Genomic DNA, 228,895 nt, shown 5'->3' on the forward strand with positions numbered 1-228,895 from the left:
ATGCGCATCCGGGCACGGGCGCGTTCGTGCTGATCGACGAGGCGACCCATCACACGGTCGCCGCCGGGATGATTCGCGCCTACTCGGCGTGAGTCCGGCGCCGTCGGCCTCGCGTGTCGCGGCCGGCGGCACTCTACCAATGAAAGGCTTATGGGCAAGGTGTATCTGATTGGCGCCGGACCCGGCGCGGCCGACCTGATCACGGTGCGCGGCGCGCGCCTGCTGGGCCAGGCCGAAGTGGTGCTGCACGACGCGCTGATCGAGCCGGCGATGCTCGATTACGCGCCGAACGCGCGCCGCATCGCGGTCGGCAAGCGCTGCGGCCAGCGCTCCACGGCGCAGCAGTTCATCAACAAGCAGATCATCGACGCGGCGCGCGAGCACGCGGTGGTGGTGCGCCTGAAGGGCGGCGACCCTATGCTGTTCGGCCGGGCCGACGAGGAGATGCGCGCGCTCGAGGCGGCCGGCATCGACTACGAGGTGGTGCCGGGCATCACCGCGGCGCTGGCGAGTGCCGCCGCGCTCAAGCGCTCGCTGACGCTGCGCGGCGTGTCGCGCAGCGTGGCCTTCGCCACCCAGAGCCGGGCGCCCGGCAGCGACGAGATTCGCGAGCAGGTGCAGGCCGATTCGCTGGTCTTCTACATGGGTCGCGACAGCGCGCCCGGCATCGCCCGGCAACTGATCGACGCGGGCCGAGCGGGCGACACGCCGGTGGCGATCGTCGAGGCCTGCAGCACGCCGCGCGAGCGCAGCCTGGCGCTGACGCTGGCGCGCATGGCGGCGGGCGAGGCGCAGGCCTGGCTCGATCCCTCGCAGCCGAGCCTGCTGATGATCGGCGCGGCCTTCGCGGAACGCGCGGGAGCGGTGGAGCCGGGTAGCGAGGAGGCCGCCGGGCAGCCGGCAGGCAAGGGCGAGGTCCGCAACGCGGCCTGAGCTGCGGGTCGGCGGAGCGCCCGCCAGTACCCGCAAGCAGTCGATACGAAGCAACGCCGGCCCTTGGGCCGGCGTTTCGCATTTCAGCGGCACATTCCCCGCGCAATGAACAACGCCGGCGCGAGGCCGGCGTTTCGTATTCCAGCGAGCGGGAGCGCATCCCGGTCGAAGGTTCAGTCGCCCGCTTGCTGCAGGCAGTATGTCGCGATCGCGTCGAGCACCGAATCGTCCTCGCCGATCGCCGTGGCGCAGCGGATATCCACGCCCGGATGCGCCGCGCGGCAGGCCTCGACGATCTCGGGCAGGTCACGCCGCACATGGCCGCCCTGGCCGACGAACACCGGCACGATGGTGACGGTCGCGCAGCCCGCCGTGACATGGGCGGCCACCGCGTCCTCGAGCTCGGGCGGCATCAGCTCGAGAAAGGCCAGCGCGACGGGGCCGCTGGTATGGCTGGCGCGCACGCGCTCGGCCAGCCGCTCGAACGGCTCCATCCAGCGCGGGTCGCGCGAACCGTGTCCGAACAGGATGATCCCGTGTCTGCTCATCTTCCCTCCGTGGTGATCAGTGGCTCAGTGCCGGTCGACCCACTTGAGCCCGAACAGGCCGAGCGCGAGATAGATCAGGCCGGGTAGCGCCGCGGTCAGCGGCGCAGGCCAGGTGTTGAGCGTGCCGATATGCGAGAACAGCGTGTTGAAGAGCTGGAAGCTCATGCCGAGCATGATGCCGCCGAACACCTTCACGCCGACCACGCCAGCGCGCGTGTGCAGGTACGCGAACGGCAGCGACAGCACCAGCATCACGAACACCGCGAACGGGTAGAGCAGCTTGCGCCACAGCGCGATGTCGTAGCGCTGGGTGTCCTGCTGGTTCTCGCGCAGATGCTGGATGTAGCGGAACAGGTTGAAGATCGACATGCGTTCCGGCGACACCAGCAGCACCGAGAGGATCTGCGGCGTGAGGTCCGAGCGCAGCGAATACTGCGGCATGCTCACCTGCTCGGAGCGATAGACCGGGTTCAGCGCATCCTTGGGCGTGTTCGGCGCCGGCACGATCGGCGAGAGCTGGGTGTCGGTCACGTCGGTCAGCAGCCAGTGGCCCGGCGGCGCGTAGCGCCCCGACTTGGCGATGCGCACGTTCTGCAGCTGGAACTTCGAGTCGAACTCGTAGATCCGCACGTTGCTGATGGTCGAGTCGGGCGAGAGCGTGCCGACGTTGACGAAGCGCGTGACGGGCTCGCCGTTGTCGCGCGCCGTCAGCGTGTCCTTGACCCACACGCCCGACTGGAAGTTCGACGACACCGAGGAGCCGAGCGCCTCGAGCCGCACGCGCTCGGATAGCTGGTCGGTGTAGGGGCCGATGAACTCGCCGATCAGGTAGGTGACGATCACCAGCGGCACGCCGATCTTCAGCAGCGAGCGCAGCGCCCGGTTGGTGGCCAGGCCCGAGACGCGGAAGATGGTGAATTCCGAGTTGGCGGCCATCTGCGCGAACACGTAGATGGCGCTGATCAGGGTGGCGACCGGGATGATCTCGTAGAAGCGCGAGGGCGTCTGCAGGCCCACGCGCAGCACCGCGTAGCCGAAGTTGTAGCTGCCGTGGCCGACCGAGTTCAGCTCGCTGATCAGGTCGAAGAAGAAGAACAGCCCCGAGAACGCGAACAGCACGAACACGAAGGTCAGGTAGATCTGGCGCGCGAAGTACTTTTCGTAGAGCCGCATCGGTCAGGCTCCCCGGCGGAACGTGGCGCGCGAGATCAGCGGCCGGTTGCGCACGCGCATCCAGAACAGGAAGGCGACGATGCCGGCCACCACCAGGTGCAGCACCACCAGGCCCACGCCGAACGGGATCTTGCCGCGCTCGATCTGCGACTGCATCACGTTGAGCAGGTTCGAATACGTTAGATAGATCAGCACGGCCATCACGAGGTTCACGGTGCGGCCGCGCCGCGGGTTCTGGTAGGCCAGCGGGATCGCGAGAATCATCAGATTGATGGCGATCAGCGGCAGGCCGACGCGCCAGGCGAATTCGGCGAGGTTCTCGTCGGTCGGATCGCGCAGCAGGTCCAGCGTCGGGGTGCTGGTGGTGGTCGGCTGGGTGACCACCTGCTTGCTCTGGATCTTCACGCCGTAGCGCTCGAACTGCATGATCTTGAAGTTCGGCTGGCCGGGCACGCCGTCGTAGCGGCGGCCGTTTTCCAGCACGATGAAGCGGTCGCCGTTCTGGGCGGTCTCGGTATGGCCGGTCTGCGACACCACCACGTTGACCTTGCCCTGCTCGGTGGTGGTGACGAACACGTTCTGCACGGCGGCCTGGTCGGCCGACATCTTCTCGATGAAGAACACGCGGTTGGTGGACGGCGACTCGCGGAACTGGCCCGGCGCGAGCAGCGAGACTTCGTCGCGCTGCTGGAAGCGCGCCTTGATCAGCTTGCTCTGCTGGTTCGACCAGGGCCAGCCGACGAAGGCGAAGAAGGCGATCAGCACGATGATGGGCGTGGCGAACACGCCGATCGGCTTGATCAGGCGCGTCAGGCTCACGCCGGAGGCGAGCCAGACCACCATTTCGGAGTCCTTGTACCAGCGCGTGAGCACGAACAGGATCGACACGAAGAGGGTGCCGACCAGGATCATCGCGAGATAGCCGATCACGGTGAGGCCGATCAGCACGAGCACGTCCTTCGGGCTGACCTGACCGGACGCTGCGTAGCCGACGATGCGGATCATCATCGACGTCAGCATGATCGTGAGCAGCACCATGAAGACAGCGCCGGCGGTGTACGCAAGCTCGCGCTGGAGGGAGCGTTCGAAGATCATGTTTGAGGCGAAGAGGGCGGGGAGGGATACAGCGCGCCGCCACAGGAAAAATAGCGGATAATTGCGGCTTTCACCCACATAGCCCAGATTTTATCCGAGGACAAGCGCGATGGACTTTAGCATAAAAGGCTTTGATTGGAGCAAAGGTGCGTCCAAGGGCTTCCTGACCGGCAAGTCCGACTGCGTGGTGGTCGGCGTGTTCGAGTCGCAGACGCTGTCCGGCGCCGCGCTCGACATCGATGAAGCCGTCAAGGGTCTGGTGTCGCGCCTGGTCAAGGCCGGCGACATGGACGGCAAGCTCGGCAAGACGCTGTTCCTGCACGAGGTCGAGGGCATCGGCGCCTCCCGCGTGCTGCTGGTCGGCCTCGGCAAGCAGGACGGCTTCGGCCAGAAGGCCTACCAGGAAGCCGTGCGTGCCGCCTGGCGCGCGCTGCTGGCCACCAAGGTCGGCCAGGTCGCCTTCACGCTGGCGCAACTGCCGGTGGCCGAGCGCGGCGCCGAGTGGAGCGTGCGCGCCGCGATCCTCGCGCTGCGCGGCGAGACCTACCGCTTCACGCAGATGAAGAGCAAGGCCGAACCGGCCCCGGCCACGCTCAAGCGCGTGGTGTTCAGCGTCGATCCGGCAGACGAGAAGGCCGCCAAGCTGGCCGCCAAGCAGGCCGTGGCGATCGCCAACGGCATGGATCTCACGCGCGACCTGGGCAACCTGCCCGGCAACGTCTGCACCCCGACCTATCTCGCCAATACGGCCAGGCAGTTGGCCAAGGACTGGGGCCTGAAGGCCGAGGTGCTCGGCCTCAAGCAGATCCAGGCGCTGAAGATGGGCTCCTTCCTGTCGGTCACGCGCGGTTCGGTCGAGCCGCCGCAGTTCATCGTGCTGCACTACCAGGGCGCCGCCGCCAAGGTCGCGCCGATCGTGCTGGTCGGCAAGGGCATCACCTTCGACACCGGCGGCATCTCGCTGAAGCCGGGCGAGGGCATGGACGAGATGAAGTACGACATGTGCGGCGCCGGCTCGGTGCTGGGCACCATGCGCGCGCTCGCCGAGATGGAGCTGAAGCTCAACGTGGTGGCGATCGTGCCGACCTGCGAGAACATGCCCTCGGGCCAGGCCACCAAGCCGGGCGACATCGTCACCAGCATGAAGGGCCTGACGATCGAGGTGCTGAACACCGACGCCGAAGGCCGTCTGATCCTCTGCGACGCGCTGACCTACGCCGAGCGCTTCAAGCCGGCCGCGGTGATCGACGTGGCGACCCTGACGGGCGCCTGCGTGATCGCGCTGGGCCACCACAACAGCGGCCTGTTCTCGAAGGACGACGCGCTGGCCGGCGAGCTGCTCGACGCCTCGCGCGAAGCGGGCGATCCGGCCTGGCGCCTGCCGCTCGACGACGAGTACCAGGACCTGCTGAAGTCGAACTTCGCGGACCTGGCCAACATCGGCGGCCGTCCGGGCGGCAGCATCACGGCGGCCTGCTTCCTGGCGCGTTTCGCGGAAAGCTATCCGTGGGCGCACCTGGACATCGCCGGCACGGCCTGGAAGAGCGGTGCCGCCAAGGGCGCCACCGGCCGTCCGGTGCCGCTGCTCTCGCAGTTCCTGATCGACCGCGCCGGCGCGTGAGTGCAAGGTCGGAAAAGGCAGGCATGACGCGGCGGGGCGCCCGATGACACGAATCGATTTCCATTCGAACGTCGGCGACTCGCTCGCGTATGCGTGCCGGCTGCTGCGCAAGGCCTACCTGGCCGGCCAGGCCGTGGTGGTCTGCGCCGAGCCGGCACGGCTGCGCACGCTCGACGAGCGGCTGTGGACCTTCTCGCCGCTCGATTTCATTCCCCATTGCTCGGTCGACAGCCCGCAGGCCTCGCAGACGCCGATCGTGCTGACCACCGATCTGTCGCGCGCCCCGCATGACGGCGTGCTGCTCAATCTCGGCGCCGAGGTGCCCGCGCAGTTCGCGCGCTTCGCCCGGCTGCTCGAGGTGGTCGGCAACGCGCCCGAGGAACTGGCGGCCGGCCGCGATCGCTACCGTTTCTACCGCGACCGCGGCTACGCGCTGAACAACTACAAGCAAGGCGGCTAGTCGCGCCTGGAGCCAACATGCCCGACGCCCACAACGAGTTCGACATTCCCGTGCTGACCGACGTGCTGGTGCCCGGCAAGTCCGTGCTCGCACGTCGTCCCTGGCAGGCCGCCGATGCGGCGGCGCCGCATGCCACCGACCTGCCCGAGTTGCCGCCGCAGGTGCCGCCCGAGCTGGCGGCTTCGGGCCTGCCGACGCTCGGCGGGGGCGCGGGCTTGTCCACCGCCTACGGCGCGCCGGCCGGAGCCTGGGCCGATGCGCTGCCGGCATCGCACCTGGCGCCGGGCGAGCCGGCCGCGCTTGCACCGCGAGGGCTGGTTTCCTCGCCGGCGACGGCGCAGGGCGCCGAGGCGCCGGCGGAGCCTGTGTTCGTCGCGGCGGAGCCGGTGACGGTGCCGCCGGAATTCGCGGGCGAGCCGCAGCCCTTGCTCGAGGCGCACGAAGCGTCGGTTGCCAGCGAGCCGACGCAGGCGGAAGCCGCGTTCGTCGCGCCGGAGCCGGTATCGACGCCGGCGGAATTCGCGGGCGAGCCGCAGCCCTTGCCCGAGGCGCACGAAGCGTCGGCCCTCAGCGAGCCGACGCAGGCGGAAGCCGCGTTCGTCGCGCCGGAGCCGGTATCGACGCCGCCGGAATTCGCGGCCGAGCCTCACCCGTGGCCGGCGTCGCATGAGGCATCCACCTTCAGCGAGCCCGACCCGGCCGAAGCGGCATTCGTCTCGCCCGAGTCGAGCATTCCTCAGGAATTCTCGGCAAGCCCCGCGCCGCTCGTCGAGCCGCAGGCAGCGCCGCTCGAATCCACTCAGGCCGAAGCCGTGTTCGTGGCCGCCGAGCCGGCGGTTCCCCAGGAATTCGCCGCGGCGCCGCAGCCGCTGCCTGTCGAGGCCGTTCCCGCCGAGATGGAAGCGCGGCCCGACCCGCGCGACGACGAGCACGATGCGCCCGACAACGCACCGCTGGCCTATGCGCTCGACGGCGCCTCGCAAGAGCCTGCCGCCGCCTCGGCGACGCCGCACGGCGAGGCACTGCATCGGGCACCAGTCCCTCCCGACGATCTCGCCGCGCGCACCGAATCCGCGCTGCATCGCGTCGAGACGCTGGCGCCTGCCGCCTTCGCGCAGTTGTCGCCCGTCGCCGCCGAGACGCCGGTGCCGGCACGTTTCGCCGATGTCGAGGCGCTGCCGCCCGCCGAGCTGATCGGCGCTGCGCAAGCCGAACCCGGGCCGCCGCCCGCGGCGCCGATCGATTCCCGGCATATCGCCGAGCGGCTGCAAGGTCGTGTCGCCGACTATCTGTCCGGCGAGGGCCGTGCCCTGATCGACGCGCGTTGCCGCGAGGCGGTCCAGCAGCATGCCGCCTGGCTGGTCGGCGAGGTGTCGCAGCAGGTGGTGACGGCGCTGGCGCCCGAATTCGAGCGCTGGGTGGCCGAAGCCGTCGACGAGGCGCTCGCTCGGCGCGACGCACCGCAATCCCGGCAGCAGCGCTGAGGCGTTCAGGGAAGCCGGCCAGGGCGGCTGGATCCGGCGCCCCGGCTCGCGGGACCGCTGCGGCCCCGAATGACAAACGCGCGACGCGCACTTCAGGTGCGCTCGCGCGTTTTCTTGTTTCAGGCCGCCGCTTCGCCGCGGCTTGCGTTCATTTCAAGGTCAGGATCCACTGCGCGAGGGTGCGCGCCTCGTCGCCGGTCACCTGGGTGTTGGCCGGCATCGGCACCGGCCCCCACACGCCGACGCTGCCCTTGACGATGGTCTGCACCAGATAGTCGGCCGCATCGGGGCGATTCATGTAGCGATCGGCGATGGCGTGGAAGGACGGCCCCATCAGGGGCGCGGCGACCGCATGGCAGGCCATGCAGTTCCTGCGTTGCGCGAGCAGCGGGCCGCTGGCCGGCTGCTGCGCCTGGGCCGGCAGGTTCGCGGCCAGCAGCAGGGCAAGCGTGGCTCGCAGTAGCGTGATTCTCATACGGGGTCTCCGCCGGCGCGAGGGCCGGCCTGGCTGTCCGCGCATTATAGAAGCAAAGAGGGCGCGAGCTCGTCGCGCCCCTCGTGCCCCTCGTGCGAATCGGCCAGGCCGTTCCTTCCGTCTTCCTTGCTGCCCGCGGCGAGTGCTTCAGCCCGTCACGGCGCCGCGATTCGCCGGCAGCGCCAGCGCCGCGTACTTGGCCAGCACGCCGCGCGTGTAACGCGGCGCCGGCCGCTGCCAGGCGGCGCGGCGGCGCGCCAGCTCGGCATCGTCGACATTCAACTGCAGCAGCAGGCGATGCGCGTCGATGGTGATCGAATCGCCTTCCTGGACCAGGGCGATGGTGCCGCCGGCGAAGGCCTCCGGCGCGACATGGCCGACCACCATGCCCCAGGTGCCGCCCGAGAAGCGCCCGTCGGTGATCAGGCCCACCGATTCGCCGAGCCCCTTGCCGATGATCGCCGAGGTGGGCGCGAGCATCTCCGGCATGCCGGGGCCGCCTTGCGGGCCGAGATAGCGCAGCACCACCACGTCGCCGGCGCGGATGCGGTCCTCGAGGATCGCCTGCAGCGCGCTCTGCTCGTCGTCGAACACGCGCGCGGGCCCCGTGATCACCGGATTCTTCAGCCCGCTGATCTTGGCCACCGCGCCGTCCTCAGCGAGATTGCCCTTGAGGATCGCCAGATGGCCTTCGCGATAGAGCGCCTGGTCGATCGGGAAGATCACCTGCTGGTCGGCGCGCGGCACCGAGGGCACCTCGCGCAGCGTCTCGGCCACCGTCTGGCCGGTGATGGTGAGGCACTCGCCATGCAGCAGGCCCGCGTCGAGCAGGATCCTCATCACCTGCGGGATGCCGCCCGCGCGATGCAGGTCGGTGGCCACGTAGCGGCCCGAGGGCTTCAGGTCGCAGATCACCGGCACGCGCCGGCGGATCCGCTCGAAGTCGTCGATGCTCCAGTCGATCTCGGCGGCGTGCGCGATGGCCAGGAAGTGCAGCACGGCATTGGTCGAGCCGCCGGTGGCCATGATCACCGACACGGCGTTCTCGATCGATTCGCGGGTGATGATGTCGCGCGGTTTCAGGTCCCGCTTGACGGCCTCCACCAGCACGCGCGCCGACTCGGCCGCCGAATCGACCTTCTCCTGGTCGGGATTGGCCATCGTCGAGGAATAGGGCAGCGCCATGCCGAGCGCCTCGAAGGACGAGCTCATGGTGTTGGCCGTGTACATGCCGCCGCAGGAGCCCGTCGAGGGGCAGGCATTGCGCTCGATGCCGTCGAAGTCCTCCTGCGACATGCGCCCGGCCGTGAATTCGCCGACCGCCTCGAAGGCCGAGACGATGGTCAGGTCCTGCCCTTTCCAGTTGCCCGGGCGGATCGTGCCGCCATAGACGTAGATGCCCGGCACGTTCAGCCGCGCCAGCGCGATCATGCCGCCCGGCATGTTCTTGTCGCAACCGCCCACCACCACCACGCCGTCCATCCACTGCCCCTGCACGCAGGTCTCGATGCAGTCGGCAATGACCTCGCGCGAGACCAGCGAATACTTCATGCCCTCGGTGCCCATCGACATGCCGTCCGAGATGGTGGGCGTGCCGAAGATCTGCGGATTGGCGCCGGCCGCCTTGACGGCCTCGACCGCCGCGTCCGACAGGCGCTGCAGGCCGGCATTGCAGGGCGTGATGGTGGAGTGGCCGTTGGCGATGCCGATCATCGGCTTGTCGAAGTCCGCCTGCTGGTAGCCGAGTGCGTAGTACATCGAACGGTTCGGCGAGCGGGCCACGCCCTGCGTGATGTTTTTCGAGCGACGGTTGTAGGACATGGGGGACTCCATCCGGGTTGTGGACATCCGGCGCGCGCCAGGGCGGCCGTGGTCAGGCAAGCATGGGCTGTCCCTCGGCACCTGTCCAATATATTATTCGTGGCCAATTGAGTCGCTGAGGATATCAATCGTGGCCGAACCGACCCCCGATCTGAGGCAATGGCGCTACTTCGTGGCGGTGGCCGAGGAGCGTCATTTCGGCCGCGCGGCGACGCGCCTGTCGATCACGCAGCCGCCGCTGTCGCAGGCGATCCGCGCGCTGGAGGCCGCGCTCGGCGTGCTGCTGTTCGTGCGCACCCAGCGCTCGGTGGAGTTGTCGGCGGTCGGCGCGGCCCTGCTGCCCGAGGTGCGGCGCCTGCTGGCGGCTGCCGACGCGCTGCCGCCGCTGGCCACCAGCCTGGCGCGCGGCGAGGCCGGCGCGCTCGCGCTGGCCTTCGTCTCGACCGCCGATTACGGCCTGCTGCCGGCGCTGCTGCGCGAGTTCGGGGCGCGCTACCCGCGCGTGCGCCTGCAACTGACCGAGGCCACCAGCGACCAGCAGGTCGAGATGCTGGCCGAAGGCCGGATCGACGCCGGGCTGGTGATCGAGCCGCTGCCGCCGCGCCACGCGGCGGGCCTGTCCTACCTCGGCGTGGCGCGCGAGCCGCTGGTGGTGGCGATGCCCGAGGAGGCCGCGATGCCGGGCGAGGACGGCCCGATCGGGCTCGAGCAACTGGCCGATCTGCCGCTGGTGATCTTCCCGCGTCGTCTGGCGCCCGGCTTTTATGACATCATTACGGGCTGCTATGGTGCGCGGGGCCTGACGCCGCGCATCGGCCAGGAGGCGATCCAGATGCAGACCATCGTCAGCCTCGTGTCGGCCGGCATGGGCGTCGCACTGGTGCCGCAATCGCTGCGTAACCTGCGCCGCACCGGTGTCGTCTACCGTGCGCTGGCGGGCGAGACGCCGATCGTCGAGACCGGCCTGGTCTGGCGCACCAGGGACGTCAGCCCGGTGCTGGCGGGCTTCATCGAGATCGTGCGGCGCGGCGCGCCGGCCTGATGCACGCGGCGCGAACGCAGGCGCGATCGCATCGTCAAACAGCGGGCGCGGCGCACGAACGCCGCGTCGATTCAGCAACCATCCACACCGACTCATGATCATTCACCCCAATTTCGATCCCGTCGCGATTCATCTCGGACCGTTGGCCGTGCGCTGGTACGGGCTCATGTATCTCGTCGGCTTCATCGCGGCGATCGTCGTCGGCCGCGTGCGGCTCAAGCTGCCGCATGTCGCCGCGCAAGGCTGGACCGCCAAGGACATCGACGACATGATGTTCTACGGCGTGCTCGGCGTGGTGCTGGGCGGGCGGCTCGGCTACGTGCTGTTCTACAAGGCCGGCTACTACTTCGCGCATCCGCTCGACATCTTCCGCGTCTGGGAGGGCGGGATGTCGTTCCACGGCGGCTTCCTCGGCGTGCTGGCCGCGATGGTGCTGTTCGCCTGGCAGCGCAAGCGCACCTGGCTGCAGGTGACGGACTTCATCGCGCCGATGGTGCCCACCGGCCTGGCCGCGGGCCGCTTCGGCAACTTCATCAACGGCGAGCTGTGGGGCCGCGTGACGAGCCCCGACGCGCCCTGGGCGATGCTGTTCCCCGGCGCCTCGCGCGACGACGCGATCTGGCTCGCGCATCATCCCGACCTCGCCGCGAAGTGGAACCTGAACGAGGTGTTCATGCAATACCAGATGCTGCCGCGCCATCCCTCGCAGCTCTACGAGATCGCGCTGGAGGGCATCACGCTGTTCCTGCTGCTGTTCTTCTTCTCGCGCAAGGCGCGCCCGACCGGCGCGGTGTCGGCGCTGTTCCTGATCGGCTATGGCCTGGCGCGCTTCACGGTGGAATTCGCCCGCGAGCCCGACGATTTCCTCGGCCTGCTCGCGCTGGGCCTGTCGATGGGCCAGTGGCTGTCGCTGCCGATGATCATCGCCGGCGTGCTGATGATGCTGTGGGCCTATCGCAAGGGGCGTGTCGCGACGCCGGCATGAGTTCGCGCGGTCCTCGTCGAACGATGTGACACGACGATGTGAAAAAGGCCCGACCGGTGCAAGCCGGTCGGGCCTTCTGTCATCTCATGCCGCCACGCCGCTGGCGGGCGGCACGCGCATCGACGCGATTTACTTCATCTGCACCGAGCCGTTCACGTTGACGGTGACGGTCGACTTGCCGCCCTCGACGGCGATCGGCGCGGCGGCGGCCTTCGCCATCATCGGCGCGGCGTCCATCGCCATCATGCGCGGGTAGGGCTGCACGCTGCGGCCGCCGCCGACATTGACTTCGCGGATCGCGTAGCCGCTGTAGCCGAAGGCCTTGGCCGCCTCGGCGGCGCGGTTGCGGAATGACTGGATCGCTTCCGAGGTCAGCTTCTGCTCGGCCGCGCGCTGCGCTTCCGGCGACAGCGAGAACTCGACGTTGCCGACTTGCAGGGTGCTGGCGAGGTCACCCGCGAGCTTCGAGGCCGCGGTGAAATCGCGCGACTCCAGCACGATCTCGGTGCGGCCGCGCCAGGCTGCGATCTTGCCGTCGCGGTCGTTGCTCGGGTAGACCGAGAAGCCGCCGGTGCGCGCGGTCACGCCCGACACGCCGCGCGCGCGGGCCAGCGCGGCGTCGGCGCGGCGATTGAGCTCGGTCGTCAGGCTGCCCGGATCCTTCGCTTCCTGCTCGTAGAACAGCGTGATGTCGACCACGTCCTGCGGCACGTCGGTGCTGGCCTGTGCCGACAGCGACAGCACGCCCGAAGGCTGGGGCGCGACTTGTGCCTGCACCGCGGGGATCACGGCGGCCAGGGCGAGGGCGAGTACGGCAGCGGATTTTTTCATCGTATGAGCTCCTGTTCTGTGCGCGGCCAGCGGCCCGTGCCACATCGTGCCGCGCGTCTTGTCGAGGCGATCAATGGAACCGGGGTTCCGCCGATCGCGCGAGCGTTAGGCCGATGAAAGGCGTGCCGAGTTCCGGCACCAGGCGCGCGATTTACCTTTGCTGACAGATCTCGCGGCAAGCCGGCCGGCACCTGCCTCACTTCATCAGCTTCTCGGTGATGAACTTCCATTCGGCGCGCGTGACCGGCGTGATCGAGAGCCGGTTGCCCCTGGCGAGCACGCGCATCTCGGCGAGCTCGTCGTGCTCGCGCAGCGCGGCCAGCGGAATCAAGGGGGTCTTCTTCACGAAGCGCACGTCCACCAGGCTCCAGCGCGGCTCTTCCCGCTTCGACTTCGGATCGTGATAGGGGCTGGCCGGATCGAACTGGGTCGGATCGGGATAGGGCGTCGACGAGACTTCGGCCAGGCCCGCGATGCCGGGCTCGGGACAGCTCGAGTGATAGAACAGCACGCCGTCGCCGATGCGCATGGTGTCGCGCATGAAATTGCGAGCCTGATAATTGCGCACGCCCGTCCAGGGCAGGGTGTGTTTCGGCGCGGCGGCGAGATCGTCGATGCTCGCCTCGTCCGGTTCGGATTTCATCAGCCAGAATTGCATGAGGGCGGTCCGCTGAAAGAAGGGGCAGTGAACGCGCGCGGCGGGAGCAGCGGCCGTCGCGACGACGCTTGCCGGGTGAGACGGGAATGCGATCGCCTGGCGTGCCTCGTGATCGCCGATCCAGGGCACGCGAGCCGTTTGAAGCACAAATCGAAGCACAAATGAAAACGGCATCGGAACTGGTCCGATGCCGTCGAATAGGTCCCCGCCTTGGCCGCTAGGCCGGCATCCTGAACCTGAGGTTCAGAATTGGTCGCAGTTAGCAGCACTTCGGGTACATCAGACAGAGTGACGCGCGCGCCCGTGCTACAAATTTCCGCAACCGTGCACATGGCATTGGTTCAAGGAATATATGACCTTGGCGAACCAGGCAGGGAAGCTGAGAGAACCTAGTGAATCCGATCTTGTGAAACGAATTCGCATGAACCGCTTACTTCGGTGCAGCCGCTGGCTTGTCCGCCGAGCCGCGCTGCTTACCGCGACTCGTGCTGGGCCAGTACCGCGCCGAGCTGTTCATTCATGTGGCGCATTGTACGCCGGATTTCTTCCGCGGGAAATGCCTCGCCGTGACGAACGCTCTGTTGCAGGCGAAGCAACTCCGAGGCGAGCGACAGCGCGGCCATCACCGCGATCCGATCGGTGCCGCGCACCGAGCTGTTGGCGCGGATCTTCGACATCTCGGCGTCGACGCGCGCGACCGCCTCGAGCAGGGCCGCTTCGGTTTCCGGCGAGCAGGCGAGGCGATAGGCCTGGCCGAGAATCGAGACTTCGATCTGCTTGCTGCTCATGCGTGTTCTCCGTGGCTGGCCGCGTCGTCGCCGCCGTTGCCGGCCGCCTCGCCGCCGCCGAGCAGGTCGAGCTGGCTGTCGCCGTCGGCGGTCTGGCGCGTGCGCGGCAGCTTCTCGAGGATCGCGTTGAGCTTGATCTGCGCATCGTCGATCTTCGCCGACAGTGCATCGCGCTCGGCGACCAGGCCGTTGCGTTCGTCGCGCAACTGATCGAGCTCGACGCGCACGGCTTCGGCTTGCGCGCGCAATTGCGCGACTTGCTCCTCGAGCGCGAGCCGTTCCGTGTGATGGCGTTGGTTCAGCGCAATCAGGCGGCCAATGTTCTGGGATAGGGTTTCGAGTTCGTTGAGCATCTGCTGCGTCCTCTAAAGACCGGGCATTTTAGCGCGGAAAGCGCCTTGTACCGACTTTTGTAACGTATCCAGACGTAACCACCCCCCTTCTTGCCGCGAAGTGACACGGGAAATGCCGTTTTGCCGGCGTTGCGTGCGTCCGACGCGCGTTTCTTGACGCTGCCCGGGGGCGCTCCTACACTGGCGCCGCTTCGGTGCTCGCGCACGGCCTAGACGAGGGCGCGCGCGGTTAAACGGGAAGCAGGGAGCGATGCCGCGCGGCATGCCAACCTGCGCTGCCCCCGCAACGGTAAGCGACCGCGTCGATCGCGCTGGCGATCCTGGCGCAAGCCGCCCCTCGATGGCGGCCCTCACGCGAGCGAGGGCCGCCGTGGCCACTGCGCGCCTGGTTCGCGCGGGAAGGCGGGGGTGGGCTGGTCGCCAGCCCGGATACCGGCCGAAGCGGGGAAGCGCGCGGCCTGCGCGCTTCCGGAGGCGGCGCTGCGGGGAGGCAGGGCCGCGCGAATCCACAGGATGTTCCCGATGTCCACCGCGTTTGTCCGCGCCGCCCTGCTCGCGGCTTGCGGGCTGCCTTGCCTGTCGCTCGCCCAGGTTGCGCCCGGCACGTCCCGCGCGTCTGATATGGCCGCCGCCAGCGCCGCCAGCGCCGCCAGCGCCGCCACCGGCTCCGCCGCCGCGCCGTCCGTCGCGCGAAGCAGCGACCGCGCCGCCGTTGCGTCCACCGCCACGGCTTCATCCAGCGCCGCATCGTCCGCCGATCCCGCCGCGCCGGTCGCGCTCGACTCGGTGGTGGTGAGCGCGAGCCGCAGCGCGCAGAAGCTCGCCGACGCGCTGCCGCAAACCACCCTGTTCACGCGCGAGGACATCGAACGCAGCAGCGCGTCCGATCTTCCGGGCCTGCTTGCGTTCGCACCCGGCGCGCAGATCGTGCGCAACGGCGGGCCCGGCTCGAACACCTCGCTGTTCCTGCGCGGCGCGCAGTCGAACCAGTCGCTGCTGCTGATCGACGGCGTGCGCGTCGATTCGGCCAGCCTCGGCGCCGCGCAACTGAGCCAGCTCACGCTCGAGCAGATCGACCACGTCGAGATCGTCAACGGCAACGTCTCCTCGCTGTACGGCTCGGGCGCGATCGGCGGCGTGGTGCAGGTGTTCACGCGCGACGGCGGCAATCATCCGCCGCGCTTCTATTTCTCGGCCGGCTACGGCAGCTATCACACGCAGTCGCAGCAGGCCGGCGTCTCGGGCCGGCTCGACGCGGACGGCAGCACCACCTTCTCGCTGTCGCTGTCGCGCGACAAGACCGACGGCTTCTCGGCGATCGACCCGGTGCAGCAGCCGGGCGCCAATCCGAACGCGAACGGCAACCTGAACGAGAGTCTCTCGGCCTCGCTCAAGCATCGTTTCGCGAACGGCTGGCGCGCGGGCCTCGACTACTTCCAGTCGAACGGCGAGAACAGCTACGACAACCCCTTCGGACAGGCCACGACCGATCTCAACACGCTCTACAGCCGCGTGCAGCAGATCTCGGCGCATGCCGAGGGCAAGCTGACCGACTGGTGGACCACCCACCTGCGCGTGTCGAGCGGCAACGACCGCAGCCAGAGCTGGCTGAACGGCGCCTACACCGACCACTTCAACACCGACAACCGTCAGTACAGCTGGCAGAACGATTTCACGGTGGCGCGCGGCCAGACCATCCAGGCCGGCTACGAGCGGCTCGACCAGGCCTTCGATTCCGATGTCTACTCGGCGCCGCAGCGACACGTGAATTCCGGCTGGCTCGGCTACACGGGCCGCTTCGGCGACAGCCAGGTGCAGGCCAACCTGCGGCGCGACCAGTATTCGGATTTCGGCGGCGCGAACAGCTACTATCTCGGCTACGGATACGACCTGGGCGAGCACTGGAAGGTCACGGCGAGCTATTCGGATGCGTTTCGCGCGCCGACCTTCAACGACCTGTACTACCCCGATGCCGGCAATCCCGCGCTGGTGCCCGAGCGCAGCCATTCGATCGAGGCCGCGCTGCAATACGCCTCGGACGCGCTGGGCGTGATGCGGCTGAGCCTGTTCCAGACGCGCTACGCGAACCTGATCCAGTACGAGCCCGATGCGTCGGGCCTGGTCTATACGGCGCAGAACGTCGGGCGCGCCAAGGTGCAGGGCATCGAGGGCTCGTGGCAGGGGCATCTCGGCAAGACTGACGTGCGCGCCTCGGCGACCTTCCAGAACCCGGTCGACCAGAGCGGCGAACAGGACCTGCTGCGGCACGCGCGGCGCTTCGCGTCGTTCTCGGCCAGCCATCCGTTCGGCGGCTGGCGCGTCGGTGCCGAGTGGCTGCTGAGCGGCGCGCGCAGCGACAGCGCGCAGACGCTCGGCGGCTACGGCGTGGTGAACCTGACGGCGCGCTACGACATCACCAAGGCGTGGTACGTGAGCGCGCATCTCGACAACCTGCTCGACAAGGACTACCAGCTTGCCTACGGGTACAACACGCCGCGGCGCGGCGCCTACGTCACGATCGGCTGGCGCCAGCCATGAGGTCGCGCACGGCGCAGGCATGAGCTTCGCGAGGAACCCCGCTTGAACACGTTCGCGCGCACGGCGAGCATGACGCGCGGCCGCGCCTGGGCGATCTGGGCCGCGCTCGCGCTGGCCGCCGCCCTGGTGCTGGTGGCCGCGCTGACGCTCGGCAGCGTGCCGATCTCGCCGCGACAGGCGCTGGGCGCGCTGTTCACGCCGGCCGGCGGCGACCCGCTGGCCGGCGAGATCGTGCGCACGCTGCGCCTGCCGCGCGCGCTGGCCGGCTTCGGCTGCGGTGCCCTGCTGGCGTTGGCGGGCGCGCTGCTGCAGGTGCTGCTGCGCAATCCGCTGGCCGAGCCCTATGTGCTCGGCGTCTCGGGCGGCGCGGCCGGGTTCGCGCTGGCGGCCATGATCGCGGGCGCCGCCTGGTGGTGGGTCGATGCCGCCTCGTTCGCGGGCGCGCTGCTGTCGGTCGCGCTGGTGCTCGGCCTCGCGCATCGCTCGCTCAGGCTCGGCCCGGCGCGCGGCACCGTGCGCGATACCGTGCGCGAGGCCTCGCCGCGCCTGCTGCTCACCGGCGTGGTGGTGGCCGCCGGCTGGGGCGCGCTGATCACGCTGATGCTGTCGATCGCGCCCGACAGCCGCCTGCGCGGCATGGTGTTCTGGCTGGCCGGCGATCTCGGCAGCGCGGCGCCGCCGTGGTTCGCATTGGCCGCGCTGGCCTGCGCGCTGCTCGCGGCGCTGCCGGTCGCGCCGCAACTGAACGTGCTGCTGCGCGGCGAGCTCGGTGCCGCCGCGCTGGGCGTGCCGGTCGCGCGGCTGCGGCTGCGTCTCTACCTGATCGCCTCGCTGGCCGCCGCGGCCTCGGTCACCACGGCCGGCACCATCGGTTTCATCGGCCTGGTGGTGCCGCACGGCTTGCGGCTCGCCTTCGGCAACGACCAGCGCATGCTGCTGCCGGCCGCGGCGCTCGCCGGCGGCACGGCGGTGATGGCGGCCGACCTGGTGGCGCGCACCGTGATCGCGCCAGCCCAATTGCCGGTCGGCGCGATGACGGCGCTGATCGGCGTGCCGGTGTTCCTGTGGATGCTGTTGCGCGGGCCGGGACGATGAGCGCGATGTCTTCCTCCCCGTCTTCCACGCCGGCCGGCGACGACTGGCGCGTGCGCGAACTGCGGCTCGCGGCCGGTTCGCGGGTTTTGGTCGAGGCGCTGTCGCTGCGCTTCGCGCCCGGCGAGCTGTGGTGCATCGCCGGCCCCAACGGCGCCGGCAAGACCACGCTGATCTCGGTGCTGGCGGGGCTCGACGCGCCGGCGGCCGGGCAGGTCGAGGCCGACGGCCGGCCGCTTGCAAGCTGGCCGGCCGACGCGCTCGCGCGGCGTCGCGCGCTGATGCCGCAAGCCCAGTACGACGCCTTCGCGGCAAGCGTGTTCGATACCGTGCTTGCGCACCGCTTTCCGCACCTGGGCGGCTGGGGCTGGGGCTGGGAAGGCGAGGCCGACCGGCTCGCCGCGCGCGCCGCGCTGGCGGCGCTGGGCCTGGCCGAGTTCGCGGCGCGCGACGTGCTCACGCTGTCGGGCGGCGAGCGCCAGCGCGTGGCGCTGGCTGGCGTGCTGTGCCAGGATGCGCCGCTGCTGCTGCTCGACGAGCCGCTCGCGCACCTGGACCTGCAGCACCAGGCCACCTGCCTGGACGCGCTGCTCGCCTGGTTGCGCGTCGCGCCGCGCACGGTGATTTTTTCGTGTCACGATCTGAACCTCGCACGGCGCTACGCCACGCACGCGCTGCTGCTCGACGGACGCGGCGGCGCGCTGGCCGGCCCCGCGCGCGAGGTGCTGTCGGCCGAGGCGGCGAGCGCCGCCTTCGGTTATCCGCTGGTGCTGATCGAGCGCGACGGCCACGAGGCGCTGGTGCCGATGTGGCCCGCGCATGCCACGCCGCCGCGCTCCCGGCCACCGCCGCGCTGAATCCTCTCCACCTGTCGACCCGCTCACCCGGGGCTGTGCGCCCGACGCGCCAGCCTCCAACCGAACCGAAGAACGCCGCATGAACCCGACCTATACCGTCCCGAAGCTCAAAGCGCTCGACGACACGCTGAGCGCCTCGCTGCAGCACCTGATCGACACCAAGACCAAGCCGCCCGGTAGCCTCGGCAAGCTGGAGGCACTCGCCCTGCAACTGGGCCGGATCCAGCGCAGCACCCGGCCGCGCATCGAGCGGCCCGTGACGATCGTGTTCGCGGCCGACCACGGCATCGCGGCCGAGGGCGTGAGCCCTTATCCGCAGGCGGTTACCGCCCAGATGGTGGCGAACTTCCTGGCCGGCGGCGCGGCCATCAATGCCTTCTCGAAGCTGGCCGGCTGCGAGCTGGAGATCGTCGACGCGGGCGTGGCCACGCCGCTGCCGGCCTCGCCGCAATTGATCGCGGTGCCGGTCGCGGCGGGCACGCGCAACTTCGCGCAGGAGCCGGCGATGAGCGAGGCGCAGTTGCACGCGGCGCTGGCGGCCGGTGCCGCGCGCGTCGCGCATCATGCGGCGCTCGGCACCACGGTGGTCGGCTTCGGCGAGATGGGCATCGCCAATACCTCGGCCGCGGCCTGCCTGATGAGCCGCCTGGTCGGCCTGCCGCTGGCCGAGTGCGTGGGGCGCGGCACCGGCCTCGACGACCAGGGGCTGGCCCGCAAGCGCGCCGTGCTCGAGGCGGCGCTGGCGCGCCATCCCGAGGCACAGGCGCCGCTCGAGGTGCTGGCCACCTTCGGCGGCTTCGAGATCGCGATGATGACGGGCGCCTTCCTGGCGGCCGCGCAGGCGCGCATGGCGATCCTGGTGGACGGTTTCATCGCCAGCTCGGCGCTGCTGGTGGCCGCCGCGCTGCAGCCCGCGGTGCTCGACTACTGCGTGTTCTCGCACGTCTCCGACGAGAACGGCCATCGCCGCATGCTCCGGCATTTCGGCGCGGCGCCGCTGCTCGCGCTCGACCTGCGCCTGGGCGAGGGCACCGGCGCCGCGCTCGCGCTGCCGCTGCTGCGCGCGGCCACCGCCTTCCTCGACGAGATGGCCAGCTTCGAGGCGGCCGGCGTCGCGAACCGCGACGATGCCTGAGCCGGGAGCAGGCATGCGCTGGCGAGCCGAATGCCGTTATTTCTTCGTCGCGCTGGGTTATTTCACGCGCGTGCCGGTGCCGCGGCGCATCGGCTACGCGGCCGGCGATCTCGACCGGGCGGCGCGTTATTTCCCGCTGGTCGGCGTCTGCGTGGGCGCGCTGGCCGCCGGCGTGTATCTGCTCGCCGCGCGTATCTGGCCGCCCGGCGTGGCGGTGCTGCTGTCGATGGCCGCCAGCCTGGTGGCCACCGGCGCGTTCCACGAGGACGGGCTCGCCGATAGCTGCGACGGCTTCGGCGGCGGCTACACGCGCGAGGACGTGCTGCGCATCATGCGCGATTCGCGCATCGGCAGCTTCGGCGCGGTCGCGCTGGTGCTGGCGCTGGCCCTGAAGTGGCAGGCGCTCGCGGCGCTGCCGCCGCTGCGCGCGGCCTGGACCCTGCTGGCCGCGCATGCGGCGAGCCGCGTCGCCGCGGTCAGCCTGCTGATGACGCTCGACTACGCGCGCGAGGAAGGCAAGGCGCGGCCGGTCGCGCAGCGGATGTCGGCGGGCGCTTTCGGGTTCGCGGCGCTGTGCGGCCTGCCCTGGCTGTTCTGGCCGGACTGGCGCGCGGGCCTCGCGGCGCTGGCCGCGCTGCTGGTGGTGCGTGCGCTGCTGGCGCGTTACCTGCGGCGCCGGCTCGGCGGTTATACCGGCGATTGCCTCGGTTTCGCGCAGCAGCTTTCCGAGCTGGCGATCTACCTCACGGTGCTCGGATGGACCTCGTCCTGATCCGTCATCCGGCGCCGGCCGTCGAGGCCGGTATCTGCTACGGCGCCTCCGACCTGCCGCTTGCGGGCGAGGCAGCCGTCGAGGCGGCCGCGATCGCGGCGCGGCTGCGCGCGGCGCAGGTGGATTGGCCCAAGGCGATCCTGGCGAGCCCGCTGCAGCGCTGCGCCGCGGTCGCGCAGGCGATCGGCGTGCTCGCGGCGCGTCCGGTGCGGCTCGACGCGCGCCTGCGCGAGATCGATTTCGGTACCTGGGAGATGCGGCGCTGGGACGAGATCGGCGCGGCCGCGCTCGATCGTTGGCAGTCCGACCTGATGGGCGCGCGCGAGCATGGCGGCGAGAGCGCCGCGCAATTCGTGGCGCGCGTGGAGTCGTTCGCGCTGCCGTTCGCCGCGTCGCTGCCCGAGGACGCGAGCGCGATCCTCGTCACCCATGCCGGCGTGATCCGCGCGCTGGCCTCGCTGTGGCTCGACGTGCCGCTCGACAGCCTGCTCACGCGCGCGATCGCCTATGGCGGCCTGGTGCGCTTCTCGCGCGATGCGCGCGGCTGGCAATTGATTCAGTGGGACGAGACGCTCGGCTGAGCGCCCCGTGCCGCTATCAGCGGCGCCGCTCGCGCGCCGTTTCCAGATCCCGGCAGACCTGTTCCGCGCCGAGCGCGAGCCGCGGCGTCGGCCGTGTCAGCCAGTCGCCGTCGACCGCGAACAGGTTGCTGCGGGCGACCGCCGCCAGCGACGGCCAGCGGCGCCAGCGCTCGAGGCTCGGCAGGCTCGCGTCGCTGGCGGTGGCGCCTTGCGCGGTGGCGACGATCGCCTCGGGATCGGCGGCCAGCACGGCCTCGTCGCTGACGGTCGGCGCGACCGGCTGCAGCGCCGCGAACACGTTGCGGCCGCCGCACAGCCTGAGCACGTCGCTGACGATCTGCGCGCCGTTCAAGGTGGTCAGCGGCCGGTCCCAGATCTGCAGGAACACGGTGACCGGCGGCCGGGCCGCATAACGCGCGCGCAGCGCCGCGATGCGCTGCCGGTAGTCGGCGGCGGCCCGGTCGGCCTGCGCGCGCGTGCCGAGCAACCGGCCGAGCTTGTCGAGCGAGACGGCCACCTCGTCGAGCCGTTTCGGTTCGCTGAAGTAGAGCGGGATGCCGAGCGCCGCCAACTGCGCGGTCTGCCGGTCGGCGTTGCCGTGCCGCCAGACCACGATCAGGTCCGGCTTGAGCGCGACGATGCGTTCCAGGTCGAGTGAGCGGTTGTCGCCGACGCGCGGCAGCGCGCGCGCCGCTTCGGGGTAGTCGCTATAGGACACGGCGCCGACCATCGCGGCGGCGCCGCCCGCTGCATAAAGCAGCTCGGTGGCGTGCGGCGCGACGCTGATCACGCGCCTGGCCGGGGCGGACAGGGTGACGATTCGGCCGGCATCGTCGATGACGGTGATGGCGTTCGTCGCGCTGGTTGCCGATGCGACTGCCGGCGAGCTTGCCGAGGCGACCGAGGCAGGCGCGGCCGCAACCGGCGCGACGAGCGGCACGGCAAGCAGCGCCGCGACCAGCCCGCCAGCGAAGCTTCGACCAAGCATGGCTTGCGCGCGCATCGATCAGCGCCCGGCTGCGCCGTACGCGGCAGTAGCCGCGTAATGGTCCAGCGCATCCTCGAGCCGCAGCCATTCCTCCTCGATCCCCGGCAAGCCGATCCGCAGGCTCGGTGCCTGCGCGAAGAAACGCGTCCAGACGCCCTGCGTGGCGAGCGCGTCATGCAGCGCCCAGGCGCGCGGATCGTCGGTCCAGCAGAACAGCGGAGTGGCGCGCACCACGAAGCCGTGCAGGCGCAGCAGTTCCGCGAGCCGCTCGCTGTCGGCCGCCAGGCGCTCGCGCGTGGTCTTCTGCCAGCCCTGGTCGGCCAGCGCGGCCGACACGGCGTGCCGAGCCGGGCCGCTGACGGTCCAGGCGCCGAGCTCGGCGCGCAGCCGCGCGAGCGGCAGCGGCGCGGCCAGCACGAAGCCGGCGCGCACGCCGGCCAGTCCGAAGAACTTGCCGATCGAGCGCAGCACGAACAGGCCGTCGCGGCCGGCATCGGCGGCCAGCGTATCCTCGCCGCCGGTATCGGCGAAGGCCTCGTCGACGATCAGGGCGCCGCCGCGCGCGGCCAGTTGCGCGTGCCAGCCCAGCAGGCGCTCGCGCGTGAGGCGCTCGGCGGTCGGATTGTTGGGATTGCCGACGATCACGTAACGCATCGATGGCGGCAGCAGGGTCGCGTCGGCATCGAGCGTCGCCAGCGTATGGCCGTGGCGCAGGAAGGCCGGCGCGTATTCGCTGTAGGCCAGCGGCCCGACGCCGGCGATGCCGGGCTCGAGCAGCGCGGGCAGCGCGCGGATCGCGGCCTGGCTACCGGCCACCGCCAGCACGTGCGCGGCGTCGGGCGCGCCGTAGTAGCGCGCGGCCAGCGCGGCCAGCGGCGCCTCGTCGCCGGGCAGCCGGCGCCAGGCCTCGGCCGGCATCGGCGGCACCGGGTAACCGATCGGGTTGATGCCGGTCGAGAGATCGAGCCAGCGCGCGAGCGGGATGCCGTAGCGCTGCGCGGCGTCGTGCGGATTGCCGCCGTGCGTGATGGCGGGCGGCTGGAGAGCGGAGTCGGTCATGGGGCGGGTGGGGCGGGGCGATCGGGATCGCCCGCCGCGCGGAATCGAGGAAAGGGGGTGAACGTGACGCGGGCCGGGGCCTCAGCCATGCCGGGTGGCGACCGAGAGCGCGGCGCCGGCCAGCAGCAGCGCGAGCCAGAGGATCGAGGTGCGCGCCACCAGCGAGAGCGCCGCGCGCACGTGGGCGGGCGAGGCCGGCTCGCCGGCGCCGAGCGTGGGACGCGTCTCGAGTTCGCCGTGATAGACGGCCGGGCCGCCCAGCACCACGTTGAGGCTGCCGGCGCCGGCGGCCATCACCGGCCCGGCATTGGGGCTGTCCCACTGGCGCGCCTGGCTGCGCCAGCAGCGCCAGGCGTTGGCGGTGTCGCCCAGCAGGGCGTAGCTGGCGGCCGTGAGCCGCGCCGGCACCCAGTTCAGCGCATCGTCGATGCGCGCCGCGGCCCAGCCGAAGCGCAGCAGGCGCGGCGTGCGATAGCCCCACATCGCGTCGAGCGTGTTGGCGAGCCGGAACATCAGCGCGCCGGGGCCGCCCGCGATGGCGAACCAGAACAGCGCGCCGAAGATCGCGTCGTTGCCGTTCTCCAGCGCCGATTCGACCGCCGCGCGCGACAGCGCCGAGGCATCGGCTTCGCGCGTGTCGCGCGAGACGATGCGCGCGGTCAGCGTGCGGGCCTCGGCGAGATCGCCGCGGGCGAGAGCGGCGCCGATCGGCGCGATATGCTCGGCCAGGCTCTTGGCGCCGAGCGCGAACCACAGCAGGGCGACATGCACGGCGGCGGCCAGTGGCCAGGGCAACAGGGCGAGCAGCAGCAGGGCCGCCAGCACCGGCGGCAGCACCGCCAGGCACCAGGCCGCCACGCCGATCGGCCGGCCCAGCCGGCCGTGGTTCAGGCGCGCCTCGATGGCCTGGGCCAGGCGCCCGAAGGCGACCAGGGGGTGGCCGCGGCGCGGCTCGCCGAAGCGCCAGTCGACCAGGAAGGCCGCGACCGCGAGGATCGCCACCGCCGGCAGCGACAGCATCAGCATGCCGGTTCTCCGGGTGCTTTCACGTGCATCGGCAGGCCCGCCACCACCAGCGTGACGTGGGTGGCCAGCGCTGCGATGCGCTGGTTGAGCCGGCCCAGTTCGTCGACGTAGCGACGTGTCTCGGCGCCGAGCGGGATCACGCCCAGGCCGATTTCGTTGCTGACCACGATCACCTGGGCCCGCGAGGCGCGCAGCGCGTCTTCCAGCGTCGCCACGCGCGCGGCGAGCGTGGCCTCGTCGACGGCCGCGCCGTCGGGCGGGCAGAGCAGGCCGGCGAGCCACAGCGTCAGGCAGTCGACCAGCACGCAGGCGCCGGGATCGTCGAGCGCGGCGATCGCCTCGGCCAGCGCCTCGGGCGCCTCGACCAGGGCCCAGTCGGCCGGGCGGCGCGCGCGATGATGGGCGATGCGGCGATCGAATTCGGCGTCGCCGACCACGCGCGCGGTGGCGACATAGGTGACGGCGCGGCCGCTCGCGGCGGCCAGCCGTTCGGCATGTGCGCTCTTGCCCGAGCGGGCGCCGCCGAGCACGAAGGTGAGGTGGTGCGAAGTCATCGCGTGATTGTAACGGCGCGCGCGATAATGCGGCCTTCCCCAGACAGCCCGATGGCCCGCACCATGACCGTTTCCGATCGCCTGCCCTCGCCGCGCGGCACGCTGATGATCCAGGGCACCACCTCCGACGCCGGCAAGAGCACCGTGGTGGCCGGGCTGTGCCGGCTGGCGCGGCGCGCGGGCGCGCGCGTGGCGCCCTTCAAGCCGCAGAACATGGCGCTCAACAGCGCGGTGAGCGTCGACGGCGGCGAGATCGGCCGCGCCCAGGCACTGCAGGCGATCGCCGCCGGCATCCCCGCGCATACCGACCTGAACCCGGTGCTGCTCAAGCCGAACAGCGATCGCGGCGCGCAGGTCATCATCCACGGCCACGCGCGCGGCAATCTCGATGCGCGGGCCTATCACGCCTACAAGCCGGTGGCCTTCGAGGCCGTGCTGCAATCCTACGAACGCTTGCGCGCCGCCTACGACGCGGTGATCGTCGAGGGCGCCGGCAGCCCGGCCGAGATCAACCTGCGCGAGGGCGACATCGCCAACATGGGTTTCGCCGAGCATGTCGACTGCCCGGTGGTGCTGGTCGCCGACATCGATCGCGGCGGCGTGTTCGCGCACCTGCTCGGTACGCTGGCCTGCCTGTCGCCGAGCGAGCGCGAGCGCGTGCGCGGCTTCGTGATCAACCGCTTCCGCGGCGATCCGGCCTTGCTGAAACCCGGCCTCGACTGGCTGGAGGCGCAAACCGGCAAGCCGGTGCTCGGCGTGCTGCCCTACCTGCACGGCCTCGCGCTCGACGCCGAGGACATGCTGCCGAGCCTGGCGCGCACCGAGGCCAGCGATCGCGCGGCCGGGGTGCTGCGGGTGGTCGTGCCGGCCGTGCCGCGCATCAGCAACCACACCGACTACGACGCGCTGCGCGCGCATCCGCGCGTCGATTTCTCGTACTGGAAGCGCGGCCCGATCCCGCCCGCCGATCTGGTGATCCTGCCCGGCTCGAAGAGCGTGCAGCGCGATCTCGAATGGCTGCGCGCCAACGGCTGGGATCGCGCGATCCAGCGCCACCTGCGCTACGGCGGCAAGCTGATCGGGATCTGCGGCGGCATGCAGATGCTGGGCCGCTGGCTCGACGATCCGCATGGCGTCGAGGGGCCGCCGGCCCGCGTGGCCGGGCTCGGCCTGCTCGACTATGACACCGAGCTGCGGCCCGAGAAGACGCTGGTCAACGCGGGCGGGCGGCTCGCCTGGGGAGACGGCGCGACCGTGAGCGGCTACGAGATCCACATGGGCGAGACGCGCGGCCCGGCGCTGGCGCGGCCGGTGCTGCGGCTGGACGGACCGGAAGGCGAGCGGCCCGACGGTGCCATCTCCGAGGACGGGCAGATCCTGGCCACCTACCTGCATGGCCTGTTCGACGCGCCCGGCGCCTGCGCCGCGCTGCTCGAATGGGCCGGGCTGGACCGGGCCGAGGCGGTCGACTGGGCGGCGCTGCGCGAGGCCTCGATCGAGCGGCTCGCCGATACCTTCGCCGCGCATCTCGATCTGGAACGTGTGTTCGGCAGCTTCGCCTGATCGATTCATTCTTTTTGGGAGGTAATGTAATCCGATCCGGAGATTTATCGGCGAAAACGCTTCGAATAGAGTTCGCTCCATTCCCCTTCTCGATGGAGTCCGCCATGAACCCGAATCGCTCCGCCGAACTCGGCGCCACCTTGCTGCGCCTGGTGCTCGGCGTGCTGTACCTGATCCACGTCGGCCAGAAGCTCTTCGTCTTCACCCTGCCGGGCACCGTGCAGTTCTTCGTCTCGATCGGCCTGCCGGGCTGGCTCGCCTATGTGACGATCGCCGTGGAGTTGGTCGGCGGCCTCGCGCTGCTGGGCGGGATTCAGGTCCGGGTCGTCTCGCTGGTGCTGCTGGTGTTCATGCTCGGCGTGGTGCACACGCATTTCCCGAACGGCTTCGGCTTCGATTCGCCGCATGGCGGCTGGGAATATCCGGCCTTCTGGGCAGCCGCGCTGGCGGTGCAGGCGCTGGTCGGCGCGGGCGCCTATGCGCTCGGCGGCAACCGCGCGGCGGCCAAGGCCGGCGTGCAGCGCGCGGCCTGAGCGGGCGGGGCGGGCGATCGCCGCGGCGGTATCGCCACCGCCCGTTCCCTGCCGTCGATGCCCCTGCGCGCAACGCGGCCTTTGAGCGGGCCGCGCCTGCCGCGCCGCCACGCACCGGCGCCGGTTCCGGCTGTCACCGGCTCGGCGCCGTCGAAGGCCGGAACCCGGCGCCAGGCCCGCTCCCGGCCATCGGCCACGAGGCCCGGCCCGGTTTCTCCCGCCGACCGATCCGTCCAGCCGGGCCCCCCTAGCCGGCACGACGCGGCGATACCCGCCCATCCGGCCGTGATCGCGCCTGCCCCGTTCCGGGGCGGGGCGTTTTGCCGATATCATCGCTCCCTGTATCCGCAACTTTCCGTGGCGCCGCCGACCGGCGCCGCGCGGCTTTCCGGGGGTGTACATGACGGTGATCGTGGTGGCAAATCCGAAGGGCGGCGTCGGCAAGAGCACGCTGTCCACCAATCTGGCCGGGTATTTCGCGGCGCAGGGCGCCTGGGTGGCGCTGGCCGACCTGGACCGGCAGCAGTCCTCGCACGGCTGGCTCGCGCTGCGGCCCGCCACGCTGCCGGTCATCGAGGCCTGGGCGCTCGACCCGAACGCGCCGGCCAAGCCGCCGCGCGGCCTCGAATACGCGGTGATCGACACGCCGGCCGGGCTGCACGGCAACCGGCTCGACCTCGCGCTCGACCTGGCCGACAAGGTGATCGTGCCGCTCCAGCCCTCGATGTTCGATATCCTCGCCACCCAGCAATTCCTCGAGCGGCTGGCCGCCGAGAAGGCGGTGCGCAAGGGGGCGGTGCAGGTCGGCATCGTCGGCATGCGCGTCGATGCGCGCACGCGCTCGGCCGAGCAGTTGCAGCGCTTCGTCGAGGGGCTCGAGCTGCCGGTGCTCGGCTACCTGCGCGACACCCAGAACTACGTGCAGGTGGCCGCGCACGGCCTGACCTTGTGGGATGTCGCCCGCAGCCGCGTCGAGAAGGATCTCGAGCAGTGGCAGTCGATCGTCGACTGGGCGCAGGCCAGGCCGGGCAAGGCCGACTGAGCCTGGGGCGGGGCATCAAAAACGAAACCCGCCGTTCTCGCGAACGGCGGGTTTTCCGCTGCCGGCGGCCGCGAACGGCGCGGCGCTCAGGTCCAGTTCTGGGTCGGCACGTGGTCGCGGCTGCCCTTCATCCTGTTGTGCTCGTCGACGAACACCAGGTCCGGCTTCCAGCCGGCCTTCAGGTCGGCCTCGTCGACCACCGCGAACGCGGCGATGATCACCAGGTCGCCGAGCTGCGCGCGCCGCGCCGCCGAGCCGTTCAGCGAGATCATGCCGCTGCCGCGCTCGCCCTTGATCGCGTAGGTCGAGAAACGCTCGCCGTTGTTGATGTTCCAGATGTCGATCCGCTCGTTCTCGACGATGTTCGAGGCTTCGAGCAGGTCCTCGTCGATCGCGCAGGAGCCTTCGTAGTGAAGCTCGCAGTGCGTGACCTTGGCGCGGTGGATCTTCGATTTCAGCATGTGGCGCTGCATGGTGTGTCCCGATGCGGTGAGGCGGAAGCGCGACGGCGGGCCGTCAGATTTCCAGGTTGTCGATGAGGCGCGTGGCGCCGAGCTTGGCGGCGGCCAGCACCACCAGCGGCTCGCCGCCCTCGAGCTCTTCGGCGCTCGGCGCGACCAGGTTGGCACGTCGGCGGATCGCGATGTAGTCGGGCTGCCAGCCGCGCGCGGCCAGCGCCTCGCGGGCCGCGGCCTCGACCTTGGCCAGGTCGCGCTCGCCGCCCAGCACCGTCTCGCGCACGCGCTGCAGCGCGCGCGCCAGCTCGGGCGCCTCGGCGCGCTCGGCCTCGCTCAGGTAGCGGTTGCGCGAGGACAGCGCCAGTCCGTCGTCGTTGCGCACCGTTTCGGCGGCCACGATGTCCACCGGCAGCGCGAGCTGGTGGCACATGCGGCGCACGATCATCAGCTGCTGGTAATCCTTCTTGCCGAACACGGCCACCTTCGGCTGCACGCAGGCCATCAGCTTGGTGACCACGGTGCACACGCCGGTGAAGAAGCCGGGGCGGAACTCGCCCTCCAGGATGTCGCCCAGGTCGTGCGGCGGCTGCACGCGGTATTCCTGCGGCTCCGGGTACAGGTCGCGCTCGGTCGGCGCGAACAGCACGTAGACGTTTTCGCTCTGCAGCTTCTCGATGTCGTCCTGCAGCGTGCGCGGGTACTTGTCGAAATCCTCGTTCGGGCCGAACTGCAGCCGGTTCACGAAGATGCTCGCGACCACCGGGTCGCCATGCTGGCGCGCGAGCCGCATCAGCGACAGATGGCCTTCATGCAGGTTGCCCATCGTCGGCACGAAGGCCGTGCGGTTCTGGCCGCGCAACTGGTCGCGCAGCTCCTGGATCGTGCTGATGACTTTCATGGTCGGTAGAGCGGTTCCTCGCGCGCATCGCGCGTTGCCGCCGCGCGGGGCGCGGCCTCGTGGTCGGACGGTTCGCTGGCCCGCGAGCCGGGCAGGGCGCGAGCGTCGGCGATTGTAGAGGATTTGCGGCTGAAGCGCACCGATAAGCGCACGATCGTTCGCTTTTTATCCGGGCGCGGCCGCGCGAAGGCGGGATAGACGGGGCCGTGCCGGCCCGTCTTCGAGACGAAAAGGGGGGAAGCCGCGGGAGGAAACAGCGCGAGGCCCGGCGCGCCCGCCTCAGGCCGGCAGGTAGGCCAGGCGCACGTAGATCGGCGCGAAGGGCTCGGGCTGGGTGATCTCGATCAGCGATTCGCGCGCCAGCTCGAGCATGGCGATGAAGTTGACCACCACCACCGGCACGCCGCGCGAGGTGTCGAACAGCTCGGCGAACTCCATGAAGCGCACGTTCTGCAACTGCCGCAGGATCAGGCTCATGTGCTCGCGCACCGACAGCTCCTCGCGCGAGATCTTGTGATGCTGGACCAGCTTGGCGCGCTTGAGCACGTCGGCCCAGGCCGCGCGCAGGTCGTCGGAATCGACGTCCGGGAAGCGCGGGGTGATGCTCTGCTCGATGTAGACCTCGGCGCGCAGGAAGTCGCGGCCGAGCTGCGGCAGTTGGTCGAGCCGCTGCGCGGCCAGCTTCATCTGCTCGTATTCGAGCAGGCGGCGCACCAGCTCGGCGCGCGGATCCTCGGCTTCCTCGCCGGTGTCGGCCTTCTTGACCGGCAGCAGCATGCGCGACTTGATCTCGATGAGCATCGCCGCCATCAGCAGGTACTCGGCCGCCAGCTCCAGGTTCGACTCGCGGATCTGGTCGACGTAGCCGAGGTACTGGGCGGTGACCTCGGCCATCGGGATGTCGAGCACGTTGAAGTTCTGCTTGCGGATCAGGTACAGCAGCAGGTCCAGCGGGCCCTCGAAGGTCTCCAGGAAGACCTCGAGCGCGTCGGGCGGGATGTAGAGATCCTGCGGCAGCTTGAACAGCGGCTCGCCGTACAGGCGCGCGAAGGCGGCGACGCCGTCCACCGTGTCGGGCGTCGAATCGGCGCCGGCACGCGCGGCGAGCGCGTCCTCGGGCGGGGCGGCGGCCTCGTCGGCGGCGCTCACGGGATCAGAAGTTCTGGTAGTAGACGTAGGAGGTCTGCTTGACGCGCGATTGCTGCTGCTCCGAACGCTCGTCGAGGTCGATCGGCTGCTTGTCCCACAGCAGGGCGCGGCCCTTGCGCTGCTCGTCTTCCAGCGTCGGCTTCTGTTGCTTGAGCTGGTTCAGAAATTGCGTGACGTCGGACGTGTACGACATGGTGGGTTCCGTTCGAGACGGGCCGGTGCGCGCTTGGCGCCGCCGCCCGGGTTGGGGATGGCGGGATTTTACCGCATCGCGGGGAACAGCCGGCGTTCAGGCGCGTCGAATGCCCGCGGTGTGTATCTGCACGCGTGCTTTTGAAGATCTTTCAAGCTTTGGCCTCTGTGGCGCCATGTCGCTGTGGTCAAATGTGGTTTTTCATCCGATCAATTTCCGAGGGGGCGGTATTTGACAGGGCTGGCCATTCCACCCGATGCGCGTCGTGCCCGCCGCAAGGCGATCCCGGGCGCCGAGGCGATCGTTTCCAGCAAGGCGATGCCTGCCAGCCAGGCGAGTCCCGCCGGCCAGGCGCCGTCGCCGTCTTCCCGCTTCCCATTGCTGCCGCGCCTGGTCCGCCTGACGCTGGGCGGCTGTCTGGCGGCCAGCTTCGCGCTGCCGGCCTGGGCCAAGTACAGCGTCGACATCGACGCGCCGCGCTCGGTGCGCAAGCTGCTCGAGCAGCACCTCGACGTCTCGCGCTTCGCCAAGCGCGACGACATCTCCGACGACCAGTTCGAGTTCCTGATTACCGCCACGCCCCAGCAGGTGCGCGACCTGAGCGCCACCGAGGGTTATTTCTCGCCGGTGGTCTCGACCGACGTGCGCAACCGCGACGGCAAGCGCTCGGTGACGGTCAAGGTGGACCCGGGGCCGCAGACCGATGTGGCGGGCGTCGACCTGCAGTTCAAGGGCCCCGTCGGCACCGAGGACCCGAAGCAGGAAACCGCCGCGCGGCTGGCCTTCTCGCTGCACGAGGGCGATGCCTTCACGCAGTCGGGCTGGGACGGCGCCAAGAATGCCGCGCTCAAGCAACTGCAGTCCTATCGCTACCTGGGCGCGAAGATCGTCAGCTCGCAGGCGCGCATCGATCCGCGCACGCGCACCGCGAAGCTCGCGGTGAGCTTCGACAGCGGGCCGACCTTCACGATGGGCGCGCTCGACGTGTCGGGCGTGCGGCGTTATCCCGAGAAGATCGTCACCAACGTCAACCCGCTCGGCGTGGGCGAGATCTACGACGTGCAGCGCATCAACGAGCTGCAGCGCCAGTTGCAGAACACGCCGTATTACGCGAGCGTGGCGATCGACGTCGGCGACGACACCAGCAAGCCCGAGGACACGCCGGTCCACGTGAAGGTCAGCGAGTATCCCTACAACAGCGTGCGCGGCGGGGTCGGCTACGCGACCGATACCGGGCCGCACGTCCAGGGCTCCTATACCTATCTCGACACCTTCGGCGCGGCCTGGCCGCTGCAGGTGTCGGGGCGCATCGACCAGATCCAGCAATACGGGCAGGTCCAGCTCTCGATGCCGCCGAGCCCGCACGGCTGGACCAACAGCGCGCTGGCCTCGTACACCAACACCAACGTGTCGGACGTGCGCATCTACAGCGCGCGCCTGGGCCTGCAGCGCACCAAGACCAGCCAGAACATCGACTATTCCTACTCGATCATGTTCTACCAGGACCGGCTGGACCAGAACGGCGCCGGCCCGACCACCAGCCGCGCGCTGGTGCCGCAATGGTCCTGGACGCGGCGCAACGTCGACGATCCGCTGTTCCCGCGCTCGGGCAACCTGATCCACGCCGAGGCCGGCTTCGCCGTGAAGGGCGTGCTGACCGACCAGAGCTTCATTCGTGGTTACGCGCGCGGCCAGCAGTACATCCCGATCGGCAAGCGCGACCTGATCTTCTTCCGTGCCGAGCTGGGCGGCGTGTTCACCAGCGGCGGCTCGGCCGGCATCCCGGCCTCGCTGCTGTTCCGCGCGGGCGGCTCGAACTCGGTGCGCGGCTACGGCTACCAGAGCATCGGCAACAGCGTGGACGGCTCGGTGCTGCCGACCAAGTACCTGATGACGGGCACCGCCGAATACCAGCACTGGTTCAACCACGACTGGGGCGCGGCGACCTTCTTCGATGTCGGCACCGCCACCGATGCCTGGGGCGAGCGGGTGTTCTATCCGGGCGTCGGGCTCGGCGCGCGCTGGCGCAGCCCGGTCGGGCCGGTCAATGTCGACCTCGCCTATGGCCTGCGCAATCGCAGCGTGCGTCCCTACCTGACGCTCGGCATCGCATTCTGACGAGGGTTTTCCGGATTCCAGCATGACCAAGCACGATTCCCCGCCACCGCCGAACGACGCGCCGCCGCCGCGAGACGAGACCCGCCAGCCGCCGCGCAGGCCGCGCCGGCTCGGCCGCGCGCTGGCCTGGAGCGCCGGCGTGCTGCTGGTGGTGGTGCTGCTGCTGGCCGGCGCGCTGGCCGCGGCGGTGATGACCGAGCGCGGCACGCGGCTGGCCTGGCAGGCGGCCGTGGCCGTGCTGGGCGGGCGGCTTTCGGGCACGCTGGAAGGCGGTTCACTGGCCGAGGGCGTGAGGATCTCGAAGCTGGCCTGGGTTACTCCCGGCGGCAAGGGCACCGAGGTGCGGATCGACCATGTGGAAGGGCGCTGGGCGCTCACGCGCGCGCCGCTGCGCTTCACGCTCGACTACCTGCGCGCCGGCACCATCGACGTGACGGTCGCGCCGTCGCCGCCCGATACCCCGCCCACCACGCTGCCGGAGAATCTCGATCTTCCGTTGCAACTGACGCTGCGCGAGCTGCGCTTCGACACGCTGCGCATCCACGAGGCGGGCTCGACCACCGAGCTGACGAAGCTGCTCGCGCACGGCCAGAGCGATCGACGCCATCACGCGCTCACGCTGGAGCGGCTCGATACGCCGTTCGGCGCGCTGACCGCCGATGTGCGGCTCGACGGCGCGCGCCCGTTCGCGATCGCCGGCACGGCCGGTTATTCGGGCAAGGTGTCGAACGAGCAGGTCGACGCGCATGCCACGCTGTCGGGCTCGCTCGAGGCGCTGGTGCTCGACCTCGACGCTTCCGGGATGAAGCTGGCCGGGCGCGCCCATGTGGAGGCCGCGCCGTTCGGCGCGGTGCCGCTCACGCGCGCCACGCTGGCCTTCGATCACGTCAATCCGCGCGCGCTCGCGCCGGGCGCGCCGCAGGCCGACCTGGCGGTGCGCGCCGCGCTGGCGCCGGCCGGCGAGTTGGCCGCTCAGGACGACAGCGTCTCGGGGCGCGCGCTGGCCGCGCTCGCGGCTTCGTCCGCTTCCTCGGCGACGGCTGCCTCGGCTAGCCAAGTGGCGGCGGCTGCGGCTTTAGCCGCGTCGTCGGCGACGGCCGCATCGCGCAGTCGACTCGCGGCAGGGTCCCCGGCTTCCGCCGCGAGCGCCGGCTCGGGCGCCGCCGTCGCTGCCGCGTCTTCCGCGTCTTCCGCGTCCGTCGCCCAGCACGGCGCCGCCGCGGGCAAGCCGCCGCTGGTGGTGGCCGGCACGCTGTCGGTGGTCAATGCGGCGCCCGGCACGCTGGCCGAGGGCAAGATCCCGCTGGTCGACATCCACGCCAGGCTGCGCCTGGATGCCCACACGCAGCGCATCGACGATTTCGTGATGCGCATGCTGCGCGAGGGCAGCGTGACGGGCGGCGGCGCGCTGGCCGCCTCGCGCGGCCGCTTCGACCTGAAGCTGGCGAATCTCGACCCGACGCTGTTCTCCAGCGCGGTGCGGCCGATGCGGCTCGGCGGTCCGGTCGCCGTCACGCTCGACGGCGGCTCGCAGCGCGCCACGGTCGAGCTGAGCGATCCGAAGCTCGCGCTGGGCCTGAGCGCCGACCTCATCACCGACGCGAACGCCACCACCATCCAGCGCGCGCGCGTGTCGGCGGGCAAGGGACGCGTCGACCTGAGCGGCGTGCTCAAGCACGACAAGAATTCGAGCTACGAGCTCAAGGCGAACCTGGTCGACTTCAATCCGCTGGCCTTCTCGACGCTGAACCCGGGTAGCTCGGCCGCCCCGAAGGGCGGGGCGGGCGGCAAGGGCCGGGCCGCCGCGACGGCCAACGCGAAGCGCGGCGCGACCGCCACCGCGAAGACCGCGACGGCAAGCGCGACCAGGACCGCCGCCGCGCCGTCCCGCGCGGGCCGGCCCGTCGATGCGCGCGTCAACGGCACGCTCACGGCGAGCGGCGCGCTCGCGCCGGCCCTCACCACGAAACTGCAGTTCCGGCTCGGCGACAGCGTCTACGACGGCGTGCCGATGACGGGGCAGGGCACCGTGCAGGTGGCCGGCACGCGCCTGTTGCCGAGCACGGCCGAACTCTCGGTGGCGGGCAACCAGGTCTCGCTGAACGGCAGCTTCGGCGCGCCGGGCGACCGGCTGCGCTTCGCGATCGACGCGCCGCAGCTCGACCGGCTCGGCTTCGGCCTGCAAGGGCTGGTCGCCGCGCACGGCGAGGTGACCGGCAGCATCGCGCATCCGAACGTCGCGGCCGACTACCGGGCCACCGGCGTGGTGGTCGGCAGCAACCGGATCGGCTCGGCCGAGGGCAGCGCCGAGATCCGTGACGGCGCGAATGGCGCGCTGTCGCTGACGGTCGATGCCAGCGACCTGGCGCTGGGCTCGCTCGACCTGAAATCGGTCAAGGCGAAACTGGCCGGCACGCGCGCGCGACATACGCTGCAGGCCTCGGCGATCGGCAATGCCGAAGGGCGCGTGATCAACCTGCAACTGGCCGCGGCGGGCGGCCTGGTCGAGACCGGTGGCGGCAGCCGCTGGGACGGCACCGTCTCGCAACTGGTCAATCGCGGCACGCCGGCCGTTTCGCTCGACGCGCCGCTGACGGTTTCGGCCGGCGCCGATCGCGTGATCCTGGGTGCCAGCAAGCTGACCGTCGAGGGCGCGGTGCTCACGCTGCGCAGCTTCGCGCTCGACCACGGCACGATCCGCACCGCCGGCACGCTCAGCAACCTGTCGATCGCGCGCGCCCTGCAGGTGCGCGAGTTCCTGACCGGCGAACGCGCACCGGTGCGCACCGACCTCGTGCTCGACGGCGACTGGGACCTGACGCTGGCGGCCAACGCCAGCGGTCACGTGCAGATCCGCCGCCGCGCCGGCGACGTGACGATCGAGGCCGGGCGCGGGATCGCCTCGCTCGGCATCACGGCCCTGGAGGCGCGCGCCGAATTCGGCGCGGGCAACCGGCTCAACGCCACCGTGCATGCCAAGGCGAGCCGGATCGGCACCGCCGACGCGACGCTCGGCATCCCGTTCGCGATGCGCGACGGGGTGATCGGCGTGGCCGAGAACGGCCCGCTGTCGGGGAAGATCGACGTCGACCTGCCGGCGCTGCGCACCACCGGCGGCCTGCTCGGGCCGAGCTACCTGTTCGACGGGCGTGCCGCGCTCAAGCTGAGCGTGGCCGGCACGCCGGCCAAGCCGGACCTGTCGGGCATGCTGACCGGCGACAATCTCTCGGTGACGGTGGTCGACCAGGGCGTGCAGTTGAAGGACGGCATCGTGCGCGTGAAGCTGACCGACAACCTGGTCGACTTCCAGCAGGTCGAGTTCCACGGCGCCGACGGCACGCTGCGCGCGCTGGGCCGCGTGCGGCTCGACGGCAACGCGCCGGACCTGAGCGCCAGCGTGGTGGCCGACAAGCTCGAGCTGTTCGCCTCGCCCGATCGCAAGCTCTCGCTGTCGGGCAGCGCCAGCGTGAAGAACGACGGCCCGCGCGGCCAGCTCGCCATCGACGGCAAGTTCACGGTCGATCGCGCGCTGTTCGACCTGCCGGAATCCTCGGCGCCCTCGCTGTCCGACGACGTGGTGATCGTGCGCCCGGACGGCACCGTGCCGGGCGAGGTCAAGACCGTGGCCGGCGTGCCGAAGTCGATCGCCGAGAAGCCGGCGCCGGCGCTCGGGCCGCGCGCCAATATCGATATCGACCTGGGCAACCAGTTCCGCTTCAAGGGGCATGGCGCCGATCTCGGCCTGCGCGGCACCATCACCGTGATGAGCGCGCCGGGCACGCCGCTGCGCGCGGTCGGCAACGTGCGCGTGACCGAGGGCTCCACTTATTCGACCTTCGGCCGCAAGCTGTCGATCGAGAACGGCTTCTTCACCTTCAACGGGCCGATCGCGAACCCCGGCATCAACATCCTCGCGATGCGCCGCAACCAGGAGGTCGAGGCCGGCGTGCAGGTCACCGGCACGGTGCAGTCGCCGACCGCCAAGCTGGTGTCCGAGCCGAACGTGACCGACAACGAGAAGCTGTCCTGGCTGCTGTTCGGGCACGGCACCGACCAGGGCAACAACCTGGGCCAGCAGAACACCATGACCACCGCGCTGGCCCTGCTCGGCAGCGCCACCGGCAAGCGCGTGGCGCAGACGGTCGGCCTCGACGAGTTCACCATCGGCCGCAGCGACGTGGGCCTGACCGATCCGCAGGTGGTGCAGCTCTCGAAGGCGATCAACGAGCGCTTCGTGCTCGGCTACGAGCAGGGCCTGCAGTCGGCCAGCAATGCCTTCAAGGCGACCCTCAACCTGTCGCGCTTCTGGTCGGTGTCGGCCTACGGCGGCACCTTCCAGGGCGTCGACCTGAACTACACGCGGCGCTTCGATCGCTGGTGGTGGGCGCGGCGGCACTGAGGCCTCGCGTGGATTCGCGCCCCAGGCCAGGCGCCGTTCGCTCGCGAGCGGCGATCGTTCCGGCCGCGTGAAATGAAAAAGCCCGCTCATGAGGAGCGGGCTTTTTGCTGGTTCGCGCTTGCGGCGTGCCGATCAGCTCACGCGCATGCCGGGCTTGGCGCCGCTGTGCGGCTCGAGGATGTAGAGGCCAGGTTCGGCGTTCTCGTCCTTCGACGAGGCGGCCAGCACCATGCCTTCCGACATGCCGAACTTCATCTTGCGCGGCGCCAGGTTGGCGACCATCACCGTCAGCTTGCCGACCAGGTCTTCCGGCTTGTAGGCCGACTTGATGCCCGAGAACACGTTGCGGGTGCTTGCTTCGCCGACGTCGAGCGTCAGTTGCAGCAGCTTGTCCGAGCCCTCCACCGCCTGGCAGGCGACGATCTTCGCGATGCGCAGGTCGATCCTGGTGAAATCGTCGATCGAGATGGTGCCGTCGCCGGCCGGCGCGGCGGCTTCCTTGGCAGGCTTCTTCTTCGCGTCCTTGGCATCCTTCGAGGCCTTGGCCGCGCCCTCGGCGCTGGCGGCCGCGTCGGTGGCGCCCAGCGAGTCGCGGTTCGCGGCCAGCAGCGCCTCGATCTGCTTCGAGTCGACGCGCGTCATCAGGTGCTGGTAGGCGTTGATCGGCTGCGTCGAGGACAGCGGCGTGGCCGCGCTGGCCCAGCTGAGCGGCGCGATGCCGAGGAAGGCCTCGACGGCCTCCACCAGCTTCGGCAGCACCGGCTTGAGCGCCAGCGACAGCAGGCGGAACGCTTCCAGGCTGACGCTGCAGGTCTCGTGCAGGGCCACCGCGTTGGCCGGGTCCTTGGCCTGCTCCCAGGGCTTGGCGGTATCGACGTAGCCGTTCACCGCGTCGGCCAGCTCCATGGTCTGGCGCAGCGCGCGGCTATACTCGCGCGCCTCGTAGTGCGCGGCGATCTGCGGGATCGCCTCGCGCAGCGAGGCCAGCAGCGGGTGGTTCATCGCGCTGTCCTGCACGCGGCCCTCGAAGCGCTTGATCAGGAAGCCCGCCGCGCGGCTCGCGATGTTCACGTACTTGCCGACCAGGTCGCTGTTCACGCGCGCCTGGAAGTCCGCGAGGTTCAGGTCGAGGTCTTCCATGGTCGCGTTCAGCTTGGCCGCGTAGTAGTAGCGCAGCCATTCCGGGTTCATGCCGGTGTCGATCACGCTCTTGGCGGTGATGAAGGTGCCGCGCGACTTCGACATCTTCGCGCCGTCCACCGTCAGGAAGCCGTGCGCGAACACGTTGGTCGGCGTGCGATGGCCCGAGAACTCGAGCATCGCCGGCCAGAACAGCGTGTGGAAGTACAGGATGTCCTTGCCGATGAAGTGGTACTGCTCGGCGGCCGAGCCGGGGCGCGTCCAGGCCTCGAAATCGAGGCCGAGCTTGTCGGCGAGATTCTTGAAGCTCGCGTAGTAGCCGACCGGCGCGTCGAGCCAGACGTAGAAGTACTTGCCGGGAGCGCCGGGGATCTCGAAGCCGAAGTAGGGCGCGTCGCGCGAGATGTCCCAGTCGGCCAGCCTGGCCTCGCCTGCGTCGCCGAGCCATTCGCGCATCTTGTTGGTGGCCTCGGGCTGCGCCAGGCCGCCCACCCAGCCGCGCAGGAAGTTCTCGCAGCGCGGGTCGGACAGCTTGAAGAAGTGGTGCGTCGAGGTCTTGCGCACCGGCGTGGCGCCCGACACCACCGAGTAGGGATTGATCAGCTCGGTGGGCTGGTAGGTCGAGCCGCAGACCTCGCAGCTGTCGCCGTATTGATCCTTGGCGTGGCACTTCGGGCACTCGCCCTTGATGAAGCGGTCCGGCAGGAACATCTCCTTGACCGGGTCGTAGGCCTGCTCGATGTCGCGCTCGGCGATCAGGCCCGCTTCCTTCAGCGCGAGGTAGATGTTCTCGCTGAGGACGCGGTTCTCCTCGGAATCGGTGGTGTAGAAATTGTCGAAGGAAATCCCGAAGCTGTCGAAATCGCGCTTGTGCTCGCCCCAGACGCGCTCGATCAGCTGCTTCGGGCTCAGGCCTTCCTGTTCCGCGCGCAGCATGATCGGCGTGCCGTGCGTGTCGTCGGCGCCGATGTAGTAGACCTCGTGGCCGTGCATTCGCAGCGTCCGCACCCAGATGTCGGTCTGGATGTACTCGACCAGGTGGCCGATGTGGATTTGCCCGTTCGCATAGGGCAGTGCGGAGGTGACGAGGATCTGGCGGCGGCTCGAAGGCGCGCCGGCCTGCACGGTATTGAGGTCGGATGCGGACATAGGGTCGTCTGGAAAGCCGCGGCGGGCGCGGCGGTAGCACGGGGGAAACGCGTAGGAGTCTGCGATTCTAGCAGGCGGGCGGGAATCGATCGCCGCCTCGCGCGCGGGCTGCCGGAAAGGGCCGTTTTCGTGCCGTTTTCAGCCCGCAAACGCGGCAAGGTACGGATTATTGCACGATGGCCGTGACAGTCTTTCGAAGTGCTTTCGGCGGTGCCGGGCTCGGTGGCGGCAGTGGTTCGCCGCACTGGCCAGCCGGTTCGGGAAGGGGAAAAACGCGGAGGAAATCGACGCGCCATTGCTTGGATTGCTGCGTTGCAGCAAGCGAACGGCAGGCAAAAAAAACCGGGGCGATCTTTGCCCCGGAGCAACAACGACAAGAGGAGAATGGTGACGCGTCTGCAAAGCAACAGTCGCGTACCGTAAGGAAAGACCCGGCGCTTTCGAATAAGTTCGAAAAAATTTGCGAATCTTCACAGGCCGCCGCGAAAGCCTTGCCGGGCGGGCCTGTGGACATCGCGCACGGCGGCCCGCCCGTCCTCCCGCGAGTCGTCCTCGCTTACTGCTGCGGCTGCTGCGGCGCGCGCAGGTAGATCTCGACGCGGCGGTTCTGCGCGCGGCCGGCCTCGGTGGCGTTGTCGGCCACCGGGTTCGAGGCGCCCATGCCTTGCGCGCTCAGGCGGCCGCCCGCGACGCCGCGCTGCACCAGCGCGGTCACCACGCTTTGCGCGCGGTTCTGCGACAGCGTCTGGTTATGCGCGGCCGAACCGGTGCTGTCGGTGTAGCCGACCACCGAGGCCGTGATCTGCGGGTTCTGGTTCAGCGTCGAGGCCAGGTCGTTGAGCAGCGGGGCGAAGGCCGGCGTGATCGCGTACTGGTCGGTCGCGAAGGTCACCGAGCTCGGCACGTTCAGCTTCAGCGAGCCGTCCGGCTGTTCCGTCACCTGGGTGCCGGTCTTCTGGGCCGACGGCGCCAGGCGGTTCTTGATCGCCTGCCAGTTGTAGCCGGTCACGCCGCCGACCAGGGCGCCTACACCGGCGCCGATCGCCGCGCCCTTGCCGCCGCCCGCGAGAGCGCCGATGCCTGCGCCGAGTGCCGCGCCGGCACCGGTGCCGACGGCGGTGTTGTTGCCTTGCGGCGAGGCGCAGCCTGCCAGCAGGGCGCCCGCGAGGGCGAAGACGGACAAGCGCGTCGCGATTTTGGTATTCATGTCGAGTTCCTCTCTGAAGTGAACGAGTCGGTCACTACGCGGTGGAGCGCCTCGCGTGGACGAGGCGCCTCAGGCGGGCCGCATGCCCCGTTCGGGACCAAGGCTGTTCGGACGGAGCGGCGTCCAGCCTCTACAATATAGGCGCTGCGGGGCCGATGTGTCCCCGACCTGCACCGCCCGCGATCATTGCGCCGCGGCCGGTTTCGCGCAATGTCGTGCAATAAATTCTTTCACTTTTCCCGCCCGCCGCGCCGCAATCTGACGATTGATGACGTTTCACCGGCAGAATCCTCGGTTCCGAGGCGATTCCGTGACATGCGGGCGAGGTGGTACCCACGGAGTTTCGATGAGTATTGAACGGGCCACTGTCGACGCCGCGCTCGCGGCGCTCGTCGACCCCAACACCGGCCGCCCCTACGCCGCCAACAAGGGCATTCGCGAGGTCTCGATCGATGGCGACACGGTTTCCGTCAGCGTGGTGCTCGGTTACCCGGCGCTCAGCCAGCACGAGGACGTGCGCCAGCGCTTGGCCACCGCACTGGCCCAGGTGCCGGGCGTGCGCGCCGCGCGCGCGGCGGTCAGCCAGGACATCGTCGCCCATACCGTGCAGCGCGGCGTGAAGCTGCTGCCGAACGTGAAGAACATCGTGGCGGTGGCCTCGGGCAAGGGCGGCGTGGGCAAGAGCACCACCGCCGTCAACCTGGCGCTGGCGCTGTCGCAGGAAGGCGCCTCGGTGGGCATCCTCGACGCCGACATCTACGGCCCCTCGTTGCCGACCATGCTCGGCGTGCACGGCCGCCCCGACTCGCCCGACGACAAGTCCATGAACCCGCTGGTGGGCCACGGCCTGCAGGCCAACTCGATCGGCTTCCTGATCGACGAGGACAATCCGATGGTCTGGCGCGGGCCGATGGCGACCTCGGCGCTGGAACAGTTGCTGCGACAGACCAACTGGCAGGACCTGGACTACCTGATCGTCGACATGCCGCCGGGCACCGGCGACATCCAGCTCACGCTGGCGCAGCGCGTGCCGGTGACCGGCGCGGTGATCGTCACCACGCCGCAGGACATCGCCCTGCTCGACGCCAAGAAGGGCCTCAAGATGTTCGAGAAGGTGGGCATCCCGATCCTCGGCATCGTCGAGAACATGAGCATCCACGTCTGCTCGAACTGCGGGCACGAGGAACACGTGTTCGGCGCGGGGGGCGCCGCGCGCATGGCGGCCGACTACGGCGTGCCGGTGCTCGGCAGCCTGCCGCTGGACATCGCGATCCGCGAGCAGGCCGACAGCGGCACGCCGACCGTGGCCGCCGCGCCCGATTCCGCGGTGGCGGCGCGCTATCGCGAGATCGCGCGGCAGGTGGCGATCGCGATCGCCGAGCGCGCGAAGGACATGAGCGCGAAATTCCCCTCGATCGTGGTTCAAAATACGTAAAACCAGGCGCGCGGCGATGTTTCACGCGGGGCAGCCGGGGTATGATGACGACTTTTCCCCTGGTCCCCTTTTTCTGTACGGCCAGCGCGGCTGCCTACCCGGCAAGCGCGCCGGCGTGAGGATCGCATGAAACAACGATTCGACGGGACGGCTGGCGTCACCGCGCTCGCCGTTCTGGCCGCGACGGTCCTGCTCAATGGCTGCACCTCCTTCGCGTCGACCCACGAGAAGCGCGCCGACGCGATGCTGCAGCCGACCGTCGGCAGCCAGACGCGCGGCGCGGTGAGCTTCGTCGAGCGCCCCGACGGGGTGCAGGTCACCTACAACATCGTCGGCCTGCCGCCCAACAGCGACCACGCGCTGCAGATCCACGAGCGCGGCGACTGCAACGCCGTGGACGGCTCCAGCGCCGGCCCGGTGTTCGCGCCTGCGGCCGACCGGCTGCGCGCCGGCGCGCGCGTGGCAGGCGACCTCGGCAACCTCCATGCCGATTCCACCGGCGTGGCGGCCGGCTTCATCGTGGCACCCGACCTCGCGCTCGACGGCGTGCGCTCGGTGCTCAACCGCTCGGTCCTGATCCATCGCGACGCCAGCGATCCGGCCTTCCCCCAGCACGGCGCGGGGCCCGGCCTCGCCTGCGGCGTGGCGCGCCAATGACGCGCCGCCGCGCGGCGGCCGCGATCGCGTAAAATGTGCGCCTTTCCCTGCCGCCGGCCCGCCCGGCGGCGCGACCCCGATCTGTAGCCTTACCTGGCGCCTTTTTATGAGCATCAAGTCCGACAAGTGGATCCGGCGCATGGCCGAGCAACACAAGATGATCGAGCCCTTCGTGCCCGACCAGGTCCGCGCCTCCGAGGACGGCCGCAGGATTGTCAGCTACGGCACCTCGAGCTACGGCTACGACATCCGCTGCGCCGACGAATTCAAGATCTTCACCAACATCAATTCGACCATCGTCGATCCCAAGAACTTCGACGAAGGCTCCTTCGTCGACTTCAAGGGCGATGTCTGCATCATCCCGCCGAACTCGTTCGCGCTGGCGCGCACCGTCGAATACTTCCGGATCCCGCGCACCGTGCTGACGGTCTGCCTGGGCAAGTCCACCTACGCGCGCTGCGGCATCATCGTCAACGTCACGCCCTTCGAGCCCGAATGGGAAGGCTACGTGACGCTCGAGTTCTCGAACACCACGCCGCTGCCGGCCAAGATCTACGCGAACGAGGGCGTCGCGCAGGTGCTGTTCTTCGAGAGCGACGAGGTCTGCGACGTGTCCTACGCCGATCGCGGCGGCAAGTACCAGGGCCAGCGCGGTGTCACGCTGCCGAAAACCTGATCTGGTTGTTTACCCGCTACGCCAACCAGTGACCGGGTGACCGCTGTGCTTCGCGCGCCGCGGTCGTTCTTTTTGGAGATTCGCCCATGAAGTTTCGTTTTCCCGTCGTCATCATCGACGAAGATTTCCGCTCCGAGAACATCTCGGGCTCCGGCATCCGGGCACTTGCCGAAGCGATCGAGAAGGAAGGGGTGGAAGTCCTCGGCCTGACGAGCTACGGCGATCTGACCTCGTTCGCGCAGCAGTCGAGCCGCGCGTCGTGCTTCATCCTGTCGATCGACGATGACGAGCTGATGCTCGGGGAAACCGGCCCGGACGGCGAACTGCCCGAACTGGCCACCGCCATCCTGGAACTGCGCGCCTTCGTGACCGAAGTGCGCCGCCGCAACGCCGACATCCCGATCTTCCTGTACGGCGAGACGCGTACCTCGCGCCATATCCCGAACGACGTGCTGCGCGAGCTGCACGGCTTCATCCACATGTTCGAGGACACGCCGGAGTTCGTGGCGCGCCACATCATCCGCGAGACCAAGGTCTACCTCGATTCGCTGGCGCCGCCGTTCTTCAAGGAGCTGGTCAAGTACGCCGACGAGGGCTCCTATTCGTGGCACTGCCCGGGGCACTCGGGCGGGGTGGCCTTCCTGAAGAACCCGCTCGGCCAGATGTTCCACCAGTTCTTCGGCGAGAACATGCTGCGCGCCGACGTCTGCAACGCCGTCGACGAACTCGGCCAGCTGCTCGACCATACCGGCCCGGTGGCCGCCTCGGAGCGCAATGCCGCGCGCATCTTCAGCGCCGACCACCTGTTCTTCGTCACCAACGGCACCTCGACCTCGAACAAGATCGTCTGGCACGCCAACGTGGCGCCGGGCGACATCGTGCTGGTCGACCGCAACTGCCACAAGTCGATCCTGCACGCGATCACCATGACGCATGCGATTCCCGTGTTCCTGACGCCGACGCGCAACCACTTCGGCATCATCGGGCCGATCCCGCGCGACGAGTTCAAGCCGGAGAACATCCGCAAGAAGATCGAGGCGAACCCGTTCGCGCGCGAGGCGCTGCAGAAGAATCCGAACGCCAAGCCGCGGATCCTGACGATCACCCAGAGCACCTACGACGGCGTGATCTACAACGTCGAGCACATCAAGGACCTGCTGGGCGACCTGCTCGACACGCTGCACTTCGACGAGGCCTGGCTGCCGCACGCGGAATTCCACGAGTTCTATCGCGACATGCACGCGATCGGCGCGGGCCGTCCGCGCACCGGCTCGCTGGTGTTCGCCACGCACTCCACCCACAAGCTGCTGGCCGGCATCTCGCAGGCCTCGCAGATCGTGGTGCAGGACTCGGAGAACCGCACCTTCGACAAGCACCGCTTCAACGAGGCCTACCTGATGCATACCTCGACCAGCCCGCAGTACGCCATCATCGCCTCGTGCGACGTGGCCGCCGCGATGATGGAGCCGCCCGGCGGCACTGCGCTGGTCGAGGAGTCGATCGCCGAGGCGATCGAGTTCCGCCGCGCGATGCGCAAGGTCGACGCCGAATACGGCGACGACTGGTTCTTCTCGGTGTGGGGCCCGGACACGCTGCCCGAGGAAGGGATCGGCTCGCGCGAGGACTGGATCCTGCGCCCGAACGACCGCTGGCACGGCTTCGGCCCGCTCGCGGAAGGCTTCAACATGCTGGACCCGATCAAGGCCACCATCATCACCCCGGGCCTGGACGTGGACGGCGAGTTCGGCGAGACCGGGATCCCGGCGGCGATCGTCACCAAGTATCTGGCCGAGCACGGCATCATCGTCGAGAAGACGGGCCTCTACTCGTTCTTCATCATGTTCACGATCGGCATCACCAAGGGCCGCTGGAACTCGATGGTCACCGAGCTGCAGCAGTTCAAGGACGATTACGACAACAACCAGCCGCTCTGGCGCGTGCTGCCCGAGTTCGTGGCGCAGTTCCCGATCTACGAGCGCGTCGGCCTGCGCGACCTCTGCACGCAGATCCACGACGTCTACCGCGCCAACGACATCGCGCGCCTGACCACCGAGATGTATCTCTCGGACATGGAGCCGGCGATGAAGGCCTCGGACGCGTTCGCCAAGCTCGCGCACCGCGAGATCGACCGCGTGCCGCTCGACGAGCTGGAAGGGCGCGTCACCAGCATCCTGCTCACGCCGTATCCGCCGGGCATTCCGCTGCTGATCCCGGGCGAGCGCTTCAATGCCACCATCGTCAACTACCTGCGTTTCGCCCGTGATTTCAACGAGCGTTTCCCGGGTTTTCATACCGACGTGCATGGTCTGGTGGCCGAGGAAGTGAACGGGCGCGTCGAGTACTACGTCGACTGCGTGCGCGATTGACGATGAGCCGGCTCGGGACTTCAGCCCTGGCGCGCGGCTCGCGCGCGCGTGGTGCCTTCGCGGTGGCGCTGGCCTTCGCGGGCTGGCTCGGCGCGGCCGCGCCGGCGCGGGCCGAGGTCGCGGCAGCCGACCCGATCGACGTGGCGATGCGCCAGTGCCTGGCGCGGCGCGACCGCTCCTCGACGGTCGGCCAGATCCAGTGCATGGACGAGGCGCGCACCAAGTGGCTCGCGGCCGTCGACGAGGCCTTCCAGCAACTGACGAACGTGGCGCCGCCCGCCGCCAGGCGCGGCTGGCAGGAAAGCCAGCGGCGCTGGCTGCTGTGGCGCAAGGACGAGACCCTGCTGACGCAGGCCGTCTACGCCACCACCAGCGGCACCATGTACGCGATGGCGAGCGCCGACATGCGGATCCAGCCGGTGCGCGACCGCGCGCTGTCGCTGCGCGACGCGGCCGATCGTTATGCGAGGCCCAACGGCGGCGCCGATGCCGTGCATCGCGTGCGGGCCTGCTCGGACGACGCGGCCTGCGAGCACGCGCTGTTCGACCTGAACCGCTATTACGTGAAGCTGCAAAAGCGCATGCCGGCGCGTTCGCGGCCGATGCTGGTGCGTGCCCAGCGCGCCTGGGTGAGCTTCCGCGACGGCACCACGCCGATGATCAGCGAGGAGCAGCGCGTCGACCTGATCGGCGCGCGTGTGGCCACGCTCAAGCGGCTGTCGGAGACGGTCAACAACAAGTGAGCCTGCCCTGCCTTCGGCGGGCGCCATGAAAAAACGGACGCCTCGGCGTCCGTTTTCGTTTGGGCGGGTGTTGCGCCGGGCTCAGTCAAGCGCCGCGCGGGCCGCCGCGATCGCGGCGCGCACCTGCTCGGGCGCGGTGCCGCCCGGGTGGTTGCGGCTCGCCACCGAGCCTTCCAGCGTCAGATAGCCGAACACGTCCTCGCCGATCAGATGGGCGACGTTCGGCAGTTCCTGCTTCATTTCCTCGAGCGTCAGGTCGGCCAGGTCGATGCCGCGATCGTCGCAGACCTTGACCGCGTGCGCGACCGCTTCGTGCGCATCGCGGAACGGCAGGCCGCGCTTGACCAGGTAGTCGGCCAGGTCGGTCGCGGTCGAGAAGCCCTGCAGGGCGGCCGCGCGCATCGCCTCGGCCTTGACCGTGATGCCGGCCACCATCTCGGCGAAGATCCGCAGCGTGTCGGCCACCGTGTCGACGGTGTCGAACAGCGGTTCCTTGTCTTCCTGGTTGTCCTTGTTGTAGGCCAGCGGCTGGCCCTTCATCAGCGTGAGCAGGGCCATCAGGTGGCCGTTGACGCGGCCGGTCTTGCCGCGCGCGAGCTCGGGCACGTCCGGGTTCTTCTTCTGCGGCATGATCGACGAGCCGGTGCAGAAGCGGTCGGCGATGTCGATGAAGCCCACGCGCGGGCTCATCCACAGCACCAGCTCCTCCGAGAAGCGCGAGATATGCGTCATCACCAGCGCGGCGGCGGCGGTGAATTCGATCGCGAAGTCGCGATCGGACACGGCGTCGAGCGAGTTGGCGCAGATCCCGTCGAAGCCGAGCGTGGCGGCCACCGCGTGGCGGTCGATCGGGTAGCTGGTGCCGGCCAGCGCCGCCGCGCCCAGCGGCAGGCGGTTGACGCGCGCGCGGCAGTCGCGCATGCGGCCCGCGTCTCGCGTGAACATCTCGACGTAGGCCAGCAGATGGTGGCCGAAGGTGACCGGCTGCGCCACCTGCAGGTGGGTGAAGCCCGGCAGGATGGTGGCGGCGTGCTGCTCGGCCAGCGCCAGCAGCGCGCGGCGCAGCTCGACCAGCAGCTCGCCGATGCGGTCGATCTCGCCGCGCAGCCACAGGCGGATGTCGGTGGCGACCTGGTCGTTGCGCGAGCGGCCGGTGTGCAGGCGCTTGCCGGCATCGCCGATCAGCGCGGTCAGGCGCGCCTCGATGTTCAGGTGCACGTCCTCGAGGTCGAGCTGCCACTCGAATTCGCCGCGCTCGATCTCGCCCTGGATCTGCGCCATGCCGCGTTCGATCGCGGCCAGGTCGTCGGCGCTGATGATCTTCTGCGCGGCGAGCATCTTCGCGTGCGCGAGCGAGCCGGCGATGTCGACCAGGGCCAGGCGCTTGTCGAAGAACACCGACGAGGTATAGCGCTTGACCAGTTCCGACATCGGTTCCGAGAAGCGGGCCGACCAGGCCTCGCCCTTTTTGTGCAATTGGGACGTCATGGCGATTCGTAAGGAGGGTGGAGCGGCGCGAGCCGCAGAGCAGATGCGGATTCTAGCATTCGACGGCGCCCGGCCCGGCCGGCGGCGGGGGCGGAACGGCGCGCGGGCGGGCGGCGCCCGGCGCCCCGCGGCGTCGTGTGGTCAGCGCGGCGGGGCGGCTTCGGGCTCGATAGCGGCGGCTTGGCCCGCCTCGGCCGGCGTGCCGGGGATCAGCACCACGAATTTCAGGTCCTCGCGATGCGCGGGCTTCAGCGTGGTCTGCTGGTAGACCAGGTGGCCGTCGCGCGGGTGCGTGAAGGCGCGTTCGCCGCCCTCGCGCTCGACCACGTCCTGCGAGGCCCAGTAATGCGCGAAGGCTTCGCTGCCGGCCAGCAGCGCGTCGATCAGGCCGCGGGTGGGCGCGTCGTTCAGGTGGCGGATCGAATCGGCGCGGAATTCGGCCACCAGCCGCCGCGCGCGCGTGTCCCAATCGACGATCAGCGCGCGCGCGGCCGGCGAGAGGAAGGTGAAGCGCAGCAGGTTGCGGTCGTGGTCGCCGTCCAGCCAGCCCGCGAACAGCGCCGCGGCCGGCGCGTTCCAGGCCAGCGCGTTCCATTGGCGGTCGAGCACGTAGGCGGGCGCGGCCACCAGGTCGACCGCGGCCACCAGCGTGTCGGGCACGTCGGCGGTGGCCAGCTCCGGCTCGGCCGGGTCGCGCTGGGCCGCCAGCTCGAACAGGTAGGCGCGCTCGGCGCGCGACAGGCGCAGCGCCACGGCGATCCGCGCCAGCGCGTCGGCCGAGGCCGAGACTTGCCGGCCCTGTTCGATCCAGGTGTACCAGGTCGGGCTCACGCCGCAGAGCTGGGCCACTTCCTCGCGGCGCAGGCCCGGCGTGCGCCGGCGCGGGCCCGGCGGCAGGCCGAGCGCCTCGGGCGTGAGGCGCTCGCGGTGGGCGCGGATGAAATCGCCGAGCGCGCGCGCCGGAGTGGCGTCGAGCGGGGGCGGAGCGGGGCGGGACGGGCTCATGGGCGGGTGAGGGCGAACACTGGGGCGGAACGGGGCGGGCGCGAGCTGCGCCGCCGTGGTGGCGGGTAGCGCTGATACCGGGATACATCCCGGATCGATACTGGTACCCGCGCGTTCGCCATTGTAGCGGGTCGTCGCGCGCGGCGTGCCGGCACTGGGCAGGGCGACGGAGACGAGGGCGCGGGGCGGCGCTCGGGGCGTGGATCGTCGGCCGGGCCGCCAGCGTGAACGGCGGCCCCTGAAACGACTAGGCGCGGACATCGTTGCCGATGTCCGCGCCTAGTCAGTGAGTGCCCAGACGGCCGGCAGCGCGAGAGTGCCGCCGGCCGTCGAGCCCGCCTGCCGTCTCAGCCGGTATTGCGCAGGCCCGCCGCGATGCCGTTGATGGTCAGATGGATCCCGCGCCGCACGCGCGCATTGGTGTCGCCCGCGCGGTGCCGCTTGATCAGCTCGACCTGCAGGTGGTTGAGCGGATCGAGGTAGGGGAAGCGGTTCTTGATCGAACGCGCCAGCAGCGGGTTGGCCGCCAGCCGCGCCTGGTGGCCGGTGATCTCGGCCAGCGCGGCGGCGGTGCGCTCCCATTCGGCGACGATGCGCGCGAACACGTGCTTGCGCAGCTTCTTGTCGGCCACCAGCTCGGCGTAGCGCGAGGCCACGGCCAGGTCGGTCTTGGCCAGCACCATGTCCATGTTCGACAGCAGGTGCGAGAAGAACGGCCAGTTGCGGTTCATCTTCTGCAGCAAAGCCAGGCGCTTGGCGCGCTCGGCCGTGGGGTTGGCCGAGTTGGCCGCGCCGTCGAGGTAGGCCGCGAAGGCGCTGCCGAAGCCGTACCAGCCGGTCAGCAGCAGCCGGCACTGGCCCCACGAGAAGCCCCAGGGAATCGCGCGCAGGTCCTCGATCTTGCGGTTCTTCGGGTCCTGCAGCTTGCGCGAGGCCGGGCGGCTGCCGATGTTGAGCTCGGCGATCTCGCTGATCGGCGTCGAGGCGAAGAAGTAGTCCTTGAAGCCGGGCGTCTCGTAGACCAGCGCGCGATAGGCACCCATCGCCGCGTCCGACAGCGTCTGCATGGTCGCCTCGAAGGCCGGCAGTTGCGCGGGCGCGTTGTTGCGCGGCAGCAGCGAGGCCTCCAGCGTGGCGGCCACCACGGTTTCCAAATTGCGCCGGCCGATCTCGGGGTTGGAGAACTTGCTGGCGATCACCTCGCCCTGCTCGGTCAGGCGGATCTGGCCGTTCACGGTGCCCGGCGGCTGCGACAGGATCGCCTGGTAGGTCGGGCCGCCGCCGCGGCCGACCGTGCCGCCGCGGCCGTGGAACAGGCGCAGCTTGATGCCGTGGGCACTGAACAGCTCGACCAGGGACAGCTCGGCGCGATACAGCTCCCAGTTCGAGGTCAGGAAGCCGCCGTCCTTGTTGCTGTCCGAGTAGCCGAGCATGACTTCCTGCTCGCCGCCCTGGTGGGCGATCAGCGCCTGCATGCCGGGCAGCGCGAAGTAGTCGCGCATGATCTCGGGCGCGTTCTGCAGGTCGGCGATGGTCTCGAACAGCGGGATCACCATCAGGCCGTGCCGGGCATGGCCGTGCGCGCCGAAGCTGCCTTCCAGCAGGCCGGTTTCCTTCTGCAGCAGCAGCACCTCGACCAGGTCCGATACCGTTTCGGTGTGCGAGATGATGTAGTTGCGCACCGCGCGCGGGCCGAACTTGGCACGGACCTCGCGGGCCTTCTCGAGCACGCCGAGTTCGCTCTTCGCGAGATCGGAATAGTCGAGATAGGGGATGCGCAGCGGGCGCGGGTCGGCCAGCGCGGCCAGCAGCACGCGCAGCTTGTCGGCTTCGGCGAGCGCCGCGTAGTCGGCCTCGACGCCGGCGCGCGCAAACAGCTCGGCGATCACCGCCTCGTGGATGTCCGAGCTCTGGCGCAGGTCGATGCTGGCCAGGTGGAAGCCGAACACCTCGGCGGCGCGCACCAGCGGCGCCAGGCGCGGCGTGGTCAGCGAGGCGCCGTGATGCGCGACCAGCGATTCCTGCAGCACGCGCAAATCGCGCGCGAAGGCCTCGGAGTCGGCATAGGGCGTGGCGCGCACCGGCGGCGCGCCGCGGCCGGCGCTGCGCACCGCCACCGCGCCCTCGCCCAGGCGCACCCGGGCGCTGGCGGCGATGCGCGTGTAGATGCCGATCAGCGCGCGCCGGTAGGGCTCGTCGACGCGATGCGGTGACTGGTCGGGCGAGGCCGCGGCCAGCGCCTTCACTTCGTCGCTGGCGCCCACCAGCAGGTGCGAGACCGACAGCTCGGCGCCGAGCTTGTGGACCTGCTCCAGGTAGTGCTCGAGGATCACCGTGCCTTGCCGATGGATCGCCTCCTCCAGGGTGGCGGCCGTCACGTTCGGGTTGCCGTCGCGGTCGCCGCCGATCCAGCTGCCCATCTGGAAGAAGGCCGGCACGCGCGCGTCCAGACCGTGCTCGGCCAGTGCCTCCTCGATGTCGGCGTAGAGCGCCGGCAGCTCGTCGAGGAAGGTGGCGCGGTAATAGGACAGCGCGTTGTCGATCTCGTCGCCGACCGTCAGGCGCGCGTCGCGCAGCATGCGGGTCTGCCACAGCGAGGTCACGCGCGCGCGCAGCAGCGATTCGTTGTGCGAGCGCTCACGCGTGGTCAGTTGCTGGTCGCGCTCGGCGAGCAGGCGGGCGATGTCATGCTGGGCGTCGAGGATGCTCTTGCGCTGCACCTCGGTCGGGTGGGCGGTCAGCACCGGCACGATCAGGGCCTCGTCGAAGAAGCGGCGGATCACCTCGGCCGAGGCGTCGCCGGCGTCCTTCAGCGTCTGCAGCGCGAAGCCGACCGTGCCGGCCTGCGGCGTCGAGCCGGCCAGCGCGTGGATGCGGCGGCGGCGGTTGTGATGGCGGTCCTCGGCGATATTGGCCAGGTGCGAGAAGTAGCTGAAGGCGCGCACCACGCTGACGGTCTGCTCGGGCGTGAGCTTGCGCAGCATGCGGTCGAGCGTCTGCGCGGCCTCACGGTCGTCCTCGCGGCGGAATTTCACGGCGTGCTGGCGGATCGTCTCGACCACCTGAAACACCGCCTCGCCTTCCTGCTCGCGCACCACGTCGCCGAGCAGGCGTCCCAGGTAGCGGATGTCCTCGAACAGCGGCTGGTCCTTGTCCTCGCGCGTACGGCCGTTCGTTTTCGGCGCGGCGGCGCGCTTGGGCGAGGTGGTCGAGGTGGCCGGGGCGGCGGGTTTCGTGGTCGCGGCGCTTGCCTGCTTGGTTTCCGGCCTGGCGGCCGCCTTGCTGGCGGTCTTGCGGGCCGGTTTCGTCGTACCTGGGCCGGCCGGGCTGGCGGCCTGCCTGCCGCGCGCTTGCGCGGGCGCTTCGGCGCTCGCCGGCGCGGTGACGTTGGACGAGGCAGTATTGCGGCGCGCGGCGCGCGCCGATCCGGAGGACTTCACGATGGGTTTCCTTGGGAAAGCACGAGTGAACGGGAGACTTCGGGCACTGACTGCGATACGGGAAACAGCGGCGGCGGACCGCCGCGCACCACGCCGGCCGCCGGCGGGCGGCCTCGCTCGCGCGCCGCGCCGCCCGGGAAAAGGGGACGGGCGTGCGTGCTACCATTGTCCGATCCTGATTCCCGTCCTTCGATGCCGCTGCAATGAATTCCGAGACTCTTACGGCCGACGCTCCGGCGACGCTCACCATCGCTTCGCGGGAAAGCCGCCTGGCGTTGTGGCAGGCTGAACATGTGCGTGATGCGCTGCGCAAATTATATCCAGCTTGCGACGTGAAAATCCTCGGGATGACCACGCGTGGTGACCAGATTCTCGACCGTACCTTGTCAAAGGTCGGCGGCAAGGGTCTATTCGTGAAGGAACTGGAGAATGCGCTGGCCGACGGCCGGGCCGACCTGGCGGTGCATTCGCTCAAGGACGTGCCGATGTCGCTGCCCGAGGGCTTCGTGCTGAGCACCGTGATGAGCCGCGAGGATCCGCGCGACGCCTTCGTCTCCAATGATTACGCCTCGCTCGACGATCTGCCCACCGGCGCGATCGTCGGCACCTCCAGCCTGCGCCGCGAGGCGATGCTGCGCGCCCACTATCTGGACTTCGACGTGCGTCCGCTGCGCGGCAATCTCGATACGCGCCTGGCCAAGCTCGATCGCGGCGACTACGCGGCGATCATCCTGGCCGCGGCCGGGCTCAAGCGGCTCGGGCTCGGCGATCGGATCCGCGCGCTGATCGACGTCGAGACCAGCCCGCCGGCCGCGGGCCAGGGCGCGCTCGGCATCGAGATCGCGGCCTCGCGCACCGACGTGGCGCGCTGGCTCGCGCCGCTGCACGACAGCGCCACCGCGCTGGCCGCCGAGGCCGAGCGGATGGTGTCGCGCGCGCTGGGCGGCAGTTGCTCGGTGCCGCTGGCCGCGCATGCGATCTGGCACGGCGAGCGGCTCGAATTGACGGGGCGCGTGTCGAACACCAGCGGCACGCGCGTGCTGACGGTGCGCCAGGACGCGGCCGTGACCACCCCCGACGAGGCGCTCGCGCTCGGCAAACAGGTGTCCGATGAACTCGAACGGCAGGGCGCCTTCGAGATCATCGAGGCGCTGCTCGGAGACCAGACCCGATGACCCGGACCCGCGCGTTCACGGCAGTGCTGACGAAGCCCGAGGGGCAATCGGCGGCGCTCGCCGCGCAACTCGCGGCGGCCGGCATCGAGGCCTTCGACTTCCCGCTCATCGACATCGCGCCGGTGGCCGATCCGGCGCCGCTGGACGCGGCCTTCGCGCGGCTCGATGCCTATGCGCTGGTGGTGTTCGTCTCGCCGAACGCGATCGATCGGGCGCTGGCGCGTTTCAACGCGATCTGGCCGCACTCGCTGCCGGTCGGCGTGGTCGGCCCCGGCAGCGTGGCCGCGCTGGCGCGCCACGGCATCGCGGCGCCCGCGCATCGCGTGATCGCGCCCGGCACGCAGCCCGAGGACAACGCCGGCGACGAACCGCGCTACGACTCGGAAAGCCTTTACGCGCAGATCGAGCGCGCCTTCGTTCCTGCCGTGCCGCGTGCTTCGTCGGGAGCCGGCGCGGGCGTCGCCACCGACGACCATGGTCGCCATGGCGGCGATGAATGCAGCAGCGAGGGCGCGAAGCCTGTCGTTCCCGGCGATCGAGCCGGCGCCGCGGCCCAGCCTCTCGCGAACCCGGGCCCCGATTCCTCCCCTTCGTCCGCTTCCCCCGCAGCGCCGGCCGAGGTCGGCCCGCTGGCCGGCAAGCGCGTGCTGATCGTACGCGGCGACGGCGGCCGCGACTGGCTCTCGAACCGGCTGCGCGAGGCCGGCGCCGAGGTCGAGCTGGTGGCCGCCTACCGCCGCATCGTGCCGGAGCCCTCGATCGGCGCCTGGGAGCGCGTGCACGCGCTGCTGGCGGGCGAGCCGCATGCCTGGCTGGTGACCAGCTCGGAGGGCGTGCGCAACCTGCGCGAGCTGGCCGACGAGCACCTGACCGGCGCCGAGCGCGACGCGCTGCGGCACGCGCCGCTGGTCGCGCCCCATCCGCGCATCGCGGATACGGCGCGGGCCATGGGTTTTGATACGATTACGCAGTCCGGCGCGGGCGATGAGCGCATCGTCCACGCCTTCCGAACGTTGGCCGACTCGGCCGCTCACGCGGCGCAAGCCGCATCGGTGCCCTCTCGCATGACAGATACCAACGATTCCAGCAAGGCTTCCTCCCAGGCCGCCGCCGCGCCCCCGCGGCCCGCGACGCCGTCCAATGCCCCCTTCACGCCCTTCGAGGCGCAGCAGCCGCGCCGCTCGGGCGGTACCGCCGGCGTGCTGCTGTGGTGCGTGGTGGTGGTGCTGGCCTGCGCGGCCGGCGCGGGCGGCTTCGTGCTGAACCGCAAGATCGAGAAGCTCGACCAGCTCGCGGTGCAGCGGCAGAAGACGTTCGACGCCGCCACCGCCGAGATCCGCAACAAGTCCGACCAGGCGCTGGCCAACGCGCACCAGGTCGACGGCCAGCTCTCGCAGCTCGCCGGCAAGCTGTCCGACGCGCAGGCGCAGCAGCAGGCGCTGCAGCAGCAATACCAGGATCTCTCGCGCAATCGCGACGCCTGGCTGCTCGACCAGGTCGAGCAGACCCTGTCCGGCGCGAGCCAGCAATTGCAGTTGACGGGCAACGTCCCGCTGGCCCTGGTCGCGCTGCAGAACGCCGACCAGCAGCTCGCGACCTCGCAGGGCGCGCAGGCGATCGCGGTGCGCAAGGCCATCGCGCAGGACATCGACAAGCTCAAGGGCGCGCCCTCGGTCGATCTCACCGGCCTGGCCATCAAGCTCGACGACGCGATCGGCCGGATCGACGCGCTGCCGCTGTCGGGCGAGGCACCGATCGGGCAGGCGCGGCCGCGCGCCGCCCACCCGGGCGATATCGCCAGCGAGGCGGCCGCGACCGGCCAGCCGCGCTGGAAGGTCTGGTGGCACGAAGTGAGCACCGGCATCGGCGCGCAACTGACCAGCCTGGTGCAGGTGCGCCGCATCGACAATGCCGATGCGATGCTGACCTCGCCCGAGCAGGGCTACTTCGTGCGCGAGAACGTCAAGCTGCGGCTGCTGACGGCGCGCCTGTCGCTGCTCGCGCGCAACGAGTCGGCGATGAAGTCGGACCTGCACGCGGCGCAGGCGGCGCTCGCCCATTACTTCGACGCCTCGTCGAAGGACACCCGGACCGTCGAGGATCTGTTGAAGCAGGTCGATGCCGCGTCGCTGTCGGTGGCGGTGCCGAACCTGAGCACCAGCCTCAACGCCATCCAACAGTTCAAGAGCCGGGGTTGACGATGACGCTGCGAGGAATCCTCTGGCTGGCCGTGCTGTTCGCGATCGCCGTGGCGCTCGCGACGGTCGGCCGCTTCGACGGCGGGCAGGTGCTGATCGTCTACCCGCCGTATCGCGTCGATGTATCGCTGAACCTGTTCATCGTCTCGATCGTGGTGTTGTTCGTGGTGATCTACGCGCTGTTGCGCATCGTGCGCAACATCTGGCGCATGCCGCAGCGGGTGGCCGCCTATCGCAAGCGGATGCGCCACGAGAAGGCGCATGCCTCGCTGCGCGACGCGATCGCCAATCTCTACGCGGGCCGCTTCTCGCGCGCCGAGAAGGCCGCGCGCGACGCGCTGTCGGTCGACGACAACCAGAGCGCGGCGGGCCTGGTGGGCGCGGTCGCCGCGCATCGCATGCACGAGTACGCGCGCCGCGACGAATGGCTGGCCCGCGTCGATGCCAACGAATGGCAGGAGGCGCGCCTGTTGGCCACCGCCGACATGCGCGCCGAGGCGCGCGACGCCGAGGGCGCGCTGGCCGCGCTGGCCGAGATGCAGGCCTCGGGCGGCAAGCGCATCCATGCGCAGCAGGTCGCGCTGCGCGCGCAGCAGCAGTTGAAGAACTGGGCCGAGGTGCTGAAGCTGGCCAAGGCGCTGGAGAAGCGCGAGGCGCTGCATCCGGCCGCCGCAGTGCGGATGCGCCAGCAGGCCGCCGAGCATCTGCTGCGTGATCGTCGCCACGACGCCGATGCGCTGCTGGAAGTGTGGCAGTCGCTGTCGGCCGCCGAGCGGCAATCGCCGCGCCTGGCCGACCTGGCCGCCGAGCTGCTGGTCGCGCTGGAGCGCCAGCCCGAGGCGCGCCGCATCGTCGAGGACGCGCTGGCCCACAACTGGGATGCGCGCCTGCTGCGTCGTTATCCCGACACGGCCGGCAGCGATGCGCTGCCGCTGATCCAGAAGGCCGAAGGCTGGAAGCGCGATCATCCCGACGACGCCGAGCTGCTGGTGGCCCTGGGTCGGCTCTGCCAGAAGCAGCAGCTGTGGGGCAAGGCGCAATCCTTCCTGGAGGCGGCGCTGAAGCTGTCCGACAGCGAGGCGCTGAAGGTTCGCGCGCATCGTGCGCTGGCCAGCCTGTTCGAACATCTCGGCGACCAGGAGAAGGCCGCGCGCCATTACCGCGAAAGCGCGCTGGCGGCACAGCTCGGCTGAGGCAGGCGCTTCGCGCGCCGCAAACGAAAACGGCAGCCCTGGAGGCTGCCGTTTTCCATTGTCGGCCTCGGCCGGCCTCAGCGGTTCACCAGCGCCTTCGGCACCGACAGCGCCAGCAGGCCGCCCAGCACGCAGAACGCGGCCAGCATCACCATTCCCGCATCGTTGCTGCCGGTGGCCTGCTTGAGCCAGCCGATCATGTAGGGGCTCAGGAAACCGGCCAGGTTGCCGATCGAGTTGACCAGGGCGATGCCGGCCGCCGCCGCGGTGCCGCCCAGGAAGGCGGTGGGCAGGCTCCAGAACAGTGGCAGGGTGGTGAGGATGCCGATCGTGGCGAGCGTGAGGCCGACCATCGCCAGCGCGGTCTGGTGCGCCCAGACCACCGACAGCAGCAGGCCGATCGCGCCCAGTGCGGCGGGCAGCGCGACGTGCCAGCGGCGCTCGCGGCGGCGGTCGGCGCTGCGCGCGATCAGGATCATGCCGACCACGGCGGCCGCGTAGGGGATCGCCGAGAGCAGGCCGATCGTGAACGAGTCGGTCACGCCGGTCGACTTGATGATGGTCGGCAGCCAGAAGCCCACGCCGTAGAGGCCCATCACGAAGGAGAAGTAGATCAGCGCCATCAGCCACACGCGCGGGCTGGCCAGCACGCGGCCGATCGAATGGTCGTCCTTGAGCGCCTCCTCGGCCTGCACGTTGCGCGTGAGCAGGGCCTTTTCCTCGTCGCTCAGCCAGGCGGCCTTGGCGATGCGGTCCTCGAGCGCGGCCAGCACCAGCAGGCCGACCAGGATCGAGGGAATCCCCTCCAGCAGGAACAGCCACTGCCAGCCGGCCCAGCCGTTGCTGCCGTGGAAGGTCTTGAGGATATAGCCCGACACGGGGCCGCCGATCACGCCCGACAGCGCGATCGCGGTCATGAAGAAGGTGGTCATGCGCCCGCGCCGGTTGGCCGGGTACCAGTAGGTCAGGTAGAGGATCACGCCGGGGAAGAAGCCGGCCTCGGCCACCCCGAGCAGGAAGCGCATCACGTAGAACATCGCCGGCGTGGTGACGAACATCATCAGCGCCGAGATCAGCCCCCAGGTGATCATGATCCGCGCGATCCAGACGCGCGCGCCCACCTTGTGCAGGATGATGTTGCTCGGCACCTCGAACAGGAAGTAGCCGAAGAAGAAGATGCCGGCGCCCAGGCCGTAGACGGTGTCCGACAGGTTCAGGTCGGCGGCCATCTGCAGCTTGGCGAAACCGACGTTGACGCGGTCGAGGTAGGCGACCACGTAGCAGAGCATCAGGAGCGGCGCGAGCCGCCAGGTGACCTTCCTGTAGGTGGCCGTCTCGAACGCGGACGGCTGGCCGGGGTGGGCCGGTGCGGTGCTTGCCATGGGTCGTCTCCTTGCGTTGTCTTGATTTTTGAGGTCCTGCCGGTGCTGCCGGTACCGCTTTGCCGGAAGGGCCGGGCGCATCGCGGCGCCGCGGCCCCCGCGCCGCTCAGATGCAGCGGCCGCCGTCCACCTCGAGGCAGGTGCCGGTGATGAACTCGGCTTCGTCCGAAGCCAGGTAGAGCGCCGCGTTGGCGATGTCCTGCGGGGTCGAGAGGCGGCCCAGCGGAATCGTCGCGAGAAAGCGCTGGCGGTTCTCGGGGCTGTCCTCGACGCCCATGAACTCGGTCATCAGGCCGGTCTCGCCGAGCACCGGGTTGATGCAGTTGACGCGGATCCGGTCGGCGCCGAGCTCGGCGGCGAGCGCCTTGCTGGCGGTGATCATCGCGCCCTTGGTGCTGTTGTACCAGACCAGTCCCGGGCGCGGCCGGATGCCGGCGGTGGAGGCGATGTTGACGAACACGCCGCCGCCGGCCTGGCGAAAATACGGCACCAGGGTCTGCACGCTCCAGAACAGGCTCTTCATGTTGACCGCGTAGACGCGGTCGTACTCGGCCTCGCTGACCTCCAGCACCGGCTTGTTGCGATGCGTGGTGCCGGCGTTGTTGACCAGGATGTGGACCTGGCGGAAATCCTCCAGCGTGGCGGCCAGCAGGGCGCGCCAGTCCTCGCCGCGCGAGACGTCGCCGGGCACCGCGATCGCCTTGCCGCCCGCCACCGCGATCTCGCTGGCCACGCGCTCGGCGGCCGCGCCGTTCAGGTCGTTGACCACCACGTTCGCGCCCTCGCGCGCGTAGGTTTTGGCGATGCCCTCGCCGAATCCCGAGCCGCCGCCCGTGACGATGGCTGTCTTGCCCGCAAGCCGCATGAATCGTCTCCTGTCTCGTGTCGATGATCCGAAGGCGCGCCGGCCTCGCCGCCGGGCGCCGTTTGAAGTGTGTCGCGTGCCGACTAGCCGTGCTTCAGCGCGATGGTCTTGAGCACGGTGAAGCCGTAGAGCGCCTCGAAGCCCTTCTCGCGTCCGTGGCCCGAGCGCCCGCTGCCGCCGAAGGGCAACTCGACGCCGCCGCCCGCGCCGTAGTTGTTGACGAATACCTGGCCGGCGCGCACGCGCCGCGCGAGCCGCATCTGGCGCGCGCCGTCGCGGGTCCAGATGCCGGCCACCAGGCCGTAGGCGGTGCCGTTGGCGAGCGCCAGCGCCTCCTCCTCGTCGCGAAAGCGCATCGCGGCCAGCACCGGGCCAAACACCTCCTCCTGCGCGAGACGATGCCCGGGCGGCACGTCGTGCAGCAGGGTGGGCGCCTGGTAGAAGCCGCTTTCGGGCGCTTCCGGCACCACCTCGCCGTGCGCGGCCATGGCGATGCCGTCGTGCTGCGCGTCGGACAGGAAATCCCAGACGCGCTGCTGCTGTTTCGCGTTGATCAGCGGGCCGCAGTCGAGGTCGGCCAGGCCCGGGCCCACACGCAGCGCGTTGAAGGCGGTCGCGAGCCGGTCCAGCAGCGGCTCGTAGACGCCGTGCTCGATCAGCACACGGCTGCCGGCCGAGCAGGTCTGCCCGCCGTTCTGCACGATCGCCGAGACCAGCACCGGCAGCGCCGCGTCGAGGTCGGCATCGGCGAACACGATCTGCGGGGACTTGCCGCCCAGCTCCAGCGTGACCGGCACGTGGCGCTCGGCGGCGGCCTGCGCGACCAGCCGGCCGGTGTCGGGCGAGCCGGTGAAGGAGATATGGTCGATGCCGGGATGCGTGGACAGCGCGGCGCCGGCCTCGTGGCCGTAGCCGGTCACGATGTTGAGCGCGCCGCCCGGCAGGCCCGCCTCGGCCGCCAGGCGCGCCACCAGCAGCAGCGACAGGCAGGCGTCCTCGGCCGGCTTGACCACGCAGGCATTGCCGGTGGCCAGCGCCGCGCCGACGCTGCGGCCGAAGATCTGCATCGGGTAGTTCCAGGGCACGATATGGCCGGTGACGCCGTGGGCTTCGCGGATCGTCAGCACGGTATAGCCGTTCTGGTAGGGCAGGGTCTCGCCGTGCAGCTTGTCGGCCGCGCCGGCGTAGAACTCGAAGTAGCGCGCCAGCGCCGCGGCGTCGGCGCGCGCCTGCTTGAGCGGCTTGCCGGTATCGCGGCATTCGAGCTGGGCGAGCGCCTCCTGCTGCTCGGCCACGCGCTGCGAGAGCCGGAACAGCAGGCGGCCGCGTTCGGCCGCGCTGGTGGCGCCCCAGGCGCCCTCGAAGGCGCCGCGCGCCGCGCGCACGGCGGCGTCGATGTCGGCGGCGCTGCCGCGTGCCAGGCGCGCGAACGGCGCGCCGTCGGACGGATCGATCACGGCGATCGTCTCGCCGTTCGCGGGCGCGACCCATTCGCCCGCGATGAAGTGCCTTGCCTCTTCCATGCCTGCTCCTGGCTCCTGGGTATCGAGGTACGACCGAAGCTGCTGCGGATGCTGGGGCGGTGATGCGCGGCCGGGCGGGCGCGGCGATCACGGCAGCCGCGGGGCCTGCATTTTGTTCGCGCCGCGGGCCAGTGTGCACCTAACTTCGCCGGAGCGCCATCGGGTGATTGGCTATAATGGCGGCTCTTCGCGGGGGCGAGAGCGTTTGCGCCCCGTCCCGTTTTCCCATCGTCATGCAGAGAGCGCTCATGAGCTTCAGCAATGTTCCGGCCGGCAAGGATCTGCCGCACGATTTCAACGTCATCATCGAAATTCCGGCGCAAAGCGACCCGGTCAAGTACGAGGCCGACAAGGATCTCGGCTTGCTGGTGGTCGATCGCTTCGTCGGCACCGGCATGCGTTACCCGGTCAACTACGGCTTCATCCCGCAGACGCTGTCGGGCGACGGCGATCCGGTCGACGTGCTGGTGATCACCCCGTTCCCGCTGCTGGCCGGCTCGGTGGTGCGTTCGCGCGCGCTCGGCATGCTGCAGATGACCGACGAGTCGGGCGTCGACGCCAAGCTGATCGCCGTGCCGCACGACAAGGTGTGCCCGATGACGGCCAACCTCAAGTCGCTGGACGACGTGCCCGAGTACCTGAAGGACCAGATCAAGCACTTCTTCGAGCAATACAAGGCGCTCGAGAAGGGCAAGTGGGTGAAGGTCGACGGCTGGGCCGGCATCGAGGCCGCCCACAAGGAAATCTCGGAAGGCGTGGCCAACGCCCAGAAGTAAGCCCGCGTCGCGGCGCCGGGCCGGCGTGCCGAGAGGCCGCGCCGGGCTGCTGCCGCCGGCTTGCGCGAAACCGCGCGTGTCCCGTTTCGGGGCCGCGCGGTTTTTTCATGGGCGCGTGCCCGATTAGCGGGTTCAGGCGCGCGGGGGGCGGGTGGTACGGGAGCGGCGGGCGCGTTTGGGCGGGGTTGCGTCGAGTGCCGGTTCGGCCTGGACCTCGATGCCGACTTCGATCGCGGCCGGGCCGGCTTCGGGGGCGGTTGCAGTGAGGGGAACCTGGGCGAGCGCTGCGTCGATGGCCATGTCGATCGGCGTGACGGCGGGCTCGATTGCCTCGATCGCCTCGTCATCATCGACCACGATCACGGCCGGCAGCACCGAATCCAGCGAACGCCGGCCGCCGGCCAGTTCGCGTTTCTGCACGGGCGTCAGGCGCTTGACCCAGTATTCGGCGCGCGAGGCGCTGGAACGGTCGGCCAGCTCGAACGAGGCCAGCACCGCGCGCGGCTTGCGCGAGCGCGTGTAGCGCGCGCCGGTGCCGTTGGCGTGCTGGGCGAAGCGGGCGTCGACGTCGGTGGTGATGCCGGTGTAGACGCTGCCGTCCTCGCATTCGATCAGATACAGGTACCAGGACATGGCGCGGCAGGGAAAGCGAAGCCGTCAGTGTCTCAGAAAAACCGCTCGGCGCGCCGCATCGCGCGCCGGCGGCCTCATTGCTTGCCGCCGTCCTTGAAGGGATTGTGCTCGCGCAGCTCGTCCACGTAGGCGTGGATCTGCCCGGTCTCGCGCTTGAGGAAGTCGCCCACCGCGTCCGAGAAGGCCGGGTGCGCGAGCCAGTGCGCCGAGTGCGTGACGGTCGGCATGAAGCCGCGCGCGAGCTTGTGCTCGCCTTGCGCGCCGCCCTCGAAGGCGCCGAGCTTCTCCTCGATGCAGAACTCGAGCAGCTGGTAGTAGGCGGTCTCGAAGTGCAGGCAGGGCACGTGTTCGAGCGCGCCCCAGTAGCGCCCGTAGAGCGTGCCGCCGCCGGCCTCGCCGCGCGCGTAGACGGCCAGCGCGCTGGCGATCGGCTTGCCTTCGGCCTCGGCGATCACCAGCAGCAGGTTCTCGGGCATGGTCTCGCCGATCCGGCGGAAGAAGTCGAGGTTCAGGTACGGGCTCGAGTAGTGCTCGCGATAGGTCTGCCGGTAGCAGCGCGAGAAGAAGCGCCAGTCGGCGTCGCTGGCGTCCTCGCCGCGCACGCGGCGGAAGCTGACACCGGCCTCGGCCACCTTGCGTCGTTCGGCGCGGATGTTCTTGCGCTTCTTCTGTTCGAGCGTGGCGAGGAAATCGTCGAAATGGCGATAGCCGTCGTTGAGCCAGTGGAACTGCACGCCCTCGCGCAGCATCATGCCCATCTCGGCCAGCAGGCCGGCTTCCTCGCCGGTCGGGAACAGCACGTGCAGCGAGGACACCTCGCTCTGCTCGGCCAGCGCCACCAGGGTGGCGGCGAGCTGGCGCCGCGCGCGCTCGTTGGCGGCGATCAGGCGCGTGCCCTGCACCGGCGTGAAGGGCACCGCGCAGAGCAGCTTCGGGTAATAGGGCACGCCATTGCGCTGGTAGGCGTCGGCCCAGGCCCAGTCGAACACGTACTCGCCGTACGAATGCTGCTTGGCGTAGACGGGCGAGGCTGCCACCAGGGCGCCCGTGTCGGCCTCGCTCAGGGTGAGGAAATTCGGCGACCAGCCGGTCTCGCCGACCGCGCAGCCGGTGGCGTGCAGCGCGGCGAGGAATTCGTGGCGCAGGAAGGGCGTGGGATGCGCCTGTCGAGCCAGCAGGGCGTTCCACTCGCCGGCATCCACTTCCAGCGGAGAGCTCAGGAGCCCCATGCGATAATCCATGCGTTCGTGTTTCAACCGTCTGAGATCCGTTTCGATCGGCATGCGCGCGACAGGCGCGGCGCGCCGTTGATGCGCCCGGAGGCATTCGTCACGCGGCCCGCCCGGCCGCGCAGGTTCCGTCATGAAAACCCGTATCGCTCTTGCCCAACTGAACGTCACCGTCGGCGATTTCGCCGGTAACGTCGCCCGCCTCGTCGAGGCCGCGCGTGCCGCGCACAAGGATGGTGCGCAGCTGCTGGTCGCCCCGGAGCTGGCCTTGTCGGGCTACCCGCCCGAGGACCTGCTGCTGCGTCCGGCCTTCTTCGCGGCCGCGGCCGATGCGCTGGCCGAACTGGCGGCGCGCCTGGCGCCGCTGGAAGGCCTGGCGGTGCTGGTCGGCCATCCGCTGCGCGAGTCCAGCGCCGATGGTAATGCAAACCGCCCGATCGAGCGCGGTGCCGCCCCCGTCGGCACCTACAATGCCGCCTCGCTGATCGTCGGCGGCGAGGTGGTGGCGACCTATCGCAAGCAGGACCTGCCCAATACCGAGGTGTTCGACGAGAAGCGCTATTTCGCGACCGATCCGCAACCCTGCGTGTTCGAGCTGAACGGCACCCGGTTCGGCATCGTGATCTGCGAGGACGTCTGGCACGCCTCGGCCGCCCAGCTCGCCAAGGCGGCCGGCGCCGAGGTGCTGCTGGTGCCGAACGGCTCGCCGTATCACATGAACAAGGACGCGGTGCGCGTCGATATCCTGCGCGCGCGGATCCGCGAGACCGGCCTGCCGATGGTCTATGTGAACCTGGTCGGCGGCCAGGACGAACTGGTGTTCGACGGCGGCTCCTTCGTGCTCGACGCCGCGGGCGAGCTGGTGGCGCGCATGGCGCAGTTCGAGGAAGGGCACGCGATCGTCGAGTTCGAGGGCGCGCGGCCGCTGCCCGGCGAGATCGCGCCGGTGCTGTCGACCGAGGCCCAGGTCTATCGCGCGCTGGTGCTCGGGGTGCGCGACTACATCGGCAAGAACGGTTTCCCCGGCGCGCTGATCGGCCTGTCGGGCGGCGTCGATTCGGCGCTGGTGCTGGCGGTGGCCTGCGACGCGCTCGGGCCCGATCGGGTGCGCGCGGTGATGATGCCCTCGCGCTACACGGCCGATATCTCGACCACCGACGCGGCCGACATGGCGCGTCGCGTCGGCGTGCGCTACGACGAGATCGCGATCGCCCCGATGTTCGACGCGTTCCGCGCCTCGCTGGCCGCCGAGTTCGCCGGCCGCGAGGAAGACGCGACCGAGGAGAACATCCAGGCGCGGATCCGCGGCACGTTGCTGATGGCGCTGTCGAACAAGTTCGGCTCGATCGTGCTGACCACCGGCAACAAGAGCGAGATGGCGGTCGGCTACTGCACGCTTTACGGCGACATGGCGGGCGGCTTCGCGGTGATCAAGGATATCGCCAAGACCCTGGTCTATCGTCTCTGCCACTACCGCAACGCGGCCGCCGAGTTCGGCAGGCTGGCGGTGATTCCGGAGCGGATCCTCACGCGCGCGCCTTCGGCCGAGCTGCGCGAGAACCAGACCGACCAGGACAGCCTGCCGTCCTACGACGCGCTCGACGCGATCATGCGCATGTACATGGAGGAGGACCGGCCGCTGGCCGAGATCGTCGCGGCCGGTTACGACGAAGCCGACGTGACGCGCGTCACGCGCCTCATCAAGATCAACGAATACAAGCGGCGCCAGGCGCCGATCGGGATCCGCGTCACGCACCGCGCGTTCGGCCGCGACTGGCGCTACCCGATCACCTCGCGCTTCACGGAACGCATCGACTGATGGGGCGTCGTGCGTAGAATCCGTCCAGGACGTCCCCTTACCCGGAGCATCATCATGAAACGCATTACCGCCATCATCAAACCGTTCAAGCTCGACGAAGTGCGCGAGGCGCTCGCCGAGGTCGGCCTGACGGGCCTTACCGTGACGGAAGTGAAGGGCTTCGGCCGCCAGAAGGGTCATACCGAGCTCTATCGCGGCGCCGAATACGTGGTCGATTTCCTGCCCAAGATGAAGATCGAGGTGGTGGTGGCGGCCGACCAGGTCGACCAGGTGATCGACGCCGTGATCGGCGCGGCGCGCACCGGCAAGATCGGCGATGGCAAGATCTTCGTGTCCGACGTCGAGCGCGTGATCCGCATCCGCACCGGCGAGGAGAACGAAGCGGCGGTCTGAGCGACGTTTTCGTGATGGCTCGCGCGCTGTCGCGCGGCGAGCCGGTTTCGGCATGGCCCGGGTTCGCCGGGCCATTGTCGTTTACGGCGACGGCCGGCGCGAGGCCGGCCTGTCGTCGGGGATGCCATCAAGTTGCGCGCGCACCAAATAAAAAACGGTGCGATACCCCTTCGGGTACCGCACCGATACGCGCCTCTCGCAGCAGCGTGAAACTCGATGTCTTGTAATGCCTGATGCGTCTCGCGACGATCAGAACAGGTGCTGGATACCTGCGTAGATGCCGGTCTGCGAACCGCCAGCCTTCGGGTTGCCGGTCGAGACCGCCGTGCCCGCCGGGTTGGCGTTCAGGCCGAAGTTGGCCGTCTTGCTGTTGCGCAGCGTGGCGGCCTGCAGGTCGAGCAGGGTACGCTTGGACAGGTTGTACGAACCGCCGATCGTGTAGATCGTGGCATTGCCGCCGCCGTTGTTGGCGTTCACGTGGTAGACCGCCGCGATCAGCGCTGCCGCCGGCGTGGCTTGCCACGTCACGCCGCCCCAGACCTGCTGCGTCGTCGTGATGCCGTTGTTGGCGGCCGGGCCGCCGTCGGCGTGCGAGGTCTGGTAGGCAGCCTGCAGCTTGAACTGGCCGAGGAACACGTTCGCACCCGCGAAGTATTCGCGCGAGTAGTTGAACACGTCGTCGAGCTTGCCGTTGGCCGGATCGCGCGCTTCGTCGTAGATGCCGCGCAACTGGAACAGCGAGTTCGTGTAGGTCAACTGCAGACCGGCGCTGCGGCCCTGGTTGGTGGTGCCGTTGCCGTTGAAGTTGGTGGCGTTCGACAGCGCGTACTGGCCGTAGGCGTCGAAGCCGTAGATGTTCGGCGACTGATACGAAATGTTGTTGCTGGTCTTGTTCCAGTTACGGCCACGCACCAGCGAGGCGGTCGACCAGTTCGACTGACCGAACGGGTCGAAGTCCCACACGCCGTTGGCGATCGCGAGTTCGCGACCCAGCAGCAGGGTACCGTAGGCGTCGTTCGAGATACCGACCGTCGCGAAACGGTCCCAGATCGTGCCGCTCGAGCCCATGCCGCCGGTCATGGTGTTGAACGCACCTTCGAGGTGGAACAGCACCTTGTAGCCGCCGCCGAGGTCCTCGACGCCCTTGATGCCCCACAGGCTGGTGCCCCAGTCACCGCTTTCCGCGCGGATCGTGTGGCCGGCCTGGCCGCCGTTCAGGTATTCGAGCCCTGCGTCCAGGCGACCGTACAGCGTCACGCTGCTTTGCGCCTGCGCTGCCACCCCGGCAGTCATCAATGCTGCCGCGAGCAATGCTTTCTTCATCATCTCCTCCATACCCTGTCAAAAAGTCAACCCACCAACTGCGCAAGATGCCGGATGCGCAATGCATCCGGTCAACATGGGATAACCAGGGAGACCACCTGCGGCTGCCGGGTAGGCTGGCGCGTTTCTTGTGCGGACGTACCGTTTTGCAGGCCGTTTTGCCGATCGGGCAAGCCGGGGGTCTCCTGTGTCATGAAGTCAAACTACATTTCATGACTTTCGTTTTGCTACTTTGGTTACTAATTTAGCAAAAATACACTTTCGTGGCGACGAAAATCGTTGTTTGACTAGCTGGTGTCGCCAAATTGCCATAATGACGGGGCGCGACCGTTCCGGAAGGGTTTGGAAACATGTCGCAAAGGCTTGCTGCACAAGGCGTTCACGGTTTCCGGGAGGGGGGGTCAAGGATTGCCACTATTGACGCGATGACACGACCGGCGTACCTCTGCGAGAGGTCGAATTCGTTAGCTATCCGTAAAAGAATGACCGGATAGTGGGAGTGCTGGGCTTGTTTGTTTACTTCGCTTTTCTAAACAAGCGCGATGCCGCGGCGGTTTGCGCGAGGCGAGCGCGGAGAGGGGGGCGGAGGTCGAGAAGCGCGATGCGTCGATCGCGTAGGTAACGAAAAGAAGGGCGGGAGACTGCCGGCACCGCGCATGCGATGCCGACCAGGCGAAAGGGGGATTACTTCAGGCTGCCCGACAGGAACTGCTTGAGGCGTTCGCTGCGGGTATTGCCGAACACCTCGGCCGGCGCGCCTTCTTCCTCGACGCGGCCCTGATGCAGGAACATCACGTGGTTCGAGACGTTGCGCGCGAAGCCCATCTCGTGCGTCACCACGATCATGGTTCGGCCTTCCTCGGCCAGCTTCTGCATCACCTTCAGCACTTCGCCCACCAGCTCCGGATCGAGCGCGGAGGTGGGCTCGTCGAACAGCATCACGTCGGGCTGCATGGCCAGCGCGCGGGCGATCGCCACGCGCTGCTGCTGGCCGCCGGAAAGATGCGAGGGATACTGCTTCTCGAGGCGTGGCGCGAGGCCCACCTTCTCGAGATATCCGCGGGCGCGTTCCTCGGCCTCGCGGCGCGACAGCTTCAGCACGTTCACGGGCGCCTCGATCACGTTCTCGAGCACGTTCATGTGCGACCACAGGTTGAAGTGCTGGAACACCATCGCCAGCTTGGTGCGCACACGCTGCAACTGCCTGGTGTCGGCCGCCTTCAGCGCGCCGCCCTTGTCCTTCGCGGTACGTACCTCTTCGCCGTCGACGAAGATGCGCCCGGCGTTCGGTTGCTCGAGGAAGTTGATACAGCGCAGCATGGTGCTCTTGCCCGAGCCGGACGAGCCGATCACGCTGATCACGTCGCCGGCATGCGCCTTCAGCGACACGCCCTTGAGGACTTCGTTGCTGCCGTACTGCTTGTGGAGATCGTCGACGAAAAGCTTATGCATCTGGGAATTCATCAGGAGTCCTCGCGCCGTTTATTTGCCTTGCGGGCGCAGGTAGGCGAGCCAGCGTCGCTCGGCCTGGCGGAACAGCCACACGAGCGTAAACGAGATCGCGAGATAGAGGAGCGCGGCGATGCCGAACGCGTGGAACGACATGTAGGTCGCCGAATTGACGTCGCGCGCGATCTTGAGGATGTCGGGCACGGTGGCCGTGAACGCCACCGTGGTGGCGTGCAGCATCAGGATCACTTCGTTGCTGTAGAGCGGCAGCGCGCGGCGCAGCGCCGAAGGCAGGATCACGCGGCGATACAGCGTGAAGGTCGACATGCCGTAGGCGCGCGCGGCCTCGATCTCGCCATAGGCCGTCGACTTGATCGCGCCGGCGAAGATCTCGGTGGTGTATGCGCAGGTGTTCAGCGTGAAGGCCAGCAGCGTGCAGTGCATGCCGTCGCGGAAGAACTGGTTGAGCATGGTGGTGTCGCGCACCACCTGCAGGCTGTAGAGGCCGGTGTAGCAGAGCAGCAGCTGCACGTAGAGCGGCGTGCCGCGGAACACGTAGGTGTAGAGCCACACCGAGCCCGACAGCCAGCGCCGCTTGGACACGCGCGCGCAGGCGAGCGGCACCGACAGGCAGAAGCCCAGCCCGATCGACACCACCAGCAGCCACAGCGTGATCGCCACGCCGGTGAAGCGGTACCCGTCCGTATACAGGTAGTTGCGCCAGTATTCCTGAATCAGCTCGATCATAGTTCCGCCTTGCGCACACCCGTGGAGTAGCGCTTTTCCAGCCACATCAGCACGAAGTTCGAGATCGTCGTGATCGCGAGGTAGATGGCCCCCGCGAGCAGCGTGAAGAAGAAGAAACGCAGCGTGCCCTTGCCGGCGTCCTGCGAGGCCTTGACCACGTCGGCCAGGCCGATGATCGACACCAGCGCGGTGGACTTGACCAGCACCTGCCAGTTGTTGCCGATGCCGGGCAGCGCGAAGCGCATCATCTGCGGGAACATCACGCGCGTGAACACCTGCCAGCTGCTCATGCCGTAGGCGGCGCCGGCTTCCAGCTGGCCGCGCGGCACCGACAGGAAGGCGCCGCGGAAGGTTTCGGTGAAGTAGGCGCCGTAGATGAAGCCCAGCACCAGCACGCCGGCGGCGAACGGGTCGATGTCGATCTGGTCCCAGCTCATCAGGTCGGTGAGCTGGTTCAGCCAGATCTGGATGCTGTAGAACAGCAGCAGCATCAGCACCAGGTCGGGCACGCCGCGGATCAGCGTGGTGTAGAGCGTGCCGATGCCGTTCGTGACGCGGTTGCGGGAAAGCTTCGCGCCGGCGCCGAGCAGGCCCAGGATGAACGACAGGATCAACGACAGCACCGCGAGCTTGACGGTCTGCCAGGTGCCGGAAAGTATCAGCGGGCCGTAGCCTTGGAGAAACATATGTGGTCCTTGACGGCGCGTCGTATGCGCCGCGAAAGACGCGTGCCGCGTATCGGGCGGCACGCCCCGTGCATGTGGGTCGGGCCGCCTGGTGATTCCGCCGGGCGGCGTGCGACTTCTTCCTGCCTGGGCGGCCGCCGTGCACGCTCGGCGCGCGGCGGCCGCCCAGGCCGAAACGTGGTTACTTCGCCGAATACACGCTGAACGAGAAGTACTTGTGCGACAGCCTGTCGTACGTCCCGTCCTGGTGCATCGCGGCGAGGGCGGCGTTGATCTTCGCCTTCAGGTCCGTGTCCTCCTTGCGCAGGCCGATCGCGGTGCCGTCCCCGATGGTCTTCGGGTCCTTCACCTCGGGGCCCGCCCAGGCGAAGCCCTTGCCGCGCGGCGTGCGCAGGAAGCCGTAGTCGGCCTGCAGCTCGTCCTGCAGCGCGGCGTCGAGCCGGCCGGTGCCCAGGTCGGCATAGACCTGGTCCTGGTTCTGGTACGGCACGATCGTCACGCCCTGGGTCTCCCAGTAGGTCTTCGCGTAGGTTTCCTGCGTCGAACCCTGCTCGACGCCGACCGTCTTGCCCTTGAGCGAGGCCACCGTCGGCAGCAGCGGCGAGCCGGCCTTGGCGATCATGCGCGCGGGCGCGTCGTACAGCTTGTCCGAGAAGTCGATCTGCTCGCGGCGCTTGTCGGTGACGGTGAGCGACGAGACGATCACGTCGAACTTGCGGGCCTTCAGCGCCGGGATGATGCCGTCGAGATCCTGGGCCACCCAGGTGCAGCGCACGGCGATCCGGGTACAGATCTCGCGAGTCAGGTCGACGTCGAAGCCGACGATGTCGCCGTTCTTCGCGACCGACTCGAACGGCGGATAGCTGGCATCGACACCGATCCGGACCGTTTTCCATTCCTTCGCGAAGGCGCTGCCCGCCATCAGGGCGAGCGCTGCGCACAGGGCGAGCTTGTTCATCAGTTTCCTCTTGCGGCGGCTGCTTGCCGGCCCGTTCGTCTCGCGCGCCGGCCCTATTCTAGGTAGCCAAAATTCGGCCTCGGCGGCTTCGGCGAACGGTCGGGCGGGGCCCGGCCGGCCAAAAGCGCGGTATTTTACCCGAGCCGGCGGCGCGCAAGCTCGAATTACGGCTCGGATCGTTGCGCATCCCGTCGCTAGGCGCAATCGGGGGCGACACGGGCAGGCGGCGCGGTGCCGGTGGGCGCCGCGCGGGACAGGCAGGCTTGGGCGACGGCGATCGTACCGCGACGCGGGCGGCGGCGACTGTCAACAATGATGTCGGGGGAGGACAGCGAGGAGCGGGGCGACGCAGGGGGGACGACGAGCCCGCGCGGGACGCGGACGTGCGAAGCGCGCGCGTAAGGCGCAGTGGGGCTAGGCAGGACCGGGGCCCGGCGAGCAGGCCCCGGCGGATGGCTCGCGATGCCGGCGGCACCGCGAGCCGGCCGCGCCGGCGCTTACTGCGCGGCGGCCGAAGCGGCGGCCGGCTTGGCGGCCTGGTGATGGCCCCAATGTGCCTTCATCTTGTCGTGGCGCGCCTTCATCTTCGCGAACTGTTGCTTGAGCGCGGTGCTGACCTGGGTCTTCTGCTGGTCGTTCAGGCCGTCGTAGAAGGCCAGCCAGGCCTTCTCGGTCTGCTCGTGCAACTGGCGGTTCTGTTCGCCGATCTGGTGACGGGCGGCCGCCAGCGCATCGAGGTCGAGGATCGGCTGGTTCTGCGCGGCCTCGAACTGGGAGCGGCCCTGCTCGAAGTTCTGGCGCATCGCCTCGCGGTTCTGCTTGGCGGTGGCCTCGGCGGCCTGGTATTGCTGCTCCTGCGCCGGCGTCAGCTTGAGCTGGTCGTGCAGGCGCTTGAACACTTCCATCGGGCCGCCGTGGTGCCAGTGATGATGCATGCCCGGGCCGCCTTGCGGGCCGGCCGGATCGGCCGCGCGAGCGGCGGCGCCGAACGAAAGGGCCAGTACGGTGGCGGCAGCGATAGCCACGAGAGACGTCTTCTTATACATTGCGATGACTCCTGGTCGAATGGGTGGAGCGACCGGCGGGGCGGGCCTTCGGGCCGCCGCCGTCCGTATCGGTAAGACGCAGCGTAGCCAAGCGCCCCGCCCATCGTGTTACCTCCACCCTGCCCGCGGTTACCATGCATTACATCCGGCTTGCGCGGTAATTCCCAGTAACCCATTCGCGCCTTTGTTTCAGTCGGCTTCCTCAACCCGCACGATAAAATCCACGCCATGACTACCCAGATCCTCATCGTCGACGACGACCAAGAACTGCGCGACCTGCTGCGCGACTATCTCGTGCGCCAGGGCATGGAAGTATCGGTGCTGCACGACGCGGCCACCCTGGAGAAGCGCCTGGAGCGCGAGCGTCCCGACCTGATCGTGCTCGACCTGATGATGCCGGGCGTCGATGGCCTGACCGCGCTGCGCCAGTTGCGCGCGGCCGGCGACGACATCCCGGTGATCATGCTGACCGCGCGCGCCGACGACGTCGACCGCATCGTCGGCCTCGAGCTCGGCGCCGACGACTATCTCGGCAAGCCCTTCAACCCGCGCGAGCTGCTGGCCCGCGCCCAGGCGGTGCTGCGCCGGCGCCGCGCCACGCCCTCGGCGGCCGCGCCCGAGCAGCGCGAACCCTATGCGTTCGGCCGCTTCGTGCTCGACTTCCAGGCGCGCACGCTGTCGGTCGACGGCAAGCCGGCCACGCTGTCGAGCAGCGAATTCGCGCTGCTGAAGATCTTCGTCAACAACGCGCTGCGCACGCTGACGCGCGAACGCCTGCTCGAACTGCTGCACGGCCCCGAATACGACGGCACCGACCGCGGCATCGACGTGCAGGTGTGGCGTCTGCGGCGGATCCTCGAAAGCGATCCGTCCACGCCGCGCTTCATCCAGACGGTGCGCGGACGCGGCTACGTGTTCGTGCCCAACGGCGAGGCCCATGCGCAGACCCATTGATTCGCTGTTCGGGCGGCTCGCGCTGCTGGTGGTGGGCGTGCTGCTGCTGTCCCACTTCGCGTGGTACCTGGCGATCCGCTTCGACCGCAACGAGACGCAGATGCGCTACGCGGTGGAGGAGGCTGCCTTCCTGGTGGACGCGGTGCGCCAGCACGAGGAACGCACGCCCGACCAGCCGCTGCCCTCGCGCGTGCGGATCGTGCCACCGGACAGCGCGGACGTGCCGCGCGAGGACCCGGACCTGCCGCCGCCGCCCAAGCGTTTCCTGGAGGATCTGCGCGATCGCATGCCGCCCGGCACCGAGGTGCGCTTCGGCACGCCCGGCAGGCCGCCCGTGTTATGGGTGAAGGAGCCTCACGACGCCAACTGGATCGTGGTGCCGGCGCAGCCGCTGCATGCGCGCCGCTCGCGCGACCGCATGCTGCTGTGGCTGGCGATGATCTTCTCGGCCGCCGTGATGGCGGCCCTGTTCGCCGCCTGGCAACTGCAGCAGCCGCTGCGCTCGCTGGCGCGCGCGGTCGGCCGCTTCGGCCGCGGCATGACGGTGCCGCCGGTGCGCGAGAAGGGGCCGCGCGAGCTGCGCCAGCTCACGCGCGGCTTCAACCAGATGGTCGAGCAGGTGTCGCGCGCCGAGAACGACCGTGCCGTGATGCTGGCCGGCGTGGCCCACGATCTGCGCACGCCGCTGGCGCGCATGCGGCTGCGCGCCGAGATGATGGACGACGCGCGCCTGCGCGACGGCGTGGTGCGCGACGTGGACTCGATGTCCCACATCGTCGACCAGTTCCTGGTGTTCGCCAACGGCGGGGCCGATCGCAGCGAGGTGGTCGAGGTCGATCCGACCTGCGAGCGGATCGCGCGCACCTATCGCGCGGTCGCGCCGAACGCGCAGCCGGTCGAGATCGCGCTGGCGGCCGGGCCGGGCTTCCGCCTGCCGACCGCCACGCTCGACCGGATCCTCTCCAACCTGCTCGACAACGCCCACGCCTACGGCGCGCCGCCGGTGCGCATCGCCACCGAGCGCGGCGCCGAGGGTTACGTGCTGACCGTCAGCGACGGCGGCAAGGGCATCGCGCAGCGCGACCTGGCCGACGCGACGCGGCCCTTCGTGCGGCTCGACCCGGCGCGCGGCGGCAATGGCCACAGCGGGCTGGGCCTGGCGATCGTCGAGCGGCTGGTGCAGCGCACCGGCGGGCAGTGCCGGATCGGCAACCAGGAGCAGGGCGGGCTGCGCGTCGAGATGGTGTTTCCGTTCGACGTGGTACCGAAGCCGGAGCGCGAGCACGTGGGCGCGTGAGCGGCGCCTGGCCGGCCCCGGCGGCGTGATGCCGTTACGGCGAGCCAAATAAAAACCCCGGCGATGCCGGGGTTTTCCTGCCGCGCCACTCGGGCGGCAGGGATCGAAGCACGCTGCCGGCGGCGCGGCCTAATCCGCGCCGTGCCGCACTCACTCGCCGAACAGCGAGCCGAGCGTCTCGGCCGCGTGGCTGTCGATCGTGTTGTAGGTGACGCTGGTCGCCTCGAAGATATACAGCGTGGTGTACTTGCCGAGCCGCTCGAGGATCTCGTCCTGCAGCGATTCCGGCACCACGTTCATGTTCAGATACCATGCGGTCGACGACAGCCGCGCCTGGAATGTGCCGTATTCCTGCATCAGCGTATAGAAAGCATCCGCGTCCTGATCCCGGCACACGATAACCAGATTTCCTGCCATTCAGCCCTCCTGCCTGTGACGTTCGTTCTTGCGTAGCAGCCTTGATCATACCTGCTTAGTCGCCGCTGCTCGCCGGCGGTTCGTTTTGTATTCGCGCGGCGCGACGGCGGCGGCCGGCGCTCGCGCGTGTTGCGTTCGCGCCCCGGCGGGTTTCCCCGCATCCCGGATCGCGGCATAATTCGCCCTTGCGCCGCGTCGCGCGAGTTGCATCCCGCTTGCGACTTCTTTCAAATTCCCCGCATTCCACCCGTGCATTCCTTCGAATTGGGTGTGGTTTGTCTGCGATTGCCGGGGGATGCCTTCATGTTGCGTACCGGAAGCTTGTGCCTGTCACAGGGGTTGTAGTAGTGTCGTGCCGTCGCCGTGCCGGCCCTTTTTGGGCGGCACGGGATGGTGAGCGAGCGGGGCTGCGGTAGCCGACGCTCGGAATTGTCCAGTCATAAGCAAACACCGCAATGCGCCTTACCATGAGTCACGAACGCATGCTGGCCTCAAATTTCGCTTCGAACGGCCATGCCGGGGAGGGTGCCTGATGGATTTTGGTTTCAATCCGAACCGGATCGCGAACGCCTCGGCGTGGCGTGTGCTGCCCAATCGCTGGGACTTCATCGCCTTTCCGCTGATCCTCTGCGTGATCGCGATGGCGGCGGTGGGCTTCCACGAGACCATGGCGCCGATCGGCACGCTCAGCACCCAGAAGATCTCGCTCGATCCCGCCAACCTGCCCGAATACGCGCTGCGCACCACGCTGCGCATGCTCGCGGCGATGGTCGCCTCGCTGGTGTTCACGCTGGTCTACGGCACGCTGGCGGCCAAGAGCCGCCGCGCCGGCATGGTGCTGGTGCCGATCCTCGACATCCTGCAGTCGGTGCCGGTGCTCGGCTACATCTCGTTTACGGTGACCTTCTTCCTGGCGCTGATCCCGAGCCGCGTGGCCGGCGCCGAGCTGGCCGCGATCTTCGCGATCTTCACCAGCCAGGCCTGGAACATGACCTTCAGCTTCTACCAGTCGCTGCGCACGGTGCCGCGCGACCTGGACGAGGTCTCGCGCGGTTTCCACCTGACCACCTGGCAGCGCTTCTGGAAGCTCGAGGTGCCGTTCTCGATGCCGGGCCTGGTCTGGAACATGATGATGTCGATGTCGGGCGGCTGGTTCTTCGTGGTGGCCTCCGAAGCCATCACGGTGGGCAATCACACCATCATCCTGCCGGGCATCGGCGCCTACCTGGCGCAGGCGATCTCGGACAAGAACATCGGCGCGATCGGCTGGGTGATCCTGGCCATGACGGTGGTGATCCTGGCCTACGACCAGTTGCTGTTCCGCCCGCTGGTGGCCTGGGCCGACAAGTTCCGCATGGAGAACACCAGCTCGGGCAATGCCCCCGAATCCTGGCTGCTCGACCTGGTGCGCCGCACGCGCCTGATCCACCAGTTGCTGGTGCCGGCCGGCTGGCTGCTGGCGCGCGCCGCGCGGCTGCCGTTCCGGCTGCCCTCGTTCGACGCCGCGCGCTTCGCGCTGCCGCGCGTCGAGAAGCGGGCCTCGCGCGCGGCCGACATCGGCTGGGCGATCCTGGTGCTGATCGGCACCGCCTACGTGGTGTGGCGCGTGGTCAGCTTCGTGGCCACCGGCGTGACGCTGGCCGAGGTCGGCCATGTGTTCCTGCTGGGCCTGGCCACGCTGCTGCGCGTGCTGGTGCTGATCGCGATCGCCTCGCTGGTGTGGGTGCCGATCGGCGTGTGGATCGGCCTGCGCCCGGCGCTGGCCGAGAAGGCCCAGCCGATCGCGCAGTTCCTCGCCGCGTTCCCGGCCAACCTGCTGTTCCCGGTGTTCGTGATCGTGATCGCGCGCTTCCACCTGAACCCGGACATCTGGCTGTCGCCGCTGATCGTGCTCGGCACCCAGTGGTATATCCTGTTCAACGTGATCGCCGGGGCGACTTCCTATCCCAACGACTATCGCGAGGCCGCCACCAACTTCCGCATCCGCGGCTGGCAATGGTGGCGCCAGGCGATCCTGCCCGGCATCTTCCCCTACTACGTGACCGGCGCGATCACCGCCTCGGGCGGCGCCTGGAACGCCAGCATCGTCTCCGAGCTGGTGCAGTGGGGCGACACCAAGATCCAGGCGCACGGCCTCGGCGCCTATATCTCCGAGATGACCGCCGCCGGCGACTATCCGAAGATCATCATGGGCATCACGGTCATGTCGCTGTTCGTGACCCTGTTCAACCGCCTGTTGTGGCGCCCGCTGTACGCCTACGCCGAAGCGAAGCTGCGGCTCGACTGAGACTCATTGAGAGCGAAACGCGATGCAAAACCAGAATGCTGTCCAGACGCCGCCGGCGCCGCCGCGCCTGGGTGACGAGATCCTGAACGTCAAGGACGTCAGCCGCGGCTTCAACAAGACGCAGGGCGAACTGCTCGTGCTCGACGGGGCCAACCTGTCGCTGCGCGAGGGCGAGATCGTCGGCCTGCTGGGCCGTTCGGGCTCCGGGAAGTCGACCCTGCTGCGCATCATCGCCGGGCTGATCGAGCCGACCGGCGGCGAGGTCACCTATCTCGGCAAGCCGCTGAGCGGCCCGGCCGAAGGCGTGGCGATGGTGTTCCAGACCTTCGCGCTGTTTCCCTGGTTGACCGTGCTGCAGAACGTGGAAGCGGGCCTGGAGGCGCTCGGCGTCGGTGCTCGCGAGCGGCGCGAGCGCGCGCTCGCGGCGATCGACCTGATCGGCCTGGACGGTTTCGAGAACGCCTATCCGCGCGAGCTGTCGGGCGGCATGCGCCAGCGCGTCGGCTTCGCGCGCGCCCTGGTGGTCGATCCGACCATCCTGCTGATGGACGAGCCGTTCTCGGCGCTCGACGTGCTGACCGCCGAGACGCTGCGTACCGACCTGCTCGACCTATGGACGCAGGGCAGGATGCCGATCAAGTCGGTGCTGATCGTCACGCACAACATCGAGGAAGCGGTGTTCATGTGCGACCGGATCCTGGTGCTGTCGTCGAACCCGGGGCGCGTGATCGCCGAGATCAAGGTGCCGTTCAAGCATCCGCGCAATCGCCTGGACCCGGCCTTCCGCAAGCTGGTGGACGACATCTACGCGAAGATGACGGCGCGCCAGACCGGCGAGGCCACCAAGAAGGGTCTCGATTCGGGCAGCTGGCTGCCGCGCGTGTCGACCAACCTGATGGCCGGCCTGATCGAGACGCTGGCCGCGCCGCCGTACCACGGCCGCGCCGACATGCCGGAAATCGCGCGCTCGCTGCATCTCGAGGTGGATGATCTGTTCCCGATCGCCGAAGTGCTGCAGCACCTTGGCTTCGCCGACGTGCGCGAGGGCGACGTGTTCCTGACGCCGCCGGCGCGCGTGTTCGCCGAGTTCGGCACGCAGGAGCGCAAGATGATGTTCGCGGACCACCTGCTGCGTCACGTGCCGTTGGCGGCGCGGATCAAGAAGGTGCTCAACGAGCGGCCCGGCCATCGCGCGCCTCGCGTGCGCTTCGAGCAGGAGCTGGAGGATTTCCTGTCGGACAGCGCGGCCGAGGAGACGCTCGACGCGGTGATCGACTGGGGGCGTTATGGGGAGATCTTCTCGTATAACGACCAGACGGAGATCTTCAGTCTGGAGGATGTGGAGTCTTGAGGGTGGTGGGTGGGTGCCGGGGACGGGCATCCGTCTTGAAGCCGAGGTGTGGTGGGTAGTGAGAAAGGCGCGATCGATCATCGCGCCTTTTTTGTTTTGTTGAATCAGGTCAAAAAAATTTCGACCCGAAGAGTAGCGGCATCAAAGTAGAACAACCCGCTTGATGGCATTTTCACGAAGGGCTTCGATGGTGCGGCAGCGAGCTGTTGCCGATGTCCTCCTAGCGTGTTGCGACGCCGCTGCGCGTCTATCGCGCGATCCTTTCCAATGCCTTTCGGGCGGGGATTTTCTTGATCTCCCGATGTCATTAGAATCCTCAGACAAGTGAAACCGGGGAGCCGTCCCCGCGAGAGAGCAGGCCGTGATGAGGCCGACAACAAGATGGGTAACGAATGAACGTGACCGATTTGACTCAGGCCATTCAGGGCGGACTGATTCAGCAAGATCGGCTGGTCAAGACGGACATTCCGTCGCTGCCGGCCAACACCATGGTGCCGTGTCGTGTCCTGACCGCGTCGGAACTCGGGCGTGACTTCAGCGTGACGCTCGACATGATCTCGACGGCTGGTGACGTTGAACTCAAGGCGGTGATCGCGCAGCCGATGAGCTTGTGGATCCAGCAGGCGGACAAATCCTATTTACCGATCAACGGCTATGTGCATACCGCGCGACGCCTCGGTGCAGACGGCAGTTTTACTGCCTATCAGTTGGTTTTCGCGTCGTGGATGCATTTCCTGCGATTCCGCAGCGACATGCGCTATTGGCAAGATCGGAGCGTCGACGCAATCATCACCGACGTATTCAATCAGCATCCGCAAGCCCAAGGCAATTTCCAGTTTGCCTTGTCGAAAGTGTTGCCGTCGCGGTCGTATTGCCGCCAGAGCGAATCCGACTGGAATTTCGTCCATCGACTGATGGAAGAGGAAGGGCTATTCGGGTTTTGGCGGCAGAGCAAAGACGGTAAATCACATACGCTCGTGGTGACCGACGACGTTCATTCGCTCGATCCACTATCGTCGAATCCGGTCCAGTTCTATCGGTCGGGCGCCGGCAGCGAGGTCGATGCGTTCACCCAGTGGAGTGGCTCCCGGACCCTGCAGAGCACGACCCATACGACGCGCACGTTCGACTACAAGACACCATCGACCGTTGCCAATCCGAAAGAAACGACATTGCCGACGATGGCCGGCCAAGGGGCGCTACCCGAACAAGCCGAAATCTACGAATACACGGGTGCCTATACCTATCCGCAGCAGGATCGAGGCGAACACCTGTCGAAGATTCATCTGGAGGAGTGGGAATCGAAAGCGAAACGTTTCTTCGGCGTGGGCGGCGTTCGGGGGATCGACGCGGGGCTGCGGTTCGAACTGACCGGTCATCCTGAGCATGATCGGGATTCGGCGAATCAACGTGAGTTTGCGGCGATCAAGGTTCGCCGGTATATCGAAAACAATCTGCCGCTGTCGAATCAGGAAGCGAGCTTTCCACATAGTTTGCAACACGAACTGGCACTGGCCAAGACGGGATACGTGGGGGCATCCGTTGCTCACGATGACGGTTCGGCCGGGTTCTTTCTGGTCGAGGTGGAGGCGCAGCGCACGACGGTCCCGTATCGCAGCCCGTTCGAGCACAAGAAGCCGAAAATGCATCTCGAGACGGCGATCGTCGTAGGACCTCGGGGTGAAGAGGTGTACACGGACGAATTGAACCGGGTGAAGGTGATGTTCGTCTGGGACAGGCAGAACCAGGGCGATGCCGGTGCGTCGTGCTGGGTGCGGGTCGCGCAATCGGATACTGGCGGTGGCTACGGCGGCGTGCACATGCCGCGCATTGGCGAGGAAGTCATCATCGGTTACGTAGGTGGCGACTGCGATCGCCCGATCGTGCTGCACCGCGTGTACAACGGAAAGGTCAAGCCTCAGTGGCATAGCAACGGCATCCTGTCGGGATACCGATCGAAGGAGTATTCGGGAGCCGGTTATAACCAGATGGTGATGGACGACGCAACGGGCCAGAACCGGGTGCAGTTGATGAGCAGCAGCGCGAATAGCATGCTGCACCTCGGCTATCTGATCGATCAGAGTGGAAACTCGCGCGGTGCTTACCTCGGCAGCGGCTTCGATCTGCGTACCGACGACTACGGCGCGGTGCGCGCTAGCCGTGGCCTGTATGTCACTACCCATCCCAAGACGATCAATAGCCAACCGCTCGACGTGAAGGAGACGCAGCAACAGCTCGTCAATGCCGAGAGCATTGTCGAGTCGCTTTCGGAAGCGAGCGTGCAGCATCAGGCCGAAAGCCTGCAGGATGCGCATGATGCGATGCGGGCGCTGACCGATGCGACTCAGAACAGCGTGAGCGGCGTGCTCGGCGCGGGGGGCAATACAGCAGGCGGGGGGACCGGCAGCGCCAAGACGTTCCAGCAGCCGGTGATGGTGTTCGGCAGCCCGGCTTCGATCGGCTTGTCGTCGCAGCAATCGGTGCATGTGGCGGCGAACCAGCATGTGAACCTCGTAAGTGGACAGAGCGTCAACGTCGCGGCGGGCAAGTCATTGGTCGCGAGCGTTGCCGAAAAGCTGAGCCTGTTCGTTCAGAACGCCGGCATGAAGCTGTTCGCGGGCAAGGGCAAGGTGGAGATTCAGGCGCAGTCGGACAACATCGAGTTGGTGGCGCAGAAGACGGTAAAGGTGCTGTCGGCGACGGATACGGTCAACGTCACCGCCAAGCAGGAAGTTTTGCTGACCAGTGGCGGCGCCTACATCTGAATCTCGAACGGGAACATCGAAATTCATGCACCCGGAAAGATCGACGTGAAGGGCGGCTCGCATAACTTTTCGGGGCCAACCCGCCTGGATCCGGCATTTCCTTCGTGGGTGGCGTCTGACGGCAAGCCGAAGCGCTCGACGCCCTTTTCCGGATAGCGCCTGGGCGCTCGACAAGGCGTGCGTAGCGCGCTAAGACACCGCGAATACAATCAGGAAACACAGAGCATGGCAGCTGATACTGGTGATACCTTGACGGCGATTTCGCAATGGGCTTATCCATTCCCACAAAAGGATGCTAGCGCGGCAATCGATCCGGACGCTTACCTGGCAGCGCTGCAAGGCAGCGATGGTCCGTTTCCCCTGGGTTTGAATGGCCTCTGGCACGGTGGAATTCACTTCGATCAAGAGGGTGGTTCGTCCGCCTCCGGTGACCTCGATCACAGCGGTGGCGTGCGCTGCATTGCAGATGGAGAGGTGGTGGCGTATTGCCTCGATAGTGACTACCAGCGGCTGACTTATCCGGACCAGTCGACAGCGCTGTATTCGCGCAGCTTCACCTTGGTCAAGCACAAGCTGACCTTGCCCCCGGTGCCGGCGGGCACCTCGAACAGCGCATCGAATACGCCGGCTTCGTCGAACAAGCCGAGCATCGATCCGGCCGACTCCCTGGTGTTTTTCAGCTTGTACATGCACTTGGCGCCCTGCAAGGTGTACAAGCATTCGGAGCAGGACAAGAACAAGAAGACCTGGCCCGGATACTACAACGCCGAATCGATTTACACGGTCAAGTCCACGTATACGGTCAATGCGAAAGACGCGCTAGATCAGCAGGAAAACGTCAAATCTGGCGAGCCGATCAAAGGCATTCACGTGCATCGCGACAAACGCGGGCATCCCGAGAAGAATCTCGGCATCTTGCCGTCCGGCAGCAAGGTCAAGATTCAGCGCCCCGCGCGTGCGCCGAAGGGCTGGGGACGTATCGAAGCGATCGTGTCCGGTGAAATCGCGCCGATCACGCCGGGCGGGGCCGTGGAAGCCGATGCATCGAAAGGCTGGGTCTATCTCGCGGCGTTCGATGACGAGATCAATCCGGCAGCGCTCGACAAGGCCTACGTGCTGCCCAAGCCGATCCGCATCGGTGCGGGCGAAGTGATCGGCTATCTGGGCGAGTATCAGAATGTGCAACATGCGTCGACGTTGCCGCCCAGCCCGCAGCGCGCCTTGCTGCATGTCGAGGTGTTTGCTGGCGACGACCTGCCGACGTTCATGACTCGCAGCGTGGCACGCGCGGCTCAATTGACGCAGGAGCCGAAAACTCAACTGGTATTGGAGAAGGGCGCTGTTCTGTACGGCTACAAGGCGGAAGGTGATCTGACCTTGCCGGAGAAAACCGTCGTCACACCTACCAAGGATTCACCCGAACGCGGTGCTTGGGCGAAGGTGCAGATCAAGGGGAGTGCAGACACGACCTCGTACTGGATTCAGCGCAGCGAGTTGGATGGCAAGGGCACGCGCAAGGCGTGGCGTGAGTTTCCTCTGTCGACGGCGAATGCTCCCGCTGGCACGAATGATTACTTGCGCGTGGTCAATATCGGCGGGCTTGTGGAGTTCGTCGACGATAAGAAGCACAGCTGGTATCAAGTCGATGCAGGCGATGCTGGGCAAAAGGCCGTAAACGGCTTCGTCTGTGCCTCGGGGCAAGCGCATGTGTCGTTGCAGAATAAATGGGCTTGGGCAGGTTTCAAGTTGCTGTCTTCGAACCTGAGCACGGCTGATCTCTACAAACGCTTTTTGCATCTGAAAAACGACAACGGCACCGCCGAGGAAAAGGCTGCGTTCGAGGCCAGCTTCAATAGCGCCAAAAGCGATGCGTTGGTCACTCAACTCGATGAGGCCTTGATGTCGGCTGAGCACCGTCAAGGCAAGGTTCTCGGCGAGGATGTACTGAGCGCCCTGCGAGACAAGTGGCGCGCCAATCGCGTCGATCACTTGGTGGTGAAGTACGAGAGCGAATGGGGCGGGCAGATGAGCAAGTGGGATGCGCTCGATCCGCTGATGCACGACGGTTTGCCATATTGGAAGGTTGAGAAGGATCGGATCAAGCAGTTGCAAGTGTGGGATGCATGCAAGGGAGCGCTGAAGCCTTTGTCGGGGCCAAGCGTCTATCATCTGCATCCGGTTGGTTTGGTGAGTAATTTTTTCGACCCGGACACGTGTGCGTGTGGGTGTTGTCTGACGGTTAAGGGAACTCGATTCGCTCACACTAAAACAGATATTTGGTGGGGGCCCATTCACGATGGTTCTGTCCCATTGGGAGATTGTTTAGCACTAAAATCGATGCGAGCCAGTGGGGAGTTGAGTGATGTAGAGGAAAAGGTTTTGCGCGCTATGTCGAGTAATGAAGGATGCATAGATACAGTGCATGCTTATGACACGGCAATCATAACGGCTGGGGCGATGCAAAAGATAATTATCGGGGATGCAAGTACGGGTGAGTTGGCCACGCAGATTTCTGATTTTAGAAGTGAACATCCTTTGGAGTATGCGAAATTTTTCGAAAACTGTGGCTGGACAGTTGTCGGTAGTGGAAGAGATGCATCGCTAGGATATGCTCATCCAACGTTTACTAATGGTGTTCGGCTTGTGGGGAAGGCTCTTTTTAATGCTTTGCGGCGTGATTGCTCGGCTAATACTTTTCGTAAGCCCGTTGACTGCCCTCCTATCGCTTCCATGGCACATGCAGTGTCGTCGCCGTTATATCAAAGGTTGCAAGTAAAGGATTTCTTGATTCGATTTAATAAGGCAATAGATCAGAGTCCGAGGGGTTATGATTTTTCGATAAAGGATTATTTTCATTCGCCATTGGGGCGTGCTACTGCTTTGGATCAAAGCGTCAATGCGCCTTCGCTTGTGTCGCGTGATGTCCGGGCGGCATTGGATCGTTTTTTTAAAAAAAATCCGAATGTTTCGCGTAATCCAGAGGAATGGGGCGCTGGTAGAGCTGAGTATGAATCCAGTATTTTGCAGGACTACGGAAACTCTAGAGCCATGGCGGTGGCCAATGGGAAATCGGTCGCCCCGGATCGATATGCACACTTGGTTGCGGTGCTAGGAGATCCATCATGATCAATATTTTATTTGATATGAAAAATTTAGTTCAGAAATATCGCGGTTTGTCGATGAGTCGTTCTTTGCATGCCACTATGTTGGCTTTCGTGACGTTGTTTTTTACTAACGCTGCCACTTCGTCGGCATTTGGTTCGCCATCGTCGAACACATTTAAATTTTCCCTGCCCAACGGGGCATCGATTGTATACAGCGATCCCTTGCCTACAGGAAACCAATCTTCTGATCCTTTGTGGAAGAGAGAGGTGTTTCATTTTTCTGATGGTTCATCTTTTAACATAATTCCGAGAAATAATGATCCGGTCGGGTTTTCTCAAACCTGGGCTGCAAGCAAAGAAGATGTTTCCCCTTCCGGTCAATTTGTTTTGATTGGGAGGTTTGAGGTGGGCGTCGTTGATGGTGGTGGGGAAAGCACTAACTCAGCCACCCAGTATTGTTCTGTATTGGAAATCCCATCTGGATGTGTCTATGAAGATCAAGCCGGGGAAATATGCGGAGCAGGTTGGAAACGCGGTCATCCAGCCCAGTGGGGGGGCGAGGATGAGTCGAAGGCAATGTTGCAAGATAGTCGGCCATCGGCCAAGAAGTTAATTAAATTTATTAATTCTGGGCAACCTGCCAAAGGTTCGCTCGAGTTCGATATTTCCGGCGCCGAAAATCTAATGCGTTGCGATCCTTTATCTCTTGATAACCGCGAAGCCTATCAAAAAATTTCGGCAGCCCTCCATGCTTCGGGCTCGCAGTTCGCTGCACACTCGATCGACACTGCGCTTTCCAAGATGAATACAACATCGACACCCCCAGTCGATGGTAATAAAGGATCTAAGACAGCCGGTATCTCGGCGGCGCGTGCCACCCTGTATTCTGCGCCGAATGAAGCCAGCGCGACCCATGCTTATCTGATTAAGAATGACAGAGTGACAGTATTGCAACAGTCACCTATCGGCTGGGTTTATGTGGACTACATAAACGCTTCCGGTAAGCATTTGCTTCGATGGATTAAAGCCGACGACCTAGCTATCGCGCCATGACGTGATAGGTGGCGAAAAACTGGTTGCGACATTCTCAGAATGTGACGCGTTTTAGATTTCGTCGTATTAAGTAAGATTTGGCCGTCGTTGAGCGCTTGCGTGTACGCCGAATGTGGGCGGCCTTGACTGAACATATCGATGCTAGGTTTACACCGATATCACTGTGGCTGCGGCATCTGCTTACCGATGCGACTGGCGGCGTTAGCGAAGTCGTGATGGAGAATGGGCTGTGAGCAAAAAAATATGCTTGATATTTTTATGTTGCTTTATTTTTGAGGCTGACGCTCTGGCTGCATCTGAAGAAAACAAGATTATTGATGATTTTGAAGGTATTGGGAAACCTGGTTATCTTCGTTCGGAATTGGTGTCCGATGGCTTGATCATTCGATATTCATCTTCTTCGTTACGAAAGACACTTTCGTACCGTGTCGAAAATTTCGATGAATGTAGCATGATGGGTATCTATGTTGTTCCTCATACGAAATTGTTGGCTATTGATGGCAGCTGTTCTAGTCGAGGTGGCCAAATATACCGATACATTTACAGGTGGAATGTCGACTATAAGAATTGGTGTTTGATTCGACAAATAAACGGAGAAAAATCTGATGTTACCTCTGGAACAGTAGTGCCGACGGAAGATGTGCTGCGAGTGAGTGGGTGTGCTCCGATGGGGAAAATAGATTCACTGGCGTATGAGTCGAAGGATCGGGTAAGAAGCGAAATTCAAGATGAAATCAAGGATTTCAAAAAAGCGGCTCAAACGTCATCGTCACTTGAAGGATATGTTGTTAATATGCCTGACTTTCAGGTTGCAGAGTTTGCGGGAAGTATTGATGCAAGCAATGTTGAGGATATTAATAATTTGGCTTTTTATCTTGGGGCATATAAGCGATCTAGTGATGCGGTAGAAATTCTGCAGTCACTGGTGAGGAAGTTTCCAGATCGAACCGTGGCTCGGCTGAATTTGGCGGATGCTTATTGGGATATCGATGCTAAAGATTTGGCTGTTCCGCAGTATCAGGAATATAACAGGCAAATGAATGCGAAAGGTCTATCTGCGAAAATTCCTCCTCGATCATTGGATAGAGTGAAGTAGTTTTTGGGAGTCATTGTCGGAATGCACACCGCTCGCATCGGCGCGACGATCGCCACCGCCTTGTTACTGAGCAATGTGGCTGGCAAGCCAGTAAGTGCCGCCGCGCCCTCGACAACGCTCCGGTTCGCCTTGCCTGGCGGAGCAGCGATTCTCTATAGCAAGGCTTTGGATCCCCAAACACCCTTGTCCCAGCGTTCGTGGCAGCAGGCCGTATTCCATCTCCCGAACGGCACGAAGTTCCGCCTGCAGCCGAGATCGGGTGAATCGGACTCAGACGGTACACAAATGGAGCCGCCGAGCGACAGCAATATCTCGCCATCTGGCCAATACGTCACCATTGGACGCATCGAATCCGGAACGGTCTCATTGGGGCCAGGGCAAGCAGAATCTGTTATGAGCAGAGAATACTGTACTGCCGTCGAGATTCGAACCGGTTGCATCACTGCGGACCAAACCGGTGAGATATGCGGGGCGGGTTGGCAAACAGGCAACCCGCGCAGTGGGGAACCGATGATCAGACGAGTTTGATGCTGAAAGATGACCGTCCGTCGGCAAGCCGATTGCTGCGGTTCATCAACTCCGGTCAGCCGCCGCAGTCAGTAATCGACGACGACTCCGGCGCTGATAATGTGTTGCGTTGTGATCCACCATCCTCTACCAATCGTGTTGCCTATGAGCGGATTGTGAGTGCCTTGCGAGCGGCGGGTATGAAAAACGGTGCGGGGCTATTCAACGCCGCTTTGTCAAATAAAGGGGAGGCCCCGGTGAGCACATCGGGGCCGGCAGCAACGGTAAGCGAGCATCGTGCGGCGATCATATCGGTACAGAAAGCAACGCTTTACGATGCGCCTGATGAGGCTCGTGTGACCCGAGCCTATCTGGTCAAAAACGACACAGTGATAGTGCTTAAGCAATCCCCGACCAGCTGGGCTTATGTGGATTACATCAATTCCTCCGGAAAGCACTTGCTTCGATGGATCAAGGCCGATGACCTTGCGATCAAACCGTGATGTGAGGAGGCGGGCACGATAGGGCTCGACATGCACTGAATGACTCCGTCAGGCCTGCTGTGCAGATGGCTCGCTCGAACAGATCGAGCCATAAGCCGATATGGAAATCGCATGGGAGCCGTTGATGCCAACTAACGGATGATAAGCATGAAAAACACATTTCTTATGCTTATCTCGACGGCCCTTATTCTTTTCTCGGCGAAGGTGTTTGCGGATGGCGATATGACTTTATCGGCGAGGCAGGTTCGCCCCGGCTGTTCCGTTGTCGTACACAAGGAATATCCGTCCGGAGTCGATCCAAACATCAACTCGGCCGTGTTTGATCAGCAACTGCGCTGGAAGTGTGACGGTGCCCCGACAGTCAAGATCGGGACGATCGAGGCACAAGGTGGTGGGCCGGAAATCGTCATGGTCTTCTATCGACCCAATGAGATCCTTGTCTTGGCGCGCTGGCGTTCAGATGCAGTCAGCGCGGATTTTCACGGGGACTTCTATCAGGTCAGTGGATTTCGTCTTGAGGAGGTCGGCAAGCAGGCTACGTTCAAGGCGGTGCCGGCTGTCACCAAGGCGTTTGGCGATGGCTACGACGGCTTGCTTGATGGAAGACGTGTCACGTTTCCCTACAAGAATGCTGCATCGATCCGTACACGCTTGAGAGCACTCGGTCTGTGATTGGATCACGATGCCCCAACGATGCGCGCGTGGTCGCACGACCCGCGCGCATCGTCGTTTCCCGATCCGGCCTACTGCAAACTCCCCCAACGCGCCACGGCCGGCTCCGCCGAAGCCCAGGTCCAAGCACCACCCTGCGGCGCCTCGCAGGCACTGGCGATATACCAATCCGCCTTGTCGCCATCCTTCACCGAGAACGCGAATTCCTTGCACAGCGCCAGCGGCGTCGAGAACGCGCGCGTCACGCGCACCTCGCCCTCGCCGTTGTCGATCGGGATGCGGTTCTTCACCTTCCACGGCGCCACCTGACCCACCGCGAGCCCGCCCGCGGTGCTGGCGATCACATCCTGCTGCCCCGCCTGGAACGCCTTCATGGTGCGATTGACCGCTTCGTCGGTAGCGGCCTGCACGGCGATGCCCACGCCGATGCCGATCGCCGGATTGGCGGTGACGAGGCCGGTGGCCGCACCCGCCAGCGCGCCGCTGGCCGCTCCCGCCGAGCCGCAGCCGGGCAGCGTCGCGACGCCCGCCGCGAGCGCGCAGACGATCGCGACGGTGCGCAGCGCGATCATTGCAGCGCTCCCCAGCGGCCGGTGGCCGGCTCGGCCGAAGCCCACTTCCATTTCGGTCCGTCGCGGCAGATGGTGGCGACATAGAACGACGCGCCGCTCGGGACAGCGGCCGGCGCCGATGCCGCTACAGCCCCGGAAGCCGCCGCTGCCGACGAGGCGCCGGCTGCCGCCGCGGCCGCCTTCTTCGCATCGCTGTCGACCGAGAACACGATCTCCTTGCAGTCGAGCGGGCCCACGCTGATCAGGCGGCTGACGGTCACGCGGCCGAACTCGTCGTCCTCGATCGGCATCGTGTGATGGGTGGACCAGCGCGCCACGCCGCCCACCTCGAGCGGGCCGGCCGCGTCGGCGATCTGGCCTTGCGAATAGGTGTGCGCGACACGCTGCGTGTACTGCACGCCGGCGCGCGCGGCGGCCACCACGCCCAGGCCGATGCCGGTCGCCACCGCCGCATTGTTGGTCACCTTGGCGGCCACGGCCGCGCCGGCGATACCCGCGCCGGCGGTGGCACCTTCGCTGTAGAGGGAGTTGCAGCCGGAGAGCAGCGTCGACAGCAACGCCGCGCCGGCGAGCGTCAGGCTCGCCGCGCGACGTGCCGGCCGCCCGGGCCTTGCAGTGAGTGAATTCATGCTGGATGCGGTCCTGTCTGGTAACCGCCGCGCCCGCTCCTGACGGCGCGGCACCGGCCGCCATTGTGGTGCAGATATCCGACCCGAATTGCAAAAGATGGATAAACGTTTGCGGCGCCGGTCGGCGCACAGTGTCATACAAAAGCGTCGGCGAGGGTCGCATCGTTACAAATTGAAGGTAATTGTTACCTTCGCAGGGATCGGGCCAGCCTACACTCGTTCGTCACTGACTGTTTCCACGGCGACGCCGCACAGCTCAATGAGACACCCTGCCATGCGCCGCACGCGGCGCAACCCCCGCCCGCAACACGGCGAAGGCGCGAACCGCCCCGCCATGCCCACCGGGCCGTCTTCTCCCGCGCCCGCCGGCGCCGTGCCCGAGGCACCTGCCGACGGCGATCACAACCAGGGTGGCGCGCGCCCCGAAGGGATCGACTACCAGCGCGATCTGGGCTCCGAACAGGACGCCTGAACGCTTCATCGCTCACATCGACCTTGCCTTGGGCGACGGCGTGTTACTTGCGCGCCTGCGCCGCGCTTTGCCGTCCAGTCGGCATGCGAGATCGAGAAGCGAACATCGCGCCGTCGCGCCGGGCACAGCACCTGCTCGCGACATCAGGCATCGGCGTGTGTTCTTGCGCCGTCCCCATCAAGCACAGGAGGTCAAGCCGTATGAGCAGATTGATCGTGGTTTCGAATCGCGTGGCAGCCGGCCAGGATACGCGTCCCTCGGCAGGTGGTCTCGCCGTGGGCGTGCTCGACGCGCTGCGGCAATCGGGCGGCGTCTGGTTCGGCTGGAACGGCGAGATCGTCGGCGAGGCGGGCGAGCCTGTGATCGAGCGCGAAGGCAACGTGACCTACGCGACGGTCGGCCTGGCGCGCCGCGACTACGACCAGTACTACCGGGGTTTCTCGAACGCGACGCTGTGGCCGGTGTTCCACTACCGCATGGATCTCGCGCGCTTCGATCGCCAGGAGTACGAAGGCTATCTGCGCGTCAATCGCACCCTGGCCAAGCAACTGAGCAAGCTGGTCGAGCCCGACGACATCATCTGGGTTCACGACTACCACCTGCTGCCTTTCGCGCATGCGCTGCGCGAGTTGGGCGTGCGCAACCCGATCGGCTTCTTCCTGCACATCCCGTTCCCCGCGCCCGAGGTGCTGCGCACGGTGCCGCCGCACGACGAACTGGTGCGCTTCATGGCCGCCTACGACGTGGTCGGCTTCCAGACCGAATCGGACAAGCAGTCCTTCGTCGATTATCTCGAGCGGCGCGGGATCGGCTCCGCCTCCGAGGACGGGGTGCTGCACGTGCATGGCCGGGTGGTGAAGGTCGGCGCCTATCCGATCGGCGTCTATCCCGATGCGATCGCCGAGGCCGCGGTCCAGCATGCGCAGCGCAAGCCGGTGGCCGCGCTTCGCGATGCGATCCGCGACCGCAAGCTGGTGATGAGCGTGGATCGCCTCGATTATTCGAAGGGGCTGGTCGAGCGCTTCCAGGCCTTCGAGCGCTTGCTGTCGAACGCCTCGGGCTGGCAGGGGCGCGTGTCCTTCGTGCAGGTCGCGCCGCCGACCCGCTCGGACGTGCAGACCTACCAGCGCATCCGCCAGACGCTCGAAGGCGAGGCGGGTCGCATCAACGGCCGATTCGCGCAGCTCGACTGGACGCCGATCCAGTACCTGAACCGCAAGTACGAACGCAACCTGCTGATGGCGCTGTTCCGGCATGCCCACGTCGGTTATGTCACGCCGCTGCGCGACGGCATGAACCTGGTGGCCAAGGAATACGTCGCCTCGCAGAACCCGGAGGATCCGGGCGTGCTGGTGCTGTCCGAGTTCGCCGGCGCGGCGGCCGAGCTGCCGGGCGCGCTGATCGTCAACCCGGCCGATCTCTCGCAGATGGCCGATGCGCTGGAGCGCGCGTTGTCGATGCCGCTCGGCGAACGGCGCGAGCGTCACGGCAGCAATTTCGCCGCGCTCAAGCGCAACGACCTGGGCGTGTGGCGCGATTCCTTCCTGTCCGACCTGCGCAGCGTCGCGACCGCCGCCTCGATCACGCGGCGCGTGGGCCGGCGCGTGGCCGATGCGTGACGAATCGAGCCGATAAGACCAACGCTGCATGAAGCAACGACGGCACCGCGAGGTGCCGTCGTTTTTTACATGGAGAGGGAAGAAAGGCTCGGCCCGCGAGCCGTCGTCGCGATCAAGCCGTTTGCGCGGGCGGCGTCGCGCCGAGCCGCAGCAGGCTCACGCAGGCCGCGATCGCCGCGAACACGGTGGCCACGTAAAGCGCGAGGGTCGGCCCGTGCTGCGGCGCGACGCTGAAGATCAGCGCGACGATCGCCGCGCCCAGCGTCTGCCCCGTCAGCCGCGCGGTGCCGAGCATGCCGCTGGCGCCGCCGCTGCGATGGCGTGGCGCCGAGGACAGGATGGTGCGATTGTTGGGCGACTGGAACAGCCCGAAACCGGCACCGCACAGCGCCATGCGCCAGACGATGTCGAGCGGCGCCGGATGCGAGCCCAGCATCGCCAGCGCGAGCAGCCCGGCGGCGAACAGGCCCAGGCCGATGCCGCCCAGCATGCCGGCCGAATAGCGATCCGAGAGCACGCCGGCCAGCGGCGCGGCCACCATGATCACCAGCGGCCAGGGCGTCATGTAGAGCCCGGTTTCCACCTGCGAGAGCCCGAGCGTGTGCTGCAGCCAGAACGGCAGCGCGACGAAGGCGAGCATCTGCGAGGTGAAGGAGGCGATCGAGGTGCCGATCGACAGTGCGAAGATCGGGATGCGCAGCAGGTCGACCGGCAGCAGCGGCGCCGGCTGGCTCAGCTGGCGCCGCACGAACACGTAGCCGAGCCCCACCGCGCCGATCGCGCCGGCGGCCACCAGCGCATGGTTCTGGCTGTGGCCGAGCCCGTCGACGGTCATGATCACCAGGCCGAACACGCAGGCGTTCAGCACCGCGCTGAGATAGTCGTAAGGCGCGTCGTGGCCGCGGTTCGGCGGCAGCGCGCGCAGGCCGACCACCACCGCGGCGATGCCGATCGGCACGTTGATCGCGAACAGCCAGGGCCAGTGCGCCACCGCGAGCACGGCCGAGGCCACGGTCGGCCCGACCGCCGAGGCCAGCGCCACCACCATTGCGTTGAGCGCGACGCCGCGGCCGAGCAGGCGCGTGGGATAGGTCATGCGCACCAGGGCGGTATTGACGCTCATGATGCCGGCCGCGCCGAAGCCCTGGATCACGCGCAAGGCGGCCAGCGAAGCCAGCGAGTCGGCCAGCGCGCAGCCCAGCGAGGCCACCGTGAACAGCATCAGGCCGCCCAGGTAGACGCGCCGGTAGCCGATCCGGTCGCCGAGCGCGGCCAGCGGCAGCAGGGAGATGGTGATGGCGAGCTGGTAGGCGTTGACGACCCAGATCGAGGCGGCGTCGCTGGCTTGAAGATCGCGCGCGATGGTCGGCAGGGCGACGTTGGCGATCGCGCTGTCGAGCACCGCCAGCGTGATGCCGAGCGCGACGCAGACGATCGCCCAGTAGCGTTGAGGAAGGGGCAGGCCGTTATCTTCGGCGTTCATGGCGTGTCTTGGCACGAGGCGGCTGTGCCTTCGTGGCACGGCCGCCGATCGATCGGTTGCGGGCGCAACCGGTTCGCAGTTCTCGGACGCGGTGGCGCGGGATGGGTGCCGTCTCTCGGCGGCACGCGGCTGGCGGCGGCATCGGCCCGATGCCGCCGTCGGGAACAGCGGGCTTATTTGAGTGCGTAGAGGCCGGTATAGCTGGCCGAGGCGATCTCGTTCAGGTGGATCATGAAGCGCGCGATCGCGTTGGTGGTGTCGGGCGTGATCGGCAGGCTGTCCACCTTCAGCGCGTGCACGCGGAAGATGTAGCGATGGGGCTTGTCGCCTCGCGGCGGCGCAGCACCGCCGAAACCCTCGTCGCCGTAGTCGTTGCGTACCTGCACGGTGCCGGCCGGCAATTGTGCGCCGCCGGGGGCGCCCGCGCCGGTGGGCAGGCTGGTGGTGCCGACCGGCAGGTTTACGGCCACCCAGTGCCAGAAGCCGCTGCCGGTGGGCGCGTCGGGATCGTAGACGGTGACGGCCAGGCTTTTCGCCTCGGCCGGCACGCCTTCCCAGCTCAGCGCCGGCGATAGGTTGTCGCCGTCGACGCCGAAACCTTCGTGCCGGTACTCCTGGGCTTTCGGCATCAAGCCGTTTTCGGGAAATGCGTCGGTGCGCAGCCGGAATTCGGCCATGGGCGTCTCCAGGATGTCGAGTTGGACCAGGCGCGTCGCCGTGCTGGCGGCAGGCACCGCCATGCCGACGCGAACCGGGCGAGTGTATCACCGGCATTGCGAATGCGACGTGTCGCCGGGGCGCTCCATGCCGACTGGTTCAGCCCTCGAAATCGAGCCCGCCCAGCAGGATCAGCGGCTCGCTCTGCGTGCGCGAGCCGAAGTCGATGCCGCGCGCGTCCTCCCAGTTCGGCAGCTTGCGCGAGAGTGCGTCGAGATAGTGCGCAAAGCGCGTGCCGTCGTCGGCGCCGACCAACTGCTCAATCTCGTCGGTATCCCAGGTCATGGTGAGGTTGAGCGGGAATCTGTAACCGTGCAGGCCGTGCAGATGCTCGTGGGAGGTGTTGACGATATCGACGTGGGTCGGGTGGCCGTGCCCGCCATAGGGACGTACCGTGGCGACGACGTGCGGGCCGAGCAGGGCCGTGATGCGTTCGGCGATGCGCGGCGCGAATTCGGCGTCGAACCGATGTGCGATGTCGGGGTTCATGGCGGCGCCTCGGGGATCGAAAGGGATCGAATATCCCGAAAATGCTAGCACGCGACCCCAAGCCGCGCCTCACCTGGCATGGCACAGGCTTACGCGGCGGTCTCGCCCGGTTTACAGGCGTAATCCGGCGTTACCACTTGCTGCACCTGTTACGGCCGAGCCGTCCCAGAATGGTCTCCATCACGTACCACCTTGAGTGGAGAGCAACATGATCAACAAGAAAATCGTCGCGGTGCTGGTGTCTGCCGGTGCGCTCGTCGTCGCGGGCCCGGCTTCCGCCCATGGGCGTTGGCACGGTGGGCATGGCGGCGGCGGTGGCGCCGTGGTCGGCGCGCTGATCGGCGGCGCGGTGCTGGGCGCGATCGTCTCGTCGGCGCTGGCGCCGGCTCCCGCGTATGCCGCGCCGGCCTACGCGGCCCCGGCCTACCAGGAACCGGCTTATCAGCCGGCCCAGTATCAATACCAGCAGGCTTATGCCGGCCCGCCCCCGGGTACCTGCTTCGATCGCTACCGCAATGTCTATGTGGCTTGCGGTCCGCAGCCGGCGCCGGGCTACTATCAGCAGCCGGGTTGGTAAGCCGCTGAACGGCACGAGACGGCGCGCGTCCTGCAGGGCGCCGCCGGTCTTCATTCAGTAGCGGGGAATACGCAGCGCCCGCTCCGGGTTTCCGGGGCGGGCGCTGCTTCGTTGGCGGGGCGGTGATCGCCCGTCGAGCAGGCGCCGTCGGATACGAGATCGGCCGGCAAGGCCGGCCGATTCACTGATACATCTGGTTGCAAGTTGCGCGCGCCGACCTCAGTGGCCGTGACCGCCGCCACCGCCGTGGCCACCGCCGCCTCCGCCGCTCCAACCGTTGCCGCCCCGCCCGCCGCCGCCATGCCAGCCACCGCCGCCGCCGTGCCAACCGCCGCCGTTGCCATGCCAGCCGCCGCCATTGCCGCGCCAGCCGTTGCCGCCGTGCCAGCCGCCGCGATCGTGCCAGCCATGGCCCCAGCGGTCGCCGCGATACCAGCCGCCACCGCCGCCGCCCCAGACGTTGACCGTGCCGTAGACAGGCGCATAGCCGGGGCCATAGGCGTAGCCGTCGGTGTAGTAGGGATCCGAATATCCGTAGTAGCCGTCGGGGGCGGCGACGCAGCCTGCCAGGGCAGCCGCGATCCCGAGCGTTCCAAGCAGTCTCAGCATGTGGGTTCTCCAGGGTGCTGTTGATTAGGAAGGAACGACTCGGCCAAGTTCGGGACCAATTGTGTCAGGAGATTACAATCGCGTAAGTCCTGCCGCGCCGGTGTGTCACGCACCGGCATCGCGCGGCGGCGCGCATCCTGTTTCTGGTTCCTTCCACCGTTCGATCAGGAGATCCGCATGCCTTGTCCGACCCGCTTGTCTGTCGTCGCTGCCGCAGCACTCCTTGCCCTCGGCACGGCGCGTCTCGCCGTGGCGCAGAGCGAGGCACCCGCGCCCGCATCCGTTGCCGCGCCGGCCGCCGCCAACGTCGACCTGAAGGCTTATCCGGCGCCCGCGGCCGGCATGCAGCGCGCGGTGATCACGCTGCCGCCCGCCGAGCTCGAGGATGACGTGCGCGTGCAGGTGATCGTCGGCAAGACCATGCCGGTCGACTGCAATATCCGCAGCTTTCCGGCCCGCCTGCAGCACGAGACCGTGTCCGGCTGGGGCTACCCCTACTATCGCGTGACCGATATCGGGCAGGTGGTCTCGACCATGAAGGCCTGCCCGCCCACCGCCGCGCCGCAGACCGAGTTCGTGATCGCGCAGGGCGACGGCTTCCTGCTGCGCTACAACAGCCGGCTGCCGGTGGTCGTGTATGCGCCGGTCGGCTACGAGGTGCGCTATCGGCTCTGGCAAGGCTCCAACGAGGTCGGGCGCGCGGTGGTGCGCTGAGCCTCGCCATCATCCCCCATCGCTGCCTTCAGTGCAGCGAGCAGTTCAGCCAGTTGCGGATGCGGATCGCGTCCGCGATATGGTCGCGCGGGCCGGGCGCGTCGAGCAGCACCACGTCGACGGGCCGCGCGCCGATCTGGTAGCGCATCACCACGCAGTGGCCGGCCTCGTTGATGAAGCCGGTTTTCTGCAGCGTGATGTGTCGATCCCCGCCGCGCACCAGCGCATTCGAATTCACGTAGCTGAGCTGGCCGTGCCCCGGCCTCACGATCTGCGCGCGATCGGTGGAGAAGGCGCGGATCGTCGAATAGCGGTTCGCCGCCGCGATCAGGCGCGAGAGATCGCGCGCGGTCGAGACATTGCGCGGCGACAGCCCCGTGGCGTTGACGAAATGCGTGTTGCCCATGCCGAGCGCGCGCGCCTTGCGATTCATTGCCGCGACGAAGGCCGGGCGGCCGCCCGGGTAGTCGCGCGAGAGCGCGGCCGCCGCGCGGTTCTCCGACGACATCAGCGCGATATGCAGCATGTCGCGGCGCGACAGCGTCGAGCCCACCTTCAGGCGCGAGCCGGTGAACTTGATGGTGTCGCGGTCGGCGCCGGTGACGCTGATCCTGCGTGCGAGCGGTGCGTGGCGATCGAGCGAGACCACCGCCGTCATCAGCTTGGAGACCGAGGCGATCGGACGAATCTGACTCGCATTGCGTTCGAGCAGGACGGTGCCGGTGCGCTCGTCGACCACGTAGATCGCGCGTGAGCGCAGCAGGCGCTTGGTGGCTGGCGTGTAGCCGCAACTGGCCAGCAATTGCGGCCGGGCGCCTGCACTGGCGGCGGCAGCGGCCTGGGCGGCAGCGGCGCGAGCGCTGGCCGTCGCGCGCGGGGCATGGCCCGGCGTCGGCAGCGGCTTGCGCTTCGGGTGGGTGCCGCGTGCGGCGCGCTTGCGATGCAGCCGCTCATGCTGCGCGGCCACGGCCGGCTTGGGCGTGACGCGGCGGCGCGGCTTCTTGCGGATCGTCGTGTGCGGACGCGGCTTGTGCGCCTTGGCGCGTTTGGCATGCGGTGCCGGCTTGACGTGCCGCTTGTTCGGCTTGGCGATGCAGCGGCGGGCATGGGCGCCGTGGGCTGTCGTCGCGCAGGCGCGAGTGCCGGGCGCGGCCGATGCGGCCTTGGGCAGCAGCGACGCGGCGAACGTCATCAGGAGCAGGACGAGCAGGCGTCGCAGGGCGGGAAGACGAGGGGCAAGGCGGAAGATAGGCTGGCGAATCATGCGGAATACGGCGGTTGGGCGAGGGCGGACCGGGCTGGCCGCGTCGCGCGTATGACCGGCGCCGCGCGCGAAGATTCACACGCGATTCCTGCGCGGGGCAGGATCGCGGCGCTCAATCCCAGAAACTGCGAATCGTCACCGCGACGATCACGGGCACCGAGAACACCAGCGGGATCGCGAAATAGGGCGCTTCGCGATCGACGATGTAGCTGTGGATCACCCAGCCCGCGCCGATCAGGAAGGTCGTCACGCCGGCGACGATGGCGATCAGGTTCTGTGTCCGGGTGGACGGGCGGCGTTTGGGTTTGTCGGATTCGGTGGGCATCGTCGGCGACGGCGGGAACGAAGGCGGCTGGCGCATCCAGGCGCGGCGGCCGGTCGCGCGACGCGCGACTCGACCATCATCGAACAAAGCGAGGCATCGCGCAAGGCGCGAGCCCCGCGCGGCGCGGGCTCAGGCGGCCGGATCGGCCTCGCCCGCCTCGACGCCGGCCGCGCCTTCGAGCAGGCGGCGCGTGGAGCGATACGACTGCAGCATCTGCTCCGGCCAGGGCGACTGCAGCATCACGGCCTCGTGGTTCTCGAAGGCCGAGGAGATCATCTGCGCCAGTTGCGGCGAGCGCAGGTGGCGCAGCAGCACCGTCAGCGCGATCGCGGTGGCCTGGCCGGCGCCGGCGGTCTGCAGTTCGGCGGCGGTCAGCGCGGCGATTTGTTCGTTGACGTTCATATGGGACTCCATCCAGTGCGGTGTGACAGGGGGCGCGATGGGCGCGGCAAAGGCGGGATTTTCGCACGATCGCGGGGCAGGGGCGGGATGTGGCTGGGGGGAGGCCCGGGCGGGCGCGATTTCTGGCTTATGCACAGGCGTTGCCTGCCGTGCTGCTGTGCATAAGTGGGCCGCGCAGGGATCAGAGCCGGTTTCGCAAATGCATCGCCGGCTTCGCCAAGCCGGCGGCGGCCGGCGACGATTCGGGTGTAATGCGATGGCTCATCTTCGACACAGGCCGCCATCATGGTGAGGACTTCCAGCAACATCACGCCGGTCGCGCCGGCCGAGGTTTCGCGCAACGACAGCCATCAGCCGTCCAGCCCCAACCGGCAGGACTCGGGCGGCGCGGTGCGCCGGCTTTCCACGGCGCACTTCGCCGGCATTCCGCAGAGTTTCTCTACACAGCGACAGCAAGCGGGGGCCGCGGGTTCGCGCCCGCGCAATCGCACCCCCTTGCCGGGCGGCGATAGCGCGACGCATGCATCGGCCGGGCAGGATCCGCGCATCGCGCATTTCTTCGCGCAAGCCGCGCCGCCCTTGCCGATACCGAGTGACGTGGCGATGCAGCAGGACATCCTGTCCACGCTCGGCCCGCTCAGCGATTCCGAGTCGATCGCCGTGATGCATGCGCTTCAGCAGCATTCGGGGCTGCCGGAGGGCACGCATCCGGCGGTCGCGAAGGTGCACGCGGAAATGTTGAAGAAGATGACCCAGCAGATGCATCGGATCCTTGATGAGATGGTCAAGAATCTCGAGAAGGCGAAAGAGAAGGATATCGACAAGGAGTAGGGGGCAACTCCGCGCTCGCGCTTTACAAATCGCTTGAAGAACGGCGCCTCGGATCGAGGCGCCGTTCTTCATGGCGGCCGATATCGGTCCTGTCTCTCTCAGCTTGCATTCCCGCGTGCCTGGACAGTTGCCGCCGCCACTGTCGCATCAGGTGCCTCAGCCGGAGTGGGTAGGCAAGGCCCCACGTTTTCAGATAGTGAGGATGTAGGGATGGTTGCGTCCGTGAGCTTTGTGCATTCACGCAAGCTGAGATCGACCAGGCCGAATCCAACCGTTCGCATGTCGTGTTTGTTTTCGCTCACGTCACAGGGCCGAAGGGCTCCTCGCACCTCGATGGCAATCATCAGCAAGCGGCGCTGAACGGCATCCGCATCGAGATCGACGATCCATTCCAGGCCACCGTCCTGATTGACGACGGCTCGGCATTCCCGACCGTTGACGGTGATCCTCACGTCCGGCGCTTGCGCGGGAGGCGGGGCATAGACGTAGCCGCGCAGGGTCAGGACGAAACCTGCGTCAGCCCTGGCGGCTGCCGAGCAGTCCAGCGGCACCAGCAGCCAGGCGCGCGGCTCCGCTGTCCATGCTCCCCATGATTCGGGCCAGTGCCAGCCGTGCGTGAAGAATGTGGTCGCCGCGGCGGGGGTGCCCGAGGCGAGGTTCATCGGCTGTTCCGGCGTCAACACCGGGAATTCGGGCAAGCCGCCCGCAGCCTGGTCCAGCCCCCAACGGTAGGCGAAGATCTGGGTGAGCGTGTCCTCGGCAAACGTCGGGGACGGCGCTGCGGACAAGCGCGAGCCGAGCTGGCTTCGCGCGGCCGAGAACGCTTCCAGCGCGCGGGCACTGGCCACTTCGAGCCGCACCGGAATCCAGGCAGAGCACTCGGGCGGCAGCCGGCTGGCGGTATTGCGGTCGTCGGCAAGCAGGTGCCGAACGTCGCTGCAGCCCAGATAGGGCGCTTCCTTGAGCACGCCGGACGATATCGCGCCGACGAAGGCCAGGTTGTCGGCGCAGAGCAGGCTGTAGGTATTGTGCTTGATCAGCAGGGCATTGGGGATGCTGTCGAGCAGGACATCGAATTGCCGCGTATCGGCCTGGGCAGGATGAGGACGGATGGCCAGCAGGTCGACCTGTTGTGCCCACTGGCGGATCGGTTCGATGAAATCGGCAGGCTGGGCCAGGCGCCCGCCGCCGATCAGGGCCAGGTCGACGCTGGTCTGCCCGACGAACAGGCCCACGCTCAGGTCGGCGTTCACGATGGACGAATGTCCGCGTCGGGCGAAGTGGCCGCGCAGGCCGGCCGCGTTGGACCAGAACGTCTCCTCGTCGATGCGCAGGTGCTCGAGTTCTTCCCGGATGCCCGGGTCGTTGGTGCGCACCGCCAGATGCAGGTCACGCGTGAAGCGGATCGAGTCGATTTCCACGTCGATGAAGGCCGCGCCCTGGTTGTCCACGTATTGCATGATGGCCGGCGTGAGGCCCCAGCCGATTACCAGGCTGGCGGGCGTCAAGGCCAGCATGGCCAGGTGCTCGGCTGCGGGTTGCAGGTCGGCGACGCAGGCGGCCGCCCAGCCGGCACGGTCTGAGGACAGGCCCAGGCTTTCCATGATCTTCGGCACGCAGATGCTGCCGCGCTGCGACTGCACGCTGAGCTCGCGCACGCGCCAGCCCAGCCTCGATGCACCCGTGCCGAAGAAGGCTCGCAGGAATTTGCGGTTCTCCGGCGAGGGAGGCAAACCGTTTTCGGCTACCCGGAAAAAATCGTCGATGAAGACCAGTTCCTCGATGGGGGGCCGTTGCTTCCGTGACTGCATGGTTCCTATGGTTCTTCTTGAGGGTTGCTTGTATTGATCGCGAAAGTTCGATTTTCCGTGCCAGGAAGGGGCTTGCCAATCAGGGCGGGCGAGCATGGGCAAGGGCGCGGGTGAGAGCATCGACGCGTCGCTGCCATTTCTGGATATCGGCGCGCGAGAGCAGGGCTGTAGAGGGGGCGGGAAACTATTGAGCAATTCGACGCGTGATCAGGACGATCTTGGAAGAGGCGGCTCAGCATGTCGCGGATTCGATTTCTGCCGTGTTTCATTCGCCGCGTCGCATTGTGTCGGCAAGTATGGTTAGGGGCAACAGTCGTCTTTTAGGTCTGCGATAGCGCTTCGAGAACAGTCCCCGGAAGGACGAAGCGATTTCTGTCCTTCGGGGGCGACGTCGTGTTGTCGCTTGGAATTCCTGCGGCCATTTGTTGATGAACGTGACGGCATCGAGGCCAGTCAGGCCGAGGTCTTGCTCGGGGTGTGAGTGAAGGGAGAGAGACAGCTCGCCGCCGAAGGGTGAGCGCTCAAGTTCCTTGGGGTGAGCGCCTGCTGGCGCGTCCACATGTCGTCTGCCGTGGCGTCGAGTACCTGGATTCCAAGCCTGGCGAAACGGTAGGCGCTCCTGCAGGACTGAAATATCTGGTTTGATCGGATGATTCCGGATGTGTATTGCCTTGGATGGGCCCCCGACCATACATGCACATCTTCGCCGCATTTGAGCATCCGCCCAGTCGTGCTAGCGTCCTGATCACAGGGCTATGCAATCTGCTGTGCCCGACATCCCGAAAGGAACCTCATCATGAAGCTATAGCTTCGCGCCTATACGCGCCCGTCCGAGAGAAATTCGAATGAGATATCAGCCGCTCAGCAGCAAGACGCTACGTCTACTCAAAGACTCCCCTCCCTATATCCGCACGTCTGGTTGTGAACCTCGGTCAGGTTCCCGAGTTGGTCCACTGGGTCTAAAGGCTAATCGAATTGAGTCGCGACTAGGTAGCGTGATTCAGCATCGCCTCGTGCTCAGCTGTCTATACCTCCTGGCCATAACGAATCAGGCTTTGCGCCGCTTGTGCAACCTCGTTCCCAGGGGGCTGGTATGAGCGAGCAAACTAACCTGATCACTCGCGCCGCCGACGAGTTGGATGCTGGCATTCGCGCTTTTCGCCACGTCGGCGCTATCTTCGACGCGATCCGCCGGTGTGCAAGTTCAGGTGCCGCTAACCAAAGCGAACTGATGTATTTATGCGAAGCTGGTCATGAAATAGCGGCGCAACACAGTAAGCGATCAATTGAGGCATCCTGGGCACTGCGACATGAGGAGCAACCTCGTTTTGAATGTGCAGCGCGTGTCGAGCGCGTCGATTTATCGACGGTGGCTACGTAGTGGGAAGGGAGCTGCTTTTCATGGACGCAGTGTTTGGGATGCCTTGGATATTTCCATTTTGCTGATGGGGGGCACGTAAGCGGCGTCCCATGTCGCGTAGACGGAACGTCACCTATCTACAGCCGTGACGGAATCTCGATATCATTCCACTACAGGAATCGGACTCAGATTCCGGAGAAACAGCGAGCCGCCGAAGCTATGGCCGCCGCCTCGGCGAGAACCCGGCAAGGGTTCACCTAGCGAGCTAATGACACTATGAACAAATCGCAAGTTATCGAAATCGCGGACTCTGGGCCTTCATCAGGTGCGGTTAAGCTTGCAATCGCGACCTTCATTGGGCTGTGGCTTCCATGGATCGGCTTTGCATACTGGTACGTCGAGGTCGGCGGATTTCATAGCGGAATCTTCGCAGCAGGCATGATGAGCTTCCTTGTATTTACCGCTGCTACTTGGGTCGTGACACCCTTATTTACATTGATTTATGTCGTTTATGCGAAACGTTCAGAGCTTCGCAAAACATACGACCAAGTAATGTTCGCCATTGAATGTTTGATACTTCTGGGAATGTGGGCGGCTATGATAGCCCCATTCGCCGACCGGTAGATCGGAGCATACGCGGCCGTGGCTAATGCGACATTGGAGAAGCCCACCTCCTTCGTTGCGGGACGGAAACCCGTTTCGTGTCCTTCTTCTCATCACCCGGATCGATGCCGCGGCGATGGGGGTATCGACGCCGAGCACTTTGGGGTATATCCCCACTGATACCCCCAAGGTGCTTGGCTTGTATTGGGCAACTGTGGGCAATGATGGCAGCAAAAAAACCCGCACAGCAAGGCTCTGCGGTTTTTTTTAGGCAATCTTGGGAGGCTTTGGGAGGCTAACTGGTCCCCCCGACAGGAATCGAACCTGTATCTAGCGCTTAGGAGGCGCTTGTTCTATCCATTGAACTACGGGGAGCGGATAGTCGCGAGGCAACTCATCGAGCGTACCTGCGTGAGCAATGCAGAGGACCCGGGCGCCACAGCTAGGCAGGGGCAACCCATTCAGCGGGTGAGAGTATAGCAAAGACCACCGCCCTGAAAAATCTCAAGCAACCAGACCCTCAAATCGAGCGAATCGCCTTCGCCCCGAGCATCCTCAAAACTCCACCACCACGAAATCATCCTTGCCCACATCGCACAGCGGGCAACGCCAATCCGCCGGAATATCCGCGAACCGCGTCCCTGCCGGCAGCCCTTCATCGGGCAGGCCTTCTTCCTCGTTGTAGGTCCAGCCGCAGATAAGGCAGACCCAGCTCTTGAATTCGACGACTTCGCTCATGGTGTTCATTCTGAAATGGGATGACGGGCATCCGGACCGGCACCGCATTCTCACGCTCGCGCGCGCATGCGCCCCGTGTGCGCCCCGACAAACCGCGCAATATACCCGAAACACCCGGCCATTCCGCGAAAGCGGCGCCTTGGCTCAGCCACGCGGTTTTCACGAGCCGGGGTGTATGCTTGGTCGCGCTTCACCCACAACATCGAACAGGAGAGAAGCATGAACACGAGCAAGCGATGGATGGCCGGCATGCTTTGCGCCAGCGCGTTCGCGGCGGTGGCGCTGGCGGGCACGGCGCGGGCGGAGGAACCGCACGTCTATTTCGTCGCGCCGGCCGAAGGCGCGACGGTCTCGAACCCGGTCCACGTCAAGATGGGCGTGGAAGGCATGCAGCTGCGCCCGGCCGGCGACATGACGCCGAACACCGGCCATCATCACCTGGAGATCGACGGCGGCCCGATCCCGAAGGGCGAGGTGATCCCGGCCAGCGAGCATTCGCTGCATTTCGGCAAGGCCCAGACGGAAACCGATATCCAGCTGCCGCCCGGCAAGCACACGCTGACGCTGCAGTTCGGCGACGGCATGCACCGCTCCTATGGCCCCGCCATGAGCCAGACGATCACCGTCAACGTGGATCACTGAGGCACCGCATCAATACCGGCGCAGGCGCGATCCCGCTCCTGCGCCGGCCAGCCCCCGGCAAGCCTCGGCCGAGCGCGCGGCATCCCGCGAAACGCGCGCTCGCCACCCCCGGCCATCCGGCCGAAGCGGCGCCGCCCGCGATGCCCGTTACAATGGGCGTTTCCGAATCCCTTTCTTCGCCGCTTCCCCCATGTCGCTCTATTCCATTACCGGCGCGCAGCTTGCGTTCGGTCACGTCGCGTTGCTCGATCACGCGGATTTCTCGCTCGAAGCCGGCGAGCGCGTCGGTCTCATCGGCCGCAACGGGGCGGGCAAGTCCTCGCTGCTGAAGATCGTCGCCGAACTGGCCCGCCCCGACGACGGCCTGGTCACGCGCCAGCAGGACCTGGTGACGGTCTACGTGGAGCAGGAGCCCGAGTTCGGGCCGGGGCAGACGGTGTTCGAGGCGGTCGCCTCGGGCCTCACGCACACGCAGGCGCTGCTCGACGAATTCGACGTGATCGCGCATCGCCTGGCCGACACGCCCGAAGGCGCGGAACACGACGCGCTGATGGCGCGCATGAACACGCTGCAATCCTCGCTGGACCTGCACGACGCCTGGAACTGGCGCACCCGCGTGGCCACCACGCTGGCGCAGATCGGCCTGGACGGCGCGCAACGGGTGGAGGCGCTGTCGGGCGGCATGAAGAAGCGCGTCGCGCTGGCCCGCGCGCTGGTGCTGCAGCCCGACGTGCTGCTGCTCGACGAACCGACCAACCACCTCGACTTCGAAGGCATCCGCTGGCTCGAGGAACTGCTGGTCTCGCAGCGCTCGAGCGTGTTGTTCATCACCCACGATCGCGCCTTCCTCGATCGCGTCGCCACGCGCATCGTCGAACTCGACCGCGGCCGCCTGCTGTCCTATCCCGGCAACTTCTCGCAGTACCAGGTCCGCAAGGAACAGCAGCTCGAGGTCGAGCGCGTCGAGAACGACAAGTTCGACAAGCTGCTCGCCCAGGAGGAAGTCTGGATCCGCAAGGGCGTCGAGGCACGCCGCACGCGCAGCGTGGGCCGCATCGCGCGGCTGGTCGAGATGCGCAAGGAGCGCACCGAGCGCCGCAACGCGCAGGGCAATGTCCGCCTCGACGTGGCGCAGGGCGAGAAGTCCGGCAAGATCGTCGCCGAGCTGACCGACGTGACGATCCGCTACGACGGCCGCACCTACATCGACGGCTTCACCGGCACCGTGATGCGCGGCGACAAGATCGGCCTGATCGGCCCGAACGGCGTGGGCAAGACCACCATGCTCAAGCTGATCCTCGGCGAGCTGACGCCCGACGAGGGCAAGGTGCGCACCGGCACCAACCTTCAGGTGGCCTATTTCGACCAGATGCGCGCCCAGCTCGACCTCGACAAGAGCCTGGCCGACACCATCAGCCCCGGCAGCGAATGGGTCGAGATCGGCGGCACCCGCAAGCACGTGATGAGCTACCTGGGCGACTTCCTGTTCGCGCCCGAGCGGGCCCGCTCGCCGGTGCGCTCGCTGTCGGGCGGCGAACGCAACCGCCTGCTGCTGGCGCGCCTGTTCGCGCGCCCGGCCAACGTGCTGGTGCTCGACGAGCCGACCAACGATCTCGACATCCCCACGCTCGAACTGCTGGAAGAACTGCTGACCGACTACGACGGCACCGTGCTGCTGGTCAGCCACGATCGCGCCTTCCTCGACAACGTGGTCACCTCGGTGATCGCGGCCGAGGGCAATGGACTCTGGCGCGAGTACGTCGGCGGTTTCACCGACTGGCAGACCCAGCACGCGCGCTCGGAAGAACTGGCGAAGGACGCCGCCAAACGCAGCGGCGAAGCCGCGCGCGAGGCCGCCCCGGCGCCCAGGGACGACGCCGGCAAGAACGCCGCGGCCGGCCGCAACACGCAGCGCAGCGTCAAGCTCTCGTTCAAGGAGCAGCGCGAGCTCGATGCGCTGCCCGAGCAGATCGCCGCGCTCGAGGCGGAGCAGAAGGCGATCAACGCGCAGCTCGAGGACGGCAGCATCTTCGCGCGCGACGCCAAGGAGGGCACGCGGCTGACCGAGCGCTACGCGGCGCTCGACGACGAACTGCTCGTGGCGCTGGAGCGCTGGGAGGAGCTCGAGGCCAAGCGCAAGCCGTCATGAGCGCGCGCGCAGGGAACCAGTAAAATACGCCGCGTTCCGGCCCTGGTGCCGTTCGCGGCGCCGGTGCGCCGCCCGCTTTCGGAGCAGTCGCGTAATCGCATTGTTTCGATTGGCTTTTTTATCGAATTCAACGTTTTGTCCACGATGTTGTCCACATCAACTGGGGATAACAGCGGCGGACGATTGACGAACTAGCGCCTATGTCCACGAAAAAGCCCGCAGCGGCCTACAGCGAAGCATCGATCAAGGTGCTGAAGGGCCTCGAGCCCGTCAAGCAGCGGCCCGGTATGTACACGCGTACCGAGAACCCGCTGCACATCATCCAGGAAGTGATCGACAACGCCTCCGACGAGGCGCTCGGCGGTTACGGCAAGCAGATCATCGTCACCCTGCATGCGGACCAGTCGGTCTCGGTCGAGGACGACGGCCGCGGCATCCCGTTCGGCATGCATCCCGACGAGGGCGTGCCGGTGGTCGAGATCGTCTTCACGCGCCTGCACGCGGGCGGCAAGTTCGACAAGGCCGCCGGCGGCGCCTACACCTTCTCGGGCGGCCTGCACGGCGTGGGCGTGTCGGTCACCAATGCGCTGGCCACGCGCCTGGACGTCACGGTCTGGCGCGAGGGCAAGTTCGCCGAGCTCGGTTTCGCGCACGGCGACGTGGTCAAGCCGCTGGTCACGCAAAGCGCAGGCCGCGGCGAGAAGAAGTCCGGCACGCGCGTGCGCGTCTGGCCGGACGGCAAGTATTTCGATTCGCCGAACCTGCCGCTGGGCGAGCTGCAGCGCCTGCTGCGCTCGAAGGCGGTGCTGCTGCCGGGCGTGGAGGTGGTGCTGGTCACCGAGAAGACCGGCGAGCGCCAGAGCTGGAAGTACGAGGACGGCCTGCGCGGCTACCTGCTCGACGAGATGAACGGCAGCGAGCTGCTGATCCCGTTGTTCGAGGGCGAGCGCTTCGCCGACGCGAAAACCTCGGGCGACGACAGCTTCGCCGACGGCGAGGGCGCCTCCTGGGTGGTGGCCTGGAGCGAGGAAGGCTCGCTCACGCGCGAATCCTACGTGAACCTGATCCCCACGCCGGCCGGCGGCACCCACGAATCCGGCCTGCGCGACGGCCTGTTCCAGGCGGTCAAGAGCTTCGTCGAGCTGCATAACCTGCAGCCCAAGGGCGTCAAGCTGCTGGCCGAGGACGTGTTCGCGCGGGTGTCCTTCGTGCTGTCGGCCAAGGTGCTGGACCCGCAGTTCCAGGGGCAGATCAAGGAGCGCCTGAACAGCCGCGACGCGGTCAAGCTGGTCTCCTCGTTCACGCGCCCGGCGCTGGAGCTGTGGCTGAACCAGCACGTCGAGCACGGCAAGAAGCTGGCCGACCTGGTGATCAAGCAGGCCCAGGCGCGCACGCGCGCCGGCCAGAAGGTCGAGAAGCGCAAGAGCTCGGGCGTGGCGGTGCTGCCCGGCAAGCTGACCGATTGCGAGACGCAGGACATCGCGCGCAACGAGCTGTTCCTGGTCGAGGGCGATTCCGCCGGCGGCTCGGCCAAGATGGGCCGCGACAAGGAATACCAGGCGATCCTGCCGCTGCGCGGCAAGGTGCTCAACACCTGGGAAACCGAGCGCGACCGCCTGTTCGCCAACAACGAGGTGCACGACATCTCGGTGGCGATCGGCGTCGATCCGCATGCGCCGGATGACCACGTCGACCTGTCGAACCTGCGCTACGGCAAGATCTGCATCCTGTCGGACGCGGACGTCGACGGCGCGCACATCCAGGTGCTGCTGCTGACGCTGTTCTTCAAGCACTTCCCGCAGCTGATCGAGCGCGGCCACGTGTTCGTGGCGCGTCCGCCGCTGTTCCGCGTCGACGCGCCCGCGCGGGGCAAGAAGCCGGCGCAGAAGCTCTACGCGCTCGACGACGGCGAACTCGAGGCGATCCTCGACAAGCTGCGCAAGGACGGCGTGCGCGAGACGCAATGGTCGATCAGCCGCTTCAAGGGCCTCGGCGAGATGAGCGCCGAGCAGCTGTGGGACACCACCATGAACCCGGACACGCGGCGCCTCGCGCCGATCGCCCTGGGCGGCCTCGACTACGACGCGACGGTCTCGCGCATGACGATGCTGATGGGCAAGGGCGAGGCCTCCGCGCGGCGCAGCTGGCTCGAGGAAAAGGGCAACGATGTCGAGGCGGATATCTGAGCGGCGTGATGCGCGCCGCCCACCGCCCCTGAACGGATACGGAAGCTACAGCAGATGGATGACAAGACCCCCGACTTTTTCGATGAGCCGCCGAGCCCGCCGGACGACGGCAACGTACTGACGCTCGGCGACTACGCCGAGCGCGCCTATCTCGACTACGCGGTGAGCGTGGTCAAGGGCCGCGCGCTGCCCGACGTCTGCGACGGCCAGAAGCCGGTGCAGCGCCGGATCCTCTACGCGATGAACGAGATGGGGCTGGGCAACAACGCCAAGCCCGTGAAATCGGCGCGCGTGGTGGGCGACGTGCTCGGCAAGTACCACCCGCACGGCGACCAGTCCGCCTATGACGCGCTGGTGCGCCTGGCGCAGGACTTCTCGATGCGCTACCCGCTGATCGACGGCCAGGGCAACTTCGGCTCGCGCGACGGCGACGGCGCGGCCGCGATGCGGTACACGGAAGCGCGGCTCACGCCGATCGCGCAACTGCTGCTCGACGAGATCGACCAGGGCACGGTCGACTTCATGCCGAACTACGATGGTTCCTTCGAGGAGCCGAAGCTGCTGCCGGCGCGCCTGCCCTTCGCGCTGCTCAACGGCGCCTCGGGCATCGCGGTGGGCCTGGCCACCGAGATCCCCTCGCACAACCTGCGCGAGGTGGCGGCCGCGGCGGTGGCGCTGATCCGCAACCCGAAGCTCAACCATGCCGAGCTGATGCAACTGGTGCCGGGCCCGGACTTCCCCGGCGGCGGCCAGATCATCTCCAGCGACGCGGAAATCTCCGCGGCCTACGAAGTCGGCCGCGGCAGCCTGAAGGTGCGCGCGCGCTGGAAGATCGAGGAACTCGCGCGCGGCCAGTGGCAACTGGTGGTCAACGAGCTGCCGCCGAATACCTCCTGCCAGAAGGTGCTCGAGGAGATCGAGGAACTCACCAATCCGAAGATCAAGGCCGGCAAGAAGACCCTCACGCAGGAACAGGCCAATACCAAGAAGACCCTGCTCGACCTGCTCGACGCGGTGCGCGACGAATCGGGCAAGGATGCGCCGGTGCGCCTGGTGTTCGAGCCGAAGTCGCGTGCCCTCGACCAGAACGAGTTCGTGCAGTCGCTGCTCGCGCACACCAGCCTGGAATCGAACGCGCCGCTCAACCTGGTGATGATCGGCAACGACGGCCGGCCCGCGCAGAAGGGGCTCGGCGCGATCCTCGGCGAGTGGGTCGGGTTCCGCCAGTTGACCGTGACGCGGCGCTGCCGCCACCGCCTGGGCAAGGTCGACGACCGGATCCACATCCTCGAAGGCCGGATGATCGTGTTCCTGAACATCGACGAGGTGATCCGGATCATCCGCGAGTCGGACGAGCCGAAGGCCGCGCTGATGTCGGCGTTCGGGCTGAGCGAGCGCCAGGCCGAGGACATCCTCGAAATCCGCCTGCGCCAGCTCGCGCGGCTCGAGAAGATCAAGATCGAGAAGGAACTGGAGGAGCTGCGCGCCGAGAAGGCCAAGCTGGAGGACCTGCTGGCCAACGAAAGCGCGATGAAGCGCCTCTTGATCAAGGAGATCGAGGGCGACGCCAGGCAGTTCGGCGACGACCGCCGCACCCTGATCCAGCAGGAGAAGCGCGCCACCTTCGAGGCCCGCGTGATCGACGAGCCGGTGACGGTGGTGGTGTCGCAGAAGGGCTGGGTGCGAGCGCTCAAGGGCCACGGGCTCGACCCGGCCAGTTTCAGCTTCAAGGCTGGCGACGGCCTTTACGCGGCCTTCCAGTGCCGCACCCCGGACACATTGATCGCCTGGGGCAGCAAGGGCCGCGTGCATTCGGTGCCGGTGCAGGTGCTGCCGGGCGGACGTGGCGACGGCGTGCCGGTCACCTCGCTGATCGAGCTCGAATCGGGTACCCACCTGATGCACTATTTCGCGGCCGGCGCCGAGCAGCCGCTGCTGCTGGCCTCGAGCAACGGCTTCGGCTTCATCGCCAAGGTCGGCGACATGATCAGCCGCCAGAAGACCGGCAAGGCCTTCATGACGATCGACGAGGGCGCGGTGCCGCTCGCGCCGATGCCGGTGATGCCGCTGGCCACCCAGGTGGCCTGCCTGTCGGCCCAGGGGCGCTTGCTGGTGTTCGGCCTCGACGAGATGAAGACGCTGTCGGCCGGCGGCCGCGGCGTGATCCTGATGGCGCTCGAGGACAAGGAAGCGCTGGTCCAGGCGCTGGCCATCGACGGTCGCGGCGTGGTGCTGCAAGGCACGGGCCGGGGCGGCAAGGCACAGGAGGTCGTGCTGGCCGGTGCCGCGCTCGCGCCGGTGGTCGGCAAGCGGGCTCGCAAGGGCCGCGCGCCCGATCTCAAGCTCAAGCTCGCGGGCCTGCGCCCGATCCTCGACTGAGTCCGGCGGGGCGCGCCAAGGCGCCCCGGCCAAGCTGCCAGCCCCGGCTTCGCTCACCGCGCGCCGGGGCTTTTTCATGGCATCGCGGCGCGCGGCCGGAGCGCGGCCTCGACGCGCTCCGGCGACAGCCGGCGCGATTTCGTGTCAAATGTCGCCCGCGCATCGAACCGACGGGCCGCGCGTCGGTCGAACCGGGTCATGCCGGCGCCCGCCGCGCGCTCGAGCCTGCCTCGATCCCGGTCCGGCGGCGCGTTTCGTCCGATAACAACACCCAGGATCGCTCATGTCCCACGCCATCGCCGTCGCGCTGTTCCTCCATCTCCTCGCCATCGCGGTCTGGGTGGGCGGGATGGTGTTCGCGCATTTCTGCCTGCGCCCCGCGCTGTCCGATCTCTCGCCGCAACTGCGGCTGCCGCTGATCGAGGCGGTGTTCGGCCGCTTCTTCAACTGGGTGGCGGGCGCGGTGATCGTCACCCTGTTGTCGGGCGGCTTCCTGCTGACCGCCTTCGGCGGCGGCCACGCGAGCTGGCCGCTGCACGCGATGGCCGGCATCGGCGTGCTGATGATGCTGATCTTCGGCCATATCCGCTTCGCGATCTTCCCGCGCATCCGCCGCGCCGTGCAGGCGCAGAACTGGCCCGACGGCGCGCGCGCGGTCGGTGCGATGCGCCTGCTGGTGCTGATCAACCTAGTGCTCGGCGTGGTGACGATCGGCACGGCGGTGCTGTCGCGCGGTTTCTGAACCAGCTATGAGCGGCGCCGTGACAGCGGCGCCGTCGTGATATCGGCGGGGGAGGGCGAGGCGGGACCGGACGCCCGGGGCGTCTCGCTCAATGCCCCGCGAACAGCAGCCACCACCCGCCGCAGGCGAGCGCCACCATCCCATACACCGCATATACCGGCACCCGGCTGCGCAGGAAGGCTGCGCAGGCCAGCACGCCGATCAGCCAGTAGCCGGGCGCGGCCGGCATGCCCAGCAGGATGCGCAGCACGGCGATCGCCAGGAAGGCGGTGGTGGCCGCGCGCAGCATGCGCATGCCGTGCTCGAAGCGTGGATTGCGGCGCAGCCGGTGCACGTGCCGCTGCGCGAACACCACCAGGCAGGCCGAGGGGATGAACAGCGCGGCGGTGGCCAGCAGCGCGCCGCGCCAGCCGTCGCTCAGGTAGCCGAGGAAGGGCACCACGTTCAGGAGCGGCCCGGGCGAGACCGGCGAGAGCGCGAAGGCCAGCGTGAAATCGTGTTCGCTGATGCCCACGGCCGGCGTGACGAACAGCGCCTTGAGCACCGGCAGGGCCGAGAAGCCGCCGCCGAACAGGGTCATGCCGGCACCGGCCAGTCGCGCCCACAGCAGACTGGCCTCGTAGGCGGGCGGCATCGGCAGCGCGAACAGGGCCACCAGCAGGGCCAGCACCACCAGCATCGCGCGCTCGGCCGGCAGCAGCACGAAACGCGGCGCGCTGCCTCGCTCGCGGCTGCCGAACCAGCCCGCGGCGAAGGCACCCAGCAGGATCGCGACGAAGGCGGCCGGGCTGTGCGCCAGCGTCAGCAACACGGTCGAGACCGCCGCCACCACCCGCTCGGCCCGCCCCTTGGCGAGCGTGCGCACCTGGCGCAACCAGGTCACGCCGATCAGCGCCGCCAGCACCATGCCGAACGCGTGCAGCAGCATCGGCGAGGCCAGCGAGCGCACCGCCGGCGAGCGATAGAAGATCGCGAAACCGGTCATCAGCACGAAGAAGGGCAGCACGCTGGCCAGTCCCGCGATCCACGCGCCGGCGCGGCCGCGCAGCACCTGGCCGACCTGGATCGCGACATTGCAGCCGACCGGGCCGGGCACCATCCAGGCCAGCGCGATCAGGTCGGCATAGGTGGTCGAGTCGATGCGCCTGACGCGCTCGACATAATGGCGCTCGAGCTGCGCCATCATCGCCAGGCCGCCCCAGGACACCGCGGACACGCCCGCGACGATCCGGAACAGCGACCATAAGGATTCCTGCTCGCCGCGCAGGGCGGCGCTATCGGTGCTTGTGTTCATCGTTATCTTGGTCTCTCAGCGACGGGCGTTGGCCAACGCGTCGTCGATTCCGCCTGCTTTTGTTGCTGCCCGAATCGGGTCGGGCGCGGCGCCGCTCGGTGGCGACGTCTCGATTGCGCTGCCGTGCGAGGCGCAGTCCGCACGGCGCGCCGGCTCGTGATCAGCCGCGGCCGGGGTTGCCCGGTTCGTTCTCGAAGTTGGCGATCGCGCGCGCTGCCGTCTCGCGCGTGCCGCACACGCCGAAGCGCGCCAGCAGGGCCGGGATACCGTCGACCGGCACCGGCCGCGAGAACAGGAAACCCTGCGCCTGGATCTGCCCGAGCGCCGACAGCCAGGCCACCTGCTCCTCGGTCTCGGTGCCCTCGACCACCACCGTCAGGCCCAGCGCGCGCGCCAGGTGGACGATCGAGGAGACCATCACGCAGACGCTGCGGTCGGCCGGGATCGCCTGCACGAAGGAGCGGTCCACCTTCAGCGTGTCGACCGCGAAGCGGTGCAGGTAGGACAGCGAGGAATAGCCGGTGCCGAAATCGTCGAGCGCGATGCGGATGCCGAGCTTCTTGAGCGCCATGATCTTGTCCGAGACCAGCTCGGGGTATTCCATCATCGCGGTTTCGGTGATCTCGATCTCCAGGCGGTTGGCCTGGATGCCGCTCTCGTCGATCGCCTGCGAGATGGTCTCGATCAGGTCGCCGCGCCAGAACTGCACCGGCGAGATGTTGACGGCCAGCGTCAGCGTGTCGTGGCCCTCCTCGCGCCAGCGCGCGAGCTGCCGGCAGGCGGTGCGGATCACGTAGTCGCCGATCGGCACGATCAGGCCGGTCGATTCGGCGATGGTGATGAATTCGTTGGCGGCGATCAGGCCGTGCTCGGGATGCTCCCAGCGCACCAGCGCCTCGAAGCCGGTGATGCAGCGCTGCGCCAGGTCGATCTTGGGCTGGAAGGCGAGGAACAGCTGCCCTTCCGAGAGCGCGATGCGCAACTGCTGTTCCCAGCGCATCAGGTGGTCGGCGCGATGCGAGAGATGCGGCGCGTAGAACTGGTAGCAGTTCTTGCCGGCGTCCTTGGCGCTGTACATCGCCAGGTCGGCCTTCTTGAGCAGGTCGATCTCGCTTTCGTTGGCCACCGAGTGCAGGGCGATGCCGATGCTCGCATGCAGCACGAAGGTGCTGCCGCGCACGTCGAAGGGCTTGCCGAACATGCGTATCACCGATTCGGCCAGGCGCACCGCGCGGCGCTCGGCATCGTCGCCCTTGACCACCACCACGAACTCGTCGCCGCCGATGCGCGCCAGCGTGCCCTCGGCCTCGACCGCGTCGGACAGGCGCGCGGCCGTCATCTGCAGCACAATGTCGCCGGCGTTGTGGCCCAGCGTATCGTTGACGGTCTTGAAATTATCGAGGTCGATGAACAGGATCGCGAGACGCTTCAGGCTGGACGGCTGGGCCACGTCGTTGCGCAGCCCGCGCAGCGTGGTGTAGCGGTTCGCCAGCCCGGTCAGCAGGTCGTATTCGGCCAGCTGGGTCATCTCGCGCTCGCGGCCCAGCAGCTTGCCGATCAGCCCGGTGGCCACGCCGAAGAAGGCCAGCATGGCGAGCGTGATGAAGCTCGTCATCAGCAGGTAGACGTTGCGCGTGTGGTTGTAGTCGGCCAGTTCCTCGGCTTGCGACAGCCCCACCAGCACGCCCAGCGGATAACCGTCGAGATGCCGGTACGAGACGATCCGCAGGGTGCCGTCGATCGGGTCCGCGTAGGTGCCTGAGACGCGCTCGGCGATCGGGTACACGCCGGTGGCCGAGAAGGTGCCGGCCGCGTTGCCGGCCGAGCCGGTGCGCCGCGCCAGCACCGCGCCGGTGTCGGACACCACCGCGATCACGCCTTCCTTGCCGATCGCGGCATTGTTGTAGAAGTCGCTGGTGAAGTAACTCGGGTCCTCCGAGACCACCACCACGCCGGCGAACTTGCCGTCCGGGCCGTTCAGGCGCCGCGTCATCTGCAGCGTCCACTGGCCCGAGACGCGGCCGAGCACCGGGCGGCTGATGTAGAGCTCGTCGTCGTTGTGGCTGGCGTGGACCTGGAAGTGCTCGCGGTCGGACAGGTCGAGCGGCTTGGGATGGGTTTCGGCGGTATTGGCGAGCAACTGCCCCTGCGCGTTGACCAGCGAGACCTGGATCAGCGTGTCGCTCGGCACCACGCCCTTCTCGACGGTGCTGGCGAGATTGAAGTTGCCGGGCGACTTCTCGAACTCGAACTTGACGAAGCGGGTGATCTGGTCGACCTGGTGGATCGCCTTGATGGTGTGCTGCTCGAGCGCGGTGGAGAGGATCGCGGCGGAGGCCGCGGCTTCGCGGTAGGCGCTTTCCTTCTCGACCGACAGCCGCATCACGATCACCGCCCACAGCAGCGCCAGCGCCAGCACGCCGAGCAGCGGGATCGCGAACAGCGCGCGACGGCGCGTCTTGCGCGCATGGGGCAGGCGCGCTTGCGCGGCGAGGTTGCGAAGCGAATTCATTGGAGGGCAGGGGGGATGATCGACATGGATGCGTGTTCGGATCACGAGGGCAACGAGGGCGACGACGGCCCGCGGCGCGATGGCCCGGGCTCCGGCAGCGGCGCGCCGCGGACAGCGCGCCTGCCGGCGACGGGAGCGTGCGGCCCTGGCCGCTTGCGCCGTGGCGCGGGACATGTGCCCGGGCCATGCGTGGTGGTGTCGCTCCCGCCCTTCGCGGCTTGTGTTTGGTATCCGACTCCTTCGACGGCTCGCCGCCGCCACGCAGGCGTGACGGACGGCCGATCTCCCGGTTGAACCCGCGGCCGGCCCCGGCGCGGGCAGTATCGATGACCGTGGTCTGGCGCCGCGGCCGGCGCCCAACCGCTAGGACCACGAATCACTCGGCATGCAGCAAAAACGGCCGATAGGTCCCGATATTACTGGTTGGAAAAGGAATTAGATAGCGAGGGCAAAAACCGAGACGCGGCGTGCAACGCTCGACGGCGGCCTGACGGCGGCTCGAACGCCGAAAACGCGGCGAAAACGCCCGGAAAGCCGATGGAAAGCCGGCGCGGGCGGCGCGGGAAGGCCGCCCGGCGTGGTTCACGGCAGCAGGAAGCTGCCGTCGATCACAGTGATGGCGTCGCCGCCAATCCAGATTTTCCCGGTGGCGTCGTATTCGACCGACACCCGGCCGTCGCGGCCCAGCGCGGTGCCCTGGCGGGCCGTGTAGGTAGGGCCGGAATGCAGGCCCTGGTGCGCCAGCAGCCCGGCGATCGCGGCATTGGCGCTGCCGGTGACGGGATCCTCGACGATACCCGAGGCTTCGGCGGTGATCAGGCAGCGCACCTCGAAGTCGGCCGGGCCGCCCGCCGGATGCGGCGCATAGGCCGCCACGCCGAGCGCGCCGACCGAATCGGCGAGTGCGCGCAGCGCGTCCGGATCCGGCGCCAGCGCCAGGCAGTCAGCCGCGGTGGCCAGGCGCACCACCAGCCAGGGCGTGCCGTTGTCGGTGGCGCAGGGCGTGGCCTCGAACACGATCGCCTCGGAGCGCAGCGCGGCGGCCAGCGCCGCGTGCGAGGCGGCGCCCAGGGGCGTCACGCGCGCCGGCGGCGCCGCGAAGGCGCGGGGGCCGCCTTCGGCCGGCTCGCGCAGCTCGACCAGCCCGGCGCCGCATTGCTGGACCAGGCGGCCCGGCGTGCGCGGCGCCAGGCCCGCCTCGCGCACCGCGTGGGCGGTGCCGAGCGTGGGGTGGCCGGCGAAGGGCAGTTCCCGGTGGGTGGTGAAGATCCGCACGCGGTAATCGGCGCGCGGATCGGTCGGCGTGCAGACGAAGCTCGTTTCCGAGAGGTTCGTCCAGCGCGCGATCGCCTGCATCTGCGCCTCGGACAACGGATCCGCATCGAACACCACGGCCAGCGGATTGCCGTGGAACGGCACCGCCGTGAAGACGTCGACCTGCTTGAAGCGAACCCGCCGCGCCGTCATTCGACTTCGGCGATCAGTTCGATCTCGACGCAGGCGCCCAGCGGGATCTGCGCCACGCCGAAGGCCGAGCGTGCATGCTTGCCGGCGTCGCCGAACACCTCGGCGATCAGCTCCGAGGCGCCGTTGGTGACCAGGTGCTGCTCGGTGAATTCGAGCGTCGAGTTGACCAGGCTCATCAGCTTGACGATGCGCTTGACGCGGTTCAGGTCGCCGGTGTGGGCGTGCAGCGTCGCCAGCAGGTCGATCGCCACGCCGCGCGCGGCGGCGCGGCCGTCCTCGGTGGACAGGTCCAGGCCGAGCTTGCCGGCCCACACCTTGCCGTCCTTCTTGGCGATATGGCCCGACAGGTAGACCGTATTGCCGCTTTGCGCGCTCATCACGTAGGCGGCGGCCGGCGCGCCCGCGCTCGGGAGTTCGATGCCGAGTGCCTTCAGCTTGTCGTAGACGTTTGCCATCTGTCGTATGTCCTTGGTTTGGGTTGGAGGGGTGATCAGGGGCCGGAAACCGGCGCGGGCCTCACAGGCGTTCGCGCAACAGCTTGCCGAGCCGCGCGACGCCCTGCTCGATCTGCTCGGGCGGCACCGTCACGAACGACAGGCGCAGGGTATTGGCCTGCGCGTCGTTGGCGAAGAACGGCGCGCCCGGCACGAAGGCCACGTTCTGGGCGATCGCGGCCTCGAGCAGGGCCATGCTGTCGATGCTCGCGGGCAGTTGCACCCAGACGAACATGCCGCCTTCGGGGCGATTCCAGCTCACGCCGGCCGGCATGTGCCGCGCCAGCGCGTCGAGCATCGCGTCGCATTGTGAGGCATACAGCGCGCGGATGCCGGGAACGTGCTCGTCGAGGAAGCCGTCGCGGATCACCTCGTGGGCGATCCGCTGGGTCAGCGAGGGGGTGTGCAGGTCGGTGGCCTGCTTGGCCTGCACCAGCTTGAAATGCAGCGATTCGGGCGCGATCAGGTAGCCGATCCGCAGCCCCGGCGCGAGCACCTTGGAGAAGCTGCCGAGATGGACGATATGGTCGGGCGCCATCGACAGCATGGTCGGCAGCGGCTCGCCGCGGTAGTTGAGCGCGCCGTAGGGATCGTCCTCGATCACCGGGAACGGGCTCGACTGCGCGAAGGCGGCCAGCGCGCGGCGGCGTTCCACCGGCAGGCGGCGCCCGGTCGGGTTCTGGAAGTTCGGCTGGGCGTAGAGCAGGCGCGCGCCGGCGGTCAGCTCGGGGGTGAGCGCCTCGGGCACCAGGCCGGACTCGTCGCTGGGCACCTGCACGTAGTTCGGTTCGTGCAGCGAGAAGGACTGCAGCGCGCCGAGGTAGGTGGGCGTTTCCACCAGCACGCGGCTGGCCGGGTCGATCAGCACCTTGCCGAGCAGGTCCAGCGCCTGTTGCGAGCCGGTGGTGATCAGCACCTGGCCGGTGCGCACGCGATGACGCTCGGCGATCCATTCGCGCAGCGGCAGGAAACCCTCGGTGGCGCTGTACTGCAGCGCGGCGGCCGGCGCGTCGCGCAGCACGCGGTCGGCGGCCGCGCGCATGCGCTCGGCCGGGAAGGTGGAGGGCGCCGGCAGGCCACCCGCGAACGAAATGACATCGGGCTGCTCGGTGACCTTCAGGATCTCGCGGATCGCGGAGCTGGTCAGCTTGCGGGCGCGTTCGGAGAGGGGCCAGTTCGGTTGGGGCAGCTCACTCATGATGTCCTCATCGGGTGGGGAAGGTGTGGATTATCGCTTGCGCGCTCAGCCGGCGCGAGCGGCTTGGGGCAGGGTCCGCACGCCGGAGCGGCGGCCCAGGATCACGGTGCCGATCACGGCGGCGGCGAACAGCCAGGTGGACGGCGTCACGGACTCGCCGAACAGCAGCGCGGAAAGCCCGATGGTGAAGAAGATCTGCAGCAACTGGACCTGGCCGACGCGGGCGATGCCGCCCATCGCGAGGCCCGCGTACCAGGCGAAGAAGCCGATCAGCTGCGAGAACAGCGTCACGTAGGCGAAGGCCAGCCAGACCGCCGTCGGCACCGGCTCGGCGTGCGTGAGGTGGTGCTGCCAGGCCAGCCAGCCGACCGGCGCGGCGAGAAACGGCGCGCACACCACCAGCGCCCAGCAGATCACCTGCCAGCCGCCCATCTGCCTGGCCAGGCGCGCGCCCTCGGCATAACCGAGCGCGCCCACGCCGACCGCGACCAGCATCAGCAGGTCGCCCATCTGCGGGCGGCCACCGCCGTCGCGCAGCGCGAAGGCGATCACCAGGGCGCTGCCGGCCAGCGCGCTGAGCCAGAAGCCGCGCGAGGGCCGCTCGCGCGACAGCCAGGCCGCGTAGAGCGCCACCAGCAGCGGCTGCAGGCCGTTGACCACGGCCCCGTGCGCGGCCGGCACGGTCTGCATCGACCAGGCCGAGAACACCGGGTAGGCGACGATCACGCCGGCCGAGACCACCGCCAGGCTTTTCAGTTGCGCACGCGTCGGCCAGGCCTCGCGACGCCACCACAGCAGCAGGGCGGCCGGCACGGCGGCGGCCAGCGCGCGGCCGAGGCCGTTGAGCAGCGGGTGGAATTCGGTGACGACGACGCGCGTCATGGGCAGCGTCAGGCTGAAGATCGTCACGCCGAGCAGGCCTAGCAGCATGCCGCGGGTTTCGCGCGAATCGGACATCTTGATCGAGGCTCCGGAAGGATGAGGGGAATGGGCGAATGGCGCGGGCGGCGCGCCTTCAGCGCAGCGTGCGCGCGCCCTTGGGCGTGTCGAAGCTGGCCACCAGCGCGCGCTCCGGGGCGGCCGACACGGCCACCAACTGGCCGGCGCCAAGCCAGTCGAGGTGCGCGACGATCGCCTCGGCCTCGGGATGGGTGGCGTTCAGCGAGCCGAGCACGATGTCGTGATGCGGCAGCGTGTCGGACGGATGGCGCGGCGTGTCCCACTGGATCAGCGAGGGCGCGATGCCGTCGGCCGCCTGGCCCGAGGCGTCGGGGAAGGCGCCGTCGGCGGGTACCGTCAGGCTCCAGCGCCAGTCGCCGCGGCTCATCCGCGCGACCGGGGCGATCCGCTGCGGATACTGGCGGCGCCAGATATCCAGGTGGCGCGGCGGCTCCACGCGCGCCACCCAGTGCACCAGCGCCGGGCCCTGGGCGAGGCGCTGCTGCATGGCCGGCTCGTCGAGCGCGAACAGGCGCGGGCGCGGCGCGCCGGACGGCACCGGCGCGTCGGGATCGATCGCGATCACCTCCAGGTAGGCGCCGCCCCACAGGCCGAACAGCCGGTTGTGGGTGCGCATCAGCGGATGCGCGCCGCCGCCGGCGGGCTCGGTGCCGAGCGTGTCGGCGACGTAGGCCGTGCCCTCGTCGAGGGTGCGGGCGGCGATCACCAGGTGGTCGAGTTTCAGCGGTCGTGCGTTCATGGCGGTTCGAATGGTCGGATTCCTTGCTGCGTGCGCGCGGACGGCTTGCCGGGGCGGGACGCACGGATGACGTGCGGCGATGCCCGCGGACCGCAGGCGCGGGGCGTGCGGCCGGGCTCGATCGAGCCGGTGCGGGCGGGTTCGGGCAAGGCCGGCGGTGCCGGGAGGGTGGATCCGGCGGCCGCGGCGGCGGGGCGCACGGGCTTCGATGGTAGCGGGCGCCCGGGCGCGCAGCCATGCGGAGCGAACGATGCCGGGTATTTGCCGGATCCGGGTCGAATCCACTCCGAATCCGGGCGATGGCTCGTCCACCCTGCGCTGGCGACCTGAAAACTGTAATCGCGTCGACCGGAACAGTAACGGTACAATCGGCGCAATACTTTTCTGTACAGTTCCCGCCCGCCGGAGGCCGCCGATGTCCACCGTTCCGCTCGACCAGATCCCCGCGCCGCACGACACCGCCACGCTGACCCTGGTCGACCAGTTGGTGCAATGGGCGCGCCGACGCATCGACGAGCGGGTGTTCCGGCCCGGCATGCGGATGCCCTCGATCCGCAAGCTGGCGATCGACAAGAACGTGTCGCGCTTCACTGTGGTGGAGGCCTATGAGCGGCTGGTGGCCCAGGGTTACCTCGATTCGCGGCGCGGCTCCGGCTTCTACGTGCGCGAGCGCGGCCCGGTGGCGCTGCCCGGCGAGACGCCCCGGCCGCGGCAGGACGCGCCGCCGGCCGCGGTCGACAACACCATCGACGTGGTCTGGCTGCTGCGCAACATGCTGCGCACGGTCAGCCCGGAAAAGGGGCCGGGGCTCGGCTACCTGCCGGCGCGCTGGCTCGACGGCGAGCTGATCACCAGCGCGCTGCGTTCGCTGGGCCGCCAGGCCGGCGCGCAGATGCTCGGCCTGGGCCGTGCCCAGGGTTTCCTGCCGCTGCGCCAGCAACTGCAGACGCGCCTGGCCGAGCAGGAGATCGGCGCGACGCCCGAGCAACTGGTGATGGTCTCGGGCATCACGCATGCGATCGACCTGATCGCGCGGCTGTTCGTGCGGCCCGGCGACACCGTGGTGGTGGGCGACCCGGCCTGGTTCCAGATGTTCGGCCGCTTCGCCTCGCAGGGCGCGCGCCTGGTCGGGATGCCCTACACGCCCGCCGGCCCCGATCTCGACGCGCTCGAGACCCTGGTCCAGCAGTGGCGGCCGAAGATGCTGGTGATCAATTCGGTGCTGCAGAATCCCACCGGCACCTCGCTGTCGGCCGCGCAGGCGTTCCGGATCCTGCGCCTGGCCGAGGCCTACGACTTCCTGGTGGTGGAGGACGACGTCTACGGCGATCTATGTCCGGCCCGCTACCCTGCCACGCGCCTGGCCAGCCTCGACCAGCTCAAGCGGGTGATCCTGGTCGGCAGCTTCTCCAAGACCCTGGCGGCGAACCTGCGGGTGGGCTACATCGCCTGCTCGCACGAGATCGCCAATGCGCTGACCGACCAGAAGATGCTGGCCGGCATGACCACCCCCGAGCTCAACGAGCGAGTGCTCTACAAGGTGCTGACCGAAGGCCATTACCGGCGCCACGTGGAGCGGCTGCGCGGCCGGCTCGACGGGGTGCGCGACAAGACGGCCCGGATGCTGGAGCGGGTCGGCATGCGCCTGTTCACGATGCCCTCGGCGGGCATGTTCCTGTGGGCCGACACCGGCGCCGATTCCGACGCGCTGGCCGCCGCCGCGCACGAGGAGGGCTTCCTGCTGACGCCGGGCAGCCTGTTCTCGCCGCAGCAGTCGCCGTCCACCTGGACCCGCTTCAACGTCGCCAATTGCGGCGATCCGGCGCTCGCGCCGTTCCTGGCGCGCTATCTCGATTCGGTGCCGCGGCGCCCGGCCGAGGCAGGGCCGGGTTCGCTGGACGCGGCCTAGCCGGATCAACTGGCTCGAGGCCGGGCCCCTGGCGGGCGAGCCGCTTCCGGTTCGATCGATCCAGTGCGGCGCGCGATCAATTACATCAATCGCCCCGGGGTCTTGAAATCGCTCCAGCCGGCCCCATTTCGGTGCCCGAAGACACGATCCGGCGCGGATCCGGCCCCGCCTTCGCGGCGAGTGCCGCCGGGCTCGGCGGATCTCCTCCCTCATTCATCCCCTTTGGCTACAGGAAAACGCAATGGCACATGAAACGATGAGCTTCCAGGCGGAGGTCAAGCAGCTCCTCCATCTGATGATCCATTCGCTGTACAGCAACAAGGAAATCTTCCTTCGCGAACTGGTGTCGAACGCGTCCGACGCGGCCGACAAGCTCCGTTTCGAGGCGCTCGAAAACGGCGCCCTCTACGAGAACGATCCGAACCTGCGGATCCGCATCGGCTACGACAAGGCCGCGCGCACCGTGACGATCGACGACAACGGCATCGGCATGAGCCGCGACGAGGCGATCGCCAACCTGGGCACCATCGCGCGCTCGGGCACCAAGGAATTCTTCTCCAAGCTGTCGGGCGACCAGCAGCGCGACGCGGCGCTGATCGGCCAGTTCGGCGTGGGCTTCTACTCGGGCTTCATCGTCGCCGACCGCATCACGGTCGAGACGCGCCGCGCCGGCGCGCCGGCCTCGGAAGGCGTGCGCTGGGAAAGCGCGGGCGAGGGCGACTTCACGGTCGACGCGATCGAGCGCGCCCAGCGCGGCACCACCATCACCCTGCACCTGCGCGAGGGCGAGGACGAGCTGCTGTCCTCCTACAAGCTCAAGTCCATCATCCGCAAGTATTCGGACCACGTCGGCCTGCCGATCCTGATGAAGGCGGAAGAGTGGGACCAGGAAAAGGGCGAGATGGTCGAGAAGGACGAGGACGAGACCGTCAACCAGGCCAGCGCGCTCTGGACCCGTTCCAAGCAGGACATCACTGAAGAGCAGTACAAGCAGTTCTACCAGCACGTCGCGCACGACCACCAGGACCCGCTGGCCTGGACCCACAACCGCGTCGAGGGCCGCAGCGAGTACACGCAACTGCTCTACGTGCCGGCGCACGCGCCCTTCGACATGTGGAACCGCGACTACCGCGGCGGCCTGAAGCTGTACGTGAAGCGCGTGTTCATCATGGACGACGCCGAGCAACTGCTGCCGCAGTACCTGCGCTTCGTGAAGGGCGTCGTCGACTCGGCCGACCTGCCGCTCAACGTCTCGCGCGAGATCCTGCAGGAAAGCCGTGACGTGCGCACCATCCGCGACGGCGTGACCAAGCGCACGCTGTCGATGCTGGAGGAACTCGCGAACGCCGAGGACGATGCCGGCAAGGACAAGTACAAGACCTTCTGGACCGAGTTCGGCCAGGTCCTGAAGGAAGGCATCGGCGAGGACAACGCCAACCGCGAGCGCGTCGCCAAGCTGCTGCGCTTCGCCTCGACGCAGGGCGAGACGGCCGAGCAGAACGTCTCGCTGGCCGACTACGTCTCGCGCATGAAGCCCGAGCAGAGCAAGATCTACTACGTCACGGCCGACACCTGGCAGGCCGCCACCCACAGCCCGCACCTCGAGGTGTTCCGCAAGAAGGGCGTCGAGGTGCTGCTGCTGACCGATCGCGTCGACGAGTGGATGCTGTCCTACCTGAACGAGTTCGACGGCAAGCCGCTGGCCAGCGTGGCACGCGGCGACCTCGATCTCGGCGCGCTCGACGACGAGGAGAAGAAGGCGCAGGAGGAAACCGGCGAGGCGATGAAGCCGGTGGTCGAGAAGATCAAGGAAACGCTCGGCGACAAGGTCAAGGAAGTGCGCGTGACCTTCCGCCTGACCGATTCGCCCTCCTGCCTGGTGGCCGACGACAACGACATGAGCGGCTACCTGCAGCGCATGCTGAAGGCGGCCGGCCAGCAGGCGCCGGCGATGCAGCCGATCCTCGAGATCAACCCCGAGCATCCGCTGATCAAGCAGCTGCAGCCCGAAGGCGCCGACTTCGCCGACTGGTGCCACCTGCTGCTCGACCAGGCGCTGCTGGCCGAGGGCGGCGCGCTGGAAGATCCGGCCGCCTTCGTCAAGCGCACCAACGCGCTGCTGCTGTCGCGCGCCGCGTGATACGGCCGCGCTTCGACGCGGCCGACGCGCAGTGGCGCGTGGTGCCGCGTCCCGGCCTGGGCGCCGCGCCCCGCGACTGGCTCACGCGCGGCGGTTCGCTGACGGCGCACCTGGCCACGCTCGGCGCGGTCAGCGTGCGCGTCACGCGCGAGGCCGTGGCGGTGCCCTGGGCCGACGAGCCGGCTGCGCTGGCGGTCGTGCCGCGCCAGGCCTGCTGGGTGCGCGAGGTGGTGCTCAGCGTCGACGGCGAACCCTGCGTCGCCGCGCACAGCCTCACGCCGCTCGGCGCGAGCCGCGGCGTGTGGCAGGCGATCCGCCGGCTGCGCACGCGGCCGCTCGCCGAGCTGCTCTACAGCGATGCGCGGGTGTCCCGCTCGTCCCTGGTGAGCCGGCGCGTGATCGCCGGCCATCCGCTGCACCTGCTGGCGGCGCGGGCCCTGCCCGCGGGCGAGCCGGTGCCGCATGCGTTCGCCGCGCGCCGCTCGGTGTTCGAGCGGCACGGCGCGCCGCTGATGGTCAGCGAGTGCATGCTGCCGGCGCTGTGGCGGCGCGTGGGCGGGGCCGGCGCGCTCGAGCTCGCGCGCGAATCGGATTCGGCCGCATGAGCGAGGCGACCCCGGCGCCCGACCTGGCGCTCAAGCGCAGCTTTCCGCCGGTGGTGGATGAGCACACGCGCGTGCTGATCCTCGGCAGCCTGCCCGGCGAGGTCTCGCTGGCGCAGAGCCGCTATTACGCGCATCCGCAGAACCGCTTCTGGCGCCTGCTCGGCGAGGTGCTCGACACCGAGCTGGTCGCCCTCGACTACGCGCAGCGTCTGCAGACCCTGCAGCGGCACGGCATCGGCCTTTGGGACGTGGTGGCCGAGGCCACCCGCATCGGCAGCCTCGACAGCCGGATCCGCGACCACGCCAGCAACGATCTCGTCACCCTGGTGCAAAGCCTGCCGCGGCTCGCGGCGATCGCCTTCAACGGCGGCACGGCGGCCAGGCTCGGCACGCGCGCGCTGGGCGAACACGGCGCCGCCTACACGCTGCTCGGGCTGCCGTCGAGCAGCCCCGCCTACGCGGCGCTGCCTTATACGGACAAGCTGCTGCAATGGCGCGCGCTGGCCGCCTTCCTGGCCTGACACGAAGCCGCGCATCGACGCACGGCGGATTCGGTGGCTGCGTCTGGCCGCTCGCGCCGCGCCGATGCTATGCTCTCGATCCTCCCGTTTTCACCGAGTCGCGCGGCCTGCGCGATCCATCCAGATGACCCGACTGATCAAGCGCGCGTCCGCCGAGGCGCGCGCGTTTCGCCGCGACAACGCGCGCGACGACGAAACCCTCGCCCAGCGCCCCGAGGTGCGGACCAAATCGCGCGCGAACCGCGACGACCTGAGCGACGCGCCGCTGATCGAGGCGCCGCGCAAGCCGCGCTTCGCGCCGGTCACGTTCTCCGAGGAGCGCGGCGTGCGCTACCTGCACTTCGGTACCGAGTGGGTGCAGGGCGCGATGCGGCTGTCCAGGCCGCTGGCGATCGAACTCGAATACGCGCAGCAGATGATGGCCTGGCTGCTGTTCCTCGACACGCCCGAGCGGGTCGTCCAACTGGGCCTGGGCACCGGCGCGCTGACCAAGTTCGCGCATGCCTACCTGGCGCCGGCGCGCGTCGAGGCGGTCGAGCTGAATCCGGCGGTGATCATCGCCGCGCATTCGATGTTCGCGCTGCCGCCCGACGACGAGCGCCTGACGGTGCACGAGGCCGACGCCTGGGACTTCGTCAACGACGCGGCCAACCGCGGCACCACCGGCGCCCTGCAGATCGACCTGTACGACGCCACCGCGCGCGGCCCGGTGCTCGACAGCGTGGCTTTCTATCGCGCGGTGCGCGGCTGCCTGGCCGAAGCCGGCGTGGCCACCATCAACCTGTTCGGCGACCACCCGAGCTTCGTGCGCAACATGAAGCACCTCAACGCGGCCTTCGATTCGCGCGTGATCGCGCTGCCGGAAGTGCACGAGGGCAATCGCGTCGCGCTGGCCTTCTCGGGCCCGGCCCTGTCGGTGTCCTACGCGCTGCTCGAGGCGCGCGCGGCGCATCTCGAGCACACGCTGAAGCTGCCCGCGCGCCAGTGGGTGAAAGCCTTGAAAGCATCGAAGGCCGAGCTCGGCGACGCCTCGCCGGACTTCACGATCTGACGGTTTCCCGGCCGGGCTCCCGCCCGCGCCCCGCGCCGCCGGCCTCCCCGCCGGCGGCGTCGCATCCGCCTCCCGCCTCCCGCCGCGCTCCGGGTTCGCCCGCGTATCTGACGACATGTCGGACTCTTATACTCTGTAAGCCTGGGCTCGCGGCAGCGGATCCGCCCGCGTTTCCTCGCACCGTCGTACCCGTTCAAGACATCTAAATAACCGGGCATAAGAGACACAAGAGGAGACGCCATGGCTCACGAAGCCAACGCCAACCAGGCCGCCAAACGCTGGCTCTGGCTGCTGGTGCTGCCAGTCATCGCGATGGTCTGGGTGCCGTCGTACAGCAAGGTCGAGCCGCAATGGTTCGGATTCCCGTTCTTCTACTGGTATCAGCTCGCCTGGGTGTTCGGCAGCGCGGCGATCACCGGCTTCGTCTACAGCAAGACCAAGCATTGCTGGCGCGCCAATCCCGCCAAGGGGGACGCGCAATGAACCTGACCGCCACCTTCGTGTTCGTGCTGTTCTTCGTCGGCGTGACGATCCTCGGCTTCCTCGCCGCGCACTGGCGCCGCGGCGATCTCGCCCATCTCGACGAATGGGGCCTGGGCGGGCGGCGCTTCGGCACCATCGTCACCTGGTTCCTGCTCGGCGGCGACCTGTATACCGCCTACACCTTCGTGGCGGTGCCGGCCCTGGTGTTCGGCGCCGGCGCGATGGGCTTCTTCGCGCTGCCCTACACGATCCTGATCTACCCGTTCGCCTTCGTGGTGTTCCCCAAGCTCTGGAGCATCGCCAAGCGGCACGGCTACGTGACGGCAGCCGACTTCGTCGGCGCGCGCTACGGCAGCCGCATGCTGGCGCTGGCCGTGGCGGTGACCGGCATCGTCGCCACCATGCCCTATATCGCGCTGCAACTGGTGGGCATCGAGGTGGTGATCGGCGGGCTCGGCTTCGACACGCGCGGGCTGATGGGCGACCTGCCGCTGATCATCGCCTTCGCGATCCTGGCCGCCTACACCTACACCTCGGGGCTGCGCGCGCCGGCCATGATCGCGATCGTCAAGGACATCCTGATCTACGTGACGATCGCCGCGGCCATCATCGTGATCCCCTCGCAACTGGGCGGCTTCGGCCATATCTTCGGCAGCGTGCCGCCGCCCAAGCTGCTGCTCAAGGCGCCCGACGTGGACAGCCTGAACGGCTACAGCGCCTACGCGACGCTGGCGGTGGGCTCGGCGCTGGCGCTGTTCCTCTATCCGCACTCGGTCACCGCGATCCTGTCCTCGAAGTCGGGCAACACCATCCGCCGCAACATGGCGATGCTGCCGGCCTATTCCTTCGTGCTGGGCCTGCTCGCGCTGCTCGGCTACATGGCGCTGGCCTCGGGCGTGAAGGACATGCCGGAGTTCGCGCCGTACTTCAAGGCCTACGGCGCCAACTTCGCGGTGCCGGCGCTGTTCCTGCACTTCTTCCCCTCGTGGTTCGTCGGCGTGGCCTTCGCGGCGATCGGCATCGGCGCGCTGGTGCCGGCCGCGATCATGTCGATCGCGGCGGCCAACCTCTACACGCGCAACATCCATCGCGAGTTCATCAACCGCAACATGACGCATCACCAGGAGACCAATGTCGCCAAGCTGGTCTCGCTGATCGTGAAGGTGGGCGCGGTGGCCTTCATCCTCGGGCTGCCGCTGACCTACGCGATCCAGCTCCAGTTGCTGGGCGGGATCTGGATCATCCAGACCCTGCCGGCGATCGTGCTCGGGCTCTACACGCGCGTGCTCGATCATCGCGGCCTGCTGGTTGGCTGGGCCGCCGGCATTATCTGCGGTACCTGGATGGCGATCTCGCTGAAGCTGGCGGGCTCGATCTTCACGATACATCTGTTCGGCATGGCGATTCCCGGCTACGCGGCGATCTGGTCGCTGGCGGTGAACCTGGTGGTGGCGGTGGTGGTCAGCGTGGCGGTGCGCGTGGTCGGCATGGCGCGCGCCGAGGATCGCACGCGGCCCGAGGACTATCTCGACGTGGCCGAAGGTTGAGGGCGGGGTGAAGCGGCGGCGGGCCTGCCCGCCGCGCATGAAGGATCGAGGCCGGCTCCCGCCTGACGCGGCGGGGCCGGCCTCGTGCTTTTCGGGAGCGCGGCTCGATCGATCAGGGCTGCTGATCAGGGGCGCGCGGCCGGATCCTCGACGTTGACCATCCAGTGCACGCCGAAGCGGTCGCGCAGCATGCCGAAACCGAGCGCCCAGAAGGTCGGGCCGAAGGGCATCGCCACCGAGCCGCCGCTGGCGAGCGCCTCGAAGATGCGTCGGCCCTCGTCGAGCGTGGCCGGGTTCAGCGACAGGGAATAACCGTCGTGGGTCTGCTGCGGCGCGCCGGGCCGGCAGTCACCGTCCGAGCACATCAGTTGCGATTCGCCGATCCGCAGGCTGGCATGCATCACCTTGTCGGCCAGCGCCGGATCGAGCGGCTGCTCGGGGTTGGGGGGCGCATCCTTGTGGCGCATCAGCATCTGGACCTCGGCGCCGATCGCGTCGCGATAGAACGCGATCGCCTCGTCGCAGCGTCCGCCGAAGAACAGATAGGCTTGGACTTGCATCGTCGTCTCCTGGTGGGCTCGTCCGACCTGGTTCGGCCTGCTGACGAGCACGATGAAGGCGGGGCGCGGGGCCCCGTGACGAGCAGTGTAGTGCGTGCCGGGCGGCGCGCACATGACAACGGCCGCGCGAGGCGGCCGTCGGAGGTGTTGCCGGCAGGCGCGGGCGCGGCCCGCGCCGGGGCGCTTAGCGCAGCGCCTCGATCAGGCCTTCGAGCTTGATCGCGTCGGCCGCGAAGGCGCGGATGCCCTCGGCGAGCTTCTCGGTGGCCATCGCGTCGTCGTTGAGCTGGAAGCGGAACGCGGATTCGTCGATCGCCACGCGCTCGGCCGGCGCGTCCTGCGCGCTGTCCGGCGACAGCTTGCGCTCGAGGCGGTCGTTGCTCTCGTGCAGCTTCTGCAGCAGCTCGGGGCTGATCGTCAGCAGGTCGCAGCCGGCCAGCTCGGTGATCTGCGTGACGGTGCGGAAGCTCGCGCCCATCACCTCGGTCTTGTAGCCGAACTTCTTGTAGTAGGCGTAGATGCGGCGCACCGACTGCACGCCCGGATCGTTCGCGCCGCCGTTCTTGACCTCGTCCCAGTTGGCGCCGGCCTGCTTCTTGTACCAGTCATAGATGCGGCCGACGAAGGGCGAGATCAGTTGCGCGCCGGCCTCGGCGCAGGCGGCCGCCTGCACCAGCGAGAACAGCAGGGTCATGTTGCACTTGATGCCTTCTTTCTGCAGGACCTCGGCGGCGCGGATTCCTTCCCAGGTCGAGGCGAGCTTGATCAGCACGCGCTCGCGGCCGATGCCGGCGGCTTCGTAGAGGCGGATCAGTTCGCGGCCCTTGTCGATCGAGGCCTGGGCGTCGAACGACAGGCGCGCGTCGACCTCGGTCGAGACGCGGCCCGGGATGATCTTGAGGATTTCGGTGCCGAAGGCGATCAGCAGGCGATCGATGATGACGTCGGTCGATTCGCCGGCGTGGTCGCGCACGGTCTTCTCGAGCAGCGGCTTGTAGGCGTCCTTCTGGACCGCCTTCAGGATCAGCGAGGGATTGGTGGTCGCATCCTGGGGCTGATACTGCGCGAGCTGCTGGAAATCACCGGTATCGGCGACGACGGTGGTGTACTGCTTCAGCTGGTCGAGTGCGGTAGTCATGAGCGAATCGATGGTGGGCGCAAGGCGCCGGGTTCGACGGAAGGCCGCGCGACTGCGGCGCGGCGGCGAAGCGGGCCGGCCGACCCGCCCGCGAGCGGGGCGGGGAACGGCGACCGGAAAGCTCTATTCTAGGCCCGATTGGCCGGCGCGTCCGCGACGAGGCGGGTGGAATCGGGGCGGCAACGGGCGCGGGGCGCGCCGCGGCGCCGTTCAGCCGGCCGCGCGCGCTTCGGGCGGCCCGGGTGGCATCAGGCGCCGGGCTCGCGTCGCGCGTTCAGGATCAGTTGCGTGATCACGCCGGCCACCAGGCCCCAGAAGGCCGAGCCGATCGACAGCAGGGTCAGCCCCGAGGCGGTCACCATGAAGGTGACCAGGGCCGCCTCGCGCTGGCGCAGGTCCTGCATCGCGTTGGCCAGGCCGCTCATGATCGAGCCGAACAGCGCCAGCGCCGCCACCGAGACCACCAGCGCCTTGGGCAGTGCGTCGAACAGCGCCGCGATGGTGGCGCCGAACACGCCCGCCACCAGGTAGAACAGGCCGCACCAGACCGCGGCCGGATAACGCCGCGCGCGATCCTCGTGCGCCTCGGGACCGGTGCAGATGGCGGCCGTGATGGCGGCCAGGTTGATGCCGTGCGAGCCGAACGGGGCCAGCGCCAGCGAGGTGATGCCGGTGGTGGCGATCAGCGGCGAGGAGGGCGTCGCGTAGCCGTCGGCGCGCAGCACGGCGATGCCGGGCACGTTCTGCGAGGCCATCGCCACCACGAACAGCGGGATCCCGATGCTGACGATCGCCGACAGCGAGAAGGCCGGCACGGTGAGCACCGGGTGTGCCAGGGCGATCTGGAAGCGGCTGAAGTCGAGCAGGCCCAGTGCGCCGGACACGGCGGTGCCGGCCGCCAGGGTGGTGACGATCGCATAGCGCGGCGCGAGCCGCTTGACCACCAGGTAGGTGAGGAACATGACGATCACCAGCGCGGTCTGGAACTGCGCGGCGCGGAAGATCTCGATGCCGATCTCGAACAGGATGCCGGCCAGCAGCGCCGAGGCGATGCCGGCCGGGATCCGCCGCATCAGGGCGTCGAACAGGCCGCTCAGGCCGACCGCGGTGAGCAGCAGCGCGCACGCCACGAAGGCGCCGATCGCGTACGGGTAGGGCACGCAGGGCAGCGAGGCCACCAGCAGCGCGGCGCCCGGCGTCGACCAGGCCACCACCACCGGCGCGCGATAGCGCAGCGACAGGCCCACCGTGGTCACGCCCATGCCGATCGACAGCGCCCAGATCCAGGACGAGATCTGCGCGTCGCTCAGGTGGGCGGCGCGGCCGGCCTGGAACATCAGCACCAGCGAGCTGGTGTAGCCGGTCATCATCGCGACGAAGCCGGCGACCAGCGCCGACAGCGAGGTATCCGCGAAGAAGCGCGGGGCGGAGGCGGCCGGCGGCGTGCCGGGCGCTGGGGACGGATTCATGTTGCGAAGGCTCCGAGCGGGGAGGGAAGACGGTTCACGCGCCGCGCGCAACGCGACGGGCGATCCGGCGGCGCGGGGAGGATACAGCGGGTTGGGGCGGAATGGGGCGGCGGCGAAGCCGGCGGGTGCGCTACTTGCTTAGCTGCCGCATCGCGGCTTCCAGGCCGGCCAGCGTGAGCGGGTACATGCGCGCGCCCAGCAGGTCGCGAATGATCGCGATCGACTGCCGGTATTCCCATAGTCGCTCGGGCTCGGGATTGAGCCAGGCGTGGTTGGGGAACTGGTCGGCGAGCCGGCGCAGCCACACGGCGCCGGCCTCGGGATTGTTGTATTCGACCGAGCCGCCGGGCTGGGCGACTTCATAGGGGCTCATGGTGGCGTCGCCCACGAAGATCAGCTTGTAGTCGGCGCTGAACTTGTGGATCACGTCCCAGGTGGGTGTGCGCTCGGCGTGGCGACGCCGGTTGTTCTTCCACAGATAGTCGTAGACGCAGTTGTGGAAGTAGTAGAACTCCAGGTGCTTGAACTCGGCCTTGGCCGCCGAGAACAGCTCCTCGGTGCGCGCGATGTGGTCGTCCATCGAGCCGCCCGCGTCGAGCAGCATCAGCACCTTCACCTTGTTGTGTCGCTCGGGCACCATGCGCAGGTCGAGCCAGCCGGCATTGGCGGCCGTGCTGCGGATGGTGCCGGGCAGGTCGAGCTGGTCGGCCGCGCCCTCGCGCGCGAAGCGGCGCAGCCGGCGCAGCGCGACCTTGATGTTGCGGGTGCCGAGCTCGACCGAATCGTCGTAGTCGCGATAGGCGCGCGCCTCCCAGACCTTCAGCGCGGTGCGGTTGCCGTTGGACGGCCCGCCGATGCGGATCCCTTCCGGGTTGTAGCCGCCATGGCCGAACGGCGAGGTGCCGCCGGTGCCGATCCACTTGTTGCCGCCTTCGTGGCGCGCCTTCTGTTCGTCGAACAGCTCGCGCAGTCGCTCCATCAGCTTGTCCAGGCCGCCGAGCGCCTCGATCTGCGCCTTTTCCTCGGCCGTCAGTTCGCGCTGCAGCTTCTTCTCGAGCCAGTCGGCCGGGATCTCGAAGGCCTCGGCCGGCAGCGCCGCGACGCCGTGGAAGTAGCGGCCGAAGGCCTGGTCGAAGCGGTCGAAATACTGCTCGTCCTTCACCAGGGTCATGCGCGCGAGGTAGTAGAAGGCGTCGATCGACGGCGGGATCACTTCCTGGCGCAGCGCGTCGAGCAGCATCAGGTATTCCTTGACCGAGACCGGCAGCTTGGCCGCGCGCAGCGAGTAGAAGAAGTCGATCAGCATCGGCGCGCTCCGGGTTCGGCCGCGCGCGCCGGCGCCCGGCCGGGAGAACCGGCCAGGCGGAGGAAGACGGGGCGGGGCGCGCGGGACATGAAGGGCGAGGGGCCGAGTTGGCAGGTTCAGCGATTGTGCCGGTTCATCTGCACCAGCCGCTCGAACAGGCTCAGATCCTGCTCGTTCTTGAGCAGCGCGCCGGCCAGCGGCGGCACCACCAGCTTGTGGTCGGTCGAGCGCAGCGCCTCGGGCGGGATGTCCTCGGCCAGCAGCAGCTTGAGCCAGTCGAGCAGTTCGGAGGTCGAAGGTTTCTTCTTGAGCCCCGACACGCCGCGCAGCTCGAAGAAACTCTCGAGCGCGGTGCGCACCAGCGCCTGCTTGATGCCGGGGTAGTGGACCTCGATGATGCGCTGCATCGTCGAGGGATCGGGGAACTGGATGTAGTGGAAGAAGCAGCGGCGCAGGAAGGCGTCCGGCAGCTCCTTCTCGTTGTTCGAGGTGATGATCACCAGCGGCCGGTGCCTCGCCTTCACCAACTGGCGCGTTTCATACACATGGAACTCCATGCGGTCGAGCTCGCGCAGCAGGTCGTTGGGGAATTCGATGTCGGCCTTGTCGATCTCGTCGATCAGCAGCACGCAGGGCTCGTCGGCCTCGAAGGCCTGCCACAGCACGCCGCGCACGATGTAGTTGGCGATCTCCTTGACGCGCTCGTCGCCGAGCTGGGAATCGCGCAGCCGCGAGACTGCGTCGTATTCGTAGAGACCCTGCTGCGCCTTGGTGGTCGATTTGATGTGCCACTGCAGCAGCGGCATGCCGAGCGCGGCGGCCACTTCCTCGGCCAGCATGGTCTTGCCGGTGCCGGGCTCGCCCTTCACCAGCAGCGGACGCTGCAGCGTCAGCGCGGCGTTGACGGCGAGCTTCAGATCGTCGGTGGCGACGTATTGCGAGGAACCTTCGAAGCGCATGGCGGCTTGTTTCCAGGCGAAAAATCCCAGTATAAGTCAAAGCCGCTGTTGCGTCGGCGCATCGCTTGGTACTGTAGCGGGCGCTGCGGCGGCCTCCGGCGGGCCTTCGAGGGGTGTCCCGTGGCCGTCGCGGGGCAGGGCCGGCGCGGGTGGACTGCGTCGTCGGCAGCGCGGTACAATCGGGCCGACTTTCGGCCTGCGTGTCTCATCTATAAGCAAAATGACGCGGTCCGTTGCCTTACCGGGCGACAGGTTTTCCCCTCAAGCTAGGTACAAGCTATGAACAATTTCGTCGGCAAACAGGTCGTGGCCGCGGCGCTCATGGCGCTTCTGGCCACCGCATCGCAGGCGGCTGGGGCGGCGGGCAACCCGAAGGACGGGGCCAGCAAGGCTGCGATGTGCATCGGCTGTCATGGCATCGAAGACTACCGCACGGCGTATCCGGAGGTGTACCGGGTACCGCTGCTCGGCGGACAGAATCAGCAATATCTGGAAAACGCACTCAAGGCGTATCGCAAGAAGGACCGGCATTTCGCGTCGATGAACGCGATCGCCGCCTCGCTGAGCGACCAGGACATCGCGGACCTCGCCGCGTACTACGCCTCCCAGAAGCCCGATTCGAAGATCAATCCCTACAAGTAAAGCCCGCGCTGGCGTTTGCTCAGCAGGACAGGAGCCCTCATGAACAAGCATCAACCGGCATTGCGCATTGCGGCGGCGTTCGCGCTGGCCGCCTGTTTCGCGACGGGCGCCGCGCACGCGGCCGACGCGGCGCGGGGCAAGCAGCTGGTCGAATCGCACAACTGCGCCGCGTGCCACGGCACCAAGTTCGACAATCCGATCAACGCCGAGTACCCGCGCCTGGCGGGCCAGCGCTCCGACTACCTGGTCTGGGCCATGCGCCAGTACCAGATGGGGCTCGACAACCCGCTGCTGGGGCGCGACAACGCCATCATGCGCGCCCAGGTGCAGAGCCTGTCGGTCAGCGACATGCAGGACATCGCCGCCTACCTGGAGTCGCTGCCGGGCAGCCTGGTGTTCAAGAAGTGACGGCCTGAGCGGGCGCCTCGCGTCCGCGTCGTCGAGAGCCGCGGGCAGGGCGCGCGCGGCATGCCCCGCTTTGGCGGGGTTTTTTTTGCGTGGTGCCTGGCGCCGGCGCCGTGCGAGGGGCCGCGCCGGTGCCCGTCGGCCTCAGTCGCGCGAGGCGCGGCGCAGGATTCGTTGCAGGTAGGCGTCGGTGTCGGGCGGCGTATTGGTGCGCTGCGCTTCCCAGATCGTCTCGCCCAGGCAGTCCATGATCGCGTGCTGCGCGTCGTGCGCCGAGGGCAGCCGCGCGGCCAGCTTCTCGTGCGCGGCGCGAATGCCCGGCGGCTGGTCGATCGACAACTGCTCGCTGATCGCCAGGTGCATCGACAGGTGCAGGAACGGGTTGGTGCGGCCCGCCTCCGGCGAATACTCGCGCGAGGCGGCGCCTTCGCCCTCGTCGAGCTCGGCGTGGTATTCGGGATGCTCGACGATCCAGTCGGCGGCGATCGCTTCCAGCGGCGTGAGGATCTCGCCCTTGCGCTGCTTGCGGCGGGCGTCGATGAAGAAGCGACGGACTTCGTCGCGGCTCGGGTTGAACATGATTCGGGGGAGGTTGGGGCGCGGCGGCGTGCTGCGGAAGCGGCCATTCTACGCCGGCCGGCGGGAGGCTGCCTCCGGGCGGGGCAGGCCGCGGGCGGGGCCGGGCAGGTGCCTGCCGCGTGGATCGGCATTGTTCCCGACTATCGGGGCGCGAGCGCGCTCGCTAGAATCGATCGCTTGCCGTTGCGCTGCCGCGGCTTCCCCTCATTTCGTTCGCCCAGGCCCATCCATGGTCACCGCCCTTGCCCAGGCCCCGTCGTCCGCCGCCGTTCGCGGCGCCCTGTTCGTCGCGCTGTCCGCCGTCGCGTTCGGCGCGATGGCGATCTTCGGCCGCTATGCCTATGCCGCCGGCGTCGACGTGCTGGGGCTGCTGATCGTGCGCTTCGGCATCGGCGGCGCGCTGCTGGCGCTGATCGCGTGGCGGCGCGGCGTGGCCTGGCCCGGCGCACGCGCGCGAGTGCGCATCGCCGCGATGGGCGCGCTCGGCTACGTCGGCCAGTCGTTCTGCTATTTCACCGCGCTGCAGCATGCGCAGGCCAGCCTGGTGGCGCTGCTGCTCTACCTGTACCCGGCCTTCGTGACCCTGCTCGCGGCCTGGTGGCTCGGCGAGCGGCTGACCCGCGTCAAGGCGATGGCCCTTGTACTGTGCGTGGCCGGCTCGGCGCTGATGGTGGGCGGCGGGCATGGCGAGCCGCTCGGCATCGCGCTGTCGCTGGCGGCGGCCGTGATCTATTCGCTCTACATCGTGGCCGGCACGCGCGCCACGCGCGGCGTGGACCCGCTCGCGACCACCGCGATCATCTGCATCGCCGCCACGCTGATGTTCACGCTGATCGCCCTGGCGCGCTGGGCTGCCTTCGGCGTCGCGCCGCAATGGCCGCAGGCGGGTTCGGGCTGGCTCGCGCTGGTGGCCATCGCCCTGGTGTCGACGGTCGGCGCGATGCTGGCCTTCTTCGCCGGGCTGTCGCTGCTGGGCGCGGCGCGCACCGCCATGCTCTCGACGCTGGAGCCGGTGGTCACGGTGGCGCTGGCCGCGCTGCTGTTCGGCGAGGCCTTGTCGCCGATGCAGTGGGCGGGAGGCGTGGCGATCCTGGTGGCCGTGCTGTGGCTGGTGAAGGCGGGCGGCAAGGCCGACGACGCGGCGACCGCCACCGCGAATGCCTGATCTGCGCGGCGGGCGGATTCTTGAACGATGCCGCGCAACGCATCGCAGTGCGAATCAATCGGCGCGGGGCGCGGCGAGGTCGGACCGGCGTGATGCAGACTGGACGACGCGGTGCCCGGCCGGCGGGCACCGCGCCGGTCTCATTCGAGCGGCGCCGGCGTCTTGGGCTTGAAATCGCAGAGCGGTTCGATCGCGCAATGCCAGCATTCGGGCCGGCGCGCCTTGCAGACGTAGCGGCCGTGCAGGATCAGCCAGTGATGCGCATCCTGCAGGAATTCCGCCGGCGTGAATTTCTCCAGCGCGATCTCCACCGCGCGCACGTCCTTGCCCGGCGCGAGCCCGGTGCGATTGGCGACGCGGAAGATATGCGTGTCGACGGCGATGGTCGGATGGCCGAAGGCGGTGTTGAGCACCACGTTCGCGGTCTTGCGGCCGACCCCGGGCAGCGCCTCGAGCGCCTCGCGATCGGCAGGCACCTCCCCTGCATGCTGCTCCAGCAGGATCCGGCAGGTCGCGATCACGTTCTTCGCCTTGGTCTTGTAGAGCCCGATGGTCTTGATGTAGTCGGTCACGCCGGCTTCGCCGAGCGCGAGCACCTGGCTGGGCGTGTTCGCCACCGGGAACATGCGCCGCATCGCCTTGTTGACCGACACGTCGGTGGCCTGCGCCGACAGCATCACCGCGATCAGCAGCTCGAACGGCGTGCTGTATTCGAGCTCGGTGGTCGGGTGCGGATTGAGGCTGCGCAGCGTTTCGTAGATCGCGCGTCGTTTGGTGGCGTTCATGCGTTGCGTGGCGGTTGGGTCGGCGAATCGTCGCCGGGTTGGCCCTTCGATTCGTCGGCGGGTCGATCGCCGGCGCCCGACGGCTCGCCGTCGGCCTGCGCAGCCTGTTCGGCCATGCGACGTTCCTGCTCGATGCGCCGGCGGCGCGCCTCGGCCGCGTCGATCTGCGCCTGCACGGCGGGGCTCACGTTCTCGGTGTTCTTCGGCGCCTCGCCGCTGGCGGCCAGTTCTTCCTTCTTCTTGCGCGCGCGCTCCAGCGCCGCCGCGATGATCGCGCGTTTCTTCGCTTCGGGATCGTCGGCGGGCGCGGCGGGGCTCGATGCGGCAGGGGCAGACGCGGCGGCCGCGGCGGTTTGCGCGGCCTGCGCCGCGCTGGCCGCACGACGGGCGGCGGCGCGTGCCTCGGCGGCCTCGCGCTCGCGGCGCTGGCGCGCCACGTGCTGGTCGTGCCGCGCGCGCGCCGCGTCGGCCTGCTGCTGGGTCCAGGCATCCCAGCCGGTGTGCTCGCCGGTGACCGGGATCATCGCGATGCAGTCGACGGGGCAGGGCGCCACGCACAGGTCGCAACCAGTGCAGAGTTCAGCCACCACCGTGTGCATCTGTTTCGGAGCCCCGACGATCGCGTCGACCGGGCAGGCCTGGATGCACAGCGTGCAGCCGATGCAGAGCTGCTCGTCGATCACGGCCAGCGGCCGCGGGCGCTCCTCGCCATGCTCGACGGCCAGCGGGATCACCGGCTTGCCGAGCAGATTGGCGAGCCGCTCGATGCCTTCGTGGCCGCCGGGCGGGCATTGGTTGTAGTTGGCGCTGCCGTCGGCGATCGCCTCGGCATACGGACGGCAGCCATCGAAGCCGCACTTCGTGCATTGTGTCTGGGGCAGCAGATCTTCGATGCGATCCGCGAGTTTTCTGGTGTCGGTCACGGTGACGGCGGGGCTGGGCGCGCGCCAGGGCGGGGTGGATCGGCGCGGCCCGAATGGTTCGACAAAGCGTAATTATCGCCGATTTCCCGCCTTGCGCTCGGCTGCGCCTGTGCGCATAATCAAGGCGCATTTCTTGCTCGACCGCAGCAGGTGCCGCCGCCTACCCGGCCGGTCGGCGCCCCCGGTGCCGGAGGCGTGTGAGGCGCACCGGCAGTGCCGACAGGATCACGCGGGCCCAACCCATGAATCAGCCAAAAATCAAAAGAGATCCCGAAGGAACGCGGCGACGCATCCTGCAAGCCGCTGCCGAGGAATTCGCCAGCGGTGGCCTGTTCGGCGCGCGTGTCGACCAGATCGCCCGCCGCGCCGAAACCAACGAGCGGATGCTCTACTACTATTTCGGCAGCAAGGAACAACTGTTCACGGCCGTGCTCGAGCAGGCCTTCTCCGCCCTGACCGAAGCCGAGCGCGTGCTCGATTTCGACGGCGTGCCGCCGGTCGAGGCCGTCACGCGGCTGGCCCATTTCATTTGGGATTACTACAGGGATCATCCCGAGCTGCTGCGGCTCATCAACAACGAAAACCTGCATGAAGCGCGCTACATTCTGAAGTCGCCGCGCACGCGCGAGATGATCTCGCCGCTGGTGCAGACGCTCGGCAGCGTGCTGGCGCGCGGGCAGAGCGCGGGGCTGTTCCGCTCGGACGTCGATCCGCTGCGCTTCTACGTGACCTTGTCGGGCCTGGGCTACTACATCGTCTCGAACCGCTACACGCTGGCCGCGATGCTCGATCGCGACTTCAGCACGCCCGACGAGCGCGCCGAGATGGTGCGCATGAATACCGACATCCTGCTCGCCTACCTGCTGCGCCGCTGATGCCTCCCGGCGGCGCGCCGCGCTTGCCGCGATTATCGTTTCCGAAAACAAGAACGCGCCGTTCGGCGGCATGAGCCGAACGGCGCGTTCTCGCGTCTGGCGACGCGGCTTGCCTCAGATCGTCTTGCGTGCGCGCGGCGCACGCGCCGGCGAAACCTTGGGCGTGGTGGCGGGCTTCGCCGTCTGCTTCGCGGATTTTTTCGCGGCGGCCGATTGGCTGACCGGCTGGGCGGCGGCGCGGCGCGTGGCGGTCGAGCCGCGCTTGGCCGCGGCGGCGCGTCCCGCGCTCGAGGCCGTATCGTGCGCACTGGCGCCTACCAGCGCCGCAGCCGGTGCCGGCGTTTCCTGGACACCGTTGCCGGCGCTGTTGCCGCCGGCCGGATCGTCGCTGCCCGGCGCCACGGGTGCCGTGCCGTCGGCGGTTTTCGCCGCCGGCTGATGCTCGCGGATGAATTCGCGCAGCTGCGGGTAGATGATGGTGCGCCAGCGGCGGCCCGAGAAGATCCCGTAATGGCCGCATTTCTCGGCGGTCAGGCTGCGGCGATGCTCGCCGGGAATGCCGGTGCAGAGTTCCTGCGCGACGTGGGTCTGGCCGCTGCCGGAGATGTCGTCGAGTTCGCCCTCGATCGTCATCAGCGCGGTGGCCTTGATGTCGGCGGGTTTCACGCGCTCGCCGCGCACGTCCCAGGTGCCCTCGGCCAGGCCGAACTCCTGGAACACGATGCGGATGGTGTCCAGGTAGTACTCGGCGGCCATGTCGAGCACGGCGTTGTACTCGTCGTAGAAGCGGCGGTGCGCCTCGGCATCGTCCTCGTCGCCGCGCAGCAGGCTCTGGTAGAAATCCCAGTGCGATTGCGCGTGGCGCTCCGGGTTCATCGCCACGAAGCCGGTGTGCTGCAGGAAGCCCGGATAGACCTGGCGGCCCTCGCCCGGATAGTTGGCCGGCACCGTGTGGATCACGTTGTTCTCGAACCAGGCCATCGAGTGATTGGTGGCCAGCGAGTTCACCGAGGTCGGGCTCTTGCGCGCGTCGATCGGCCCGCCCATCATCGTCATGGTCAGCGGGGTGTCCTCGCCGCGGCTCGCCATCAGCGAGATCGCCGCCAGCACCGGCACGGTGGGCTGGCACACCGAGATCACATGCAGGTTGCGCGCGCCGATGTGGCGGATGAATTCCTGGATGTAGTCGACGTAGTCATCGAGATGGAACGCGCCCACCTCGACCGGCACCATGCGCGCGTCGATCCAGTCGGTGATGTAGACCTTGTGGTCCTGCAGCATCGTGCGCACGGTGTCGCGCAGCAGCGTGGAATGGTGGCCCGACAGCGGCGCGCAGACCAGCACCACCGGTTCTTCCTTGAGCTGCCCCACCGCGGCGGAATCGTCCGCATAGCGCTTGAAGCGCATCAGGCGGCAGAACGGCTTCTCGATGATGGTCTGCTCGACGATCGGGATCTGGTGGCCATCCTTCTCGATCTGGTGCAGGTCGAATTCGGGTTTCTCGTAATCCTTGCCGAGCCGGTACATCAATTCATAGGCAGCGGCCCAGCGCGTGGCGCCGGGTATCAGCGAGAGCGGGCTGGACGGATTCGCGAAGGATTTCGAGGCCGCCTGGGCCCAGGCGGTCAGCGGACTCAGCAGCGCCCGCTGGAACTCGTGCATTTGGTAAAGCATGAAGAAGGCTCCCGAGGGGAGGACGTCGCGGGGGCATTCGAGGCCGCGGCGCGCGGTGGGGTCCGGGGCCGGACCGCGCGAGCGGTCGGCCAGTCGCGTTGATCATATCGGGTTCCATGTCATGTCGCAATGCAGCATTTTCCCCATGTCGGCGCGATCTTGCGAAGTTTGACGAATCGCGGTCTTGACTTCTCCTTGTCGCAAAATCCGCGGCCCAAACCCCTGCCGCGGCCTCAGCGGCCGTCGGTTTCGACCGCCACCGGCTGCCCGGCGGCCTGGGCCATTTCCTCCTCGTGGTGCATCAGGTTCATGGCCGTGTGGACCAGCGCGACGTGCGAGAAGGCCTGCGGGAAATTCCCGACCTGGCGGCCCTCGACGGGATCGTATTCCTCGGCCAGCAGGCCCAGGTCGTTGGCCAGCGACAGCAGGCGGCGGAACAGCCGGTGCGCGTCGTCGATGCGCCCGAGCAGGGCGTAGTTGTCGACCAGCCAGAAGCTGCAGGCGAGGAAGGTACCCTCGCCGGGCGGCAGGCCGTCGTCGAAATCGGTGGTGCGATAGCGCATCACCAGGCCGCCGTGCAGCAGCTCGCGCTCGATCGCCTCGACGGTGCCCACCACGCGCGGGTCGGAAGGCGGCAGGAAGCCCACCAGCGGCAGCATCAGCACGCTGGCGTCGAGCTCGTCGCTGCCGTAGCTCTGCGTGAAGGCCTGCTTGGCCTCGTTCCAGGCGTTGGTGCAGACGTCCTCGTGGATCGCCTCGCGCAGCGCGCGCCAGTGGTCGAGCGGCGCGGGCAGGCGGAACTGCTCGGCCGACTTGATGGCGCGGTCGAACGCGACCCAGGCCATGATCTTCGAGAAGGTGAAGTGCTTGCGGCCGCCGCGCGTCTCCCAGATGCCCTCGTCGGGCTCGCGCCAGATCTTCTCGAGATGGGTGAGCAGCGCGCACTGTACCGACCAGACCGTATCGTCGGCCTGCAGCCCGCCCACGCGCGCCAGGTGCAGCGCGGCCATCACCTCGCCGAACACGTCGAGCTGCAACTGGTTGGCGGCGTTGTTGCCGATCCGCACCGGCTTCGAATCCTGGTAGCCGGGCAGCCAGTCGAGCTCCATCTCGGGCAGGCGCCGCTCGCCGGCGATGCCGTACATGATCTGGATCTGCTCGGGGGAGCCGGCCATCACGCGGCCCAGCCAGGCGCGCCAGGCGCGCGCCTCGTCGTAGTAGCCGGCGCGCATCAGCGCGAGCAGGGTGATGGTGGCGTCGCGCAGCCAGCAGTAGCGGTAGTCCCAGTTGCGGGTGCCGCCGATGTGCTCGGGCAGCGAGGTGGTGGGCGCGGCCACGATGCCGCCGGTCGGCTCGTAGGCGAGCGCCTTCAGCGTGATCAGCGAGCGCCGCACCGCGTCGGCGTAGCGGCCCTGGATCGGGCAGCGTGAGGACCATTCGAGCCAGTGGTTCTCGGTGCGCGCCAGCATCGACAGCGGCTCGCGCGCCGGCGGCAGGCGCAGGTGCGAGGGCGCGTAGCCGAGCGAGAAGGGCACGCGTTCCTCGGCATGCACGGTGAATTCGGCGACGGTGCGCAGGTTCTCGCCCGCGAGCGGCACCGGCGTGCGCAGCACCACCGTGTCGGGGCCGGCGATCGCCTTCATGCCGGCCTCGCGTGACAGGCGCGTGACCCAGGGGATCGAGAAGCCGTAGTCGAAGCGCAGCACCAGCTCCATCTGCATCGGCACGTGGCCGCGCTTGCCGATCACGATGCGCACCAGCTCGGACCAGCCGTTGCCGGGCGGCATGAAGTCGACCACGGTGACGGCGCCGGTCTCGCATTCGTAGTCGGTCTCGAGGATCAGTGTCTCGCCGCGATAACGCCGCGAGCTGGCGGTGATGCGCGCCTCGGCGCTTGGGCGGATCAGCCAGCGGCCGTGATCGGGCGTGCCGACCAGGGCGGCGAAGCAGGCGCCCGAATCGAAGCGGGGCCAGCAGAGCCAGTCGACCGAGCCGTCGCGTGAGATGAGGGCAGCCGTGTGTCCGTCGCCGACAAGTGCGTAGTCTTCGATGAGGGCTGGCATGGTGGGCAAATTCTCCGTGATGCTGACGTTTGGCTTTCCGGGCCGGCGCCATCGGTCGACGGCGGCGCACGTGGCCCCTTATACTGCGCACGGACGAGGCGGGCAGGGCCGCTCGCATCGTCGGACAATCACAACACTTGAGGCGTTTCGGTGCAAGGAAGTTCCGACGGCCTGGCCGATCAGCACCGGCGCCGCGCCAAATTCGAGAGGTTCATGCGTATGTCATCGCTCAGGCTGGGTCACTGGATCAAGGGTTTCGCCGTGGTGCTGTCGCTGTCCGCGACGCACGCGTTTGCGCAGGATACCGCCAATGCGCCGAACGATGCCGTCTACAACCTGCTGGTCGGCACCTATACCGATTCCGGCAGCGACGGCATCTACGTCTACCGGTTCGATACGCGCACCGGCGACGTGTCGACGCCGATCAGCTCGATCAAGACGGTCAACCCCTCCTACCTGCTGCCGAGCCGCGACGGCCGCTTCGTCTATGCCGTCAACGAGCTGCCGGGCGACAACGGCCCGGCCAGCCAGCGCGGCGGCGTGAGTGCCTTCGGCTTCGACGCGAAGACGGGCGCGCTGAATTTCCTCGATCGCGTGTCCTCGGAAGGGAACGATCCCTGCTACCTGAGCCTGTCGCCGGACGGCAAGTACCTGGTGACCGCCAACTACTCGGTGGCGGCCGACCCGGGCGGCAGCTTCACGCTGTTCCCGATCGAGGCCGACGGCAAGGTGGGCGCCTCGGTGCTGAACGTGCATCACGAGGGCAGCGGCCCGGTGAAGGGCCGCCAGGACGGCGCGCACGTGCATTCGACGGTGTTCTCGCCCGACGGCAAGTACCTGTTCGTGCAGGACCTGGGCGCCGACAAGATCTTCGAATACCGCTACACGCCGGACGGCACGCGCGGCCTGATCGGGCCGACCGAGTCGCGCTACACCATCGTGCCGCCGGGCACCGGGCCGCGCCACATGGTGTTCTCGCGCAACGGCCGCTTCGCCTATGTGACCAACGAGCTGAAGGGCAGCGTCGACGTCTACGGCTATCACGACGGCAAGCTGAGCCACCTGCAGAACGTCAAGCTGTCCGCGCCGGATTTCCATGGCCAGGAAGGCGGCGGCGCGCTGCACCTGTCGCCGGACGGCCGCTTCCTCTACGCGACCAATCGCGGCGATGCCAACGAGATCGTCGCGTTCCGGATCGACGCGGCCAACGGCAAGCTCGCCTTCGCCAGCCGCCAGTCGACGCTGGGCAAGACGCCGCGCGAATTCCTGATCGATCCGACCGGCAAGTGGTTGATCGTCGGCAACCAGGAAAGCGGCAGCTTCTACGTGTTCCGGCGCGACGTGGCGAGCGGCAAGCTCGATCCGGATGCGCGCAAGGTGGCGCTGAGCAAGCCGGTCGATTTCAAGCTGGTGCCGGTGCAGCAGTAAGCGCGAGCGTCCCTGGACGAACGAAACGGGCGGGTCACCCTGGTGGGTGGCCCGCCCGTTTTTTTCATGGCTTGAGGGATCGCAAGGAAGGTTGCGGGCGCGAAGGTTGCGCAGGCAACGGTCGAGGGCGGTCGGTTGCCGACGATGCGCCGGAGCAATTCCGGTGCCTTGCCGGGCGCCTCGCGGCAAGGTCGGAATGGCCCGCTCGTCATCGCGGAACGGCGAGCGGAAGGCCGTCCACCGGACCGCTCGGCCCTCGCTCGGCCCTTATTCCGGCTGCGGCGGCGCCAGCACCTCGCGGCTGCCGTTGATGCCCATCGGCGAGACCAGCCCCGCCGTTTCCATCTGCTCGACCAGCCGCGCGGCGCGGTTGTAGCCGATGCGCAACTGGCGCTGCACCGAGGAGATCGAGGCGCGCCGCGTGCGCACCACGAAGGCGACCGCCTCGTCGTAGAGCGGATCGGCCTCGGCGTCCGGCGCGTCGCCGAACAGGTCCTGCGCGCCGCCGCCATCCGAGGACGGGCCGTCGAGAATGCCTTCCTCGTATTGCGGCTCGCCGAACTGCTTCAGGTACTCGACGATCCGGTGCACTTCCTCGTCGGCCACGAAGGCGCCGTGCACGCGCTGGGGGTAACCGGTGCCGGGCGGCAGGAACAGCATGTCGCCCTGGCCGAGCAGCGACTCGGCGCCCATCTGGTCGAGAATCGTGCGCGAGTCGATCTTCGAGGACACCTGGAAGGCGACCCGGGTCGGGATATTCGCCTTGATCAGGCCGGTGATCACGTCCACCGAGGGGCGCTGGGTGGCGAGGATCAGGTGGATGCCGGCCGCGCGCGCCTTCTGCGCGAGCCGCGCGATCAGCTCCTCGATCTTCTTGCCGGCCACCATCATCAGGTCCGCCAGCTCGTCGATCACCACCACGATCAGCGGCAGCGGCGAGAGCGGCTCGGGATCCTCGGGCGTGAGCGAGAACGGGTTGCCGATCTTCTTTTCCTTGGCCGCGGCGTCGCGCAGCTTCTGGTTGAAGCTGGCGAGGTTGCGCACGCCCACCGCCGACATCAGCCGGTAGCGCTTCTCCATCTCGCCGACGCACCAGTTCAGCGCGTTGGCGGCCAGCTTCATGTCGGTGACGACCGGCGCGAGCAGGTGCGGGATGCCCTCGTAGACCGACAGCTCCAGCATCTTCGGGTCGATCATGATCAGGCGCACTTCCTCGGGCGTGGCCTTGTAGAGCAGCGAGGCGATCATCGCGTTGACCGCCACCGACTTGCCCGAGCCGGTGGTGCCGGCCACCAGCATGTGCGGCGCCTTGGCGAGGTCGGTGACCACCGGGTTGCCGACGATGTCCTTGCCCATCGCGATGGTCAGTTGCGAGGCCGAATGCTGGTACTGGCGCGAGGCGAGGATCTCGGACAGGCGGATCATCTGCCGCTTGGCATTGGGCAGCTCGAGGCCCATGCAGGTCTTGCCGGGGATGGTCTCGACCACGCGGATCGAGGTCAGGCCCAGGCCGCGCGAGAGATCCTTCATCAGGCCGACGATCTGGCTGCCTCGCACGCCGAGCGCGGGCTCGATCTCGAAGCGCGTGATCACCGGGCCGGCCGAGGCGCCGACCACCGTCACCGGCACCTTGAATTCCTGCAGGCGCTGCTCGATCACCTGGCCGGTCTGGGCCAGGTCGGCCTCGGAGATCGGCTGCATGTCGTCGGAGGCGGGCTCGAGCAGGTCCAGGCCGGGCAACTCCACGTTCGAGGCGGCCGGGGCGCGGAACTCGAAGGCGTTCGGGTTCGGGGCGCGCGCTGCGGGTTGCGCGGGGGCGGGCGGGGCCTGGGCTGCCGGCGTTGCCTGGGCGGCGGCCGGCGTGGCGAAGGCGGAAGGCATGGCGAAGGCGGAAGGCATGGCGAGCGGGGCTGCCGCCCCCGACGCGGGTCTGGTGGTGGTTGCGTCGGCCTCGCTTGGTGCCGGTGTGACGATGGTGAATTCAGACGTCGACGCCACCCAGGTATCGGTCGCGGTGCTGAAGCCCGACGGGCTCGCGATGATCGGCGCGGCCGGCGTCGCGCTGCCGGCGGGCGTGAAGATCGGAGCGCCGGCCGTGTAGGTGAAGCGGCCTTCGTCCGGGGCGGTTTCCTGCTCGATCACGGGTTCGTCCGCCGGTGGCTGCGGCGCGGGGGACGGCGGCGTCGTGGCGAACGGTGCGCTTGTCGTCATCGATGCCGTGGTGCCGGTCGGCGTGCTCGTGGCCGGGCTGATGGCCGACGAAGTCGCCGGAGCGATGGCTGCGGGCAGCGATTCCCATGGCGGGACCGCCGCGGCGTGTTGCGGTGCCGCCGACGACGTGGAGGGCGAAGGCGCATCCGGGGCGGAGGTTTCGCTCCGGCTGACCTGCGCCTGAGGCGTGTCGACAGCTTGCGGACTTGCCGATGCCGCGAACGCGGGCGACGCTGGCGCGGCGAAGGCCGGGCGCGCGGGGACCGGGTTCGTCGCGGGCAGGGTCGGGGCCGGCGCTGGCGTCGTAACGTGGGCTTCCGTGGCGGCGGGCGCCGGTGCCGTGGTCGCGGTGGGTGCCGCTGTAGTGGGCTCGCTGGTGATGGCCGAGGCCTGCGTCGCCGTCGGTTGCGCTTCGGGCTTCGTCGCTGCGAACGGCCTTGCCGGCTCGGCCGGGATCGCCGGCGGCGAGGCCGGCGACACGACGGTGGCGGCGATGCCTTGCTTGACCGATGCGGACGACGCTAGCGACGTGGTAGCCGTGGCCGTCGAAGCCGGCGAGTTGGGCGTCAGCGAAGCCGAGGTCGATGCCGCCGGCGCCGCGTTGCTGCTCGTCTCGGCCGGTGCCGTGCCGAAGGCGATCGGCGTTGCACGCGTGATGGACGCGTGGTCGGCGGGTTCGGTCGCCGGTTCGCTTGCAGCGGGCGCGGGCGGTGTCGTGGCGAGCGGCTCGGCTGTCGTTTGGGCGATGACATCGGACGCGGAGGCGGCCCACGACGGTAGCGTCGGCGACAGCGCGTCGGCCGGCATGAAGGTGCTGATGTCGATCACCGTATCGCTGTCATCGGTCTGGTCGGCCGGGTCGGCGACGGGAGCCGCGGTGGCATCGGCCGACGTCGCCATCTCGAACGCGAGCGGTGTTTCAGCCAGCGGCGCCAGCGCGGCCGGAGCCGGTGCCGCTTCAGCGGCGGGCTCGAGCTCGGGCTGGGGCGCACGCGTGGTGAACATGCCGGCAGCCTGCGCGCTGCCCGCCGCGATTTCCGCGGCGGCGTCGCCGCGCGGCGCGACCGTGGTACCCGCCAGCGCGGCCCATTGCGCGGTGCTCGCGTCGATCGAGCGCAGCGTGTCCTGCAGGCTCGGCGAGGGTTCGACCGGCTGCACGGGTTTGTCGGTCCAGGCATAGAGCGGCGCGCGCGCCGGTTGCGCGACGCGCCGGCGCTGGGCGGCGTTGGCGTTCTGCGTCGACGCGGCCGGGCGCGCCGGCGTCCTGGCGGGCAGGTTCTGGGCCGCGGCGGGGCGGGCCGGCTGGGCGATCGGCGGTACCACCGGTCGGATCGGGGCGGCGGCCGGCGCGGCGCGGCGCGTGGACGGGTAGCGCTCCTGCAGCACCTTGACCGCCTGGGCGGCCTGCACCGCCGACGAGGCGAGATTGGGCGAAGCCGGCGGCATCGTCACCGAGGACGGCACGAAGGGCGGCGGCACGGGCGGCGCGGCCATGGCCGCGGAACCGGCGGCCGAGGCGGCCTTGGCGGAGCTCGCGGCTGCCGCGCCCGCGGCGAGTCCGGCCGCGATGCCCGCCGTGCTGCCGCCGACGATGCCGGAATTCGGCCGGCCGGCCTGGTTCAGCCAGCCTGCCGGCGCGGACGGCTCGACCATCGGCGCCCGCGTGGTGGGCGGCGGGGTCCAGCCGCGCGGCTCCTCGCGGCGCGGTTCGCGCCGCGCATCGCGCGCCGTGTCGCGCTTCGGATCGGGCCGCCACAGCGTCGGCCGCGCGAAGCGCCCGTTGCGCTTGGGCGCCATCGAGTTGACGGTGTTCGCCGTCGAGGGCTGCACGTCGCCGGCGCGCCGCACGCGGCGGTCCTCGTCGCGGTGCAGGGCGCTGCGCGGCAGGTCGGCCACCGAGCGCGGCTCGTCCTCGTCGCGCCGCGAACCGCGGCCCAGGCGGAACCCGAAGGAGGCGTCGAGCCAGTCGTTGGTGGTATGCCAGTCGAGCCCGAACAGCCAGGGCAGGCCGGCCACCAGCAACACCACCATCACCAGCGGCGTGCCGATATGGCCGAACACGTGCTCGAAGCCGGTGGCGAGCAACTGGCCGAAGCGGTCGGTGCCGGCGTCGCCGGGCAGGGCGGTGGCGAGCGTGCAGCTCGCGACGAACACGCTCGCGAAGCCGAGCCACAGACGGATCGAGCCGCCCTTGGCGCCACCCGGCAGCATGCCCTTGACGAGCCGCCAGACGAGGGGAATGAACCAGACGGCCGAAATACCGAACCAGCCGAAAACTACCGTATGCATACCTGGAAACGTGGGATCACGAGGACGGGCGCCGCGCGCGGCCCGTCGGGTTTGAGCGTCCGGTGCATCCGGCCCGCGCGCGCGGGCCGCGAGCCGGAAGGATCTTGTGCCTTGCCTGTTGTATTACCTGTTGCCGAGGCGCGTGATGCGGCCGCGCATCTCGACAGGATCACGGAGTGTCGCGACGGGAGAATGTCAGCGTCGCGCCATCCTGCGTGACCAGATAGAGCTGTTGCGGCGCCTGCATCTGCAGGCCGGCCTTGGTGACGTGCGCGAGCGCGTCGAGATACGGCGCCTCCAGCTTGCCGCCGGCGCTGTTCGGGCAGGCCATGCGCGTGCCGGCCAGCGGCCCGAAGCTGAGCAGCCCGTTCTTCACGGCATAGGTGCCGCCGAAGCGGTTGCAGCCCGAGAAGCCCGAGGCGCGGCGCACGCCGTCGGCGGTCGACAGCGTCAGCGTCGGCACGGCCGGCTGGCGGTTCGTGCCCTGATCCTGCGGCGGCAGTTCGCGCTGCGTGCCGTCGGCATTGCGCCAGCTCGCCAACTGCCAGCTGGTGTCGTCGATCAGCTGGATCGCGGCGGGGTTGAACGGATCGGAGGGCGGGGCGGAGGAATCGGGGTGGGTCGGGATCGCGCAGGCGGCCAGCGCGGCCAGCGAGATCGCGGCCAGCGGCGCGCGCAGCGAACGGACGAAGCTGGGGCGCGTGCGCGCGGCCGCGGAAGGTTTATGCATGGCCTCGTTCCTCGAATTCATGGTGATGCTGGCAAAGGTGTAAGAGTAACGCAGTCGGAGCGCGCGAGGCGAGCCGACCATCGGCGGCGCGAAACGTTCTGTAGCCGGTTGCGTCGTCGCCTGCAGGCCGGTTCGCGCCGAAGCTGCGTGTTAACATCGCGCCTTGGTCGTATCCACGTCTTCACCCCAATCTTTTCAGCGGGAAATCTCATGCAGATCGGTCAGCGGCTCGGTACGCCGCTCTCGCCCTCCGCCACGCGCGTCATGCTGCTGGGCGCCGGCGAACTCGGCAAGGAAGTCATCATCGCGTTGCAGCGCCTCGGCGTCGAAGTGATCGCTGTCGATCGCTACGCGAACGCGCCCGGCCACCAGGTCGCGCATCGCGCGCACGTGATCGACATGACCGACGCGGCCGCGCTGCGCGCGCTGGTCGAGGCCGAGCAGCCGCACCTGATCGTGCCCGAGATCGAGGCGATCGCCACCGACGCGCTGGCCGCGATCGAGTCCGAGCGCCTCGCCGAGGTGATCCCGACCGCGCGCGCCACCCAGCTCACCATGAACCGCGAGGGCATCCGCCGCCTGGCGGCCGAGGAGCTCGGCCTGCCGACCTCGCCCTACGCGTTCGCGCAGTCCATCGAGGAATTCCGCGTCGCGGTGGCCTCGATCGGTTTTCCCTGCGTGGTCAAGCCGGTGATGTCGTCCTCGGGCAAGGGACAGTCGGTGCTGCGCGGCGAGGCCGATGTCGAGCCGGCCTGGCAGCATGCGATGGCGGGCGGGCGCGTGAACCACGGCCGCGTGATCGTCGAGGGTTTCATCGATTTCGACTACGAGATCACCCAGCTCACGGTGCGCGCGATCGACCCGGCCAGCAAGGAAACCCGGACCTATTTCTGCGACCCGGTCGGCCACCTGCAGGTCGCCGGCGACTACGTGGAATCCTGGCAGCCGCAGCCGATGAGCCCGATTGCCCGGGAACGTTCGCGCGAGATCGCACACCAAGTGACGACGGCCCTGGGCGGGCGCGGCCTGTTCGGCGTCGAGCTGTTCGTGCGCGGCGACGAAGTCTGGTTCTCCGAGGTCAGCCCGCGTCCGCACGACACGGGGCTGGTGACGCTGGCCTCGCAGCGGCAGTCGGAGTTCGAGCTGCATGCGCGTGCCATCCTCGGCCTGCCGGTCGATCCGGCCCTCACGTCACCGGCCGCCTCGGCGGTGATCTACGGCGGCCTGGACGAGGCCGGAATCGCCTTCGAGGGCGTGGCCGAGGCGCTGGCCGTGCCGGGCGTCGACCTGCGCCTGTTCGGCAAGCCCGAGAGCTTCACCAAGCGTCGCATGGGCGTGGCGGTGGCGATCGGCGCCGATGTCGACGAGGCGCGCGAGCGCGCCAAGCGGGCCGCGGCGGCGGTCCGGCCCGTGTCCGCGCGCTGAGGCGGCACGGCCGGGCTGGGGCGGGAAAGGTGCCGGTCCAGCCGGGTGGAAGCGGGGCGTGCGTGTTTTTCCGTGCCGGGAAGGCGTGCATCGACCCGGCCCGATTTCGCGCAAACCGTATCGAAGGCCGCGGCGGCCAAACGCTGCGGCCGAGGAGTCTCGAGATGAAATGGGTACTTATCGCGACGCTGTGCCTGGCGGTGTCGGGCTGCGGCCTGGCCGCGGCGCCGTGCCGGGTCGCGTCGGCCGGCCTCAAGATCGTGCCGGTGGTCGGCCATGTGGCGGCCGCGCCGACCGATGCCTGTGCCGGCGTGATCGATCCCTGATTGAGTTGGCCAAGCATGGCAGCGCCCGTGCAGGGGCAAGGAGCACGCGCATGAAGCGCATCATTTTCGCCGTGGGCCTGCTGGCCGGACTCGCGGGCATATCGGCGGCCCAGGCCGCGCAGCTGACCGTCGAGGAAATCGATACCGACGCGCGCAGCTTCACCCGCTACCAGTGCGCGAACCAGGCGCGGCCGGTGCGGGTCGCCTACTGGCTGGCCCGCAACGGCCAGAGTTTCGCGCTGGTGCCGGTGAACGGCCAGCCGATGCTGTTCGTCGACACGCTGTCGGCCTCGGGCGCGCGCTACCAGGCTGGCCGCTACACCTGGTGGACCAAGGGGCCGGCCGCCACGCTGAGCGACGAGATCGCCGGCAGCTCGGCGGCGCCGCTGCTGGCGGACTGCCAGGAGATCCAGGGCCGCCGCAAGCGTCCCTGAGGCGCCGAGGGGCGCCGTCACGGGCCAGTGCTACAATACTGCCCTTTCCGTCGGCGTTCGGCCGCACGGGGCGGCGCGCCGGGTTCGACCCGGCGCCGTGGCGGCGTCGCGCGGCGCGTCGCAGCAGTTCCGTCATTCATTCCACCGTGTTGTTCGTGCGGCCACCGGCAATCGGCCCGGCCACACCCGAATTCCCGCCGCGCCATTTGAGCGAAACGCCAACCATGTCCGATTCAGCAGCCACGTCCGTCGACGCAACTTTCGATCAGTTCGGCCTCGCGCCCGACATTCTGAAGGCCATTGCGGAGCAGGGCTATACGACGCCGACGCCGATCCAGGCCAAGGCGATTCCGGTCGTGCTGTCCGGGCGCGACGTGATGGGCGCCGCGCAGACGGGCACCGGCAAGACCGCCAGCTTCTCGCTGCCGATCATCCAGCGCCTGTTGCCGCAGGCCAACAGCAGCGCCTCGCCGGCACGCCACCCGGTGCGCGCGCTGATCCTCACGCCGACGCGCGAGCTGGCCGACCAGGTGGCCGCCAACGTGCATGCCTACGCGAAGCACACGGCGCTGCGCAGCGCGGTGGTGTTCGGCGGCGTCGACATGAACCCGCAGATGGCCGAGCTGCGACGCGGCGTCGAGATCCTGATCGCCACGCCGGGCCGCCTGCTCGACCACGTGCAGCAGAAGACGGCCAACCTCGGCCAGGTGCAGATGCTGGTGCTCGACGAGGCCGACCGGATGCTCGACATGGGCTTCCTGCCCGACCTGCAGCGGATCCTGAACCTGCTGCCCAAGCAGCGCCAGACCCTGCTGTTCTCGGCCACCTTCTCGCCCGAGATCAAGAAGCTGGCCTCGACCTACCTGAGCAACCCGCAGACCATCGAGGTGGCGCGCAGCAATGCGACGGCCACCAATGTCACGCAGGTGGTCTACGAGATCGCCGAGGGCGACAAGCAGGCCGCGGTGGTCAAGCTGATCCGCGATCGCTCGCTCAAGCAGGTGATCGTGTTCTGCAACAGCAAGATCGGCGCGAGCCGCCTGGCGCGCCAGCTCGAGCGCGACGGTGTGGTCGCCACGGCGATCCACGGCGATCGCTCCCAGAACGAGCGGATGCAGGCGCTGGATGCCTTCAAGCGCGGCGAGGTCGAGGCGCTGGTCGCCACCGACGTGGCCGCACGCGGCCTGGACATCGCCGAGCTGCCGGCCGTGATCAACTTCGATCTGCCCTTCAGCGCCGAGGATTACGTGCACCGCATCGGCCGGACCGGCCGCGCGGGTGCCTCGGGCGACGCGCTGTCGCTGTGCAGCCCGAACGAGCGCAAGCAACTGGCCGATATCGAGAAGCTGATCAAGCGCGAGCTGCCGCTGCAGCCGCTCGCGGTCGACGCCCCGGTGCGCGCGCGCCAGGAACGTGGCGAACGCAGCGAGCGCAGCCGCGATCGCGACGAATCGCGCGGCCCGCGCCGTTCGCACGGGCATGGCGGCGAGCGCACGCATCACCACCATTCGCGTCGCGAGGCGCCGGTCGACGAGTTCTTCCTGAAGCCCTACGAGCCGTCGCCGAGCGCGCGCGAGCCCGAGGAGGCGACCAAGCAGCCGGCATCGAGCGAGAAGAAGTCGAAGCAGCCGCTGGCCGCGCTGCTGGGCGGCTTCGGCATGCCGCGCCGCACGTCTTCCTGAGCGGAATCCGGCCTGAAAGCCTGAAAACGGGCGGATGCGAGAGCATCCGCCCGTTTCCGTTTGGCGGGGGAAAAACGCGGCGCGGCGTAAGGCGCGCTCAGCGCGCGCCGGGACCGAAACGAGCGGCCCAGGCGGCCGTGGCGGCCGAGAAGAAGGCATCGAGCGAGGCGCGCGCGGATGGCGCCAGCCCAAGCCCCAGATGATCTGCCGCGGCCTTCAGCGAGGCCAGCGGCGCCGAGGCGTCGAGCGCGCTGGCGCCGGTCTGCTTGCTGAGCTTCTCGCCGTTCGCGTCGACCACCACGGGCACATGCAGATAGGCCGGCGTCGGCGCGCCGAGGCAGCGCTGGAGATGGATCTGCCGTGCCGTCGAATCGAGCAGGTCGACGCCGCGCACCACGTGGGTGATGCCGGCATCGCGATCGTCGACCACCACGGCGAGCTGGTAGGCCCATTGGCCGTCGGCACGCCTGAGCACGAAATCGCCGACCTCGGTGGCGAGATCCTGCGACTGCCGGCCCTGCCAGCGATCGTCGAAGCCGATCACGGCCGCCGTGCCGTCGGGCACCCGCAGCCGCCAGGCGCGGGCCGGCTTGCCATGCAGGCCGTCGCGGCAGGTGCCGGGATAGGCCAGCGTGGTGTGGCGCTCGTGCGCGGCGCGCAGCGAGTCGGCGATCTCCTTGCGCGTACAGCCGCAAGGGTAGACATGGCCCGCCGCCGTCAACGCGTCGAGCGCGGCCGTGTATTCGGCGTCGCGCCGGCTCTGCCAGATGGGCGGTTCGTCGGGGTTCAGGCCGAAGGCGGCGAGCGTGGCGAGGATTTCCCGCGCGGCGCCGGGCACCGTGCGCGGGCCGTCGACGTCCTCGATGCGCACCAGCCAGTCGCCCGCGTGGGCGCGCGCGTCGAGCCAGCTGGCGAGCGCGCCGACCAGCGAGCCGAAATGCAGCGGGCCGGTGGGCGAGGGCGCGAAACGGCCGCGATAGCGTGGTGTCAAGCGAGACCCTGGCGGGGAGATGAGGCGCGGCCCGGGCTCAGGCTGCCGGACGGGCAGCCGGCTTGGCCGCGCCGGCCGGCTGGGCCGTCGCGCAGGCCGGGCAGGAGCGGCCCGGCACGTACTGCGGTGATTGCTGGTCCTCGGCCGACACCACGGCGCGGCAGGCGAAGCAGGTCACGTCGGCGGTCGGCTCCAGTTTCGGGTTGAGCGCGGTGCGGTAGTCGAACACGAAGCAGTCGCCGTGGTAATGCGCGCCGCCGACTTCCTCGAAATACTTCAGGATGCCGCCCTCGAGCTGGTAGACGTGGTCGATGCCGATGTCCTTCATGTGGATCGCGGCCTTCTCGCAGCGGATCCCGCCGGTGCAGAACGACACCACGGTCTTGCCTTCGAGATCGGCGCGGTTCGCGTCGATCACGGCCGGGAATTCGCTGAACTTGTCGATGCGGTAGTCGAGCGCCTGGTCGAAGGTGCCGACGTCGACCTCGAAGGCATTGCGCGTATCGAGCATCACCACCGGCCGGCCTTCGTCGTCATGGCCCCGGTCGAGCCAGGCCTTCAGCGTGCGGGCGTCCACCGAGGGCGCGCGGCCCAGTTCCGGCTGGATCGCCGGCTTCTTCATGGTGATGATCTCGCGCTTGATGCGCACCAGCATGCGCCGGAACGGCTGCGAATCGGACAGGCTTTCCTTGAACTGCAGGTCGGCGAACTTGCCGGCGAACAGCGCATCCTCGCGCAGATAGGCGACGAACGCGTCGGTGGCCTCGCGCGGGCCGGCGATGAACAGGTTGATGCCCTCGGGGGCGAGCAGAATCGTGCCGCGCAGCCCGAGCGACTGACAGCGCTCGGTGACGAGCGGCCGCCAGGCTTCGGGCGATTCGATCGTGACGAAGCGGTAGGCGGCGAGGTTGACGATGGACATGATGAACCGGGATGAAGCGGGGCGGGCACGGCTCGCGCGGGCGCCGGGGCCGGCGCAAATGGGGTGCGATACCGTGCGGCAGGCCGCCGCGTGAATGAGCAAACCCGTATTATCCCGCAAACGCGCCGGCAAACCAGTCGGCCGGGCGATGGAGGCAGGATGTCGCAGCCCAGGCCCGGCCTGGCCGGATGGCCGGCTGCGTCGATTTTTGCCGCGCGCGGGCGTTGTCGTCGTCGTGACGCGGCTACAATAACGCCCATGTCAGATCCCCGTTTCGTCCATCTTCGCGTTCACTCCGAATTCTCGATTGCCGACGGCATCGTGCGCCTCGACGACCTGGTCAAGGCGGCGGTCGCCGACGGTCAGGGCGCGCTCGCCCTCACCGATCTCGGCAATGCATTCGGTCTCGTCCGTTTCTACCAGGAAGCCCGCGGCAAGGGTGTCAAGCCGATCGCCGGCTGCGATGTCTGGATCACCAACCACGACGATCGCGACAAGCCCTCGCGCCTCTTGCTGCTGGTGCGCGACAAGGCCGGCTACCTGAATCTCTGCGAGCTGCTCTCGAAGGCCTGGCTCACCAACCAGTATCGCGGCCGCGCCGAGGTCGACGCGCAATGGCTCGAATCCGAGCTCGGCCAGGGCCTGCTGGCGCTGTCGGGCGCGCAGCAGGGCGATATCGGCATCGCGCTGGCGGCCGGCAACGCCGAGGCCGCGCGCCGCCATGCGCAGCGCTGGGCCCGCGTGTTCCCTGGCGGCTTCTACATCGAGCTGCAGCGCTACGGCCAGCCCGGCGGCGAGGCCTATGTGCAGGAAGCCGCCAAGCTCGCGGCCGAGCTGCAGCTGCCGGTGGTCGCCACGCATCCGCTGCAGTTCATGGGCGACGAGGATTTCACCGCGCACGAGGCGCGCGTCTGCATCTCGGAAGGCGACATCCTCGCCAATCCGCGCCGCCAGAAGCGCTTCACCATCGAACAACGCTTCCGCACCCAGGCCGAGATGGCCGAGCTGTTCGCCGACATCCCCTCGGCGGTGCAGAACACGGTCGAGATCGCCAAGCGCTGCAACCTCAAGCTCGAGCTCGGCAAGCCCAAGCTGCCGCTGTTCCCGACGCCGGACGGCATGTCGCTCGACGACTACCTGGTCCAGCTCTCGCAGGAAGGGCTCGAGAAGCGCCTGGTGCAACTGTTCCCCGACGAGGCCGAGCGGGACGCGCAGCGCGCGACCTACTACCAGCGCCTCGAATTCGAATGCAACACGATCAAGAAGATGGGCTTCCCCGGCTACTTCCTGATCGTGGCGGACTTCATCAACTGGGCCAAGAACAACGGCGTGCCGGTCGGCCCGGGCCGCGGCTCGGGCGCGGGCTCGCTGGTGGCCTATTCGCTGGGCATCACCGATCTCGATCCGCTGCGCTACAACCTGCTGTTCGAGCGCTTCCTGAATCCGGAGCGGGTCTCGATGCCCGACTTCGACATCGACTTCTGCCAGCACGGCCGCGATCGCGTGATCCAGTACGTGAAGGAGAAGTACGGCGCCGACGCGGTCTCGCAGATCGCCACCTTCGGCACCATGGCCGCCAAGGCGGCCGTGCGCGACATCGGGCGCGTGCTCGACCTCGGCTACATGTTCACCGACGGCGTGGCCAAGCTGATTCCGTTCAAGCCGGGCAAGCATGTCACCATCGCCGACGCGATGAAGGAAGAGCCGCTGCTGCAGGAGCGCTACGACAACGAGGACGAGGTCCATCAGCTGCTCGATCTCGCGCAGCGAGTCGAGGGCCTCACGCGTAACGTGGGCATGCACGCCGGCGGCGTGCTGATCGCGCCGGGCAAGCTGACCGATTTCTGCCCCTTGTACGCCCAAGGCGACGACGGCGGCGTGGTCAGCCAGTACGACAAGGACGATGTCGAGGCGGTCGGGCTGGTGAAGTTCGACTTTCTGGGCCTGACCACCCTCACCATCCTCGACTGGGCCGAGCGCTTCATCCGCCGGCTCGATCCGGCCAAGGCCGACTGGTCGCTGGCCCAGGTCCCGCTCGACGATCCTGCCTCGTTCCAGATCCTCAAGAAAGCGAACACGGTCGCCGTGTTCCAGCTGGAAAGCCGCGGCATGCAGGGCATGCTGAAGGACGCCCAGCCCGACCGCTTCGAGGACATCATCGCGCTCGTGTCCTTGTACCGGCCGGGCCCGATGGACCTGATCCCGAGCTTCTGCGCCCGCAAGCACGGCCGCGAGAAGGTGGAGTACCCGGATCCGCGCGTCGAGCCGGTCCTGAAAGAGACCTACGGCATCATGGTCTATCAGGAGCAGGTGATGCAGATGGCGCAGATCATCGGCGGCTACTCGCTGGGCGGCGCCGATCTCTTGCGTCGCGCGATGGGCAAGAAGAAGCCCGAGGAGATGGTCAAGCACCGCGAGATCTTCGCCGAGGGCGCCGCGAAGAACGGCCTCACGCGCGAGAAGTCGGACGAGATCTTCGACTTGATGGAGAAGTTCGCGGGTTACGGCTTCAACAAGTCGCACGCGGCCGCCTACGCGCTGCTCGCCTACTACACCGCCTGGCTGAAGGCGCATCATCCCGCCGAATTCATGGCGGCCAACATGACGCTCGCGATGGACGACACCGACAAGGTGAAGATCCTGTTCGACGATTGCGAGCTCAATGGCCTGAAGGTGCTGCCGCCCGACATCAACCAGTCCGAATACCGCTTCGAGCCGGTCGCGGAAGCCGACGGCAAGCGCTCGAAGACGATCCGCTACGGCCTGGGCGCCGTCAAGGGCAGCGGCCAGAACGCGATCGAGGAGATCCTGCGGGCGCGCAAGGAAGGCGGCGCGTTCAAGGACCTGTTCGATTTCTGCGAACGGATCGACCGCCGCCTCGTCAACCGCCGCACCGTGGAGGCGTTGATCCGCGCCGGCGCCTTCGACGTGCTGACGCCGAACCGCGCGCAACTGATCGCCTCGGTGCCGCTCGCCATGGAAGCGGCCGACCAGGCCGAGGCCAACGCGATGCAGGCCGGCCTGTTCGACATGGGCGCCGAGTCGCCGCACGCGCATGCGCTGGTGGACGAACCGGCCTGGGACGAGAAGCGTCGTCTGCAGGAGGAAAAGGGCGCGCTCGGTTTCTACCTGTCGGGGCACCTGTTTGACGCCTATCGCGAGGAAGTCCGCCGTTTCGCGCGCATGAAGCTCGGCGAGCTGAAGGAAGGGCGCGACAAGCTGGTGGCCGGCGTGATCGCCTCGCTGCGCACCCAGATGACGCAACGCGGCAAGATGATCATCGCGCTGCTAGACGACGGCACCGGCCAGTGCGAGATCACGGTGTTCAACGAGCAGTTCGACGCGAACCGCGGCCTGTTCAAGGAAGACGAGCTGCTGATCGTGCAGGGCCAGGCGCGCAACGACGCGTTCACGGGCGGGATCCGCTTCACGGCCGACGCGGTGATGGATCTCGAGCGCGCGCGCAGCCGCTACGCGCAGGCCGTGCGCATGACCATGAACGGTAATGCCGACGCGGCCGCGCTGCGTCGCGTGCTGGAGCCGCATGTGGCCAAGGCCGAAGCCGCGCCGGCCGTCGCGGCACCGGCGCCGGCGCCGTCCCGCGGCGGGCGCGAGGGACGCGATGGCGGTCGCCGCGCGCCGATGCCGATGCCGAACGGGCTGGCCGTGCAGATCCTCTACAACAACGCGCGCGCGCAGGGCGAGATGCGGCTGGGCGATGCCTGGCGCGTCAAGCCGAGCGATACGCTGCTGGCCGAGCTGCGCGCCATCTTCGGCGACGGCACGGTGGAGATCGCCTACTGAGGCACGAGATCGGCCCGGTCATTCGACCGGGCCGATTCGCTGTGTCTGCCGCCGCCCGTTTTCATCCGCTGGCCTCGCCGCCGCTTCCGGCGCGCGCCGTGCCCGCTTCCCACGCGGGGCGCCGCGGAATCGAGTACAGTGCGAGCCTCGTTCCCCACCACACCAGAACCCAGACCGTGGCCGTCCTGTTTCCCCCTGATCGCCGTCCCGAGAGCATCCTGGTCGTCGCGACGCGCCGTATCGGCGACGTGCTGCTGACCACGCCGATCGTCCGCTCGCTGAAGGCACGCTGGCCCGATACGCCGATCGACATGCTGGTGTTTCGCGGCACCGAGGGCGTGCTCGAGGGCAATCCGGACATCCGTCGCGTGATCGTGGTGGCACAGCGCGCCGGGCTCGGCGAGCGCCTGCGCGACGCGGCGCGGCTCTGGCGCCGCTACGATCTGGCCTGCGCGGCGCTCAGCTCGGATCGGCCGCGCTACTACACCTGGTTCGCCGGGCGGCGGCGCGTGGGCCTGGTCGATCCGAATCGCGTCAACCTCTGGACGCGTTTCCTGCTGAACCGGATCGCGATCAACGATCACCAGCACGAACACACCGTGATCAGCACGCTGGCGCTGGCGCCGGCAATCGGCGTCGAACCGGTGCCCGAGGTGGTCGCGCCGGGGCTCGGCGGCGATCCCGCGCAGCGCGAGCGCTTCGACGCGCTGCTCGCCAGTTCGCCCGCGATCGCCGCGGGGCAGCCGCTGGTGGTGCTGCACCCTTATCCGATGTTCGCCTACAAGCAATGGCGTCGCGATGGCTGGGTCGAGCTGATCGGCTGGTTGCGCGGCCTGGGCTACGCGATCGCCCTGAGCGGCGGTCCCGCCGCGAACGAGCGCGAATATGCCGAGCAGATCGCGACGGCGGCCGGCGGCGAGGTGCTGAACCTGGTCGGGCGCCTGTCGTTCGGCGAGAGCGCCGAGCTGGTGCGGCGCGCCAGGCTGTTCGTCGGCCCCGATACCGGCGCCACCCACGTGGCCGCGGCCACCGGCACGCCCGTGATCGCGCTGTTCGGGCCGTCCGACCCGGTGCGCTGGGGCCCCTGGCCGCAAGGCTGGCGCGGCGAGGGCAATCCCTGGCCGCTGGTGGGTTCGGGGCGTCGCGGCCAGGTGTTCCTGCTGCAGGGCGAGGGCAGCTGCGTGCCTTGCCGCAAGGAAGGCTGCGAGCGTCATGTCGGCAGCTACAGCGACTGCCTGCTGCAGATGTCGACCGCGCGCGTGGCGGCGGTCGCGGCCGAGATGCTCGGCCTGCCGGCCGAGGCGGCGCGCTCGGCGCCTTCGCAGGTGGTCAACACCCTCCATCTGGTGCGGCCGGCCGCCTGAGCGGGCGCCGGCTCGCGCAGCGCCTCAGGCGCGTTCCAGGGCCGCGCGCGGCGCGCCTTCGGATCGATAGCCGCAGCCGATCAGGATCCCGGCCAGCAGCACGAACAGGTGCCCTTCCGAGAAATCGAGCAGCAGCGAGTTCGCGCCGCAGCCGATCGTGAAGATCGTGAGCCAGGCCAGCAGCAGATGGCGCGAGCGCGCGTCCAGCGAGCGGCTCGCGCGCCATGCCTGCACCAGCAGGTTGATGAACAGCGCGAGGCCTAGCGTGCCGAGCTGCACGGCCATCAGCAGGTATTCGTTGTGCGGATTCTCGGTCAGCCTGGCTTCGGCGAGGGTCTTGCCGGCCGCCAGGCGCTTGAATTCCACGCCGAGCCCGGCCACGCCGTAGCCGACCAGGGGGCGCTCGGCATAGAGCCCGAGCGCGCGCTGGTACCAGGCCAGGCGCAGGCCCGACGAGGTGGCCGCATCGGTCTGCCGGTAGGCCTGCACTTCGCCGGCGACCTGCATCAGGCGGCTGTCGTGGCGCGTCAGCACCAGGCCGGCGCCGGCCAGCGCGGCCAGCACGAACAGCAGCGCGGCCGCCGCCGCGAGCTTGGGCGAGCGGCGGCGCAGGCGGCCCAGCACGCGCCAGGCGATCACCGCCACCAGCAGCAGGCCGATCACCTGGCCGGTGCGCCCCTGCAGCATCACATAGACATACACCAGCGCCAGCGCCGCGATCGCGCCCAGCGCGATCCGCGCGCGCGCGGCACGCGCGGCCAGCATCAGGTCGGCTGCCTGGTAGAACAGCAGCGCGCCGAACATGCCGGCCGCGATGTGGTTCTTGAACACCCAGGCGCGGGAAGTCGGCAGCCCGGCTTCATAGAGCGGGCCGATCCGGCTCAGGCCCAGGAAGTTGCTGGTGGCCAGCAGCAGCACCGCGACCAGGGTCGCGAACAGACTCCAGCGCGCGATCGCGGCCCAGCTCGGCGCGGCATCGCGAAAGGCAAGCACCGCGAAGGGCAGCAGCAGGAGCTTGTCGTACTTGGCGACCCATTGCCAGCCCTCGTGCGCCGGCGCGACCGACCAGGCCACGCTCGCGGCCAGCGCGGCGAGCAGCAGCAGGGCGGCCAGCGCGGCGCCCTGGCGCGGTAGCGCCGGCAGGCCGCGCCAGCATTCCGGCGCACTCAGCACCGCCAGCGCGAAGAGGGCGCAGAACACGTTGGTCAGCGCGGTGGAGACGGGCACCATGCACATCGCGAGGATCGCGAGCGCGCGGGCGAGCGTCAGCCGGCGGCTCGGGAGCGCGGGCTGCGGGGCGATCGAGGACATCGGCGGGAACCTTCGCGGGAATCAGCGGCGCCGCGCGTGGATGGCGCGACGCGCGGGCAGGTCGGCGGGATCAGGAGAACGCGCGCTTGAGGCGCGAGCGCAGCAGCGCACGCTTGAGGCGGCCGTCGAGCGGCGGCTCGGCCAGCGCCAGCGTGGCACCGGCGGGCTGGCCGCGGCGCAGGTAGTAGCGGTCGAAGGTGGCCTGCGTCATGCCCCACTTGTTGAGGAACTGGCGGCGGCCGTCGTTCTTCACGATCTTGCCGGTGCTCTTCTGCTGGAAGTGATAGACCAGGCTGTCGCCGACGCCGAGGAAGATCCGGCAGCCGGCATCCCACATCTTCATCGACAGGTCGTTGTCGCTGCTCATGCCCGGGCTCAGTTCGCTGCTGTAGCCGCCGACGCGGTGCCACCAGTCGCGATGCACGAGGGTCGGCGGCCAGGTGGCGCCGAGCCAGTCGGCGCGCTTCAGGCCCGGCGTGGCGGCGGCCAGCGCGTCGAGGTCGAGCGCGGCGGCGTCGCGGCCGAAATCGCGCACCACCACGCAGGGGTTGCCGGTGTCGACCGGCTCGACCATGGTGCCCGACAGCATGAACAGGTTCGAGGGCAGGCCTGCGATGCGGGCCGCCAGCGCCATATCCCAGCCCGGGCAGACGGCCATGTCGTCGTTCATGTAGACGATGTACTCGCGCGTGGCGCGCGCCGCGGCCAGGTTCACCGCGTGGCAGATGCCGATGTTGGCGGGCGAGGCCGTGTGCTCGATGCCTTCCTGGCGAACCCAGTCGAGCGTGCCGTCCGAGCCGTCGTTGACGTGCACGATGATCTGGTGATCATGTGCCGAATGGCGGCGCAGGCTCGCGATCACGCATTGCAGGTACGGGAGGTTGTTCCAGGTCGGGATGAGGATGGAGAACATGGCGATCGGCTTCGGGAACGGAGGTCGGGCATGGCCGGCTCGGGCCGGCGTGCTGCGCGACGGGTGGCCCGCATTGTACCCGTCCCGTCGCGCGCGCCGCCCGGTCAGGCGCGGGGCGGCTTGCCGGCGGCGCGTGCGCCGAGCTTGAGGAAACGGTAGTAGACCGTCTCGGCGTTGAACACCGCGATCATGAAGCCGGCGCGCCCGTCGAGGAAGCCGCGCCGCAGGAAGTAGGTGCGCACGAAGGCCCAGGCGCCGCGGCCCAGCGCCTTGCCGAAGCCGCCGCGCTGGCCGGCCGCGTGGCGTTGCCTGGCGCCCGCGCTCGAATAGCTGTCGAGCTTGCGCAGCACCGCCTCGAAGTCCTCGTAGGAGTAATGCAGCAGCTTGCCGGTGAGGCGCGCGGCGGGGCCGTCGTGGATCAGCCGTTCGTGCACCAGGTCGTCGGAGAAGCGCGCCGTGCCGCGCCTGAACAGCCGCGGAATCCAGTCGGGATACCAGCCGCTGTGCCTGATCCAGCTGCCGCAGAAGCTCGACAGACGGTCGATCGCGTACATGTCGGCGCCCGGCGCGCGGATCGCGGCGCGGATCGCGGCGGCCAGCTCGGGCGTGACCACCTCGTCGGTGTCGAGCGAGAGGATCCAGTCGGTCGACAACTGGGCGATCGCGCGGTTCTTCTGCGGCCCGAAGCCGGGCCAGTCGGGCTCGACCACCACGCGCGCGCCGTGGGCCCGGGCGATCTCGACGGTCGCGTCGGTGCTGCCGCCGTCGATCAGCACCACCTCGTCGGCGAAATCGAGCGAGGCGAGGCAGTCGGAGAGGCGGGCGGCGGCGTTCAGCGCGATCAGCGCGACGCCGAGAGTGGGTTCGGCCATGCGGGAGAGTCGGAAGCGAGACAGGCGGTGCGCGCGAGTATACCCCCGGCGCCCCCCGGCGGCGCCGCCGCGGCCTTCTTCCGGCCCCGGTTTCTGGATGGGCGGAAGGCTATAATGTTTCGCCAATTTTTTGATGTGCGGCGATTCGTCGTCGAGCATAGCGCCGCGAATTCGCGCGGCAACCTGGAAGGACCTGATTTGGAAACCCAGAACACCCTGCGCAAGTCGATCGGCACGGGCGCCAACACCTCGCCGCAGGCGGTGATGCGCCGCCTCTGGCCGTATATCCGCCCGCTGATCCTGATCATCGTGCTGGCGATCGTCGCGATGGGCGTGGTGGCGGCGACCGAGGCCGGGATTCCCGCCATGCTCAAGCCGCTGCTCGACCACGGCTTCGGCGCGCACAGCAGCGAACGCGCCAAGTGGTTCGTGCCGGCCGCGATCATCGGCCTGGCGCTGGTGCGCGGCGTCGCGCAATACGCCTCGAACTACCTGCTCAACTACGTCTCGAACCGGATCCTGCTGAAGCTGCGGCTGGAGATGTTCGAGCGCATGATCCACACCAGCGCCTCGTTCTTCCAGCGCGAGACGGCCAGCACCGTGATCAACGCGGTGGTGTTCGAGGTGAACCAGATCCTCAGCGTGCTGACCGGCGTGATGATCACCCTGGTGCGCGACTCGATGACGGTGATCTTCCTGCTCGGCTACCTGTTCTACCTGAACTGGCAGCTCACGCTGATCGTCGCGGTGATCCTGCCCGGCATCGGCTGGCTGGTCAGCAAGATCAACCGCCGCCTGCGGCGCCTGAACCGCGAGCACCAGACGCTGACCAACGAGCTGTCCTACATCGTCGAGGAGACCGTGGCCGGCTACAAGGTGGTCAAGACCCACAACGGCGAGCGCTACGAGATGGACCGCTTCACGGCGATGAGCAAGCGCCTGCGCGGCTACGCGATGCGCATGACGATCTCGGGCGGCCTGGCCCAGCCGATCACGCAGTTCCTGTCCTCGATCGCGCTGGCGATCGTGATCACCATCGCGGTGGTGCAGTCGGCCAACGACCAGACCACGGTGGGCGGCTTCGTGGCCTTCGTCACCTCGATGCTGCTGGTGATCTCGCCGCTCAAGCACCTGATCGACGTGAACCAGCCGCTGCAGCGCGGCATGACGGCCGCCGAGCTGATCTTCGGCCTGATCGACGAGCCGCTCGAGCCCAAGGGCGGCGGCCGGCCGCTGGCCCAGGCGCGCGGCGAGATCGAATACCGCGCGGTGTCCTTCGACTACGGCGCGAGCGAGCGCCCCACGCTCGACCGGATTTCCTTCAAGGTCGCGCCGGGCGAGATGGTGGCGCTGGCCGGGCCCTCGGGCGGCGGCAAGTCGACCCTGGTGAACCTGCTGCCGCGCTTCTTCGACGCCACCGACGGCGCGATCCTGGTCGACGGCGTGCCGATCGTCGACTACGACGTGCATGCGTTGCGCAGCCAGCTGGCGATGGTCAGCCAGGACGTGGTGCTGTTCAACGACAGCATCGCGGCCAACGTCGCCTATGGCGGCACCCCGAATCGCGAGCGCGTGCAGGCCGCGCTCGAGGCCGCCAACCTGGCCGAGATGGTGGCGGCGATGCCCGAGGGCATGGACACGCTGATCGGCGGCAACGGCATGCGCCTGTCGGGCGGCCAGCGCCAGCGCCTGGCGATCGCGCGCGCGATCTACAAGGACGCGCCTATCCTGATCCTCGACGAGGCCACCTCGGCGCTCGATTCGGAATCCGAACGGCACGTGCAGGCCGCGCTGGAGCGGCTGATGGAAGGGCGCACCACGCTCGTCATCGCGCACCGGCTGTCGACCATCGAGCGCGCCGACCGGATCCTGGTGCTCGAGGCGGGCCGCATCGCCGAGGAAGGCAGCCACGACGAGCTGCTGCGCCGCAACGGGCTCTACGCGCACCTGCATCGCATCCAGTTCCAGCAGCAGGCCGCCTGAGCGAGCTCCGGTTGCCCGGGAGGCCTGTCACGCCCCGGCATCCGTCCCCATGCTAGTCTTCCGGTGTCGGCCGACCACACGGCCGGCCAACCTGGGAGAAACGACATGAAGACGTCTCGATGGCTGCTCGCGGTGTGGCTCACCGGTTCACTGGCTTCCTCGCTCGCGTTCGCGCAGCAGCCGCCCCATGGCGGCGACCACGGTCCCGGCCCCGGCGACCATGGCGGCCCCGGCGGTCCGGGCCAGCATCATCCGCATCCCGGCCATGGCGGCACGGCCGGCCACCCGCCGATGCGTCCCGCGCCGCGCGACGAACCGCCCGGCGGTTTCATCGAAGGCCATCGCGACTGGCATCGTGGCGATCGCCTGCCGAGCGAGTACCGGGACCGCCAGTACGTGATCGACGACTGGCGCAGCTACAACCTGCCGCCGCCGCGCCGCGGTTACCAGTGGGTCGGGATCGGCGGCGACCATCTGCAGGTACAGATCGGCACCGGCATCGTGCTGAGCATCGGCCCCTGAGCGCCCCCTCGGACCTCGCTGCCGGGAACCCGGCTCGCCAGAAAAAAATGCCCGCGTCGAGCGGGCATTTTTCATGGTGTCGCGAGCGCGGCGAGCACGCGCGGTGTCATCGCGCGGGCGGCGGCCCGGTTTTCCGATCCGCCTGGTCGGGCGCTTCGTGGCAGTGCGCCGGCCACCACCAGCGCTCGATGCGCGCCAGCACCGCGCACACCAGCAGCGCGCAGACCGTGCCCAGCGTGACCTCGCCCAGCCGGATCAGCGGGATGTCCCACAGCGGGCCATTGCCGGGAAACAGCATCACGATGGTGGCGGTCACGCCGCCCAGGCGCGCGGCGCTGCCCACGTCGAGGCACCAGCAGATCACGATGGTGGCGGCGATCGCGACCGCGTAGGCCAGCACGTGCATGCCGGCGTTGGCATGGCCGAGCGCGGCGCCGGCGAAGCCGAGCACGCCGCCCACCATCGCGCCGATGAACTGGTCGCGCGACAGGTTCATGGTGTCCGCGTATTGATGCTGGGTCACGGCGATCGCGGTGACGGCCGCCCACACCGCCTGCTCCGAATGCAGCGCGAGGCCGATCCCGTAGGCGAGGCAGGCGCCGCACACGGCCTGCAGGGCCATCACCGCGCCCTGGGCCGCGCGCTGGCGCAGCGACATGCCCTTGAACAGCGAGGCCAGCGACTGCTGGATCTGGCGGCGCGTCTCGTCGAGCGTGCGGATCGTGTCCATCGCGTCCCGCCTCGCGCTCAGGCCGTCTTCGCCGGCGTATCGGCGCTGCCGGAGGTGTCGTCCGGGCCCGGATCGTCGAGCCCGGCATCGCGCGTCTCCGGCATCGCCACCGCCACCAGCGCCACCGCCAGCGCGCCGGCCACGGCCAGTCCGAAGAAGCTCATGGTGTTGCCGAAGTGGTCGGCCGCGAAGCCGGCCAGCGTGGTGCTGAGCGTCGCGCCGATTCCGGCGGCCAGCCCGAACAGGCCGATGCAGAGGTTGTAGCGGCCCTTGCCGCCGGCCACGTCGGCCGCGATCAGCGGCAGCATCACGCCGAACACCGCCGCGCTGATGCCGTCGAGCATCTGCACCGGCACCAGCAGGTAGGGACTGCCGACCCCGGCGAACAGCAGGGCGCGCACCGGCAGGGCGGCGAAGCCGAGCAGCAGGATCGGCCGGCGCCCCCAGCGCTGCGCGGAGCGGCCGACCCAGGGCGAGAGCATCGCCACGATCGCCTGCGGGACGATGATGCAGGCCGCGATCACCAGTTGCACGTTGTCGCCCATGCCGGCCGTCACCTCGCCCGCGGCGAGGTTCAGCATCGCCGCGTTGGACAGGTGGAACAGCACCACGCAGGCCGCGAACACCAGCATGCGGCGGTCGCGCAGCAGGTCGAAGATGGTCTCGCGCTCGCCCTCGACGGCATCGCGCGCGCGCCCCGTGGTGGGCGCCACCACCGTGTGGGTGGGCTGGATCATCGCCAGCGCGACCAGCGCCGGCATGGCCATCGCGGCGGTCAGCCAGAACACCGCGCGCGCCGAGATGTATTCGCCCGTCAATCCCATCAGTCCCGCCGCCACCGCGCTGCCGATCGAGGCCCAGCGCGCGTTGCGGCCGAGCCGGTCGCCGAGGTTGGCGCGCCCCACCAGGGCGAACGAGATGGCCGCCAGGGCCGGCGTCAGCATGCAGCTGGCGAAGCCGTGGAACACCTCGGCCGCCATCACCGGGACGATGGTCGGGCTGCTGGCGAGCAGCACCGCCGACAGGATGATGGCCGCGATCGCCCAGGCGGCCGCGCCCTTCTTGTTCTTCAGCGCGTCGACCGCGGCGCCGCCCGGCACCTGGCTGACCATCGCGCTGATGGTGCCGATCGACAGCACCAGGCCGATCTCGCCCTGGGTCCACTTGTGCGAGGCGAGATAGGAGGCGATGAACGGCCCGAAGCCCGTCTGCACGTTCGCGACAAAGAAGTTGAGCCAGTCGAGGGAGCGCAGGCTGCGGATGCTGACCGTGTTGCCGCCCGTCATCGATTGGCACCCGCGCTGCTGGAGGCCGGCGTCGCGGCGGGCGGCGATACGGCGATCACCGGCTTGTCGGCCTGGTAGGGCGGCGAGGCCTTCAGCTGGGCGTCGGACAGGTCGAGCAGGGCGCGCAGCGACTTGTCCTTCGGCGCGAAGCGCAGCGCCGACCAGCTCGCGGCGATGGTGCGCCGATCCGGGTTCACCAGGCCGCCGAGATCCAGCACCACCGCCTGCGGCTGCGCATCGCGGTCGATCAGCACGTCGACCACGCGGCCGATTTCGGTGCCGTTGCCGCGCTGCACGTCGGCATCGACGATCGGCATCAGGCCCGGCGTCTCGTCGGCATGCGAGGAGCCGCTCAGCGACACCGCCTTGGGGCGGTCGGCCGGCGGCAGCTCGCCGGCCGGCACGTCGAGCAGGATCGGCTGGCTGCGCCCGCCCGGCGTGAAGCGGAACAGGCGCCACGGGAAGCTGACCTTGCGGTCGCCGATGCCCATGAAGCCCTGCAGGTTGACGATCATCCGATTCGGCTTGCCGGCCGAGTCGGCGATCATGTCGACCGCGCGGCCGATCACCTTGCCGTCGCGGCGCCGCACCTCGCTGTCGAGCAGCGAATGCACCTGGTTGCGCTCGATGGTGCGCGTCTGGATCAGCGGCGGCGGGGCCGGCGGGGGCGGAGGCGGCGGGGGCGGCGGCGAGGGGCGCTTGACCACCCGCGGGCGCGGCGCCTCGCGGTGCGGCTTGCGCTGCGAGGCGCCGTCGTCGGGAGCCTCGACCTCGGAGGCGGGCTCGGGCGTAGCGATCGGCAGGCCGTCCTCGTCGAGCGTCTCGACGGCCGCGTCGACGATCGGCGCGGGCGCCTGCGGGGCGCGGAACAGGCTGCAGCCGGACAGCGCGAGCGTGGCGAGCAGCGCGGCGAGGATGGGCGCCCGGGCACGGGCGAAGATCGGGAAACGAATGGCTAGACGCGGAATGCCGCCGCTCATCAACTGGGACTCCATGGGCCGGGGCAGGCCGGGTAGACGGCGCTGCGGCGATTGATGGCCGATGCCGTGACGGCATCGCGCAGGGCCAGAGTTTAACCTGTGCGCGCGGCCGGTTCGCGAAAACGGGGGACTGTAAGCTGCCCGCGGCGTGCGGGGCGGCATGTTCATGCGCCGCCGGCGGCCGCGCCGGGCCCGTGCGCGCGGGGGCTTCAGGCGCAGTCGCGGCTCGTGGCGACCTGTCTCATTTCGGCGGCAGCGTCTTCACGAAGGCGAGCGCGGCGTCGAGCAGGCGCCGTCGCACCGCGTCCTGCGCGCAGCGCTCAGGCGAGACCCAGACCCAGCCTGTCATCGGCCGCCCGCCGTTGCGCATCGGCTCGATCCCGTCGAGCGCGAGCGCCCAGCCTTCCCTGCCCTTGCCCAGGCGCACCAGCATGCCGTCGTGGCGCGCCGCGCAGAGCAGGTTGCCGTCGGCCATCCAGGCCCAGCCGCCGAACATCGCGCGGCCGGTGATCCAGGCTTCGTCGCGCAATTCGTCGTTGACGACTTCCTCGAGACCGAGATCGCGTGTCATGCAGGCTCCTGGCGGGGGCGGTGGGATGTCGGGGCGATTGTAGGCGAGCGCGGCGCCCGGTGCATGGCTCGGCCGGCTGCCTCGACCGCTCGCCTCAACTATCCGCCTCGGGTTCGAGCCCGACCGACGCGAACAACTGCTCGCGCAGCCAGCGATGCGCGGCATTCGCCTCGTTGCGCGGATGCCAGGCCGCGCTCAGCCCGAAGCCGGCCACCTCGATCGGCAGCGGCAGCAGGTCGAGCCGGTCGGCGAAGCGCAGCAGGAAACGCTCGGGCAGCGCGCAGACATGGTCGGTGGCCTCCAGCACCAGCGGCGCGAGGTGGTAGTGCTGCACCGAGATCACCACGCGGCGGCCGCGGCCGGTGCGCGCCAGCAGGTCGTCCATGAAACCGTGGAAGCCGCCGCCGTCGCCCGATACCAGCACATGGCCGAGCGCGCAGTAGGCGTCCAGGTCGGGCGGCGCGAGGCCGCGTGGATGGCCCTTGCGTTGCGCCATCACGTAGCGCTCGTGGAACAGGGCGCGCGACTGCATGCCCGCCGGAATCGAAAAGTCCGCCGCGATCAGCAGGTCGGCCGTGCCGCGCTCGAGCCAGTGGGCGAAGCTGTCGACCGGCACCGTGCGGAACGCCAGGCGCAGCTTCGGGGCGCGCTGCGCGACGCGCCGCACCAGGTCCACGCCCGCCATCACGAAGCCGTTGTCGCTGGCGAGGATCTGGAAGGTGCGCGCGTCCTGCGCGGGGTCGAAACCGGCGCCATGCGCGAGCGCCGCCTGCAGGCTCTGCAAGGCGGCGCGCAGCGGCTCGCGGATCGCCAGCGCGCGGGCCGTGGGCGTCATGCCGCGGCCGTTGCGGGCCGGCACCAGCAGCGGGTCGTCGGTCAGTTCGCGCAACCGCGCCAGTTGCGCCGACAGCGCGGGCTGGCTCAGGTGCAGCCGCGCCGCCGCGCGCGTGACGTTGGCCTCGTCGAGCAGCACGTCGAGCGAGCCGAGCAGGGCCAGGTCCGCGCCGCGCAGCGACGACAAGCTATTTGTCATGTGGATGTCTCCCATATCGACAATCGATTTCAAATATACCAAGTGCGCGCGCAGACTGTCGCCCTGACTCGAGGATCGAACCGGGAGGACTCCAGCATGGCAATAGCGGAACCCGAGCGACACGCGCTGCGTGCGCTCGCGAGCGCCAATTTCGCGGTGGGCGCGATGTCGTATGGCGTGGTCGGCGCGCTGCCCGCGCTGGCCGGCGCCTGGCGCATCACGCCGGGGCGGGCGGCGCTGCTGATGAGTGCGTTCTCGATCGCCTTCGCGATCGGCGCGCCCTTGCTGCAGATGCTGGCCGGGCATGCGCGGCGGCGCAGCCTGCTGCTGGGCGGGCTCGTCACGCTGGTGGCGGCGACGCTGGCCGGCGCGGCAGCGCCGGGTTTCGGCTGGCTGCTCGCCACGCGCATCGTGGCCGGCATCGGCGCGGGCGCGGTCAGCCCGCTGGCGAACGCGATCGGCGCCGAGATCACGCCCGTCGAGCGGCGCGGCAAGGCGCTCGCGGTGGTCTTCGTCGGCGTCACGCTGTCGAGCGTGATCGCGGCGCCGCTGGCCGCGGCGATCGCGCAGACCTGGGGCTGGCGGATGGTGTTCGTGGTGCTGGCGGTGGCTTCGGCGGCCAGCGGCGGCTGGATCGTCTCGACCGTGCGCGATGCCTCGCGCGGCGAGCGCATGCGCCCGGCGGGGCTCGCGCGGCTCGTCGCGCAGCCGGCTACGGCGGCAGGCCTGGCCGTGATCGTGCTGCAGACGGCGGCGTTCTTCGCGACCTACACGCTGATCCTGCCGCTGGTGACGACGCGCTTCGGCGCGAGCGCGGCGCAGGGCGGGCTGGCCCTGCTGGTGTTCGGCGTGACGGGGATCGTCGGGAACGTGGTCGCGCAGCGCCTGTCGCTGCGCTACTCGGCGCAAGCCCTGCTGAAGCTCGTGATGCGCACCATGGCCCCGGTGTTCGTCGCGATCGCGCTGCTTGGCGCGGTGGCCTGGGGCGAGGGGCCGAGGCAAGGCTTGTTGATCGCGCTGCTGGTGATATGGGCGCTGATGCAGGACCTGTTCTATCCCTCGCAGTTGCGGCGCGTGGTGTCGCTGGCGCCCGAGGCGCGCGGCATGGTGATCGCGCTCAATTCGTCGGGGATCTTTCTCGGCATTTCGCTGGGGGCGGGGATCGGCGGGCGGGTGGCCGATCATGTCGGGCTGGGGGCGCTGGCGCCCGTGTCGGCGGGGCTGACGCTGGCGGCCCTGGTCGCGCTGCTGGTGTCGGAGCGCTCCGTGGCGCGTGCCGCGAAACGCGATTCGCGGGAGGCGGGGCGGGTGGTTTGCCGGGGCGCTGCCGAGCGAGCCTAGCGGCTTGGGGGAGCGGTGTGAGGCGGCGCGGCCAGTGTGCTGATGCACACTGGCCGCGTGCCCTTGTGCGTCGCCTGATGCGAGGCGCGGTTACTCAGTAGCCGTGCGTGACCAGCGACAGCACCGACAGGTCGGGATGCGAGCCGTCGACGATCAGCGCGCCGACCCGCTTCGCATCGGCCACCGCCTCGCCGGGCGTCGCGAAGCATTCCTCGCCGTTGGGATGGAACGGCACCGTATGGCCGGGCAGGGATGGGCTCGCGCCGGGATGGCAGACGTAGGCGACATAGGTGTAGCGGTTGGCGACCGCGCCCGCCGGTTTGATGGTGACGTGGATTTCATATCCCTCGTAGGGGATCGGATCGACTTGGGTCGGGACCTCGAGCGTTGCCGGCATGATGGCCTCCGTGTCGCCGCGGACGATGCGCGGGGAGCGCGTACCGGGTCCGCGATGGGCTGCTTCACGATTTCATTCTAGGCGATATTCGGGCCGGGCTGCGGAGCGTGCAAGCCGGCGACACATGACGGTATGTGCCACGCAGCCTTGCGTGTACGTCGCAGCACCTTCGACGCCATCCAGATGATCAGCAGCGCGATCACGAAGCTTGCGACGAACAACGCGCCCATCAGCACGTCTTCCTCTCTTTCGAGGCCGTTCGCGCCGAACAGTTGGAACAGAGGCGCGAGCAGATCCCAGGCCTGTGCCCCAGCAAAGATGACAAGGGGAAGCAGGTTTCCCCCCACTTTATGACATCATTGCCCTCCCGAACCGACAGGCCGCGCGCGCTTCATCCTCGCAGGATCCGGCGCGCGTCGCTCACCGCATTCCAGGAACGTCGCCATGAATTTCAGGTCCTTGCAGTGCTTCGTCATCCTGGCCGAGGAACTGAATTTCAGCCGCGCCGCCGAGCGCCTGCATATCGCGCAACCGGCGCTGAGCCAGCAGATACGCTTGCTGGAGGAGCGGCTCGGCACCAAGCTCGTCGATCGCGCCAGGCGGCCTTTGCAGCTCACCGAGGCGGGCCACTATTTCTGCACCGAGGCGCGGCAGATCCTCGGCGCCTGGGAGCAGGCGAGCCTCGGCGCGCAGGAAATCGGCATCGGGCAGCGCGGCTGGTTGTCGATCGGCTTCACGCGCTCCTCGATGTACAGCATCCTGCCGCCTGCCCTGAAGGCTTTCCATCATCGGTGTCCGGAAGTCGAGCTGAAGCTGTTCGAGATGCTCACCGAGGAGCAGGCCGACGCGCTGCGCGACATGCGCATCCACATCGGCATCGGCCGCCAGCCGCTCGACATGCCCGGCTGCACCTCCTATTCCCTGCTGCGCGAACACGTGGTGGCGGTGCTGTCGCCCGATCATCCGCTGGCGGCCAGGAAGAGGCTGCGCATCGCCGAGCTCGAGGACACGCCGCTGATCCTGTACCCGAAACACCAGAACGCGCAATTCAAGCGCACCGTGTTGTCCCTGTATCGCGATGCGGGCGTGACGCCCTTCGTCGCGCATCAGGCCTACGAGATCCAGACAGCGATCGCGCTCGTCGCGGCCGGGCTCGGCGTGACCTTCGTCGGCGAGTCGGTGGCGCGCCAGGGACGCACGGACGTGGTGTACCGTCATCTCGTCGGCCCCGGCGCCTCCCGCTGGTCGACGCTCGCCGCCACGTTTCGCACCGCTGACGATTCGGCCCATCTGCGCAGCTTCCTCGCCTGCCTGACCCCGCCGCTGCAAGGCGAAACACTATAAGCAAAGCCTTATGAAAGCATAAGGAACGCGTCTTGGACGCGGGCCGCCATGCTTCCTATCATCGATTTCCGTGCCCGGCGCCGGCATGCATCGCAGATGCGGCCGGCCCGAGCCGGAAAACGGCGCAGGCCGTGTATCGAGCAGGGCCGCAGAGCCCTCGCGATTCGATGAAAAGAACATGGAGACGGCATGAGCCCATTCGACGAAGCAGCGACCATGCGAAAGGTGTACAGGCGGCTCATGCCCCTGCTTTTCGCGATGATGTTCTTCAACTACCTCGATCGCATCAACATCGGCTTCGCGGCGCTCGACATGAACAAGGCGCTGGGGTTCAGCCCGGCCGTGTTCGGCCTGGCGGGCAGCATGTTCTTCGTCGGCTACATGCTGCTCGAAGTGCCGAGCAACCTGCTGCTGCATCGCGTCGGCGCGCGCCGCTGGATCGCGCGGATCCTGCTCACCTGGGGCGCGGTGGCCGCCGCCACCGCCTTCGTGTTCGACGCCAGGAGCTTCTACGTGCTGCGCGCCCTGCTCGGCATCATGGAATCGGGTTTCCTGCCCGGCATCGCGGTGTACCTGACGAACTGGTTTCCGGTGCGCCACCGGGCGCGCGCGGTGGGCGGCTACATCATCGCCGGCTCGTTTTCGGCGGTGCTCGGCGGCCCGCTCTCGACGGCGTTGATGACCTATGCCAATGGCGTGCTCGGTCTGCAGGGATGGCAGTGGATGTTCATCCTCGAAGGCATCCCGGCCATGCTGCTGGGGCTGCTCACCCTGCGCATCATGACCGAGCGTCCCGCCGATGCCCGCTGGCTTGCCGACGACGAGAAGCGCTGGCTGGAGACGACGCTCGCGGGCGAGCGCGCGGCCCTCGGCGGCGCGGGCCATGTTCCGCTGCTGCGCGTGGCGGGGGACGCCCGCGTATGGAGCCTCGCCGGGTTGTTCGGCTGCGCGCTGGTCGGCATCTACGGGCTCTTTCTGTGGCTGCCGCAGATCATCAGGAGCTTCGGGCAGCTGAGCAATATCGAGGTCGGCTTCCTGTCGGCCGCGCCGCCGCTGCTGGGTGTGCTGGGCACCTTCCTCATCAGCCGCAGCTCGGATCGCAGCGGCGACCGTAGAAAGCATCTCGCCTTCGTCTACGGCATGAGCGCCCTGGCCATCGCGGGTAGCGCCTACGCGCCGAATCCGGTGCTTTCCTATGCGCTGCTGTGCGTCACGGGCTTCTTCATCTACGCGGGCAATCCGCTGTTCTGGAGCCTCGCCTCGTCGTTCCGGACCGGCGCGGCCGGCGCGGCGACCATCGCGCTGATCAATACGATCGCCCAGTTCGGCGGTCTGGTCGGGCCCTGGAGCATCGGCCTGGTGCGCAACGCGACGGGCAATTTCAAGCTCGCCTTGCTGAGCATCGCGGCCTTCCTCGCGGTGGCGACCCTGATCGCCCTCCTGATGCGGGTCAAGCCCGCCGGCGGAGACGGCGCGTCGCTGCACGCGGCCGATCGCGCCGCCCACACCTGAACCCAAACGCAATGACACGGAAACCCAGCATGATCATCGATTGTCACGGTCACTACACCACCTCGCCGCCGCAGCACGAGGCATGGCGCGCGAAGCAGATCGCCGCGCTGAGGGACGGCCTTGCGCCGCCCGCGCGCCCCGTCATCTCCGACGACGAGATTCGCGAAAGCATCGAGGGCGGGCAGCTTCGCATCCAGCGCGAACGCGGCACCGATCTCACGATCTTCTCGCCGCGCGCGGCCGGCATGGGCCATCATCTCGCGCCGGCCGAGGCCAACGCGGTGTGGTCGAGCGCCTGCAACGAACTCGTGCATCGCGTCTGCGAACTGTTTCCGCGCAACTTCGTCGGTGTCTGCCAACTGCCGCAGGCGCCCGGCACGGGCCCGGAGAACTGCATCGCCGAGCTGCGCCGCTGCGTGCTCGAGATGGGCTTCGTCGGCTGCAACCTGAATCCCGATCCGTCGGGCGGCCATTGGTCCGGGCTGCCGCTCACGGATCGTTCCTGGTATCCGCTCTACGAAGCGATGGTCGAGCTCGACGTGCCGGCGATGATCCACGTGTCGTCGTCCTGCAATCCGAACTTCCATGCGACCGGCGCGCATTACCTCAACGGCGACACGTCCGCCTTCATGCAATTGCTGGAGGGCGACCTGTTCGCCGATTTCCCGACGCTGAAGTTCATCATCCCGCACGGCGGCGGCGCGGTGCCGTATCACTGGGGACGTTATCGCGGGCTGGCGCAGGACATGAAGCGGCCGCTGCTCGGCGAGCATCTGCTGAACAACGTGTTCTTCGATACCTGCGTCTACCACCAGCCCGGTGCCGAGTTGCTGGCCAAGGTGATTCCGGTGAAGAACATCCTGTTCGCCTCCGAGACGATCGGCGCGGTGCAGGGCATCGATCCCGAAACCGGCCACCATTTCGACGACACGCGCCGTTATATCGACGCGATCGAATGGCTCGACGAGGAGGATCGCCAGCGCATCTTCGAGGGCAATGCGCGTGCCGTGTACGGGCGTTTGTCGGCCCAGCTCGAACGACAGGGATCGAACCAGGGAGCGGTGGCATGAATCCGGTCGGATGGCGCGAATACGAATCGGCGGCCCAGGCGAGTGCCGACACGCTCGAGGCCCTGCGCGGTCTGGCGGTATCGCTGCTGAGCGACAACATGGCCCGTGCCAGCGGCGCGAGCGGGTTGCGTCCTTTCCACCGGCCCAGGCCGATGGCCGGCACGGCGGTCACGGTACGCACGCGCGGCGGCGACAACCTCGCGATCCATCGCGCCTTCGATCATTGCCGTCCCGGCGACGTGCTGGTGATCGACGGCGCCGGCGAGCTCACGCAGGCGCTGATGGGCGACATCATGGCGAGCTTCGCGCAGCGGCTCGGCGTGCAGGGGCTGGTGATCGACGGCGCGATTCGCGATGTGGCGGCGATAGGCCAGCGCGATTTCCCCGTCTACGCGCGAGGCGTGACGCATCGCGGGCCGTACAAGAACGGGCCGGGCGAGATCAACGTGCCGGTGAGCGTCGGCGGGATGGTGGTGCATCCGGGGGATATCGTGGTCGGCGACCAGGATGGCGTGCTGGCCATCGCGCCGGCGAACGTGGCGGCGGTGATCGAGGGGGCACGCAGGCAGGCGGCCAAGGAGGAAGCGGCGCTGAAGTCGATCGCCGAGGGGCGCTTCGATCGCTCGTGGGTGGGGGCGCAGCTCGATCGGATGATGAATGGGTGAGGCGCGGGCGGGCGCGTGTTCTCTTGCGACGCCTCGCTGCTATGGAGACGGCAGCCTCGGCGTGTCGAGTACGGCCGCTTTTGCGGCGAGAAGCTGCTCGGCCGATACGTCGAAACGGCGCAGCCATGCGTTGCTGCTGGTGACCGAGTTATAGACGGACGTGTCGCCGTTGATCGTGCCGTGCTGAAGAATCGAGACGGTCTCGGCGACAAGAGGGCGGAGCGCGGCATTGAGCACGACGTAGGCGGGCGGCGCGGACATGGCTGGATCCTCGTGTCCTGCGCTGGCTTCGGGGGTCACGCCAGCACGGATCATCCATCCTTGGGCGCACGGCACCAGGTCGAACCAGTCTTTCGGCAGTTCGGACTTCAGCGCTTCGACACCGCCGACCCTTCCCAGCATTGCCTTGTCGATGAGGGTGAGCCAGTCGACAGTCTTGATGCTGCCGGTGAGGTCCCGGACCTCCATTGCAATCGGATTGCCGATGTCGACGCCCAAGCCAAGCCGTCGCGCCAGATAATATTCGCTGCTCTCGTTTTCCGTGCGGCCGGTAGGGGACAGGTTTATCGCCAGCCCGGCACGTCCATGCACCGCGAAGAGCGACACGAACTCGGCGGGGTTTTCGCGGACGAATGGAGCGGGCAGGCTGAATACGGAGACATCCAGCCCTCGCGTGCCTAGATCCGCCTGGAATTTTTCGAGGCAGAACGTTGTGAATTCGAAGTACGACGCATCACGTGCGGTTTCGCCGCCGACATAGCACGCATCAAATCCTTCGTTTTCCCCCGTCTTTTTTTCAAGTTTCCAAAGCGAGGGGGCATTCTCGAATCGCGATACACGCTTTTCGTTGAACCAGAGCCAGGTGATAGGGGCCATGTCCTTTCTTGCCGTGGCTTGGCGGGCGAGAGCAAGGTAGGCGTCGAACATGGCTGCAATGGCTTGCCGTTTTCCGCTCGTGTAACCGCCCTTGAAGTACAGGACCGCACGCACCGCGAGCGCGGCGCCGATGCCCTCGTGCGCATAGCGAGGCTCGAAGAGCGCGTAGGGCAGCATTCCGAGTTTCGATAGCGCTTGAGCGCGCGACAAAAGTTCCTTGCTTGTCTGCATGACTGGATGGCCGTTATGGCGAGGGGACGGGAGCGGGAGGCATCGGCGGCGGGACACCAAGCATTGCTCTTGCGGCGCCCTGCTCAAATACATCATCGGCCTCTGACAAGGCTGCACGATGTGTGGATTGTGCTGATTCGGTGCGTTCACTGTCTGAACAGCCACAATCGGCCGGATCCATTAGCGCGACTTTGTTCGAACTTCCGGCGATTCTCGCATAAGCGTCTTGCTGTTTCCGGCTGTGACGATCCGGTGGAAACTTGATTTCGACCACGCTCTTTATGTTGCCCTGGATCGGGGCGAGCGAGGCATCGTTGACTATCACGACATCTGGACGGCGAATATTCCCGATGCCTGGCTTATAGCCGCCCAATCCGCCGGCCCAATGTTTCCGAATCCAGCCGGGAAGATAGGCGTGCGCCTTTGTTGGCATCCCGGAATCCATGATTGGTGCTGGGGGATCGCGGGACATGTCGTAGTTGATCTCTGCCTTGTAAGGGCTCCGATAATCACTCATCGCATCAGCGACCTTGAGCCTGCTGCTGACACACTGCTGCTTGAGCCGCTGGCCGCCAAGGCCGATCGATGGCACCGCGTCGCACTTGCATACGACAGTGCACAGCACCTGCCTGTCCCGAGGATCGAGGGAGTCCCGGCGCGCGCGTATCGTGTTGGTTCGACCATGTCCCGGTCCTGTCCTCGGCCTTGTCGAGCCGGAGTGGGTGTCTCGCGAGTCAGCCGTCATGCCGGGCTCGCGTGCTGGAACTTCAGCGACACCTCTTTATTCGAATCGAGCCAGTCGGTGTACCCGTTGGCATCGGTGGCCCCGTTGATGATTTGTCCGTCGGAACTGCTGACGATATACAGGTAGTTTGCGATTGGCTCGCCCGTATCATCGTCGACGACCAGGAAGCGACCACGGTGAGGGCCGGCCTCGTTCGAAGTCGAAGCGGAGGATCGGAGCAGGACACGGACCCCGCCTCCTATCGAGCCCGATGCGCGGGAAGTGGCAGGCGAGGCTGTCGCGTTGCTTTGCGACGCAATGAGCGTTGCACCGCAACGCCGTCATGTCGCCTTCGCTGACGACGGCTCGACCGTTGAAGCTCATGCGCAGTTCGGTCTTCACCCGCACGATCGGAAAGATGCCGCCGCAACGAGGGCAGGACACCATGTCGCCGATCAGCGCGATGGGCTTGCCGTCGTCTGTGTTGGTCGGGTCGCACGCCAGTACGCGACCGCCGTGCGAGCTCGCGTCGCCTTCGCGGATAAATGCAAATCCCATGGTACTTGGCCCTCTCCTTGGAATGTCGGGGCGAATGTACCAGTGCTGCAGGGGGCGTTATTGTCCGCCCTCAAGCTTGTCTATTTCTCTATTTATCAGGCGTGCCGGGCACGCGATATGAATGCCGTGGCCGTTTGACTCGGCGAACGTAAAGCGCTTTTGCGCCGCCGAGGCAACCGAATATCGATGAGCCGATTTGATTCGCGCATCATCACTAAGCCCATATAGTCGCGCCTCCAGCTCGTCATTCGAGGTGGAGGCGCGTTTGTGTCCGAGACGAATCCGAACCCTACATCAGCACGATATCGTACTGCTCCTGGCTCAGGTTCGATTCCACCTGCAGCGACACCGGCTTGCCGATGAAGTCGATCAGCATCGCCAGATGCTGCGATTCCTCGTCGAGGAACAGATCGATCACCTGCTGCGAGCCAATCACGCGGAACTCCCGCGGATTGAACTGCCGCGACTCGCGCAGGATCTCGCGCAGCACGTCGTAGCAGACGGTGCGCGGCGTCTTCACCTGCCCCTTGCCCTGGCACACCGGGCAGGGCTCGCACAGCACGTGCGCGAGCGATTCGCGAGTGCGCTTGCGCGTCATCTCCACCAGCCCGAGCTGCGAGAAGCCGTTCACCGTCACGCGCGTGCGATCGCGCGACAGCGCCTTCTTCAGCTCGCCGAGCACGGCGTCGCGATGCTCGGCGTTCTCCATGTCGATGAAGTCGATGATGATGATGCCGCCGAGGTTGCGCAGCCGCAGCTGCCGCGCGATGGTATGCGCGGCCTCGAGATTGGTCTTGAAGATGGTGTCGTCGAAGTTGCGCGCGCCGACATAACCGCCGGTGTTGACGTCGATGGTCGTCATCGCCTCGGTCTGGTCGATCATCAGGTAGCCGCCCGACTTCAGGTCGACGCGCCGCGACAGCGCGCGCTGGATCTCGGCTTCGATGTTGTAGAGATCGAACAGCGGCCGCTCGCCCGTGTAGTGGTGCAGCCTCGCGCTGACCGCCGGCGTGAACTCGCGCGCGAAGCTCGACAGTCGCGCGAAGGTCTCGCGCGAATCGACCTGGATCTTGGAGGTGTCGTCGTTGGCGAAATCGCGCAGCACGCGCTGCGCCAGGTCGAGATCCTGGTAGAGCAGGCTGGTGGGTGGCAGCCGATGTGCCTGCGCGACGATGGTCGCCCAGGTCTTGCGCAGGTAGGTGACGTCGGCGCCCAGCTCCTCGCCGGTGGCGTCCTCGGCGATGGTGCGCACGATGTAGCCGCCTTTTTCCTCGGCCGGGATCACGGCGGTCAGGCGCGCACGCACCGCCTCGCGCTCGGCCTCGCTCTCGATCTTCTGCGAGATGCCGATATGCGGCTCCTGCGGCAGGTAGACCAGCGTTCGCCCGGCAATGCTGACCTGGGTCGAGAGCCGCGCGCCCTTGGTGCCGATCGGGTCCTTGATCACCTGGACCATCAACGTCTGGCCCTCGTACACGGTCTTCTCGATCGGCTGGTGCGGCGTGCTGTTGTGCGTGTCGCCCGGCAGGCGCGGCTGCCAGATGTCGGCCACGTGCAGGAAGGCGGCGCGCTCCAGGCCGATGTCGATGAAGGCCGACTGCATGCCCGGCAGCACGCGCACCACCTTGCCGAGATAGATGTTGCCGACGCGGCCGCGCGAGAGCGTGCGCTCGACGTGAAGCTCCTGCACCGCGCCTTGCTGCACGAGCGCGACCCGCGTTTCCTGCGGTGTGATGTTGATCAGGATTTCTTCGTTCATGGTGGGCTCAGAAGGCGACGCGCGCCGCGCGCAGCAGCGCGGCGGTCTCAAAAAGGGGCAGACCCATGATACCGGAATGCGAGCCGTCGATTCGCTCGACGAACTCGGCGGCCCGGCCCTGGATCGCGTAGGCGCCGGCCTTGCCGAACGGCTCGCCGCTGGCCACGTAGCGCGCCAGCGCCTCGGCGCCGACCGCCGCGAACTGCACCACCGAGCGCGACAGCGCCGGCATCAGCGGCTTGCCCTCGGCATCGACCACGGCCAGCGCGGTCAGCACCTCGTGCCGGCGGCCGGCCAGGCGCGCCAGCATCGCCAGCGCCTCGTCGGCCGAGGCGGGCTTGCCGAGGATCTTGCCGTCGATCGTCACCGTGGTGTCGGCCACCAGCACCGGCGCGGCCGGCAGCGCGCTGGTCACCAGCCGCGCGCGCGCCGCATCGGCCTTGGCCGAGCACACGCGTACCACGTAGTCGTCGGCCGCCTCGCCGGCCAGCTCGGCCTCGAGCGCCTCGGCATCCTCGTCGGGACGCGGCAGCAGCAGCTCGAAGGCGACGCCGAGCTGTCGCAGCAGCTCCTGCCGGCGCGGGCTCTGCGAGGCGAGATAGACGAACGGGTAGGTCGAATCGGGCAGGAGGCGGTCGGACATCGTCATGGTTCTCGTTGGGGCACATGACGGCGCGCGAACGCGGCGCGTCATGCGCGGTGGTAGGGGTGATTCTGCGTGATGCTCCACGCGCGGTAAAGCTGCTCGGCCAGCAGCACGCGCACCATGCCGTGCGGCAGCGTGAGGCTGGAGATCCGCAGCAGCAGGTCGGCGCGGGCCTTGAGCTCGGGATCGAGCCCGTCGGCGCCGCCGATCACGAAGGCCACGTCGCGGCCGTCCTGCTGCCAGCCCGGCAGCGCCTGGGCGAGCTGCATCGAGGTCCAGTCGCGGCCTCGCTCGTCGAGCGCGACCAGCCGCGCGCCCTTGGGCAGCGCGGCCTCGATCCTGACGCGTTCGGCGGCCATCACGCTCTCGGCGCCGCGGCCGCCCGAGCGCAGCTCGGGCTTGAGCTCGCGCAGCTCGATGCGCAGCTCGGGCGGCATGCGCTTGGCGTATTCGTCGAACCCGTCGGCTACCCAGCCGGGCATCTTGTGGCCGACCGCGACGATGTGCAGCTTCATGGCTTCAAGCCTGCTTCGGAGGCGAGGACCGACATCGGCGGCACGGCTTCAGCGACGGCGCGCGGCGGTCTTGCGGGCCGGGCGGGCGGCCGGCGCGGCCTCTTCGCCGTCCTCCTCCTCGTCGGCTTCCGAGGCGCGCGCGGGGCCGCTGCCGCCGAGCTTCAGGCGCACCGGCTTGTCGCCCCAGATCTCTTCCAGGTTGTAGTACTGGCGCAGGGCCGGCTGGAGGATGTGGACCACGGCGTCGCCGCAGTCGACCAGCACCCATTCGCCGGTGTCCTCGCCTTCGGAGCTGACCACGTCGCCGCCGGCTTCCTTGACCTTCTCGCGCACGCTGGAGGCGAGCGCCTTGGTCTGGCGGTTCGAGGTGCCGCTGGCGACGATCACGCGATCGAACAGTTCGGTCAGGTGGCTGGTGTTGAACACCTTGATGTCTTGCGCCTTGACGTCTTCGAGGGCGTCGACGATCACGCGCTGCAGTTTGCGGATATCCATATCAGGGATGGTAGAGACGATGTTGAAGAATATAGGCCCAGACGGCGACGGGCACGTGTTCGGCCTGAGCGTCGGGGACTTGGGCGCGACGCGCGATGCATTCGCGCAGATGCGCGCGGATATCGGTGGCGGCGATATCGAAGGCGAGCGTGGTATCGACCAGCACGCGGCCGGCCGGGCTCGCTTGCAGCTCGGCCGCCTCGGCGCGGCGCGCGGCGATTTCGGCGGCCACCACGGGCGGCGCCGCCGACAGCTCGAAGCCGGGCCGCGTGGCCACGCACAGGTGAGCCAGCTCGAACAGGCGCCGCCAGTCGCGCCAGGTATCGAGCCGCACCAGTTGGTCGGCGCCGATCACCAGCGACAGCGAGGCCTCGGGGCCGACCCGCTCGCGCCAGCGCAGCAGCGTCTCGGCGGTATAGGTCGGGCCTTCGTGCTCGATCTCGTCGGTGGCCACCGTCACCTGCGTGCCGGGCAGCGCCAGCGAGGCGGCCGCGGCGCGCGTCATCGCCAGCCGGTGCCCGGCGGCCGACACGTCGCGCTTCTGGTAAGGCTGGCCGGCCGGCATCAGCACCAGCTCGGTCAGCCCCAGCACCTCGGCGAAACGACGCGCGAGCGCGAGATGCCCGTCGTGGATCGGGTCGAAGGTGCCGCCGAGGATGCCGATCCGGCGCGGCAGCGGAGTCGGTCGAGCTTGGGTATCCAGAACGGGTCCTTTTCGGTCGGGGCTTTCCATGGGAACGGGCGAGCGGCTCACAGCCAGTCGCGCGGCACCAGGAAATCGCTGTACAGGCGCGCCTCCGGCGTGCCCGGCTCGGGCTGCCAGTCGTAGCGCCAGCTCGCCAGCGGCGGCATCGACATCAGGATCGACTCGGTGCGCCCGCCGCTTTGCAGGCCGAACAGGGTGCCGCGATCGAACACCAGGTTGAACTCGACGTAGCGGCCGCGCCGGTAGGCCTGGAACTCGCGCTCGCGCTCGCCGTAGGGCGTGTCGCGGCGGCGTTCGACGATCGGCAGGTAGGCGGCGAGGAAGGCGTCGCCCACGCCCCGCATCAGTTCGAACGAGCGCTCGAAGCCGGGCTCCGACAGGTCGTCGAAGAAGATCCCGCCGATGCCGCGCGTCTCGTTGCGGTGCTTGAGGAAGAAATACTCGTCGCACCAGGTCTTGAAGCGCGGGTAGTACTCGCCGCCGAACGGCGCCAGCGCATCGCGGCAGGCCGCGTGGAAGTCGCGCGCGTCCTCCTCGTAGCCGTATACGGGCGTGAGGTCCATGCCGCCGCCGAACCAGAAGATCGGCGCCTCGCCGGCCTTGGTGGCCACGAACATGCGCACGTTCATGTGCACGGTCGGGCAATGCGGGTTGCGCGGATGCAGCACCAGCGACACGCCGAGCGCCTCGAAACCGCGCCCGGCCAGTTGCGGGCGCGCCGCGCTCGCCGAGGGCGGCAACGCGTCGCCGGAGACGTCCGAGAAGCCGATTCCCGCGCGCTCGAAGAACGCGCCGTTCTCGAGGATGCGCGTGCAACCGCCGCCGCGCAGACGCTCCTCGGGCCCGCGCCGCCACGCGTGCGTGGCCAGCGGCGTGCCGTCGAAGGCGCCGAGCGCGTCGGCGATGCGGGACTGCAGCGTTTCCAGATAGGCGCGTACGCGCTGCGTGTCGAAAGTCGAATCGGTGCTCATGGCTTCGGAAAGGGGGCGCGGACGATGCGGCGCGGATATCGATTGCCGGATTGTAGACCTTCCGCCGGCAGCGGCCAGGCGCGCGCGGCGCGCCATGAAAAACGCCGCCCGGCACGGATGCCGGGCGGCGCGCTCGGGCCTCAGCCCTGCTTGCGGTTCAGCGCGCGATGGCCGATGTCGCGGCGGTACTGCATGCCTTCGAAGTTGATCTGGTTGATCGCGTCGTAGGCGGCCTGCTGCGCGCCGCGCACCGAGTCCGACAGGCCCACCACGCACAGCACGCGGCCGCCCGAGGTGACCAGCTTGTCGCCGTCGAAGCTGGTGCCGGCGTGGAAGGTCACCGAATGGCCGTTTTCCTCGGGGATGTCGTTGATGCGATCGCCCTTGCGCGGCGCGTCGGGGTAGCCGTGCGCGGCCAGCACCACGCCCAGCGCGGTGCGGCGGTCCCATTCGAGCTCGACCGTGTCGAGCGTGCCGGCGATCGCCTGCTCGACCACCTTCGAGAAATCGCTCTTCAGGCGCGCCATGATCGGCTGGGTTTCCGGGTCGCCCATCCGGCAGTTGAATTCCAGCGTGCGCGGATTGCCGTCCTTGTCGATCATCAGGCCGGCGTAGAGGAAGCCGGTGAAGCGGATGCCGTCGTTCTCCATGCCGCGCACGGTCGGCATGATGATCTCGCGCATCACGCGCGCGTGCATCTGCGGCGTGACGATCGGCGCGGGCGAGTAGGCGCCCATGCCGCCCGTGTTGGGGCCGCGGTCGCCGTCGAGCAGGCGCTTGTGGTCCTGGCTGGAGGCCAGCGCCAGCGCATGCTTGCCGTCCACCATCACGATGAAGCTGGCTTCCTCGCCGTCGAGGAATTCCTCGATCACCACGCGCGCGCCGGCGTCGCCGAGCTTGTTGCCCGACAGCATCATGTCGACCGCCTCGTGCGCCTCCTCCAGCGACATCGCCACCACCACGCCCTTGCCGGCGGCCAGGCCGTCGGCCTTGACCACGATCGGGGCGCCCTTGGCGTCGATGTAGGCATGCGCGGCGGCCGCCTCGGTGAAGGTCTCGTATTCGGCGGTGGGGATCCCGTGACGCTTCATGAACGCCTTGGCGAAGTCCTTCGAGCTCTCGAGCTGCGCCGCCTCCTTGGTCGGGCCGAACACCTTCAGTCCGCGCTGGCGGAAGTGGTTGACGATGCCGGCCGCCAGCGGCGCTTCCGGGCCGACCAGGGTGAAGGCGACCTGCTCGTTCTCGGCGAAATCGGCGAGATCGTCGAGCGAGCTCAGCTCGATGTTCTTCAGGCGCGCATCCTGCGCGGTGCCGCCGTTGCCGGGCGCAACGTAGACGGTCTGAACGCGCGGCGACTGGGCGAGCTTCCAGGCGAGCGCATGTTCGCGGCCGCCGGAGCCGACGACGAGTAGTTTCATGGGATTCCCCGCAGACTAGAAAATAGGGCGGCCGGCGCGCGTCGAGCGGGCCGGCCGCGGAACCTGGCGGTGGCCGCCTTTCACGCGAAAGACGGGCCGGTTCGCGTTCATTCGTCGACGATGAGCGCGTTGGTGTAGACCTCTTGCACGTCGTCGAGGTCCTCGAGCACGTCGAGCAGCTTCTGCATCTTGACGGCGTCGTCGCCGCTGAACTCGACCTCGTTCTGCGGCTTCATGGTCACCTCGGCCAGCTCGGCTTTGAAACCGGCCGCTTCCAGCGCGTCCTTCACCTTCGAGAATTCCTGCCAGTCGCACAGCACCTCGATGCTGCCGTCCTCGTTGGTGCTGACGTCGTCGGCGCCGGCCTCGAGCGCGGCTTCCATCAGCGCGTCCTCCGAAGTGCCGGGGGCGAACAGGAACTGGCCGACGTGATCGAACATGAAGGCCACCGAGCCGTCGGTGCCCATGTTGCCGCCGTACTTCGAGAACGCGTGGCGGACTTCCGCGACGGTGCGCACGCGGTTGTCGGTCATGGTGTCGACGATGATCGCCGCGCCGCCGATGCCGTAGCCCTCGTAGCGGATTTCCTCGTAGTTCGCGCCGTCCGCGCCGCCCACGCCGCGATCGATCGCGCGCTTGACGTTGTCCTTCGGCATGTTGGCGTCGGCCGCCTTGTCGACCGCCAGGCGCAGGCGCGGGTTCGAGTTCGCGTCGCCGCCGCCCAGGCGGGCCGCCACCTGGATTTCCTTGATCAGGCGCGTCCAGACCTTGCCGCGCTTGGCGTCGGCCGCTGCCTTCTTATGCTTGATGTTGGCCCATTTGGAATGACCAGCCATACCAGTTCTCCGTCACCCGCGCCGTGCGGCGGGCATGTCTTAAGCGATGTGTTGCGGGGCGCCCGGTGGCGCCGCCGCGAGATGTCCCGGCTTCGCGTCCCGCCCGCGCGCATCGGGGCGGCGGGATCGGCGCGGCCCTGGCCGGGCCACGGACGCGAAGCAGGCGATTTTACCATGCGGCGAAGCGCGCGCCGGGCGCCGCGCACGGGGTGGGCCGCGGCGGCTTCGGCGCCCCGGATGCGGGGCGGGGGCGGCGCGAGGAGGATGGCGAGGCGGCGCGCTCGGCCGGCGGGCTTGTCCCTTGTCCCTTGCCCTTGTCCCGCCGCGCGGCGGGACGGGACGGCGGGCAAGGGCGATGCGCCTAGTTCTTGGTGCCGAACAGGCGGTCGCCGGCGTCGCCCAGGCCCGGGATGATGTAGGCGTGCTCGTTCAGGTGCGAATCGAGCGAGGCGACATAGACCTTCACGTCCGGATGCGCCTGGCGGAACACCTCGATGCCCTCGGGCGCGGCCACCAGGGCCAGGAACGAGATCCGCTCGCCGGGCACGTTGCGGCGCTTGAGCACGTCCACCGCGTGCACCGCCGAGTAGCCGGTGGCGATCATCGGGTCGCACAGGATGAAGTTGCGGTCTTCCAGGTCGGGCAGGCGCACCAGGTATTCCACCGGGCGGTGGTCGTCGGCGCGGAACACGCCGATATGGCCCACGCGCGCCGAGGGCACCAGGTCGAGCAGGCCGTCGGACATGCCGATGCCGGCGCGCAGCACCGGCACGATCGCCAGCTTCTTGCCGGCGATCACCGGCGCGTCGATCTCGACCAGCGGGGTTTCGACCCGTTTGGTGGTGATCGGCAGGTTGCGGGTGATCTCGTAGCCCATCAGCATCGTGATCTCGCGCAGCAGCTCGCGGAAGGTGCGCGTGGACGTGTCCTTGTCGCGCATGTGCGTGAGCTTGTGCTGGATCAGCGGGTGATCGAGGATGAAGAGGTTCGGAAAGCGGCTGTCCTGGGTCATGACGGGCGGCGTGCGGCAGAAAGAGGGATCGTCTGGTTCGGGCGCGCGGCGCGCATGGCGCCGGCTCGGTGACGCAAGTTTACCGAAGATGGCGGCCGCGATCCGGATATTATCGACCTCTCTCGCGCGGCGAGCCCGCCGGTGGTCCGGCAAGGCCGCCCGCGCCCGGCTCGCGCCGGCATGCGGGGCGGCCGGCGCGGCGGCCCCGGGCCGGCGGCGACGCGCTCCGGAGCGGCCGCGGCCGCCCACTGACTGCAAGGACAGGCTCGAATGGATCTCGGCATCGCAGGACGGACCGCGCTGGTATGCGCGGCCAGCAAGGGACTCGGACGCGGCTGCGCTCAGGCGCTGGCCGCCGAGGGCGTGAAGCTCGTGATCGTGGCGCGCACCCAGGAGACGCTCGACGCCACCGCCGAGGCGATTCGCCAGTCGACCGGCGCCGAGGTCACCGCGGTGGCCTGCGACATCACCACCGCGGCCGGGCGCGAGGCGGCGCTGGCCGCCTGCCCGCAGCCCGACATCCTGGTCACCAATGCCGGCGGGCCGCCGCCGGGCGACTTCCGCGATTTCTCGCGCGACGACTGGATCCGCGCCGTCGACGCCAACATGCTCACGCCGATCGAGCTGATCCGCGCCACCGTGGACGGCATGATCGCGCGCCGCTTCGGGCGCATCGTCAACGTCACCAGCTCGGCCGTGAAGGCGCCGATCGACGTGCTGGCGCTGTCCAACGGCGCGCGCTCGGGGCTCACCGGCTTCGTGGCGGGGCTCTCGCGCAAGGTGGTCGAGCACAACGTGACGATCAACAACCTGCTGCCGGGCCTGTTCGACACCGATCGCATCAAGACCACCCTGGCGGCCTCGGCCAAGGCTTCCGGCACCAGCGTGGACGAGGTACGCGCGCGCCGCACTCAGGAGATTCCGGCGCGCCGGCTCGGCCAGCCCGACGAGTTCGGCGCGGCCTGCGCCTTCCTGTGCAGCGCGCATGCCGGCTACATCACCGGCCAGAACTGGCTGATCGACGGCGGTGCCTACCCCGGCACGTTCTGAAGCTTGGCGGCCGGCGGCGTGCCGCCGGCCCTGTTTCCACCCACGAGGATTCACCCGCATGGAAGCACCCCGGATCGCGCTGATCGCGCACGATGCGAAGAAGGACGAAATCGTCGCGCTGACGGGCGCCTATCGCGACACGCTCGCGCAATGCACGCTGGTGGCCACCGGCACCACCGGCAGCCGGATCGCCAGCGCCCACGGGCTGGAGGTGGAGCGCAAGCTGTCGGGGCCGCTGGGCGGCGACCAGCAGATCGGCGCCGAGCTGGCCTCGGGCCGCGTCCACATGGTCATCTTCCTGCGCGACCCGATGACGGCGCAGCCCCACGACCCCGATATCAACGCCCTGGTGCGCGTGTGCGACGTGCACGACGTGCCGGTGGCCACCAACGTGGCCACCGCGCGGGTGTTGCTCGACACGCTCACGCGCACGCTGGCGAAGGGCTGAGCGCGGGCCGGGGCGCGGCCGATTCGGCGGCGGCCGCCCCGGTCGCGCCCGCACGAACCGGAGCGGTTCCCGCCGAGCCTCAGTTGGCCTGCTGGATCAGCAGGGTGGCCTGGCCGCTGTTGTCGGAGCAAACGTCATCGGACGTGTAGGCCCACAGGTTGGCGTTGCCGCTGCCGCCCACATCGACGACGATTGGCTGCTGCCTGACGGACACGCCCCAGCGAGCGTTCCCCCAGCCGCCCTGGACAATCACGCCATCGATCAGGCAGCCGGGGGTGACGTTGCCGCCGGAGCAGCTCATGCTGTCGCTCGAGAGCGACATGACGTAGCGTCCCGGCGCCAGTTGGAAGGTCGCCGGCGCGCCGTACGGCGAATTCGGGTTGAGCGCGCCCTGGATGCAGTTCTGCCTGGCGTCGATCGTGATCGAGGTGGCCGCGTTGGCGGAAACCGACGCGAGGGCGAGGAGGAAGGTGGAAATGATGGGCATGCGCATGGCTCGGATCCTTTGTTATTGGTTGAATATGCAGCATCTTGACAAGTCGGCGCGGCTCGGCCGACCAGATCGTTAACGACGTGAACGCGTCGAACTTGACGTATTCGTGTGAATAATTCGGCGCGGGGCCGCCGCTCTCGCCGCGCCTGCCCGGCCCACCGCCTGCAAGGAATCCGCCAACGCGCGAGAATCATGCGTCCCGTCGCCAGACAGCCGGATTCCCTGAACATCCAACCCAGGAGTAGCACGCATGCCGAAAGCAATCCGTTACGACCAGCCGGGCGGTCCGGAGGTGATGAAGTGGGTCGAGGTCGAGGTCGGCGAGCCGAAGGCCGGCGAGGTGCGCGTCAAGCATCACGCGGTCGGGCTCAACTACATCGACGTTTACTTCCGCAACGGCCTCTACCCGCAGCCGCTGCCGGGCGGGCTGGGGCAGGAGGGCGCCGGCGAGGTGGTGGCGGTCGGCGAGGGCGTGAGCGCCTTCAAGCCAGGCGATCGCGTGGCCTACACCGGCGTGCCGCCGGGCTCCTATGCCGAGGAACGGGTGCTGCCGGCCGACAAGCTGGTCAAGCTGCCCGATGCGATCGGCTACGAGGATGCCGCCTCGCTGATGCTGCAGGGCCTGACCGCGCACTACCTGCTGCGCCGCACCTACCCGGTCAAGCCGGGCGACACCATCGTGATCCACGCGGCCGCGGGCGGCGTCGGGCTGCTGGTCTGCCAGTGGGCCAAGGCGCTCGGCGCGACCGTGATCGGCACCGTCGGCTCGGACGAGAAGGCGGAGCTGGCGCGCGCCTTCGGCTGCGACCACCCGGTGGTCTACACGCGCGAGAACCTGGCCGAGCGCGTCAAGGCGATCACCCACGGCGCGGGCGTGCCGGTGGTCTACGACTCGATCGGCAAGGACACCTACCTGCAGTCGCTCGACAGCCTCGCGCCGCTGGGCCTGTTCGTCAGCTTCGGCAATGCCTCGGGCCCGCTGCCGGCGATCGACTCGAAGGAATTCTCCTCGCGCGGCTCGCTGTTCTTCACGCGGCCCACGCTGTTTACCTACATCGCCAAGCGCGCCGACCTCGAACAGGGCGCGGCCGAATTGTTCGAGGCGGTCGGCTCGGGCAAGGTCAGGACCAACGTGCGCCAGCGCTACCCGCTGGCGCGCGTGGCCGATGCGCATCGCGATCTCGAGGCGCGCCGCACCACGGGCTCGACCATCCTGCTGCCCTGAGTCTCGCCCGGCTTCCCTCGTCGTTCCCGCACGCGCGCCGCCCGGCGCGCGCGTTTCGCGGTGGCAGGCCCCTGCCGCCGTGCTTCTGACCCACCCGCCCGCGCTGTTTCCGCCGCCTCTCCCGCTCCGTCCCCGCCCCGCGTTTACGCGTTTTTTACACGCCCGCTCCGAGCTTTGACCCGCCCTTTACGCGCATTCCCATAAGGTTGCATCCGTTCGAACAGGAACACGGAGAACACAACAATGGATGCGCTGTACGTAGGCGGTCTCGCACTGTTTTCGGTGCTGATCGTCGCGCTCGTCGCGGGGTGCGACAAGCTCTCGCAATATGGTCGCGGGGGGCGTCAATGAACTGGATGCTGTGGCTCGCGGGGCTGTCGACCGCGCTGTTGTTCGCTTATCTGGTCTACGCGCTGCTGCGCGCGGAGGATATCGAATGAATGCGAACAACCTCTTGCAGGCGGGGATCTTCCTCGTCGTGCTGCTGGCGCTGGCGGTGCCCGTCGCCGGCTACCTGACGCGCGTGATGGATGGCTCCTCGCGCGTGCTGCGCGTGTTCGGCCCGCTCGAACGCGCCTTGTTCCGGATCGCCGGGGTCGATGCCGGCGCCGAGATGTCGTGGAAGCAGTACGCGCTGGCGGCGATCGCCTTCAACGTGCTGGGCGTGTTCTTCCTCTACCTGCTGCTGCGCATCCAGCAATGGCTGCCCGGCAACCCGCAGCAGTTCGCGCCGATGACGGTGGACGGCGCCTTCAATACCGCGGTCAGCTTCGTCACCAACACCAACTGGCAGGACTACTCGCCCGAGCAGACGGTCAGCTACCTGACCCAGATGCTGGGCCTGACAGTGCAGAACTTCCTGTCGGCGGCCACCGGGATCGTGGTGGTGGTCGCGCTGATCCGCGGCTTCGCTCGCCATACCGCGAAGACCATCGGCAACTTCTGGGTCGACCTCACGCGCGTGACGCTCTACGTGCTGGTGCCGATGTCGATGGTGGTGGCGGGCCTGCTGATGAGCCAGGGCGTGATCCAGAACTTCCGCGCCTATACCGACGTGCCGACCCTGCAGGCCAGCAGCTACCAGGCGCCCAAGCTCGACGCGCAGGGCAACCCGGTCAAGGACGACAAGGGCAATCCGGTGACGGTGGCCACGCCGCTCAAGACGCAGACCATCGCGATGGGCCCGGTCGCCTCGCAGGAGGCGATCAAGATGCTCGGCACCAACGGCGGCGGCTTCTTCAACGGCAATTCGGCGCACCCGTTCGAGAACCCGACGCCGTTCTCGAACTTCGTGCAGATCCTCTCGATCCTGATCCTGCCGGCCGCGCTCTGCCTGGTGTTCGGCCGCATGATCGGCGACCGTCGACAAGGCGTGGCGGTGCTCGCGGCGATGACGGTGGCCTTCGCGGTGGCGGTGGGCATCGAGGCCGGTTCCGAGCAGCGCGGCAACCCGACCTTCAGCGCGCTGCACGTCGACCAGTCGTCCGGCGCACTGCAGGCCGGCGGCAACATGGAAGGCAAGGAAACCCGCTTCGGCATCGCCCAGACCAGCCTGTTCGTGGTGGCGACCACGGCCGCCTCGTGCGGCGCGGTGGACGGCGCGCACGACTCGCTGACGCCGGTCGGCGGCCTGGTGCCGATGCTGCTGATCCAGCTCGGCGAGGTGATCTTCGGCGGAGTCGGCTCGGGCCTGTACGGGATGCTGGTGTTCGCGCTGCTGGCGGTGTTCGTGGCGGGCCTGATGATCGGCCGCACGCCCGAGTACGTCGGCAAGAAGATCGAGTCCTACGAGATGAAGATGGTGTCGATCGTGGTGCTGCTCACGCCGCTGCTGGTGCTGGTGGGCACCTCGATCGCGGTGCTCGCCGACGCGGGCCGCGCAGGGATCGCCAACCCGGGCCCGCACGGTTTCTCGGAGATCCTCTATGCGTTCAGCTCGGCGGCCAACAACAACGGCAGTGCGTTCGCCGGCCTCACGGTGAGCACGCCGTTCTACAACTGGCTGACGGCGATCGCGATGTGGTTCGGCCGTTTCGGCACGATCGTGCCGGTGCTGGCGATCGCCGGCTCGCTGGCGGCCAAGAAGCGCATCGCCGCCACCAGCGGCACGCTGCCCACGCACGGCCCGCTGTTCGTGGTGCTGCTGCTGGGCTCGGTGCTGCTGGTGGGCGCGCTCACCTACGTGCCGGCGCTCGCGCTCGGCCCCGGCGTCGAGCATCTGATGCTGTTCTCGGGCAGCCATTGAGAACGCGCCCGGGCAGGGCGGCCGCGCGCCGCCGCCCTGCCGCCGGGGCGAAACCACGCGACACAGGCAACAGGAACACGGGAAACAAGGTATCCGCGCATCGTCCGCGATGCCATCGAGGATCACGATGAATCAACATTCCGCTACACGATCGATGTTCGACCCGGCGCTGCTGCGCCCGGCGATCGTCGAGTCGTTCAAGAAACTCACGCCGCGCACGCAGTTCCGCAATCCGGTGATGTTCTGCGTCTACGTCGGCAGCGTGCTGACCACGATCCTCTGGATCGCGGCCCTGCTCGGCCAGGCCGAGGCGCCGGCCGGCTTCATCCTGGCGGTCACGCTGTGGCTCTGGTTCACGGTGCTGTTCGCGAACTTCGCCGAGGCGCTGGCCGAGGGCCGCTCGAAGGCCCAGGCGGCCTCGCTGCGCAGCGCCAAGAAGGATGTGATGGCCAAGAAGCTCAACGAGCCGCATCCGAAGTCGCCGATCCGCATCACCACCGCCAGCGAGCTGCGCCGCGGCGACGTGGTGCTGGTCGAGGCCGGCGACACCATTCCCGCCGACGGCGAGGTGGTCGACGGCGTGGCCTCGGTCGACGAATCGGCGATCACCGGCGAATCGGCGCCGGTGATCCGCGAATCGGGCGGCGACTTCTCCTCGGTGACGGGCGGCACGCGCGTGCTGTCCGACTGGATCGTGGTGAAGGTCACGGCCAACCCGGGCGAGGCCTTCCTCGACCGCATGATCGCCATGGTGGAAGGCGCCAAGCGCCAGAAGACGCCCAACGAGATCGCGCTGACCATCCTGCTGGTGGCGCTGACCATCGTGATGCTGCTGGCCACCGCCACGCTGCTGCCGTTCTCGATCTTCTCGGTCGACGCGATGAAGGCCGGCCACGTGGTGACCATCACCGCCCTGGTGGCGCTGCTGGTATGCCTGATCCCGACCACCATCGGCGGGCTGCTGTCCGCGATCGGCGTGGCCGGCATGAGCCGCATGATGCAGGCCAACGTGATCGCCACCTCGGGCCGCGCGGTCGAGGCGGCCGGCGACGTCGACGTGCTGCTGCTCGACAAGACCGGCACCATCACGCTCGGCAACCGCCAGGCGTCCGAGTTCCTGCCGGCTTCGGGCGTGACCGAAGAGGCGCTGGCCGATGCCGCGCAACTCTCCTCGCTGGCCGACGAGACCCCGGAAGGGCGCAGCATCGTGGTGCTGGCCAAGACCCGCTTCAACCTGCGCCAGCGCGACATGGCCGCCCTGCAGGCCACCTTCATCGGCTTCTCGGCGCAGACCCGCATGAGCGGCGTCGACCTGCCGGATCGCGAGATCCGCAAGGGCGCGGCCGATGCGATCCGCCAGTATGTGGAGATGCACGGCGCGCGTTTCCCCGAGGACGTGCGGCGCGCCGTCGACGAGGTGGCCCGCAAGGGCAGCACGCCGCTGGTGGTGGCCGAGCGCCAGGGCGGCGGCGCGCGCGTGCTGGGCGTGATCGAGCTGAAGGACATCGTCAAGGGCGGCATCAAGGAGCGCTTCGCCGAGCTGCGCAAGATGGGCATCAAGACCGTGATGGTGACCGGCGACAACCGCCTGACCGCGGCGGCGATCGCGGCCGAGGCCGGGGTCGACGACTTCCTCGCCGAGGCCACCCCCGAGACCAAGCTCGCGACGATCCGCGAGCACCAGTCGGCGGGCCGGCTGGTGGCGATGACGGGCGACGGTACCAACGACGCGCCGGCGCTGGCCCAGGCCGACGTGGCGGTGGCCATGAACACCGGCACCCAGGCGGCCAAGGAAGCCGGCAACATGGTCGACCTCGACTCGAATCCGACCAAGCTGATCGAGATCGTCGAGATCGGCAAGCAGATGCTGATGACGCGCGGCTCGCTGACCACCTTCTCGATCGCCAACGACGTCGCGAAGTATTTCGCGATCATCCCGGCGGCCTTCGCGACCACCTATCCGCAGCTCAATGCGCTGAATGTGATGCATCTGGCCACCCCGACCTCGGCCATCATGTCGGCGGTGATCTTCAACGCGCTGATCATCGTCGCGCTGATCCCGCTGGCGCTCAAGGGCGTGCGCTACCGCGCGCTCGGCGCGGCCACCCTGCTGCGCCGCAACCTGCTGGTCTACGGGCTCGGCGGGATCCTGGTGCCGTTCGTCGGCATCAAGCTGATCGACATCGTGCTCGCCGCCCTCGGCTGGGTATAAGGAAGCTTCGCCATGAAATCCATGTTTCGTCCGCTCGTCGTCCTGTTCGCGGTGCTGACCGCCGTCACGGGGCTCGTCTATCCGGCGGTGATGACCGCCTTCGGCTCGGTGGCCTTCCCGTCGCAGGCGGGCGGCAGCCTGATCGAGCAAAACGGCAGGACGGTCGGCTCCGCGCTGATCGGCCAGCCCTTCGATGCGCCGCGATACTTCTGGGGCCGCCTGTCGGCCACCAGCCCGATGCCGTACAACGCCCAGGGTTCGAGCGCCTCGAACCTCGGCCCGACCAACCCGGCGCTGGCCGACCAGGTCAAGGGCCGGCTCGACGCGCTCAAGGCGGCGGGCACCGACATGTCGCAGCCGGTGCCGGTCGACCTGGTGACCGCCTCGGGCAGCGGCCTGGACCCGGAGATCAGTCCGGCCGCGGCGGCCTACCAGGTCGAGCGCGTCGCGCGCGCGCGCGGCCTGTCGGCCGACGCGGTGCGCCAACTGGTCGACGCCAACACCAAGGGCCGCCAGTTCGGCCTGCTCGGCGAGCCGCGCGTGAACGTGCTGGCGCTGAACCTGGCCCTCGACTCGACGAAGTCCGCGCACTGACCTGACCGGCACGGACTTGCCTTGCGGCGCGGCACTCCCGCGCCGCCTTTTCTTTTTCCGGGATTTGGCACGACAATGAAGCGCCTCCCGACAACCGGCGCGCGCCAATCCGCATGAACCGTCCCGATCCCGACCAGCTTCTCGACAAGATCCAGCGCGAGGAGGAGAGGCAGCAGCGCGGCCGGCTGAAGATCTTCTTCGGCGCCTCGGCCGGCGTCGGCAAGACCTACGCGATGCTGCAGGCCGCCCGCGCGCGCGCCGACGAGGGCGTGGACGTGCTGGTGGGCATCGTCGAGACGCATGGGCGGCGCGAGACCGCGGCGCTGGTCGAGGGGCTCGAGCTGCTGCCGCCGCTGGCGGTCTCGCATCGCGGGCGCGAGCTGGCCGAGTTCGACCTCGACGCGGCGCTGGCGCGTCGTCCGCAATTGGTGCTGGTCGACGAGCTGGCCCATTCGAACCTGCCGGGCTCGCGCCACCTGAAGCGCTGGCAGGACGTGCACGAGCTGCTCGACGCCGGCATCGACGTCTACACCACGGTCAACGTCCAGCACCTGGAGAGCCTCAACGACGTGGTCGGCGCGATCACTGGCATCCGCGTCTGGGAGACCGTGCCCGATCGCGTGTTCGACGCGGCCGACGAGGTCACCCTGGTCGACCTGCCGGCCGAGGAACTGCTGGAGCGCATGCGCGACGGCAAGGTCTACATGGCGCAGCAGGCCGAGCGGGCGGTGCGCAACTTCTTCCGCAAGGGCAACCTGATCGCGCTGCGCGAGCTGGCGCTGCGCCGCACCGCCGATCGCGTCGACGCGCAGATGCGCGAATACCGCGCCGATCGCTCGATCGCGCGCATCTGGCAGGCGCGCGAGCGGCTACTGGTGTGCGTCGGGGCGGGCCCCGAGGCGCCCACCCTGGTGCGCGCGGCGGCGCGCCTGGCGGCCGGGCTGAAGGCCGACTGGATCGCCGTCTATGTCGAGACGCCGCGCTCGCAGCGGCTCGACGATGCGCGCCGGCGCCGCCCGCTCGATGCGCTCAAGCTGGCGGCCGAGCTCGGCGCCGAGACCGTGACGCTGGCCGGCGCCGACCCGGTGGCCGCGCTGATCGGTTATGCGCAGGTGCGCAACGTCTCCAAGCTGGTGGCCGGCGGCTCGCCGCGCACCGGCCTGCTGCGGCGCCTGGCGCGGCCGTTCGGCGAGCGGCTGGCCGAGCGTGCCGGCGATCTCGACCTGATGCTGCTGCGCACCTCGGCGCAGGACGACCCGCGCCACGGCGAGTCCGACGCGGGCGTGCGCGCCTGGCGCGAGGCCTTCTCGCGGCTGGCCGGCGAACGCTCGCCGCCGCGCCACTACGTGACGGCCGCGCTGATCTGCGCGGCCCTGACCGGCGTGGCCGCCATCGCGCAGGCGCGCCTGGACCTGACCAACCTGGTGATGCTCTACCTGCTCGGCGTGGTGTTCAGCGCGGTCAGGCTCGGGCGCGGACCGGGCGTGATGCAGTCCTTCCTGTCGGTGGCGGCCTTCGATTTCTTCTTCGTGCCGCCGCGCATGTCGCTGTCGGTCAGCGACACGCAGTACCTGCTGACCTTCTTCGGCATGCTGCTGACCTCGCTGGTGATCAGCCACCTGACCTCCAGCCTGACGCGCTCGGCCGGCGTGGCCGAGCGGCGCGAGCGGCGCACCGGCGCGATGTACGCGATGGCGCGCGAGCTGGCCGCCGCGCTCGCCGCCGAGCAGATCGTCGAGATCGGCAGCCGCCACGTGGCCGAGGTGTTCCGTGCGCGCGTGGCGATGCTGCTGCCCGACGGCGCCGACCAGGTGCGCCAGAAGATCGAGAATCCCGACGAGGCGGTGACGCTGACCGGCGCTTCGCTCGATACCGATGTCGGGCAGTGGGTCTATGACCAGCAGAAGCCGGCCGGGCGCGGCACCGACACGCTGCCGGCGGCACTGGCGCGCTACCTGCCGCTGAAGGCGCCGATGCGCACGCGCGGCGTGCTGGCGGTGGTCACGCAGGACAGCCGCGAGCTCGACGCGCCCGAGCAGCAGCGCATGCTCGATGCCTTCGCCGCGCAGATCGCGCTGGCGCTCGAGCGGGTGCATTACGTCGAGATCGCGCGCGACGCGCTGGTCAGCATGGAGTCGGAGCGGCTGCGCAATTCGCTCCTGTCGGCGATCTCGCACGACCTGCGCACGCCGTTGACCACCATCGTCGGGTTCTCGTCGATGCTGGCCGGCATGCATGCCGATGCGGCCAGGGCGAAGGCGGGCGCGGCGGCCGCGGCTCCGGCGGCCTTGCCGGCGGCGGCCGGCGGCAACGAGGCTGCCGCCGGCGACGGCGACCAGCCCGCCGACCGCGAGCACGAGCTGGTCGAGGCGATCCACGACGAGGCGCTGCGCATGACCGGCATCGTCACCAACCTGCTCGACATGGCGCGGCTGCAGGCCGGCAGCCTGCAGCTCAAGCGCCAGTGGTCGCTGCTGGAGGAGACGGTGGGCGCCGCGCTGGCGGCCTGCAAGCGCGTGCTGGCGCGGCACCCGGTGCAGGTGCGGCTGCCGGCCGACCTGCCGCTGCTGCAGACCGATGCGGTGCTGATGGAGCGGCTGTTCGCCAACCTGTTCGAGAACGCCGCCAAGTACACGCCGCCCGGCACGGGCCTGACGATCGGCGCCGAGGCGATCGAGGAGGACGGCAAGCCCTTCGTGCGCGTGAGCGTCGACGACCATGGCCCGGGCCTGCGCGCCGGCATGGAGGCGCGCATCTTCGACAAGTTCACGCGCGGCGAGAAGGAATCGGCCACGCCCGGCATCGGGCTGGGCCTGGCGATCTGCCGGGCGATCGTCGACGCGCACGGCGGTAGAATCGGCGCGCGCAACCGGCTCGCGCCGGACGGCTCGGTGGCCGGCGCGAGCTTTTGGTTCACGCTGCCGGTCGACGCGCCGCCGCCCGTGCCCGATGTCGACGAGGCCGACGCGATCGACGAGGCCGAGGACGTCGACGCGATCGACGCGCCCCGGCGCGACGACCAGGCCGCCGGCTCGCGCCATGTGCCCGGTGCCGCCGATGCCGGGGCGCCGCTTTCGCCATCCCCCAAGAATGCCGACCATGAGTGAACCGACGCTGACCGTCGTCCTGATCGAAGACGAAAAACAGATCCGCCGCTTCGTGCGCACCGCGCTCGAGGCCGAGGGCATCGCGGTGTTCGACGCGGAAACCGGCAAGCAGGGGCTGATCGAGACCGCCACGCGCAAGCCCGACCTGGTGATCGTCGATCTCGGCCTGCCCGATACCGACGGGCTGGACGTGATCCGCGAGCTGCGCGGGTGGTCCGAATTGCCGGTGATCGTGCTGTCGGCGCGCACGCGCGAGGACGAGAAGGTGGCCGCGCTCGACGCCGGCGCCGACGACTACCTGACCAAGCCGTTCGGCGTGTCCGAACTGCTGGCGCGGATCCGCGCCCACCTGCGTCGGCGCAACCTGGGCGGGGCCAACGACACGCCGAGCGTGAGCTTCGGCGCGGTCAAGGTCGACCTGGCGCTGCGCATCGTCACGCGCGGCGGCGAGCCGGTGCATCTCACGCCGCTCGAATACCGGCTGCTGGCCACCCTGGTGCGCCATGCCGGCCGCGTGCTGACCCACCGCCAGTTGCTGCGCGACGTGTGGGGGCCTTCGCATGTCGAGAGCCATCACTACCTGCGCATCTACATGGCGCATCTGCGCCAGAAGCTCGAGGCCGATCCGGCGCAGCCGGAGCACATCGTGACGGAAACCGGGGTGGGCTATCGGCTGGTCGGCGCGGCCTGAGCGTAGGCGATCGCTAGCGGGCAGGGCGCCAGGCGATGTTGCCCCGATTTTCCATCGACATCCCCTGTCGCCGGCAGGGGCGTCGCTGCCGTTTCGTAAGCACTTTGTTATAATCCGCAACTGCCCGGGACGCCCCGGCGCGTCAATTGAATCCACGGGGACGGCCCCGTCCTTCCCAGTGGAGTTATCCCCATGTCCTGGATCCTGCTTTTCATCGCCGGTCTTCTCGAAATCGCCTGGGCCGCCGGCATGAAGTCGTCCGAAGGTTTCACGCGGCTCTGGCCGTCGGTCTTCACCATCGTTACCGCGATCGGCAGCTTCGTGCTGCTCGCCGTGGCCATGCGCCAGTTGCCGCTCGGCACCGCCTACGCGGTGTGGACCGGCATCGGCGTGGTTGGTGCCTTCATCTTCGGGGTGCTGCTGATGGGCGAGGCCGTCACCTTCGCGCGCGTGGCGAGCGCCTCGCTGATCGTGATCGGGCTGATCGGCCTGAAGCTGTCCTCGGCCGCCTGAGTTCCTGCCCGCGCCGGCGCCGTTGCGCGCCGGGCACGGCCTCGGGCGGTTCCCGAGCGGCGCGTGCTGCGCCGCGTCTATAATGCAGGAACATTCTCTCGGAAATACGCCGCCGGCCGCCCGTCCGGGCGCCGGCGGCGCTTCCGTTCAGCCGGCCGCCGCGCCGGCAGGCGCGTACCACGCGCAAGGAGACCGCACATGGTCGAGGCCATTTCGCTCGGCGCGGGGCTCGCCTGGGCGAGCGGGCTGCGCCTCTATCTGACGGTACTGATCGCCGGCGTGCTGGCGCGTACCGGCCTCGTGCACCTGCCCGACACGCTGACGGTGCTGATGTCTCCCTGGGTGATCGGCACCGCCGCCGTGCTGGCGATCGCCGAATTCCTCGCCGACAAGATCCCCGCCTTCGATTCGCTCTGGGACGCGATCCATACCTTCATCCGGATTCCGGCCGGCGCCGTGCTGGCCGCCGGCGCGCTCGGCCATGCCGATCCCGCCATGCTGGCGGTGGCGGGCCTCGCCGGCGGCACCCTGGCCGGCTCGGCCCATGTCGCGAAGGCCGGCACGCGCGCGCTGATCAATCTCTCGCCCGAGCCGATCTCGAACTGGATCGCCTCGGCCACCGAGGACGGCCTGGTATTCGCGGGCCTCGCGCTGGCCTTCTTCGTGCCGCTGCTGTTCCTGCTGCTGATGGTCGGCTTCGTCGCCTTCGCCGCCTGGGCGCTGCCCCGGCTCTGGCGCGGCGTGTCGGGCGGGTTCCGCGGCATGGCGCACCAGATGGTGTCGCGTTTCAATTCACTCGGAGGCAAGCGGGATTGACCAAGCAGCATGAAGCAGGGCGCGCCGCGCGCGGCGCGCGTCTCACGCCGGGCGAACTGGTACGGCAATCGATCCGGATGACGATGCGCGACTGGCGCTCGGGCGAGTTGACCCTGCTCGTGCTGGCGCTGGTGCTGGCGGTCGCCGCGCTGACCAGCGTCGGTTTCCTGTCCGACCGGCTGCGCCAGGGGCTCGAACGCGATGCGCGCCAGATGCTCGGCGCCGATTTCGTGGTGCGCGCCGATCATCCCGTCGATCCGTCCTTCGCCGCCGCCGCGCGCGCCGACGGCCTCGCCACCGCCTCCACGGCGATCTTCCCCAGCATGGTCGGCGGCACCGGCGCGAACGCGCCGTCGCGGCTGGCGGCCGTGAAGGCCGTGTCGGGCAGCTATCCGTTGCGCGGGCGGGTCGAGATCGCGGGTACCGCGAGCGCGCCGGGGCGCCCGGCCGAGTCGATCCCCGCGCCCGGCACCGTGTGGGCCGATCCGGCGCTGCTCGACGCGCTGCACCTGAAGGTCGGCGACGCGGTGCGCGTCGGCCAGCGCACGTTCACCATCTCGGCGGCGATCACGCGCGAACTCGATCGCGGCTTCTCCTTCGTCAATTTCTCGCCGCGCCTGATGCTGCGCGAGGACGAGCTCGCCTCGACCGGGCTGGTCGGCTATGGCAGCCGCGTGACCTATCGCCTGCTGGTGGCGGGCCCCGACGCGGCGGTGGCGCGCTTCGCCGAGTTCGCGCACCAGCGCGTGGACGGCGGCAAGCTGCGCGGCGTCGCGCTCGAATCGCTGCAGGAAGGGCAGCCGCAGGTGCGCGAGACGCTCGATCGCGCGCGTCACTTCCTGACCCTGGTGTCGCTGCTCACGGCGCTGCTGTCGGCGGTGGCGATCGCGATGGCCGCGCAGCGCTACATGCGCCGCCATCTCGACGGCTGCGCGGCGATGCGCTGCCTCGGCACCAGCCAGCGCACGCTGGCCGGGCTGTTTACGCTCGAATTCATCGCGCTCGGCCTGGGCTCGGGCCTGCTGGGCGCGGCGCTCGGCTACGCGGGCCACCTCGCCTTGCTGGCCGCGCTGGGCAGCCTGATCGACGTGGTGCTGCCGCAGCCTGGTATCGTGCCCGCGCTGGTCGGTATCGGCGCGGGTCTGGTGTTGTTGCTCGGTTTCGCGCTGCCGCCGCTGATGCCGCTCACGCGCGTGCCGCCGGTGCGCGTGCTGCGTCGCGAGTGGGGCGAGGCGGGCCGCAGCGCCTGGCTCGGCTACGCGCTCGGCGTGCTGCTGTTCGCGGCGCTGCTGGTGGCGGCGGCCGGCAACCTGCGGCTCGGCCTGATCGTCGCGGGCGGCTTCGCCGGCGCGCTGGTGCTGTTCGCGGCGCTGGCGCGCGCCACCTTGTGGCTGGCCGCGCGCGCGGTGCGCGACGCGCGGGTCGGCGCCGGGCTCGGCTGGCGTTATGCGATCGCCTCGCTGCACCGGCGCGGCGGCGCCAGCGCGCTGCAGATCACCGCGCTCTCGCTCGGCCTGATGTGCCTGCTGCTGATCTCGATCACGCGCGACGACCTGGTCGCCGGCTGGCGCAAGTCCACGCCGCCCGATGCGCCGAACCAGTTCCTGATCGACATCCAGCCCGACCAGCGGCCCGACGTGGTGCGCTATCTCGCCTCGCACGGCATCGACGACGCGCCGCTGCAGCCGATGGTGCGCGGCCGCCTGATCGCGATCGACGGCAAGGCGGTGAATCCCGACAGCTATCCCGATGCGAACGCGCGCCGGCTGGTCGACCGCGAATTCAATCTCTCGTACACGACCCAACTGCCCGACGACAATCGCGTGGTCGAGGGCCGCTGGTTCAGCGATTCGCCCAAGCCGCAGATCTCGATCGAGGCGGGGCTGGCCAAGACGCTCGGCGTGAAGCTCGGCGACACGCTGCGCTTCGACGTCACCGGCCTGACCGTCGACGCGCCCGTCACCAGCATCCGCAAGCTCGACTGGGGCACCTTCCGCGTCAACTTCTTCGTGCTGATGCCGCCGGCCGCGCTGCAGGATTTCCCGGCCATGTACATCACCAGCTTCCACCTGCCGCCCGGGCGCGCGCGCCTGATCGACGGCCTGATCGCGCGCCAGCCCGGCATCACGGCGATCGACGTGGCGCCGATCCTGGCGCAGATTGAGCGCGTGCTGCTGCAGGTGGTGGGTGCGGTGCAACTGCTGTTCGGCTTCACGCTGGCCGCCGGCATCCTGGTGCTGTACACCGCGCTGGCCGGCAGCCGCGACGAGCGCGCACGCGAGGCCGCGCTGCTGCGCGCGCTGGGCGCCTCGCGCCAGCAGGTGGGGGCGGTGCAGCGCGCCGAGTTCGTGATCGTCGGCACGCTGGCCGGCGTGTGCGCGGCGGCCGGCGCGCTGGCGATCGGCTCGGTGCTGGCCACCCTGGTGTTCCAGTTCGAGCTGGCGCTCAATCCCTGGGTGGTGCCGGCTGGTATCGCGGCGGGCATCGTCTGCGCGGGCGCGGCCGGCTGGTGGAGCCTGCGCGCGGTGCTGTCGCGCCCGGCGCTGCGCACCCTGCGCGACGCCTGAGCGCGGCGACTGCGGTATCGTTGCGCTTTTCCGTGGATCGAGTATCGAGGCATGACTGACGATGCAAGCGACGAGGACGCGCAATCGAAACCGAGCGCGTTCGATCTGGTGGGCGGCGAGGCGCGGGTGCGCGAGCTGATCGACCGTTTCTACGACCTGATGGACCTGGAGCCCGAGTTCGCGGGCATCCGCGCGCTGCACCCGGCCTCGCTCGAGGGCTCGCGCGACAAGACCTTCTGGTTCCTGTGCGGCTGGCTGGGCGGCCCCGATCATTACGTGAGCCGCTTCGGCCATCCGCGGCTGCGCGCGCGGCACCTGCCGTTCCCGATCGGCAGCTCGGAGCGTGACCAGTGGCTGCGCTGCATGGCCTGGGCGATGGAGGACATCGGCCTGGACCTGCCGCTGCGCGAGCGCCTGATGCGTTCGTTCTACGACACGGCCGACTGGATGATCAACCGCCGCTGAGCCGCGCGACGCGATCGAGGAGACAGCCCATGCACGAGCCGGTGCATGGGCTTTTTTCATGCATCCGTCCCTCGATGTTTTCTTTGACAAACGCTCTTACGATATATATCTTTCGATATGTTTTTCGATATCCAGGCGCGAGGGGCAGGCTTGCCGCCATCCCGAGCTCGACCGAATGTCGGCGAAATCTGGACGCTTCGGCCGCAAGATAGACGCGATGCGTCGCGCCGCGCGGGATATCGAGGCGCGCGTCGCCGGCGGTTCCCGCCGCCATGCACGGCCGCCCGAACGAGGATCGACGATCAACCCCGAAACGCGTGGCGCTGGTGCCGCGCGTTTTTCCGATGGAGCGCAAGCAATCCAATGACAATCACGCTCAACCCGCTGCGCGAACGCACCCTGCTGTGGCTGCTGGCGCTCACGCAGTTCACCGTCATCATGGACTTCATGGTGATGATGCCGCTCGGCCCGCAGATCATGCATGCCTTCGCTATCACGCCGGCGCAGTTCGCCTCGGCCGTTTCGGCGTATTCGCTGTGCTCGGGGCTGTCCGGCCTGTTCGCGGCCACCTATATCGACCGCTTCGACCGGCGCCGCCTGCTGCAGGCGACCTACGCGCTGTTCGCGCTCTCGAACCTGGCCTGCGCGCTCGCCGGCAATTTCCACCTGCTGCTGCTGGCGCGGGCCTTCGCGGGGCTCACCGGCGGCGTGCTCGGCGCGATCGTGATGGCGATCGTCAGCGACGTGATCCCGGTGGCGCGCCGCGGCGCGGCCACCGGCGTGATCATGACCGCCTTCTCGATGGCCGCGATCGGCGGCGTGCCGGCCGGCGTGCTGCTGGGCGCGCACTTCAGCTGGAGCGCGCCGTTCCTGCTGCTGGTGGTGCTGTCGGTGGCGATCTGGCTGGCCGGCACGCGCGTGGTGCCGCCGCTGGCCGAGCATGTCGGGCAGCCCACGCCGCTGTCGCGGATCCTGCCGCAGCTGTTCAGCCTGCTCAGCCTGCCGCGCCACCTGAAGGCCTTCGCGCTGACCTTCGTGATGATGTCCGGCCACATGCTGGTGATCCCCTTCATCTCGCCGATGCTGGTGGCCAATCACGGCGTGCAGCCGCAGCAGTTGTCCTGGCTCTACATGGCGGGCGGCGCGGCCACCTTGCTCACCTCGCGCTGGATCGGCCGGCTCTCCGATCGCTACGGCAAGCGCCAGATGTTCCGCGTGACGGCGGTGGTGTCGATGCTGCCGGTGCTGCTCGTCACGCACCTGCCGGCCATGCCCTTCGTGGTGCTGATCGCCTTCTTCGGCTTCTTCATGGTGGCGATGTCGGGCCGGATGGTGCCGATGCAGGCCCTGCTCACCACCGTGCCGGAGCCCGCGCGGCGCGGCGCCTTCCTCAGCGCGAACAGCGCCGTGCAGGCGCTGGGCATGGGGATCGGCGCCTGGGTCGGCGGGCTGCTGCTGGCGAACGGGCCGAACGGCACGATCGTCGGTTACGGCTCCAACGGCTGGCTGGCGGTGGTCATGACGCTGATCACCATCGTCTGGGTCGCGCACGTGAAGGGTTCGGGGCACGACACGCCGATGCCGGCCGGGCCGCAGCCTGCCGCGGCGGTGGCCGAATCCTGAGCATCGAGGGCGTGCCGGGCGATCGGGCATGAGCGCCCGGCAAGCATGACGACAAAGGGCGCCACGTTCATCACGTGGCGCCCTTTGTCATGGCGCAGGCGGTGCAAGCGGTTCAGCGGCCCGGCGTGTCGGCCGGCGTGCGCACGTAGACGCGCAGCAGCTCGTCGTCGTCCCCTGGGCGCGCGCCCTGCCAATACGGCTCCCACTCGTCGCCGAGCTTCGGCGCGACCGAGCGCGGGCTCTGCACGATCAGCCAGGTGCAGTTCGTCTGGTTCGGATCGGTGACGGGGCGGTGCTCGATGTCGGCGAAATAACGCAGCATCGGGGCCTCCGATTCGCCGAGCCCGAGGCTCGCCATGCAGTCGCCCTCGTTCCATTGCTTGGCCAGGCTGCGGTCGAGGTCGACGAACACCGAGCGATAGCTCTTCGCCGCGTCGAGCCAGGGCAGCAGCAGGGTGAAGATCAGGCCCCAGACCAGCACCACGCCGGCGGCCCAGGACAGCGCGCCGCGCCACTTGCCGGTCGAACGCAGCCAGGGCAGCAGCCAGACCCAGCCGAGGGTCAGCGCCAGGCCGGCGAAGGCGAAGGGCAGTTGCAGCGGCGTGGTCCAGTCGAGCGGCAGCCAGCGGCCGAGCCAGCGGATCGGCTCGCGCGAGGCGTGATACGAGGTAACGATCGACCAGACATACCAGGCGTAGATCGCCACCGCGCCGAATATCAGCCGGCTGGCGTAATCCCAGCATTGCGCGAGGCGGCGCGGCAGGCGCTCGACGGCGTCGGCCGCGAGCAGCGCGAGCGGCGCGATGAAGGGCAGGATGTAGAGCTGTCGCGAGGTGGCCGACATCTGCAGCACCATCATGCCGATCCCGCCGAACAGGGTGGGCAGCGCCACCGCGGGTTCGCGCCAGGCGCGCCAGCGCCCGGCCGCGAGCGCGTAGGCGGCCAGCGGCCCGACCGGGAAGCCGACCGTCAGCAGCGCGCGCCAGATGAACAGCGGCTTGTCGTTCTCGGCGCCGAGCTCGGCCACCGAGAAGCCGAAGAAGCGCCCCACGTTGTTGTCCCAGAACCAGGTCATGAACAGCGTTTCCGAGCGCATCAGCAGCGCGATCGGCCAGATCAGCGCGAACGGCGCGAGCACCAGGCCCGCGATGCCGAGCGAGCGAAAGAAGGCGCGGCCGCGGCAGGCCGGATACAGCAGCATCACGGCGGCGAGCGTCGCGCCGAACACCAGCGGCACGAACAGGCCCTTGGCCATCAGCGCCATGCCCACCCCCAGGCCGAAGCCGGGCGCCGCGAAGCGGCTCGCGCGACGGCGCATGACTGCTTCGCCGACCAGCTCGAGCAACGAGGCGAAGGCTATCGCGGCGCCGGCCATCAGCGCCACGTCGGTCATCATGTCGTGGACGTGCTTGACCACCACCAGGGTGCCCGCGCAAAGCGCGAGCGGGCCGAGCACCTTGAGGTCCAGCCAGCGCGGCGCACCGCTGGCGATGCGCGCGGCGCGGGCGGTGAAGCCGAAGGCGAGCGCGGCGAACAGCGCGCTGGCCAGGCGCGCCGCGTCGTGCAGCGGCAGGTAGCGGCCGAACAGCCAGGCCAGCGTGGCGGCGGTCCAGTCGTAGAGCGGCGGCTTCTCCATGAAGGGCTGGCCGGCGTTGCTCGGCACCACCAGGTCGCCGGTGTCGAGCATGTGCTGGATGATGCCGAAGGTATAGGTCTCGTCCTGCTTCCACGGATCGTGGCCGACGATGCCGGGCAGCAGGTAGGCGCAGGCGATCGCGATGGCCAGCGCCCAGACGCGCCAGCCGGCCTGCGCGAACGCGGCGGGCCAGCCGGGCGCGTCCGCGGCGGTATTGGACCAGGGCAGCCTCAGGCTCGGCGCGGCGTGGCGGCCGGCGCCCGACGAGCTGTCCTGGGGCTGGACGGCATGACGAATCGGGGGGCGCGCGGACGAGCGCGGGCCGCCGGGAGTGGAAGGTCCCTGCATCGAAAAACGTCTCAGAAGTCGGTTGTTCGACCGGCTGCCTGGCTCGGTCGATTGTCGTGCCGTGAGGAAGGCGGGATGGCGGTGCGAGCCGCGATGGTCGCTAGTAGACCATGTTTTTATTACGGCTTGTTACGAAAACTGTCGCCCGAATGTGCGATTTTTTCGCGCATGTGCTGTTTTGTGATTTGTACGTTTGCGCTGTCGTTTTCGCGACACAGGCGGGAGCGGTGGCAGTCTACGCGCCGGGCGGGGTCGCCCGTCGGTCATGGCGACAGGCGCGAGCGGCGAGGCGCGCCGGCGCCGATCCTGGCCGCGCCTGCGCTCACCGGCAAATCAAGCCCTCAACGTCCGCCGCCGACGTCGACCAGGGTGCCCGTCACGTAGGACGCGGCATCGCCGAGCAGCCAGGCGATCGCCTCGGCCACCTCGTCGGCGCGGCCCGGGCGGCCGATCGGCGTCTGCGCGCCAAGCCGCGCCGCGCGATCGGGCTGGCCGCCGCTGGCATGGATCTCGGTGTCGATCAGGCCGGGCCGCACGGCGTTGACGCGCACGCCGTGCGGCGCGAGCTCCTTGGCCAGGCCCAGCGTGAGCGTGTCGACGGCGCCCTTGGAGCCGGCGTAGTCGACATATTCGTTCGGCGAGCCGAGCCGCGCGGCCAGCGAGGAGACATTGACGATCGCGCCGCCGCGGCCGCCGCGATCGGTCGGCAGGCGCCGCGCCGCCTCGCGCGCGCAGAGGTAGGCGCCCAGCACGTTGACCTCGAACATGCGCGTGAGGCGCGTCAGCGCCATCTCGGCGAGCGGTTGCGGCGCGGCGACGATGCCGGCGTTGTTGACCAGCGCGTCGAGCGGGCCGAGTTCGCGCTCGACGTGATCGAACATGGCGATCACCTCGGCTTCGACGGCCACGTCGCCGCGCACGGTGGTGACGCGCGCGCCGCCGGCGCGCAACGCGCCGGCCAGCGCTTCGGCCGCCGCGGCGTCGCGCGCGTAGTTGATGCCGACGGCCCAGCCGCGCGCGGCGAGCAGGCGCGCGGTGGCGGCGCCGATACCGCGGCTCGCGCCGGTGACGAGGACGACCTTGCTGTTCGATGCGGACATGACGAAGCGACTCCCGGTGAATGAGGGCTGAGGGGGACGATGGCGAGGGCGAACGAAGGGACGGCGCGCTGGCGCTGCGTCACGCGAGGCCACCAAGGGGAAGACGATACCGGCCGGCGCGAGACCGCGCCAGCCGGCATGGCGATGACGCGAAGGGGAAACGCGAGGATGGCCGGGGCGGCTTGCCCGGCCGGAAGACTCAGGGCGCCTCGCCTACCGGCGTCCACTTGTCGCGCGTGGGCGGCTGGTAGCGGCGCAATTGATCGAGCAGGCCTGCGGGGTTCGCGTCGATGCAGAGCGACTCCACGTAACTGCCCGCCATGAAGCCTTCCTCGACGGTATGCCGCAGCATCGTGACGAGCGGGTCGTAGAAGCCCTCGACGTTGAGCAGGGCCACCGGCTTGCGGTGATAACCGAGCTGGGCCCAGGTATAGACCTCGAAGAACTCCTCGAGCGTGCCGGCGCCGCCGGGCATCGCGACGAAGGCCTCGCTGAGGTCGGCCATCATCTTCTTGCGGTGATGCATGTCGGGCACCACGTGCAGCTCGGTCAGGCCGTGATGGCCGACTTCCTTGTCGACCAGCAGCTTGGGGATCACGCCGATCGCGCTGCCGCCGGCGGCCAGCACCGCGTCGGCGATGATGCCCATCAGGCCGACCCGGCCGCCGCCATAGACCAGCGTCAGGCCGGCCTGCGCCAGCGCCTGGCCGAAGGCGCGCGAGGCCTCGGCATAGACGCCGCGCGTGCCCGCCGAGGAGCCGCAGTAGACACAGACCGACTTCATGATTTCGCGTCCTTGGGCGCGCCGCGAGGCGGCAGGTAGTCGTGGAATTCGCGCTTGGGCAGCTTGCCGGAAACCAGATCGTCGAAGATCTGCCGCGAGCGGCCGCGCAGGTACGGCGCCATCACCGAGATCACGTGCATGCTGACCTGATGCAGCTCGTCGCGGATCGCGTCCTGGTCGTTGTACTTGCGCGGGTGCATCACGTACTGGTACGAGAGCCAGTAGGTGGAGATCACCGCCATGTTGGTGGCGATCACCTCGATCTCGGCCGGCGTGGCCACCAGCTCCTCGTCGGACACCAGCAGCTCGCACATCTCGCGCGCGAAGCGCACCTTGTGGCTGATGATCTGCTTGAAGTGGGTTTCCAGCGTGCGGTTGCGCGCCAGCAGGTCGTTCAGGTCGCGATACAGGAACCGGTAGGTCCACATGAAATCGGCCATGTACTGCAGGTAGGACCAGGTCTCGTCGATGGTCGGACGATGGTCCTCGGGGAAGCGCAGTCGCCGTTCGATCTGCTGCTCGAACTGGGCGAAGATGCTGTTGATGATGTCGTCCTTGTTGCGGAAATGGTAGTACAGGTTGCCTGGACTGATTTCCATTTCCTCGGCGATCGTGGTGGTGGTCACGTTCGGCTCGCCGATCTCGTTGAATAGCTTCAACGACAGCTCGAGGATCCGTTCACGCGTGCGGCGGGGAGGTTTCGCTTCCATGTGTCGTCCGGCCCTGAATGTGCCGGACTGGCGGGCGCTGCATGAGGATGCTGCGTAGTTGTCCGGCTCGGGTTAGCTGTTTTCGAGACTATCGGCCGATTATAAACGGTCGTTCGCTTTCTCGGCGCTTTTCGTCGCACGAGCGGAACAATGGGAAAAGCACGCGCCCATCGTTGCTGGCGCGGAACGAATCGGCAAGGATCGGCGCGCGTCGATGAAGAATCAGTGGCCGAGCCAGCGCGACACCACCGGCCAGAGGATGAAGCCCCAGGTGGTCAGGCAGGCGCCGAGCGCGACCGTGACGGCCGCGCTGCCGAGGTCCTTGGCGCGTTTCGAGAGCTCGTGGCGCTCCAGCGAAATCCGGTCGATTGCCGCTTCCACGCTGGAGTTCAGCAGTTCGACGATCAGCACCAGCAGCACCGAGCCGATCAGCAGCGCATGTGAAACCGCGTCGACCGGCATGAACAGGCCGACTGGCACGAGGATCGCGGCGAGCGTCAATTCCTGGCGGAACGCGCTCTCCTCGCGGATCGCCACGCGAAAGCCGTTGACCGAATGCTTGAGCGCGTACCAGGCGCGCGTGAGCCCGCGATTGCCCTTGTAGGGGTTCGGCGGCAGCGGCGCGAGCGGGTCGTCGGTGCCGAGCGGCTCGTGATGCTCGTGCCCGTCGTGCGCATCGTGGGAATCGTTATCGGCATGCGGATCGCGCGCGAACGCGGCGGCGTTCAGCGCGGGACGGCGCAGCGGCGACGGGGACGGAGCGGGCGCTTTCGCGCGCATGGCAGGTTTCAAACGGCGGCGCCTCGAGGTTGGGAGCTGGCGGTGTTCGGCAGCGGCTTCAGGTGCGAGGCGAACTGCTCGGAGGCGGCGCGCCACGAGAAGCGCTCGGCCCATTCGCGCGCGGTGGCGCGATCGATCTTCAGCGCTTCCAGGCAGGCCTCGCGCAGGTCCTCGTTCATCGCGCCGGCGTGACCGCCGCCGAGCACGTCGACCGGGCCCGTCACCGGATAGGCCGCCACCGGCGTGCCGCAGGCGAGCGCCTCGAGCAGCACCAGGCCGAAGGTGTCGGTCTTGCTGGGGAACACGAACACGTCGGCCGCCGCGTAGACCTTGGCGAGCTCCGCCTGCGACAGCACGCCAAGATAATTCGCCTCAGGATAGCGTGATTTCAGCTCGGCCAGCGCGGGGCCTTCGCCCGCCACCCACTTCGAGCCGGGCAGGTCGAGCTTCAGGAAGGCCTCGACGTTCTTCTCGATCGCCACGCGCCCCACGTAGAGGAAGATCGGGCGCGCGGTGTTCAGCACCTTCGATTCCATCGGCTCGAAGATGTCGAGGTCGACGCCGCGGGTCCACAGCACCACGTTGTCGAAGCCGAAGGATTCCAGGTCCTGCTTGACCACCGGGGTGGGCGCCATCACCGCCAGCGAGGCGCCGTGGAACCAGCGCAGGAAGCGGTAGGTGGCCGACAGCGGGATGCCGAAGCGCGCCTGCACGTATTCGGGAAAACGCGTGTGATAGGCGGTGGTGAAGGGCAGCTTGTGGGCGCGCGCGTAGCGGCGCGCGGCCATGCCGAGCGGGCCTTCGGTGGCGATGTGCAGCGCGTCGGGCGCGAACGCGTCGATGCGCGCGCGCAGCTTGCGGTACGGGAACAGCGAGAGGCGGATCTCGGGATACGTCGGGCAGGGGATGGTGCGGAATTCCAGCGGCGTGAGCAGCTCGACGCGATGGCCGAGCGCGCTCAGCTCGCGCGAGGTGCTCTTCAGGGTACGCACGACGCCGTTGACTTGCGGCTCCCACGCATCGGTGACGATCATGATCTTCATGCAGGCATTCCTGTAGGGTGCGGGACGCGGGACAGCAGGGGGCTCACGCGGTGGCCTTCGCCTTGCGCGAGGTGGTGACGGGCGGCGACTGCATCACCGTCCAGTAGACGATCTTCAGCTCGCCCTCCATGGTCTCGACCAGCGCCGACAGGCTCTCCACCCAGTCGCCGTCGTTGCAGTACAGCACGCCGTCGATGTCGCGGATCTCGGCCTTGTGGATATGGCCGCACACCACGCCGTCGCAGCCGCGGCGGCGCGCCTCGTCGGTCATCACGTTCTCGAACGAGGAGATGAAGTTCACCGCGTTCTTGACCTGGTGCTTCAGGTACTGCGACAGCGACCAGTACTGGAAGCCGAGCCGGCTGCGGATCCGGTTGAACCAGCGGTTCAGCACCAGGATCAGCGTGTAGGCGGTGTCGCCCAGGTAGGCGAGCCACTTGGCATGCTGGATCACGCCGTCGAACAGGTCGCCGTGGACGATCCAGAGGCGCTTGCCCCCCAGCGTGGTGTGGAAGGCCTCGCCGCGCACCTGGATGTCGCCGAAGGCGAGGTCGCAGAACTGGCGCGCCGCCTCGTCGTGGTTGCCGGGGATGTAGATCACCTGGGTGCCCTTGCGCGCCTTGCGCAGGATCTTCTGCACCACGTCGTTGTGCGCCTGCGGCCAATACCAGCCCTTGCGCAACTGCCAGCCGTCGATGATGTCGCCGACCAGGTACAGGTACTCGGAATCGTTGTGGCGCAGGAAGTCGAGCAGGTAGGGCGCCTGGCAGCCGCTGGTGCCGAGATGGATGTCGGACAGCCAGATGGTGCGGTAGCGATGCGCGGGTCCGTCGGATTCGTCGTGATGGCCGGCGCTGGCGCTGGCCGGTGGCGGCAGGCTCGCGTCACCGCCGGCCGGGCCGGAAAGGAACGTCGAGGCTGCCGCGCGGGCGCCGGCCGGGTCGTGGAAGAAGGTAGTCGCGGACGTTTTGAGGCCCATGCGTGACTCGCGCCGGTTGGGATAACCGGCATTGCGCCATGCGAGGATGACTGTGCCATGACAGTCACGGGACGTTCTTATTACGTTCTTTCGGCGCGGGAAACGATGGCGCCGACAGGCCCGCCGGGCATGGATGAGGCGTGATCGCCCGAGCTCCGGCGAGCCTGATGCGCCGATGCGACAATGGCGCGGCAGCGCCGCGCGACAGGCTGGCAAGCGATCAAGGATCGGAGGATTGCGGTCGGCCGCGACGGTATTTCGGCCCGGCGAACCGGCGTGGCGGGAGGCCGGCGTTCAGCGCGGCTGCGCCACCACGCGCGTGCCCGCGAGACGGTCGTGCGGGAATTGGCGGGCCGGATCGAGCCGCGCGGCGAGCGCCCACAGCACCGCCCAGGCGGCCGTCACGGCAAGGGTGGCCGGCACCGGCAACTGCAGCAGCGGATGCAGGGCGAGCGGCGGCAGGAACCACAGCCAGCCGAGCAGGTAGCGCAGGATCGCGCGTGGTGCCGAGAGCGGGGCGCCGTCGGCGGCCACCAGCCTGAGGCGCCAGGTCTTCATCGGCAGCGTCTGTCCGCCGTGCGTCCAGAACCACACGAAATAGGCGCCGACCACCAGGGCGATCCAGGCGGCGAGCAGGCGATGGTGGACCAGGCCGTTGCGTTGCTGGAACACCAGCGCGAAGGCCAGCGCGGCGAAGAACACGATGCCGAACAGCAGCACGCCTTCGTAGAGCAGGGCGGCCAGGCGGCGGCCCACGCCCGGGCGGGGGCCGGCCGGTTCGATGGGGGAGGCGGCCGGCGCGTGACTCACGAGCCCTTGAAGATCGACGGCGCGTCGGCCGGCGAGACCGGCAGCGGCGCGGGCGGCTGGACCGTGCCGGAGGCGGCCGTGGTCGGCACCGCGGCGCTGGCGCCCGCTTCGGCGGGCGGGGTCGTCAGCGGCGTGAGCGGTTTGGCGGGCGCGTTGGCCGGGTGGTCGTGCGCGTTGACCAGGCGATTGATGTCGCGGTCGCTCTTGCCCGAGGGCGGCGCGCTGACCACGGTCGGCCGGCGACGGCGCTCGGCGGCGGCCAGCTTGGCCTTCTGCTCGGGCGACAGCTTCTGGTAGTCCTTCCAGGCGCGTTCGCGGGCCTGCGCGGGCAGGTCCTGCGAGGCCTGGTAGTTCTCGCGCGCGACGCGCCGTTCCTCGGCCGTCATGTTGGCCCACTGGGTCATCCGCTCATGCAAGCGTTTCTGCTCTTCGGGCGACATCTTCGGGAATCGTGCGGCGATCCGCAGCCACTTGCGCTTGCGCGCATCGCTGAAGCCGTCCCATTGGCGTTCGAAGGGCGCCAGCGCCTCGTGTTGCTGCGCGCTCAGGCGCGCCCAGGACAGCGGGCTGGCGGGCGCCAGCGTCGGAAATGCATTGGGCAGGGACAGGCTGACGGCGGGCTGGGCGGGCGGCGTGGTGCCGGAGGCCGCCACCGGCGCGGCGGCGATCGGCGCCGGGGTCTCGAAAAAACGGGGGTAGGTGGCCGCGTAGGCAACCACGAGCGCGATCACGCTCCCGAAAAATATCGCCAGTCCCCGTTTCTGCATCGCCCCGTGCGTCCTTCTCTCTCTGGTCGCGCTCAGCGCGTGTGTGACAGGTATGCGTTGAACCCGTGGTCGAGGTACGCGTTGAGCGGCAGGTTGTCGTTCAGCATCGCGGCGTCGATGTCCGCGAGCTCGGCCGTGTGCTCGAGGTTTTCCCAGTAGGCGATGCCGACGATGCCGGCCAGCAGCACCACCAGCGGCACCGCGCGCAGGATCCGGCGCGTGAGCGACACCGGCCGCGGGGCCGGACCGCGCACCAGGCCGAAGCTGCCGGTGCCGCCGCCCGCGAGGGCGGGCACCAGCACGATGGCGGCATCGGGTTTCTTGCGCGCGAGCGCGGCCCGACGCGCGGCGGCCAGCCGGTCGGCGGCCGACGGGGGCAGCTCGGCCGCGCGTTCGTCCAGCGCGCGGCGAATCTTGAGGGCGAATTCCAGTTCTTTGAGTTCGGGAGCGGAGCTCATAGCGTGATTCCTTTGGCCTTGAGCGCTTGTGCCAATGCGTGCGTGGCCCGTGAGCAATGCGTCTTGACGCTGCCTTCGGAGCAGCCCATGGCAGCGGCTGTTTCGGCGACATCCATATCTTCCCAGTAACGCATCAGGAATGCTTCCCGTTGACGCGCCGGAAGCTTGCGGATTTCGTCGTCGATCAGCGACAGCACCTGCTCCCGCTCCAGGCGCGATTCGCTGCTCTCGATGCCGCTGCCGTTGTCGGCCGTGTCGAGCGTCTCGAGCGGATCGAAGTCGTCGTCATCGGCGCCGCCGAGCGAGGAAAACAGGCTCACCCAGGTGTTGCGGACCTTCTGGCGGCGGAAGTAGTCGTGGATCGCGTTCTGCAGGATCCGCTGGAAAAGCAGGGGCAGTTCGGCGGCCGGGCGGTCGCCGTATTTCTCGGCGAGCCGGATCATCGCGTCCTGCACGATGTCGAGCGAGGCGTCGTCGTCGCGAACCGCGTAGGCGGCCTGCTTGAACGCGCGCCTTTCGACGCCCGCCAGAAAGTCGGCGAGTTCCTTGTCTGATGCCATTCCGTGAAAAGGTCTGCGCTCGAGGGGCCTGGAAGGACGAAAAATTCTGTAAACGGGGCGGATGCTAACAAATTTTCGTGCCGCCCGGCATCCCGGGTGCCGCCACGAGGGCGCGCGGGATGGCGCCAGCCTGTGGTTTTATGATCAGCCTCCCGGCGGCAGGGATTTTTTTCTTGACCACTTGACTTCGCCAAGATATCGTCACCGGTTCGCAACATAAGTGATGGTCTCAATTGAGGCTGGCCCAAGAAGCCAGCTCGTCAACTGGACGCGCCGCTTGAACCCGAGCCACAAGTTCGGCAGAGAGCACCCGATCAATTTTTTGCCGAAAATTCGAAAGGTCGATATGAACATGCCCAGCGCGGAATTCTCCACGTCGGAACCTATTTCTGCCCCCTCGAGCGATTCGATCGGCGGTACCGTGCTGATGAAGGCACTGGCCGACGAGAACGTCGAATTCATCTGGGGCTATCCCGGCGGCTCGGTCCTCTACATCTACGACGAACTCTACAAGCAGGAAAAGATCCAGCACGTGCTGGTGCGCCATGAACAGGCGGCCGTGCATGCGGCGGATGCCTATGCGCGCGCGACCGGCAACGTCGGCGTCTGCCTGGTGACCTCCGGCCCGGGCGTGACCAATGCCGTGACCGGCATCGCCACAGCCTACATGGATTCGATCCCGCTGGTGGTGATCAGCGGCCAGGTGCCGACGGCCGCCATCGGCCAGGACGCATTCCAGGAATGCGACACGGTCGGCATCACGCGCCCCTGCGTCAAGCACAACTTTCTCGTGAAGGACGTCCGCGACCTCGCGGAAACGGTCAAGAAGGCGTTCTTCATCGCCCGCACCGGCCGTCCCGGCCCCGTGCTGATCGACATCCCGAAGGACGTCTCCAAGACGCCCTGCGAATACGTGCCGGTCAAGAGCGTCGCGCTGCGCTCCTACAACCCGGTCACCAAGGGCCATTCGGGCCAGATCCGCAAGGCCGTGTCGCTGCTGCTGACGGCCAAGCGCCCGTACATCTACACGGGCGGCGGCATCATCCTGGCCGATGCCTCGCGCGAGCTGAACCAGTTCGCCGACCTGCTCGGCTACCCGGTCACCAACACGCTGATGGGCCTGGGCGGCTACCGCGCCTCGGATCCCAAGTTCCTCGGCATGCTCGGCATGCACGGCACCTACGAAGCGAACATGGCGATGCAGCACTGCGACGTGCTGATCGCGATCGGCGCGCGTTTCGACGACCGCGTGATCGGCGACCCGGCCCACTTCGCCTCGCGTCCGCGCAAGATCATCCACATCGACATCGATCCGTCCTCGATCAGCAAGCGCGTCAAGGTCGACATCCCGATCGTCGGCGACGTCAAGGAAGTGCTCAAGGAACTGATCGAGCAGCTGCAGACGGCCGAGCACGGCCCCGACACCGAGGCGCTCGCGCAATGGTGGAAGGACATCGAGAGCTGGCGCGCCAAGGACTGCCTGAAGTACGACCGCGAGAGCGAGATCATCAAGCCGCAGCACGTGGTCGAGACGCTCTGGAAGCTCACCGGCGGCAATGCCTTCGTCTGCTCGGACGTCGGCCAGCACCAGATGTGGGCCGCGCAGTTCTACCGCTTCGACAAGCCGCGCCGCTGGATCAACTCGGGCGGCCTCGGCACCATGGGCTTCGGCCTGCCGGCGGCGATGGGCGTCAAGATGGCCCATCCCGACGACGACGTGGTCTGCATCACGGGCGAGGGCTCGATCCAGATGTGCATCCAGGAGCTGTCGACCTGCAAGCAGTACGACACGCCCGTCAAGATCATCTCGCTCAACAACCGCTACCTCGGCATGGTCCGCCAGTGGCAGCAGATCGAATACAGCAAGCGCTATTCCCATTCCTACATGGACGCGCTGCCCGATTTCGTGAAGCTGGCGGAGGCGTTCGGCCACGTCGGGATGCGCATCGAAAAGTCGTCCGATGTGGAGCCGGCGCTCAAGGAAGCGCTGCGTCTCAAGGATCGCACCGTGTTTCTCGACTTCCAGACCGATCCGACCGAAAACGTCTGGCCGATGGTCCAGGCCGGCAAGGGCATCACGGAGATGCTGCTCGGATCGGAAGATCTGTAACGGCGTGCCCGCGCGCCGCGCGCTCGGCGCCCGCTTCCACGAGGAGCGGGCCGCGCCGGGCGGCGCGCGGCAGGCATTCGAACTGGATTAGTCGAGACATCATCGGGAAGAAGCGAACATGAGACACATCATCTCCGTGCTGCTGGAAAACGAACCAGGCGCGCTCTCGCGCGTGGTCGGCCTGTTTTCGGCACGCGGCTACAACATTGAAACCTTGACGGTGGCACCGACCGAAGACAATTCGCTGTCGCGGCTGACCATCGTCTCCATTGGCTCGGACGACGTGATCGAACAGATCACGAAGCATCTGAACCGCCTGATCGAGGTGGTGAAAGTGGTGGACCTGACCGACGGTGCCCACATCGAACGAGAGCTGATGCTGATCAAGGTGCGAGCGGTCGGCAAGGAACGCGAAGAAATGAAGCGGATGGCGGACATTTTCCGCGGCCGCATCATCGACGTTACCGAAAAGACCTACACAATCGAATTGACGGGCGCGAGCGACAAGCTCGACGCATTCATCCAGGGGCTGGACGCGGGGGCGATTCTCGAAACCGTGCGCACCGGCAGCTCGGGCATCGGTCGCGGCGAGCGCATCCTGAAGGTCTGATGCGGCCGTATCGAACGAAGCCGGCGGCGCCGTCATGCCCCGGTAGCCTTACTCATTGAACGAACTCACTGCATTTAGCGAAAGGAATCATCATGAAAGTTTTCTACGACAAGGACGCTGACCTCTCCCTCATCAAGGGCAAGCAAGTCACCATCATCGGCTACGGCTCGCAAGGCCACGCCCACGCGCTGAACCTGAAGGAAAGCGGCGTGAACGTGACGGTCGGCCTGCGCAAGGGTGGCGCGTCGTGGAGCAAGGCCGAGAACGCCGGCCTGACGGTCAAGGAAGTCGCCGAGGCGGTGAAGGGCGCCGACGTGGTCATGATGCTGCTGCCCGACGAGCAGATCGCCGAGGTCTACGCCAAGGAAGTGCACGCCAACATCAAGCAGGGCGCGGCGCTGGCCTTCGCCCACGGCTTCAACGTCCACTACGGCCAGGTGATCCCGCGCGCCGATCTGGACGTCATCATGATCGCTCCGAAGGCCCCGGGCCACACGGTGCGCGGCACCTACTCGCAAGGTGGCGGCGTGCCGCACCTGATCGCGGTCGCCCAGGACAAGTCGGGCGCGGCGCGTGACGTGGCCCTGTCGTACGCGGCAGCCAACGGCGGCGGCCGTGCCGGCATCATCGAGACGAACTTCCGCGAAGAGACCGAAACCGACCTGTTCGGCGAGCAGGCCGTGCTGTGCGGCGGTACCGTCGACCTGATCAAGGCCGGTTTCGAAACCCTGGTCGAGGCCGGCTACGCGCCGGAAATGGCCTACTTCGAGTGCCTGCACGAGCTCAAGCTGATCGTCGACCTGATCTATGAAGGCGGCATCGCCAACATGAACTACTCGATCTCGAACAACGCCGAGTACGGCGAATACGTGACGGGCCCGCGCATCGTCACGGAAGAGACCAAGAAGGCCATGAAGGCGGTCCTGACCGACATCCAGACCGGCGAATACGCCAAGAGCTTCATCCTGGAGAACAAGGCCGGCGCCCCGACGCTGCAATCGCGTCGCCGCCTGACGGCCGAGCACCAGATCGAGCAGGTCGGCTCGAAGCTGCGCGCGATGATGCCCTGGATCGCCAAGAACAAGCTGGTCGACCAGTCGAAGAACTAAGCGTTCGCTGAGCGACGGCCCCGATTTTCCGGGGTCGGCAACGAAAAGCCGCCCGAAGGCCGCAGTGCCGAGGGCGGCTTTTGTTATGCTACGTCCTTTGCAATTCACCGAATCACACCATGAACTACCCTCATCCGATCATCGCGCGCGAAGGCTGGCCGTTCATCGCGATCGCTGCCGTCATCGCGCTGTTGATCCATGCAGTCGCGGGTTTCGGCCTGGCCTGGCCGTTCTGGCTGTTGCTCGTCTTCGTGGTGCAGTTCTTCCGCGATCCGGCCCGGCCGATCCCGACCGAGGCCAACGCGGTGCTGTGCCCGGCCGACGGGCGCATCGTCGCGGTGGAAACCGCGCACGATCCCTACGCGAACCGCGAGGCGCTCAAGATCAGCGTGTTCATGAACGTGTTCAACGTTCACTCGCAGCGCTCGCCGGTCGACGGCGCGATCACCAAGGTCGAATACTTCCCGGGCGCGTTCCTGAACGCGGCGATCGACAAGGCCTCGACCGAGAACGAGCGCAACGCGGTGGTGATCCACACCGGCAGCAACCATATCGTCACCTCGGTGCAGATCGCCGGGCTGGTGGCGCGGCGCATTCTCTGCTATGTGCGCAACGGCGAGCCGCTCACGCGCGGCCAGCGCTACGGCTTCATCCGCTTCGGTTCGCGCGTGGACGTGTACCTGCCGATCGGCAGCCGCGCCCGCGTCTCGATCGGCGAAAAGGTGTCCGCATCGTCGACGATTCTTGCTGAATTGCCGCAGTAAGCGGCAGGAGGCTCGATGGCTGCATTCAAACCGCGTCGGTCGCGCAACGGCAAGTCCCTGCCGCGCTCGTTCCGGCACAACAAGGTGCTCGGCGCCGACAATTCGTCGGTCGAGCCGCGCCGCGCCGCGCGCCAGCAGTTCCTGCGCACCCGCGGCATCTACCTGCTGCCCAATGCCTTCACCACCGCCGCGCTGTTCTGCGGCTTCTTCGCGGTGGTGCAGGCGATGAACGTGCGCTTCGAGATCGCCGCGATCGCGATCTTCGTGGCGATGGTGCTCGACGGCATGGACGGCCGCGTGGCGCGCATGACGCACACCCAGAGCGCCTTCGGCGAGCAGTTCGACAGCCTGTCCGACATGGTCTCGTTCGGCGTGGCGCCGGCCCTGGTGATGTACGAATGGGTGCTCAAGGACCTGGGCCGCTGGGGGTGGCTGGCCGCCTTCGTCTACTGCTCGGGCGCCGCGCTGCGCCTGGCGCGCTTCAACACCAATATCGGCGTGGTCGACAAGCGCTTCTTCCAGGGCTTGCCGAGCCCGGCCGCGGCCGCGCTGATCGCCGGCTTCGTGTGGCTGGCCACCGACAACCGCGTGCCGCTCAAGCTCGGCTGGCTGCCCTGGGTGGCCTTCGTGCTGACCATCTATGCCGGCGTGACCATGGTGTCGAACGCGCCGTTCTACAGCGGCAAGGCGCTCGATGTGCGGCACCGCGTGCCGTTCGCGGCGATCCTGCTGGTGGTGGTGGCCTTCGTGCTGGTGTCCTCCGATCCGCCGCTGATGCTGTTCGGCCTGTTCGTGCTGTATGGCCTGTCGGGCTATGTGTTCTGGGGCTACATGGCGATCCGCGGCCGTGCCAATCCGGCCCGCTCGTCCCAGCGCGAGCACTGAGGGCGAGCCTCGCATCATTCGCGAACCAGCCCCATTTCGGTGCAAGACGGCGACCCTGATCCGGTCGCCGTTTTTTCGTCCGGAGCCGGCTCGGCGGGGCAGGTCAGGTTCCGGGTGCAGTCCGATTGCACGTGTTACGGAATGCCGCTATATTCCTCCGCATGACCGCATTTCTCCGCCTCTCCCTCCTTCAAGCCGGTGCGCCCCTATGCGCACTAGCGCTAGCGCGCCTGCCGCGCTGACCGTCTTCGCCCTCCGTCAAGCCTCGTCTGTTGTTGAGCGTCGCCAGCGGTGGCGCGAACTCCATCGTTTCTGCCGTACCCACAAGATCCCCCTGGAGCCTCCCCATGACAGACAAGCTGATCATTTTCGACACGACCTTGCGTGACGGCGAACAATCGCCCGGCGCGTCGATGACGAAGGAAGAAAAGATCCGTATCGCCAAGCAGCTCGAACGGATGAAGGTCGACGTGATCGAAGCCGGTTTCGCGGCCAGCTCGAACGGCGATTTCGACGCGATCCACACCATCGCCGGGCTGATCAAGGACAGCACGATCTGCTCGCTGGCACGCGCCAACGACAAGGACATCCAGCGCGCCGCCGATGCGCTGAAGCCCGCCAACAGCTTCCGGATCCACACCTTCATCGCCACCTCCCCGCTGCACATGGAGAAGAAGCTGCGCATGACGCCGGACCAGGTGTTCGAGCAGGCGCGGCTGGCGGTGCGTTTCGCGCGCAAGTTCACCGACAACGTCGAGTTCTCGCCGGAAGACGGCAGCCGCTCCGACATGGACTTCCTCTGCCGCGTGCTGGAAGCCGTGATCGCCGAGGGCGCGACCACCATCAACATCGCCGACACGGTCGGCTACGGCGTGCCGGAGCTGTACGGCAACCTGGTCAAGACGCTGCGCGAGCGGATCCCGAACTCGGACAAGGCGATCTTCTCGGTGCACTGCCACAACGATCTCGGCATGGCCGTGGCCAACTCGCTGGCCGGCGTGCAGATCGGCGGCGCGCGCCAGGTCGAGTGCACCATCAACGGTCTCGGCGAGCGCGCCGGCAATACCTCGCTCGAGGAGATCGTGATGGCGGTGAAGACGCGCAAGGACTATTTCGGTCTCGACGTCGGCCTGGACACCACGCAGATCGTGCCGGCCTCGAAGCTGGTCTCGCAGATCACCGGCTTCGTGGTGCAGCCGAACAAGGCGGTGGTGGGCGCCAACGCCTTCGCGCATGCCTCGGGCATCCACCAGGACGGCGTGCTGAAGGCGCGCGACACCTACGAGATCATGCGCGCGGAAGACGTGGGCTGGACCGCCAACAAGATCGTGCTGGGCAAGCTCTCGGGCCGCAACGCCTTCAAGCAGCGCCTGCAGGAGCTGGGCGTCTCGCTCGACAGCGAAACCGAGCTGAACGCGGCCTTCATGCGCTTCAAGGACCTGGCCGACCGCAAGGCCGAGATCTTCGACGAGGACATCATCGCGATCGTGTCGGAGGAGGCTGCGGTGGTCGAGCGCGAGCACTACAAGTTCGTGTCGCTGTCGCAGCGCTCGGAAACCGGCGAGCAGCCGCAGGCCAAGGTGGTGTTCTCGATCGACGGCGGCGAGGTGACCGGCGAGGCTCGCGGCAACGGCCCCGTCGATGCGACGCTGAACGCGATCGAGACGGAAGTTGGCAGCGGCTCGGAGCTGCTGCTGTACTCGGTCAACGCGATCACCACCGGCACCCAGGCGCAGGGCGAGGTGACCGTGCGCCTGTCCAAGAGCGGGCGCATCGTCAACGGCGTCGGCACCGACCCGGACATCGTCGCGGCCTCGGCCAAGGCCTACCTGTCGGCGCTCAACAAGCTGCACTCGGACGTCGACAAGCTCAACCCGCAACGCTCCTGAGCCCGATCGGCCGGCTTGCCCGGCCGTTGATCGGCAATGAAACGCCCCGCGCGGCCCGAAGGCCGGCGGGGCGTTTTGCCGTTGCGGGCCGCGCTTATTGCGCGCTGGGGCTGCGCAGCATCGAGATCGACCAGCGCCTGGCCGCGGCGCGCGTGGGCTGCCGGTAGTCGACCAGGATCTCGCGTGCCTGCGCATCGGCCATGAAGGCGTCGATCAGCTCGCGCACGTCGTGGTCGATGTAGTCGGCGCGCGTCGCGTCGATGATCACGATCGAACGATCCGGGATCTGCCGCAGGTAGTGCTTGACCTGCACCTTGCCGAGGAAGGACACGTCCTTGCGGAAGGTCAGCAGGTAGTGATCGTCGTGGCGGGCCAGCGTGGCCGGGCTGCGCAGGTTGGCGAAGGCCACCGCCAGCACGCTGCACACGATGCCCAGCGCGATCCCGGCCAGCAGGTCGATGGCCAGCACGCCGGCAACGGTCGCCGCGAAGGGCAGGAAGGCGGCCGGCCCCTGTTGCGCGACGGCCTTGAACAGCGCCGGCTTGGCGAGCTTGAAGCCGGTGTGGATCAGGATCGCGGCGAGCGTGGCGAGCGGGATCAGGTTGATCAGCTCGGTCAGCAGGAACACGCTGACCAGCAGCAGCGCGCCATGCACCACCGCCGAGAGGCGGCTTTGCGCGCCGGCGTTGACGTTGACCGAGCTGCGCACGATCACCGAGGTGATCGGCAGGCCGCCGAAGGCGCCCGCCACCAGGTTGCCGACGCCCTGGGCCTTCAGCTCGCGGTTCGGCATCGGCGGGCGGCGCTTCGGGTCGATCTGCTCGACCGCCTCGAGCGAGAGCAGGGTCTCGAGGCTGGCGACGATCGCCAGCGTGATGGCGACGCGCCAGACATCGGGGTTCCAGAGCTGGGCGTAGTGCGGGCCGAGCTCGACGCTCTTGAGCGCGCCGCCGAGCGAGGCCAGCGAGTCGAGCGCGGGCAGCGCCACGCGATGCTCGGCCGGCGGCGCCAGCGCGGGCAGCAGGGCGCCCAGCACCAGCGTGGCGCCGATGCCGAGCACCACCACGATCAGCGGCGCCGGAACGTTGCGCACCAGCGCGAAGCGGCGCAGCGCCTTCGAATCCCAGGCCACCAGCAGGGCCAGCGAGACGATCGCGATCAGCGCGGCGCCGATCGCATGGGCGCTGAACGCGGCGGTGCCGCCGTGCAGGCCGAGCGCGAAGGGCACCTGCTTGATGATCAGCAGCAGGCCGATCGCGGCCAGCATGCCCTTGATCACGGGCGAGGGCACGTAGGCGGCCAACTGGCCCGCGCGCAGCATGCCGAAACCGAGCTGCAGCAGGCCCGACAAGACCACCGCCAGCAGGAAGGCGGGGAAGCTGCCGAGTTGGGCGATGCCGTCGACGACGATCACCACCAGGCCGGCGGCGGGGCCGCTCACCGACAACGGCGAGCCGCTCAGGAAGGCGACCACCAGGCCGCCGACGATGCCCGAGATCAGGCCCGCGAAGGGCTCGACGCCGGAGGCGTTGGCGATGCCCAGGCATAGCGGCAGCGCGACCAGGAACACGACGGTGCCGGCGACGAAGTCGCGCGGAAACGTGGAGAAGGCGTTGCGTAAATTCATGATGGGGTTCGAGGCGGGGCGTTGGGGAGCGTGCTGCGGGAGGCGCGACCGGGGCCGGGCTGGGCGGCCGGCCGCGCCGTGTTTCGAGTGCGTCAGGCGGGCTGGGGCTCGCGGTGGCGCGCATGCGCGGCGGCGGCCGGTGCCGTTTCGGCTGGCTGCGCCGCGCCCGCCTCGTAGCCGGAAGACAGCACGTTGAGCAGCCCGTCCGACAAAGAGAAGATCCAGCCATGCACCAGCGGCGCGGGCTGGCTGTCGCGCACCACCGGGTGCTCGCGCAGCAGGCGCACCTGCTCCAGCACGTTCAGCTCGGCCAGGCGATTCGCGGCGGTATCGGCGGGCAGTTCGTCCAACGTGGCGCGATGCCGGCTGGCCAGCGCGCAGAGCGGCGCGATGCGCCTTGCCACATGCGGCAGGTCGGCCGGCGGCGGCAGCAGCGAGGCGCGCACGCCACCACAGCCGTAATGCCCGCAAACGATTACGTGATCGACCTTGAGAACGCGCACCGCGTATTCCAGCACGCTGACGCTGTTGTCGTCGTTCGGGTGGAACAGGTTCGCGATATTGCGGTGGACGAACAGCTCGCCCGGCGCGCTGTGCGTGATGGCCTCGGCCGGCACGCGGCTGTCCGAGCAGCCCAGCCACAACACGCGCGGATTCTGGCCTTGCGACAGCGCCTCGAAGAAGCCGGGCGCACGTTCGGCGGTTTCCCGCGCCCAGGCGACGTTGGCGGCGAGCAGGGTTTTGGCGCGATTCATGAGGAATCCTTCATAAATGAACGAGATCGCGAACGGCGCCGGAGCAGCCGTATCGGCAATGCTTTCTAAATTGAAAGCTTGTTGGGGATATTAGGGGTTTGCCTCGATACGTGGAGGCCTTGAAACATTCTGTTTCAAATTCGAGAGGGGTGAATTGGTTTTGCACCATTTCGGAAATCGAATTGCCGGATTCCGGTGCATTCGATCACCTGAAAAGTGACGCCCCTATTGAATTGTGACGATACAGACCGGTTCGGTGACGAAATGATTCGAAGCTTATTTTCGCAATTCTTTCGGCCGGAAAATCAATTCGTGATGCCTGGATGACAAAAAGGCCATTCCGCTTATCAGCTGGAATGGCCTGGGTAAATCCTGTCGGAATTGACAGTGATTCGATTATCAGAATGCGACGCGGCGATCGGGATCGTGCAGCGGGTCCGGCGTCTTCTGCGTGAGGCGCAGGATGCCCTGGTCGTCGAAGTAGAAGCTGTAGAGCATGTACCAGACGTTGTCCTCGAGATAACGATAGGTCCAGACCTCGCGCTTCATCAGCGGGAAGTAGGCGGTTTCCTCGGGGCGGCCGAAATTGACCAGCACGTCGGACTTCTTCCACTTGCCGATCTCGGCGCGATAGAACTCGAGCGGCTGCAGGACCTGGCGCACGTTGCGGACCTTGCCGGCCGCGTCGATATCGGCGGCGGTGGTGGTTTCGCCCATCGGCTGGGTCGGCCACATCAGGCGCTTGCCGCCGTCGGGCAGGTCGTAGATTTCCTTCGGCGGCCCGAGCCGGGCGACCAGCGCCGACTGGTCCTCGCCCGCCTGGAAGCGCTGCCACGGTTGCGCGCAACCGGCCAGCAGCGTGGCCGCGATGGCTAGCAGTACGGGAAGTCGTCGAAACATGCTGGTCTCCGTCGGATGCGATGCCGCTGTTGTATCACGACGCGCAGCCGTGTGCTCGCGCGGCGGCGCGCATTTCTCGAGGCCGCTTCGGATCGCGCATCGCCGGTGCGGCGCGGCCCGGGCGGGCGGCGAACGGCAGGCGCCGGCTCCGGTATGATCCGCTTCCCGATCGATGACAGGAAGCATGCCGATGTCCGGATGGAAACGCTTAGCCGCCGCCTGCGCGGCGCTCTCGCTGATGGCTGCCGCCGCGCCGGCCGGTGCGGCCGCCCAGGCGGCCGAGCCGGTGCGCATCGCGCTGGTGGAGGGCATGTCCGGGCCGTTCGCCAACGCCGGCGCCGCCGTCGAGCGCAACCTGCGCTTCGGCATCGAGCGCGTCAACGCGCGCGGCGGCGTGATGCTCGCCGACGGCGCGCATCCGCTGGAGCTGGTGGTGCTCGACAGCAAGGGCGGCGTCGAGGATGCGCTGCAGCAACTGCGCGTGGCGGCCGACCGGCATATCGGCTTCATCGCGCAGGGCAACGGTTCGGCGGTCGCGGCGGCGCTGGTCACCGCGATCGATCGCCAGAACGCGCGCCGCCCCGATGCGCGCATGCTGTTCCTCAATTACTCCGCCGACGATCCGGCGCTGACCGGCGCGCAGTGCAGCTTCTGGCATTTCCGCTTCGACGCCCATGCCGGGATGCGGATGGCCGCGCTTACCCAGGTGCTGGCGCAGGACCGCGGCGTGAAGCGCGTCTACCTGCTGAACCAGGACTACAGCTTCGGTCACGACGTGAGCACGCTGGCGCGCGAGGAACTGAAGACGCGCCGGCCCGACGTGGCGATCGTCGGCGACGAATTCCACCCGATCGGCCGCGTCAAGGATTTCACGCCCTATATCGCCAAGATCCGCGCCAGCGGCGCCGACGCGGTGATCACCGGCAACTGGGGCAACGACCTGAGCCTGCTGGTGAAGGCCGCGCGCGAGCAGGGGCTCGACGCCAGGTTCTACACCTTCTACGGCAACAGCCTCGGCGCGCCGGCCGCGCTCGGCGAGGCCGGCGTCAAGCACGTGATCGCCGTGGCCGACTGGCACCCGAACGCAGGCGGCGCGGCCTCCGATGCCTTCTACCGGGAATTCCGGACCCGTTTCCCCGCCGCCCAGGACGATTACCCGGTGCGGCGCATGAGCGAGATGGTGGAGATGCTGGCGGCGGCGATCACGCGGGCGCGCTCGGCGGACCCGGCCGCGGTGGCCGGAGCGCTGGAAGGCGCGAGCTACGACGACGGCTTCCACCCGATCCGGATGCGTGCGTCCGATCACCAGGCGATCCAGCCCCTTTACGTGATGGAAATGGATCGGCTCGGCACGCCGGGCGTGCGTGTCGACAACGAAGGGTCGGGTTACGGTTTCCGGACCGTGCTGGCCTTGCCGGCCGCGAGCACCGAGCCGCCGTCGACCTGCCGGATGACGCGCCCCTGAGGCCCTGCCGGGACAATGCCGCGGCAGGCGCGGGGGAGGGGCTGGCCGGGCGGGGGACTTGTGCTACAATGCCGGCCGGTTGTCAATCAAGACAGCCTTCACGGCACGGCCATTCTTCCGTGTCCGCCTGTTAGCTAGAAAGGAAATCACATGTCGGTTGCAGATATCAAGAAGTCGGATGTTGTTGCTCAGTTCGCGCGTGGCGCCAACGATACGGGTTCGCCCGAAGTCCAGGTCGCGCTGCTGACCGCGCGTATCGTCGAACTGACGGGTCACTTCAAGACCCACGCGAAGGATCACCACAGCCGCCGCGGCCTGCTGCGCATGGTGAGCCGCCGCCGCAAGCTGCTCGACTACCTGAAGGGCAAGGATGCCGACCGCTATCGCGCGCTGATCGAGAAGCTGGGTCTGCGTAAGTAAGCGGGCGACGTTCGCCTCCCCGCCAATGCCTGTGTCAGTCCGCTGATACAGGCATTTTGTTTTTCAGCGGTACGCAAGGTCTCGCCGTTGCCCGTACCGCGGGCGCCAGGTCCGAAGTCGCGGACCGCCGCCCAACGGCCTGTGCGCCGGGTGGAGCTTTGTGTCATTCCAGCGCGGCGGCTCGCCTGCGCCAGCCACGCCCTGGAATGGCATAAAAAACACACCTCCTTCCCGTCACGCCAGGTCGCACCGTCGTCGCGCGGTGTTTCTCGCGCGGCGCATGCCATCCATGAACAAAACAAGGAGCGACCATGTCTCTGTTCAATAAAGTCGTGAAGGAATTCCAGTGGGGCCAGCACAAGGTCCGTCTCGAGACGGGTGAGATCGCCCGCCAGGCGAGCGGTGCCGTGATCGTCGACGTCGAGGACACCGTGGTGCTGGCCACCGTGGTGGGCGCCAAGACCGCGAAGCCGGGCCAGGACTTCTTCCCGCTGACCGTCGACTACCTCGAGAAGACCTACTCGGCCGGCAAGATCCCCGGCGGCTTCTTCCGCCGCGAAGGCCGTCCGTCCGAGCACGAGACGCTGACCTCGCGCCTGATCGACCGTCCGCTGCGCCCGCTGTTCCCGGAAGGCTTCTACAACGAAGTCCAGGTCGTGATCCACGTGCTGTCGATCAACCCGGAAGTGCCGGCCGACATCCCCGCCCTGATCGGCGCCTCGGCCGCGCTGGCCGTCTCCGGCCTGCCG

Annotated in this window: 200 protein-coding genes, 1 tRNA gene, 1 other RNA gene, 2 pseudogenes and 1 riboswitch (1 of these 205 cut by a window edge); of the genes and pseudogenes, 99 read left to right on the forward strand and 105 right to left on the reverse strand. The window is 68.4% G+C overall.

The window, feature by feature from the left end; genetic code table 11:
• Positions 1-150 precede the first annotated feature (150 nt).
• On the forward strand, positions 151-933 hold the full coding sequence (gene cobA / locus FB600_RS21715) for a uroporphyrinogen-III C-methyltransferase (protein WP_013699093.1): 783 nt from the start codon (positions 151-153) through the stop codon (positions 931-933).
• Between the two features lie 173 nt (positions 934-1,106).
• On the opposite strand, the gene FB600_RS21720 is transcribed toward cobA, so the two are convergent.
• The 3 genes from FB600_RS21720 to lptF are packed head-to-tail and all read right to left on the reverse strand — an operon-like array spanning position 1,107 to position 3,749.
• Positions 1,107-1,481: a sirohydrochlorin chelatase gene (locus FB600_RS21720; RefSeq protein WP_013699092.1), complete on the reverse strand. Its 375-nt coding sequence runs from the start codon at positions 1,479-1,481 to the stop codon at positions 1,107-1,109.
• A gap of 24 nt (positions 1,482-1,505) precedes the next feature.
• Positions 1,506-2,654: an LPS export ABC transporter permease LptG gene (gene lptG / locus FB600_RS21725; RefSeq protein WP_013699091.1), complete on the reverse strand. Its 1,149-nt coding sequence runs from the start codon at positions 2,652-2,654 to the stop codon at positions 1,506-1,508.
• 3 nt (positions 2,655-2,657) lie between these two features.
• Complete coding sequence (gene lptF / locus FB600_RS21730) at positions 2,658-3,749, reverse strand: LPS export ABC transporter permease LptF (RefSeq protein ID WP_036049543.1); 1,092 nt, start codon at positions 3,747-3,749, stop codon at positions 2,658-2,660.
• A gap of 109 nt (positions 3,750-3,858) precedes the next feature.
• Here lptF and FB600_RS21735 point away from each other — a divergent pair, with 109 nt between their 5' ends.
• The 3 genes from FB600_RS21735 to FB600_RS21745 are packed head-to-tail and all read left to right on the forward strand — an operon-like array spanning position 3,859 to position 7,314.
• Positions 3,859-5,370 carry a leucyl aminopeptidase gene (locus tag FB600_RS21735; RefSeq protein WP_046577319.1) on the forward strand — a complete coding sequence of 504 codons (1,512 nt, stop codon included), beginning with the start codon at positions 3,859-3,861 and terminating at the stop codon, positions 5,368-5,370.
• Positions 5,371-5,413: 43 nt separating this feature from the next.
• Positions 5,414-5,830: a DNA polymerase III subunit chi gene (locus FB600_RS21740; RefSeq protein WP_013699088.1), complete on the forward strand. Its 417-nt coding sequence runs from the start codon at positions 5,414-5,416 to the stop codon at positions 5,828-5,830.
• A 17-nt stretch (positions 5,831-5,847) separates the two neighbouring features.
• On the forward strand, positions 5,848-7,314 hold the full coding sequence (locus tag FB600_RS21745) for a DUF2486 family protein (RefSeq protein WP_145757333.1): 1,467 nt from the start codon (positions 5,848-5,850) through the stop codon (positions 7,312-7,314).
• Between the two features lie 148 nt (positions 7,315-7,462).
• Here the strand turns inward: FB600_RS21745 and FB600_RS21750 are convergent, their stop codons facing one another.
• Positions 7,463-7,789 carry a c-type cytochrome gene (locus FB600_RS21750; protein WP_013699086.1) on the reverse strand — a complete coding sequence of 109 codons (327 nt, stop codon included), beginning with the start codon at positions 7,787-7,789 and terminating at the stop codon, positions 7,463-7,465.
• Between the two features lie 147 nt (positions 7,790-7,936).
• Positions 7,937-9,610, reverse strand: a complete 1,674-nt coding sequence (ilvD, locus tag FB600_RS21755; protein WP_098153677.1) for a dihydroxy-acid dehydratase — start codon at positions 9,608-9,610, stop codon at positions 7,937-7,939.
• Positions 9,611-9,740: 130 nt separating this feature from the next.
• Here ilvD and FB600_RS21760 point away from each other — a divergent pair, with 130 nt between their 5' ends.
• Entirely contained in the window at positions 9,741-10,652 is a 912-nt protein-coding gene (locus FB600_RS21760) for a LysR family transcriptional regulator (RefSeq protein ID WP_098181648.1), read from the forward strand.
• Positions 10,653-10,746: 94 nt separating this feature from the next.
• Complete coding sequence (gene lgt / locus FB600_RS21765; RefSeq protein WP_036049547.1) at positions 10,747-11,637, forward strand: prolipoprotein diacylglyceryl transferase; 891 nt, start codon at positions 10,747-10,749, stop codon at positions 11,635-11,637.
• Positions 11,638-11,766: 129 nt separating this feature from the next.
• On the opposite strand, the gene FB600_RS21770 is transcribed toward lgt, so the two are convergent.
• The 5 genes from FB600_RS21770 to FB600_RS21790 form a co-directional block, all read right to left on the reverse strand.
• Positions 11,767-12,468, reverse strand: a complete 702-nt coding sequence (locus tag FB600_RS21770; protein WP_013699082.1) for an SIMPL domain-containing protein — start codon at positions 12,466-12,468, stop codon at positions 11,767-11,769.
• 196 nt (positions 12,469-12,664) lie between these two features.
• Positions 12,665-13,126: an EVE domain-containing protein gene (locus FB600_RS21775; RefSeq protein WP_013699081.1), complete on the reverse strand. Its 462-nt coding sequence runs from the start codon at positions 13,124-13,126 to the stop codon at positions 12,665-12,667.
• Positions 13,127-13,324: 198 nt separating this feature from the next.
• Positions 13,325-13,506, reverse strand: a non-coding RNA gene (gene ssrS, locus FB600_RS21780) — 6S RNA.
• Between the two features lie 93 nt (positions 13,507-13,599).
• Complete coding sequence (locus tag FB600_RS21785; protein WP_013699080.1) at positions 13,600-13,914, reverse strand: cell division protein ZapA; 315 nt, start codon at positions 13,912-13,914, stop codon at positions 13,600-13,602.
• A complete protein-coding gene (locus FB600_RS21790; RefSeq protein WP_145757334.1) occupies positions 13,911-14,267 on the reverse strand; it encodes an ATPase in 357 nt (118 codons plus the stop codon). The genes FB600_RS21785 and FB600_RS21790 overlap by 4 nt, the downstream gene beginning before the upstream one ends.
• Before the next feature lie 175 nt (positions 14,268-14,442).
• Positions 14,443-14,723, forward strand: a riboswitch (cobalamin riboswitch).
• A 66-nt stretch (positions 14,724-14,789) separates the two neighbouring features.
• Between FB600_RS21790 and FB600_RS21795 the strand changes: the two genes are divergently transcribed.
• The 6 genes from FB600_RS21795 (at position 14,790) to cobC (ending at position 21,242) form a co-directional block, all read left to right on the forward strand.
• Positions 14,790-16,805: a TonB-dependent receptor domain-containing protein gene (locus tag FB600_RS21795; protein WP_145757335.1), complete on the forward strand. Its 2,016-nt coding sequence runs from the start codon at positions 14,790-14,792 to the stop codon at positions 16,803-16,805.
• Between the two features lie 69 nt (positions 16,806-16,874).
• Positions 16,875-17,900: a FecCD family ABC transporter permease gene (locus tag FB600_RS21800; RefSeq protein ID WP_145757383.1), complete on the forward strand. Its 1,026-nt coding sequence runs from the start codon at positions 16,875-16,877 to the stop codon at positions 17,898-17,900.
• 5 nt (positions 17,901-17,905) lie between these two features.
• Positions 17,906-18,754, forward strand: coding sequence for an ABC transporter ATP-binding protein (locus FB600_RS21805; protein ID WP_145757336.1), 849 nt, complete (start codon positions 17,906-17,908; stop codon positions 18,752-18,754).
• A gap of 79 nt (positions 18,755-18,833) precedes the next feature.
• On the forward strand, positions 18,834-19,889 hold the full coding sequence (gene cobT / locus FB600_RS21810) for a nicotinate-nucleotide--dimethylbenzimidazole phosphoribosyltransferase (RefSeq protein WP_145757337.1): 1,056 nt from the start codon (positions 18,834-18,836) through the stop codon (positions 19,887-19,889).
• Between the two features lie 13 nt (positions 19,890-19,902).
• A complete protein-coding gene (locus FB600_RS21815; protein WP_096750348.1) occupies positions 19,903-20,661 on the forward strand; it encodes an adenosylcobinamide-GDP ribazoletransferase in 759 nt (252 codons plus the stop codon).
• Entirely contained in the window at positions 20,646-21,242 is a 597-nt protein-coding gene (cobC, locus tag FB600_RS21820) for an alpha-ribazole phosphatase (RefSeq protein ID WP_105819398.1), read from the forward strand. The genes FB600_RS21815 and cobC overlap by 16 nt, the downstream gene beginning before the upstream one ends.
• Positions 21,243-21,258: 16 nt before the next feature.
• Here the strand turns inward: cobC and FB600_RS21825 are convergent, their stop codons facing one another.
• The 4 genes from FB600_RS21825 to cobU form a co-directional block, all read right to left on the reverse strand.
• Positions 21,259-22,230: a cobalamin-binding protein gene (locus FB600_RS21825; protein WP_227743875.1), complete on the reverse strand. Its 972-nt coding sequence runs from the start codon at positions 22,228-22,230 to the stop codon at positions 21,259-21,261.
• Between the two features lie 18 nt (positions 22,231-22,248).
• Positions 22,249-23,289 (reverse strand): threonine-phosphate decarboxylase CobD, encoded by a 1,041-nt coding sequence (cobD, locus tag FB600_RS21830; protein ID WP_145757338.1) that lies wholly within the window; start codon positions 23,287-23,289, stop codon positions 22,249-22,251.
• Positions 23,290-23,370: 81 nt separating this feature from the next.
• Entirely contained in the window at positions 23,371-24,315 is a 945-nt protein-coding gene (cbiB, locus tag FB600_RS21835; RefSeq protein WP_013699070.1) for an adenosylcobinamide-phosphate synthase CbiB, read from the reverse strand.
• Positions 24,309-24,869 carry a bifunctional adenosylcobinamide kinase/adenosylcobinamide-phosphate guanylyltransferase gene (cobU, locus tag FB600_RS21840; RefSeq protein ID WP_098181654.1) on the reverse strand — a complete coding sequence of 187 codons (561 nt, stop codon included), beginning with the start codon at positions 24,867-24,869 and terminating at the stop codon, positions 24,309-24,311. Before cobU ends, cbiB begins: the two co-directional genes overlap by 7 nt.
• Before the next feature lie 63 nt (positions 24,870-24,932).
• Between cobU and FB600_RS21845 the strand changes: the two genes are divergently transcribed.
• The 3 genes from FB600_RS21845 (at position 24,933) to FB600_RS21855 (ending at position 28,007) form a co-directional block, all read left to right on the forward strand.
• The gene (locus tag FB600_RS21845; protein ID WP_227743876.1) at positions 24,933-26,432 is read left to right on the forward strand and encodes a cobyric acid synthase; all 1,500 of its coding nucleotides are present in this window, start codon (positions 24,933-24,935) and stop codon (positions 26,430-26,432) included.
• A gap of 104 nt (positions 26,433-26,536) precedes the next feature.
• Positions 26,537-26,965, forward strand: coding sequence for a DoxX family protein (locus FB600_RS21850; protein ID WP_013699067.1), 429 nt, complete (start codon positions 26,537-26,539; stop codon positions 26,963-26,965).
• A 400-nt stretch (positions 26,966-27,365) separates the two neighbouring features.
• Positions 27,366-28,007, forward strand: coding sequence for a ParA family protein (locus tag FB600_RS21855; RefSeq protein ID WP_017921374.1), 642 nt, complete (start codon positions 27,366-27,368; stop codon positions 28,005-28,007).
• Positions 28,008-28,093: 86 nt separating this feature from the next.
• Here FB600_RS21855 and panD read toward each other — a convergent pair whose 3' ends face one another.
• The 4 genes from panD to FB600_RS21875 form a co-directional block, all read right to left on the reverse strand.
• Complete coding sequence (gene panD, locus FB600_RS21860) at positions 28,094-28,480, reverse strand: aspartate 1-decarboxylase (RefSeq protein ID WP_145757339.1); 387 nt, start codon at positions 28,478-28,480, stop codon at positions 28,094-28,096.
• 43 nt (positions 28,481-28,523) lie between these two features.
• The gene (gene panC / locus FB600_RS21865; protein WP_145757340.1) at positions 28,524-29,363 is read right to left on the reverse strand and encodes a pantoate--beta-alanine ligase; all 840 of its coding nucleotides are present in this window, start codon (positions 29,361-29,363) and stop codon (positions 28,524-28,526) included.
• A 279-nt stretch (positions 29,364-29,642) separates the two neighbouring features.
• Positions 29,643-30,512 (reverse strand): segregation and condensation protein A, encoded by an 870-nt coding sequence (locus FB600_RS21870; RefSeq protein WP_013699063.1) that lies wholly within the window; start codon positions 30,510-30,512, stop codon positions 29,643-29,645.
• A 4-nt stretch (positions 30,513-30,516) separates the two neighbouring features.
• Positions 30,517-30,705: a DUF3460 family protein gene (locus FB600_RS21875; protein ID WP_013699062.1), complete on the reverse strand. Its 189-nt coding sequence runs from the start codon at positions 30,703-30,705 to the stop codon at positions 30,517-30,519.
• 318 nt (positions 30,706-31,023) lie between these two features.
• Between FB600_RS21875 and FB600_RS21880 the strand changes: the two genes are divergently transcribed.
• On the forward strand, positions 31,024-32,823 hold the full coding sequence (locus FB600_RS21880; protein ID WP_408580116.1) for an autotransporter assembly complex protein TamA: 1,800 nt from the start codon (positions 31,024-31,026) through the stop codon (positions 32,821-32,823).
• Between the two features lie 22 nt (positions 32,824-32,845).
• Complete coding sequence (locus FB600_RS21885; RefSeq protein WP_145757341.1) at positions 32,846-37,222, forward strand: translocation/assembly module TamB domain-containing protein; 4,377 nt, start codon at positions 32,846-32,848, stop codon at positions 37,220-37,222.
• A gap of 132 nt (positions 37,223-37,354) precedes the next feature.
• On the opposite strand, the gene metG is transcribed toward FB600_RS21885, so the two are convergent.
• Both metG and FB600_RS21905 read right to left on the reverse strand, forming a co-directional pair.
• Positions 37,355-39,511 (reverse strand): methionine--tRNA ligase, encoded by a 2,157-nt coding sequence (metG, locus tag FB600_RS21890; RefSeq protein WP_145757342.1) that lies wholly within the window; start codon positions 39,509-39,511, stop codon positions 37,355-37,357.
• A 556-nt stretch (positions 39,512-40,067) separates the two neighbouring features.
• Positions 40,068-40,718, reverse strand: coding sequence for an OmpA family protein (locus tag FB600_RS21905; RefSeq protein ID WP_047836020.1), 651 nt, complete (start codon positions 40,716-40,718; stop codon positions 40,068-40,070).
• A gap of 346 nt (positions 40,719-41,064) precedes the next feature.
• On the opposite strand from FB600_RS21905, the gene apbC reads away from it, so the two are divergent.
• The 5 genes from apbC to FB600_RS21930 all read left to right on the forward strand — a co-directional run bounded on the left by apbC (position 41,065) and on the right by FB600_RS21930 (position 46,595).
• On the forward strand, positions 41,065-42,153 hold the full coding sequence (gene apbC, locus FB600_RS21910; RefSeq protein ID WP_145757345.1) for an iron-sulfur cluster carrier protein ApbC: 1,089 nt from the start codon (positions 41,065-41,067) through the stop codon (positions 42,151-42,153).
• 126 nt (positions 42,154-42,279) lie between these two features.
• Positions 42,280-42,810, forward strand: coding sequence for a superoxide dismutase family protein (locus tag FB600_RS21915; RefSeq protein ID WP_013699056.1), 531 nt, complete (start codon positions 42,280-42,282; stop codon positions 42,808-42,810).
• Between the two features lie 106 nt (positions 42,811-42,916).
• Entirely contained in the window at positions 42,917-43,486 is a 570-nt protein-coding gene (gene dcd, locus FB600_RS21920; protein WP_013699055.1) for a dCTP deaminase, read from the forward strand.
• An 86-nt stretch (positions 43,487-43,572) separates the two neighbouring features.
• Positions 43,573-45,852, forward strand: coding sequence for an arginine/lysine/ornithine decarboxylase (locus FB600_RS21925; RefSeq protein WP_013699054.1), 2,280 nt, complete (start codon positions 43,573-43,575; stop codon positions 45,850-45,852).
• Between the two features lie 2 nt (positions 45,853-45,854).
• A complete protein-coding gene (locus FB600_RS21930; protein ID WP_096750359.1) occupies positions 45,855-46,595 on the forward strand; it encodes a lysozyme inhibitor LprI family protein in 741 nt (246 codons plus the stop codon).
• Between the two features lie 81 nt (positions 46,596-46,676).
• On the opposite strand, the gene argH is transcribed toward FB600_RS21930, so the two are convergent.
• The 3 genes from argH to ppc all read right to left on the reverse strand — a co-directional run bounded on the left by argH (position 46,677) and on the right by ppc (position 52,528).
• On the reverse strand, positions 46,677-48,083 hold the full coding sequence (gene argH / locus FB600_RS21935; protein ID WP_096750360.1) for an argininosuccinate lyase: 1,407 nt from the start codon (positions 48,081-48,083) through the stop codon (positions 46,677-46,679).
• Positions 48,084-48,224: 141 nt separating this feature from the next.
• On the reverse strand, positions 48,225-49,088 hold the full coding sequence (locus tag FB600_RS21940; protein ID WP_096750361.1) for a helix-turn-helix transcriptional regulator: 864 nt from the start codon (positions 49,086-49,088) through the stop codon (positions 48,225-48,227).
• Positions 49,089-49,435: 347 nt separating this feature from the next.
• Entirely contained in the window at positions 49,436-52,528 is a 3,093-nt protein-coding gene (gene ppc, locus FB600_RS21945; protein WP_105819406.1) for a phosphoenolpyruvate carboxylase, read from the reverse strand.
• A 203-nt stretch (positions 52,529-52,731) separates the two neighbouring features.
• Between ppc and hemC the strand changes: the two genes are divergently transcribed.
• From hemC to FB600_RS21960, 3 genes are read left to right on the forward strand one after another with little or no spacing between them, the layout of a single operon-like run.
• Positions 52,732-53,703, forward strand: a complete 972-nt coding sequence (gene hemC, locus FB600_RS21950; protein WP_013699047.1) for a hydroxymethylbilane synthase — start codon at positions 52,732-52,734, stop codon at positions 53,701-53,703.
• Complete coding sequence (gene hemDX, locus FB600_RS21955) at positions 53,700-55,901, forward strand: fused uroporphyrinogen-III synthase HemD/membrane protein HemX (protein WP_145757346.1); 2,202 nt, start codon at positions 53,700-53,702, stop codon at positions 55,899-55,901. Before hemC ends, hemDX begins: the two co-directional genes overlap by 4 nt.
• A gap of 2 nt (positions 55,902-55,903) precedes the next feature.
• Positions 55,904-57,094 carry a heme biosynthesis protein HemY gene (locus FB600_RS21960; protein WP_096750365.1) on the forward strand — a complete coding sequence of 397 codons (1,191 nt, stop codon included), beginning with the start codon at positions 55,904-55,906 and terminating at the stop codon, positions 57,092-57,094.
• A 77-nt stretch (positions 57,095-57,171) separates the two neighbouring features.
• On the opposite strand, the gene FB600_RS21965 is transcribed toward FB600_RS21960, so the two are convergent.
• The 3 genes from FB600_RS21965 to FB600_RS21975 all read right to left on the reverse strand — a co-directional run bounded on the left by FB600_RS21965 (position 57,172) and on the right by FB600_RS21975 (position 60,864).
• On the reverse strand, positions 57,172-58,476 hold the full coding sequence (locus tag FB600_RS21965) for an MFS transporter (protein ID WP_096750366.1): 1,305 nt from the start codon (positions 58,474-58,476) through the stop codon (positions 57,172-57,174).
• A gap of 106 nt (positions 58,477-58,582) precedes the next feature.
• Complete coding sequence (locus FB600_RS21970; RefSeq protein WP_096750367.1) at positions 58,583-59,341, reverse strand: SDR family oxidoreductase; 759 nt, start codon at positions 59,339-59,341, stop codon at positions 58,583-58,585.
• 83 nt (positions 59,342-59,424) lie between these two features.
• Positions 59,425-60,864, reverse strand: coding sequence for an aldehyde dehydrogenase family protein (locus FB600_RS21975; protein ID WP_105819408.1), 1,440 nt, complete (start codon positions 60,862-60,864; stop codon positions 59,425-59,427).
• Between the two features lie 248 nt (positions 60,865-61,112).
• Here FB600_RS21975 and ppa point away from each other — a divergent pair, with 248 nt between their 5' ends.
• Positions 61,113-61,640 (forward strand): inorganic diphosphatase, encoded by a 528-nt coding sequence (gene ppa / locus FB600_RS21980; protein WP_013699041.1) that lies wholly within the window; start codon positions 61,113-61,115, stop codon positions 61,638-61,640.
• A gap of 132 nt (positions 61,641-61,772) precedes the next feature.
• On the opposite strand, the gene FB600_RS38190 is transcribed toward ppa, so the two are convergent.
• A complete protein-coding gene (locus FB600_RS38190) occupies positions 61,773-62,273 on the reverse strand; it encodes a GIY-YIG nuclease family protein (RefSeq protein WP_096750369.1) in 501 nt (166 codons plus the stop codon).
• 74 nt (positions 62,274-62,347) lie between these two features.
• Positions 62,348-63,529 carry a GNAT family N-acetyltransferase gene (locus tag FB600_RS21990; RefSeq protein WP_145757347.1) on the reverse strand — a complete coding sequence of 394 codons (1,182 nt, stop codon included), beginning with the start codon at positions 63,527-63,529 and terminating at the stop codon, positions 62,348-62,350.
• Positions 63,530-63,635: 106 nt separating this feature from the next.
• Between FB600_RS21990 and FB600_RS21995 the strand changes: the two genes are divergently transcribed.
• Positions 63,636-65,321 (forward strand): NAD+ synthase, encoded by a 1,686-nt coding sequence (locus tag FB600_RS21995; protein ID WP_096750371.1) that lies wholly within the window; start codon positions 63,636-63,638, stop codon positions 65,319-65,321.
• A gap of 54 nt (positions 65,322-65,375) precedes the next feature.
• Positions 65,376-65,714, forward strand: coding sequence for a P-II family nitrogen regulator (locus FB600_RS22000; protein ID WP_013699037.1), 339 nt, complete (start codon positions 65,376-65,378; stop codon positions 65,712-65,714).
• Between the two features lie 249 nt (positions 65,715-65,963).
• On the opposite strand, the gene FB600_RS22005 is transcribed toward FB600_RS22000, so the two are convergent.
• The 6 genes from FB600_RS22005 to FB600_RS22030 form a co-directional block, all read right to left on the reverse strand.
• Positions 65,964-67,037 (reverse strand): porin, encoded by a 1,074-nt coding sequence (locus FB600_RS22005; RefSeq protein WP_036039486.1) that lies wholly within the window; start codon positions 67,035-67,037, stop codon positions 65,964-65,966.
• A gap of 684 nt (positions 67,038-67,721) precedes the next feature.
• Positions 67,722-68,501 (reverse strand): ABC transporter ATP-binding protein, encoded by a 780-nt coding sequence (locus tag FB600_RS22010; RefSeq protein ID WP_096750372.1) that lies wholly within the window; start codon positions 68,499-68,501, stop codon positions 67,722-67,724.
• An 18-nt stretch (positions 68,502-68,519) separates the two neighbouring features.
• Positions 68,520-69,233, reverse strand: a complete 714-nt coding sequence (locus FB600_RS22015; RefSeq protein ID WP_013699034.1) for an ABC transporter permease — start codon at positions 69,231-69,233, stop codon at positions 68,520-68,522.
• Positions 69,230-69,919, reverse strand: a complete 690-nt coding sequence (locus tag FB600_RS22020; RefSeq protein WP_036039488.1) for an ABC transporter permease — start codon at positions 69,917-69,919, stop codon at positions 69,230-69,232. The genes FB600_RS22015 and FB600_RS22020 overlap by 4 nt, the downstream gene beginning before the upstream one ends.
• Positions 69,920-70,100: 181 nt before the next feature.
• Positions 70,101-70,877 carry an ABC transporter substrate-binding protein gene (locus tag FB600_RS22025; protein ID WP_036039489.1) on the reverse strand — a complete coding sequence of 259 codons (777 nt, stop codon included), beginning with the start codon at positions 70,875-70,877 and terminating at the stop codon, positions 70,101-70,103.
• A 497-nt stretch (positions 70,878-71,374) separates the two neighbouring features.
• Positions 71,375-71,923, reverse strand: a complete 549-nt coding sequence (locus FB600_RS22030; protein WP_046577271.1) for a periplasmic heavy metal sensor — start codon at positions 71,921-71,923, stop codon at positions 71,375-71,377.
• Between the two features lie 228 nt (positions 71,924-72,151).
• Between FB600_RS22030 and FB600_RS22035 the strand changes: the two genes are divergently transcribed.
• The gene (locus FB600_RS22035; RefSeq protein WP_013699030.1) at positions 72,152-72,877 is read left to right on the forward strand and encodes a response regulator; all 726 of its coding nucleotides are present in this window, start codon (positions 72,152-72,154) and stop codon (positions 72,875-72,877) included.
• Positions 72,861-74,174 carry an ATP-binding protein gene (locus FB600_RS22040; RefSeq protein WP_013699029.1) on the forward strand — a complete coding sequence of 438 codons (1,314 nt, stop codon included), beginning with the start codon at positions 72,861-72,863 and terminating at the stop codon, positions 74,172-74,174. Before FB600_RS22035 ends, FB600_RS22040 begins: the two co-directional genes overlap by 17 nt.
• Before the next feature lie 150 nt (positions 74,175-74,324).
• Here FB600_RS22040 and FB600_RS22045 read toward each other — a convergent pair whose 3' ends face one another.
• Positions 74,325-74,591 carry a hypothetical protein gene (locus FB600_RS22045; protein WP_013699028.1) on the reverse strand — a complete coding sequence of 89 codons (267 nt, stop codon included), beginning with the start codon at positions 74,589-74,591 and terminating at the stop codon, positions 74,325-74,327.
• 532 nt (positions 74,592-75,123) lie between these two features.
• Between FB600_RS22045 and FB600_RS22050 the strand changes: the two genes are divergently transcribed.
• The 8 genes and pseudogenes from FB600_RS22050 (at position 75,124) to FB600_RS22085 (ending at position 87,929) form a co-directional block, all read left to right on the forward strand.
• Entirely contained in the window at positions 75,124-76,878 is a 1,755-nt protein-coding gene (locus FB600_RS22050) for an ABC transporter permease (protein ID WP_047836004.1), read from the forward strand.
• Positions 76,879-76,900: 22 nt separating this feature from the next.
• On the forward strand, positions 76,901-78,229 hold the full coding sequence (locus FB600_RS22055; RefSeq protein ID WP_013699026.1) for an AAA-associated domain-containing protein: 1,329 nt from the start codon (positions 76,901-76,903) through the stop codon (positions 78,227-78,229).
• A 392-nt stretch (positions 78,230-78,621) separates the two neighbouring features.
• Positions 78,622-81,150: pseudogene (locus FB600_RS22060) on the forward strand (type VI secretion system Vgr family protein).
• Positions 81,151-81,219: 69 nt separating this feature from the next.
• The gene (locus tag FB600_RS22065) at positions 81,220-84,120 is read left to right on the forward strand and encodes a hypothetical protein (protein WP_145757348.1); all 2,901 of its coding nucleotides are present in this window, start codon (positions 81,220-81,222) and stop codon (positions 84,118-84,120) included.
• Positions 84,117-85,151 carry a hypothetical protein gene (locus FB600_RS22070; RefSeq protein ID WP_127841011.1) on the forward strand — a complete coding sequence of 345 codons (1,035 nt, stop codon included), beginning with the start codon at positions 84,117-84,119 and terminating at the stop codon, positions 85,149-85,151. Before FB600_RS22065 ends, FB600_RS22070 begins: the two co-directional genes overlap by 4 nt.
• 229 nt (positions 85,152-85,380) lie before the next feature.
• Positions 85,381-86,247 (forward strand): tetratricopeptide repeat protein, encoded by an 867-nt coding sequence (locus tag FB600_RS22075; protein ID WP_145757349.1) that lies wholly within the window; start codon positions 85,381-85,383, stop codon positions 86,245-86,247.
• A 527-nt stretch (positions 86,248-86,774) separates the two neighbouring features.
• Positions 86,775-87,257 (forward strand): hypothetical protein, encoded by a 483-nt coding sequence (locus FB600_RS22080; RefSeq protein WP_127837669.1) that lies wholly within the window; start codon positions 86,775-86,777, stop codon positions 87,255-87,257.
• 147 nt (positions 87,258-87,404) lie between these two features.
• Positions 87,405-87,929: a hypothetical protein gene (locus tag FB600_RS22085; RefSeq protein ID WP_127837670.1), complete on the forward strand. Its 525-nt coding sequence runs from the start codon at positions 87,405-87,407 to the stop codon at positions 87,927-87,929.
• A gap of 71 nt (positions 87,930-88,000) precedes the next feature.
• Here FB600_RS22085 and FB600_RS22090 read toward each other — a convergent pair whose 3' ends face one another.
• Positions 88,001-88,501 carry a hypothetical protein gene (locus FB600_RS22090; protein ID WP_013699023.1) on the reverse strand — a complete coding sequence of 167 codons (501 nt, stop codon included), beginning with the start codon at positions 88,499-88,501 and terminating at the stop codon, positions 88,001-88,003.
• Entirely contained in the window at positions 88,498-89,130 is a 633-nt protein-coding gene (locus tag FB600_RS22095) for a hypothetical protein (RefSeq protein WP_145757350.1), read from the reverse strand. Before FB600_RS22095 ends, FB600_RS22090 begins: the two co-directional genes overlap by 4 nt.
• A gap of 259 nt (positions 89,131-89,389) precedes the next feature.
• Here FB600_RS22095 and FB600_RS22100 point away from each other — a divergent pair, with 259 nt between their 5' ends.
• On the forward strand, positions 89,390-89,602 hold the full coding sequence (locus FB600_RS22100; protein WP_025096587.1) for a hypothetical protein: 213 nt from the start codon (positions 89,390-89,392) through the stop codon (positions 89,600-89,602).
• Positions 89,603-89,802: 200 nt separating this feature from the next.
• The gene (otsA, locus tag FB600_RS22105) at positions 89,803-91,221 is read left to right on the forward strand and encodes an alpha,alpha-trehalose-phosphate synthase (UDP-forming) (protein WP_017921411.1); all 1,419 of its coding nucleotides are present in this window, start codon (positions 89,803-89,805) and stop codon (positions 91,219-91,221) included.
• Positions 91,222-91,333: 112 nt separating this feature from the next.
• On the opposite strand, the gene FB600_RS22110 is transcribed toward otsA, so the two are convergent.
• The 3 genes from FB600_RS22110 to FB600_RS22120 all read right to left on the reverse strand — a co-directional run bounded on the left by FB600_RS22110 (position 91,334) and on the right by FB600_RS22120 (position 93,910).
• Positions 91,334-92,704: an MFS transporter gene (locus FB600_RS22110; protein ID WP_098181666.1), complete on the reverse strand. Its 1,371-nt coding sequence runs from the start codon at positions 92,702-92,704 to the stop codon at positions 91,334-91,336.
• A gap of 173 nt (positions 92,705-92,877) precedes the next feature.
• A complete protein-coding gene (locus tag FB600_RS22115) occupies positions 92,878-93,381 on the reverse strand; it encodes a YbhB/YbcL family Raf kinase inhibitor-like protein (RefSeq protein WP_025096584.1) in 504 nt (167 codons plus the stop codon).
• Between the two features lie 139 nt (positions 93,382-93,520).
• Positions 93,521-93,910, reverse strand: coding sequence for a DUF5594 family protein (locus FB600_RS22120; protein ID WP_096750380.1), 390 nt, complete (start codon positions 93,908-93,910; stop codon positions 93,521-93,523).
• Between the two features lie 208 nt (positions 93,911-94,118).
• On the opposite strand from FB600_RS22120, the gene FB600_RS22125 reads away from it, so the two are divergent.
• Positions 94,119-94,487 carry an ecotin precursor gene (locus tag FB600_RS22125; RefSeq protein ID WP_164467552.1) on the forward strand — a complete coding sequence of 123 codons (369 nt, stop codon included), beginning with the start codon at positions 94,119-94,121 and terminating at the stop codon, positions 94,485-94,487.
• A gap of 219 nt (positions 94,488-94,706) precedes the next feature.
• On the opposite strand, the gene FB600_RS22130 is transcribed toward FB600_RS22125, so the two are convergent.
• Complete coding sequence (locus FB600_RS22130; RefSeq protein WP_036049615.1) at positions 94,707-95,096, reverse strand: hypothetical protein; 390 nt, start codon at positions 95,094-95,096, stop codon at positions 94,707-94,709.
• Between the two features lie 177 nt (positions 95,097-95,273).
• Between FB600_RS22130 and eco the strand changes: the two genes are divergently transcribed.
• A complete protein-coding gene (eco, locus tag FB600_RS22135; protein WP_096750382.1) occupies positions 95,274-95,810 on the forward strand; it encodes a serine protease inhibitor ecotin in 537 nt (178 codons plus the stop codon).
• A 28-nt stretch (positions 95,811-95,838) separates the two neighbouring features.
• Here the strand turns inward: eco and FB600_RS22140 are convergent, their stop codons facing one another.
• The 3 genes from FB600_RS22140 to FB600_RS22150 all read right to left on the reverse strand — a co-directional run bounded on the left by FB600_RS22140 (position 95,839) and on the right by FB600_RS22150 (position 97,801).
• Complete coding sequence (locus tag FB600_RS22140) at positions 95,839-97,074, reverse strand: serine hydrolase (protein ID WP_145757351.1); 1,236 nt, start codon at positions 97,072-97,074, stop codon at positions 95,839-95,841.
• Between the two features lie 112 nt (positions 97,075-97,186).
• Positions 97,187-97,399 carry a hypothetical protein gene (locus tag FB600_RS22145; RefSeq protein ID WP_025096578.1) on the reverse strand — a complete coding sequence of 71 codons (213 nt, stop codon included), beginning with the start codon at positions 97,397-97,399 and terminating at the stop codon, positions 97,187-97,189.
• Between the two features lie 129 nt (positions 97,400-97,528).
• On the reverse strand, positions 97,529-97,801 hold the full coding sequence (locus tag FB600_RS22150) for a hypothetical protein (RefSeq protein ID WP_013699011.1): 273 nt from the start codon (positions 97,799-97,801) through the stop codon (positions 97,529-97,531).
• A gap of 285 nt (positions 97,802-98,086) precedes the next feature.
• Here FB600_RS22150 and FB600_RS22155 point away from each other — a divergent pair, with 285 nt between their 5' ends.
• The gene (locus tag FB600_RS22155) at positions 98,087-98,632 is read left to right on the forward strand and encodes a hypothetical protein (protein WP_096750384.1); all 546 of its coding nucleotides are present in this window, start codon (positions 98,087-98,089) and stop codon (positions 98,630-98,632) included.
• Between the two features lie 98 nt (positions 98,633-98,730).
• Here FB600_RS22155 and FB600_RS22160 read toward each other — a convergent pair whose 3' ends face one another.
• A complete protein-coding gene (locus FB600_RS22160; RefSeq protein WP_186021860.1) occupies positions 98,731-100,443 on the reverse strand; it encodes a hypothetical protein in 1,713 nt (570 codons plus the stop codon).
• 1,093 nt (positions 100,444-101,536) lie between these two features.
• Between FB600_RS22160 and FB600_RS22170 the strand changes: the two genes are divergently transcribed.
• Together FB600_RS22170 and FB600_RS22175 are read left to right on the forward strand one after the other, a co-directional pair.
• Positions 101,537-101,824: a hypothetical protein gene (locus tag FB600_RS22170; protein ID WP_127837671.1), complete on the forward strand. Its 288-nt coding sequence runs from the start codon at positions 101,537-101,539 to the stop codon at positions 101,822-101,824.
• Positions 101,825-102,079: 255 nt separating this feature from the next.
• Complete coding sequence (locus tag FB600_RS22175) at positions 102,080-102,427, forward strand: hypothetical protein (protein ID WP_145757353.1); 348 nt, start codon at positions 102,080-102,082, stop codon at positions 102,425-102,427.
• Between the two features lie 279 nt (positions 102,428-102,706).
• On the opposite strand, the gene FB600_RS22180 is transcribed toward FB600_RS22175, so the two are convergent.
• Positions 102,707-102,781, reverse strand: a tRNA-Arg gene (locus FB600_RS22180).
• Positions 102,782-102,961: 180 nt separating this feature from the next.
• Entirely contained in the window at positions 102,962-103,144 is a 183-nt protein-coding gene (locus FB600_RS22185) for a rubredoxin (RefSeq protein ID WP_013698980.1), read from the reverse strand.
• Between the two features lie 219 nt (positions 103,145-103,363).
• On the opposite strand from FB600_RS22185, the gene FB600_RS22190 reads away from it, so the two are divergent.
• The 5 genes from FB600_RS22190 (at position 103,364) to FB600_RS22210 (ending at position 111,242) form a co-directional block, all read left to right on the forward strand.
• On the forward strand, positions 103,364-103,786 hold the full coding sequence (locus FB600_RS22190) for a DUF4399 domain-containing protein (RefSeq protein ID WP_036049653.1): 423 nt from the start codon (positions 103,364-103,366) through the stop codon (positions 103,784-103,786).
• A 190-nt stretch (positions 103,787-103,976) separates the two neighbouring features.
• Complete coding sequence (locus FB600_RS22195) at positions 103,977-105,935, forward strand: ATP-binding cassette domain-containing protein (RefSeq protein WP_098181699.1); 1,959 nt, start codon at positions 103,977-103,979, stop codon at positions 105,933-105,935.
• Positions 105,936-106,135: 200 nt separating this feature from the next.
• Positions 106,136-108,121 carry a DNA topoisomerase IV subunit B gene (locus FB600_RS22200; protein WP_036036003.1) on the forward strand — a complete coding sequence of 662 codons (1,986 nt, stop codon included), beginning with the start codon at positions 106,136-106,138 and terminating at the stop codon, positions 108,119-108,121.
• A 54-nt stretch (positions 108,122-108,175) separates the two neighbouring features.
• Positions 108,176-110,500 (forward strand): DNA topoisomerase IV subunit A, encoded by a 2,325-nt coding sequence (parC, locus tag FB600_RS22205; protein WP_096750387.1) that lies wholly within the window; start codon positions 108,176-108,178, stop codon positions 110,498-110,500.
• 283 nt (positions 110,501-110,783) lie between these two features.
• On the forward strand, positions 110,784-111,242 hold the full coding sequence (locus tag FB600_RS22210) for a CopD family protein (protein WP_013698975.1): 459 nt from the start codon (positions 110,784-110,786) through the stop codon (positions 111,240-111,242).
• Between the two features lie 88 nt (positions 111,243-111,330).
• Here FB600_RS22210 and FB600_RS22215 read toward each other — a convergent pair whose 3' ends face one another.
• From FB600_RS22215 to FB600_RS22245, 7 genes are all read right to left on the reverse strand, one after another.
• Positions 111,331-112,536: a chromate transporter gene (locus FB600_RS22215; RefSeq protein ID WP_096750388.1), complete on the reverse strand. Its 1,206-nt coding sequence runs from the start codon at positions 112,534-112,536 to the stop codon at positions 111,331-111,333.
• A 160-nt stretch (positions 112,537-112,696) separates the two neighbouring features.
• Positions 112,697-115,048, reverse strand: a complete 2,352-nt coding sequence (locus FB600_RS22220) for an EAL domain-containing protein (protein WP_098153763.1) — start codon at positions 115,046-115,048, stop codon at positions 112,697-112,699.
• A 582-nt stretch (positions 115,049-115,630) separates the two neighbouring features.
• Positions 115,631-116,515, reverse strand: a complete 885-nt coding sequence (locus tag FB600_RS22225) for a PhzF family phenazine biosynthesis protein (protein WP_098153764.1) — start codon at positions 116,513-116,515, stop codon at positions 115,631-115,633.
• Positions 116,512-116,970, reverse strand: coding sequence for a RidA family protein (locus FB600_RS22230; RefSeq protein ID WP_013698971.1), 459 nt, complete (start codon positions 116,968-116,970; stop codon positions 116,512-116,514). Before FB600_RS22230 ends, FB600_RS22225 begins: the two co-directional genes overlap by 4 nt.
• A gap of 61 nt (positions 116,971-117,031) precedes the next feature.
• Positions 117,032-118,207, reverse strand: a complete 1,176-nt coding sequence (locus tag FB600_RS22235; RefSeq protein WP_098181702.1) for a PLP-dependent aminotransferase family protein — start codon at positions 118,205-118,207, stop codon at positions 117,032-117,034.
• A gap of 45 nt (positions 118,208-118,252) precedes the next feature.
• Positions 118,253-119,164, reverse strand: a complete 912-nt coding sequence (locus FB600_RS22240) for a DMT family transporter (RefSeq protein WP_096750391.1) — start codon at positions 119,162-119,164, stop codon at positions 118,253-118,255.
• 58 nt (positions 119,165-119,222) lie between these two features.
• Entirely contained in the window at positions 119,223-119,906 is a 684-nt protein-coding gene (locus tag FB600_RS22245) for a VOC family protein (protein WP_096750392.1), read from the reverse strand.
• Between the two features lie 415 nt (positions 119,907-120,321).
• On the opposite strand from FB600_RS22245, the gene FB600_RS22250 reads away from it, so the two are divergent.
• The 7 genes from FB600_RS22250 (at position 120,322) to mctP (ending at position 128,162) form a co-directional block, all read left to right on the forward strand.
• Positions 120,322-121,815 carry a PLP-dependent aminotransferase family protein gene (locus tag FB600_RS22250; protein ID WP_096750393.1) on the forward strand — a complete coding sequence of 498 codons (1,494 nt, stop codon included), beginning with the start codon at positions 120,322-120,324 and terminating at the stop codon, positions 121,813-121,815.
• 241 nt (positions 121,816-122,056) lie between these two features.
• Entirely contained in the window at positions 122,057-123,955 is a 1,899-nt protein-coding gene (gene htpG / locus FB600_RS22255) for a molecular chaperone HtpG (RefSeq protein ID WP_013698966.1), read from the forward strand.
• Positions 123,952-124,560 (forward strand): chorismate--pyruvate lyase family protein, encoded by a 609-nt coding sequence (locus tag FB600_RS22260; protein WP_145757354.1) that lies wholly within the window; start codon positions 123,952-123,954, stop codon positions 124,558-124,560. The genes htpG and FB600_RS22260 overlap by 4 nt, the downstream gene beginning before the upstream one ends.
• On the forward strand, positions 124,557-125,081 hold the full coding sequence (locus tag FB600_RS22265) for a DNA-deoxyinosine glycosylase (protein ID WP_233630156.1): 525 nt from the start codon (positions 124,557-124,559) through the stop codon (positions 125,079-125,081). Before FB600_RS22260 ends, FB600_RS22265 begins: the two co-directional genes overlap by 4 nt.
• Positions 125,082-125,205: 124 nt before the next feature.
• Entirely contained in the window at positions 125,206-126,132 is a 927-nt protein-coding gene (locus FB600_RS22270; protein ID WP_098153767.1) for a spermidine synthase, read from the forward strand.
• Positions 126,133-126,372: 240 nt separating this feature from the next.
• Positions 126,373-126,615 (forward strand): DUF3311 domain-containing protein, encoded by a 243-nt coding sequence (locus FB600_RS22275; protein ID WP_047835945.1) that lies wholly within the window; start codon positions 126,373-126,375, stop codon positions 126,613-126,615.
• Positions 126,612-128,162: a monocarboxylate uptake permease MctP gene (gene mctP / locus FB600_RS22280; RefSeq protein ID WP_046577205.1), complete on the forward strand. Its 1,551-nt coding sequence runs from the start codon at positions 126,612-126,614 to the stop codon at positions 128,160-128,162. Before FB600_RS22275 ends, mctP begins: the two co-directional genes overlap by 4 nt.
• A 125-nt stretch (positions 128,163-128,287) precedes the next feature.
• Here the strand turns inward: mctP and FB600_RS22285 are convergent, their stop codons facing one another.
• The 5 genes from FB600_RS22285 to FB600_RS22305 all read right to left on the reverse strand — a co-directional run bounded on the left by FB600_RS22285 (position 128,288) and on the right by FB600_RS22305 (position 133,594).
• Complete coding sequence (locus tag FB600_RS22285; protein WP_047835943.1) at positions 128,288-128,722, reverse strand: VOC family protein; 435 nt, start codon at positions 128,720-128,722, stop codon at positions 128,288-128,290.
• Positions 128,723-128,906: 184 nt separating this feature from the next.
• Positions 128,907-129,860: a transaldolase gene (tal, locus tag FB600_RS22290; RefSeq protein ID WP_047839291.1), complete on the reverse strand. Its 954-nt coding sequence runs from the start codon at positions 129,858-129,860 to the stop codon at positions 128,907-128,909.
• 248 nt (positions 129,861-130,108) lie between these two features.
• Complete coding sequence (locus tag FB600_RS22295) at positions 130,109-131,329, reverse strand: benzoate/H(+) symporter BenE family transporter (protein ID WP_145757355.1); 1,221 nt, start codon at positions 131,327-131,329, stop codon at positions 130,109-130,111.
• A 130-nt stretch (positions 131,330-131,459) separates the two neighbouring features.
• Entirely contained in the window at positions 131,460-132,635 is a 1,176-nt protein-coding gene (locus tag FB600_RS22300; RefSeq protein ID WP_145757356.1) for a vWA domain-containing protein, read from the reverse strand.
• 116 nt (positions 132,636-132,751) lie between these two features.
• On the reverse strand, positions 132,752-133,594 hold the full coding sequence (locus FB600_RS22305) for an AAA family ATPase (protein ID WP_013698955.1): 843 nt from the start codon (positions 133,592-133,594) through the stop codon (positions 132,752-132,754).
• A gap of 279 nt (positions 133,595-133,873) precedes the next feature.
• Between FB600_RS22305 and FB600_RS22310 the strand changes: the two genes are divergently transcribed.
• The gene (locus FB600_RS22310) at positions 133,874-134,236 is read left to right on the forward strand and encodes a c-type cytochrome (RefSeq protein WP_013698954.1); all 363 of its coding nucleotides are present in this window, start codon (positions 133,874-133,876) and stop codon (positions 134,234-134,236) included.
• Between the two features lie 39 nt (positions 134,237-134,275).
• On the forward strand, positions 134,276-134,644 hold the full coding sequence (locus FB600_RS22315) for a c-type cytochrome (RefSeq protein ID WP_047839288.1): 369 nt from the start codon (positions 134,276-134,278) through the stop codon (positions 134,642-134,644).
• Between the two features lie 141 nt (positions 134,645-134,785).
• On the opposite strand, the gene FB600_RS22320 is transcribed toward FB600_RS22315, so the two are convergent.
• Complete coding sequence (locus FB600_RS22320) at positions 134,786-135,220, reverse strand: DUF1841 family protein (RefSeq protein ID WP_013698952.1); 435 nt, start codon at positions 135,218-135,220, stop codon at positions 134,786-134,788.
• 229 nt (positions 135,221-135,449) lie between these two features.
• On the opposite strand from FB600_RS22320, the gene FB600_RS22325 reads away from it, so the two are divergent.
• Positions 135,450-136,385 (forward strand): DMT family transporter, encoded by a 936-nt coding sequence (locus FB600_RS22325; protein ID WP_036049681.1) that lies wholly within the window; start codon positions 135,450-135,452, stop codon positions 136,383-136,385.
• A 140-nt stretch (positions 136,386-136,525) separates the two neighbouring features.
• On the opposite strand, the gene nth is transcribed toward FB600_RS22325, so the two are convergent.
• Positions 136,526-137,170 (reverse strand): endonuclease III, encoded by a 645-nt coding sequence (gene nth, locus FB600_RS22330; RefSeq protein WP_013698950.1) that lies wholly within the window; start codon positions 137,168-137,170, stop codon positions 136,526-136,528.
• Entirely contained in the window at positions 137,167-138,093 is a 927-nt protein-coding gene (rsxB, locus tag FB600_RS22335) for an electron transport complex subunit RsxB (RefSeq protein WP_145757357.1), read from the reverse strand. The genes nth and rsxB overlap by 4 nt, the downstream gene beginning before the upstream one ends.
• A 242-nt stretch (positions 138,094-138,335) precedes the next feature.
• On the opposite strand from rsxB, the gene FB600_RS22340 reads away from it, so the two are divergent.
• Positions 138,336-138,968 carry a TetR family transcriptional regulator gene (locus FB600_RS22340; protein WP_036039502.1) on the forward strand — a complete coding sequence of 211 codons (633 nt, stop codon included), beginning with the start codon at positions 138,336-138,338 and terminating at the stop codon, positions 138,966-138,968.
• Between the two features lie 114 nt (positions 138,969-139,082).
• Here FB600_RS22340 and phaZ read toward each other — a convergent pair whose 3' ends face one another.
• Positions 139,083-140,642, reverse strand: a complete 1,560-nt coding sequence (gene phaZ / locus FB600_RS22345; protein WP_096750400.1) for a polyhydroxyalkanoate depolymerase — start codon at positions 140,640-140,642, stop codon at positions 139,083-139,085.
• A gap of 233 nt (positions 140,643-140,875) precedes the next feature.
• Complete coding sequence (locus FB600_RS22350; RefSeq protein ID WP_013698946.1) at positions 140,876-142,705, reverse strand: glycoside hydrolase family 15 protein; 1,830 nt, start codon at positions 142,703-142,705, stop codon at positions 140,876-140,878.
• Between the two features lie 219 nt (positions 142,706-142,924).
• Here FB600_RS22350 and FB600_RS22355 point away from each other — a divergent pair, with 219 nt between their 5' ends.
• Positions 142,925-144,133, forward strand: coding sequence for a lactonase family protein (locus FB600_RS22355; protein ID WP_013698945.1), 1,209 nt, complete (start codon positions 142,925-142,927; stop codon positions 144,131-144,133).
• Between the two features lie 267 nt (positions 144,134-144,400).
• Here FB600_RS22355 and FB600_RS22360 read toward each other — a convergent pair whose 3' ends face one another.
• On the reverse strand, positions 144,401-148,633 hold the full coding sequence (locus FB600_RS22360) for an FtsK/SpoIIIE family DNA translocase (RefSeq protein ID WP_145757358.1): 4,233 nt from the start codon (positions 148,631-148,633) through the stop codon (positions 144,401-144,403).
• A 169-nt stretch (positions 148,634-148,802) separates the two neighbouring features.
• A complete protein-coding gene (locus FB600_RS22365) occupies positions 148,803-149,363 on the reverse strand; it encodes an META domain-containing protein (protein WP_096750739.1) in 561 nt (186 codons plus the stop codon).
• A gap of 210 nt (positions 149,364-149,573) precedes the next feature.
• Here FB600_RS22365 and purT point away from each other — a divergent pair, with 210 nt between their 5' ends.
• The 4 genes from purT to FB600_RS22385 all read left to right on the forward strand — a co-directional run bounded on the left by purT (position 149,574) and on the right by FB600_RS22385 (position 153,230).
• Entirely contained in the window at positions 149,574-150,788 is a 1,215-nt protein-coding gene (purT, locus tag FB600_RS22370) for a formate-dependent phosphoribosylglycinamide formyltransferase (protein WP_096750403.1), read from the forward strand.
• A gap of 164 nt (positions 150,789-150,952) precedes the next feature.
• Complete coding sequence (locus FB600_RS22375; protein WP_017919513.1) at positions 150,953-151,114, forward strand: DUF6726 family protein; 162 nt, start codon at positions 150,953-150,955, stop codon at positions 151,112-151,114.
• A gap of 50 nt (positions 151,115-151,164) precedes the next feature.
• Positions 151,165-151,548, forward strand: a complete 384-nt coding sequence (locus FB600_RS22380; RefSeq protein ID WP_098153774.1) for an MliC family protein — start codon at positions 151,165-151,167, stop codon at positions 151,546-151,548.
• A gap of 224 nt (positions 151,549-151,772) precedes the next feature.
• Positions 151,773-153,230, forward strand: coding sequence for a DEAD/DEAH box helicase (locus FB600_RS22385; RefSeq protein ID WP_096750405.1), 1,458 nt, complete (start codon positions 151,773-151,775; stop codon positions 153,228-153,230).
• Positions 153,231-153,327: 97 nt separating this feature from the next.
• Here the strand turns inward: FB600_RS22385 and gluQRS are convergent, their stop codons facing one another.
• On the reverse strand, positions 153,328-154,221 hold the full coding sequence (gene gluQRS / locus FB600_RS22390; protein WP_096750406.1) for a tRNA glutamyl-Q(34) synthetase GluQRS: 894 nt from the start codon (positions 154,219-154,221) through the stop codon (positions 153,328-153,330).
• A 37-nt stretch (positions 154,222-154,258) separates the two neighbouring features.
• Positions 154,259-155,143, reverse strand: coding sequence for a sulfurtransferase (locus tag FB600_RS22395; protein WP_047839277.1), 885 nt, complete (start codon positions 155,141-155,143; stop codon positions 154,259-154,261).
• Between the two features lie 258 nt (positions 155,144-155,401).
• Between FB600_RS22395 and dnaE the strand changes: the two genes are divergently transcribed.
• The gene (dnaE, locus tag FB600_RS22400) at positions 155,402-158,947 is read left to right on the forward strand and encodes a DNA polymerase III subunit alpha (RefSeq protein WP_145757359.1); all 3,546 of its coding nucleotides are present in this window, start codon (positions 155,402-155,404) and stop codon (positions 158,945-158,947) included.
• A gap of 176 nt (positions 158,948-159,123) precedes the next feature.
• Positions 159,124-160,311, forward strand: a complete 1,188-nt coding sequence (locus FB600_RS22405; RefSeq protein WP_145757360.1) for a glycosyltransferase family 9 protein — start codon at positions 159,124-159,126, stop codon at positions 160,309-160,311.
• Positions 160,312-160,335: 24 nt separating this feature from the next.
• Here the strand turns inward: FB600_RS22405 and FB600_RS22410 are convergent, their stop codons facing one another.
• The 3 genes from FB600_RS22410 to FB600_RS22420 all read right to left on the reverse strand — a co-directional run bounded on the left by FB600_RS22410 (position 160,336) and on the right by FB600_RS22420 (position 163,407).
• Entirely contained in the window at positions 160,336-161,622 is a 1,287-nt protein-coding gene (locus FB600_RS22410) for an O-antigen ligase family protein (protein ID WP_098153777.1), read from the reverse strand.
• Positions 161,623-161,692: 70 nt separating this feature from the next.
• Positions 161,693-162,535 carry a glycosyltransferase family 2 protein gene (locus FB600_RS22415; protein ID WP_145757361.1) on the reverse strand — a complete coding sequence of 281 codons (843 nt, stop codon included), beginning with the start codon at positions 162,533-162,535 and terminating at the stop codon, positions 161,693-161,695.
• A 104-nt stretch (positions 162,536-162,639) separates the two neighbouring features.
• A complete protein-coding gene (locus FB600_RS22420) occupies positions 162,640-163,407 on the reverse strand; it encodes a glycosyltransferase family 2 protein (RefSeq protein ID WP_013698932.1) in 768 nt (255 codons plus the stop codon).
• Between the two features lie 198 nt (positions 163,408-163,605).
• On the opposite strand from FB600_RS22420, the gene msbA reads away from it, so the two are divergent.
• Complete coding sequence (gene msbA, locus FB600_RS22425) at positions 163,606-165,390, forward strand: lipid A export permease/ATP-binding protein MsbA (RefSeq protein ID WP_025096514.1); 1,785 nt, start codon at positions 163,606-163,608, stop codon at positions 165,388-165,390.
• A 105-nt stretch (positions 165,391-165,495) separates the two neighbouring features.
• Positions 165,496-165,912 (forward strand): RcnB family protein, encoded by a 417-nt coding sequence (locus FB600_RS22430; protein WP_013698930.1) that lies wholly within the window; start codon positions 165,496-165,498, stop codon positions 165,910-165,912.
• A gap of 106 nt (positions 165,913-166,018) precedes the next feature.
• Here the strand turns inward: FB600_RS22430 and FB600_RS22435 are convergent, their stop codons facing one another.
• The 5 genes from FB600_RS22435 to FB600_RS22455 all read right to left on the reverse strand — a co-directional run bounded on the left by FB600_RS22435 (position 166,019) and on the right by FB600_RS22455 (position 170,512).
• Positions 166,019-166,642 (reverse strand): FUSC family protein, encoded by a 624-nt coding sequence (locus FB600_RS22435; protein WP_013698929.1) that lies wholly within the window; start codon positions 166,640-166,642, stop codon positions 166,019-166,021.
• Positions 166,643-166,659: 17 nt separating this feature from the next.
• Positions 166,660-167,928, reverse strand: a complete 1,269-nt coding sequence (locus tag FB600_RS22440; RefSeq protein WP_096750411.1) for an MFS transporter — start codon at positions 167,926-167,928, stop codon at positions 166,660-166,662.
• Entirely contained in the window at positions 167,925-168,908 is a 984-nt protein-coding gene (locus FB600_RS22445) for a PRC-barrel domain-containing protein (protein WP_145757362.1), read from the reverse strand. The genes FB600_RS22440 and FB600_RS22445 overlap by 4 nt, the downstream gene beginning before the upstream one ends.
• 241 nt (positions 168,909-169,149) lie before the next feature.
• Entirely contained in the window at positions 169,150-169,479 is a 330-nt protein-coding gene (locus tag FB600_RS22450) for a cold-shock protein (protein ID WP_025096509.1), read from the reverse strand.
• Positions 169,480-169,573: 94 nt separating this feature from the next.
• Positions 169,574-170,512, reverse strand: coding sequence for a LysR family transcriptional regulator (locus FB600_RS22455; RefSeq protein WP_145757363.1), 939 nt, complete (start codon positions 170,510-170,512; stop codon positions 169,574-169,576).
• A gap of 96 nt (positions 170,513-170,608) precedes the next feature.
• Between FB600_RS22455 and FB600_RS22460 the strand changes: the two genes are divergently transcribed.
• On the forward strand, positions 170,609-171,853 hold the full coding sequence (locus FB600_RS22460; RefSeq protein ID WP_096750413.1) for an MFS transporter: 1,245 nt from the start codon (positions 170,609-170,611) through the stop codon (positions 171,851-171,853).
• Positions 171,854-171,947: 94 nt separating this feature from the next.
• Here the strand turns inward: FB600_RS22460 and FB600_RS22465 are convergent, their stop codons facing one another.
• Both FB600_RS22465 and FB600_RS22470 read right to left on the reverse strand, forming a co-directional pair.
• Entirely contained in the window at positions 171,948-172,250 is a 303-nt protein-coding gene (locus FB600_RS22465; RefSeq protein ID WP_096750414.1) for a hypothetical protein, read from the reverse strand.
• A gap of 77 nt (positions 172,251-172,327) precedes the next feature.
• Positions 172,328-172,597 carry a hypothetical protein gene (locus FB600_RS22470; protein WP_261383439.1) on the reverse strand — a complete coding sequence of 90 codons (270 nt, stop codon included), beginning with the start codon at positions 172,595-172,597 and terminating at the stop codon, positions 172,328-172,330.
• Positions 172,598-172,694: 97 nt separating this feature from the next.
• Between FB600_RS22470 and FB600_RS22475 the strand changes: the two genes are divergently transcribed.
• From FB600_RS22475 to FB600_RS22490, 4 genes are all read left to right on the forward strand, one after another.
• Positions 172,695-173,594 carry a LysR family transcriptional regulator gene (locus tag FB600_RS22475; protein ID WP_098153781.1) on the forward strand — a complete coding sequence of 300 codons (900 nt, stop codon included), beginning with the start codon at positions 172,695-172,697 and terminating at the stop codon, positions 173,592-173,594.
• 189 nt (positions 173,595-173,783) lie between these two features.
• Entirely contained in the window at positions 173,784-175,106 is a 1,323-nt protein-coding gene (locus FB600_RS22480; protein ID WP_145757364.1) for an MFS transporter, read from the forward strand.
• 29 nt (positions 175,107-175,135) lie between these two features.
• Positions 175,136-176,176 carry an amidohydrolase family protein gene (locus FB600_RS22485; protein ID WP_098153783.1) on the forward strand — a complete coding sequence of 347 codons (1,041 nt, stop codon included), beginning with the start codon at positions 175,136-175,138 and terminating at the stop codon, positions 176,174-176,176.
• Positions 176,173-176,841 carry an RraA family protein gene (locus FB600_RS22490; protein WP_145757365.1) on the forward strand — a complete coding sequence of 223 codons (669 nt, stop codon included), beginning with the start codon at positions 176,173-176,175 and terminating at the stop codon, positions 176,839-176,841. Before FB600_RS22485 ends, FB600_RS22490 begins: the two co-directional genes overlap by 4 nt.
• Positions 176,842-176,880: 39 nt before the next feature.
• Here the strand turns inward: FB600_RS22490 and FB600_RS22495 are convergent, their stop codons facing one another.
• The 12 genes and pseudogenes from FB600_RS22495 to upp form a co-directional block, all read right to left on the reverse strand.
• Positions 176,881-177,948: a type VI immunity family protein gene (locus FB600_RS22495; RefSeq protein WP_145757366.1), complete on the reverse strand. Its 1,068-nt coding sequence runs from the start codon at positions 177,946-177,948 to the stop codon at positions 176,881-176,883.
• 13 nt (positions 177,949-177,961) lie between these two features.
• Positions 177,962-178,573 (reverse strand): VRR-NUC domain-containing protein, encoded by a 612-nt coding sequence (locus FB600_RS22500; RefSeq protein WP_244131592.1) that lies wholly within the window; start codon positions 178,571-178,573, stop codon positions 177,962-177,964.
• 116 nt (positions 178,574-178,689) lie between these two features.
• A pseudogene (locus tag FB600_RS22505) lies at positions 178,690-179,230 on the reverse strand (PAAR domain-containing protein).
• Positions 179,231-179,519: 289 nt separating this feature from the next.
• Positions 179,520-180,989 carry a ribonuclease G gene (gene rng / locus FB600_RS22510; RefSeq protein WP_013698916.1) on the reverse strand — a complete coding sequence of 490 codons (1,470 nt, stop codon included), beginning with the start codon at positions 180,987-180,989 and terminating at the stop codon, positions 179,520-179,522.
• 7 nt (positions 180,990-180,996) lie between these two features.
• Positions 180,997-181,638 (reverse strand): Maf family protein, encoded by a 642-nt coding sequence (locus FB600_RS22515; protein ID WP_036035491.1) that lies wholly within the window; start codon positions 181,636-181,638, stop codon positions 180,997-180,999.
• A 41-nt stretch (positions 181,639-181,679) separates the two neighbouring features.
• Complete coding sequence (gene rlmH / locus FB600_RS22520; protein WP_013698914.1) at positions 181,680-182,150, reverse strand: 23S rRNA (pseudouridine(1915)-N(3))-methyltransferase RlmH; 471 nt, start codon at positions 182,148-182,150, stop codon at positions 181,680-181,682.
• A 48-nt stretch (positions 182,151-182,198) separates the two neighbouring features.
• The gene (gene rsfS / locus FB600_RS22525) at positions 182,199-182,645 is read right to left on the reverse strand and encodes a ribosome silencing factor (RefSeq protein WP_013698913.1); all 447 of its coding nucleotides are present in this window, start codon (positions 182,643-182,645) and stop codon (positions 182,199-182,201) included.
• 1 nt (position 182,646) lies between these two features.
• Positions 182,647-183,378, reverse strand: a complete 732-nt coding sequence (locus FB600_RS22530) for a nicotinate-nucleotide adenylyltransferase (RefSeq protein WP_226285134.1) — start codon at positions 183,376-183,378, stop codon at positions 182,647-182,649.
• A gap of 17 nt (positions 183,379-183,395) precedes the next feature.
• A complete protein-coding gene (hemF, locus tag FB600_RS22535) occupies positions 183,396-184,322 on the reverse strand; it encodes an oxygen-dependent coproporphyrinogen oxidase (RefSeq protein WP_036035485.1) in 927 nt (308 codons plus the stop codon).
• Between the two features lie 140 nt (positions 184,323-184,462).
• Positions 184,463-185,740, reverse strand: a complete 1,278-nt coding sequence (gene purD, locus FB600_RS22540; RefSeq protein ID WP_013698910.1) for a phosphoribosylamine--glycine ligase — start codon at positions 185,738-185,740, stop codon at positions 184,463-184,465.
• A 107-nt stretch (positions 185,741-185,847) separates the two neighbouring features.
• Positions 185,848-186,576 carry a YebC/PmpR family DNA-binding transcriptional regulator gene (locus FB600_RS22545; protein WP_145757368.1) on the reverse strand — a complete coding sequence of 243 codons (729 nt, stop codon included), beginning with the start codon at positions 186,574-186,576 and terminating at the stop codon, positions 185,848-185,850.
• A gap of 361 nt (positions 186,577-186,937) precedes the next feature.
• Positions 186,938-187,588 carry a uracil phosphoribosyltransferase gene (gene upp, locus FB600_RS22550; RefSeq protein ID WP_013698908.1) on the reverse strand — a complete coding sequence of 217 codons (651 nt, stop codon included), beginning with the start codon at positions 187,586-187,588 and terminating at the stop codon, positions 186,938-186,940.
• 270 nt (positions 187,589-187,858) lie between these two features.
• Between upp and FB600_RS22555 the strand changes: the two genes are divergently transcribed.
• Positions 187,859-188,638 carry an SDR family oxidoreductase gene (locus FB600_RS22555; protein ID WP_145757369.1) on the forward strand — a complete coding sequence of 260 codons (780 nt, stop codon included), beginning with the start codon at positions 187,859-187,861 and terminating at the stop codon, positions 188,636-188,638.
• Between the two features lie 58 nt (positions 188,639-188,696).
• A complete protein-coding gene (locus FB600_RS22560; protein WP_013698906.1) occupies positions 188,697-189,086 on the forward strand; it encodes a methylglyoxal synthase in 390 nt (129 codons plus the stop codon).
• A 79-nt stretch (positions 189,087-189,165) separates the two neighbouring features.
• Here FB600_RS22560 and FB600_RS22565 read toward each other — a convergent pair whose 3' ends face one another.
• Positions 189,166-189,579 carry a hypothetical protein gene (locus tag FB600_RS22565; RefSeq protein WP_036049829.1) on the reverse strand — a complete coding sequence of 138 codons (414 nt, stop codon included), beginning with the start codon at positions 189,577-189,579 and terminating at the stop codon, positions 189,166-189,168.
• A 250-nt stretch (positions 189,580-189,829) separates the two neighbouring features.
• On the opposite strand from FB600_RS22565, the gene FB600_RS22570 reads away from it, so the two are divergent.
• The 13 genes from FB600_RS22570 to FB600_RS22630 all read left to right on the forward strand — a co-directional run bounded on the left by FB600_RS22570 (position 189,830) and on the right by FB600_RS22630 (position 205,637).
• Positions 189,830-190,804: a quinone oxidoreductase family protein gene (locus tag FB600_RS22570; RefSeq protein WP_096750421.1), complete on the forward strand. Its 975-nt coding sequence runs from the start codon at positions 189,830-189,832 to the stop codon at positions 190,802-190,804.
• 347 nt (positions 190,805-191,151) lie between these two features.
• Positions 191,152-191,244, forward strand: coding sequence for a K(+)-transporting ATPase subunit F (gene kdpF, locus FB600_RS22575; RefSeq protein WP_025096489.1), 93 nt, complete (start codon positions 191,152-191,154; stop codon positions 191,242-191,244).
• Positions 191,241-193,049: a potassium-transporting ATPase subunit KdpA gene (gene kdpA / locus FB600_RS22580; protein ID WP_096750422.1), complete on the forward strand. Its 1,809-nt coding sequence runs from the start codon at positions 191,241-191,243 to the stop codon at positions 193,047-193,049. Before kdpF ends, kdpA begins: the two co-directional genes overlap by 4 nt.
• A 127-nt stretch (positions 193,050-193,176) precedes the next feature.
• On the forward strand, positions 193,177-195,261 hold the full coding sequence (gene kdpB / locus FB600_RS22585) for a potassium-transporting ATPase subunit KdpB (protein WP_096750423.1): 2,085 nt from the start codon (positions 193,177-193,179) through the stop codon (positions 195,259-195,261).
• A 12-nt stretch (positions 195,262-195,273) separates the two neighbouring features.
• Positions 195,274-195,855: a potassium-transporting ATPase subunit KdpC gene (kdpC, locus tag FB600_RS22590; protein ID WP_036035469.1), complete on the forward strand. Its 582-nt coding sequence runs from the start codon at positions 195,274-195,276 to the stop codon at positions 195,853-195,855.
• A 113-nt stretch (positions 195,856-195,968) separates the two neighbouring features.
• Positions 195,969-198,962, forward strand: coding sequence for a sensor histidine kinase (locus tag FB600_RS22595; protein ID WP_145757370.1), 2,994 nt, complete (start codon positions 195,969-195,971; stop codon positions 198,960-198,962).
• Positions 198,955-199,653: a two-component system response regulator KdpE gene (gene kdpE / locus FB600_RS22600; RefSeq protein WP_013698898.1), complete on the forward strand. Its 699-nt coding sequence runs from the start codon at positions 198,955-198,957 to the stop codon at positions 199,651-199,653. The genes FB600_RS22595 and kdpE overlap by 8 nt, the downstream gene beginning before the upstream one ends.
• A 192-nt stretch (positions 199,654-199,845) precedes the next feature.
• Positions 199,846-200,166 (forward strand): quaternary ammonium compound efflux SMR transporter SugE, encoded by a 321-nt coding sequence (gene sugE / locus FB600_RS22605; protein WP_013698897.1) that lies wholly within the window; start codon positions 199,846-199,848, stop codon positions 200,164-200,166.
• A 198-nt stretch (positions 200,167-200,364) separates the two neighbouring features.
• A complete protein-coding gene (locus FB600_RS22610; RefSeq protein WP_098153788.1) occupies positions 200,365-200,982 on the forward strand; it encodes a DUF4126 domain-containing protein in 618 nt (205 codons plus the stop codon).
• Positions 200,979-203,549, forward strand: a complete 2,571-nt coding sequence (locus tag FB600_RS22615; protein WP_096750425.1) for an ABC transporter permease — start codon at positions 200,979-200,981, stop codon at positions 203,547-203,549. Before FB600_RS22610 ends, FB600_RS22615 begins: the two co-directional genes overlap by 4 nt.
• Before the next feature lie 51 nt (positions 203,550-203,600).
• Positions 203,601-204,014, forward strand: coding sequence for a group II truncated hemoglobin (locus FB600_RS22620; protein ID WP_096750426.1), 414 nt, complete (start codon positions 203,601-203,603; stop codon positions 204,012-204,014).
• Positions 204,015-204,072: 58 nt separating this feature from the next.
• On the forward strand, positions 204,073-204,381 hold the full coding sequence (locus FB600_RS22625; RefSeq protein ID WP_127841030.1) for a hypothetical protein: 309 nt from the start codon (positions 204,073-204,075) through the stop codon (positions 204,379-204,381).
• The gene (locus tag FB600_RS22630) at positions 204,378-205,637 is read left to right on the forward strand and encodes an MFS transporter (RefSeq protein ID WP_096750427.1); all 1,260 of its coding nucleotides are present in this window, start codon (positions 204,378-204,380) and stop codon (positions 205,635-205,637) included. Before FB600_RS22625 ends, FB600_RS22630 begins: the two co-directional genes overlap by 4 nt.
• Positions 205,638-205,749: 112 nt before the next feature.
• Here FB600_RS22630 and FB600_RS22635 read toward each other — a convergent pair whose 3' ends face one another.
• The 11 genes from FB600_RS22635 to FB600_RS22685 form a co-directional block, all read right to left on the reverse strand.
• Complete coding sequence (locus tag FB600_RS22635) at positions 205,750-207,621, reverse strand: ArnT family glycosyltransferase (protein ID WP_145757371.1); 1,872 nt, start codon at positions 207,619-207,621, stop codon at positions 205,750-205,752.
• Between the two features lie 341 nt (positions 207,622-207,962).
• Positions 207,963-208,721: an SDR family oxidoreductase gene (locus tag FB600_RS22640; protein ID WP_145757372.1), complete on the reverse strand. Its 759-nt coding sequence runs from the start codon at positions 208,719-208,721 to the stop codon at positions 207,963-207,965.
• Positions 208,722-208,920: 199 nt separating this feature from the next.
• The gene (locus FB600_RS22645; RefSeq protein WP_145757373.1) at positions 208,921-209,505 is read right to left on the reverse strand and encodes a TIGR00730 family Rossman fold protein; all 585 of its coding nucleotides are present in this window, start codon (positions 209,503-209,505) and stop codon (positions 208,921-208,923) included.
• Positions 209,502-210,215, reverse strand: coding sequence for a TetR/AcrR family transcriptional regulator (locus tag FB600_RS22650; protein WP_013698889.1), 714 nt, complete (start codon positions 210,213-210,215; stop codon positions 209,502-209,504). The genes FB600_RS22645 and FB600_RS22650 overlap by 4 nt, the downstream gene beginning before the upstream one ends.
• A 222-nt stretch (positions 210,216-210,437) precedes the next feature.
• Complete coding sequence (locus FB600_RS22655; RefSeq protein ID WP_013698888.1) at positions 210,438-210,995, reverse strand: diacylglycerol kinase; 558 nt, start codon at positions 210,993-210,995, stop codon at positions 210,438-210,440.
• Between the two features lie 8 nt (positions 210,996-211,003).
• The gene (locus tag FB600_RS22660; protein WP_098181720.1) at positions 211,004-212,038 is read right to left on the reverse strand and encodes a glycosyltransferase family 4 protein; all 1,035 of its coding nucleotides are present in this window, start codon (positions 212,036-212,038) and stop codon (positions 211,004-211,006) included.
• A gap of 43 nt (positions 212,039-212,081) precedes the next feature.
• Entirely contained in the window at positions 212,082-213,017 is a 936-nt protein-coding gene (locus FB600_RS22665; RefSeq protein ID WP_098153793.1) for a UDP-2,3-diacylglucosamine diphosphatase, read from the reverse strand.
• Positions 213,018-213,311: 294 nt separating this feature from the next.
• On the reverse strand, positions 213,312-213,827 hold the full coding sequence (locus FB600_RS22670) for an RDD family protein (RefSeq protein ID WP_098153794.1): 516 nt from the start codon (positions 213,825-213,827) through the stop codon (positions 213,312-213,314).
• A complete protein-coding gene (locus FB600_RS22675; protein ID WP_036049849.1) occupies positions 213,824-214,594 on the reverse strand; it encodes a DUF3106 domain-containing protein in 771 nt (256 codons plus the stop codon). The genes FB600_RS22670 and FB600_RS22675 overlap by 4 nt, the downstream gene beginning before the upstream one ends.
• A 32-nt stretch (positions 214,595-214,626) precedes the next feature.
• A complete protein-coding gene (locus tag FB600_RS22680; protein ID WP_025096474.1) occupies positions 214,627-215,052 on the reverse strand; it encodes a DUF3619 family protein in 426 nt (141 codons plus the stop codon).
• On the reverse strand, positions 215,049-215,612 hold the full coding sequence (locus tag FB600_RS22685) for an RNA polymerase sigma factor (RefSeq protein WP_013698882.1): 564 nt from the start codon (positions 215,610-215,612) through the stop codon (positions 215,049-215,051). Before FB600_RS22685 ends, FB600_RS22680 begins: the two co-directional genes overlap by 4 nt.
• Before the next feature lie 346 nt (positions 215,613-215,958).
• Between FB600_RS22685 and FB600_RS22690 the strand changes: the two genes are divergently transcribed.
• The 6 genes from FB600_RS22690 (at position 215,959) to FB600_RS22720 (ending at position 222,979) form a co-directional block, all read left to right on the forward strand.
• Positions 215,959-217,722, forward strand: a complete 1,764-nt coding sequence (locus FB600_RS22690; protein WP_025096473.1) for an acetolactate synthase 3 catalytic subunit — start codon at positions 215,959-215,961, stop codon at positions 217,720-217,722.
• 118 nt (positions 217,723-217,840) lie between these two features.
• The gene (gene ilvN / locus FB600_RS22695; protein ID WP_013698880.1) at positions 217,841-218,332 is read left to right on the forward strand and encodes an acetolactate synthase small subunit; all 492 of its coding nucleotides are present in this window, start codon (positions 217,841-217,843) and stop codon (positions 218,330-218,332) included.
• A 92-nt stretch (positions 218,333-218,424) separates the two neighbouring features.
• Positions 218,425-219,441 (forward strand): ketol-acid reductoisomerase, encoded by a 1,017-nt coding sequence (gene ilvC, locus FB600_RS22700; protein WP_013698879.1) that lies wholly within the window; start codon positions 218,425-218,427, stop codon positions 219,439-219,441.
• A 119-nt stretch (positions 219,442-219,560) separates the two neighbouring features.
• Positions 219,561-220,205 (forward strand): phosphatidylserine decarboxylase, encoded by a 645-nt coding sequence (locus tag FB600_RS22705; protein WP_013698878.1) that lies wholly within the window; start codon positions 219,561-219,563, stop codon positions 220,203-220,205.
• Between the two features lie 15 nt (positions 220,206-220,220).
• On the forward strand, positions 220,221-221,090 hold the full coding sequence (pssA, locus tag FB600_RS22710; RefSeq protein WP_013698877.1) for a CDP-diacylglycerol--serine O-phosphatidyltransferase: 870 nt from the start codon (positions 220,221-220,223) through the stop codon (positions 221,088-221,090).
• Positions 221,091-221,437: 347 nt separating this feature from the next.
• On the forward strand, positions 221,438-222,979 hold the full coding sequence (locus tag FB600_RS22720) for a 2-isopropylmalate synthase (protein WP_013698876.1): 1,542 nt from the start codon (positions 221,438-221,440) through the stop codon (positions 222,977-222,979).
• A 94-nt stretch (positions 222,980-223,073) separates the two neighbouring features.
• On the opposite strand, the gene FB600_RS22725 is transcribed toward FB600_RS22720, so the two are convergent.
• The 3 genes from FB600_RS22725 to FB600_RS22735 form a co-directional block, all read right to left on the reverse strand.
• Positions 223,074-224,609 (reverse strand): SulP family inorganic anion transporter, encoded by a 1,536-nt coding sequence (locus tag FB600_RS22725; protein ID WP_227743038.1) that lies wholly within the window; start codon positions 224,607-224,609, stop codon positions 223,074-223,076.
• Positions 224,610-224,698: 89 nt separating this feature from the next.
• Positions 224,699-225,361, reverse strand: a complete 663-nt coding sequence (locus FB600_RS22730) for a carbonic anhydrase (RefSeq protein WP_096750433.1) — start codon at positions 225,359-225,361, stop codon at positions 224,699-224,701.
• A 399-nt stretch (positions 225,362-225,760) separates the two neighbouring features.
• Positions 225,761-226,261, reverse strand: coding sequence for a hypothetical protein (locus FB600_RS22735; protein WP_025096470.1), 501 nt, complete (start codon positions 226,259-226,261; stop codon positions 225,761-225,763).
• A gap of 190 nt (positions 226,262-226,451) precedes the next feature.
• Here FB600_RS22735 and FB600_RS22740 point away from each other — a divergent pair, with 190 nt between their 5' ends.
• From FB600_RS22740 to pnp, 3 genes are all read left to right on the forward strand, one after another.
• Positions 226,452-227,726, forward strand: a complete 1,275-nt coding sequence (locus tag FB600_RS22740) for a branched-chain amino acid ABC transporter substrate-binding protein (RefSeq protein WP_145757374.1) — start codon at positions 226,452-226,454, stop codon at positions 227,724-227,726.
• Between the two features lie 150 nt (positions 227,727-227,876).
• Complete coding sequence (rpsO, locus tag FB600_RS22745) at positions 227,877-228,146, forward strand: 30S ribosomal protein S15 (RefSeq protein WP_013698871.1); 270 nt, start codon at positions 227,877-227,879, stop codon at positions 228,144-228,146.
• A 311-nt stretch (positions 228,147-228,457) separates the two neighbouring features.
• Positions 228,458-228,895, forward strand: the 5' portion of a protein-coding gene (gene pnp / locus FB600_RS22750; RefSeq protein ID WP_013698870.1) for a polyribonucleotide nucleotidyltransferase. The gene runs 1,701 nt beyond the window's last position; only the first 438 of its 2,139 coding nucleotides appear in the window; its start codon is at positions 228,458-228,460; its stop codon lies off the right edge, out of view.

Origin of the sequence: Burkholderia sp. SJZ089 (genome assembly GCF_007828315.1) — a bacterium.
GTDB classification, from domain to species: Bacteria; Pseudomonadota; Gammaproteobacteria; order Burkholderiales; family Burkholderiaceae; genus Burkholderia; species Burkholderia gladioli.

Coding starts and splice junctions, on each gene's coding strand:
- cobA (WP_013699093.1), top strand. CDS start 151: ATGGGCAAGGTGTATCTGATTGGCGCCGGACCCGGCGCGGCCGACCTG.
- FB600_RS21720 (WP_013699092.1), bottom strand. CDS start 1,481: ATGAGCAGACACGGGATCATCCTGTTCGGACACGGTTCGCGCGACCCG.
- lptG (WP_013699091.1), bottom strand. CDS start 2,654: ATGCGGCTCTACGAAAAGTACTTCGCGCGCCAGATCTACCTGACCTTC.
- lptF (WP_036049543.1), bottom strand. CDS start 3,749: ATGATCTTCGAACGCTCCCTCCAGCGCGAGCTTGCGTACACCGCCGGC.
- FB600_RS21735 (WP_046577319.1), top strand. CDS start 3,859: ATGGACTTTAGCATAAAAGGCTTTGATTGGAGCAAAGGTGCGTCCAAG.
- FB600_RS21740 (WP_013699088.1), top strand. CDS start 5,414: ATGACACGAATCGATTTCCATTCGAACGTCGGCGACTCGCTCGCGTAT.
- FB600_RS21745 (WP_145757333.1), top strand. CDS start 5,848: ATGCCCGACGCCCACAACGAGTTCGACATTCCCGTGCTGACCGACGTG.
- FB600_RS21750 (WP_013699086.1), bottom strand. CDS start 7,789: ATGAGAATCACGCTACTGCGAGCCACGCTTGCCCTGCTGCTGGCCGCG.
- ilvD (WP_098153677.1), bottom strand. CDS start 9,610: ATGTCCTACAACCGTCGCTCGAAAAACATCACGCAGGGCGTGGCCCGC.
- lgt (WP_036049547.1), top strand. CDS start 10,747: ATGATCATTCACCCCAATTTCGATCCCGTCGCGATTCATCTCGGACCG.
- FB600_RS21770 (WP_013699082.1), bottom strand. CDS start 12,468: ATGAAAAAATCCGCTGCCGTACTCGCCCTCGCCCTGGCCGCCGTGATC.
- FB600_RS21775 (WP_013699081.1), bottom strand. CDS start 13,126: ATGCAATTCTGGCTGATGAAATCCGAACCGGACGAGGCGAGCATCGAC.
- FB600_RS21785 (WP_013699080.1), bottom strand. CDS start 13,914: ATGAGCAGCAAGCAGATCGAAGTCTCGATTCTCGGCCAGGCCTATCGC.
- FB600_RS21790 (WP_145757334.1), bottom strand. CDS start 14,267: ATGCTCAACGAACTCGAAACCCTATCCCAGAACATTGGCCGCCTGATT.
- FB600_RS21795 (WP_145757335.1), top strand. CDS start 14,790: ATGTCCACCGCGTTTGTCCGCGCCGCCCTGCTCGCGGCTTGCGGGCTG.
- FB600_RS21800 (WP_145757383.1), top strand. CDS start 16,875: ATGACGCGCGGCCGCGCCTGGGCGATCTGGGCCGCGCTCGCGCTGGCC.
- FB600_RS21805 (WP_145757336.1), top strand. CDS start 17,906: ATGTCTTCCTCCCCGTCTTCCACGCCGGCCGGCGACGACTGGCGCGTG.
- cobT (WP_145757337.1), top strand. CDS start 18,834: ATGAACCCGACCTATACCGTCCCGAAGCTCAAAGCGCTCGACGACACG.
- FB600_RS21815 (WP_096750348.1), top strand. CDS start 19,903: ATGCGCTGGCGAGCCGAATGCCGTTATTTCTTCGTCGCGCTGGGTTAT.
- cobC (WP_105819398.1), top strand. CDS start 20,646: ATGGACCTCGTCCTGATCCGTCATCCGGCGCCGGCCGTCGAGGCCGGT.
- FB600_RS21825 (WP_227743875.1), bottom strand. CDS start 22,230: ATGCTTGGTCGAAGCTTCGCTGGCGGGCTGGTCGCGGCGCTGCTTGCC.
- cobD (WP_145757338.1), bottom strand. CDS start 23,289: ATGACCGACTCCGCTCTCCAGCCGCCCGCCATCACGCACGGCGGCAAT.
- cbiB (WP_013699070.1), bottom strand. CDS start 24,315: ATGCTGATGCTGTCGCTGCCGGCGGTGGCGATCCTCGCGGTCGCGGCC.
- cobU (WP_098181654.1), bottom strand. CDS start 24,869: ATGACTTCGCACCACCTCACCTTCGTGCTCGGCGGCGCCCGCTCGGGC.
- FB600_RS21845 (WP_227743876.1), top strand. CDS start 24,933: ATGACCGTTTCCGATCGCCTGCCCTCGCCGCGCGGCACGCTGATGATC.
- FB600_RS21850 (WP_013699067.1), top strand. CDS start 26,537: ATGAACCCGAATCGCTCCGCCGAACTCGGCGCCACCTTGCTGCGCCTG.
- FB600_RS21855 (WP_017921374.1), top strand. CDS start 27,366: ATGACGGTGATCGTGGTGGCAAATCCGAAGGGCGGCGTCGGCAAGAGC.
- panD (WP_145757339.1), bottom strand. CDS start 28,480: ATGCAGCGCCACATGCTGAAATCGAAGATCCACCGCGCCAAGGTCACG.
- panC (WP_145757340.1), bottom strand. CDS start 29,363: ATGAAAGTCATCAGCACGATCCAGGAGCTGCGCGACCAGTTGCGCGGC.
- FB600_RS21875 (WP_013699062.1), bottom strand. CDS start 30,705: ATGTCGTACACGTCCGACGTCACGCAATTTCTGAACCAGCTCAAGCAA.
- FB600_RS21880 (WP_408580116.1), top strand. CDS start 31,024: ATGCCTGCCAGCCAGGCGAGTCCCGCCGGCCAGGCGCCGTCGCCGTCT.
- FB600_RS21885 (WP_145757341.1), top strand. CDS start 32,846: ATGACCAAGCACGATTCCCCGCCACCGCCGAACGACGCGCCGCCGCCG.
- metG (WP_145757342.1), bottom strand. CDS start 39,511: ATGTCCGCATCCGACCTCAATACCGTGCAGGCCGGCGCGCCTTCGAGC.
- FB600_RS21905 (WP_047836020.1), bottom strand. CDS start 40,718: ATGAATACCAAAATCGCGACGCGCTTGTCCGTCTTCGCCCTCGCGGGC.
- apbC (WP_145757345.1), top strand. CDS start 41,065: ATGAGTATTGAACGGGCCACTGTCGACGCCGCGCTCGCGGCGCTCGTC.
- FB600_RS21915 (WP_013699056.1), top strand. CDS start 42,280: ATGAAACAACGATTCGACGGGACGGCTGGCGTCACCGCGCTCGCCGTT.
- dcd (WP_013699055.1), top strand. CDS start 42,917: ATGAGCATCAAGTCCGACAAGTGGATCCGGCGCATGGCCGAGCAACAC.
- FB600_RS21925 (WP_013699054.1), top strand. CDS start 43,573: ATGAAGTTTCGTTTTCCCGTCGTCATCATCGACGAAGATTTCCGCTCC.
- FB600_RS21930 (WP_096750359.1), top strand. CDS start 45,855: ATGAGCCGGCTCGGGACTTCAGCCCTGGCGCGCGGCTCGCGCGCGCGT.
- argH (WP_096750360.1), bottom strand. CDS start 48,083: ATGACGTCCCAATTGCACAAAAAGGGCGAGGCCTGGTCGGCCCGCTTC.
- FB600_RS21940 (WP_096750361.1), bottom strand. CDS start 49,088: ATGAGCCCGTCCCGCCCCGCTCCGCCCCCGCTCGACGCCACTCCGGCG.
- hemC (WP_013699047.1), top strand. CDS start 52,732: ATGAATTCCGAGACTCTTACGGCCGACGCTCCGGCGACGCTCACCATC.
- hemDX (WP_145757346.1), top strand. CDS start 53,700: ATGACCCGGACCCGCGCGTTCACGGCAGTGCTGACGAAGCCCGAGGGG.
- FB600_RS21960 (WP_096750365.1), top strand. CDS start 55,904: ATGACGCTGCGAGGAATCCTCTGGCTGGCCGTGCTGTTCGCGATCGCC.
- FB600_RS21965 (WP_096750366.1), bottom strand. CDS start 58,476: ATGGCAAGCACCGCACCGGCCCACCCCGGCCAGCCGTCCGCGTTCGAG.
- FB600_RS21970 (WP_096750367.1), bottom strand. CDS start 59,341: ATGCGGCTTGCGGGCAAGACAGCCATCGTCACGGGCGGCGGCTCGGGA.
- FB600_RS21975 (WP_105819408.1), bottom strand. CDS start 60,864: ATGGAAGAGGCAAGGCACTTCATCGCGGGCGAATGGGTCGCGCCCGCG.
- ppa (WP_013699041.1), top strand. CDS start 61,113: ATGAGCTTCAGCAATGTTCCGGCCGGCAAGGATCTGCCGCACGATTTC.
- FB600_RS38190 (WP_096750369.1), bottom strand. CDS start 62,273: ATGTCCTGGTACCTGTATCTGATCGAATGCGAGGACGGCAGCGTCTAC.
- FB600_RS21995 (WP_096750371.1), top strand. CDS start 63,636: ATGAAAACCCGTATCGCTCTTGCCCAACTGAACGTCACCGTCGGCGAT.
- FB600_RS22000 (WP_013699037.1), top strand. CDS start 65,376: ATGAAACGCATTACCGCCATCATCAAACCGTTCAAGCTCGACGAAGTG.
- FB600_RS22005 (WP_036039486.1), bottom strand. CDS start 67,037: ATGAAGAAAGCATTGCTCGCGGCAGCATTGATGACTGCCGGGGTGGCA.
- FB600_RS22010 (WP_096750372.1), bottom strand. CDS start 68,501: ATGAATTCCCAGATGCATAAGCTTTTCGTCGACGATCTCCACAAGCAG.
- FB600_RS22015 (WP_013699034.1), bottom strand. CDS start 69,233: ATGATCGAGCTGATTCAGGAATACTGGCGCAACTACCTGTATACGGAC.
- FB600_RS22020 (WP_036039488.1), bottom strand. CDS start 69,919: ATGTTTCTCCAAGGCTACGGCCCGCTGATACTTTCCGGCACCTGGCAG.
- FB600_RS22025 (WP_036039489.1), bottom strand. CDS start 70,877: ATGAACAAGCTCGCCCTGTGCGCAGCGCTCGCCCTGATGGCGGGCAGC.
- FB600_RS22030 (WP_046577271.1), bottom strand. CDS start 71,923: ATGTATAAGAAGACGTCTCTCGTGGCTATCGCTGCCGCCACCGTACTG.
- FB600_RS22035 (WP_013699030.1), top strand. CDS start 72,152: ATGACTACCCAGATCCTCATCGTCGACGACGACCAAGAACTGCGCGAC.
- FB600_RS22040 (WP_013699029.1), top strand. CDS start 72,861: ATGCGCAGACCCATTGATTCGCTGTTCGGGCGGCTCGCGCTGCTGGTG.
- FB600_RS22045 (WP_013699028.1), bottom strand. CDS start 74,591: ATGGCAGGAAATCTGGTTATCGTGTGCCGGGATCAGGACGCGGATGCT.
- FB600_RS22050 (WP_047836004.1), top strand. CDS start 75,124: ATGGATTTTGGTTTCAATCCGAACCGGATCGCGAACGCCTCGGCGTGG.
- FB600_RS22055 (WP_013699026.1), top strand. CDS start 76,901: ATGCAAAACCAGAATGCTGTCCAGACGCCGCCGGCGCCGCCGCGCCTG.
- FB600_RS22065 (WP_145757348.1), top strand. CDS start 81,220: ATGGCAGCTGATACTGGTGATACCTTGACGGCGATTTCGCAATGGGCT.
- FB600_RS22070 (WP_127841011.1), top strand. CDS start 84,117: ATGATCAATATTTTATTTGATATGAAAAATTTAGTTCAGAAATATCGC.
- FB600_RS22080 (WP_127837669.1), top strand. CDS start 86,775: ATGCTGAAAGATGACCGTCCGTCGGCAAGCCGATTGCTGCGGTTCATC.
- FB600_RS22085 (WP_127837670.1), top strand. CDS start 87,405: ATGAAAAACACATTTCTTATGCTTATCTCGACGGCCCTTATTCTTTTC.
- FB600_RS22090 (WP_013699023.1), bottom strand. CDS start 88,501: ATGATCGCGCTGCGCACCGTCGCGATCGTCTGCGCGCTCGCGGCGGGC.
- FB600_RS22095 (WP_145757350.1), bottom strand. CDS start 89,130: ATGAATTCACTCACTGCAAGGCCCGGGCGGCCGGCACGTCGCGCGGCG.
- FB600_RS22100 (WP_025096587.1), top strand. CDS start 89,390: ATGAGACACCCTGCCATGCGCCGCACGCGGCGCAACCCCCGCCCGCAA.
- otsA (WP_017921411.1), top strand. CDS start 89,803: ATGAGCAGATTGATCGTGGTTTCGAATCGCGTGGCAGCCGGCCAGGAT.
- FB600_RS22110 (WP_098181666.1), bottom strand. CDS start 92,704: ATGAACGCCGAAGATAACGGCCTGCCCCTTCCTCAACGCTACTGGGCG.
- FB600_RS22115 (WP_025096584.1), bottom strand. CDS start 93,381: ATGGCCGAATTCCGGCTGCGCACCGACGCATTTCCCGAAAACGGCTTG.
- FB600_RS22120 (WP_096750380.1), bottom strand. CDS start 93,910: ATGAACCCCGACATCGCACATCGGTTCGACGCCGAATTCGCGCCGCGC.
- FB600_RS22125 (WP_164467552.1), top strand. CDS start 94,119: ATGATCAACAAGAAAATCGTCGCGGTGCTGGTGTCTGCCGGTGCGCTC.
- FB600_RS22130 (WP_036049615.1), bottom strand. CDS start 95,096: ATGCTGAGACTGCTTGGAACGCTCGGGATCGCGGCTGCCCTGGCAGGC.
- eco (WP_096750382.1), top strand. CDS start 95,274: ATGCCTTGTCCGACCCGCTTGTCTGTCGTCGCTGCCGCAGCACTCCTT.
- FB600_RS22140 (WP_145757351.1), bottom strand. CDS start 97,074: ATGATTCGCCAGCCTATCTTCCGCCTTGCCCCTCGTCTTCCCGCCCTG.
- FB600_RS22145 (WP_025096578.1), bottom strand. CDS start 97,399: ATGCCCACCGAATCCGACAAACCCAAACGCCGCCCGTCCACCCGGACA.
- FB600_RS22150 (WP_013699011.1), bottom strand. CDS start 97,801: ATGAACGTCAACGAACAAATCGCCGCGCTGACCGCCGCCGAACTGCAG.
- FB600_RS22155 (WP_096750384.1), top strand. CDS start 98,087: ATGGTGAGGACTTCCAGCAACATCACGCCGGTCGCGCCGGCCGAGGTT.
- FB600_RS22160 (WP_186021860.1), bottom strand. CDS start 100,443: ATGCAGTCACGGAAGCAACGGCCCCCCATCGAGGAACTGGTCTTCATC.
- FB600_RS22170 (WP_127837671.1), top strand. CDS start 101,537: ATGAGCGAGCAAACTAACCTGATCACTCGCGCCGCCGACGAGTTGGAT.
- FB600_RS22175 (WP_145757353.1), top strand. CDS start 102,080: ATGAACAAATCGCAAGTTATCGAAATCGCGGACTCTGGGCCTTCATCA.
- FB600_RS22185 (WP_013698980.1), bottom strand. CDS start 103,144: ATGAGCGAAGTCGTCGAATTCAAGAGCTGGGTCTGCCTTATCTGCGGC.
- FB600_RS22190 (WP_036049653.1), top strand. CDS start 103,364: ATGAACACGAGCAAGCGATGGATGGCCGGCATGCTTTGCGCCAGCGCG.
- FB600_RS22195 (WP_098181699.1), top strand. CDS start 103,977: ATGTCGCTCTATTCCATTACCGGCGCGCAGCTTGCGTTCGGTCACGTC.
- FB600_RS22200 (WP_036036003.1), top strand. CDS start 106,136: ATGTCCACGAAAAAGCCCGCAGCGGCCTACAGCGAAGCATCGATCAAG.
- parC (WP_096750387.1), top strand. CDS start 108,176: ATGGATGACAAGACCCCCGACTTTTTCGATGAGCCGCCGAGCCCGCCG.
- FB600_RS22210 (WP_013698975.1), top strand. CDS start 110,784: ATGTCCCACGCCATCGCCGTCGCGCTGTTCCTCCATCTCCTCGCCATC.
- FB600_RS22215 (WP_096750388.1), bottom strand. CDS start 112,536: ATGAACACAAGCACCGATAGCGCCGCCCTGCGCGGCGAGCAGGAATCC.
- FB600_RS22220 (WP_098153763.1), bottom strand. CDS start 115,048: ATGAATTCGCTTCGCAACCTCGCCGCGCAAGCGCGCCTGCCCCATGCG.
- FB600_RS22225 (WP_098153764.1), bottom strand. CDS start 116,515: ATGACGGCGCGGCGGGTTCGCTTCAAGCAGGTCGACGTCTTCACGGCG.
- FB600_RS22230 (WP_013698971.1), bottom strand. CDS start 116,970: ATGGCAAACGTCTACGACAAGCTGAAGGCACTCGGCATCGAACTCCCG.
- FB600_RS22235 (WP_098181702.1), bottom strand. CDS start 118,207: ATGAGTGAGCTGCCCCAACCGAACTGGCCCCTCTCCGAACGCGCCCGC.
- FB600_RS22240 (WP_096750391.1), bottom strand. CDS start 119,164: ATGTCCGATTCGCGCGAAACCCGCGGCATGCTGCTAGGCCTGCTCGGC.
- FB600_RS22245 (WP_096750392.1), bottom strand. CDS start 119,906: ATGAACGCACGACCGCTGAAACTCGACCACCTGGTGATCGCCGCCCGC.
- FB600_RS22250 (WP_096750393.1), top strand. CDS start 120,322: ATGTCCACCGTTCCGCTCGACCAGATCCCCGCGCCGCACGACACCGCC.
- htpG (WP_013698966.1), top strand. CDS start 122,057: ATGGCACATGAAACGATGAGCTTCCAGGCGGAGGTCAAGCAGCTCCTC.
- FB600_RS22265 (WP_233630156.1), top strand. CDS start 124,557: ATGAGCGAGGCGACCCCGGCGCCCGACCTGGCGCTCAAGCGCAGCTTT.
- FB600_RS22270 (WP_098153767.1), top strand. CDS start 125,206: ATGACCCGACTGATCAAGCGCGCGTCCGCCGAGGCGCGCGCGTTTCGC.
- FB600_RS22275 (WP_047835945.1), top strand. CDS start 126,373: ATGGCTCACGAAGCCAACGCCAACCAGGCCGCCAAACGCTGGCTCTGG.
- mctP (WP_046577205.1), top strand. CDS start 126,612: ATGAACCTGACCGCCACCTTCGTGTTCGTGCTGTTCTTCGTCGGCGTG.
- FB600_RS22285 (WP_047835943.1), bottom strand. CDS start 128,722: ATGCAAGTCCAAGCCTATCTGTTCTTCGGCGGACGCTGCGACGAGGCG.
- tal (WP_047839291.1), bottom strand. CDS start 129,860: ATGACTACCGCACTCGACCAGCTGAAGCAGTACACCACCGTCGTCGCC.
- FB600_RS22295 (WP_145757355.1), bottom strand. CDS start 131,329: ATGAATCCGTCCCCAGCGCCCGGCACGCCGCCGGCCGCCTCCGCCCCG.
- FB600_RS22300 (WP_145757356.1), bottom strand. CDS start 132,635: ATGCTGATCGACTTCTTCTACTCGCTGCGCGCGGCCAAGCTGCCGGTC.
- FB600_RS22305 (WP_013698955.1), bottom strand. CDS start 133,594: ATGCGCTTCGAAGGTTCCTCGCAATACGTCGCCACCGACGATCTGAAG.
- FB600_RS22310 (WP_013698954.1), top strand. CDS start 133,874: ATGAACAATTTCGTCGGCAAACAGGTCGTGGCCGCGGCGCTCATGGCG.
- FB600_RS22315 (WP_047839288.1), top strand. CDS start 134,276: ATGAACAAGCATCAACCGGCATTGCGCATTGCGGCGGCGTTCGCGCTG.
- FB600_RS22320 (WP_013698952.1), bottom strand. CDS start 135,220: ATGTTCAACCCGAGCCGCGACGAAGTCCGTCGCTTCTTCATCGACGCC.
- FB600_RS22325 (WP_036049681.1), top strand. CDS start 135,450: ATGGTCACCGCCCTTGCCCAGGCCCCGTCGTCCGCCGCCGTTCGCGGC.
- nth (WP_013698950.1), bottom strand. CDS start 137,170: ATGAACGCCACCAAACGACGCGCGATCTACGAAACGCTGCGCAGCCTC.
- FB600_RS22340 (WP_036039502.1), top strand. CDS start 138,336: ATGAATCAGCCAAAAATCAAAAGAGATCCCGAAGGAACGCGGCGACGC.
- phaZ (WP_096750400.1), bottom strand. CDS start 140,642: ATGCTTTACCAAATGCACGAGTTCCAGCGGGCGCTGCTGAGTCCGCTG.
- FB600_RS22350 (WP_013698946.1), bottom strand. CDS start 142,705: ATGCCAGCCCTCATCGAAGACTACGCACTTGTCGGCGACGGACACACG.
- FB600_RS22355 (WP_013698945.1), top strand. CDS start 142,925: ATGTCATCGCTCAGGCTGGGTCACTGGATCAAGGGTTTCGCCGTGGTG.
- FB600_RS22360 (WP_145757358.1), bottom strand. CDS start 148,633: ATGCATACGGTAGTTTTCGGCTGGTTCGGTATTTCGGCCGTCTGGTTC.
- FB600_RS22365 (WP_096750739.1), bottom strand. CDS start 149,363: ATGCATAAACCTTCCGCGGCCGCGCGCACGCGCCCCAGCTTCGTCCGT.
- purT (WP_096750403.1), top strand. CDS start 149,574: ATGCAGATCGGTCAGCGGCTCGGTACGCCGCTCTCGCCCTCCGCCACG.
- FB600_RS22375 (WP_017919513.1), top strand. CDS start 150,953: ATGAAATGGGTACTTATCGCGACGCTGTGCCTGGCGGTGTCGGGCTGC.
- FB600_RS22380 (WP_098153774.1), top strand. CDS start 151,165: ATGAAGCGCATCATTTTCGCCGTGGGCCTGCTGGCCGGACTCGCGGGC.
- FB600_RS22385 (WP_096750405.1), top strand. CDS start 151,773: ATGTCCGATTCAGCAGCCACGTCCGTCGACGCAACTTTCGATCAGTTC.
- FB600_RS22395 (WP_047839277.1), bottom strand. CDS start 155,143: ATGTCCATCGTCAACCTCGCCGCCTACCGCTTCGTCACGATCGAATCG.
- dnaE (WP_145757359.1), top strand. CDS start 155,402: ATGTCAGATCCCCGTTTCGTCCATCTTCGCGTTCACTCCGAATTCTCG.
- FB600_RS22410 (WP_098153777.1), bottom strand. CDS start 161,622: ATGTCCTCGATCGCCCCGCAGCCCGCGCTCCCGAGCCGCCGGCTGACG.
- FB600_RS22415 (WP_145757361.1), bottom strand. CDS start 162,535: ATGTTCTCCATCCTCATCCCGACCTGGAACAACCTCCCGTACCTGCAA.
- FB600_RS22420 (WP_013698932.1), bottom strand. CDS start 163,407: ATGGCCGAACCCACTCTCGGCGTCGCGCTGATCGCGCTGAACGCCGCC.
- FB600_RS22430 (WP_013698930.1), top strand. CDS start 165,496: ATGAAGACGTCTCGATGGCTGCTCGCGGTGTGGCTCACCGGTTCACTG.
- FB600_RS22435 (WP_013698929.1), bottom strand. CDS start 166,642: ATGGACACGATCCGCACGCTCGACGAGACGCGCCGCCAGATCCAGCAG.
- FB600_RS22440 (WP_096750411.1), bottom strand. CDS start 167,928: ATGACGGGCGGCAACACGGTCAGCATCCGCAGCCTGCGCTCCCTCGAC.
- FB600_RS22445 (WP_145757362.1), bottom strand. CDS start 168,908: ATGAGCGGCGGCATTCCGCGTCTAGCCATTCGTTTCCCGATCTTCGCC.
- FB600_RS22450 (WP_025096509.1), bottom strand. CDS start 169,479: ATGACACGCGATCTCGGTCTCGAGGAAGTCGTCAACGACGAATTGCGC.
- FB600_RS22455 (WP_145757363.1), bottom strand. CDS start 170,512: ATGACAAATAGCTTGTCGTCGCTGCGCGGCGCGGACCTGGCCCTGCTC.
- FB600_RS22460 (WP_096750413.1), top strand. CDS start 170,609: ATGGCAATAGCGGAACCCGAGCGACACGCGCTGCGTGCGCTCGCGAGC.
- FB600_RS22465 (WP_096750414.1), bottom strand. CDS start 172,250: ATGCCGGCAACGCTCGAGGTCCCGACCCAAGTCGATCCGATCCCCTAC.
- FB600_RS22475 (WP_098153781.1), top strand. CDS start 172,695: ATGAATTTCAGGTCCTTGCAGTGCTTCGTCATCCTGGCCGAGGAACTG.
- FB600_RS22480 (WP_145757364.1), top strand. CDS start 173,784: ATGAGCCCATTCGACGAAGCAGCGACCATGCGAAAGGTGTACAGGCGG.
- FB600_RS22485 (WP_098153783.1), top strand. CDS start 175,136: ATGATCATCGATTGTCACGGTCACTACACCACCTCGCCGCCGCAGCAC.
- FB600_RS22490 (WP_145757365.1), top strand. CDS start 176,173: ATGAATCCGGTCGGATGGCGCGAATACGAATCGGCGGCCCAGGCGAGT.
- FB600_RS22495 (WP_145757366.1), bottom strand. CDS start 177,948: ATGCAGACAAGCAAGGAACTTTTGTCGCGCGCTCAAGCGCTATCGAAA.
- rng (WP_013698916.1), bottom strand. CDS start 180,989: ATGAACGAAGAAATCCTGATCAACATCACACCGCAGGAAACGCGGGTC.
- FB600_RS22515 (WP_036035491.1), bottom strand. CDS start 181,638: ATGACGATGTCCGACCGCCTCCTGCCCGATTCGACCTACCCGTTCGTC.
- rlmH (WP_013698914.1), bottom strand. CDS start 182,150: ATGAAGCTGCACATCGTCGCGGTCGGCCACAAGATGCCCGGCTGGGTA.
- rsfS (WP_013698913.1), bottom strand. CDS start 182,645: ATGGATATCCGCAAACTGCAGCGCGTGATCGTCGACGCCCTCGAAGAC.
- FB600_RS22530 (WP_226285134.1), bottom strand. CDS start 183,378: ATGGAAAGCCCCGACCGAAAAGGACCCGTTCTGGATACCCAAGCTCGA.
- hemF (WP_036035485.1), bottom strand. CDS start 184,322: ATGAGCACCGATTCGACTTTCGACACGCAGCGCGTACGCGCCTATCTG.
- purD (WP_013698910.1), bottom strand. CDS start 185,740: ATGAAACTACTCGTCGTCGGCTCCGGCGGCCGCGAACATGCGCTCGCC.
- FB600_RS22545 (WP_145757368.1), bottom strand. CDS start 186,576: ATGGCTGGTCATTCCAAATGGGCCAACATCAAGCATAAGAAGGCAGCG.
- upp (WP_013698908.1), bottom strand. CDS start 187,588: ATGACCCAGGACAGCCGCTTTCCGAACCTCTTCATCCTCGATCACCCG.
- FB600_RS22555 (WP_145757369.1), top strand. CDS start 187,859: ATGGATCTCGGCATCGCAGGACGGACCGCGCTGGTATGCGCGGCCAGC.
- FB600_RS22560 (WP_013698906.1), top strand. CDS start 188,697: ATGGAAGCACCCCGGATCGCGCTGATCGCGCACGATGCGAAGAAGGAC.
- FB600_RS22565 (WP_036049829.1), bottom strand. CDS start 189,579: ATGCGCATGCCCATCATTTCCACCTTCCTCCTCGCCCTCGCGTCGGTT.
- FB600_RS22570 (WP_096750421.1), top strand. CDS start 189,830: ATGCCGAAAGCAATCCGTTACGACCAGCCGGGCGGTCCGGAGGTGATG.
- kdpF (WP_025096489.1), top strand. CDS start 191,152: ATGAACTGGATGCTGTGGCTCGCGGGGCTGTCGACCGCGCTGTTGTTC.
- kdpA (WP_096750422.1), top strand. CDS start 191,241: ATGAATGCGAACAACCTCTTGCAGGCGGGGATCTTCCTCGTCGTGCTG.
- kdpB (WP_096750423.1), top strand. CDS start 193,177: ATGAATCAACATTCCGCTACACGATCGATGTTCGACCCGGCGCTGCTG.
- kdpC (WP_036035469.1), top strand. CDS start 195,274: ATGAAATCCATGTTTCGTCCGCTCGTCGTCCTGTTCGCGGTGCTGACC.
- FB600_RS22595 (WP_145757370.1), top strand. CDS start 195,969: ATGAACCGTCCCGATCCCGACCAGCTTCTCGACAAGATCCAGCGCGAG.
- kdpE (WP_013698898.1), top strand. CDS start 198,955: ATGAGTGAACCGACGCTGACCGTCGTCCTGATCGAAGACGAAAAACAG.
- sugE (WP_013698897.1), top strand. CDS start 199,846: ATGTCCTGGATCCTGCTTTTCATCGCCGGTCTTCTCGAAATCGCCTGG.
- FB600_RS22610 (WP_098153788.1), top strand. CDS start 200,365: ATGGTCGAGGCCATTTCGCTCGGCGCGGGGCTCGCCTGGGCGAGCGGG.
- FB600_RS22620 (WP_096750426.1), top strand. CDS start 203,601: ATGACTGACGATGCAAGCGACGAGGACGCGCAATCGAAACCGAGCGCG.
- FB600_RS22625 (WP_127841030.1), top strand. CDS start 204,073: ATGCATCCGTCCCTCGATGTTTTCTTTGACAAACGCTCTTACGATATA.
- FB600_RS22630 (WP_096750427.1), top strand. CDS start 204,378: ATGACAATCACGCTCAACCCGCTGCGCGAACGCACCCTGCTGTGGCTG.
- FB600_RS22635 (WP_145757371.1), bottom strand. CDS start 207,621: ATGCAGGGACCTTCCACTCCCGGCGGCCCGCGCTCGTCCGCGCGCCCC.
- FB600_RS22640 (WP_145757372.1), bottom strand. CDS start 208,721: ATGTCCGCATCGAACAGCAAGGTCGTCCTCGTCACCGGCGCGAGCCGC.
- FB600_RS22645 (WP_145757373.1), bottom strand. CDS start 209,505: ATGAAGTCGGTCTGTGTCTACTGCGGCTCCTCGGCGGGCACGCGCGGC.
- FB600_RS22650 (WP_013698889.1), bottom strand. CDS start 210,215: ATGGAAGCGAAACCTCCCCGCCGCACGCGTGAACGGATCCTCGAGCTG.
- FB600_RS22655 (WP_013698888.1), bottom strand. CDS start 210,995: ATGCGCGCGAAAGCGCCCGCTCCGTCCCCGTCGCCGCTGCGCCGTCCC.
- FB600_RS22660 (WP_098181720.1), bottom strand. CDS start 212,038: ATGAAGATCATGATCGTCACCGATGCGTGGGAGCCGCAAGTCAACGGC.
- FB600_RS22665 (WP_098153793.1), bottom strand. CDS start 213,017: ATGGGCCTCAAAACGTCCGCGACTACCTTCTTCCACGACCCGGCCGGC.
- FB600_RS22675 (WP_036049849.1), bottom strand. CDS start 214,594: ATGCAGAAACGGGGACTGGCGATATTTTTCGGGAGCGTGATCGCGCTC.
- FB600_RS22680 (WP_025096474.1), bottom strand. CDS start 215,052: ATGAGCTCCGCTCCCGAACTCAAAGAACTGGAATTCGCCCTCAAGATT.
- FB600_RS22685 (WP_013698882.1), bottom strand. CDS start 215,612: ATGGCATCAGACAAGGAACTCGCCGACTTTCTGGCGGGCGTCGAAAGG.
- FB600_RS22690 (WP_025096473.1), top strand. CDS start 215,959: ATGAACATGCCCAGCGCGGAATTCTCCACGTCGGAACCTATTTCTGCC.
- ilvN (WP_013698880.1), top strand. CDS start 217,841: ATGAGACACATCATCTCCGTGCTGCTGGAAAACGAACCAGGCGCGCTC.
- ilvC (WP_013698879.1), top strand. CDS start 218,425: ATGAAAGTTTTCTACGACAAGGACGCTGACCTCTCCCTCATCAAGGGC.
- FB600_RS22705 (WP_013698878.1), top strand. CDS start 219,561: ATGAACTACCCTCATCCGATCATCGCGCGCGAAGGCTGGCCGTTCATC.
- pssA (WP_013698877.1), top strand. CDS start 220,221: ATGGCTGCATTCAAACCGCGTCGGTCGCGCAACGGCAAGTCCCTGCCG.
- FB600_RS22720 (WP_013698876.1), top strand. CDS start 221,438: ATGACAGACAAGCTGATCATTTTCGACACGACCTTGCGTGACGGCGAA.
- FB600_RS22730 (WP_096750433.1), bottom strand. CDS start 225,361: ATGAATCGCGCCAAAACCCTGCTCGCCGCCAACGTCGCCTGGGCGCGG.
- FB600_RS22735 (WP_025096470.1), bottom strand. CDS start 226,261: ATGTTTCGACGACTTCCCGTACTGCTAGCCATCGCGGCCACGCTGCTG.
- FB600_RS22740 (WP_145757374.1), top strand. CDS start 226,452: ATGTCCGGATGGAAACGCTTAGCCGCCGCCTGCGCGGCGCTCTCGCTG.
- rpsO (WP_013698871.1), top strand. CDS start 227,877: ATGTCGGTTGCAGATATCAAGAAGTCGGATGTTGTTGCTCAGTTCGCG.